Source organism: Komagataeibacter xylinus (genome assembly GCF_009834365.1).
In the GTDB taxonomy this organism is placed as follows: domain Bacteria; phylum Pseudomonadota; class Alphaproteobacteria; order Acetobacterales; family Acetobacteraceae; genus Komagataeibacter; species Komagataeibacter xylinus_D.
Window position 1 is genome coordinate 1415451 of sequence record NZ_CP041348.1, and the last position, 222556, is coordinate 1638006.

At 61.8% G+C, this 222556-nt stretch carries 242 protein-coding genes, 6 tRNA genes, 1 pseudogene and 1 riboswitch (2 of these 250 only partly in view); of the genes and pseudogenes, 118 read left to right on the top strand and 131 right to left on the bottom strand.

The genetic code is table 11. The features are described 5' to 3' along the window. The 15 genes from FMA36_RS06695 to FMA36_RS06765 form a co-directional block, all read right to left on the bottom strand. Nucleotides 1-623, bottom strand: partial view of a carbohydrate porin gene (locus tag FMA36_RS06695; RefSeq protein WP_240906555.1) — the 5' end (the start) only. The gene continues 952 nt to the left of window position 1, outside the view; only the first 623 of its 1575 coding nucleotides appear in the window; its start codon is at nt 621-623; the stop codon falls past the left edge of the window. 194 nt (nt 624-817) lie between these two features. Then, a riboswitch (cobalamin riboswitch) is annotated at nt 818-1045 on the bottom strand. A 30-nt stretch (nt 1046-1075) separates the two neighbouring features. Beyond that, the gene (locus FMA36_RS06700) at nt 1076-2014 is read right to left on the bottom strand and encodes a ribokinase (RefSeq protein WP_159261698.1); all 939 of its coding nucleotides are present in this window, start codon (nt 2012-2014) and stop codon (nt 1076-1078) included. A gap of 238 nt (nt 2015-2252) precedes the next feature. Continuing rightward, the gene (locus tag FMA36_RS06705; RefSeq protein ID WP_159261699.1) at nt 2253-4781 is read right to left on the bottom strand and encodes an EAL domain-containing protein; all 2529 of its coding nucleotides are present in this window, start codon (nt 4779-4781) and stop codon (nt 2253-2255) included. Between the two features lie 221 nt (nt 4782-5002). Next, nucleotides 5003-5455, bottom strand: a complete 453-nt coding sequence (locus FMA36_RS06710) for a cupin domain-containing protein (protein WP_159261700.1) — start codon at nt 5453-5455, stop codon at nt 5003-5005. A gap of 108 nt (nt 5456-5563) precedes the next feature. Beyond that, nucleotides 5564-6877, bottom strand: coding sequence for a hypothetical protein (locus FMA36_RS06715; RefSeq protein WP_159261701.1), 1314 nt, complete (start codon nt 6875-6877; stop codon nt 5564-5566). A 5-nt stretch (nt 6878-6882) separates the two neighbouring features. Beyond that, on the bottom strand, nt 6883-8226 hold the full coding sequence (locus FMA36_RS06720) for an NAD(P)/FAD-dependent oxidoreductase (protein ID WP_240906502.1): 1344 nt from the start codon (nt 8224-8226) through the stop codon (nt 6883-6885). Next, nucleotides 8223-8942: a 3-oxoacyl-ACP reductase FabG gene (fabG, locus tag FMA36_RS06725; protein ID WP_159261702.1), complete on the bottom strand. Its 720-nt coding sequence runs from the start codon at nt 8940-8942 to the stop codon at nt 8223-8225. The genes FMA36_RS06720 and fabG overlap by 4 nt, the downstream gene beginning before the upstream one ends. Then, nucleotides 8939-9382 (bottom strand): hotdog family protein, encoded by a 444-nt coding sequence (locus FMA36_RS06730; RefSeq protein WP_159261703.1) that lies wholly within the window; start codon nt 9380-9382, stop codon nt 8939-8941. The genes fabG and FMA36_RS06730 overlap by 4 nt, the downstream gene beginning before the upstream one ends. After that, nucleotides 9376-10185, bottom strand: a complete 810-nt coding sequence (locus tag FMA36_RS06735) for a beta-ketoacyl synthase chain length factor (protein WP_159261704.1) — start codon at nt 10183-10185, stop codon at nt 9376-9378. Before FMA36_RS06735 ends, FMA36_RS06730 begins: the two co-directional genes overlap by 7 nt. Next, nucleotides 10185-11399, bottom strand: a complete 1215-nt coding sequence (locus tag FMA36_RS06740) for a beta-ketoacyl-[acyl-carrier-protein] synthase family protein (protein WP_240906503.1) — start codon at nt 11397-11399, stop codon at nt 10185-10187. The genes FMA36_RS06735 and FMA36_RS06740 overlap by 1 nt, the downstream gene beginning before the upstream one ends. Then, complete coding sequence (locus tag FMA36_RS06745; protein WP_240906504.1) at nt 11396-13729, bottom strand: MMPL family transporter; 2334 nt, start codon at nt 13727-13729, stop codon at nt 11396-11398. The genes FMA36_RS06740 and FMA36_RS06745 overlap by 4 nt, the downstream gene beginning before the upstream one ends. Continuing rightward, the gene (locus FMA36_RS06750; RefSeq protein WP_159261705.1) at nt 13726-14325 is read right to left on the bottom strand and encodes a LolA-related protein; all 600 of its coding nucleotides are present in this window, start codon (nt 14323-14325) and stop codon (nt 13726-13728) included. Before FMA36_RS06750 ends, FMA36_RS06745 begins: the two co-directional genes overlap by 4 nt. Further along, complete coding sequence (locus FMA36_RS06755; protein ID WP_159261706.1) at nt 14312-15244, bottom strand: LpxL/LpxP family acyltransferase; 933 nt, start codon at nt 15242-15244, stop codon at nt 14312-14314. The genes FMA36_RS06750 and FMA36_RS06755 overlap by 14 nt, the downstream gene beginning before the upstream one ends. Continuing rightward, nucleotides 15237-16883 carry an AMP-binding protein gene (locus tag FMA36_RS06760; protein WP_159261707.1) on the bottom strand — a complete coding sequence of 549 codons (1647 nt, stop codon included), beginning with the start codon at nt 16881-16883 and terminating at the stop codon, nt 15237-15239. The genes FMA36_RS06755 and FMA36_RS06760 overlap by 8 nt, the downstream gene beginning before the upstream one ends. A gap of 9 nt (nt 16884-16892) precedes the next feature. Continuing rightward, the gene (locus tag FMA36_RS06765) at nt 16893-17165 is read right to left on the bottom strand and encodes a phosphopantetheine-binding protein (protein ID WP_159261708.1); all 273 of its coding nucleotides are present in this window, start codon (nt 17163-17165) and stop codon (nt 16893-16895) included. Nucleotides 17166-17331: 166 nt separating this feature from the next. Between FMA36_RS06765 and FMA36_RS06770 the strand changes: the two genes are divergently transcribed. Beyond that, nucleotides 17332-17943 (top strand): COG4648 family protein, encoded by a 612-nt coding sequence (locus FMA36_RS06770; RefSeq protein WP_159261709.1) that lies wholly within the window; start codon nt 17332-17334, stop codon nt 17941-17943. Nucleotides 17944-17955: 12 nt separating this feature from the next. Here FMA36_RS06770 and FMA36_RS06775 read toward each other — a convergent pair whose 3' ends face one another. From FMA36_RS06775 to FMA36_RS06795, 5 genes are all read right to left on the bottom strand, one after another. Beyond that, entirely contained in the window at nt 17956-18720 is a 765-nt protein-coding gene (locus tag FMA36_RS06775; RefSeq protein ID WP_159261710.1) for a glycosyltransferase family 2 protein, read from the bottom strand. Continuing rightward, entirely contained in the window at nt 18717-19481 is a 765-nt protein-coding gene (locus tag FMA36_RS06780; protein WP_159261711.1) for a lysophospholipid acyltransferase family protein, read from the bottom strand. The genes FMA36_RS06775 and FMA36_RS06780 overlap by 4 nt, the downstream gene beginning before the upstream one ends. Nucleotides 19482-19686: 205 nt before the next feature. Beyond that, the gene (locus FMA36_RS06785; RefSeq protein WP_159261712.1) at nt 19687-19959 is read right to left on the bottom strand and encodes a hypothetical protein; all 273 of its coding nucleotides are present in this window, start codon (nt 19957-19959) and stop codon (nt 19687-19689) included. Continuing rightward, the gene (locus tag FMA36_RS06790; protein ID WP_240906505.1) at nt 19959-21056 is read right to left on the bottom strand and encodes an MBOAT family O-acyltransferase; all 1098 of its coding nucleotides are present in this window, start codon (nt 21054-21056) and stop codon (nt 19959-19961) included. Before FMA36_RS06790 ends, FMA36_RS06785 begins: the two co-directional genes overlap by 1 nt. A gap of 314 nt (nt 21057-21370) precedes the next feature. Then, the gene (locus FMA36_RS06795; protein ID WP_240906506.1) at nt 21371-22483 is read right to left on the bottom strand and encodes a GDSL-type esterase/lipase family protein; all 1113 of its coding nucleotides are present in this window, start codon (nt 22481-22483) and stop codon (nt 21371-21373) included. Between the two features lie 759 nt (nt 22484-23242). On the opposite strand from FMA36_RS06795, the gene FMA36_RS06800 reads away from it, so the two are divergent. After that, nucleotides 23243-24712: a lytic transglycosylase domain-containing protein gene (locus FMA36_RS06800; RefSeq protein ID WP_240906507.1), complete on the top strand. Its 1470-nt coding sequence runs from the start codon at nt 23243-23245 to the stop codon at nt 24710-24712. Nucleotides 24713-25359: 647 nt separating this feature from the next. After that, nucleotides 25360-26073 (top strand): DUF459 domain-containing protein, encoded by a 714-nt coding sequence (locus FMA36_RS06805; protein ID WP_475704532.1) that lies wholly within the window; start codon nt 25360-25362, stop codon nt 26071-26073. A 294-nt stretch (nt 26074-26367) separates the two neighbouring features. Here the strand turns inward: FMA36_RS06805 and FMA36_RS06810 are convergent. Then, nucleotides 26368-26453: transfer RNA gene (locus FMA36_RS06810), tRNA-Tyr, on the bottom strand. A 118-nt stretch (nt 26454-26571) separates the two neighbouring features. On the opposite strand from FMA36_RS06810, the gene rlmB reads away from it, so the two are divergent. The 13 genes from rlmB (at nt 26572) to FMA36_RS06875 (ending at nt 37567) form a co-directional block, all read left to right on the top strand. Then, entirely contained in the window at nt 26572-27402 is an 831-nt protein-coding gene (gene rlmB, locus FMA36_RS06815; protein ID WP_159261717.1) for a 23S rRNA (guanosine(2251)-2'-O)-methyltransferase RlmB, read from the top strand. 294 nt (nt 27403-27696) lie between these two features. Beyond that, nucleotides 27697-29841 (top strand): FUSC family protein, encoded by a 2145-nt coding sequence (locus FMA36_RS06820; protein WP_159261718.1) that lies wholly within the window; start codon nt 27697-27699, stop codon nt 29839-29841. A 145-nt stretch (nt 29842-29986) separates the two neighbouring features. After that, nucleotides 29987-30337 (top strand): RidA family protein, encoded by a 351-nt coding sequence (locus FMA36_RS06825; protein WP_159261719.1) that lies wholly within the window; start codon nt 29987-29989, stop codon nt 30335-30337. A gap of 211 nt (nt 30338-30548) precedes the next feature. Next, a complete protein-coding gene (locus FMA36_RS06830) occupies nt 30549-31550 on the top strand; it encodes an SDR family oxidoreductase (protein WP_276612608.1) in 1002 nt (333 codons plus the stop codon). Nucleotides 31551-31879: 329 nt separating this feature from the next. Next, nucleotides 31880-32017, top strand: a complete 138-nt coding sequence (locus FMA36_RS06835) for a hypothetical protein (protein WP_159261720.1) — start codon at nt 31880-31882, stop codon at nt 32015-32017. A gap of 168 nt (nt 32018-32185) precedes the next feature. Next, complete coding sequence (locus tag FMA36_RS06840; protein WP_159261721.1) at nt 32186-32623, top strand: CHRD domain-containing protein; 438 nt, start codon at nt 32186-32188, stop codon at nt 32621-32623. A gap of 179 nt (nt 32624-32802) precedes the next feature. Next, complete coding sequence (locus FMA36_RS06845; protein ID WP_240906508.1) at nt 32803-33306, top strand: hypothetical protein; 504 nt, start codon at nt 32803-32805, stop codon at nt 33304-33306. A gap of 61 nt (nt 33307-33367) precedes the next feature. Continuing rightward, nucleotides 33368-34237, top strand: coding sequence for an aldose 1-epimerase family protein (locus tag FMA36_RS06850; protein WP_159261722.1), 870 nt, complete (start codon nt 33368-33370; stop codon nt 34235-34237). Between the two features lie 187 nt (nt 34238-34424). Continuing rightward, the gene (locus tag FMA36_RS06855) at nt 34425-34652 is read left to right on the top strand and encodes a hypothetical protein (RefSeq protein WP_206065213.1); all 228 of its coding nucleotides are present in this window, start codon (nt 34425-34427) and stop codon (nt 34650-34652) included. A 114-nt stretch (nt 34653-34766) separates the two neighbouring features. Next, the gene (locus FMA36_RS06860; RefSeq protein WP_240906509.1) at nt 34767-35405 is read left to right on the top strand and encodes a hypothetical protein; all 639 of its coding nucleotides are present in this window, start codon (nt 34767-34769) and stop codon (nt 35403-35405) included. Between the two features lie 13 nt (nt 35406-35418). Beyond that, nucleotides 35419-36063 carry a 5,6-dimethylbenzimidazole synthase gene (gene bluB, locus FMA36_RS06865; RefSeq protein WP_159261723.1) on the top strand — a complete coding sequence of 215 codons (645 nt, stop codon included), beginning with the start codon at nt 35419-35421 and terminating at the stop codon, nt 36061-36063. A 21-nt stretch (nt 36064-36084) separates the two neighbouring features. Beyond that, complete coding sequence (locus tag FMA36_RS06870; RefSeq protein WP_159261724.1) at nt 36085-36609, top strand: hypothetical protein; 525 nt, start codon at nt 36085-36087, stop codon at nt 36607-36609. Nucleotides 36610-36979: 370 nt separating this feature from the next. Next, nucleotides 36980-37567 (top strand): DedA family protein, encoded by a 588-nt coding sequence (locus FMA36_RS06875; RefSeq protein WP_159261725.1) that lies wholly within the window; start codon nt 36980-36982, stop codon nt 37565-37567. 9 nt (nt 37568-37576) lie between these two features. Here the strand turns inward: FMA36_RS06875 and FMA36_RS06880 are convergent, their stop codons facing one another. Next, on the bottom strand, nt 37577-38065 hold the full coding sequence (locus tag FMA36_RS06880; protein WP_159263711.1) for an Rrf2 family transcriptional regulator: 489 nt from the start codon (nt 38063-38065) through the stop codon (nt 37577-37579). A gap of 982 nt (nt 38066-39047) precedes the next feature. On the opposite strand from FMA36_RS06880, the gene FMA36_RS06885 reads away from it, so the two are divergent. Beyond that, a complete protein-coding gene (locus FMA36_RS06885) occupies nt 39048-40307 on the top strand; it encodes a dicarboxylate/amino acid:cation symporter (protein ID WP_159261726.1) in 1260 nt (419 codons plus the stop codon). Nucleotides 40308-40407: 100 nt separating this feature from the next. On the opposite strand, the gene FMA36_RS06890 is transcribed toward FMA36_RS06885, so the two are convergent. Then, on the bottom strand, nt 40408-41628 hold the full coding sequence (locus tag FMA36_RS06890) for an NADP-dependent isocitrate dehydrogenase (protein ID WP_159261727.1): 1221 nt from the start codon (nt 41626-41628) through the stop codon (nt 40408-40410). 232 nt (nt 41629-41860) lie between these two features. Here FMA36_RS06890 and FMA36_RS06895 point away from each other — a divergent pair, with 232 nt between their 5' ends. Continuing rightward, nucleotides 41861-43516 carry a phosphoethanolamine transferase gene (locus tag FMA36_RS06895; RefSeq protein ID WP_159261728.1) on the top strand — a complete coding sequence of 552 codons (1656 nt, stop codon included), beginning with the start codon at nt 41861-41863 and terminating at the stop codon, nt 43514-43516. 104 nt (nt 43517-43620) lie between these two features. Here the strand turns inward: FMA36_RS06895 and FMA36_RS06900 are convergent, their stop codons facing one another. Further along, on the bottom strand, nt 43621-44016 hold the full coding sequence (locus tag FMA36_RS06900) for a hypothetical protein (RefSeq protein ID WP_159261729.1): 396 nt from the start codon (nt 44014-44016) through the stop codon (nt 43621-43623). A 97-nt stretch (nt 44017-44113) separates the two neighbouring features. Continuing rightward, entirely contained in the window at nt 44114-44755 is a 642-nt protein-coding gene (locus FMA36_RS06905; RefSeq protein WP_346766526.1) for a GDSL-type esterase/lipase family protein, read from the bottom strand. A 72-nt stretch (nt 44756-44827) separates the two neighbouring features. On the opposite strand from FMA36_RS06905, the gene FMA36_RS06910 reads away from it, so the two are divergent. The 4 genes from FMA36_RS06910 to FMA36_RS19145 all read left to right on the top strand — a co-directional run bounded on the left by FMA36_RS06910 (nt 44828) and on the right by FMA36_RS19145 (nt 47349). Next, nucleotides 44828-45910, top strand: coding sequence for a restriction endonuclease (locus FMA36_RS06910; protein WP_159261730.1), 1083 nt, complete (start codon nt 44828-44830; stop codon nt 45908-45910). 320 nt (nt 45911-46230) lie between these two features. Beyond that, nucleotides 46231-46434 carry a hypothetical protein gene (locus FMA36_RS06915; protein ID WP_240906510.1) on the top strand — a complete coding sequence of 68 codons (204 nt, stop codon included), beginning with the start codon at nt 46231-46233 and terminating at the stop codon, nt 46432-46434. Between the two features lie 3 nt (nt 46435-46437). Then, nucleotides 46438-46770 carry a DMT family transporter gene (locus FMA36_RS06920; protein ID WP_159261731.1) on the top strand — a complete coding sequence of 111 codons (333 nt, stop codon included), beginning with the start codon at nt 46438-46440 and terminating at the stop codon, nt 46768-46770. Between the two features lie 81 nt (nt 46771-46851). Beyond that, nucleotides 46852-47349, top strand: a complete 498-nt coding sequence (locus tag FMA36_RS19145) for a hypothetical protein (protein ID WP_167518014.1) — start codon at nt 46852-46854, stop codon at nt 47347-47349. A 211-nt stretch (nt 47350-47560) separates the two neighbouring features. On the opposite strand, the gene FMA36_RS19150 is transcribed toward FMA36_RS19145, so the two are convergent. Beyond that, on the bottom strand, nt 47561-47737 hold the full coding sequence (locus FMA36_RS19150; protein WP_167518015.1) for a hypothetical protein: 177 nt from the start codon (nt 47735-47737) through the stop codon (nt 47561-47563). A 206-nt stretch (nt 47738-47943) separates the two neighbouring features. Between FMA36_RS19150 and FMA36_RS06930 the strand changes: the two genes are divergently transcribed. Continuing rightward, a complete protein-coding gene (locus tag FMA36_RS06930) occupies nt 47944-48468 on the top strand; it encodes a phosphate-starvation-inducible PsiE family protein (protein WP_240906511.1) in 525 nt (174 codons plus the stop codon). 90 nt (nt 48469-48558) lie between these two features. Here FMA36_RS06930 and FMA36_RS19155 read toward each other — a convergent pair whose 3' ends face one another. Continuing rightward, nucleotides 48559-48720, bottom strand: coding sequence for a hypothetical protein (locus tag FMA36_RS19155; RefSeq protein WP_167518016.1), 162 nt, complete (start codon nt 48718-48720; stop codon nt 48559-48561). Nucleotides 48721-48898: 178 nt separating this feature from the next. Between FMA36_RS19155 and FMA36_RS19160 the strand changes: the two genes are divergently transcribed. Then, entirely contained in the window at nt 48899-49075 is a 177-nt protein-coding gene (locus FMA36_RS19160; RefSeq protein ID WP_167518017.1) for a hypothetical protein, read from the top strand. Between the two features lie 373 nt (nt 49076-49448). Beyond that, nucleotides 49449-49640, top strand: a complete 192-nt coding sequence (locus FMA36_RS06935; protein WP_078525976.1) for a hypothetical protein — start codon at nt 49449-49451, stop codon at nt 49638-49640. Nucleotides 49641-49662: 22 nt separating this feature from the next. Here FMA36_RS06935 and FMA36_RS19165 read toward each other — a convergent pair whose 3' ends face one another. Both FMA36_RS19165 and FMA36_RS06940 read right to left on the bottom strand, forming a co-directional pair. Next, on the bottom strand, nt 49663-49836 hold the full coding sequence (locus FMA36_RS19165; protein WP_167518018.1) for a hypothetical protein: 174 nt from the start codon (nt 49834-49836) through the stop codon (nt 49663-49665). 81 nt (nt 49837-49917) lie between these two features. Continuing rightward, nucleotides 49918-51108, bottom strand: coding sequence for an aldose epimerase family protein (locus FMA36_RS06940; RefSeq protein WP_159261732.1), 1191 nt, complete (start codon nt 51106-51108; stop codon nt 49918-49920). A gap of 170 nt (nt 51109-51278) precedes the next feature. Between FMA36_RS06940 and FMA36_RS06945 the strand changes: the two genes are divergently transcribed. Together FMA36_RS06945 and FMA36_RS06950 are read left to right on the top strand one after the other, a co-directional pair. After that, nucleotides 51279-51719: a surface-adhesin E family protein gene (locus FMA36_RS06945; protein ID WP_240906512.1), complete on the top strand. Its 441-nt coding sequence runs from the start codon at nt 51279-51281 to the stop codon at nt 51717-51719. Between the two features lie 95 nt (nt 51720-51814). After that, entirely contained in the window at nt 51815-52183 is a 369-nt protein-coding gene (locus FMA36_RS06950; protein ID WP_159261734.1) for a hypothetical protein, read from the top strand. A 112-nt stretch (nt 52184-52295) separates the two neighbouring features. Here the strand turns inward: FMA36_RS06950 and FMA36_RS06955 are convergent, their stop codons facing one another. Further along, nucleotides 52296-53216 carry a hypothetical protein gene (locus tag FMA36_RS06955; protein WP_159261735.1) on the bottom strand — a complete coding sequence of 307 codons (921 nt, stop codon included), beginning with the start codon at nt 53214-53216 and terminating at the stop codon, nt 52296-52298. A gap of 114 nt (nt 53217-53330) precedes the next feature. Between FMA36_RS06955 and FMA36_RS06960 the strand changes: the two genes are divergently transcribed. The 3 genes from FMA36_RS06960 to FMA36_RS06970 all read left to right on the top strand — a co-directional run bounded on the left by FMA36_RS06960 (nt 53331) and on the right by FMA36_RS06970 (nt 54796). Beyond that, nucleotides 53331-53537: a hypothetical protein gene (locus FMA36_RS06960; RefSeq protein WP_159261736.1), complete on the top strand. Its 207-nt coding sequence runs from the start codon at nt 53331-53333 to the stop codon at nt 53535-53537. Next, nucleotides 53534-54145, top strand: a complete 612-nt coding sequence (locus tag FMA36_RS06965) for a hypothetical protein (protein WP_206065217.1) — start codon at nt 53534-53536, stop codon at nt 54143-54145. Before FMA36_RS06960 ends, FMA36_RS06965 begins: the two co-directional genes overlap by 4 nt. Before the next feature lie 129 nt (nt 54146-54274). After that, on the top strand, nt 54275-54796 hold the full coding sequence (locus FMA36_RS06970; protein WP_206065219.1) for a hypothetical protein: 522 nt from the start codon (nt 54275-54277) through the stop codon (nt 54794-54796). A gap of 74 nt (nt 54797-54870) precedes the next feature. On the opposite strand, the gene FMA36_RS06975 is transcribed toward FMA36_RS06970, so the two are convergent. Further along, on the bottom strand, nt 54871-55050 hold the full coding sequence (locus FMA36_RS06975) for a hypothetical protein (protein ID WP_159261737.1): 180 nt from the start codon (nt 55048-55050) through the stop codon (nt 54871-54873). A 599-nt stretch (nt 55051-55649) separates the two neighbouring features. Further along, complete coding sequence (locus FMA36_RS06980; RefSeq protein WP_159261738.1) at nt 55650-55970, bottom strand: hypothetical protein; 321 nt, start codon at nt 55968-55970, stop codon at nt 55650-55652. Nucleotides 55971-56198: 228 nt separating this feature from the next. Here FMA36_RS06980 and FMA36_RS06985 point away from each other — a divergent pair, with 228 nt between their 5' ends. Then, on the top strand, nt 56199-57608 hold the full coding sequence (locus FMA36_RS06985) for a GntT/GntP/DsdX family permease (RefSeq protein ID WP_159261739.1): 1410 nt from the start codon (nt 56199-56201) through the stop codon (nt 57606-57608). Between the two features lie 96 nt (nt 57609-57704). On the opposite strand, the gene FMA36_RS06990 is transcribed toward FMA36_RS06985, so the two are convergent. Then, on the bottom strand, nt 57705-60245 hold the full coding sequence (locus FMA36_RS06990) for an excinuclease ABC subunit UvrA (protein WP_159261740.1): 2541 nt from the start codon (nt 60243-60245) through the stop codon (nt 57705-57707). A 227-nt stretch (nt 60246-60472) separates the two neighbouring features. Between FMA36_RS06990 and FMA36_RS06995 the strand changes: the two genes are divergently transcribed. The 3 genes from FMA36_RS06995 (at nt 60473) to FMA36_RS07005 (ending at nt 62104) form a co-directional block, all read left to right on the top strand. Then, a complete protein-coding gene (locus FMA36_RS06995; protein ID WP_159261741.1) occupies nt 60473-60919 on the top strand; it encodes a hypothetical protein in 447 nt (148 codons plus the stop codon). Between the two features lie 213 nt (nt 60920-61132). Further along, the gene (locus FMA36_RS07000) at nt 61133-61366 is read left to right on the top strand and encodes a DUF2171 domain-containing protein (protein ID WP_159261742.1); all 234 of its coding nucleotides are present in this window, start codon (nt 61133-61135) and stop codon (nt 61364-61366) included. A 33-nt stretch (nt 61367-61399) separates the two neighbouring features. Next, complete coding sequence (locus tag FMA36_RS07005) at nt 61400-62104, top strand: M15 family metallopeptidase (protein WP_159261743.1); 705 nt, start codon at nt 61400-61402, stop codon at nt 62102-62104. A gap of 136 nt (nt 62105-62240) precedes the next feature. On the opposite strand, the gene FMA36_RS07010 is transcribed toward FMA36_RS07005, so the two are convergent. Beyond that, nucleotides 62241-62558, bottom strand: a complete 318-nt coding sequence (locus FMA36_RS07010; RefSeq protein WP_159261744.1) for a hypothetical protein — start codon at nt 62556-62558, stop codon at nt 62241-62243. Nucleotides 62559-62643: 85 nt separating this feature from the next. Beyond that, a complete protein-coding gene (locus FMA36_RS07015; RefSeq protein WP_159261745.1) occupies nt 62644-62967 on the bottom strand; it encodes a helix-turn-helix domain-containing protein in 324 nt (107 codons plus the stop codon). A 118-nt stretch (nt 62968-63085) separates the two neighbouring features. Here FMA36_RS07015 and FMA36_RS07020 point away from each other — a divergent pair, with 118 nt between their 5' ends. From FMA36_RS07020 to FMA36_RS07040, 5 genes are all read left to right on the top strand, one after another. Then, the gene (locus tag FMA36_RS07020) at nt 63086-63337 is read left to right on the top strand and encodes a hypothetical protein (RefSeq protein ID WP_159261746.1); all 252 of its coding nucleotides are present in this window, start codon (nt 63086-63088) and stop codon (nt 63335-63337) included. A gap of 38 nt (nt 63338-63375) precedes the next feature. Further along, complete coding sequence (locus FMA36_RS07025; RefSeq protein WP_206065221.1) at nt 63376-63888, top strand: nucleoside deaminase; 513 nt, start codon at nt 63376-63378, stop codon at nt 63886-63888. A 207-nt stretch (nt 63889-64095) separates the two neighbouring features. Next, on the top strand, nt 64096-66204 hold the full coding sequence (locus FMA36_RS07030) for a penicillin acylase family protein (RefSeq protein ID WP_159261747.1): 2109 nt from the start codon (nt 64096-64098) through the stop codon (nt 66202-66204). Between the two features lie 114 nt (nt 66205-66318). Continuing rightward, nucleotides 66319-68364: a M1 family metallopeptidase gene (locus tag FMA36_RS07035; protein ID WP_240906514.1), complete on the top strand. Its 2046-nt coding sequence runs from the start codon at nt 66319-66321 to the stop codon at nt 68362-68364. A gap of 256 nt (nt 68365-68620) precedes the next feature. After that, nucleotides 68621-71041 carry a TonB-dependent receptor gene (locus tag FMA36_RS07040; RefSeq protein ID WP_240906515.1) on the top strand — a complete coding sequence of 807 codons (2421 nt, stop codon included), beginning with the start codon at nt 68621-68623 and terminating at the stop codon, nt 71039-71041. A 246-nt stretch (nt 71042-71287) separates the two neighbouring features. Here the strand turns inward: FMA36_RS07040 and FMA36_RS07045 are convergent, their stop codons facing one another. Continuing rightward, on the bottom strand, nt 71288-71797 hold the full coding sequence (locus FMA36_RS07045) for a hypothetical protein (protein WP_061273649.1): 510 nt from the start codon (nt 71795-71797) through the stop codon (nt 71288-71290). Between the two features lie 201 nt (nt 71798-71998). On the opposite strand from FMA36_RS07045, the gene FMA36_RS07050 reads away from it, so the two are divergent. Then, the gene (locus tag FMA36_RS07050; protein WP_159261749.1) at nt 71999-72223 is read left to right on the top strand and encodes a hypothetical protein; all 225 of its coding nucleotides are present in this window, start codon (nt 71999-72001) and stop codon (nt 72221-72223) included. Nucleotides 72224-72433: 210 nt separating this feature from the next. Here FMA36_RS07050 and FMA36_RS07055 read toward each other — a convergent pair whose 3' ends face one another. From FMA36_RS07055 to FMA36_RS19170, 5 genes are all read right to left on the bottom strand, one after another. Next, nucleotides 72434-73384, bottom strand: a complete 951-nt coding sequence (locus FMA36_RS07055) for an efflux RND transporter periplasmic adaptor subunit (protein WP_159261750.1) — start codon at nt 73382-73384, stop codon at nt 72434-72436. Nucleotides 73385-73396: 12 nt separating this feature from the next. Then, nucleotides 73397-73591, bottom strand: coding sequence for a DUF1656 domain-containing protein (locus tag FMA36_RS07060; RefSeq protein ID WP_061273645.1), 195 nt, complete (start codon nt 73589-73591; stop codon nt 73397-73399). Beyond that, entirely contained in the window at nt 73591-75660 is a 2070-nt protein-coding gene (locus FMA36_RS07065) for an FUSC family protein (RefSeq protein WP_159261751.1), read from the bottom strand. Before FMA36_RS07065 ends, FMA36_RS07060 begins: the two co-directional genes overlap by 1 nt. A gap of 98 nt (nt 75661-75758) precedes the next feature. Further along, nucleotides 75759-77156 carry a siroheme synthase CysG gene (gene cysG, locus FMA36_RS07070; protein ID WP_159261752.1) on the bottom strand — a complete coding sequence of 466 codons (1398 nt, stop codon included), beginning with the start codon at nt 77154-77156 and terminating at the stop codon, nt 75759-75761. 84 nt (nt 77157-77240) lie between these two features. Then, complete coding sequence (locus tag FMA36_RS19170) at nt 77241-77390, bottom strand: hypothetical protein (protein ID WP_019087433.1); 150 nt, start codon at nt 77388-77390, stop codon at nt 77241-77243. A 176-nt stretch (nt 77391-77566) separates the two neighbouring features. Between FMA36_RS19170 and panC the strand changes: the two genes are divergently transcribed. The 4 genes from panC (at nt 77567) to FMA36_RS07090 (ending at nt 81263) form a co-directional block, all read left to right on the top strand. Then, on the top strand, nt 77567-78415 hold the full coding sequence (panC, locus tag FMA36_RS07075) for a pantoate--beta-alanine ligase (RefSeq protein ID WP_159261753.1): 849 nt from the start codon (nt 77567-77569) through the stop codon (nt 78413-78415). 150 nt (nt 78416-78565) lie between these two features. Further along, nucleotides 78566-79564 carry a glycosyltransferase family 2 protein gene (locus FMA36_RS07080; RefSeq protein WP_159261754.1) on the top strand — a complete coding sequence of 333 codons (999 nt, stop codon included), beginning with the start codon at nt 78566-78568 and terminating at the stop codon, nt 79562-79564. Beyond that, entirely contained in the window at nt 79564-79911 is a 348-nt protein-coding gene (locus FMA36_RS07085; RefSeq protein ID WP_159261755.1) for an EamA family transporter, read from the top strand. Before FMA36_RS07080 ends, FMA36_RS07085 begins: the two co-directional genes overlap by 1 nt. Further along, the gene (locus FMA36_RS07090; RefSeq protein ID WP_276612609.1) at nt 79908-81263 is read left to right on the top strand and encodes a DUF2142 domain-containing protein; all 1356 of its coding nucleotides are present in this window, start codon (nt 79908-79910) and stop codon (nt 81261-81263) included. Before FMA36_RS07085 ends, FMA36_RS07090 begins: the two co-directional genes overlap by 4 nt. 568 nt (nt 81264-81831) lie before the next feature. On the opposite strand, the gene FMA36_RS07095 is transcribed toward FMA36_RS07090, so the two are convergent. Genes FMA36_RS07095 through FMA36_RS07105 form a run of 3 tightly spaced genes read right to left on the bottom strand, consistent with a single transcriptional unit; the run spans nt 81832 to nt 83795 of the window. Next, on the bottom strand, nt 81832-82026 hold the full coding sequence (locus FMA36_RS07095; RefSeq protein WP_061273711.1) for a Trm112 family protein: 195 nt from the start codon (nt 82024-82026) through the stop codon (nt 81832-81834). 36 nt (nt 82027-82062) lie between these two features. Beyond that, a complete protein-coding gene (locus FMA36_RS07100; protein ID WP_159261757.1) occupies nt 82063-82833 on the bottom strand; it encodes an LON peptidase substrate-binding domain-containing protein in 771 nt (256 codons plus the stop codon). Then, nucleotides 82830-83795, bottom strand: coding sequence for a tetratricopeptide repeat protein (locus FMA36_RS07105; protein WP_159263727.1), 966 nt, complete (start codon nt 83793-83795; stop codon nt 82830-82832). Before FMA36_RS07105 ends, FMA36_RS07100 begins: the two co-directional genes overlap by 4 nt. A gap of 213 nt (nt 83796-84008) precedes the next feature. On the opposite strand from FMA36_RS07105, the gene FMA36_RS07110 reads away from it, so the two are divergent. Then, nucleotides 84009-84083 (top strand) — tRNA-Gly (locus tag FMA36_RS07110). Between the two features lie 548 nt (nt 84084-84631). Here the strand turns inward: FMA36_RS07110 and FMA36_RS07115 are convergent. The 6 genes from FMA36_RS07115 to FMA36_RS07140 all read right to left on the bottom strand — a co-directional run bounded on the left by FMA36_RS07115 (nt 84632) and on the right by FMA36_RS07140 (nt 89734). Continuing rightward, a complete protein-coding gene (locus FMA36_RS07115) occupies nt 84632-84964 on the bottom strand; it encodes a VOC family protein (protein ID WP_159261758.1) in 333 nt (110 codons plus the stop codon). Between the two features lie 137 nt (nt 84965-85101). Beyond that, complete coding sequence (locus tag FMA36_RS07120; RefSeq protein WP_159261759.1) at nt 85102-85965, bottom strand: LysR family transcriptional regulator; 864 nt, start codon at nt 85963-85965, stop codon at nt 85102-85104. A gap of 383 nt (nt 85966-86348) precedes the next feature. Next, nucleotides 86349-87713: a dihydroorotase gene (locus FMA36_RS07125; protein ID WP_159261760.1), complete on the bottom strand. Its 1365-nt coding sequence runs from the start codon at nt 87711-87713 to the stop codon at nt 86349-86351. A 56-nt stretch (nt 87714-87769) separates the two neighbouring features. After that, on the bottom strand, nt 87770-88510 hold the full coding sequence (locus FMA36_RS07130; RefSeq protein ID WP_159261761.1) for an amino acid ABC transporter ATP-binding protein: 741 nt from the start codon (nt 88508-88510) through the stop codon (nt 87770-87772). Next, nucleotides 88507-89169, bottom strand: coding sequence for an amino acid ABC transporter permease (locus FMA36_RS07135; RefSeq protein WP_159261762.1), 663 nt, complete (start codon nt 89167-89169; stop codon nt 88507-88509). Before FMA36_RS07135 ends, FMA36_RS07130 begins: the two co-directional genes overlap by 4 nt. 10 nt (nt 89170-89179) lie before the next feature. Continuing rightward, nucleotides 89180-89734, bottom strand: a complete 555-nt coding sequence (locus FMA36_RS07140) for a flavin monoamine oxidase family protein (RefSeq protein ID WP_159261763.1) — start codon at nt 89732-89734, stop codon at nt 89180-89182. A gap of 53 nt (nt 89735-89787) precedes the next feature. Here FMA36_RS07140 and FMA36_RS07145 point away from each other — a divergent pair, with 53 nt between their 5' ends. After that, complete coding sequence (locus FMA36_RS07145) at nt 89788-90810, top strand: IS110 family RNA-guided transposase (protein ID WP_159261362.1); 1023 nt, start codon at nt 89788-89790, stop codon at nt 90808-90810. A gap of 216 nt (nt 90811-91026) precedes the next feature. Here FMA36_RS07145 and FMA36_RS07150 read toward each other — a convergent pair whose 3' ends face one another. Genes FMA36_RS07150 through FMA36_RS07175 form a run of 6 tightly spaced genes read right to left on the bottom strand, consistent with a single transcriptional unit; the run spans nt 91027 to nt 96989 of the window. Next, nucleotides 91027-92106, bottom strand: a complete 1080-nt coding sequence (locus tag FMA36_RS07150; protein WP_159261764.1) for a flavin monoamine oxidase family protein — start codon at nt 92104-92106, stop codon at nt 91027-91029. Between the two features lie 38 nt (nt 92107-92144). Further along, on the bottom strand, nt 92145-92951 hold the full coding sequence (locus tag FMA36_RS07155) for a substrate-binding periplasmic protein (protein ID WP_159261765.1): 807 nt from the start codon (nt 92949-92951) through the stop codon (nt 92145-92147). Between the two features lie 4 nt (nt 92952-92955). Continuing rightward, nucleotides 92956-93741 carry an SDR family oxidoreductase gene (locus FMA36_RS07160; protein ID WP_159261766.1) on the bottom strand — a complete coding sequence of 262 codons (786 nt, stop codon included), beginning with the start codon at nt 93739-93741 and terminating at the stop codon, nt 92956-92958. Beyond that, nucleotides 93741-95201, bottom strand: a complete 1461-nt coding sequence (locus FMA36_RS07165) for an NAD(P)-binding domain-containing protein (RefSeq protein WP_159261767.1) — start codon at nt 95199-95201, stop codon at nt 93741-93743. Before FMA36_RS07165 ends, FMA36_RS07160 begins: the two co-directional genes overlap by 1 nt. A gap of 1 nt (nt 95202) precedes the next feature. Next, the gene (locus FMA36_RS07170; RefSeq protein ID WP_159261768.1) at nt 95203-96210 is read right to left on the bottom strand and encodes an NAD-dependent epimerase/dehydratase family protein; all 1008 of its coding nucleotides are present in this window, start codon (nt 96208-96210) and stop codon (nt 95203-95205) included. Beyond that, nucleotides 96207-96989 carry an RraA family protein gene (locus FMA36_RS07175; RefSeq protein WP_159261769.1) on the bottom strand — a complete coding sequence of 261 codons (783 nt, stop codon included), beginning with the start codon at nt 96987-96989 and terminating at the stop codon, nt 96207-96209. Before FMA36_RS07175 ends, FMA36_RS07170 begins: the two co-directional genes overlap by 4 nt. A gap of 407 nt (nt 96990-97396) precedes the next feature. On the opposite strand from FMA36_RS07175, the gene FMA36_RS07180 reads away from it, so the two are divergent. The 12 genes and pseudogenes from FMA36_RS07180 to FMA36_RS07230 all read left to right on the top strand — a co-directional run bounded on the left by FMA36_RS07180 (nt 97397) and on the right by FMA36_RS07230 (nt 110623). After that, entirely contained in the window at nt 97397-98089 is a 693-nt protein-coding gene (locus FMA36_RS07180; protein ID WP_159261770.1) for a GntR family transcriptional regulator, read from the top strand. 161 nt (nt 98090-98250) lie between these two features. Next, on the top strand, nt 98251-99840 hold the full coding sequence (locus FMA36_RS07185) for a flavin monoamine oxidase family protein (RefSeq protein ID WP_159261771.1): 1590 nt from the start codon (nt 98251-98253) through the stop codon (nt 99838-99840). Between the two features lie 8 nt (nt 99841-99848). After that, the gene (locus FMA36_RS07190) at nt 99849-100262 is read left to right on the top strand and encodes a c-type cytochrome (protein WP_206065223.1); all 414 of its coding nucleotides are present in this window, start codon (nt 99849-99851) and stop codon (nt 100260-100262) included. 307 nt (nt 100263-100569) lie between these two features. Beyond that, nucleotides 100570-101775, top strand: a complete 1206-nt coding sequence (locus tag FMA36_RS07195) for a pyridoxal phosphate-dependent aminotransferase (RefSeq protein ID WP_159261772.1) — start codon at nt 100570-100572, stop codon at nt 101773-101775. Nucleotides 101776-101830: 55 nt separating this feature from the next. Beyond that, nucleotides 101831-101971, top strand: a complete 141-nt coding sequence (locus tag FMA36_RS07200) for a hypothetical protein (RefSeq protein ID WP_159261773.1) — start codon at nt 101831-101833, stop codon at nt 101969-101971. 580 nt (nt 101972-102551) lie between these two features. Further along, the gene (locus FMA36_RS19705; RefSeq protein WP_276612610.1) at nt 102552-102686 is read left to right on the top strand and encodes a hypothetical protein; all 135 of its coding nucleotides are present in this window, start codon (nt 102552-102554) and stop codon (nt 102684-102686) included. A 45-nt stretch (nt 102687-102731) separates the two neighbouring features. Continuing rightward, nucleotides 102732-105364 (top strand): annotated as a pseudogene (locus tag FMA36_RS07205) (TonB-dependent receptor plug domain-containing protein). 268 nt (nt 105365-105632) lie between these two features. Continuing rightward, entirely contained in the window at nt 105633-107210 is a 1578-nt protein-coding gene (locus tag FMA36_RS07210; RefSeq protein ID WP_159261774.1) for a flavin monoamine oxidase family protein, read from the top strand. 2 nt (nt 107211-107212) lie between these two features. Further along, complete coding sequence (locus FMA36_RS07215) at nt 107213-107629, top strand: c-type cytochrome (protein WP_159261775.1); 417 nt, start codon at nt 107213-107215, stop codon at nt 107627-107629. A gap of 415 nt (nt 107630-108044) precedes the next feature. Beyond that, nucleotides 108045-109244 carry a dicarboxylate/amino acid:cation symporter gene (locus tag FMA36_RS07220; RefSeq protein ID WP_276612616.1) on the top strand — a complete coding sequence of 400 codons (1200 nt, stop codon included), beginning with the start codon at nt 108045-108047 and terminating at the stop codon, nt 109242-109244. Beyond that, entirely contained in the window at nt 109241-110296 is a 1056-nt protein-coding gene (locus tag FMA36_RS07225) for a threonine aldolase family protein (RefSeq protein ID WP_240906516.1), read from the top strand. The genes FMA36_RS07220 and FMA36_RS07225 overlap by 4 nt, the downstream gene beginning before the upstream one ends. Nucleotides 110297-110419: 123 nt before the next feature. After that, nucleotides 110420-110623, top strand: coding sequence for a hypothetical protein (locus FMA36_RS07230; protein WP_159261777.1), 204 nt, complete (start codon nt 110420-110422; stop codon nt 110621-110623). Between the two features lie 15 nt (nt 110624-110638). Here the strand turns inward: FMA36_RS07230 and FMA36_RS07235 are convergent, their stop codons facing one another. The 4 genes from FMA36_RS07235 to FMA36_RS07250 all read right to left on the bottom strand — a co-directional run bounded on the left by FMA36_RS07235 (nt 110639) and on the right by FMA36_RS07250 (nt 114688). Beyond that, complete coding sequence (locus FMA36_RS07235; protein WP_408885651.1) at nt 110639-111703, bottom strand: transporter; 1065 nt, start codon at nt 111701-111703, stop codon at nt 110639-110641. A gap of 114 nt (nt 111704-111817) precedes the next feature. Further along, a complete protein-coding gene (locus tag FMA36_RS07240) occupies nt 111818-112207 on the bottom strand; it encodes a DUF3597 domain-containing protein (protein WP_159261779.1) in 390 nt (129 codons plus the stop codon). Between the two features lie 77 nt (nt 112208-112284). Continuing rightward, a complete protein-coding gene (ahcY, locus tag FMA36_RS07245) occupies nt 112285-113583 on the bottom strand; it encodes an adenosylhomocysteinase (RefSeq protein ID WP_159261780.1) in 1299 nt (432 codons plus the stop codon). 79 nt (nt 113584-113662) lie between these two features. After that, nucleotides 113663-114688, bottom strand: coding sequence for a dipeptidase (locus tag FMA36_RS07250; protein ID WP_159261781.1), 1026 nt, complete (start codon nt 114686-114688; stop codon nt 113663-113665). 188 nt (nt 114689-114876) lie between these two features. On the opposite strand from FMA36_RS07250, the gene FMA36_RS07255 reads away from it, so the two are divergent. From FMA36_RS07255 to FMA36_RS07270, 4 genes are all read left to right on the top strand, one after another. Next, the gene (locus tag FMA36_RS07255; protein WP_159261782.1) at nt 114877-115710 is read left to right on the top strand and encodes an aldo/keto reductase; all 834 of its coding nucleotides are present in this window, start codon (nt 114877-114879) and stop codon (nt 115708-115710) included. Nucleotides 115711-115873: 163 nt separating this feature from the next. Further along, nucleotides 115874-117007 (top strand): lytic transglycosylase domain-containing protein, encoded by a 1134-nt coding sequence (locus FMA36_RS07260; RefSeq protein WP_159261783.1) that lies wholly within the window; start codon nt 115874-115876, stop codon nt 117005-117007. A 34-nt stretch (nt 117008-117041) separates the two neighbouring features. Beyond that, nucleotides 117042-117665 carry a peroxiredoxin gene (locus FMA36_RS07265; RefSeq protein ID WP_159261784.1) on the top strand — a complete coding sequence of 208 codons (624 nt, stop codon included), beginning with the start codon at nt 117042-117044 and terminating at the stop codon, nt 117663-117665. Nucleotides 117666-117975: 310 nt separating this feature from the next. Next, nucleotides 117976-118707, top strand: coding sequence for a CbtA family protein (locus FMA36_RS07270; RefSeq protein ID WP_159261785.1), 732 nt, complete (start codon nt 117976-117978; stop codon nt 118705-118707). On the opposite strand, the gene FMA36_RS07275 is transcribed toward FMA36_RS07270, so the two are convergent. Further along, a complete protein-coding gene (locus FMA36_RS07275; protein WP_159261786.1) occupies nt 118698-119900 on the bottom strand; it encodes an ABC transporter substrate-binding protein in 1203 nt (400 codons plus the stop codon). The two genes, FMA36_RS07270 and FMA36_RS07275, sit on opposite strands and share 10 nt — an antisense overlap. A gap of 206 nt (nt 119901-120106) precedes the next feature. Between FMA36_RS07275 and FMA36_RS07280 the strand changes: the two genes are divergently transcribed. The 4 genes from FMA36_RS07280 (at nt 120107) to FMA36_RS07295 (ending at nt 125871) form a co-directional block, all read left to right on the top strand. Next, the gene (locus tag FMA36_RS07280) at nt 120107-121228 is read left to right on the top strand and encodes a lysophospholipid acyltransferase family protein (RefSeq protein ID WP_240906517.1); all 1122 of its coding nucleotides are present in this window, start codon (nt 120107-120109) and stop codon (nt 121226-121228) included. A gap of 144 nt (nt 121229-121372) precedes the next feature. Then, the gene (locus FMA36_RS07285; RefSeq protein WP_159261788.1) at nt 121373-123610 is read left to right on the top strand and encodes an EAL domain-containing protein; all 2238 of its coding nucleotides are present in this window, start codon (nt 121373-121375) and stop codon (nt 123608-123610) included. Between the two features lie 90 nt (nt 123611-123700). After that, nucleotides 123701-125425 carry a putative bifunctional diguanylate cyclase/phosphodiesterase gene (locus FMA36_RS07290; protein WP_159261789.1) on the top strand — a complete coding sequence of 575 codons (1725 nt, stop codon included), beginning with the start codon at nt 123701-123703 and terminating at the stop codon, nt 125423-125425. Then, nucleotides 125422-125871 carry a hypothetical protein gene (locus FMA36_RS07295; protein ID WP_159261790.1) on the top strand — a complete coding sequence of 150 codons (450 nt, stop codon included), beginning with the start codon at nt 125422-125424 and terminating at the stop codon, nt 125869-125871. Before FMA36_RS07290 ends, FMA36_RS07295 begins: the two co-directional genes overlap by 4 nt. Before the next feature lie 83 nt (nt 125872-125954). Here the strand turns inward: FMA36_RS07295 and FMA36_RS07300 are convergent, their stop codons facing one another. Then, entirely contained in the window at nt 125955-126557 is a 603-nt protein-coding gene (locus FMA36_RS07300) for a hypothetical protein (protein ID WP_240906518.1), read from the bottom strand. A 59-nt stretch (nt 126558-126616) separates the two neighbouring features. Here FMA36_RS07300 and FMA36_RS07305 point away from each other — a divergent pair, with 59 nt between their 5' ends. Together FMA36_RS07305 and FMA36_RS07310 are read left to right on the top strand one after the other, a co-directional pair. After that, complete coding sequence (locus tag FMA36_RS07305; RefSeq protein WP_159261791.1) at nt 126617-126886, top strand: hypothetical protein; 270 nt, start codon at nt 126617-126619, stop codon at nt 126884-126886. A gap of 46 nt (nt 126887-126932) precedes the next feature. Continuing rightward, a complete protein-coding gene (locus tag FMA36_RS07310) occupies nt 126933-127091 on the top strand; it encodes a hypothetical protein (protein ID WP_159261792.1) in 159 nt (52 codons plus the stop codon). 68 nt (nt 127092-127159) lie between these two features. Here FMA36_RS07310 and FMA36_RS07315 read toward each other — a convergent pair whose 3' ends face one another. Next, complete coding sequence (locus tag FMA36_RS07315) at nt 127160-127780, bottom strand: hypothetical protein (protein ID WP_159261793.1); 621 nt, start codon at nt 127778-127780, stop codon at nt 127160-127162. Beyond that, nucleotides 127777-128574, bottom strand: coding sequence for a hypothetical protein (locus FMA36_RS07320; protein WP_159261794.1), 798 nt, complete (start codon nt 128572-128574; stop codon nt 127777-127779). The genes FMA36_RS07315 and FMA36_RS07320 overlap by 4 nt, the downstream gene beginning before the upstream one ends. A gap of 106 nt (nt 128575-128680) precedes the next feature. On the opposite strand from FMA36_RS07320, the gene FMA36_RS07325 reads away from it, so the two are divergent. Continuing rightward, nucleotides 128681-128887, top strand: coding sequence for a hypothetical protein (locus FMA36_RS07325; RefSeq protein ID WP_159261795.1), 207 nt, complete (start codon nt 128681-128683; stop codon nt 128885-128887). A gap of 499 nt (nt 128888-129386) precedes the next feature. Here the strand turns inward: FMA36_RS07325 and FMA36_RS07330 are convergent, their stop codons facing one another. From FMA36_RS07330 to FMA36_RS07430, 22 genes are all read right to left on the bottom strand, one after another. Beyond that, nucleotides 129387-130343, bottom strand: a complete 957-nt coding sequence (locus FMA36_RS07330) for a hypothetical protein (protein ID WP_159261796.1) — start codon at nt 130341-130343, stop codon at nt 129387-129389. Between the two features lie 771 nt (nt 130344-131114). Further along, nucleotides 131115-131249 carry a hypothetical protein gene (locus FMA36_RS19710; protein ID WP_276612611.1) on the bottom strand — a complete coding sequence of 45 codons (135 nt, stop codon included), beginning with the start codon at nt 131247-131249 and terminating at the stop codon, nt 131115-131117. Nucleotides 131250-131343: 94 nt separating this feature from the next. Further along, a complete protein-coding gene (locus FMA36_RS07335; protein WP_159261797.1) occupies nt 131344-131973 on the bottom strand; it encodes a hypothetical protein in 630 nt (209 codons plus the stop codon). Nucleotides 131974-132133: 160 nt separating this feature from the next. Continuing rightward, complete coding sequence (locus FMA36_RS07340) at nt 132134-132469, bottom strand: hypothetical protein (RefSeq protein WP_240906519.1); 336 nt, start codon at nt 132467-132469, stop codon at nt 132134-132136. 75 nt (nt 132470-132544) lie between these two features. Next, complete coding sequence (locus tag FMA36_RS07345; RefSeq protein WP_159261799.1) at nt 132545-132883, bottom strand: hypothetical protein; 339 nt, start codon at nt 132881-132883, stop codon at nt 132545-132547. Nucleotide 132884: 1 nt separating this feature from the next. Then, nucleotides 132885-133319 carry a structural protein gene (locus FMA36_RS07350; RefSeq protein WP_240906520.1) on the bottom strand — a complete coding sequence of 145 codons (435 nt, stop codon included), beginning with the start codon at nt 133317-133319 and terminating at the stop codon, nt 132885-132887. Between the two features lie 35 nt (nt 133320-133354). Next, entirely contained in the window at nt 133355-133663 is a 309-nt protein-coding gene (locus FMA36_RS07355) for a hypothetical protein (RefSeq protein ID WP_078526113.1), read from the bottom strand. A gap of 66 nt (nt 133664-133729) precedes the next feature. Continuing rightward, nucleotides 133730-134122 carry a hypothetical protein gene (locus tag FMA36_RS07360; RefSeq protein ID WP_159261801.1) on the bottom strand — a complete coding sequence of 131 codons (393 nt, stop codon included), beginning with the start codon at nt 134120-134122 and terminating at the stop codon, nt 133730-133732. Nucleotides 134123-134124: 2 nt separating this feature from the next. Continuing rightward, nucleotides 134125-135516: a glycine-rich domain-containing protein gene (locus FMA36_RS07365; RefSeq protein WP_159261802.1), complete on the bottom strand. Its 1392-nt coding sequence runs from the start codon at nt 135514-135516 to the stop codon at nt 134125-134127. After that, nucleotides 135459-136046, bottom strand: a complete 588-nt coding sequence (locus tag FMA36_RS07370) for a YmfQ family protein (RefSeq protein WP_159261803.1) — start codon at nt 136044-136046, stop codon at nt 135459-135461. Before FMA36_RS07370 ends, FMA36_RS07365 begins: the two co-directional genes overlap by 58 nt. Further along, nucleotides 136043-137161 (bottom strand): baseplate J/gp47 family protein, encoded by a 1119-nt coding sequence (locus FMA36_RS07375; RefSeq protein ID WP_159261804.1) that lies wholly within the window; start codon nt 137159-137161, stop codon nt 136043-136045. Before FMA36_RS07375 ends, FMA36_RS07370 begins: the two co-directional genes overlap by 4 nt. Before the next feature lies 1 nt (nt 137162). Continuing rightward, nucleotides 137163-137636, bottom strand: coding sequence for a phage GP46 family protein (locus FMA36_RS07380; RefSeq protein ID WP_159261805.1), 474 nt, complete (start codon nt 137634-137636; stop codon nt 137163-137165). A 7-nt stretch (nt 137637-137643) separates the two neighbouring features. After that, the gene (locus FMA36_RS07385) at nt 137644-138159 is read right to left on the bottom strand and encodes a phage baseplate assembly protein domain-containing protein (RefSeq protein ID WP_159261806.1); all 516 of its coding nucleotides are present in this window, start codon (nt 138157-138159) and stop codon (nt 137644-137646) included. Continuing rightward, nucleotides 138159-139295: a phage baseplate assembly protein gene (locus tag FMA36_RS07390; RefSeq protein ID WP_159261807.1), complete on the bottom strand. Its 1137-nt coding sequence runs from the start codon at nt 139293-139295 to the stop codon at nt 138159-138161. The genes FMA36_RS07385 and FMA36_RS07390 overlap by 1 nt, the downstream gene beginning before the upstream one ends. Further along, nucleotides 139292-139861 (bottom strand): hypothetical protein, encoded by a 570-nt coding sequence (locus FMA36_RS07395; RefSeq protein ID WP_159261808.1) that lies wholly within the window; start codon nt 139859-139861, stop codon nt 139292-139294. Before FMA36_RS07395 ends, FMA36_RS07390 begins: the two co-directional genes overlap by 4 nt. Next, nucleotides 139858-140622, bottom strand: a complete 765-nt coding sequence (locus tag FMA36_RS07400) for a DNA circularization N-terminal domain-containing protein (RefSeq protein WP_159261809.1) — start codon at nt 140620-140622, stop codon at nt 139858-139860. Before FMA36_RS07400 ends, FMA36_RS07395 begins: the two co-directional genes overlap by 4 nt. After that, on the bottom strand, nt 140619-142637 hold the full coding sequence (locus tag FMA36_RS07405) for a phage tail tip lysozyme (protein WP_159261810.1): 2019 nt from the start codon (nt 142635-142637) through the stop codon (nt 140619-140621). Before FMA36_RS07405 ends, FMA36_RS07400 begins: the two co-directional genes overlap by 4 nt. 150 nt (nt 142638-142787) lie before the next feature. Further along, the gene (locus FMA36_RS07410) at nt 142788-143363 is read right to left on the bottom strand and encodes a phage tail assembly protein (RefSeq protein WP_159261811.1); all 576 of its coding nucleotides are present in this window, start codon (nt 143361-143363) and stop codon (nt 142788-142790) included. Then, a complete protein-coding gene (locus FMA36_RS07415; RefSeq protein WP_159261812.1) occupies nt 143363-143755 on the bottom strand; it encodes a phage tail tube protein in 393 nt (130 codons plus the stop codon). The genes FMA36_RS07410 and FMA36_RS07415 overlap by 1 nt, the downstream gene beginning before the upstream one ends. A 3-nt stretch (nt 143756-143758) precedes the next feature. Beyond that, nucleotides 143759-145258: a phage tail sheath subtilisin-like domain-containing protein gene (locus tag FMA36_RS07420; protein WP_159261813.1), complete on the bottom strand. Its 1500-nt coding sequence runs from the start codon at nt 145256-145258 to the stop codon at nt 143759-143761. After that, nucleotides 145255-145515: a DUF2635 domain-containing protein gene (locus tag FMA36_RS07425; protein ID WP_159261814.1), complete on the bottom strand. Its 261-nt coding sequence runs from the start codon at nt 145513-145515 to the stop codon at nt 145255-145257. The genes FMA36_RS07420 and FMA36_RS07425 overlap by 4 nt, the downstream gene beginning before the upstream one ends. 11 nt (nt 145516-145526) lie before the next feature. Continuing rightward, nucleotides 145527-146072, bottom strand: coding sequence for a phage tail terminator protein (locus tag FMA36_RS07430; protein WP_159261815.1), 546 nt, complete (start codon nt 146070-146072; stop codon nt 145527-145529). A 93-nt stretch (nt 146073-146165) separates the two neighbouring features. Here FMA36_RS07430 and FMA36_RS07435 point away from each other — a divergent pair, with 93 nt between their 5' ends. Beyond that, entirely contained in the window at nt 146166-146750 is a 585-nt protein-coding gene (locus tag FMA36_RS07435; protein WP_159261816.1) for an SHOCT domain-containing protein, read from the top strand. On the opposite strand, the gene FMA36_RS07440 is transcribed toward FMA36_RS07435, so the two are convergent. From FMA36_RS07440 to FMA36_RS07530, 20 genes are all read right to left on the bottom strand, one after another. Continuing rightward, a complete protein-coding gene (locus tag FMA36_RS07440; protein ID WP_159261817.1) occupies nt 146747-147328 on the bottom strand; it encodes a hypothetical protein in 582 nt (193 codons plus the stop codon). The two genes, FMA36_RS07435 and FMA36_RS07440, sit on opposite strands and share 4 nt — an antisense overlap. Beyond that, complete coding sequence (locus tag FMA36_RS07445) at nt 147328-147711, bottom strand: phage head completion protein (RefSeq protein ID WP_159261818.1); 384 nt, start codon at nt 147709-147711, stop codon at nt 147328-147330. Before FMA36_RS07445 ends, FMA36_RS07440 begins: the two co-directional genes overlap by 1 nt. Then, nucleotides 147704-148348, bottom strand: coding sequence for a head-tail connector protein (locus tag FMA36_RS07450; protein ID WP_159261819.1), 645 nt, complete (start codon nt 148346-148348; stop codon nt 147704-147706). The genes FMA36_RS07445 and FMA36_RS07450 overlap by 8 nt, the downstream gene beginning before the upstream one ends. Before the next feature lie 12 nt (nt 148349-148360). Then, nucleotides 148361-148747: a hypothetical protein gene (locus FMA36_RS07455; RefSeq protein ID WP_159261820.1), complete on the bottom strand. Its 387-nt coding sequence runs from the start codon at nt 148745-148747 to the stop codon at nt 148361-148363. A gap of 1 nt (nt 148748) precedes the next feature. Next, nucleotides 148749-148949 carry a hypothetical protein gene (locus FMA36_RS07460; RefSeq protein ID WP_159261821.1) on the bottom strand — a complete coding sequence of 67 codons (201 nt, stop codon included), beginning with the start codon at nt 148947-148949 and terminating at the stop codon, nt 148749-148751. A gap of 9 nt (nt 148950-148958) precedes the next feature. Beyond that, nucleotides 148959-150557 carry a phage major capsid protein gene (locus tag FMA36_RS07465; protein ID WP_159261822.1) on the bottom strand — a complete coding sequence of 533 codons (1599 nt, stop codon included), beginning with the start codon at nt 150555-150557 and terminating at the stop codon, nt 148959-148961. 87 nt (nt 150558-150644) lie between these two features. Continuing rightward, nucleotides 150645-151358 (bottom strand): HK97 family phage prohead protease, encoded by a 714-nt coding sequence (locus FMA36_RS07470; protein WP_159261823.1) that lies wholly within the window; start codon nt 151356-151358, stop codon nt 150645-150647. A 28-nt stretch (nt 151359-151386) separates the two neighbouring features. Continuing rightward, nucleotides 151387-152628 (bottom strand): phage portal protein, encoded by a 1242-nt coding sequence (locus tag FMA36_RS07475; protein WP_159261824.1) that lies wholly within the window; start codon nt 152626-152628, stop codon nt 151387-151389. Between the two features lie 65 nt (nt 152629-152693). After that, nucleotides 152694-154391 (bottom strand): terminase large subunit, encoded by a 1698-nt coding sequence (locus FMA36_RS07480; protein ID WP_159261825.1) that lies wholly within the window; start codon nt 154389-154391, stop codon nt 152694-152696. Between the two features lie 23 nt (nt 154392-154414). After that, nucleotides 154415-154948 carry a phage terminase small subunit P27 family gene (locus FMA36_RS07485; RefSeq protein ID WP_159261826.1) on the bottom strand — a complete coding sequence of 178 codons (534 nt, stop codon included), beginning with the start codon at nt 154946-154948 and terminating at the stop codon, nt 154415-154417. A gap of 119 nt (nt 154949-155067) precedes the next feature. Further along, on the bottom strand, nt 155068-155391 hold the full coding sequence (locus tag FMA36_RS07490) for an HNH endonuclease signature motif containing protein (RefSeq protein ID WP_141300225.1): 324 nt from the start codon (nt 155389-155391) through the stop codon (nt 155068-155070). Next, a complete protein-coding gene (locus tag FMA36_RS07495) occupies nt 155391-156008 on the bottom strand; it encodes a hypothetical protein (RefSeq protein WP_159261827.1) in 618 nt (205 codons plus the stop codon). The genes FMA36_RS07490 and FMA36_RS07495 overlap by 1 nt, the downstream gene beginning before the upstream one ends. 25 nt (nt 156009-156033) lie before the next feature. Further along, a complete protein-coding gene (locus FMA36_RS07500; RefSeq protein ID WP_240906521.1) occupies nt 156034-156801 on the bottom strand; it encodes a DNA adenine methylase in 768 nt (255 codons plus the stop codon). Nucleotides 156802-157072: 271 nt separating this feature from the next. Then, the gene (locus FMA36_RS07505; protein WP_159261829.1) at nt 157073-157681 is read right to left on the bottom strand and encodes a DUF3164 family protein; all 609 of its coding nucleotides are present in this window, start codon (nt 157679-157681) and stop codon (nt 157073-157075) included. After that, entirely contained in the window at nt 157678-157857 is a 180-nt protein-coding gene (locus tag FMA36_RS07510; RefSeq protein ID WP_159261830.1) for a hypothetical protein, read from the bottom strand. Before FMA36_RS07510 ends, FMA36_RS07505 begins: the two co-directional genes overlap by 4 nt. 44 nt (nt 157858-157901) lie before the next feature. Continuing rightward, nucleotides 157902-158777 carry a tyrosine-type recombinase/integrase gene (locus FMA36_RS07515; protein ID WP_159261831.1) on the bottom strand — a complete coding sequence of 292 codons (876 nt, stop codon included), beginning with the start codon at nt 158775-158777 and terminating at the stop codon, nt 157902-157904. Nucleotides 158778-158924: 147 nt separating this feature from the next. Beyond that, the gene (locus FMA36_RS19715) at nt 158925-159047 is read right to left on the bottom strand and encodes a hypothetical protein (RefSeq protein ID WP_276612612.1); all 123 of its coding nucleotides are present in this window, start codon (nt 159045-159047) and stop codon (nt 158925-158927) included. Beyond that, nucleotides 159044-159247, bottom strand: a complete 204-nt coding sequence (locus FMA36_RS07520) for a hypothetical protein (protein WP_159261832.1) — start codon at nt 159245-159247, stop codon at nt 159044-159046. Before FMA36_RS07520 ends, FMA36_RS19715 begins: the two co-directional genes overlap by 4 nt. 148 nt (nt 159248-159395) lie before the next feature. Continuing rightward, nucleotides 159396-159803: a hypothetical protein gene (locus FMA36_RS07525; RefSeq protein WP_159261833.1), complete on the bottom strand. Its 408-nt coding sequence runs from the start codon at nt 159801-159803 to the stop codon at nt 159396-159398. A 113-nt stretch (nt 159804-159916) separates the two neighbouring features. Then, entirely contained in the window at nt 159917-160462 is a 546-nt protein-coding gene (locus tag FMA36_RS07530) for a hypothetical protein (protein WP_240906522.1), read from the bottom strand. A 411-nt stretch (nt 160463-160873) separates the two neighbouring features. Here FMA36_RS07530 and FMA36_RS07535 point away from each other — a divergent pair, with 411 nt between their 5' ends. Then, a complete protein-coding gene (locus FMA36_RS07535) occupies nt 160874-161464 on the top strand; it encodes an acetate uptake transporter (RefSeq protein ID WP_159261835.1) in 591 nt (196 codons plus the stop codon). 121 nt (nt 161465-161585) lie between these two features. Here the strand turns inward: FMA36_RS07535 and FMA36_RS07540 are convergent, their stop codons facing one another. The 6 genes from FMA36_RS07540 to FMA36_RS07565 form a co-directional block, all read right to left on the bottom strand. After that, complete coding sequence (locus FMA36_RS07540; protein ID WP_159261836.1) at nt 161586-162785, bottom strand: hypothetical protein; 1200 nt, start codon at nt 162783-162785, stop codon at nt 161586-161588. Beyond that, complete coding sequence (locus FMA36_RS07545; RefSeq protein ID WP_159261837.1) at nt 162782-163054, bottom strand: hypothetical protein; 273 nt, start codon at nt 163052-163054, stop codon at nt 162782-162784. Before FMA36_RS07545 ends, FMA36_RS07540 begins: the two co-directional genes overlap by 4 nt. Then, on the bottom strand, nt 163039-163284 hold the full coding sequence (locus FMA36_RS07550) for a hypothetical protein (RefSeq protein ID WP_159261838.1): 246 nt from the start codon (nt 163282-163284) through the stop codon (nt 163039-163041). The genes FMA36_RS07545 and FMA36_RS07550 overlap by 16 nt, the downstream gene beginning before the upstream one ends. A gap of 181 nt (nt 163285-163465) precedes the next feature. Further along, on the bottom strand, nt 163466-163675 hold the full coding sequence (locus tag FMA36_RS07555) for a hypothetical protein (protein ID WP_159261839.1): 210 nt from the start codon (nt 163673-163675) through the stop codon (nt 163466-163468). Beyond that, the gene (locus FMA36_RS07560) at nt 163675-164301 is read right to left on the bottom strand and encodes a hypothetical protein (protein WP_159261840.1); all 627 of its coding nucleotides are present in this window, start codon (nt 164299-164301) and stop codon (nt 163675-163677) included. Before FMA36_RS07560 ends, FMA36_RS07555 begins: the two co-directional genes overlap by 1 nt. Nucleotides 164302-164317: 16 nt before the next feature. Beyond that, nucleotides 164318-164455: a hypothetical protein gene (locus tag FMA36_RS07565; RefSeq protein WP_159261841.1), complete on the bottom strand. Its 138-nt coding sequence runs from the start codon at nt 164453-164455 to the stop codon at nt 164318-164320. A 33-nt stretch (nt 164456-164488) separates the two neighbouring features. Between FMA36_RS07565 and FMA36_RS07570 the strand changes: the two genes are divergently transcribed. Then, the gene (locus tag FMA36_RS07570) at nt 164489-164698 is read left to right on the top strand and encodes a hypothetical protein (RefSeq protein ID WP_159261842.1); all 210 of its coding nucleotides are present in this window, start codon (nt 164489-164491) and stop codon (nt 164696-164698) included. Here the strand turns inward: FMA36_RS07570 and FMA36_RS07575 are convergent. Together FMA36_RS07575 and FMA36_RS19885 are read right to left on the bottom strand one after the other, a co-directional pair. Beyond that, nucleotides 164677-165006 (bottom strand): hypothetical protein, encoded by a 330-nt coding sequence (locus FMA36_RS07575; protein WP_159261843.1) that lies wholly within the window; start codon nt 165004-165006, stop codon nt 164677-164679. The two genes, FMA36_RS07570 and FMA36_RS07575, sit on opposite strands and share 22 nt — an antisense overlap. Next, entirely contained in the window at nt 165003-165236 is a 234-nt protein-coding gene (locus FMA36_RS19885) for a helix-turn-helix domain-containing protein (RefSeq protein WP_159261844.1), read from the bottom strand. The genes FMA36_RS07575 and FMA36_RS19885 overlap by 4 nt, the downstream gene beginning before the upstream one ends. Nucleotides 165237-165328: 92 nt before the next feature. Between FMA36_RS19885 and FMA36_RS07585 the strand changes: the two genes are divergently transcribed. From FMA36_RS07585 to FMA36_RS07655, 16 genes are all read left to right on the top strand, one after another. Continuing rightward, nucleotides 165329-165679 (top strand): helix-turn-helix domain-containing protein, encoded by a 351-nt coding sequence (locus FMA36_RS07585; protein WP_159261845.1) that lies wholly within the window; start codon nt 165329-165331, stop codon nt 165677-165679. Nucleotides 165680-165764: 85 nt separating this feature from the next. Then, complete coding sequence (locus FMA36_RS07590) at nt 165765-166358, top strand: hypothetical protein (RefSeq protein ID WP_159261846.1); 594 nt, start codon at nt 165765-165767, stop codon at nt 166356-166358. Further along, the gene (locus tag FMA36_RS07595; RefSeq protein WP_159261847.1) at nt 166355-166720 is read left to right on the top strand and encodes a hypothetical protein; all 366 of its coding nucleotides are present in this window, start codon (nt 166355-166357) and stop codon (nt 166718-166720) included. The genes FMA36_RS07590 and FMA36_RS07595 overlap by 4 nt, the downstream gene beginning before the upstream one ends. Then, entirely contained in the window at nt 166717-166989 is a 273-nt protein-coding gene (locus FMA36_RS07600) for a hypothetical protein (protein ID WP_159261848.1), read from the top strand. The genes FMA36_RS07595 and FMA36_RS07600 overlap by 4 nt, the downstream gene beginning before the upstream one ends. Beyond that, on the top strand, nt 166986-167282 hold the full coding sequence (locus tag FMA36_RS07605) for a hypothetical protein (RefSeq protein WP_159261849.1): 297 nt from the start codon (nt 166986-166988) through the stop codon (nt 167280-167282). Before FMA36_RS07600 ends, FMA36_RS07605 begins: the two co-directional genes overlap by 4 nt. After that, nucleotides 167279-167401: a hypothetical protein gene (locus FMA36_RS19720; RefSeq protein ID WP_275881473.1), complete on the top strand. Its 123-nt coding sequence runs from the start codon at nt 167279-167281 to the stop codon at nt 167399-167401. The genes FMA36_RS07605 and FMA36_RS19720 overlap by 4 nt, the downstream gene beginning before the upstream one ends. After that, nucleotides 167398-167655: a hypothetical protein gene (locus FMA36_RS07610; protein WP_159261850.1), complete on the top strand. Its 258-nt coding sequence runs from the start codon at nt 167398-167400 to the stop codon at nt 167653-167655. The genes FMA36_RS19720 and FMA36_RS07610 overlap by 4 nt, the downstream gene beginning before the upstream one ends. Then, nucleotides 167655-168110 (top strand): hypothetical protein, encoded by a 456-nt coding sequence (locus tag FMA36_RS07615; RefSeq protein WP_159263732.1) that lies wholly within the window; start codon nt 167655-167657, stop codon nt 168108-168110. Before FMA36_RS07610 ends, FMA36_RS07615 begins: the two co-directional genes overlap by 1 nt. Continuing rightward, a complete protein-coding gene (locus FMA36_RS07620; protein WP_159261851.1) occupies nt 168107-168658 on the top strand; it encodes a hypothetical protein in 552 nt (183 codons plus the stop codon). The genes FMA36_RS07615 and FMA36_RS07620 overlap by 4 nt, the downstream gene beginning before the upstream one ends. Next, nucleotides 168655-169041: an SPFH domain-containing protein gene (locus tag FMA36_RS07625; protein ID WP_159261852.1), complete on the top strand. Its 387-nt coding sequence runs from the start codon at nt 168655-168657 to the stop codon at nt 169039-169041. The genes FMA36_RS07620 and FMA36_RS07625 overlap by 4 nt, the downstream gene beginning before the upstream one ends. Beyond that, nucleotides 169038-169922, top strand: coding sequence for a hypothetical protein (locus FMA36_RS07630; protein WP_159261853.1), 885 nt, complete (start codon nt 169038-169040; stop codon nt 169920-169922). The genes FMA36_RS07625 and FMA36_RS07630 overlap by 4 nt, the downstream gene beginning before the upstream one ends. Next, nucleotides 169919-170602 (top strand): DUF2786 domain-containing protein, encoded by a 684-nt coding sequence (locus tag FMA36_RS07635; RefSeq protein WP_159261854.1) that lies wholly within the window; start codon nt 169919-169921, stop codon nt 170600-170602. Before FMA36_RS07630 ends, FMA36_RS07635 begins: the two co-directional genes overlap by 4 nt. After that, the gene (locus FMA36_RS07640; RefSeq protein WP_159261855.1) at nt 170599-170856 is read left to right on the top strand and encodes a hypothetical protein; all 258 of its coding nucleotides are present in this window, start codon (nt 170599-170601) and stop codon (nt 170854-170856) included. Before FMA36_RS07635 ends, FMA36_RS07640 begins: the two co-directional genes overlap by 4 nt. Further along, the gene (locus FMA36_RS07645; RefSeq protein ID WP_159261856.1) at nt 170853-171296 is read left to right on the top strand and encodes a hypothetical protein; all 444 of its coding nucleotides are present in this window, start codon (nt 170853-170855) and stop codon (nt 171294-171296) included. Before FMA36_RS07640 ends, FMA36_RS07645 begins: the two co-directional genes overlap by 4 nt. After that, nucleotides 171289-171600: a helix-turn-helix domain-containing protein gene (locus tag FMA36_RS19890; protein ID WP_206065225.1), complete on the top strand. Its 312-nt coding sequence runs from the start codon at nt 171289-171291 to the stop codon at nt 171598-171600. Before FMA36_RS07645 ends, FMA36_RS19890 begins: the two co-directional genes overlap by 8 nt. A gap of 56 nt (nt 171601-171656) precedes the next feature. After that, on the top strand, nt 171657-172529 hold the full coding sequence (locus tag FMA36_RS07655; RefSeq protein ID WP_159261857.1) for a tyrosine-type recombinase/integrase: 873 nt from the start codon (nt 171657-171659) through the stop codon (nt 172527-172529). Between the two features lie 23 nt (nt 172530-172552). Here FMA36_RS07655 and FMA36_RS07660 read toward each other — a convergent pair. The 3 genes from FMA36_RS07660 to FMA36_RS07670 form a co-directional block, all read right to left on the bottom strand. Beyond that, a tRNA-Thr gene (locus tag FMA36_RS07660) sits at nt 172553-172627 on the bottom strand. Nucleotides 172628-172723: 96 nt separating this feature from the next. Next, nucleotides 172724-173137: an RNA polymerase-binding protein DksA gene (gene dksA / locus FMA36_RS07665; protein WP_025439494.1), complete on the bottom strand. Its 414-nt coding sequence runs from the start codon at nt 173135-173137 to the stop codon at nt 172724-172726. 112 nt (nt 173138-173249) lie between these two features. After that, nucleotides 173250-174830, bottom strand: a complete 1581-nt coding sequence (locus FMA36_RS07670) for an efflux transporter outer membrane subunit (protein WP_240906523.1) — start codon at nt 174828-174830, stop codon at nt 173250-173252. A gap of 221 nt (nt 174831-175051) precedes the next feature. Here FMA36_RS07670 and FMA36_RS07675 point away from each other — a divergent pair, with 221 nt between their 5' ends. Next, a complete protein-coding gene (locus FMA36_RS07675; RefSeq protein ID WP_159261858.1) occupies nt 175052-175741 on the top strand; it encodes a TetR/AcrR family transcriptional regulator in 690 nt (229 codons plus the stop codon). A gap of 233 nt (nt 175742-175974) precedes the next feature. Here FMA36_RS07675 and FMA36_RS07680 read toward each other — a convergent pair whose 3' ends face one another. Continuing rightward, the gene (locus tag FMA36_RS07680) at nt 175975-177030 is read right to left on the bottom strand and encodes a DUF1963 domain-containing protein (protein ID WP_159261859.1); all 1056 of its coding nucleotides are present in this window, start codon (nt 177028-177030) and stop codon (nt 175975-175977) included. 398 nt (nt 177031-177428) lie between these two features. Between FMA36_RS07680 and FMA36_RS07685 the strand changes: the two genes are divergently transcribed. The 3 genes from FMA36_RS07685 (at nt 177429) to FMA36_RS07695 (ending at nt 181754) form a co-directional block, all read left to right on the top strand. Continuing rightward, nucleotides 177429-179648 (top strand): TonB-dependent receptor, encoded by a 2220-nt coding sequence (locus FMA36_RS07685; RefSeq protein ID WP_159261860.1) that lies wholly within the window; start codon nt 177429-177431, stop codon nt 179646-179648. Between the two features lie 324 nt (nt 179649-179972). Further along, a complete protein-coding gene (locus FMA36_RS07690; protein WP_159261861.1) occupies nt 179973-181163 on the top strand; it encodes a hypothetical protein in 1191 nt (396 codons plus the stop codon). 54 nt (nt 181164-181217) lie between these two features. After that, on the top strand, nt 181218-181754 hold the full coding sequence (locus FMA36_RS07695) for a GNAT family N-acetyltransferase (protein ID WP_159261862.1): 537 nt from the start codon (nt 181218-181220) through the stop codon (nt 181752-181754). A gap of 86 nt (nt 181755-181840) precedes the next feature. Here the strand turns inward: FMA36_RS07695 and FMA36_RS07700 are convergent, their stop codons facing one another. From FMA36_RS07700 to FMA36_RS07710, 3 genes are all read right to left on the bottom strand, one after another. After that, nucleotides 181841-183217 (bottom strand): ammonium transporter, encoded by a 1377-nt coding sequence (locus FMA36_RS07700; RefSeq protein ID WP_159261863.1) that lies wholly within the window; start codon nt 183215-183217, stop codon nt 181841-181843. Then, nucleotides 183214-183552 carry a P-II family nitrogen regulator gene (locus tag FMA36_RS07705; protein WP_061273594.1) on the bottom strand — a complete coding sequence of 113 codons (339 nt, stop codon included), beginning with the start codon at nt 183550-183552 and terminating at the stop codon, nt 183214-183216. Before FMA36_RS07705 ends, FMA36_RS07700 begins: the two co-directional genes overlap by 4 nt. Before the next feature lie 88 nt (nt 183553-183640). Next, a complete protein-coding gene (locus FMA36_RS07710; RefSeq protein WP_159261864.1) occupies nt 183641-183820 on the bottom strand; it encodes a hypothetical protein in 180 nt (59 codons plus the stop codon). Between the two features lie 134 nt (nt 183821-183954). On the opposite strand from FMA36_RS07710, the gene FMA36_RS07715 reads away from it, so the two are divergent. Continuing rightward, nucleotides 183955-185229 (top strand): chloride channel protein, encoded by a 1275-nt coding sequence (locus tag FMA36_RS07715; protein ID WP_159263736.1) that lies wholly within the window; start codon nt 183955-183957, stop codon nt 185227-185229. Nucleotides 185230-185501: 272 nt separating this feature from the next. Here the strand turns inward: FMA36_RS07715 and FMA36_RS19175 are convergent, their stop codons facing one another. After that, nucleotides 185502-185678, bottom strand: a complete 177-nt coding sequence (locus FMA36_RS19175) for a hypothetical protein (RefSeq protein WP_167370183.1) — start codon at nt 185676-185678, stop codon at nt 185502-185504. A gap of 251 nt (nt 185679-185929) precedes the next feature. Between FMA36_RS19175 and FMA36_RS07720 the strand changes: the two genes are divergently transcribed. After that, complete coding sequence (locus tag FMA36_RS07720) at nt 185930-186520, top strand: preprotein translocase subunit YajC (RefSeq protein ID WP_159261865.1); 591 nt, start codon at nt 185930-185932, stop codon at nt 186518-186520. On the opposite strand, the gene FMA36_RS07725 is transcribed toward FMA36_RS07720, so the two are convergent. Then, on the bottom strand, nt 186501-188657 hold the full coding sequence (locus FMA36_RS07725; protein ID WP_159261866.1) for an FUSC family protein: 2157 nt from the start codon (nt 188655-188657) through the stop codon (nt 186501-186503). The two genes, FMA36_RS07720 and FMA36_RS07725, sit on opposite strands and share 20 nt — an antisense overlap. Nucleotides 188658-188898: 241 nt before the next feature. Here FMA36_RS07725 and FMA36_RS07730 point away from each other — a divergent pair, with 241 nt between their 5' ends. The 6 genes from FMA36_RS07730 to FMA36_RS07755 all read left to right on the top strand — a co-directional run bounded on the left by FMA36_RS07730 (nt 188899) and on the right by FMA36_RS07755 (nt 197264). Next, nucleotides 188899-189408: a MarR family winged helix-turn-helix transcriptional regulator gene (locus FMA36_RS07730; RefSeq protein ID WP_408885652.1), complete on the top strand. Its 510-nt coding sequence runs from the start codon at nt 188899-188901 to the stop codon at nt 189406-189408. Nucleotides 189409-189560: 152 nt separating this feature from the next. Further along, nucleotides 189561-190547 carry an HlyD family secretion protein gene (locus FMA36_RS07735; protein WP_159261867.1) on the top strand — a complete coding sequence of 329 codons (987 nt, stop codon included), beginning with the start codon at nt 189561-189563 and terminating at the stop codon, nt 190545-190547. Further along, a complete protein-coding gene (gene rbbA / locus FMA36_RS07740; protein ID WP_159261868.1) occupies nt 190544-193318 on the top strand; it encodes a ribosome-associated ATPase/putative transporter RbbA in 2775 nt (924 codons plus the stop codon). The genes FMA36_RS07735 and rbbA overlap by 4 nt, the downstream gene beginning before the upstream one ends. A gap of 4 nt (nt 193319-193322) precedes the next feature. Beyond that, nucleotides 193323-194450, top strand: a complete 1128-nt coding sequence (locus FMA36_RS07745; RefSeq protein WP_159261869.1) for an ABC transporter permease — start codon at nt 193323-193325, stop codon at nt 194448-194450. Then, the gene (locus tag FMA36_RS07750) at nt 194450-195886 is read left to right on the top strand and encodes an efflux transporter outer membrane subunit (RefSeq protein ID WP_159263740.1); all 1437 of its coding nucleotides are present in this window, start codon (nt 194450-194452) and stop codon (nt 195884-195886) included. The genes FMA36_RS07745 and FMA36_RS07750 overlap by 1 nt, the downstream gene beginning before the upstream one ends. A gap of 28 nt (nt 195887-195914) precedes the next feature. Further along, nucleotides 195915-197264 carry a GntT/GntP/DsdX family permease gene (locus tag FMA36_RS07755; protein WP_159261870.1) on the top strand — a complete coding sequence of 450 codons (1350 nt, stop codon included), beginning with the start codon at nt 195915-195917 and terminating at the stop codon, nt 197262-197264. Between the two features lie 243 nt (nt 197265-197507). On the opposite strand, the gene FMA36_RS07760 is transcribed toward FMA36_RS07755, so the two are convergent. Next, a tRNA-Thr gene (locus FMA36_RS07760) sits at nt 197508-197582 on the bottom strand. A 94-nt stretch (nt 197583-197676) separates the two neighbouring features. Here FMA36_RS07760 and FMA36_RS07765 point away from each other — a divergent pair. Genes FMA36_RS07765 through FMA36_RS07775 form a run of 3 tightly spaced genes read left to right on the top strand, consistent with a single transcriptional unit; the run spans nt 197677 to nt 201468 of the window. Further along, a complete protein-coding gene (locus FMA36_RS07765; protein WP_159261871.1) occupies nt 197677-199155 on the top strand; it encodes a paraquat-inducible protein A in 1479 nt (492 codons plus the stop codon). Next, nucleotides 199152-200816 carry a PqiB family protein gene (locus tag FMA36_RS07770; RefSeq protein WP_159261872.1) on the top strand — a complete coding sequence of 555 codons (1665 nt, stop codon included), beginning with the start codon at nt 199152-199154 and terminating at the stop codon, nt 200814-200816. Before FMA36_RS07765 ends, FMA36_RS07770 begins: the two co-directional genes overlap by 4 nt. A 4-nt stretch (nt 200817-200820) precedes the next feature. Then, nucleotides 200821-201468 carry a PqiC family protein gene (locus tag FMA36_RS07775; RefSeq protein WP_159261873.1) on the top strand — a complete coding sequence of 216 codons (648 nt, stop codon included), beginning with the start codon at nt 200821-200823 and terminating at the stop codon, nt 201466-201468. A 122-nt stretch (nt 201469-201590) separates the two neighbouring features. Here FMA36_RS07775 and nusG read toward each other — a convergent pair whose 3' ends face one another. From nusG to FMA36_RS07790, 3 genes are all read right to left on the bottom strand, one after another. Beyond that, the gene (gene nusG / locus FMA36_RS07780) at nt 201591-202121 is read right to left on the bottom strand and encodes a transcription termination/antitermination protein NusG (RefSeq protein WP_159261874.1); all 531 of its coding nucleotides are present in this window, start codon (nt 202119-202121) and stop codon (nt 201591-201593) included. Nucleotides 202122-202129: 8 nt separating this feature from the next. Then, entirely contained in the window at nt 202130-202324 is a 195-nt protein-coding gene (gene secE, locus FMA36_RS07785) for a preprotein translocase subunit SecE (protein ID WP_007397644.1), read from the bottom strand. 135 nt (nt 202325-202459) lie between these two features. After that, nucleotides 202460-202536 (bottom strand) — tRNA-Trp (locus tag FMA36_RS07790). Between the two features lie 225 nt (nt 202537-202761). Between FMA36_RS07790 and FMA36_RS07795 the strand changes: the two genes are divergently transcribed. From FMA36_RS07795 to atpC, 7 genes are all read left to right on the top strand, one after another. Beyond that, nucleotides 202762-202835 (top strand) — tRNA-Gly (locus FMA36_RS07795). Between the two features lie 88 nt (nt 202836-202923). Next, on the top strand, nt 202924-204354 hold the full coding sequence (locus FMA36_RS07800; protein ID WP_206065227.1) for an MFS transporter: 1431 nt from the start codon (nt 202924-202926) through the stop codon (nt 204352-204354). Nucleotides 204355-204654: 300 nt separating this feature from the next. Continuing rightward, nucleotides 204655-205251, top strand: coding sequence for a F0F1 ATP synthase subunit delta (locus FMA36_RS07805; protein ID WP_159261875.1), 597 nt, complete (start codon nt 204655-204657; stop codon nt 205249-205251). Continuing rightward, nucleotides 205251-206789: a F0F1 ATP synthase subunit alpha gene (atpA, locus tag FMA36_RS07810; RefSeq protein WP_159261876.1), complete on the top strand. Its 1539-nt coding sequence runs from the start codon at nt 205251-205253 to the stop codon at nt 206787-206789. The genes FMA36_RS07805 and atpA overlap by 1 nt, the downstream gene beginning before the upstream one ends. Before the next feature lie 16 nt (nt 206790-206805). Further along, on the top strand, nt 206806-207687 hold the full coding sequence (locus FMA36_RS07815) for a F0F1 ATP synthase subunit gamma (protein WP_159261877.1): 882 nt from the start codon (nt 206806-206808) through the stop codon (nt 207685-207687). A 32-nt stretch (nt 207688-207719) separates the two neighbouring features. After that, nucleotides 207720-209195 (top strand): F0F1 ATP synthase subunit beta, encoded by a 1476-nt coding sequence (atpD, locus tag FMA36_RS07820; protein WP_159261878.1) that lies wholly within the window; start codon nt 207720-207722, stop codon nt 209193-209195. 31 nt (nt 209196-209226) lie between these two features. Next, nucleotides 209227-209652: an ATP synthase F1 subunit epsilon gene (gene atpC, locus FMA36_RS07825; protein ID WP_159261879.1), complete on the top strand. Its 426-nt coding sequence runs from the start codon at nt 209227-209229 to the stop codon at nt 209650-209652. A 165-nt stretch (nt 209653-209817) separates the two neighbouring features. Here the strand turns inward: atpC and queF are convergent, their stop codons facing one another. Continuing rightward, the gene (queF, locus tag FMA36_RS07830; RefSeq protein ID WP_159263744.1) at nt 209818-210297 is read right to left on the bottom strand and encodes a preQ(1) synthase; all 480 of its coding nucleotides are present in this window, start codon (nt 210295-210297) and stop codon (nt 209818-209820) included. A 140-nt stretch (nt 210298-210437) separates the two neighbouring features. On the opposite strand from queF, the gene rnd reads away from it, so the two are divergent. Then, a complete protein-coding gene (gene rnd / locus FMA36_RS07835; protein WP_159261880.1) occupies nt 210438-211625 on the top strand; it encodes a ribonuclease D in 1188 nt (395 codons plus the stop codon). A gap of 143 nt (nt 211626-211768) precedes the next feature. Beyond that, nucleotides 211769-212383 carry a GcrA family cell cycle regulator gene (locus tag FMA36_RS07840; RefSeq protein ID WP_159261881.1) on the top strand — a complete coding sequence of 205 codons (615 nt, stop codon included), beginning with the start codon at nt 211769-211771 and terminating at the stop codon, nt 212381-212383. A 121-nt stretch (nt 212384-212504) separates the two neighbouring features. On the opposite strand, the gene FMA36_RS07845 is transcribed toward FMA36_RS07840, so the two are convergent. Then, on the bottom strand, nt 212505-213134 hold the full coding sequence (locus FMA36_RS07845) for a bactofilin family protein (RefSeq protein ID WP_240906525.1): 630 nt from the start codon (nt 213132-213134) through the stop codon (nt 212505-212507). A 295-nt stretch (nt 213135-213429) separates the two neighbouring features. Between FMA36_RS07845 and FMA36_RS07850 the strand changes: the two genes are divergently transcribed. The 3 genes from FMA36_RS07850 (at nt 213430) to FMA36_RS07860 (ending at nt 216946) form a co-directional block, all read left to right on the top strand. Next, the gene (locus FMA36_RS07850; RefSeq protein WP_159261882.1) at nt 213430-214440 is read left to right on the top strand and encodes an adenosine kinase; all 1011 of its coding nucleotides are present in this window, start codon (nt 213430-213432) and stop codon (nt 214438-214440) included. Between the two features lie 188 nt (nt 214441-214628). Next, complete coding sequence (gene typA / locus FMA36_RS07855) at nt 214629-216452, top strand: translational GTPase TypA (RefSeq protein ID WP_159261883.1); 1824 nt, start codon at nt 214629-214631, stop codon at nt 216450-216452. 224 nt (nt 216453-216676) lie between these two features. Next, complete coding sequence (locus FMA36_RS07860) at nt 216677-216946, top strand: hypothetical protein (protein ID WP_159261884.1); 270 nt, start codon at nt 216677-216679, stop codon at nt 216944-216946. 156 nt (nt 216947-217102) lie between these two features. On the opposite strand, the gene FMA36_RS07865 is transcribed toward FMA36_RS07860, so the two are convergent. Both FMA36_RS07865 and FMA36_RS07870 read right to left on the bottom strand, forming a co-directional pair. Beyond that, on the bottom strand, nt 217103-218368 hold the full coding sequence (locus FMA36_RS07865; RefSeq protein ID WP_159261885.1) for a D-amino acid dehydrogenase: 1266 nt from the start codon (nt 218366-218368) through the stop codon (nt 217103-217105). Nucleotides 218369-218477: 109 nt separating this feature from the next. Then, nucleotides 218478-219503: an NAD(P)/FAD-dependent oxidoreductase gene (locus FMA36_RS07870; RefSeq protein WP_159261886.1), complete on the bottom strand. Its 1026-nt coding sequence runs from the start codon at nt 219501-219503 to the stop codon at nt 218478-218480. Nucleotides 219504-219757: 254 nt separating this feature from the next. On the opposite strand from FMA36_RS07870, the gene tsaE reads away from it, so the two are divergent. The 3 genes in view from tsaE to addB are tightly spaced (each overlapping or abutting the next) and all read left to right on the top strand, a layout consistent with a single transcriptional unit that may run on beyond the window. Beyond that, on the top strand, nt 219758-220243 hold the full coding sequence (gene tsaE, locus FMA36_RS07875; protein WP_167518019.1) for a tRNA (adenosine(37)-N6)-threonylcarbamoyltransferase complex ATPase subunit type 1 TsaE: 486 nt from the start codon (nt 219758-219760) through the stop codon (nt 220241-220243). Then, the gene (locus FMA36_RS07880) at nt 220240-221001 is read left to right on the top strand and encodes a nucleotidyltransferase family protein (protein ID WP_159261887.1); all 762 of its coding nucleotides are present in this window, start codon (nt 220240-220242) and stop codon (nt 220999-221001) included. Before tsaE ends, FMA36_RS07880 begins: the two co-directional genes overlap by 4 nt. Continuing rightward, nucleotides 220998-222556, top strand: partial view of a double-strand break repair protein AddB gene (gene addB / locus FMA36_RS07885; protein ID WP_159261888.1) — the 5' portion only. The gene runs 1495 nt beyond the window's last position; only the first 1559 of its 3054 coding nucleotides appear in the window; the start codon lies at nt 220998-221000; the stop codon falls past the right edge of the window. The genes FMA36_RS07880 and addB overlap by 4 nt, the downstream gene beginning before the upstream one ends.

Below are 222556 nucleotides of genomic sequence, written 5' to 3' on the forward strand. Positions count from 1 at the left end.
CTGATCAGGAACTCGGTATCAAGATCCTGCTGGCCGATCTTCACATCCAGTTTGCCCTTGAGGAAGGACTGCTGGTACCACAGCTCGAACAGCCGGGTGGAGCGGTCGGCCTCGAACCCGCTGACAGGGTTGAAGTTGGCCAGATGATCCTGCGAGATCGAGCGCCCGCGTGTCTGCAGCGCGCTGACATTGAACAGCCCGCCCTTGAGGCCGAACAGCTTTTCGGTATCCACGGTAAGCGTGGGCATGGTCACGCCATCATAGGCAGGCCCGGTGCCTGAGCCACTGGAGCCATCATTGCTGGAAGGCGAGCCGCCGGTGCCGTTACCCCAGACTTCATCAACTTCCTGAATGTCGAAGCTGATGCCGTGTTTGTACAGCCACGGCCGCGCGCCCCACATATTGCCCAGCAGGTTGCCGCTGGTATCCAATTTGTCGCCATCGCCTGCGGCTTTTTCTTCCGCATCAGCCGTGGCGCGTTCAGAATCGCGCACCGTGGCGGGGTCGATCTGCACGATCAGCGGCGTGGAATTGCCCAGGCGGGCACGGTCCTGCGCAATCTGGGTCTGGGCGTGGGCTACGGTGCAGCAGGTGCCGCTCAGGGCGCCCGACAGCAGCAGCATGTGCGACAGGGATTGCCGACGCGGGAGGAGAATATGCAATTTCATGGTGGAAACATCCCGTCAGGATGGGTCTGGCGCCCTGGCGCCAGAAAATGACAGGCCGCAGAAGAGGCCCGTCGCTGCTACGGCATACGGGATGTCAGGTCGGAGGACGCATGGTCTCATATCCATCTCCGGTCAGGCCCGCCCGGCGATATCGTTAAAGGACAATGGCAGGTCTCCTGACTTGCGGGTCATTGCACTCCATCTCCCTTCCCGGCCGGAGCCAGTGGTTGCCGTTGGTATGGCACCAGATGAAGCACTCTCCGCCTACAGTTGCGGGTACAGTTGCCGACTGCGCCCCCGGGCCTGATTACCCTGCCGGAGCTTACGGCATTCCCTTTTTCACCCGTTTGCACGGGACCATTGACTTGTCGGGCAGGACTATACCGTGCGCGGATCAATGCGCAAGCTCAGCCCGGCTGTGCATCCAGCAGGGTGGCGACTTCATCTGCCGTGGGCGCGGCCTCGGCGGCTCCTGCGCGCGTGGTGGCCAGCGCGCCGCAGCCTGCAGCAAAACGCACGGCTTCGGGCATATCCGCTCCGCGCGCCAGCGCCGTGGCCAGACCGGCGTTGAAGCAGTCACCCGCTGCCACCGTGTCGATTGCCTTGACGCGGAAGGGCGGCACAAATCCCCGTGCCGCCGGGGTGGACCACACCACGCCCCGATGCCCCAGCTTGATGATGACCGTATGCGTGCCGCGTGCGTGCAGGATACGGGCGGCGGCCAGGGATGTGGCCTCATCGGTGGGGGTGATGCCGGTCAGGGCCTGTGTTTCGATCTCGTTGGGGGTAATGATGCTGGCCATGGCGTACAGCGCCGCGGGCAGTCCGGTATCCGGCACGGGGGCGGGGTCGAGCATGACGGGTATGCCACGCCCGTGTGCCGTGCGTGCCATGGCCAGCACAAGCTGCGGGTCCATTTCCATCTGCAGCATGAGCATCGCGGCATTGTCCAGCACCGGGGCAAGGATTGCGGCGCACTGGCCGCCATGTGCCATGTTGGCACCGCCATCGACAAGGATCTGGTTCTGGCCTGCATGGTTGATGGTAATGAAGGCGCGCCCGGTTCCCGCTGTTGCATCGGCCATCAGGCAGCGCGTATTTACGCCGGCTTCAGCCAGGGTGGCGCGTGCCATCTCTGCCAGCATGTCCTGCCCGGTCCAGCCTGCAAGGGCCACGTCCTGGTCCAGCCGTGCTACGGCAATGGCCTGGTTGGCTCCCTTGCCACCCAGCCCGGTGCTGGAGGCATGCACATGCAGCGTCTCGCCCGGCCGGGCAAAACGCGCGACATGCACGACAAAATCAATATTCGTGCTGCCAGTGACGGCAATGGCGGACGGCTTTGACATGCTGGCCCCTGTGGTGGTGAATGCGGGGGCACAGACATACCAGCATGCCCATGGAATGTGGGGCAAAACATGCAGAAGTTCTGGTGAAGTTGTTTTCAAAGCAGAGCGAAAAAACAGCCAGCCTGTCACACTGACGGCAATTTTCCCGCCCCGTGCCATCTTTTGCAGGACATCATTGCCCCGACTGGGTTTTCTGAAAAACCCTTCGCCCGGAACATTCCTGTGTTTTCAGGTCATGTCAGGCAACCGGCACGCTTTCCGCCCGGCGTTCCCTGATCCATGTATCAAGGGCTGCGGTATCCATCGGGCGGCCAAAGTAATAGCCCTGTATCACATCGCAATCGATGTTGCGCAGCTGGGCGCACTGGGCGGCATCTTCCACCCCTTCGGCCACCACGGTCATGCCCAGAGTGTGGCCGATGCGGATGATGGCGGTCACCACCTGCCGCACGTTGCCGGTGCTGCCAAAGCCGTTCATGAAGCTGCGGTCGATCTTGACCTCGCTTATGGGCAGGCTGGCAAGGTTGGACAGGCTGGAATACCCGGTGCCGAAATCATCCATCGACAGGCCGATGCCCAGTTCGCGGATGGCCCGGGCGGTTGCCACCGTCTGCTCGAAGTTCTCGATCATGGCGGTCTCGGTCAGTTCCACGATCAGGCGTTCGGGTGGCACGTTGGTCTCGTGCAGGATGGTGGCAAGCTGCGCCACGAGTTCGGGGTCCTGAAACTGGATGGCCGATACATTGACCGATACGGTGGGCACACGAATGCCGCGGGCGATCCACTGCGCCATCTGCGTGCATGCCGCGCGTAGAGACCATACGCCAATGGCGCCGATCTGCCCCGTTTCCTCCGCCACGGGAATGAACCGCCCCGGCGAGACCATGCCCAGCGCCGCATCGTTCCAGCGTGAGAGTGCCTCCACGCCATGCAGTTCACCCGTGCTCAGGTCCACCTGCGGCTGGTAGACAAGGGTCAGCCGGTTATCGGCAATGGCCTCGCGCAGGGCGGAGGCGAGGATGATGTGATCTTCCGCCTGCCGGTTCATGGAGGGGTGGAAGAAGCGGTAGCAGCACCGCCCCGCCTTCTTGGCCTGCGCCAGCGCGGTATAGGCCTGGCGCAGCGTTTCCTCCACCGCCTGCCCGTCCTGGTGGGTGCTGATGCCGATGCTGCCCGAAATGTTGATGGGAATGCCATCGACCGTAAACGGCTCTTCAAGCGTGTGGAGGATACGCTCGGCCAGATGCGTGATGTTGGTGGCATCCTGCGTGGTCAGCACCACGAATTCATCGCCCTCCGTGCGCACCAGCACGTCGCGCCCCACAATGCCGTGGCGCAGGCGCCCCGCGAGTTCGAGCAGCATCTGGTCGGCCCGGCCCTGCCCAAGCGCCTGCACGATCTTGCGGAAACGGTCGAGGTCGATGACCATGATGCTCAGCGCCGTGGCAGGCGGCCGGGCCACGAGTTCGTTGAGGCGGCGGTTGAGCCACAGGCGGTTGGGCAGGCTGGTCAGCCGGTCGGTATAGGACAGGCGGATGATGGATTCACGGCTGCGCTGCTGCTCGATGGCCAGCATGGCCAGATGCACGCAGGCATTGACAATGCGCCGGTGCCACGCCCCCGGCTGGCCGGGCGTGCGGAAATAGAGCGAGAAGCTGCCCGCCACATCCCCATTGCGCAAGATGATGGGCACCGCCCACTCCGCCGCCAGCGCGTGCTCCGCCACGACCGCGCGCAAGGCGGGCCAGCGGTCTTCTGCCGCAAGGTCGGGCACTACCACTTCATGCGCGGTTGCGATGGCCGTGCCGCATGCGCCGCCCGCGGTGCTGGCCTCCAGCCCCTCGAACGCCTGCAGCACGGGCAGGGGCATGGCGCCATGGCCGCCGGCATGCAGCACGCCGCCGGTGCTGAGCATGACCACGGCCATGCAGTCCGGCGCGATCAGTTCGATGCGGCGGCACATGAAATCAAGCATCTCGCGCAGCGAGAACTGGTCCGTCAGCGCCTCGACCACGTCACGCTGCAGGTTGCGCAACTGCCGGTCATGCGTGATGTCGTGGATGATGATGATGATATCGGCCAGCGTGCCGTCATCCCCGTAATGCGGCGTGACCGCGCAGCGCAGCCACAGCGCCACGCCCTGCGGGCCACGGGCCTGCACATCCACCTCGAAACCGGTGCGGCGGGCAAGATGCGCGCGCAACTGGCGCAGGGTGCCGATATCGTTTTCCGCCCCTGCCAGCAGCGTGCCGAAAGGGGCGCCATGCAGCGCGTTGCGCTCCACGCCGAGCATGGTGGCGATGGCCGCATTGGCGTGGGTGATGCGGTACTGCGCATCAAGCACCACAATGCCCCGGTCGGTCGCCTGCACGATCATGGCGCTGATCTCGGCCTGCTCGCGCGCCAGTTCTTCATGCGTTCGGTCATGCAGGGCGATCAGTTCATAGGGCACGCCATCCCATTCCACGTTTTCACGGTACAGGCGCACGGGCAGGCCCAGCCCGTCCCTGCGGCGCAGCGTGGTGCAGTGTGATGGCGTGGCCCCTTGTTCTGGCAGGTCTGGCGTGGTGGCTGCATCCGCACTCGGCAGCATGCCCTTGGTAAACAAGCGGCCCAGACGGGTGGCGGCGAGTTCGGTCGCGCTGTAGCCGGTCATGGCGCAGGCGCGTGCGTTGCCATAGAGCACATGGCCCGCGCTGTCCGCCATCATCAGTGCCAGTGGCAGTTTCTCCAGAAGCGGGGAAGAAATCTGTGTGATATCTGGCATGATGGCGTCTTTCCACAAGGTCCTGGCCCACTGCTGCACGGCACACCCATGATAAAAAGGAGCGTAAAATGCGTGGTTTTTCAGGCGATAAGGGGCATTAGCGTATCTTTAACTCTATTGCGGCAGTTTTATGGCCTGCTGCTGTATTGTGTTTGCCGATCCATTTTTTCGTTTTGACTGTTCCGCCATCCGCTCATGCCGGGGCATGGTGCGGCGGTGGATCAGTATTCCGGTTTTTCTCCCTTGGCGGGAACGGAGGTGGGCGTGCCCGGCGTGCCGGCATAGGTCAGCAGCACGACGGTGCGGGTATCGCCCGTTTCCCCGCGATGCGTATCATCAACGGATTCGGCAAACGCTTCGCCCTGATGGAAAGTTTCCGTCCTACCACTATCACGATCATGAATCGTCAGCTGCCCTTCCAGCACGTAACCCGCGTTGGGCACGGGGTGGGTGTGCCATGGCAGCGCGGTATGGGCGGGAATGGTCAGGCGGATCATGGTCAGTTCCGGGCGCGTGGTGGGGTAGGGCCCGTATGCCACGCCATTCCATGAATGATCGGCCTGCAGCAGGATGTCACGATGGCCCGAGGCAACCGTCTGGCCATGGGCTGCTGTAGTGGCAAGGCTGGCAAGGCAGAGGCAGGCGGCGGCTACGCGGGCAGGGTGCAGGGGCATGGTGTATCTTTCCGCTTGTGGTTCGCTCCTGTTCCTAGCGTTCCATTCTCCGCTGCGTTGCCGCCCCGCGCGCTCACATGGCTTTGAGCGCGCGGGTGGGGCCGGGTTTTACCGGCTTTTGCCTGCTTCGGTGTTGCGCAGGTCGGCAAGGGCCTGCTGCACCTTGACCTGCTGGGCAGCAATATAGTCGTAGTAATGCTGGTAGAATGCCGGGAACGGCCCCGAGGCCCGCGCAAGGGAGGGATGGTGCGCCTGCCACCATGAAAGCGGCTGGCGTGCCTGCATGATGCGGGCATAGCGCCCGGCAAAATACTCAAGGTTGGTGCGCAGGTCGTAATAATGCGCGTTGTTAAGGTAGTGGGCGAAATTGCGGTGATACGATCCCAGCACCGGGTCATCGTAGAAAATGAGCGACAGCGAGGTATTGTAAACCTCGTTGGGGGAATGGACCGGCTCGGATTCCAGCAGCACGCCGGGTTCATCGGCCAGCCAGTCATATTGCATGAAGGTCTGGTAGGTCAGCCTGTCGTTGAATATGGCCTGAATGTTGTCCACCGGCACCGCATCGGTGCGGTGGATCAGGTTGACGAGTTCATTCTTGGGCACGGGAAAGCTCAGCGCGGCCAGCACGACAAAACGGTTGATCGGCCATTCGCTCCAGAAGCCCGCCGCCGCCAGCGCGTTATGGGTCAGGTGGTTGCAGTTGTCCTGCAATACGTTGGAATCATAGGTTTTGGGCCCGTTGCGATAGACGGCGTTGCGTTCGTTCAGAAAATCCATGATCTTGCGCATCTGGGGCTCGGTCACGGGCAGGCGGGCACAGAAGCGCGCGCGCCCCAGCGTGGTGGCGTAATCGGTGCCGACCGACATTTCATATTTCCAGTCCACGGCGGACATGTTGGCAGGCTTGCCGTTGAACACTTCCTTGTGGAAGATCACGCCATCATAAATGCCGCGCCGCTTGGCCTCGTCCTGCGTTGCCACGTAGCCTGCGCGCGTCAGTCCCTCGCCCGGTGCCAGCGTGCCATCAAAGTAGAAGGCGCTGCTTTCAGCCCCGGTCCAGTTGGCGTTGCTGTAATGGGAGTTCATGCTGAAGCCCACGCCATCGGGCCGGTCGGCCGCACGGGTTGCATCGCATTCGGTCAGCACGGGGTAGCCCGCCTTGCGGTCAAGGCACACGCCACCAAGGAACATGACGGCATGCCCGCCCGCGCCCCCGCTGATATCCGCGCCAAAGCCGGGCTTTTTCGATATCTGCGAGACCGCGCACAACTCGGCATAATATGGGAAGGCCTGATTGTACACATCAGGCCTGCTGATCCGGCCGGGATGGGTGAAATTGGTCGGCGCGCAGGCGGCCAGCAGGGCCGTGCCTGCCAGCAGGGCCGCGCAGGTCATGCGGCGAAGAAGATGGTGTGCCATGCCCATTACCGCCGTCCCCGCTCAAGTTCGGGGCACGATTGTGGCCTGTCGCGTTCCAGCCACAGCCGGGCCAAGACAAAATAGTATGCCGCCTTGAACACCGCCATGGGCAGGCGTGTTTTCAGCTTGCCCCTGAAGTCGCCCGCGAGCAGAGAGATCACCCCGTCACGCATGCGGAACTCGTTGCGCGGGTTCATGAACAGGTGGCGGATGACCGGCGTGTTGATGCGGTAGATCAGCCACGCAACCCGCTTCATGGCCGCACGGGTTTCCTGCTCCGCCCGGTGGGCGGCCCGCCGCCCCGCCTTGGGGGATTTGAGCCACGCATCCGCAACTGATACGCCCCGCTCGGCACTGCTCATGGCCAGCAGCACGCCCGAGGAGAACACGGGGTCAAGAAAGCCGAAGGCATCGCCGATCATGTAATACCCTTCTCCCCATGACTGCCCGGCATGGTAGGAGTAGTTGCCCGTGGCCGTTATGTCGCGCAGCGGCGTTGCGTTGCGCATGCGCGCGCTCACGCTCGGGCTGGCCCTGACCCTGCTCCAGAACAGGTCTGCCGGGCTGCCCTTGCGGCCTTCAAACGCCACGCGGTCGCCCACAAAGCCCACGCTCATCAGCCCGTCGGGCAGGGGGATCATCCAGAACCAGCCATTATCCACCAGATGGATGGAAATATAGCCCTCCCTGTCGCCATCGCGGAATTCGACGCCGCTGAAATGACCAAACAGGGCGGCGGTGGAATTGTATTTGTTGCTGGTCTTGTTGCCCGCGCGGCTGGCGAGGAAGGTATCGCGCCCCGAGGCATCGAGTATGAAGCGCGGCGCAAACGCCTGCTTCGCGCCATCAGGCCCCACGGCCTCGACATGGCCGCGTGCACCATCGTGTCCCGGCGCCACACTGGTCACACGGGTATTTTCCAGCAGGGTTGCACCTTCCCTGCCCGCATGGCGGAACAGCATTTCATCGAATTCGGAGCGCACGACCTGGTAGCTGTTGGTGTAGCTTTTGTCGATGCCATAGGCGAACGGGAAGGCGACGCTGCGCCCGCTCACGTCGGACACGAACTCGGCACCCGGCTTGAACACCCCGAACGCGCGCACCCGGTCCATCAGGCCAAGGCGTTCGAGAATGGGCAGGTTCCATGCCAGCAGGGATTCGCCAATATGAAAACGCGGATGGCTGTCCTTTTCCAACACGATCACCCTGCGCCCCTGCCCGGCAAGCAGGGCGGCGGCGGTTGACCCCGCAGGGCCGCCGCCAATGACAAGGACATCGCATTCCTGCGCGGGGCTGCTGCCGGTGGGGGGCGTCATGGGGCGTTCTTTCGTGCTGGGGTCCGGGGTCATGCCATGCCACCATTGATCGAGATGGTCTGGCCGTTGATGTAGGCGGCGCGATCGGAGGTAAGGAAGGCGACAAGGTCGGCCACTTCCTCCGGCTGGCCCGCGCGCTTTGCGGGCACGAGATCGGCAATCTGGCGCTGGGTCATGACCGCGTCGATGGCAGGCGAGGCAATGACGCCGGGGGCCACCACATTGACCGTAATGCCCCGGCTGGCCACCTCACGCGCCAGCGCGCGCGCGGCCCCGCTCAGCCCGGCCTTGGCCGCCGCGTAATTGGCCTGCCCCCGGTTGCCCATGATGGCCGCGACCGAGGAAATGCCCACGATCCGCCCCCATCGCGTGCCGATCATGGGCAGCAGGAGCGGCTGAAGGGTGGCAAAGAACCCGTCAAGCGATACGGACACGACCGAGCGCCACTGCTGCGCACTCATGCCCGCCATGGGTGCGTCATCATGAATGCCGGCATTATGGACCACCACCTGCACCACGCCTTCGGCCAGAAGGGTTTCGAGTGCGGTGGCGGTGGCTTCCATGTCTGACAGGTCGCACTGCCAGGCCTGCGCCGAACCGCCGGTAGCGCGGATACTGGCTGCAATGGCGCGTGCCCTGTCGATGGCGTTATGCGCATGAACGATAACATGCAGTCCGTCCTGTGCGAGGCGCTGGCAGATGGCCTGGCCCAGCGGGCTCGCGCCCCCGGTTACGAGTGCGCGTTTCATGGCTGTTGTTCCTGTGGTTGCAGCACGACAAAACCATGGCCCGTGACCAGCACGGTCCCTGCTTCGCTTTCCACGCTGAAGTGGTAGCGCATGCCCTGTTCATCGGCCTGTTCGCATGTCGCCCTGACCTGCAATGTGCCCCATTGCGGCTGGTCCAGCCGCCCCGGCGCAAGGCTGACATGGCGCAGGGTGGTCAGGTAGCCGATGCGCGGCCCGCCTGTCTGCATGTGCAGCCCCCCATGCAGGGCGGCGGCCTGCATGCCGATTTCAACCCCGCACACCATATCGAGCCGCCCGTTGCGGCGCAGCGGGTTGGCGGGGTCGAGATGCGCGCGGGTGGTGCAGTGAATTGTCTGCACATCATGGGCAATGACGCGCTCGAGCAGGCAGCTTGCCCCGGCATGAGGCATGCGTGCCTCAATATCCGCCCGGCTCAGCATGGCGTCACCTTTATGGCGACATGCCCCATATCGCCTGCCACGCAGATCTCATGCGTGCCGCCTTCGGCCATGGCGGCCAGAAGCGGCAGGCAGCGGGCCGCCGGGTTGTCATGGCATAGCGCGCGCAGCGCTGTCGTGGTCTGTGTATCGGGCAGGCTCAGCGGGGTGTCGGCTGCGCTCTGCGGCCCGTAGTCTATGTCCAGCATGGCCTGTGCGTGCGGCACGGGGTGGGGAGAGAGCACGAGCCCCACGCCAAACGTGCCCCGCGTGGCCCGTTTCTGGCCCAGGGGCTGCGGCATGGTCATGTCATAGACACACAGCAGAACGGTCTTTTCTTCCACCACCGCCTCGGCTGCGGCCTGAAGCAGGGAAAAGCCCCAGCTCCAGTCATAGCCGCCAAAACAGGCCACGGGCTGGTGGGAGTGGCTGCCGATGGTCCAGTACCCCGCCGCCGCGTTGTGCACGCAATTGTGGAACTGCGTGGGGGAGATGCCCGCTGCCGGGTCGGCAAGGGCCTGCAGGATGGCATTGACCACCATGCCATCGCCATTGGAGCTGCCAAACACGTTATGCACCGTGGCCGGGTCGCAACCGGCGGCGGCACAGGCCTGGTTTGCCACGGCCATGGCAAGGCGCACGATGGGGCTGGTGCGCCGCCGTTCGTTGGGGGGCAGGGTGGTGGGCTGCGGCAGGGCGCACGGCGTGGGCTGCCATGGCTCTTCCCCGCGCAGGATGGCGCGGGCGGGTTCCCATCCCGCCATGCCATCGGCCAGCACGGCCAGGCCCGAAATCCATACGCGCATCAGGCGGCCTTTCCAAAAATCAGGCTGCAGTTTGCCCCGCCAAAACCAAAGGCGTTGCTTATGACATGGCGCACGGGGCGGGCCATGTTGCCGGTCAGCACATCGGCGCAGAAAGCGGGGTCTACTTCATCCACGCCAAGGCAGCCGGGCATGAACCCGTGCTCAAGGGCCAGGGCGCAGATCATGGCTTCGAGCACGCCGCAGGCACCCAGCGTATGCCCCGTCCAGCCCTTGGTGGAGGCGCACGGCACATGCGCGCCGAACACGGTGCTGACTGCCCTGTCCTCCATGGCATCATTGGCGCGGGTGCCGGTGCCGTGCAGGTTGATGTAATCAATGGCGTTCACCGGCAGGCGCGCGCTGTCCAGCGCGCGTTGCATGGCCAGAACCGCGCCCGCGCCGTGGGGATGTGGGGTGGACATGTGGTGCCCGTCGCTGCTTGCCCCATAGCCGAGCAGGGTGGCGCAAAACCCGGCGGGGGGGCCGCTCATGGTGCGGCCATCAGGGCGTTCGAGCAGCACGATGCCCGCCGCCTCGCCGATCGAGATGCCATCACGCAGCGCATCGCACGGGCGGCAGCGTTGGGCCGAGACCAGCTCGAGGGCGGCAAATCCGCGCAGCGTCATGCGGCACAGGCTGTCCGCCCCGCCCACCACCACCGCATCGCAGATACCGGAACGGATCAGATAGGCCGCATCCATGAACGCGCGCGAGGAGGATGCGCACGCCATCGACACGCAAAGTGCCGGGCCGCCCAGCTCCAGTGCCGCGCGCACATACCGCGCGAGCGAGAACAGATCCTGCGTATGTTCATAATCGAAGTCCGTGGGCAGCCTGCCCTGCGCATCCATCGCGCAGAAGGCGTCCTCGCTGGCCAGCACGCCCGATGTGCTGGTGCCCATGACCACGCCAATGCGCCCCGCGCCATAATGCGCGCGGGCTGCCATGATGGCATCGGCCACGCCATCGGTGCGCAGGGCCATGTCGATCAGGCGGTTGTTGCGGCAGTCATAGGCTGCCAGTGCCGGAGGCAGGGCGTGGGTTTCCACGCCTGCAACGCAGCCCGCATAGCCGTGGGTAATACCGGCAAAATCGCACGGCTCCAGCCCGGTGCGCCGGTCGTGCAGGGCGGCCAGCGTCTGCGCCACACCAAGGCCCATGGCACTGATGCCGGTGCCCGCGGTCATGAGCAGGGTGGGCATGGCGGCGGTCATGGCCGTGCCTGCCGCGCGGTGTTGGTGACAGGTGCCGCCATCATGAAACTGAACAGCATGGCCAGGAACGCTCCTATCGCGACGGTTGAGCCGATATCACGCAAAAGCGGGGTGCGGCAGCATGCCAGGATGCCAAAGGTAAGAAGGGTCATTGTATTGCAGGTGAGCAGGGTGCGTAAGGTGCGGGCGCGTTCGGCCCGGTCGATCTGGGGGCGGGCGAAGAACAGGGCGTAATCCAGCCCCACCCCCATCACGAACTGGAGCGAAATGACATGGATGAGCGACAGCCTGACGCCCAGCACCCCCATGGCCGCAAGGATCACGATGCCCGCACTCCCCACCGCCATGCACACGCGCGCCAGTCGCCACCTGTCACGCAGGCCGAGTGCCAGCAGGGCGACCGCCATGGCAGTGCCTGCCGCCGTCCACCACAGGGCCTGATGCATGTGGTCGGCCACGATGGCGTTTGTTTCGTTGCGCATGTTCAGCACCATGATGCCGGGCTGCGTTGCGAAGGCCGCGGCAAGGGCTGCCGTATCGCGCACGGTTTCGGGCAGGATGATGCCAAACCACTGGCCCTGGCGTGCGAACAGCAGCGGGGCCAGCCGGGTGGCAACGAGCGGAGATGTCATGTCGCCCGGCTGTAACGGCGCCATGGCGCGTGTCACTGCTACATCGTGCACGAAGGGGGCAAAGGCATCGGGCTGGAACGGCAGGTCGGCGCGGGCTTCATCAAGCCTGCGGGTCAGCGCCGGCGTATCGGGCAGGCTCGCGATCCGGGCGCGCTGCACGGTGATGCTGGGCAGGAAGCGGGCGGCGTATTCCGCATCGCCCATCACGCCGCGCGCCTGAAGTGCTTCGAGCACGGGGATCAACTGTTCCTCGCGTTCGAGCACGCCCTGCACGGTGGGCGCCTGCACGATAATGGCCTGACCTGCATCGGGCGCGCCAATTTCGTGGCGCAGTTCCGTATCGAGCGCGCGCAGTGCAGGCGGCACGGGGCTGAGGGAGGCGATATCCATCTCGCGCGCGGGCGGATGGACCACGAGCACGCCCGCGCCAATCACCGGCAGGATCAGGAACCACAGGCGGTAGCGCCGCCAGGATTCAATGCGCAGGATGCCATCCGCATGGGTTGCGACACCGGGGGAAAGATCGGCCTTCTGGATCAGGCGTGGCAGGAGCCACAAGGTTGTGGCCGCAGCGCTCAAAAGCCCCGCAACCGAAAACACGCCAAGCTGCGCCAGCCCCGGCAGCCCGCAGAACACCATGCCCGTAAGCCCCAGGCAGGCGCTGGTTACCGCAAGGCGCAGGCTGGTTCCGATCCGGCGCAGGGGGGCATCTGCCGCCTCGCCCTGGTCGCGGTGACCGATCAGCAGCACGGGGTAGTCAAGCGAGACGCCGAGCATGGCCATGCCAAAGCCGAACGAGATGCCATGCACGTATCCAAACAGCACCCGCACCACAATCATCGCCACGCTGAGCGATAGCGCGAATGCAATGCCCAGCGCCGCCAGCACCCAGGGCGAGCGGAAGCGCCAGATCAGCACCGCCGTGACCAGCAGCATCGAGGCGGTGGACAGGAACTCCACATCCCCCTGCATGGCGTGCGAGGCTTTGAGCGCAAATACCGCAGGCCCGGACATGAGCAGGTGCATGCCCGGCTGCGCTGCAGCCGCGTAGGCTGCATTGATCGCGGCCTGCACCTGCTTTTGCGCATACAGGTCCATGCCATTGGCGCGGGTGCGCAGCAGCAGCAGCGCGCGGTCGCGCTCGGGGGCAAACCACACGCCATCAATGCTGCGCCCGTGGCTGTGCGGCGCCCAGGCCCGCAGCAGCGCCATGAACGCCCCGGTCGGGTCGGCCAGGCCGTAATGCTGGGCCAGTGGCTCGGCGGAGGATTCCATCATGTCCAGCACGGCCTGCATGTCATCATGCAGCGCATCGACCGAAAAATCCCGCGCGGAATCTGGAGAGGCAAGCAGGTAGCGGTGGCTGAACAGGAAGGCTTCGTCCGCGCCATCAGGCGGGCGGCTGCCATTGGTCACGGTGACGAACAGCCCGCTGCGGGCAAGGCTGTCCGCCATGGTCTGGCTGGCATGGGCCAGAACATCGGGCGGAGCACCCTCGACCCCGGCCAGAATGACCGTGGCGGCACTGCCGGACTGGATCTCGCGCATGATGAAGCGTGTATTGTCCGTGCGGCCCGCAGGCAGGAAGCCCGCCATATCCGTGCGCAGCGGTATGAGTGCAAACACGCACGCCGCCACCACCAGCGAGACCAGCAGGCCGATGGCCAGCGGCTTTATGGAGCGCGGGCGTGCCATCATGCGGGCGGGTCGATGCGCATGACCTGCGTATCTCCGTTGGCCTGCACCACGCGGATTACCGTCATGGCATTGTTCTGGCCATCAATTGTGATCGTGCGCACGTAGCGTGCCATGGCGGGTTGGGGGGTGAGTTGCAGCGTCCAGTGCGCAACATCGCCCTGTGCCGCCAGCGTATAGTCATGGCGCAGGGCGGTGATGTCGCCATCAAGCGGGGCGCGGATGGCCTCGACAAGGGCGGCAAGCTGCGCATGGTGCGACAGGTCCACCACGCGGGCCGGTCCCTGCCCGCGGGCGAGACTCAGGGTCGTGCCCTGCACGATCAGGGTTTCGGGCCTTGGTTCGCGCGTGATCTTCTGCACATGACCGGGCCGGGTATAGATCAGTTCTCCCGATGACGTGAGGTCGTGCGTCAGGGCCGCGATATGCTTGCTTTCATGGAAGGTATTGTGCCGCGCGGGCACCATGCCGATGTGGGCAATGATGGTGTCGGCCAGATCGGGCGGTGGCTGCACGGCCTGCGCGTGCCCGCTTCCTGCTCCCCAGAGCAGGGCCAGCGCCACAAAGGCGGGTGCAAGGGCGCGTTTATCGTCCGTCATGGTTACCCCCGTGTTTTCCCACCTGCGGGGCCACCCATACATCGTGGAAATTGAACCAGTTATAGGGATGGGCGCGACACAGCCCTTCCATCCAGCGGGCGTACCGTCCCATCCATGTGGCAAGCCCCTGCGCGCGCTGGCGGCGCGGGATGGTGATCTGTTGAGCCAGCAGCTCGAAGCGTACAGTGTACTGCCTGTAGCCCGTGCGCACCCCGCTGAACAGGATGACCGGCACCCCCAGCATGCTGGCCACGAGCAGCGGCCCGGCGGGAAAGGCCGCCATGCCGCCAAGGAACGGCGTGGGCACGGATTTTTCATGCCCCGGCGCCCTGTCGCCCAGCATGCCCACCAGTTCGTTGCGCGCCAGGCTTTCCTGTACGCGGATCATGGCGTCAGGCTCACCAATATCAATGATATTGCGGGCGAATTCGGGGGCAAGCTGCTCCAGCAGGCGCGTGGGTGCGCCTGCGTTGCGCCGGAACATGAGCACCCTGACCGGAAAGGGCGACATGCGGCCCACGCTGCGCAACGCTTCGAATGACCCGATATGCGCGCCCAGCAGGATGCACCCGCGCCCGCCCGCCATGGCCGCGTGCACGCACTCCAGCCCGTTGATGTCGATGCTGTATCCTTTGTAACGGCCAGAGAGGAAAAAGACCCGGTCCAGTATGGCTGCGGCAAAGGTATGGAAGTGCCGCGCCACATCCACCCCGTGCACGGGCCGGTCGAGCACGCGGGCCAGATACGCGCGCGAGGCCCGGCGCGCCTGCCGGGCCGTCAGCAGGAAATACAGCGTGATGAACGGCAGGATGGCCTCGCCAAACGGGCGGCCCACCCGCAGCGTCAGCCAGATCATGAAGCGCGAGAGCGAGGCGATGCCACGTTCGGGCCTGATCCAGCCGGGTGTGGGCTCACGCATGGGCGCCATTGCGCAAACGCCCTTTTGCCACGACCTGCGTGCCCACCGTGCAGGTAAATGCCAGGGGGTGCGTTGTGTGCGTCACGCGCACGGTATCGCCTGGCCGCACGGGGTGGAGGAATTTTATCTGTTCCAGCCGGGCGGGCTCGACCCCCATGAGGCCAAAGACCTCGCTCAGCACTACCGCGCCGGGCACAATGGGGCAGCCGGGAAAATGCCCGGCAAGGGCCGGATGGTCGGCTGCGATGCTGAAGCACCCCGCATCATGCGCAGCCGTAGCCGGAGCGGCAGGCCCGGTGGCGGGGCGCGGTTCATGCACCAGGGCGAGCAGGGCCGCGCGGGTCAGCTTGCCCAGTTCGTTGCGGGGCAGGGCATCCACGCGCACGATCCGGCGTGGCAGGAAGGCGGAGGGCACGCGCGTGCGCAGTTCTGTCAGGATATCGGATGCGGGGCGGGTGGGTGCTACCACCACAACCTCCATTCGCCCCACGGGCTGGCCCGGCGAGGTCTCGGGTTCGGGGGCAATGAAGGTGCCATCCTCAATGCCGCGCAGGCCGAGCAGGATGGCGTTCAGCCCGGCAAGGGACGTGCGCTGCCCCGCGATCTTGATGATGTCGGTCATGCGGCCTTCCAGCCTGAAGGTATCGGGCGTGAGGGGGGTGACGGCATCGGCAAGGATATGGGGCGTGGCATCAGGCGCTTCAATGCGGGCGGTGCCATCAGGGCAGCGGTGCAGGCTGATGCCGGGGTGCAGGCGCCACGCCTGTGTTGCGGTGGTGCGGCGCGTGGCGATGGAGCCGGTTTCGGTGCTGCCATAAATCTCGAAAACGGGGGCATGCCAGCAGCGTTCCGCCATCGCGGCGGTGGCGGCATCGAGCGGTGCCGTGGCGGAGATGACCCGCGCTATTGGCGGCAGGGGCGTGCGGTCGGCGAGGAACGTGCGGATGTGCAGTGGCGTGGTGAGCAGGATGCACGGCTGTGGCCCCTGATCGAGGCGGGCGCGGATATCGGCGGGGAACAGGGCAGGCCCCGTGGTGCTGATGCAGTCCGTGACGAGGGGCTGGATGACCGTCGTCTCGAAACCGTACATATGATAGGGCGGCACCGTGCCCACGATGGTGGCAACCCTGCCTGCCACCGGCGTGAACAGCTTTATGCGCGCCTGTGCCCGGCGGGTCAGCCCGCCCCATGTCTTGGCATGGGCGACCGGCGTGCCGGTGCTGCCCGATGTCAGGATATGCGCCACGACCTGCATTGCGGCAATGTCCGGGTTGGCAGGGGTGCCCGTGCCATCCAGTGACAGGGCGGAGAGGCGGATGACGGGTGTTGTGGCCGGGAGCGCGCAGGGCGGCAGGTCGGCATCGGTCACGATGGCTGCATCGGGGTAGCAGGCCAGCAGATGCGCAAGCAGGCCCGCAGCCCTGCTGCCCGGCAGCACGCTGTACTGCCCGCGCAGCACGGCGGCGCAGAAGGCGGTGGTAAAGTACAGCCTGTCGCGGCACAGGTTGATGATGGGCCGCGGCGGGAGTGTTGCAGCAATGGCGTGGGCCGCATGGAGCACGCCATTGCCCGTTATCAGGCGTTCCGGTGTTCTGAACAGGGGGGCTGCCGGATGGCCGAGTAGGGGAAACGCATGCATGCTGATGGCTTAGGAGGGCGAATGCGCTGCTATGTAATGGGTCAGGCTGCGCACGGAGCGGAAGATATCCACTTTATTGGCATTGTCCGAACGGAGTTCCACCCCGTACTGCCGCTTGATTGCCAGCGAGAGTTCCAGCGCATCAATGGAGTCCAGACCAAGGCCATCGCCAAACAGGGGGCCGTCCATCTCGATTGTGGAGACGGGCATGTCCAGTTGCAGGGTCTCTACAATAAGGGTCGCTACTTCGGTTTCTGATGGAGATGGAGGGTTTTCCGCCACTAATTTATGCCTATTATTTATATTAATATCAGAAGGTTTCGGATCGGGAGCATACCCCGCCCCATGGCCTGTAACAATGCTGAATCATTTTGTAACAGAAGTCGGGGTTTGTGCATCGCGCTCCAGTGTGATGCCAGTATGTAGGTTCTTACGGTCAGGCGGTCATATGCGTTTAGCTGGCATTATCATGCTGTTTGTGGCGAGTGTAGGGGCGCATGTTCTCTCGGGCCTGGGGTTTTTGGCGCCTGCCGCCCGCTGGCTGGTAACCGGGCAGGCCATGGCGTGCTGCTTGCTGCTGGCGGCTTCATCCATTCGCTGGCGGGTGGCATGGGGGGCGGGCCTTGCAGCCGTTGCAGCGCCTGGATACGCGCTACCCCCCGGTTTTGTGCTGCTGGCGGATTCCGTGGTGCTGTATGCCGTGCTTCAGGGCGCGTTACTGCTGCTGTTCGCCCGCACCCTGCGGCCGGGGCGTGAGCCGCTTGTCACCATGCTGGCCCGCCAGGTGCATGGCACGCTGCGGCCCGATGTGCGGCTTTATACCCGCCAGCTGACATGGGCATGGAGTATTTTCTTTGCAGTGCAGCTATTTTTGCCCGCCCTCCTTGTGCTGGTGGGGCCTGCGGGGTGGTGGCGCGCGGTGCTGCATGGGGCAAGCATGCCGCTTGTGCTGGTCATGTTCGGGGTTGAGGCCGGGGTGCGGCGCTGGCGCATCCGCAATTTCGATCATGCCTCGATCATGGACTCCGTCAGGGCCTTCAACAACCGCGCGCGGGGGTGAGGGGCCGCCCCTTCACGCCCGTGCAGCGCGCCTGCGCAGGGGGCGCAACAGCAGGCGACCAAGAAAAATGATCATGAGCCGCACATGCATGCGGATCAGCAGCAGGTTGTCGCGCAGGTAATGGAAGTGGGAGATACCTCCTTCATCGCGGCTGAGGTAGCGCACGGGTGAGTCAAGATTGACGCAGGCCAGCCCGCGCCAGCACAGGCGCACGGCGGCCTCGGGGTCGAAATCATAGCGACGCATGCCCGATACCGTATCCATGACCGCCAGCAGGTCGGCCGCCGGATAGACCCGGAAGCCGAACAGTGAATCCCCGATGTCACTGCCCGGCGTTTCCAGCCGCGCCCACCAGTTGGAAATCCGGCGCCCCTGCACCCGCAGGGCGGGCGCATCATCGGCAAAGACCGGCCGCCCCAGAATCATGGCCGCCGGTGTGTGGCGTGACGCGTTGATGAACCGGCCAATCTGTGCGGCAGGGTGCTGCCCGTCGGCATCCATGGTCAGGATATGGGTGTAACCGTGGGTGCGTGCCCAGCGCAGACCATGATGGATGGCCGCCCCCTTGCCCCGGTTGCGCGGCAGATGCGTGACCGACAGGCCAGGATGGGTGGCGGCAAGGGCGGGCAGGGCGTCGGCGCTGCCATCTGTGCTGCCATCGACAACAACCAGCACATCGGGCCAGCAGGCCAGGGCTTCGGCCACCGTGCGCGCCAGGACCGGGCCGGTATTGTAGGAGGGAATGACGACAAGGTGCCGTGGGGCGGGCGGGTTCATGCCATGCCTCCATGGGGTGCCTGCCGGGCAAGGGCCTCGGTCAGCCACCGCTGCACCTGTCTGGCCAGTTGGCGGGATGTCATGGTGTGGGTGGCCTGCGGGGGCAGGGTCGCGCCGCGCGTGACGGTATAGGTAATGGGCAGCGCCGGGCGACGCAGCAGGGACGCGCCTTTGCGCAGGTAGGGCGAACTGGTGGTGATGACCATTGTCTGCACCGTGCAGCCCGCCTGCATGGCAATGGCGGCGAAGGCGGGGTGAAAGACGTCATTCGCCCCAGCCCGGTCCGAGCGTGTGCCTTCGGGAAACAGCAGGATGGGCTGGCCCGCGCGCGCATGCGCAACCGTGCTGCGGATCAGGCGTAGCGGCGTATCGTTGCCGGGATATTGCGCAAGGCGCAGCGCTGCGCCGTAAAACGGATGATCGAGCAGGGACTGTTTGGTGACACAGACAAGATCGGGCAGATAGGCGGTGAACAGCATGGCATCCATCAGTGAGGGATGATTGGCCACCACCACGGTATTGCGGATATGGGCCAGTGCCCTGAGGTCGCGCGGGTTGCACCGGATCCCGCCCAGCCCGCGCAGCACGTTGAGCGAAAGCCGCGACATGAGCCAGACCCACCGCCGCCCGACCGTGCCCCGCCACCTGCGTGGCACGACCGGGCTCAGCAGCAGCGCAACAGTATTGAACACGGCAAAGGCCCAGACAGCATAGACAAGGCCGATGCAGAAAATAATTCTATGCCAGCCTCTCCGCGCCATCGTGCGTATCATATCCATAAAACAGAACCGGGCTGCCACGACAGAACGGGGCACCTGATAACCCATTATGGCGGAAGGGGGTGTAACTTCCTAGGGGCCGTTAGCTTTGAATGATGGAACGCACGGCATGGCTGTTTTGTGATGCGCATGATGCCGTCTGTCTTTATGGTCAGGCCCTGGTCCGTAACCGCGCCTGCTCAATGCATCATTGATCTGGCGCAGGCGCGAAACGATAGCTTTCAATCTGGCGTTCCAGCGCACGGATGGTATTATACGGCACGGTCATTTTCAGACGTGCGGCAAGCGTATTCCAACGATCTGCCACAGATTGAAGCTCCGTCTGGTAAGGCATGGTGGGCGAGAGCTGCTCGGTCCAGGCCAGAATGGGCTCAGACCCGAACAGTATGCCGCCTGTCGCCGCGACCAGCACGATGACCAGCAGGCGGCGCGTGGGGGATGGGTTGGAAAACTGCGTCATCAGAACTGAAAATATATGAAGGGGGCGACACCACTTGGCCCTGCGGCATCAATCATCAGCACGCACAGGCCAAACGCAAGGGCAAGAACCCAGTCTGGCGTACGCTGCACGACACGGAGCGCGCCAACACGCTCAGGTATGTTTCCGGACACGAAATGCAGACCGATACCAAGCGCAATCAGGCCCAGGGTAAAAGGAGTGACCTGTGCAAAGCTGCCAGGCTTCAGCGGCGTCATGGACTGCAGGTAAAGCCAGACACTTTCCATATCTTCCGCATGGAAAAACAGCCATGTGAAACAGACGAGGTGGAATACCACAAGCACTGCCATAACACGCGCAGGACCCCGCGTCTTTTCCAGACGATCGGAGAAAGGACGCTCCAGCAGCAGGCCACCGCCATGCAGGGCACCCCACATGACAAATTTCATGGTCGCGCCGTGCCACAATCCGCCGAGTAGCATGGTAATCATGAGGTTGGCGGATGTGCGCACCCGACCATGACGACTGCCACCAAGGGGAATATAGAGATAGTCCCGCAGCCAGAAAGACAGCGTCATATGCCAACGCCGCCAGAAATCGCGCAGGGATGGGCTACGGTAAGGCTGGTTGAAGTTTTGCGGAAACTCGAAACCCAGGAGTGCGGCCAGACCAATGGCAATATCCGTATACCCGGAAAAATCACAGAAGATCTGAACGGCAAACCCATAGAGCGCGAATAACAGGTCCAGGGTCGAAAAACTGGCAGGGTCAGCAAAAACCGGGTCAACAAGCTGCGTGCCCAGATAACTGGCCAGGATCACCTTTTTGAAAAGGCCGCCCGCAATCATCAGCAGGGCTGTTGCCACGGGCGGCGGCGTAAGCGAGGGCCGCTCGAGTTGCGGCAGAAATTTGGAAGACCTCACGATCGGGCCTGCCACAAGCTGCGGAAAGAAAGACATGTAGAGCATCATGTCTGTAAAACGGCGGCAGCGCGTGACCTTGCCGCGGTATACATCGACAATATAACTGATGCCGTGAAAGGTAAAAAACGAAATGGCAACCGGCAAAAGGATTTCAATGAGCGGAACGGGCTCTCCCCAGCCAGCATCGCGTGTCATTTTGTTAAAAGACGTGGCAAAGAAATCGTAATATTTAAAAAATGCCAGAACAAGCAGCTGGATTCCGATCCCGCAGCCAACCATCCATTTCCGTAACCGTGGCCTGTCTTCTTCTGGCAGCCATCGACCGACCGAATAGCTGACAGCCGTGCTGGACAGCAGCAGAATGCAGAAATGCCAGTTCCAGAAAGCACAAAAAACATAGCTTGCGACAACCAGAAAAAGCTTCTTGATTTCCCACAGGCCACCGGTCAATGCCAGAATGACAGCAACGGAAATAAAGAATAAAGCAAAGTTAAGCGTTGGAAAAAGCATTATTTTTTATGTTTCTGTGAAGACCATAAACCGTAGCCATTCATTAAATCATTATACAATGACGCGGCAGTCTGCTGGTAGCCGACTTTCAGGAGGTGGACATGGTCCCTGGCTGCGATTGGTGGATTGCGCGCGCCCCAGACAAGAATGGTGCAGCGCCCATCAGGGTGCGTGGTATCGGCCATGGCCTGACGCCAGTCCCACTGCATCCAGTGGTTGCGCTGGGCAACACTTGTCTGTGCCTGACGGACAGTATCGAGCGCGGGCGGCGTGGCGAATCCCCTGGTCCCGTATGCCAATTTATCGCATGAGCGGGCATAGGGGGCCTGCCGTTCCTGACGAACGCCATCAGGGGGCAATGTGACAACAATGCCGGCCATGGGGGCAGCACTATGCAGATCCTGTATGATCTGTTCATACCGGGCTGAATATGAATCAAAATTCGTTGTGGTGTTGAAGCCCTCGTTGGTTCCAAAGGCAACGATCAGCAGGCTTGGTTTAAGGTGCCTGATTTCTTCCGATAATATGCCGGGATCAACCTTGCTCAGGATATCTATGGTAGAGCCTGTAATACCGAGGTTGGAATATAATATTCCCGGCTCCGGCCTTGCCTGGTTTCCTTTTCCCACTTCCCAGCCCAGTATATCGACCGGGCCATCGCCCATGGCCGATACGGTTACTGAACGGGTATCGGGCGTGGTGGGCATCCGCAGCCACATGGCGTCAGAATTCCGGGATGACGCTGTTGAAATGACGGTGCGCCCACCATCATCTGCCTCCACGATAATCCGGCCGCCGCCTGGCTGGCCCAGAAACTCCACCATGCCACGGCCAAGCCCACCGGCCTCATCTGCGGTAATGGTCATGCTGGCAGGCGCATCTGCATGCTGCCTGACCAGACTGATGCCCCAGGGGCCTGTCGCTGTCTTGCTGAACGCACTGACAGCGCTCCACCCTGTAGAGGAAACCGTAACCTGTGCGGGGTGATAATAGCGGAACGGTACGCCGGGCTGCAAAAAACCCCGGCCCGCATTGCCGAACTGCTGTTGCAGCGCGGTGCGCATCTGGTCGCTAAACGCATCGTTGGCGCTGTGGCTATCACCAATCTGCAATATGGTAACCGGTTCCGTCGCTTTACCACTGTGCAGTGAATCCAGTGCTTTATAAAAAGGCATAACGGAAGAATAGCGGCCTAATTTTTCAATGGATCGGCCGGTGCTGTTAATGGGATGCAGCACACCCCATTAACAGCACCGCATAAGACAGAGGCAAAAAGTAATTACGGAACAGGCTATTGCTCATGTTATGACGAGTGCGTAACACCGGGTTCCCAATAAAAATTTTTATTGTCAAAATTCTACCATGGAACACGATAATCTGTAACCACATATTTCCCGCGTCTGGCGGGTATTGGGCATGCCCGGCAACCTGCCCGGCATTCTGCCGTTGATGTGAGGCAACCCAAGGCTAACTACTCCATGGCCTTTGAACATAAGAGCGTATCAGGCCCTGGCGGGTGGTGCCGGATGGATCTGCCGTTATCCGATCGTGTTGAAAAACAGGCAGGGTTATTTCAATGAATAGCAACAAGACATAAGGAAACAGTTCTGTCATTTTCTGTTACATATACATCATGCAGCCATGAAATGAAGCATACCTGAACGGGACCTAGTAACAGGATGAAATTCCGGTATTTATTTATTTTGGAATATCTGTTACCTGCCGCGATCATGCGGTATGTTTCTCACCCCCTGAAGCACGGAATGGCAGGTCTTTTTTCCGTTGCATCTATCGCTGTTTTTTCTTTGGCAACAACATTCTGTCAGGCATCGGGCGTTTCCGCTCATTCCTTGCCGGCAGATGAAGTGGCCATGGCGGCTCCCATGGCGCAGGGGCAGCCAGCCCTGCTCCATCCACTTTCCGCAAGCGATGCCGCCCGTATCCGCGCCGCTTTTGCCAATCAGTCTACCGGCAATTTTGATGGGGCGGACGCCCTGCTAGGACAGTTGAAAGAGAACAGCCTGACCGGCACCGTTCTGGCAGAACGGTGCATTCATGCGGCATATGCCTGTTCCACACCTATGCTGGAAAGCTGGCTGGCACAATACCCGGACCGTCCTGCCGCGCCCATGATGCGGGCCATGCTGGCATTGCGCAGCAACTCCGATGGGCCTGTCGGCGGGCACAGGATTTCTGGCGCGGCCATCAGCGCGACTGATGCACAAACCCTTTATACACAGGGGCAGGACCGGGTCGTTCTCGACCGGGCCCTGGCTGCATCTGCCTTCAGGGAAGCGAGCGGAAGAGTGGCGTTTTATGCTGGCCTGTCTGCCTGGCGGCTGGGGGAGGTGCAGCAGTCACAGCAACTGTTCGCGTGGGCGGCCAGTGCCGATAAAGGCGCCAGGGACCTGCGTAGCGCTGCATCCTGGTGGGCAAGTCGTGCTGCCGAACGTGCTGGCAATACGAAAGACGCCTTGCGCTGGCTTGTGCAGAGCGCGCGCTGCAAAGACTGTTTTTATGGGGTAATTGCCCGCCGCGCCCTCAGTAAAAACGAATCACGGAATGATGCCGCCGTGCTCACGATTGCTGATGTGAACGTGGTTGCCGCACGGCCCGCAGGCCACCGGGCGCTGGCACTTCTGCAGGTAGGCCGTACAGACCTGGCCGAGGCCGAACTGCATGATGACTGGGCCGATGCAGACAATACCAATGAACGACAGTCCATAGGGCTTGTTGCACACGCGGTTGAAAATGCTGGCGGGACACTTTACGCCGCAGCCTCTCGCGCAGGGTCCAGCAAGCTTGTTCCCGGCCATGCGCTTGATCTTCCGCAGCGCTTTACGCCAAGTGGCGGGTTTGTGGTGGACCCGGCACTCATCTATGCAATCGTTTCCATTGAATCGCGCTTCCAGCCTACGGTTACCTCCAAAAGCGGCGCAATAGGATTGATGCAGCTCATGCCGTGTACGGCGGCCAATTTCGCTGGCGGTCGACCGGAGGATCTCAATAATCCATCCGTCAATCTGCTGATTGGCCAGCGTTACCTGATGGCGCTGGCGCGGGACCGCCACATCAACAACCACCTCATCCGTCTGCTGGCCAGTTATGCGGTGGGCCATACCCAGGTAGCCCACTGGAAGGCCTCCGAACAAAGCACAAATGAACCTCTGGCTTTTCTGGAGGCCATTCCCAAACCCACGGTCCGGCACTGGATCGAGACAGTGCTTCTGCATAGCTGGATGTATTCGGAAAAGCTCAATCGTCGCCCTGCAACCCTTGATTCACTAGCCCTGGGCGAGAAAGCCAAACTTCCCCTGGAGGCAGAAACGTCCCTTCAGTAAGGCCTGCCGGCACAACAACCATAGGCCATTGCTGATTACATCTGCCGCAGGTAATGCCCGCATTGCAAGGCCATTTTATCCCACGATCACAACAGATTACACAAAAAATGTGTAAATTTTACAGGGTAGATTAGCTATTTTTAATAATAGAATATTATAAATATAAATTCATTATTTCATCAGTTAACTTCGATATATTAATGTAAATATTTTATATTTATTGTAATTAAATCGTTTTACTAAAAATTTATTGATGTACTCTGTTCTTCTGGGAAATGTGTTGTAATTAGACCCTATCAGCATCAGGGTTTTTTAGCTAAATTCTCGGCACCGCGCACCAGTACGACCGCGAATGCGTTTGAGGTATTTATGTTTTTTCTTCCGATTGGATAAAAGAAAATAGCGTTTTCCAAAGCAGGTTTCGCCATCTTATGTGTGCAACTGCCCTGTTGGGCGCGCTCTGTACTGGTGCCTATGCACAAGCCCCCGTTCCAGCACCTGAAAACGGGGCTCCCCAATCTGCTTCCCCTCCCATGCGGACACCTGTAGCTACGCCCGATGCCAGCGCGGTGCAGGCAACGCCTGCCACACCGCAAACCGCCGATGCCACCCCTGCGGCGACAACCCCGCCTGAAGCCCCGGCCTGTGTGCCTGCTCCGGGTGAAACCGGGCGCGTCCTGGTCATTGGTGATTCACAGGCCCAGGGTCTGGCAGGGGGATTGCGGTGGCTTTACCGTACGAACAGAAACATGCGCGTTCTGGACCACAGCAAAATTTCCACCGGTCTGGTCTCGGTAGCATTCTATAACTGGCCAGATGAGGTACATAAACTGGCAGCAACCGAACATGTCGATGTTGCTGTCGTTATGTTTGGTGCCAATGACATGCCGCCGGTACGGGTTCATGGTGCTGTTGACCAGACCCAGCTGGCCAATTTTACAAAAATCTATTCGGCCCGGGTGCGCGATATTATCGTGACGCTGAAAAATGCCCATATCCCCGTTATCTGGGTCGGGCATCCGATAGTGCGTGATGATGTTTTCTCGGCTGACATGGCAATCCTGAATAATATTTTCCAGGATCAGGCAGCCAAAAACGGTGCGCAATTTGTGCCGCTATGGTCAGTTTTTGCTGATAACGGGCATTTCTCTGCTTATGGCGAAGGTGTTGATGGATCAAAAGTGCGCCTTCGTGCAGATGACGGCGTGCATCTGACTCCAGGCGGGTATCAGAAAGCGGCCAAAATACTGGAACCCCTGATTGCCTGTTACCAGCCCAACGCTGTGCAAAAAGGCAAGGCTGCTGCATCTGCAGTGCCTGCGCACACATCAGGCCAGCCCGCGTCGCCTGATCCGTCCTGAGACACGGGTATTATGCACCTTGCGCGCGTAAGGCTGCGTTTGTGAGCATGAAACATGCGAACGCGATGACATGGAGACTTGCGAGTGTTGAAGGATGATGCTCGCAATTCTTGACGAGCCTGCAGCAGGTGCTCAGGCCCGGGAAGCCGCTAAACGGGCCGGATTGCATGAGAAATGCAGTACATTACGAGGTGAAGCCTGATCCTGAAGCGGAACAGGCTTACAACATGCGTAAGACAGGCACAGAAATCAGATCCCCTGTTAAAGGGATGATTTTCTTATTTTTTAGGAAAATGGTGGAGGGAGTTGGATTCGAACCAACGTAGGCGTACACCAGCGGATTTACAGTCCGCCCCCTTTAGCCACTCGGGCATCCCTCCAGGTTGGCCGGGTAAATACGGGGTATGAGGGGGGTAAGTCAAGGGCGTGGGTGAAAAATTTGCGACAATTTTCGTTTGGGGGAATGACGCCGGTGCCGGTTGGGCTTAAAGAGCGATCATGAACATGCGCACATCCCGCCGTCGTGGTGCCTCATCCGGGGCTCATTCCGCTTCTCCCGCCCGTAACACACCCGAAAGGGGCGGCAGGCGGGGTGGCCGTGGGGCCGCATCGGCTCCCGCTGGCACGTGCTGGCTATATGGCCTGCATGCGGTTCAGGCCGCGCTTGAAAACCCGGCCCGCAAGCTGCGCCAGCTTCTGGTCACGGCGGAAGCGCAGGACACCCTGGCAGCAAAGCTTGAAGGCGGCTTTCCCATCCAGGCCGTCCGCGCCGAGCGCGCCCAGCTTGATGCGCTGTGCGGCCCTGACGCCGTGCATCAGGGCATGGCCCTGCTGGCCGATATGCTGACCCCGCCCGACCTTGATACGGTGCTTGAACAGCCCGGCCCGGTGCTGGTGCTCGATCAGGTGACTGACCCGCGCAATGTGGGTGCCATCCTGCGCTCGGCAGCCGCCTTTGGCGCGGTGGCGGTGGTGATGCAGGACCGCAATGCCCCCGATGAGACCGGCACGCTCGCGCGCGCGGCCTCGGGCGCGCTCGAGATCGTGCCGCTGATCCGCGTGGTCAACCTCTCGCGCGTGCTTGATGCGCTCAAGGCGCGTGGCCTGTGGGTGGTGGGGCTTGATGCTGGCGGCGGCATTCTTGATGGCGCGGCCTTTCACCAGCGCCGGGTGGCCCTTGTGCTCGGGGCCGAGGGCGCAGGATTGCGGCGGCTGACGCGCGAGCATTGCGATGAAATCGCGGGGCTTGCCATGAGCAGCCAGATGGAAAGTCTCAACGTATCCAACGCCGCCGCCGTGGCGCTGTACGAAATGTTCCGCCACCGCTAGACCAACGGGAAAAGCGTCGCAAAAACGCTGCCATTATTAAAAAAGGCAGAACCCGCAAACCGTTCTCCGCCCTGTTCCGATCATGCAGCGGCCAGACCCTGATCGTGCCCCCGCGCGGGGTGCGGGCCATTGCCCGTAACGCCCGGCTGAGGGCGGGGAAACATGAAAAACTATTTACGTTATAACATGTAGATTTGTGTCCCCATTATTGCCATTGGGGGGCATGACACGATCACGTGAGAGGTCCACTTCGCCAGCCCGCAGGAAGTGGGGCAGGGGGCTGCGGCGCCCGGCATGACGGATGGCTTCCTGCTTCGCTTCCGCTGGCTTTACGCCCCGCGCCTGACCGATTTCGGCTTTGCGCTGCGCACGACCATCGCTGCCCTGCTGGCGCTGGTGCTGGCCTTGTGGATGGAGATGGACGACCCGCAATGGGCCCCCATGACCACATGGATCGTGGCCCAGAATTCACGCGGGCAGAGCATGTCCAAGGCGCGGTGGCGGTTGCTGGGCACCTGCCTTGGCGCGGTGGCGGGTGTTGCGCTGATTGCCGCCATGCCGCAATCGGCGTGGCTGCTGTTTCCCGTGCTGGCATTATGGGTGGGGGTGTGTTGCGGGCTGGCCACTTTCCTGCGCAATTTCCATTCCTACGCGCTGGTGCTCATGGCCTTTACCAGCGGGCTGATTGCGCTCAATGCGGCCAATGCGCCGCATCAGGTGTTTGACATCGCCCTGTCGCGCTCGACCTACATCTTTGTGGGCATATTGTGCGAAAGCGCACTGGCTGCGGTGTTCGCGCCCAGCCTGATTGACGTGGCCCGGCGCGAGATCGGCCAGAAGGTGGGGGCGGCCATAGGCCAGGCCGCGCAGGCGCTTGGCAGCATGATGCAGGGGCGCGAGGAGGCGTTCCTCAAATCACGCACGTTGCTGGGCTCGGTCTTTTCCGTGTCGGACCAGATCGAGTTCAGCGAAGTGGAGATGCAGCACCGCACCCGTGCGGGCGATCATGCGCGCGCGGCCCTCGCCTCGATTGCGGTGGTAATGTCGCGCGGGCTGGGGCTGAGTGCGCGCATGCATGCCACAGGCGACCTGCCGCCCGGCTTCGTCACGCCGCTTGCGCGCGCGCAGGCGCTGTTTGCAACCATTCAGGCGGCCATGGCCGCACCCGACCCGCTGGCCGCCATTCCCGGCCTGCGCGCGCAGTTGCGCGACCTCGGCGCGGAATGCCGCCAGCAACTGGTCAATGACATCATCGCCGTATCCGGTGCCACCCCGCCGGGCCGAGTGGCAGGGCAGCAGCATCTTGATGGCTACATCCTCAACGCCTCGCTCGGCGTGCTGCTGGTGCGGCTTGATGCGGCGCTGGCGCATCTGGCGGCAACGCAGGTGGCGCCTGCGCATGATCGCTTTCACTTCTCCATCCCGCCATGGCGCGACCGCACGGCTGCATGGCATAACGGCATCCGTTCAGCGGGTGCCGTGCTGATGGGCGGCCTGGTGTGGGAGTGCACCGGCTGGCCCGATGGCGCGACCTTCGCCATGTTCGTGGTGGTGACATGCAGCCGCTTTGCCGCGAATGAAAACCCGGTGCGCGACAGCATCGGCTTCCTGCGCGGGGCGGTGTGGGCGGTGCTGGTCGCGGCCATCATCACCTTCATGGTGCTGCCCGACCAGGCGGTGTGGGAGACGCTGGTGCTCTCGCTGTTCCTGCCCATGATGGTGGGCGGCCTTGCGCTGCGCAATGCAGGCACGGCGGGTACGGCTGCGCCCTACAACAACTTCCTGCCGTTCATGGTCTATCCGGGCAACCAGTCGCGGCTTGATGAACTGACTTTTTTCAATATCAACAGCGCGGTAGTGCTGGGCATCGGGTGCAGCGTGCTGGTGTTTCGCCTCGTGCTGCCGTTTGACCCCGATGCCGAGCGGTGGCGCATGCGCCGCCAGATCGTGCACGACCTGCGCCGCATTGCCATCGCACCCGCCATACCCGACCCCGGTGCGTGGGTGAACCGGCTCACCACCGGCTTTGCCCGGCTGGTGCGGCATGCGTCCACCATGTCCGATGCGCAGACCAATGCATATCTCGATGGCGTGCTGTCGGCCATGACGGTGGGGCTGAACCTGATCCGCCTGCGCGGCCTGCTGGCCCGGGGCAGCCTGCCGCCCGCTGTGGGGGCTGCGGTTGAGCGCACGCTGGCGGCCTTTGGCGCATGGAAGGGTGGCCCGCCAGATGGACTTGCCCACATTGTGGCAACCGCGCTTGCGCAGATACGGGCTGCGGTGGAAGATGAAGGCAACCTGTCGCGCCGCCTCGACCTGGGGTGGAGCGTGGCCTATCTGGAAATACTGGCGCGTGAACTGTACATGAATGCCCGGTTTTTCGATATTACGCGCCGTTTTCATCTGCCGCATGATGGTAATGGCAAACAAACTGCATAAATCAGCAATAAAAGTTTTTGGTCGATGCTTTTTTTCAAAAAATCGGTGTTCTTTTGAAGCTTTTTGAAAAAAGCTTCGCCAACAACTTTTATTATTTCATCAAGGCGTTATTTTTAATAACTTATAGGAATAAAGGATCAGTTTCATGACCATCAAACGCCTTCAACCTGAAGAACGCCTCGCCGGGGCTGTCGTGCATGGTGGGCTTGTCTATCTTGCGGGTCAGGTCGCCGATGATGCCGATCTCGATGCCGAGGGCCAGACAGCCGATATCCTGCGCCAGATTGACGCCATCTTCGCAGAGGCAGGCACCAGCAAGGCAAACCTGCTTTCGGTCCAGATTTTTCTGAGCGACATGAACGATATGGCCGCCATGAACCGTGCATGGGATGCCTGGCTCGACCCCGCCAGCAAGCCCGCCCGCGCCACGGTGGAAGCCCGCCTCGCCAACCCGAAATGGAAGGTCGAGATCACGGGCATCGCGGCCCTGGCCTGAAAAAGACAAAAGTTTCCGGGTGCCGCCTTTTTTCAAAAAGGCGGCATCTTTCCATGTGTAACATACTGACCAGATGGAATTTTTACGGAGCGCCCCCTGGCACCGGACGGTTACAAACCCCACCCCGCATGCAACCGCGCGGCAGATGCACTGTTCTGATCTGTAACTGCGGGGCCACCCGCACCCCTGTCACAGATACGGAGCCTGCGCCATGCCAGATGACAGCCATATTGCCTCCTCCCGCCGCACCGTGCTGGCAGCAGCGGCGGGCCTTGTAACGGCAGCGGCGGCCTCCAGCCGGGCGCAGGCAGCCGAAATGGCCGCCCCTCGTCCGCCGCTGGTCGACCCCGAAAACGCCTATCCCCGCCCGCCCTTTCCCGAGCAGTCACAGCCCTGGCCCGGCCTTGCGGGCAAGATGAACCCCCGCCCCGACCATGGCGAGACAAGCTACCGCGGCTCGGGCCGGCTGGCCGGGCGCAAGGCACTGATTACGGGGGGTGATTCCGGTCTCGGCCGTGCTGCCGCCATTGCCTATGCCCGCGAGGGCGCGGACGTGGCCATAGCCTACCTGCCGCAGGAGGAACCCGACGCGCGCGAGGTCGTAGCACTCATCCGCGAGGCCGGGCGCAAGGCGGTTGCCCTCCCCGGTGATCTGCGTGACAGCAAATACTGCGCCCAGCTGGTCCAGCGCGCGCATGATGAACTCGGGGGGCTGGACATACTGGTCAGCAACGCAGGCCGGCAGCGCCATCAGGCCAGTATTCTTGATATTACCGACGAGCAGTTCGACGAGACTTTCCGCACCAATATCTATGCCCTGTTCCACCTGAGCCGCGCGGCCATTCCGCTCATGCCGCGCGGGGCCGCGATCATTGCCACGGCCTCGGTCAATGCGTTCAGCCCATCGGAGATCCTGCTGGATTATTCCGCGACCAAGGGGGCCATTGTCGCTTTCGTCAAGTCGCTGGCCAAGCAGATGGTGCACAAGGGCATTCGCGTCAACGCCGTGGCCCCCGGCCCGTTCTGGACCGCGCTGCAGATCAGTGGCGGGCAGACGGAGGAGAACATCCACAATTTCGGCGGCGAAACCCCGATGGGCCGTGCAGGCCAGCCGGCGGAAATCGCGCCGATCTATGTACTCCTGGCCTCATCGGAGGCAAGCTACATCACCGGGCAGGTCTATGCGGCCTCGGGCGGCACAGGGGTGGGCTGAAACCTTGCGCAGCACAGCGCGTGGTGGCACAGGAGAAACATGCGCATGATCCTGCCTGCCCTGCTGATGCTGCTTGGTGTTGCGGCGTGTTACTTCGCCATTGGCATGATTACCGATGCCGGGCGTTTCATATCGGACTCCCATCCGTGGTGACACGCTTCTGCCAGGAGATTGTTTGAAACAACTCTTTGATAAGAAATAAGAAAAGTTTTCGGGTGTTGTCTTTTGAAGCTTTTTTCAAAAAGCTTCACCCAAAACTTTCATCATTTCAGGGCACTATCAGGTCTGCCTTTTCAGGCAATCTCTTGATGGAAAAAGGGGATGACAGGATGACCGATCAGAACGTCACCACGCCGGGCCTTGCGGGCCTGTTATGGCCCCGTCGCAGCCTGTGCTACCGGCGCCTTGCCGGATGGCTCATTCCCGACACGCGCTGGATGGAACGGCCCCGCCCGCTGGATATCTGAAAAGAGCATCACGGCACCCCTTTTTTAAGTGTCTGGCAACGTCATGGCCCTACAGGGATTTGTGTTGCGCTGCTTCCGGGTTCATGCATGTGATACGCATTCACGTTACGAATCCCTTATAAAAACCGGAACAAGACATGCGGGCCATACCCCGCACTGGAGAGAGAGATGATCCGTTTTTCTGCCCTGCCAGCCCTCGTCGTGGCCAGTGTTGCCTTCGCCTCGCCCGCGCTGGCGTCGGTCGTGCGTTTTGAAGGGCATTTTGCAGGCGAACATGGCGCGACATCCCAGCCCGAGGGCAAGGTCGAGGCGGCGCTGAATACGCGCACCAACCTCGTGAAGTATGTCATTACATGGAGCGGGCTGAGCGGCCCGGTTACGGCTGCGCATTTCCATGGCCCGGCCCCGGCAGGCGAGGAGGCGGGCGTGCTCGTGCCCATTCCCAGTCCCTACAAATCCGGCCAGCACGGCTCGGTGCTGCTCTCGGCCGAGCAGGCGCAGGCGCTGCAGAATGGGCAGGTTTACGTCAACCTGCACACCGCTGCCCTGCCCAATGGCGAGGCGCGCGCCCAGATCGAGCGCCTGACCCCGCCCGCCAGGCCGTAAAGCGGACCCGCCTGGCATAAAGTCCATGATAGGGTTTGCATGGCTGCTATTTGTGCGGCACTGTTGGCGTTATGGCATGGAAGCCATGCCAATCCTTCATGGAGCCGGGCGACACATCTCGCCAGAAGTCAGGGAGTTTGCTTTTGCGCCTAGCATGTGTGGCCGTTACCGCGGCTGTTATGTCCCTGTCCGGTTTTGGTCCGCTGTGCGCCCATGCCCGCGCGGCGGATGCGCTTGGTGACCATACGGGAACGATCACCTTCGCCATTTCAGCGGCGGATGTCGGGGCGGGTGTATCCTGGGGCAAGGGCGTGCTGACCTTCGAGGGGCATGACTATCCCTTCCGCATTCGTGGTGGCTCGGGGGCGGCCATCGGTTTTTCGCGCACCAAAGCCGTCGGCACCGTCTATAACCTGTACCGCGTGCAGGATATCGAAGGCACGTACTGGTCCGTTCAGGGCGAGGCCACGGTGGGGGCTGGCAAGGGCGGTGCCGTCATGGAAAACAATAACGGCATCTATATCAAATTCACCTCCACGAGCAGCGGCGCGCGCCTTGCCTTCTCGGTCGAGCGCCTGACCGTGCGGCTCAACCCCGGCACCACGCTGCCCGCGCAGCAGCAGCCTGCAGCGACACCCGCGCCCGCCGCAGTTCCGGCCACCAGCCCTGCATCACACCAATAGGCAGGGAACACCCTGATCGTGCATGGTAGGCTCCATCATGAAACCTGATGGAGCCGCCAGCATGACAGACAATACCCATACTTTTGGCGATGGCCGCCTTGCCGCCAGCGTGCATGCAAAGGGGGCCGAACTGTGCGCCCTGCGCGCGGGCGGGCGTGACCTGCTATGGGGCGGGGGGGCGCCGTGGCAGCGGCAGTCGCCGGTGCTGTTCCCCATCGTGGGGCGACTGGTTGATGATACCGCCTGGGTAGAGGGCAAGCCCTACCGCATGACCCAGCATGGCTTTGCGCGTGACTGTACCTTCCGCTGGCTGACGCGTGACGAGACCGGCTGCCGCCTCGAACTCGTCGATACGGACGAGACGCACAAGATGTTCCCCTTCGCCTTCAGCCTCGTCATCGAATACCGGATCGAGCACGGTACCCTGTCGGTGCGCTACTGCGTGACCAACCCCGATCGCGCGCGCGTGCTGCCGGCCTCGCTTGGCGCGCATCCGGCCTTCATCTGGCCGCTCGCTCCCGACGTGCCCAAGAACCGGCATGTCATTACCTTTGATGCGCCTGAACCCGCCCCCATCCGCCGCCTGCAAAATGGCCTGCTGCTGCCCGAGGTCCTGCCTACCCCGGTAAAGGGCCGCACGCTGGCGCTTGACGAGGCCCTGTTTGCGCCCGATGCACTGATTCTCGACCAGTTGGCCAGCCACGGCCTGACCTACCACATCCCCGACGGGCCGGGCCTGCGGCTGGCATGGGAGGGCTTTCCCTATCTGGGCCTGTGGATGAAGCCGGGCGGTGATTTCCTGTGCATCGAGCCGTGGCATGGCATTGCCAGCCCGGTGGGTTTCAGCGGTGATTTTTCTGCCCGTCCCGGCGTGTTCCACCTCCAGCCGGGGCAGGAATGGCGGGCAGGCTGGCAGGTCGGCTGCATCTGAGCGGGGCGGGGTTCCGGCGGGTGTATTTTCCGCGCAACACCTGCCGGAATAAGCCTTGCGAAAACAGCATGGATCGGCCCGTAAATCTGCGAAAATATCGGATGTGCAAGGCGTTGGTTGCGGCGTAGTAGAGCAACAGGAGCAGCATGCGGCAGTATCGCCCGCTAGGCTCACGGGAAACGCCTTGATGCGTAGTTTTTCTCCTGTCCCCGTCGTGGGATTTTCCCCGTCTTCCCCTTCCCTCCCGATCCGTTCCTTCCGTCAGCGCGTGAGTGCGTGGGTGGGTGCGGCCTATCGTAAGCAGGGGATGATGCTGCTCGCCACGCTGCCCAGCGTGGCCGTGCCCTCTGGCTGCCATTGCGGCATGGAAGGTGGTCCCTCGCTGCTCGCGCTGCGCGGCTGGGACCGGGCCTGAACGCGCTGCCTGCGGGCAGGCCAGTTCTGTGATATTGTGTATGGCGGCGCATTACGGTGTGCCGCCATATTCATAGGTGCCGTATGGCGCGGGCAGACAGGAAGGCACAGGGTGATGCACAGGCGCATGTTGAACTGCATGGGGGGAATTGGCCTTGCCATGCTGGCGCATGGGGGCATTGCCGGGGCGGCGACGACCGCCTTCAACAAAATGCCGGATTACGAGAAATTCGGTATTACGGTTTCCTCCGCCTACCATGTGCGGCGCTGCGAGGTGACGGTGCGCGTCAACCCAACCCGTTTTGCCCAGAGCGCCACCGCTCTCGAAAACGAGGGCATTCTCGATAACGCCACCACAGAGCTCATCAACAAACGGCCTGAATACTATATCGGCCAGGCCATGCACGAGATCGTGCCGACCATCATCTACCATACCTTCCTGCGTTATACCGATGCGGCGACCTGCCGGTTCATGTTCCGCAACCGGGCGGGGCAGGATGATGCTCTGTATGGCTATGCCGTGTCCGAGCCGACCTTCCTCAGCTTTGTCGTGCGCAGCCACACCATGACGCAGGTGGACTGGTACAAGGCCAGCTTTGACGAGATCAAGGAAGTCTCGGCCCAGTTCAGTGAAGACCCCGCCTACGCCACGCCCGTAACCCAGGAGGAAGGCATTCCCCCATCCCAGCCCACCGTCGCGGGCCTGCCCGAAGCGGGCGATGAGGGGCCGGGGGTGACAGACGGGCTGCGATGAACCACAAACAGGCATGACCACCACCCAGCCGGAATTTTCAACCCTGTTCATGGACCAGCTGCGCGACCTGCTGCGCTGGCGGCGTGATGTGCGCCATTTCCGCCCTGACCCGGTGCCCGAATCCGTGCTTGATGACCTGCTGCGCACGGCCTGCCTTGCGCCCTCGGTCGGGCTGAGCGAGCCGTGGCGTTTCGTGCGCGTGGATGACGCGGCCCGGCGGGCGGCAGTCCGCGCTGATTTTACCCGCTGCAACGAGGCCGCCCTGGCCGATCGTGACGGGCCGGATGCCCAGCGCTATGCGCGGCTGAAACTGGCCGGGCTGGATGATGCGCCCCACCATGTGGCCGTGTTCTCGCACCCCGATCCCGCGCAGGGGCGCGGACTGGGGCGGGCGACCATGCCGCAGACCACCACCTGGTCCACCGTCATGGCCATCCATACCTTCTGGCTGGCGGCGACCGCGGCAGGGGTGGGGGTGGGCTGGGTCTCGATCATCGACCCCGAGCGGATTGCGGCCGTGCTGGAGATGGACCCTGCACTCGAACTCGTGGCCTATCTGTGCGTGGGCTACCCCGCAGCCCCCGCAAGCACCCCCGAGCTGGAGCGGCGCGGGTGGGAACGCCGCGCGCCCGAGCGGCGGCAATGGATCCGGCGCTAGGCCGCAGGCGGGAAGTTACTCATGCGTGCCAATGAGCGGATGCTGCGCGCCCTGGCCCGTGTGTCCGCCTTTACCACGCTGCGCGTGGCGCGTCGTTTCGCCCCGGTGCTGGGTGCGGGTATACTGCGCGAAGGGGGATGCGTCTATCTGGCCTATTGCCGCGCGCGCACGGCATTGCCCGCAGGCCTGTCCGGCCTTGATGAGACGGGGCGGGAATGCTGGGTCAATTCCGTGTATGTGGAAGACTGGTACCGGACCCATGTGCTGCTGGCCGCCCTTATGTTGTCCGATGCGGTCTTTGCGTTATGGGAAAAGCAGCAGGACAGGCGTGATGGCCTTGTGTGCATGATCTCGAAAAGCCGAATGGCGGCCAGCACGCGGCAGGCCGTTGTGTGGAAGATGCACCGCCACCGCCACCGCCACCGCCACCGTCCCGGCCATGACTGGCTGGCCGAAGACCTGTCCGGTTACGATGATGCGGTGCTGGAGCTGACATCACGCGCTGATATCGCGTTTGTAAAGGAGCGGCTCTGCTTGCGCGCATGAGCGGCAGGCGCACCGAAGAATGGGCCAACGCTGCCGGTTTGTCTGTATTCATGGTGCGGTTACATGGGGCTGGCCCGTATCAGGGGGGCGGTATTGTGGCCAGCGTCACGGATGGTTGAAAAAACGGGTGGCAGATATTCGTTAAATCCGGTTTTGCCCGGCGGCTGTTTCACCCATTGTACCGACCGGATTTCAGGCCGGGGGTGGGAGCGCCTTGCGGTTCCGTATCGCGTATCTGGCCCGGGCGTGCCCTGTCTATGTTCCGCTAAGAAATCATGACGACCTGCCCGGCACGGAGGACTGAACGCTGCTGCACCATTTTGAACACCTGTTCCAGCATTATGGCTATGGGGTCATTACCTTCATTGTCATGCTGGAAAGCATGGGCCTGCCGCTGCCTGCCGAGACGCTGATCATTTCTGCCTCCGTCTATTGCGCCGCCACCCACCGGCTTGATATCCGCTGGGTGGCCCTTGCCGCCGTGATGGGTGCCGTCATTGGCGATAATATCGGTTACATGATCGGGCGCCGCGTGGGCCTGCCGCTGCTGCAGAAATATGGTAGCCGCATCAAGCTTACGCCGCAGAGGCTGCTGCTCGGCCGCTTCCTGTTCCGCCATCATGGCAGTGGCATCGTGTTTTTCGGGCGTTTCATCGCCCTGCTGCGTGTTTTCGTGGCGTTGCTGGCTGGGGCCAATCACATGCCCTGGCCGCGCTTCATGATCTTTAATGCGCTGGGCGGCCTGTGCTGGGCTGGGGGGTATGCCACGGGGGCGTATTACCTGGGGCGCAAGGTCACGCAGGTATCGGGGCCGGCGAGTATCGGGCTTGGTATTGCGGTGGCAGCGGGGCTTGTGGCGAGTGCGGTGTTCCTGCGCCGCAATGAACAGCGTTTGACCGCGCAGGCCCTGCGTGAGGCCGAGGCGGAAAACGCGGCGGGCGGAACGCAGGCTGCCTGAGCGCTGTGGTCAGGCGCTTTTGGCCAGCGGCTGCTGCGTCTGTTGCACCTGGGCCGGGCCGGGCAGACGGGTAAGCAGATGCGGGCGTTCATGATCTGGCAGCAGGTCGGCCAGCGTTGTTGAATCCAGCACGCTCATAAAGGCGCTGAGCGCAGTAGAGAGTACGCCGCGCAGCTTGCACATCTCTGACAGGATGCAGCAGTTGCCATCGGGGTGGCTGGGTTCGCAATGGACCAGCTGCAGGTCATCCTCGGTCTGGCGCACGACATCGCCAATGCGGATATCCTCAGGGGCATGGCCAAGAACAAGGCCACCACCACGACCACGCCGCGCATCAACCAGCCCAAGGCGCGACAGTCGGTGAATGACCTTGACGAGGTGATTTTCAGAAATGTCATACGCGCTGGCTATCTCATGGATCGAGACACGCCTGTCGGCATGCAGTCCCATGTATAACAACGTACGTAAGGCATAATCGGTGTGCAGGGTCAGGCGCATACCGATAGCTAGCATGGCGTGAATGACCAGAAACAGACCTCTATAAATTGCATAATAAATGCATATTAATGGGTGCAATCCTCTCCAACCCTTGGTTTTAGGGCCTTGATTGCTCTTAAAGGCGACAAATTCGGTGCTATAGTATCACGGTAATGTGATTGAAGTAACAGATAACAACCATCATTCTGCCTCTATTCCATTAAGCAGATCCGGTTCGCGTTCTGGTATGAGAAAAAGACATTTTTCCATAAATAAAATTAAATTTTTCAGTAGTTTAATTCCTAAAGCCTCTCGTTGCTCCCCATGCCCTGCTACTGAGAAAGAGGGGAGGCTGACACACGCTTTCAACATGCGCGTGATTAGGGTGAGCAATAAGCAGCGGCCCTGGCCGGCGGCAGAACGCGCGGTTTCATGCGCCCACCGGGGGCTGGTACGGGCACAGCCCAGGTGCCCCTGCAGTGAGATAATATTAAAAAATTTAAGGAAAACTGCCAAAAACAGGCACACCCTGCCACCATTCGCGGCAGGACTCTGCGCAGGCCCGTAGCCTGAAATACGATTCGCATCCCTCTCTCACGCCGGGCAGGAGAGAAACCATAAGGACAACACCGCTGCCCTCGCGTCTGATCCATGCCATCCAGCCTGGCCTGTGGCGACGCATTGAGCACAGGCAGGTGAGGCTCCGACCCATGGCGGGCCATCCTGCACGTATGCCCATCCGCTTTATTCTCCCATGTCCCGTCTTGGTGCGCCCTACGGGTCATGGGGGAAATCATGCATCGGGTGCATGATTACACGGCAATATCTCTATAATCGCATTCTATTCAAAAGGGTAGGGGGGTATGGGTATGGCAGTTTTTTATATTGGCCCTGCCTGTGCGTCCGATCAGGAGGGGGAGGTTGCGCGTCTACCTTGCAAAACCGGGGGTGCGTGCGTTACTTCCGGCGTTATCTTCTGATTAATGGCAGCAGGATTTTTGATTTGGCCAAGCCCGGAAAACGTAATGCCAGCGGGCGCACGCGCGCCATTGTGGTCGCGCTGCTGCTGGGTGTGGTCGTGGGGCTGGGGCTGCATGCGGCGGGCCCGGCTGCGGCCGAGGCCGCCAGCCGCTGCGCCACCCTGCTGACGGGGCTGTTCCTGCGCCTTGTGCGCATGATCATTGCCCCGCTTGTTTTTGCCACTCTTGTGTCGGGCATTGGCAGCCTTGGTGATGGCACGCAGGTGCTGCGCATCGGGGGGCGCATCCTGCTGTGGTTCATCGTCGCCTCCTTTCTGTCGCTCATAACCGGCCTGCTTGCCGCCAACCTGCTTCAGCCCGGGGTCGGCTTTACCGTGCCTACTGCCGCTGGTGATCTGGGGCTTGCGCATGCGCATTTCGATCCGGTCGAGTTCATGCTGCATGTGGTGCCCACCAGCATTTTTGATGCCATGGGCCGCAACGACATCCTGCAGATCGTGGTGTTCTCTGTCCTGTTTGGCCTTGCACTGCCCGCGGCGGGCAAGGGGGCGCAGCGCATGATCCTGCCCTGGACGGCCGAACTCGCCCGCATCATGCTGCGCGTGACCGATATGGTGATGTATGCTGCCCCCGTGGCCGTGTTCGGGTCGGTCATGGGCAGCGTGGCCCATAGCGGCATTGGCATTCTGGGCATGTTTGGCGTGTTTCTGTGCAAGTTCTACGGCACGCTGGGCGTGCTGTGGGTGCTGCTGACCGCCATGACCTTCTGTGTGCTGGGCAGGCGCGTGTTCGCACTGGCGAAGCTGCTGCTCCAGCCCATCCTGCTTGGCTTTGCCACGGCAAGCAGCGAGGCCGTCTATCCGCTGCTCGTCGAGCGGCTGGAGCTTTTTGGCGTGCCTGACCGCATCAGCGGCTTCGTGCTGCCGCTGGGCTACAGCTTCAATCTTGATGGCTCGGTGCTGTTCCAGTCCTTTGGCGCGCTGTTCATCGCGCAGGCCTATGGCATCCACATCCCCATAGGCCAGCAGATCGCGATGGTGCTGGTGATGATGCTGAGCAGCAAGGGCATTGCGGGCGTGCCGCGCGCGGCTCTGGTCACGCTGGCCGCCGTCATGCCGCAGTTCGGCCTGCCCGAGGCGGGACTGGCGCTGATCCTGGGCATTGACCACTTTCTCGACATGGCGCGCACGGCCACCAACGTGCTGGGCAATGGCTATGCCGCCGCCGTCGCCGCCCGGTGGGAGGGCGAACTGGCCGATCACGCGCTGGAGGAGGGGGCATAACCCCCTCCTGTGTGTGAAAAGTTTTTGGTGAAGCTTTTTTCAAAAAGCTTCAGAAGAACGTCGCCTTTTTGAAAAAAGGCGGCATCCAAAAACTCCTGTTTTATGCTTTTGCCAGCGCCGCGCGCAGCTTTTCATCCAGCACGTCAAGGAAAGGCTGGGTGTCGAGCCATTTGGTGTCCTTGCCTACGAGCAGGGCGAGGTCCTTGGTCATCTGCCCGCCTTCCACCGTCTCGATGCAGACGCGCTCGAGCGTGTGGGCGAAGTGGGTGACATCGGGCGTGTCATCGAATTTGCCACGATAGGCCAGGCCACGTGTCCAGGCAAAGATCGAGGCAATGGGGTTGGTGCTCGTCGGCCGCCCTTTCTGGTGCTCGCGGAAGTGGCGGGTCACGGTGCCATGGGCGGCTTCGGCCTCGACCACGTCGCCCGTGGGGTTGAGCAGCACCGAGGTCATCAGGCCAAGGCTGCCGAAGCCCTGGGCCACGATGTCGCTTTCCACGTCGCCATCATAGTTCTTGCACGCCCAGACGTAGCCGCCCTTCCACTTCAGTGCGCAGGCCACCATGTCATCGATCAGGCGGTGCTCGTAGGTCAGGCCCAGCTTTTCGAATTCAGCCTTGAACTCACGCTCGTACACCTCCTGGAACACATCCTTGAACATGCCGTCATAGGCCTTGAGGATGGTGTTCTTGGTGGAGAGGTAAACCGGGAGTTTGCGGTCGCGCCCATAGGCCAGCGAGGCACGGGCGAAGCCCTCGATCGAGGCGCGGGTGTTGTGCATGCCCAGCGCCACGCCGGGACCCTTGAAGTCATGCACGTCCAGCACCTGCTCGGGGCCGCCATCAGCGGGGGTGTAGCGCAGCGTGACCTTGCCTGGGCCGGGAATGCGCGTTTCGGCCGCGCGGTAGATATCGCCATAGGCATGGCGGCCGATCACGATGGGCTGGGTCCAGTGCGGCACGAGGCGTGGCACGTTGGTGCAGATGATCGGCTCGCGGAAGATGGTGCCATCAAGGATGTTGCGGATGGTGCCGTTGGGCGAACGCCACATCTTTTTGAGGCCAAACTCCTTCACCCGGTCCTCATCGGGGGTGATGGTGGCGCATTTCACGCCCACGCCGTAGCGGCGCACGGCCTCGGCGGCTTCCACCGTCACGCGGTCATCGGTCTCGTCGCGGTGGGTGATGCCGAGGTCATAATATTTCAGGTCGATATCGAGATAGGGCAGGATCAGCCGCTCGCGGATGAAGTGCCAGATGATGCGGGTCATCTCGTCGCCATCTATTTCGACAACGGGATTCTTGACCTTGATCTTTGCCATGGTACGTCTGTGTGCCTTTGTTAAATCTGGTTTTTTGAAGGGTGTTTTTTTTGTGGCGCCCGTCTGCGCGGGCCCTCCCGGCGGCCCGCATTATTAGGCGCGTGCCCGGATGATAAAAAGCATTGCCGCATGCCGGTTCGTTCACAAACGTGCCAGCCCTGCGGCGCGTGGCCGTTCGCCGCCATTGCGCGCGGGTCTACCCGCCTGTCCGCACGCGTGGCATGAAGGTGAAATGAACAGGCTTCCCCCCGCACGCAGGTTTCTGCATCGGCCGCGCTCATGGCGGCAGGCATGGCCCGATGCGCTGCTGGGGCTGATGGCTGTGCTGGCATTGCTGCCCGCCTGCACGGCGTTGCAGGGCATTGTGCGCGCGCTCATGCTGTGGGGGGTGATTGCCCTTGCCTTCAACAGCAGGCGGGTGCTGCTGGCGGCTTTGCTGCCTGCCGTCGTGCTGCTGCCGGGCGCGTTGTATTACATCCATATCAGCGGGGTACCGCCGGGTTATCCGTTATGGCTGATCCTGTTCTACTGCTCGGTGCCGGTGGTGATGGGCTATGTCGCCCCGGTGCTGCCCTGGCTGTGCGCGTGGGCGGTGTTCTGGTCCGGGCTGGCCGCACTTTACCTGTTGCGTCCGCGTGGGGCGGTGGCGCAGTGCCCTGCCTGGTGGCGCTGGGGCGGGGTGGCGGTGCTGGTGGTGCTGACGGTGGTGCCGGTCATACGGCTGTGGCACAGCCTGCCGCCCACCCGCGGGGGCACGGAGAACCCGCTGGTGGCCATCCATGCCCGCTTTGACCGTGCCTGGCCGTGGAGCCTGCTGACCGGCTATGCGGCGGCAAGGCGCGAGACATGGCGCGTAACCGCCATGGCGCGGCGCATCAGCCACGAGCCGGTCAATTTCCTGACTCCGCCCGCAACCGATGCGAAGCAGGTGATCGTGCTGGTTATTGGCGAGAGCGCGCGCCGCGATCACCATCACGGCTTTGGCTACGCCCTGCCCACCACGCCCGAGATGGATCAACTGCCCGGCCTGCTGCGCTTTGACAACGTGGTCACCCCCTTTGACTACACTGTGGGTGCCGTGCCGGTCATCCTGTCAGGCTATGACCGGCTGCGGCCGGGAGCTGCGCCGGGGCATGACCTTGTCTCGGTATTCAACGCGGCGGGGTTCGATACGTGGTGGATCAGCAATCACCCTCGCCTTGGCCCGTATGACAGCGTGATCGGCGCTTATTCGGAGCAGGCGCACCATATCGCTTACACCACCGTGCAGGGCGGCGTGATGAGCCGGCCCGTGCTTGATGAGCGGATGCTGCCGGTGTTCGATCAGGCCGTTGCCGGGGCGCAGGGGCCGGTGCTGATCGTGCTGCATCTGTTTGGCAGCCACGAGAATGCGGCGGACCGTTCGCCTCCGGGCTTTGCCCATCTGGGCAGCGCGTATGACAACAGCATTGCCTATACCGACCATATCCTCGCCCATGTGCAGGCCAGCCTGCAGGCGCATGGGGGCGAATCTGCCCTGTTTTACGTGCCGGACCATGGGGTGCGGGTGAATGAATGCACGGGCGGCATTCCCACGCATGGTGATGTGCGCGCGGCCTATGAAGTGCCGCTCTATTTCTGGGCCTCGCCCGGCTGGCAGGCCACCCACGTCTCGGCCATGCAGGCCGCGCGTGCCAACGTGCATGCGCCGTTTACGCTGGCCAGCATGCCAGCCAGCGTGCTTGAGGCGGCGGGGCTGGCCTATGTGGGGCTGGAGCGCAACCTGTCGGTGCTCTCAGCCGCGCCTGTCCACCCGCGCCGGATCGTGCATGGCGATGGGGCCGCTAACCAGAACGTGGATTACGATCACAGCCATGACGACCCGGCCTGCCACATCGCGCGCGATTAACCGCTCATGACTGAGGAAGTTTGTGATGAAGCTTTTTTCAAAAAGCTTTAAAGGAACGCCGCCTTTTTTGAAAAAAGGCGGCACCGGAAACTTGCAGTCTTTATTTACTTCCCGTTGGGGTGGTCCTTGCGCCAGGCGTCATAGCGGCGCTTGTCCAGGCAGTAGGCCAGATCGCGATAGAGCTGGATGTGGCGGATATGGGTCACGTCCTCCTGGCAGGCGATCTTGTCGCTGTCCTTGTATTCCTCCCACGCAGGTTGCAGCACCAGGGCGCGCTCCTTCTCCGCAGTGACGCAGGCATTGGTCACCTCATCGCCAAACTCGGTGGTGCAGGCATCGACTACCGGATAGTTGGGAAATGTCAGCGCCGGGGCGGCAAGCTGCACCTCGGGGCGGATATAGAGCGAGTTCAGTTCCGCCTCGGGCACGTCGGCGCGGGCGGCGGGCACGCTGGTGGCGGCCAGCACGCCCAGCAGGGCACAGGTGATGATCTTGTTCATGTCTGTATGCCTTCATTCGAAAAAGCGCGGCACGGGGCTGCGCGCCTTATGTGGCCATAATGCCTGTTACTGCCAAGGGGAATGGGAATATGCGTGCCTATGGTGGCGCGGCCATCAGATCCCGCCAGGCGGGCCAGCCCTGCACGAGCCGGGCCAGTACGGCATAGCCCGCCCCACCGGGGTGCAACCCGTCGCCCTGTGCAATCCCGCCACACCATGCGGCACTGTCCAGCAGCGGCGCCCATACGGACAGGAAGGGCACGCCTGCCTGGCTGCACAAGGCCGCCATCGCCTGTTCCAGCACGCGGGTGCGCCGGTCGGAGCCGGGCTGCCCCACGGGCGGGGGGCCGATCATCAGGGTTGGCCATCTGGTGCGGGCAACGCGCAGGATCCGCTCGGTGGCGTGCAGGCTGTCCTGTAGTGCCAGCCGGGGCTGGCCTGCGGCATCAGCCACGGCATCATTGGCCCCGAAGGACAGGACAATGCCGCCATCATTCCGCCCATGCAGGCGTGCGAGCGCTTCTCCCTGCCAGCGCAGCGCGATGTCGTGGCTGGTCTGGCCCCTTATGCCAAGGTTGTAGAGGGTGAGATCATGTCCGGCCTGCCCCTCAAGCGCGCAAAGCCGACCGGCCCAGCCCTGGCAGGTTTCATCGCCCGTTCCCGTGACGTAGCTGTCACCGATAAAGCAGAGTCGCATACGGACATGATAGGCTCCGACCCGGTGCGAAGGCACTGGCATTTCTCTACTTTCTTATTTTGTTCTCATGTTTTAGACTGCTCCCGCCACGAATGCAGGGGAGCAGGAACACAAATGCGGGCAGGCATCACGCCATGGTTGGGCTTGTGGCTTCTACTGGTCCCCGCATCCACGTTGGCAGCCCCCACACCCTATCACGTAGCCCCTGCCGCCATAGGGTGCACGCAGGCTGCCAACATGCGCCGGGTGGGGGAACTGCCTCTTTCCATGCCTGCCATTGCCTATGCGCAGGCGCTGGCCCAACTGCATTGCCAGCGCGTTGACGGGGCGGGAACGTGGCAATTACTGGGCACGCGCGACGATGGCACTGTGGCACGGTTGCGCCCCCTGCCGGTGCGGCGGGATGAGGCGCCTTTATATTTTGCAGCAAGTAACGTGAGCGTAGCGGGTGCAGCACACGTAGCACCGCCATCAGGAGTATGGCGGTTGGTACTGGCGGGCGGTGTGGCGATGGTGCTGTGGCCTGTGCTGCGCTACGGCGGCCGATCGTGGCGGCGCAGGCGCGCGTGGCGGCTGTGCGGGCAACTGGTGTGCCATCATGCCGAGGCCCTGCGCATCCGCCGCCGCCAACTGGTGCAGTTCAACAGTTATGGGGTGGAGCGCACCGCGAAGTGGGAGCGTGAGCAGGCGGAATTCGTCAGGACGATCATCCAGCCCGCCCTGCGTGGCAAAAGGCTGGCCGCAACATGGCCTGCCCTGGCCCGGCGCGTGCTGGTGCTGATCGATCAGGTGGCGCGTCAGTCCCCTTCTGGCAGCGCGCCTGCGGATGGCTTTTCACCAGATATGGACCCCATTGCCTATGAGCGGTACTGCGCGGCCCGCCTGCGGGCCTGTGGCTGGGATGCGCATGCCACCCCGCCGGGCGGCGACCAGGGGGCGGATGTCATTGCCGTGCATGGCCATGTCAGGCTGGTGGTGCAGTGCAAGCTGTACCGCAACGCCGTGGGCAATGAGGCCGTGCAGCAGATTGCCGCCGCCCGCCTGCATTATCATGCCGATGTGGCGGCCGTGGTCTCGAATGCGGATTACACGATTCCGGCCCGGCAGCTTGCGCGGTCCAACAATGTGTTCCTGCTGCATCACGATGAACTGCCTGCCTTTGCCGCCCGGCTGGCGCGGGCGCGAAAGAAGGCGTGACGGACATATTGTGTCATAACATGACACGGACCTGTCTGCCCTCTCGCGCGCCCCGCCCTGCGGGAGAGGCGGTCAGTCCTTCGTGGGCTGCGAAACTGTGGGAGAAGGACGATTACGCGTGCTCAGCCTGACCGTAATCAGCAGATGGGCGATCATACGTGCAGAGTTGCTCATGGATCATACCTCCTATCCTCTTCATACATGAATCGTTTCGCAAAAGCGAAGGTTTCTTGAAAAAGGGTCGCATTTTGTGCCGCTGTTGCACCTCATGGCCGCCATCCCCATCTCTAGGGAGGAACGAAACAGGACAGGATCAGGGCTTGAAACGACATCGGGTACTGCTGGACGGACGTGAACTCTATGCGGGAGCACAATGGACACACGTGCAGCGCTTTGCCGCCGCCCTGCAGGCCAAAGGACAGAACGCCGTAGCGATTCGCGATGAAACACCCCCGCCGCCACGCGCGCCACGGGCCCGCCTGCGCGGCCTGCCCCCACGCGCCACGTCGCCCGCAGGGGAGTGAGGGGTGGCGTATTGTTATCTGATCATCGCCATCGTGGCGGAGGTGACGGCTACGTTCTGCCTGACCCTGTCCAACGGCTTTACGCGTGTGGGGCCATCCTGCGTGACGGTGGTGGGGTATGGGGTGGCGTTCTATGCGCTGTCGCTGGCACTGCGGGTTATTCCCACCGGTGTGGCCTATGCCATCTGGTCGGGCATTGGCACGGTGCTCATTACACTGGTCTGCCGCGTGCTACTGGGGCAGAAGCTCGATCTGGCCGCCATTGCGGGCATGACCCTGATCGTGTGCGGCGTGCTGGTCATGAACCTGCTTTCAGGGGCTGGGCAGCACGGATAAACGTTTCTGGTGAAGCTTTTTTCAAAAAGCTTTGATGAATGCTGTTCATTAAAAAAGGCCGACTCCGCAAGGAGCCAGCCCATGTCACGCTCAGCGGTGATGGCCCCCACCCCCGCCGGGACCATGACCACCGCCACCACCTGGACCGCCACCCGGACCACCGGGGCCATGGCCGCCTCCTCCAGGTCCGTGCCCACCGCCACCAAAGCCGCCCCCACCGAAGCCGCCACCATGATCGCCGTGCGGTCCTCTCCCCATGGGGGGGCCACCGCCACCACCCCGGCGCGGGCCGCCGCCAAAGCCGCCGCCACGGGGGCCGCGGGGGCCACCACCGCCACGACCTATATATGCCGGTGCGCCGCCATAATAATCGCCATAGCCATTGTAGTAGCCGCCGCCACCGTAACCATAACCGTAGCCGCCATATCCACCATAATAGCCGCCGCGCGGGCCATCCACGCACGCACTCAGCCCACTGGCCATGGCCAGCACGCAGAGGGATCGGGTCAGTTTTTTCATGGGCAGATCGTCCTTATTGTCATTGCGGGGGCAGGGCCTGAGCCTGCGGGGCGCATATGAGTGCACTAAGGCGACTGTTCCGGTCTTTTCACGCGCATGCAAGGGCGTGGGGAAACCGTGGTCCTGTTTTTTCACGCAAAGAAGTCTCTGGTGAAGTTTTTTTCAGAAAGCTTTGGAAAACGCTGCTTTCCTCAACCCTTTCCCGCCATGCGGAAAGGAATATGGCCGGGGGAGAGGACAAGGCCCGCCCCATCCCGGCCAGCCTGCGTGCTTATTTCAGGCCGTCGGCCTTGGCGAGTTCCTTGACGCGGCGCAGCAGCGAGGTTGCGTAGTCTTCCGCTTCCATCTTGGAGCTGAACCCGGCAATGGCACCAGTCAGGCCACCAATGTTGATTTCGATCGAGAATTTGCCCTGTGCGTCGGGTCCGGTCGCTACGGCTTTGCTCATGATGGCATCCTGTTCGTCTTGTTGTGTATCAGGGACACACGTGGTGTCCGTTCCATCATAAATGGGGTGGCGCGGGGCCATCATCCAGACCCGGCCCTGCATGGCAGGATGCCGCCACGCAATCTTGACATGGTGGCGGTTGATACAGGGGGCCTGCTGCCGGTTTTGCACAGGGCGGGGTAAGCTTGTTACAAGGGCTGCCTTTCATGGCACGGCATGATTGCAGCCCGCGCCGCTCCAGCCAGGATACTGCCCCGCATATGATGAAGCGCCTGCCCGGTTTCTTTCAGATGGCCCGCCTGTTCGACCTGTTCGAGGAGGGGGTGATGCTCATCCTGACCCTGCTGATCGTGGTGATCGCGGGCACGTCGCTTGTGCATGTGGTGGTGGCGGTGGGGCGCATGGTGCTGACCTCGGGGCTGAACCCGACCAGCCCCGAAGTGCTGCAGGGCATTTTCGGCATGTTCTTTACCGTGCTGATCGCCCTTGAGTTCAAGCATTCCATTCTGGTGCTGCCCGATGCGCAGCCTCACAGCATGATCCGCATGCGCTCGGTGCTGCTGATCGGCATGCTGGCTACGGTGCGCAAGTTCATCGTCATCGATCTCAAGGAAGTCGATGTAATGGAACTGCTGGCCCTCTCGGCCGCCGTGCTGTCGCTGGGCATTGTCTACTGGCTGGTGCGTGCCCCGATGCCCGCTGCTGCGGCACCGGTCACGCCAGAAGAATAAAGCTTTCGGGCACCGCCTTTTTAACAGGGCGGTGTTCTTTACGAAGCTTTTTGGAAAAAGCTTCGCCAGAAACTTTTATCTTTTCAGGTCTTATTTTGCACGGGCGAGGTCGTCCTCAAGCTTTTTCATGCGCGCGGCAAGCGCATGGGCATGCTCGGGTCGATCCTTCAGCGCGATGGCATGGTCACGACGCACCTGCTCGAGTTCACGCTCAAGGTCGGTGGTGGAGGGCATGTGATGATCTGCGGGCATGAACTGGCTCCATTAAAAAATGTGGTTCCCGTTCATGTCGGAATGCGTTCGGGCTGGCGCAACCTGTTTTTTGCGCGGATGTGGTATGCCGTGGCAGATCAGTGGCTTGCAGTGCACAGGGGCGCTGGCATGATGCGCACAGGGATTTCAACGCGCATGAGGGAAAGGAGAAGGCCTGATGGATTTCAAGGACGGCGATATCGTGGTGGTGAAGGATGATGCGGCGGTTAAGCCTGAACAGCGTGGCTTCAAGGGTACCATCGTGGAGATGATAGAAAACGGGCAGGTGCGCGTGCGTAATGACAGCACCGGCAATGATGCCTGGTTCTCGGCCAGCGACCTGCGCCACGAATAGCGGCGGGCGTGTGGTCAGTCTCCATCCCACAGGCGCAGGAAGGCGTATGGATAGGCCATGCAGGTCCGCATCAGATCCATCATGCGGCTAGACCATTCGGCGCCAGGTGCGGGGGCTGTCAGTATCTGCATGGCCGTGCTCCTTTAATGCTTTTGTGCAAACAGAGCGGGCCAATGGACCACCCTGTAATGCCTGTAACGAAATGCAAGCATGAAAGTGGGCGGGGCGGGTATCACATCTGCATGAGTAACGCGCCGTTGCGCGGCAGGCGCATTGCCGCCGCGCATGCCGTGTTTGGACGGTTGCGCCCACATGGTGATAGAAGTACGAAAACCGGCCCTTACGGGAACCAGACAGACAGCGAAGAGATTTGATGAACCGCAGCAAAATTGTGAAATGGGGGACCATCGTGTCCCTGCTGCTGATGATGGGCAGCGTGGGCGTGCTGGTGCGCGGCATGACGGCTGATGGCATTGGCCCCATCTCATGGATGGTGGCCGAAGGACTTGCGGGGCTTGGCCTGCTGGGGCTGGGGATCATCAACATAAGTGGCGGGCGCGACTGAGCGCCCGCCGGGGCGTCTGGACCTAATTGCCCATGCCGGGGCCGCCTGAGCCGCCCGGTCCGTCATCAGGTGAGTCCTGGCCGGGCGAGCCGGTCATGCCGCCCACGCCGCCGCTCTGGTCGGAATCGCTGGGCGGGTGGCCGGCCTGGCAGGCTGCCAGGCCTGCAAGAAGCAGCAGAACGGTAAATTTTTTCATTGAGGGTTTGCGTCCTTCGATCACGATATGGCGAGGTATGTAAGGATATTGCTGCCGGAATCAAAGCCTTTCCCCGTATCTTTAAGGGGCCGAGGCTGAAACCGGTTCCACGCCAAAACGGTAGATGGTCGTTTCATCATATGTCTGGCCCGGGCGGAGTTCGATCGAAGGGAAGTCCGGGTGGTTGGGGCTGTCGGGATAATGCTGGGTTTCGAGCGCTATGCCATCGCCCTGCCGGTACGTGCGGCCTGAAGGCCCGGCATAGGCGCCATCGAGGGAATTGGCCGTATAAACCTGCATGCCGGGTTGGGTGGTCAGCACCTCAAGCACCCGGCCCGATGCCGGATCACGCAACCGGGCCGCAGGCACCGGTGTTGCGGCATGGGCGCGGTTGATAACCCAGTTCTGGTCATAACCATGGGCATAAAGCATCTGGGGCATGCTGTCGCGCAGGCGCGCGCCGATGCGGTGGGGCGTGCGGAAATCGAGCGCCGTGCCTGCCACCGGGGCAATGGTGCCGAGCGGCAGCGCGTTGGCATCGGTGGGTGTATAGGCATCGGCATTGAGCTGGAGCACGTGGTTTTCCACCGTGCCGCTGCCTTCGCCGCTCAGGTTGAAGTAGCTGTGGTTGGTCAGGTTGACCACCGTAGGCCGGTCCGTCGTGGCGCGGTAATGCAGCGAAAGCTCATTGCGCGTGTTGAGCGCGAACGTGACATGCGTGGTCAGCGTGCCGGGAAAACCTTCCTGCCCGTCGGGGCTGACAAGCTTCAGGGTCACGCTGGCGGTATCTGCCTCAAGGTCCGTGCCCTCCACGGTCCAGACCTGTTTGTCAAACCCCCTTCGGCCACCATGGAGCGCGGTCGTGCCCTTGGTGGGCGGAATATGGTAGCGTCGGCCCTCAAGCACGAAAGTGCCGTTGGCAATGCGGTTGGCTACGCGGCCTACCGTCGCGCCAAAAAACAGGCCGCCCTTCGCGCTGTCCACCGTGTAGCCTGCCAGCGTGGGGAAGCCCAGCACCACGTCATCGACATGGCCGTTACGGTCTGGCGCCTCGATAGTGGAAATGATGCCGCCATAACTCAGCACCTGCACGCGCATGCCATGTGCATTGGTCAGGGTGAACTGCTCCACCTGCTGCCCATCGGGCGTTGCGCCAAACGGCGCACGGGTCAGGGTGGGCGCGGGCAGGGGCTGCGCCGCCATGACCGTTCCGGCCATGAGCATGCCAGCTACGAACAGGGCGGCGTGCGTGCGTGAAAAAAGGGCCTGCATGGCGGCGTCCTGTCAGTGCGAAGCGATATGCGACGTGTTTGCGGGTGGTTTATCTTGCCGCTCTTGGCATGATCCTGCAAAACAGTGTCGTGATGTAGGGTCTGGCATGCATGGGCATCGCACATGCATATGAAAGGGAGACAATGGGATACAGGGTAGTGTTGGCAGTGATGGCCGGAGGACTCGCCTGTACTGGCCTGACGGGCAGCGCGCGGGCGGCACTGGCGCAGGAACCTGCTTCCTCTCCCGCCCCGCATGTGGCGGCAAACCTGCAGAAACTGCCGCCGTACCAGAACAAGGTGAACGAATATATCGACCTCGCTTCGGTGCAGGCGCGTGGCACCCATTCCTCTGCCACCTTCATCCAGGATTTTGATGAGGACATGATCCGTCACGGGCTGCCTTTTGCCTCGGTGCGGTTTTCTGTCGTCTATAACTGTGCGGGCGATACCTATCGCACACTGGCCTATTCCACCTGGTCAGGACATATGGGCACCGGCCACCGCATTGCCGATGGCCCGGTACCGCGTGGCGAAATGACGGTTGACCCTTCCCTGCGCGACGGACGCCGCATTGCCTGTGGCAAGGCTGCGCATGGCGAAGGGGAATGAGTCTCCGTTCCTGTGGATAAAACGGTAAATAATGTGGATAAACGGGTGGAAGAGCCACGGGCTTACGCACCACATGGCTTAGGGAACAGATAAAAATGAGCGATCAGGCGACTGTGGACAGTCATGTGATTGACGCCGTGGCAACAGCTCTGGAGGGGGATGCGGCAGCCCCGGCTCCTACTCCCGCCGCCCGCGAGCAGGCCCGCGCCTTCATGCAGCGCCTGGAGCAGCAGGGGCTGAGCGTGACCCCGGCAGGTGGCGAATCCGCCCTGCGCCTGATTTCAGACGGGTTTATCGACCTGTTCTCAAGTGAAGACCGCAAGCTGAAATACAGCTCCCTTCTTGTGCTTTTCGTGGTGCTGGTGGTGCTTTACGTGCAGCCGCTGGTCATTCTGTTCGGGTTGCTGCTCAGCGGCGTGATCTTTTTCATACAGGCGCTGCGGCGCGACAATGCGGCGAACTGACCAGTCAACGGCTGGCCCGCGCGCAGGTTGCATGCCTCCTCCCGGCTTATGGTCTTTTTTAAACAGGCAGTGTTCTTCTGAAGCTTTTTGAAAAAAGCTTCACCAAAAACTTTTATTGTTTGTGGTCAGGAGTTTGTCCTGTTGCAGCCGGGGCCGCGTTCTTGGCGGGCAGGATGTCATCGCTGCCGCTCGAACCCGATACGAGTTGCCACTGCCGCCGGTCATCCTGATAGCGCGAGAGGCACATGAGCAGGGCCTGATATTTTTCCAGCCGGCCCGGATCATTGACCAGAGACAGGCACGCCCCGCGCAGGTCGCTGTCGTAGCCGGTCCATTGCGCACTCAGTGCGGCCTGGCTTTTCTGCTCGGCGCTGACGCATTCGCCGTCCGTATCGAGCATTTCCACATGGGCGCGGTCGCAGTTGGCGGCAATGTCGTATTGCGGCAGCGCCATCTTGCGCCCGTGCTGGGTGTCATACGGGTGGTGGGCCAGTTTTTCTATGTCCAGCCCCGGCTGGGCGGGGGGAGCGGCTGCGGCTGGTTGCAGCGGGGGCGGCAGGCTCTCGCCATGGGCCCTTGCGTAATGGGCCAGATCCTCAAGCGCTGGCATCGCGCCCTTGAGCGAAAACGCAATGGGATCATGCTCGAAAGGAATGAGCGCGCCGGTGCTGGCGTTTTTCAGCGCGTTGACCATGTCCGGCACGGTGTCGGGCTTGAGATCGCCGCCCGCCGTGTCCCATTTCTGGCCGGTCAGAAAGGTCTGGAGGGCCACGGTGAATTTGCCGATCATCGCCATGGCGGTTTCCACGCCCTTGGGGTTGCGGTACTTGCCATGACGCTGGTGAAAGGCAATGCCCAGCGTGCCGCTGGCCGAGCGGTAGAACATCACATCAAGCGTGCCCTGATGCGATATGATCATGGGCTGGCCGCCGGGGCCGCTATTGGCAAAGATCCAGTCCGGATCGGCGGCGCGCGCCTGTGTGGTGGCGCAAAGGGTTCCGATTGCCAGGATGGCAGCAGGTAACAGGCGCATCCCGGCTTTTCCTTCCAGATCCATGAAAAAACAGTGTGTGGGAGCCGCATGATAACGGCCCCGCGCCCGCAGGCCAATGCCGCGCACGCACGGCGGCCGTGTCCGGACGCGAAAATGAAAATCTTCTTTAGTATTATTATGCGCGCCTGCATGGCAGGCATCGGCTGGGTGGAGAGACATGCTTTGTCGCAGGGCGGGCAGGCCCCTTTCCTTATCCATAATTATGACAATATATGTCAACATCACGCCAGGGTGATGCTGAAATCGTCCACCATTCCGATTCGTCGGTCCTTGTTGCAAAATGGGATTGTCGCAAAGTGAGCACGAAACTTAAGGTTCTTCTGGGTTGCCTCACCTGTCTTGCCCTGCCGGGCGGGGCCTGGGCGCAGTCCTATGACAGCACGGCGCATGCCATGCCGGTGGCCATGCAGCCGCAGGATGAAAACAGCAGCCCCAGCCCGTCGCAGATGCTCGTTGATGAACATGGCGGCGGCTGGGTCGCCATCCATCACACGCCTGATGCCGGGGTGCATACCGACCTGTGCATTGCCGGGTCGGAAAGCGAGATCCTGATGTTCCGCGCCGATGCCGACTCGCTGCAGGTGCGCAGTGCGGATGATCACTGGACCCTGGCCAATGGCGAAAAAGGCGACATGACGGTAACGGTCGGTGCCTATACGCATGTCTTTCACATGCAGGCCAATGATGCCACGACGCTGGCTGCAAACCTGCCCGCCGCTGACATGACCAGCCTGCTCGACGCCATGGCCCACCAGCACCTTGCAGTGGTGCGCTTTGGGGATCAGCCGCCGCTCAGCGTCAATCTTGCGGGCAGCGTTCCTGTGCTTGACCGCTTTCGCGGCTGCGCGGAAACCCAGCATTTTGCCGATCTGGGTCAGGGTGCCGGGCAGAAATCCTCGCCGTTCTGATCGTCCGTCCAGCCGCGCATGCATGGCTGCCCGCACGTTGCGTTGTGGTGACAGGCCGGGTGTCTATGGCAAAAACTTCCTTCCGAATGCCAGCCGCAGGCTGATTTCTTGACGGAAGGAAGACACGACGTGAGGCGACGTTTTCATCTTGGTGCGCTGGCCGGGCTGGCTCTCATGGCCACAGGCATGGCTGCAGCACCCGCCATGGCCCGTGAGCCCAGGGGGCATGGTGCCCCGCCCGCGCCGCCACCCACGCTTGATGTCGCCTCCTTTCAGGGGCAGGCGGCGCAGTATGTGGGCAAGCCCGTGCGCATCGAGGGCTGCACCATTACCTCCGCCAATTCGGGCGGGGCGGATTGCGCGGCCTTCCGTATTGCCGACCTGCCGGGCAAGGTGGACTGGAACGGCGCCATCCCGCTCGATGGCCCCACGATGGAGGAAGCTTCCTTTCGCAAGGCGCAGCAGATCTGTGGCGATACCGGCCAGCACGAGCAGTGCCGTGCCGATGTGACCGGCGTGGTCTATGACCCGTTTGGGGATATGGGCGTGCAGGGCCAGCGCAATTTCGAGCTGCGTCAGGTCCGCATTCACTGGCTGGCCGAACCACCCAGAAAGGGAAGCAGCCGCCCGATGCGTCAGGCCACCCGCTGAGCGGCCCATTTCTGGCCAGAGGCTGAAAACATTTTCGAAAAGACGCCGCCATGTTGAACACGGGCGGCGTTTTTTTATCCCGCGTGGCCAAGCAGGTGCGAGAGCAGGGTGAACACGCCCCCGCACAGCACGCTGCCCATGACCACCATCGGCACGATCCAGGCCTCGCGGATGAAGCTTGTCACATGCGTCATGGCGCGGCGCGTGGCCGGGCTGCGCATGGGCGACAGGGATGGATTGAGCGTGGTTGTCATGGCGTGACGTCCCAGGGCGAGAAGGCCCAAAAAAGCGACTGCGGTGCGTGACCGGTGGCGCGTAATGGAGACAGGGCGGCACGCTGTCAAGCATGAAAAACGGCTGCCGGCACGGCATATGGCCGGGGGGTGGAAAAAATCCCGGTTTTCAGGCCATTTTTCACGCCAGTATGTTTTGCATGCAGGGCGGTCCTGCTGCGTTTGACGGGGTCAGGCAGGCCAGCATGCCCCTGTTGTTTCAACCTGTGGTGATTCGCGCGGGGAAGGTTGTTTGGCGTGCGGGCCGGTACCGTCAAGGATGCCAGATCAGCAGGGGACGCCTGCTTTGAACAGCGTATAGGCGTCCTGTTTTTTTAATGGATGTGGTGACAGGACAGTTGATGCGTTTTTACCAATGGATCATTGCAGCAGCCTGCCTGACTGTCGTGCCCCCGGCTTATGCGCAGACGCCGAGTGAAAAACGCGCCGTGCCCGAGATCAGGGCGTCCCTTGCCAGCCCGGATATAAAAAACCTGCTTTCGATTGCAACGCATGAAAAATGCAATTTCCGTATAGAATACAAGAATGGGAATGACCGGTCTGACACCTGTAATATATCGCTATACAGCATAAAAAACAGATTTTTCATTAATGCGGAAATATTTGGAAACAATAATACGTAGATGGTGTTTTTTGGTTTCTTTTCCGCCGCAGCAAGCGAGAATCACGTTATTGGGCAGAACATCAACGGGATTCAGGTTGTAACCAACGGCCAGTCCTATGATGAGAAAGCTACAGGTACCTGCATGCTCTCGCCCGGCACACAGGAACTGGTCTGCAATGCCCAGGGCAGCGACAGGCTTGGAAAGGTTAGCGTCCATGAGGCCGGGGTCATAAAAAAGCTGAAGTAAAAGCTTCTCTGTTAAGGCGACGGCCCCCACAGGTCGGGCCCGGCCTGCCCCCGGATGGCATGGGAGCGTGCCCGGTTCAGCGAGTTGTGGCCCGTCGGGCGGTTCTCTGGTCCGGTGTGAGTGCTCCGGCATTGCACAAGATGCGTGGCGCTGGCTGTCCGGGGCGCGTGCGCAAGTTGTTGCCTTATGGCATGGCTGCCCCTTAAAAGGCGCGTTTGGCTGGACGAGACTGGCCGCTCTCACGCACGGGACTGCCCCATGACTCCGCTCGCGCTGATCCTGACCGGCATAGGCTCCATTGCCGTCCTGCTCCTGCTTATCCTCAAACTCCGGCTGCATCCCTTCGTCGCCCTGCTGGTGGTGGCCGTGGCCGTGGCCCTGCTTACCGGCATGCCCGTAGCCAGACTGACCGATGCCATTCAGGGCAGCATGGGCCGCATCATGGGCCATATCGCCATTATCGTGGCCTTCGGGGCCATGATCGGGCGCATGGTTGACCTCTCGGGCGGGGCGGCGACCGTGGCGAATGCGCTGATCCGCCGCGTGGGTTCCGCCCATGTGCCGCTCGCTCTGGTCATTGCCGCTTTTGGCGTCGGCATTCCGGTGTTTTTCGAGGTGGGCGTGATCATGCTCATGCCGCTGGTCTATGGCATGGCGCGGCAGACGGGCCGCGTGCCTGCCGTGTTCGGCATTCCCATGGCCGTGACCATGCTCACCGTCCATGCCCTGCTGCCGCCCCACCCGGGTGCCGTGGCGGTTGCGGCAGCCCTTGGCGTGGGGGCGGGGCACATGCTGATGCTGGGCCTGCCGCTGGCCGCCGTGGCCACAGTGCTGACCTATGTGCTGACCCGGCCCATCATGGCGCAGCCGCTGGGCTGCGCGCCTGATATCCGCGCTGTGGTGGAGGAAGCCCGCACGCCTGCGCAGGGGCAGGGGGCGGGTGATGACGCGGCAGGAGCCTTCATGCAGGCCACCGCGCGCAGGCCGGTGGGCGTGGGCGAGATCCTGAGTGTCATCGCCGTGCCGGTGGTGCTGATGGTGGCGGGCACGCTGGCAGGCGAACTGATGGCGCCGGGACGGTTGCGCACGGTGCTGGTCTTTGCCGGGATTCCCTTCGTGGCGCTGGGGCTGGACGTGCTGCTGTGCGCGTGGCTGCTGGGGCTGCGGCGTGGCATGGCGCTGGCTACCGTGTCCGATGTCGTGGCGGCTGCCCTGCCGGGCACGGCCATCATCATCCTCATTACCGGGGCGGGGGGCGCATTCGCGCAGGTGCTGGTGGGCAGTGGCGTGGGGGATGCGCTGGGCGGCCTGCTGGCTTCTACGGGCCTGCCGCTGCTGGTGCTGGCCTTCGTGCTGACCATGATCCTGCGCGTAGCCCAGGGACCGACGACCGTAGCACTCATGACAACGGCAGGCATTCTCGGCCCCATGATTGGCCGCCTGCACTTTGACCAGACCCATCTGGCACTCATGGCGCTGGCTATGGGGGCGGGCGGCATGGCGCTGTCGCATGTGAATGATGCGGGGTTCTGGATCGTGACGCGCCTGTGCGGCGTGAGCGTGCGCGAGGGCCTGCGTAGCTGGAGCCTCATGACGCTGGTGGCATCCCTGCTGGTCTTTGCAGGCGTTGCGGCGTTGTGGGGCGTTCTGCCCGCTTCGGCTGGATAAAGAATAAAAGTTTTTGGGTGCCGCCTTTTTTCAAAAAAGCGGCTTCTTTACAAAGCTTTTTGAAAAAAGCTTCACCAAAAACGTTTGTTCCTTAACTCAGCCCGTGAGGGGGAGCAGAAAGGGAGCGGTGGCGCTGCCTTTCGCGCGGGCCACGTCATGCGGCGTGCCCGCGGCCACGATCTTACCGCCCCCGTCGCCCGCACCCGGCCCCATGTCGATGATCCAGTCGCTTCTGGCCGCCACCCGCATGTCATGCTCGGCCACCACCACGGTGTGGCCGCCATCCACCAGCGATTGCAGGTGGGCCTGCAGCCGGTCCACATCGGCGGGATGCAGGCCGGTGGTCGGTTCATCGAGAATATAGAGCGTATGGCCCCGGCGCTGCTTGCGCAGTTCGGTGGCAAGCTTGATGCGCTGCGCCTCACCCCCTGAAAGCTCGGTGGCAGGCTGCCCCAGCCGCAGGTAGCCAAGCCCGCCCTGCTGCAAGGTGGCGAGCGTGGTGGACAGGGCCGGGTTTTGCGCAAAAAAGGCTGCTGCCTCATCGACCGTCATGGCCAGCACATCGGCAATGGATCTACCGTCTATGGTCACTTCCAGCACCTCTGGCCGGTAGCGCGTGCCGTGGCAGGTGGGGCAGGGGGAATACACGCTGGGCAGGAACAGCAGTTCCACCATCACCGAGCCTGCGCCCTCGCAGGTGGGGCAGCGGCCTTTTGGCAGGTTGAACGAAAAGCGGCCTGCATCATAGCTGCGCGCACGCGCCAGGTCGGTTGCGGCATAGGCCTGGCGGATGATGTCGAACAGGCCGGTATAGGTGGCGAGGTTGGAGCGCGGGGTGCGGCCGATGGGTTTCTGGTCGATCATGACCAGGCGGCTGATTTTCTTTGCGCCATCCACCACATGTCCCTGCGGCGTGCCTTCGGGCATGTCCTCGATGGTGTCGGGGTCAGTTGCATCGGGCAGTTTCTGCCCCAGCGCGTGCGCCATGATGGCGGGCAGCGCTTGGCTGACAAGGCTCGACTTGCCCGAGCCCGACAGGCCGGTTACGGTCACGAACGTGCCCAGTGGAATCTCCACGCTCAGGTCATGCAGGTTGTTCCATGTCAGGCCCGCAAGCTTCAGCCACGCTCTGGCCGGGCGTGGCACGCCCGCAATCGGGGCATCACTGCCGAACAGGTAGGGCGCGGTGCGGGAGTTTTTGACCGTCCGCAGGCCATCGGGCAGGCCGCTATACAATACCTCACCCCCGCGCGTGCCCGCATCGGGGCCGACATCGACAATCCAGTCCGCCCGGCGGATGAGGTAGAGGTTATGCTCGACAATGAACAGCGAGTTGCCCGTCCGCTTCAGCCCTTCCAGCGCATCAAGCAGGTTGTGGGCATCGGCGGGGTGCAGCCCGCTTGAGGGTTCATCAAGCACATATACCACGCCAAACAGGCTGGAGCGGATCTGCGTGCCCAGCCGCAGGCGTTGATATTCGCCGGGGGAGAGCGTGGTAACCGAGCGGTCGGCCTGCAGGTAGCCAAGACCCAGATGCTCCAGCACCGCAATGCGGCCCAGCAGGTCGGTCGCCATGCGGCGCGCGGCAATGGCGGTGGCATCGCCCGCCTGCGGGGCGTGCTCGGGCACCTGCGTGCCTTCAGCCAGCGGGGCCAGCGTGCGGGCAATGGTGGAAAGCGGCATGCGCGTGAGTTCGGCAATGTTCAGCCCCGCGATGGTGACACGCAGCGCATCGGGGTTGAGCCGCGCGCCATGGCAGGTGGGGCAGGGCGTTGCGGTGAGGAACCGCTCGGCCCGCCTGCGCATGTTGGCACTCTGCGATGTGGCAAAGGTATGCAGCACGTAGCGCCGCGCGCCGGTAAAGGTGCCGTTATAGGCAGGCGGTACGTGGTCGCGTATCGCGCGCTGCACGGCTGCGTGGTCGAGGCCGGGATAGACAGGGTAGGTGGGCGTTTCCTCGGTGTAGAGAATCCACTCGCGGGTTTTGGCGGGCAGGTCGCGCCAGGGGCAGTCCACGTCCACGCCTTTGGTGATGAGGATATCGCGCAGGTTCTGCCCCTGCCACGCCGTGGGCCACGCCGCCACCGCGCGTTCGCGGATGGAGAGGCTGTCATCAGGCACCAGCAGCGCGGTCGTGGTGTCCATGATGCGGCCCTGCCCGTGGCATTGCGGGCACGCGCCTTCAGGCGTGTTGGTGGAGAACGATTCCGCCTCCAGCCGCTTCATGCCCGCAGGGTAATGCCCCGCGCGGGAATAGAGCATGCGCAGCAGGTTCGATAGCGTGGTGATGCTGCCCACGGTCGAGCGCCCTGTGCCGGTGCCGCGCTGCTGCTGGAGCGCAATTGCAGGCGGCAGCCCTTCGATTGATGTGACATCGGGCACCGGCATCTGCCGGAACAGCCTGCGGGCGTAGGGCGAGACCGATTCAAGGTAGCGCCGCTGCGCCTCCGCATACAGCGTGCCGAAGGCCAGCGAGGATTTGCCCGAGCCTGAGACCCCGGTGAACACGACCAGCCGGTCACGCGGAATGTCCACGCTGACATCCTTGAGGTTGTGCTCGCGCGCGCCCCGCACATGCACGAAGTCGGGCCGGGTGGACGGGTCAGCCGCAGGAGCGGAAACGGGGCGCTGTGACATGGGCGGAGGGGCCTTTGATGCAATATGGGCGGGCACAGGGCCGGCAGGATGCCCTGTTATAACCCGACGGCTTGGATCTGTGCGCCCCCTCTTATGTCCATATATTATCGCTCATGACATAATTGCTGATGATGGGTACATGCCATCCCCGGCTTGACCGATGCAGGCGGGCAGCGCATCACAACAAAAGCAAGCTATGGCAATATGAGTGATCAGGCGGTGGAAGCATGAAACGAGTCATTATACTGGGCGTGTCGCTCTGCCTGTATTCCGGGCTGGCCCATGCGGCGGGGGGGTCCGCCGTCATTACCGAAGCCGAGCGCCATGTCGCCGCCACCCTGCCCGACCCGCATGCCGCCACCTTCCGCAATGCCACCGTGCATGCCATGGATGGCGCATCGGTGGTGTGCGGCGAAATGGCGGAGCACAACCCGCCCGTTGATGGGGTGTACAAGAAATTCGGCTATGTGCAGGGGCAGGATGACCCGGTGATTTTCAGCGGGCGTCCGGTTCCGGCAAAAGTGCAGTTCAATGAGGTCAATTCCTGGCTCAATGACAGCATCAAGCTCGAAGATCTTGAGGAAATGGGCTGCGTGCCAAAAGGCACCTATCACCATTACAACGAGCAGCTCAATCAGGTCATGGCCCAGCGCAGCCAGTTTGGCGTGAACTAGGCCGGAACAACTTTGCTCCATGCCGGGCGTTAGACCTGCACATATGCCCGCAGTGACCTGTGCCGGGCGTGCGCGGCGTGGGAAAAGTCTGGAGCGGTTACTTTAAAGGCTCCGGCGCACAGAAGGCGGCCGACAGGGTCCGCCATGTGAAAAAACAGGGCATGGGGCAGCACGCAGGTGCCAGCCCGCATGCCCGGCAAGGAAAGGGAATTCATGACGGATGTAACGCAGGCCATGCTGGGTCAGGACGTGATTGCGGCGGGCACGGGCCGCATGGGCACGCTTACGGCAGTCAATACGGATGGCACGATTCAGGTTACCGTTGATGGCCCGGCCGAGAGCGCCTTTACCATTCCCGCCGCATGGGTGCAGTCTGCCGATAACGGCAAGATCCTGCTTAGCCATACGGTGGAAGATGTACAGTCCTACACGCCTCCTGCAAACTGAAGGGCCTGCGCTGCCCCTGACCGGGGTGCGGTAATGCCCGCTCCCCCGTCCGGCCCCGTGCTGGAGGCCGATGACCTGTTTCGCGTAAAGTCGCGTCTTGCACCCGATGCATTGCGGGCGCTGGCTGCACAGGCGGTCATGCCAGCTTTTGCGCCTGCGCCAAGGGCTGCGGATCTTGTTGACGTAACGCAGGTTGATCCGGCCATTGCGCTGGATATCCGCTATGCGTGCAGCCGGAATTTTCTTGGCTTTCCGGTTTATCCGGCGGCGCGGGCGTTCCTGCAACGCCCGGCGGCGCTCGCCCTGTCGCATGCGCGCAGCCTTGCGGCGCGGCATGGGTATGGGTTGCTGGTTTATGATGCGTATCGGCCCTGGCATGTCACGGTGCTGTTCCGCGCGGCCGTGCCGGAGGCATTGCATGAATTCGTGGGCGATCCGGCCACCGGCTCACGCCATAACCGGGGTTGCGCGGTTGACCTGACCCTGTGGGATCTGGCAACGCGCTGTGTTGTGCCGATGCCATCGGGCTTTGATGAAATGACGCCCCGCGCCCATGTCGGCTATGCGGGTGGTGATGCTTTGGCGCGGCAGCGACGCGACCTGCTGGCACGCATCATGCAGGAGAGCGGCTTTGTGCCCCTGGCGGAGGAATGGTGGCATTTCGACTTTGCGGACTGGGCAGATTACCCGGTGCTTGATCTGTCGTTTGATGCGGTGGCGCAGGCTGAAAAGAAGTAAAAATTTCTGGGTGCCGCCTTTTTTCAAAAAGGTGGTGTTCTTCTGAAGATTTTTGAAAAAATCTTATCTGTATAGAAATAAAAATGCCGCCTGTTCAAATAAAAGGCGGCATTTTTCAATATTTTTCTAAAAAATATCAGTCATCATGCAGGGTGCGGTCTATCGTGCGGCCTGCCTTTTCACCGGGGCCTTTGGGCGGGTCGAAGGTGTCCTGCATCTTGTCGCCAAAATGATCGATCTTCTCGCCCGTTGTCTCGTGGTGGCGCTTGCATCCGCTTAGCCCCGTGCCAGCCACCATCAGCGCCAGGCCAAAGGCGGCGATGGAACGCAGGCGCCGCCGCGTGGCAGGTGCGGTGGGGACAGGCGCGCAATGGCGCAGGGCAATGCGGAACTGGAGGCGGGCTGGTTCTGTGCGGGAGGGGGTCTGCGTGCGGTTGCGTAAAGCGCTATCCATGCCCGGTATCCTGTTTCAATGTCATACGCACCCTTAAGTGAACAATCCCCGCTCCGGTTTCAACATCACGGGAATGTGAGCGGTGTTAGCTGAACATGGCCCGGCATTCCGGGCACAGGCGCAGAAAGCGGCCATCGGCCACGAAAGCGGTGTCGCAGTTCAGGCAGGTGCGGCGCACCTGGTCGGGGCGGTCCATTGGTATGGCATGGCGGATGCGGTGGCGGCGCAGATGGGCTTCGAGTGTCTTGATGTTCATGTCCAGCCTGCGGGCGGCCTCACGCGTGGAACAACCCTGCGCCCGCAGGGCGGCCACGCGCGGGGCAAGGCTGGGCCAGTCAACACGCGGCGGGCGTGTGCGGCGTGGCGGGGCAGGGGAAGGTGCGGCAGTAGGTTTGTGCATATTTTCCATACAAACAAGTGTGCTCAAAAAGCGCACATGCAGCAAGAACTTTATGAGAACATTTACGCAGGCATCGCTGCCTTCCAGCTCATTGTGTATTTTATTCACACAAATGGAGCAAAAACAGATGCAAAGTGCCTATCTGCCCGCCGGGTGCACGCAGGCTGATATCGATGCCCGATTCGCACCCGATGAGCCCGCATGGCTTGCCCGCTACACCGCCCAGCTGGGCCGCCAGCTTGAGCGGATTGCCGCCATGCGGGCCGAATTGGCTACCACCCGCTTTGATGGCGCATATGACAGCACCGATATCGTGGGCTACCTTGATGACGAGATGCAGACGCTGCGCCAGCACATGGCGCAACCCCTGCCGGAATAGGCCGGCCGGGGCGCATCGTGCATGACAAGGGATGCTTCATGACCGACCTGCTGCCCGATCTTGATCACGCGCGTTTTTTGCGTCGCGCCTTTGCGGTGGCCGAGCAGGCGCGGCAGGGGGGCGACCATCCTTTTGGCTGCATTCTCGTCGATGCGCAGGGGCAGGTGGTTCTGGAACAGGGCAATGGCTACACCGCCGAGGGTGGTGACATGACCGCCCATGCCGAGCGCCTGCTGGCCACGCGGGCCTCGAAGCGTTTTTCCCCCGCCGTGCTGGCGTCGCACACAATGTACACATCAGCCGAACCGTGTGCGATGTGTGCAGGTGCGGTGTACTGGAGCGGCATTGGTCGTGTGGTTTTTGGCCAGAGCGAACACAGCCTCAAGGAAATGACGGGTAACCACCCCGAGAACCCGACCCTGGACCTGCCCTGCCGCACGGTGTTCGCCGCAGGGCAGCGCCGGGTGGAGGTTATCGGCCCGCTGCTTGAAGCCGAGGCCGCCGCCCTGCAGCAGGCCTTCTGGAATGAAAACAAAGCCGCTGATTCATAAAAGTTTTTGATGAGGCTTTTTTCAAAAAGCTTCGAACAACACGGCATTTTTAAAAAAGGCGGCATCTGGAAGCTTTTATTGCTTCTGTTTTCTGCCGGTCACACCGGCCTCCTCTTTTCAGGTGCGCTTCTGGCAAATCGTTTCGGATTCAATCTATAATGCCAGACGAGATCGGGCGTAATGCCGCGGCGGTAAAGGGAGAGGCATATGGAATTGGCACGGAAGTGGCGGTTGGGGTTCTGCCTTGGTGCGGGTCTGGCCGTGGCGGCTGGAAGCCACGCGGCCGTGGCCGCCGGGGCCACGCATGATAAAATCCTGTGGGACACGTTTGGCGTGCCCCATATCTATGCCACCACCGAGGCCGGTGCCTTTTACGGCTTTGGCTGGGCGCAGGCGCACAGCCACGGCAATATTGTATTGAAGCTTTATGGCACCGCCCGCGGCCGGGCCGCCGAATACTGGGGCAAGACGGAAGAAGAATCGGATCGCTGGGTGCGGGGTAATGGCGTGTATGAACGCGCCAGAACCTTTTATGCCCGCCAGACGCCGGGCTTTCGCAAGGATCTTGATGCGTTTGCGCGGGGCATCAACGATTATGCGGCCAGCCACCCCGCTGATATTGCCGATGACATGCGTGCCGTCCTGCCGGTCAGCGGGGTTGATGTCGTGGCCCATGGCCTGCGGCTGATGAACTATGTCTACATTGCCGAGGAGCGGAAAATGCTCGGCGATGCGCCCGAGCGCAAAGCAGGCGGGTCGAATGCCTGGGCCATTGCCCCATCACGCACTACCGATGGGCATGCCGTGCTGCTCGCCAACCCGCACCTGCCGTGGAGCACGCCGTTCTATACCTATTATGAAGCGCAGTTGAATGGCCCCGGCTTCAGTATTTATGGCGCGACGCATGTGGGCCTGCCGGTGCTGCGCTTTGCCTTTACGCCGGATGTCGCCTTTACCAATACCGTCAACACCATTCTGGGTGCTGTGCGCTACAGGCTGACACCCGATGGCGATGGCTACAGGCTGGATGGCAAAAAACGGAAATTCACTACCCGTACCCTGTCCTACAAGGTCAGGATGCCCGATGGTACGCTGGTCACCCACAGCTTCGTGCAGCGTTATGCAAAACAGGGGCCGGTCTTTAACGAGGCGGATGGCACGCCCATTGCGCTGTATGTGGCAGGGCTCGATCGCCCCGGCATGCTCCGGCAGTATTGGGATATGGCGCGATCCCACAATTTCAGTGAGTTCCAGGCAGCACTCAAAAAGCTGCAGGTGCCCATGTTCAACATTGTCTATGCTGACCATGACGGGCATGTCATGTATCTCGACAATGGTATTCTGCCAAAGCATGATAATGGCGACTTCGATTACTGGAACAATGTTGTTCCCGGTGATCGGTCGGATAACATACCCAAAGGCGTCGTGTCCTATGACAGCCTGCCCAAGGTGATCGATCCGCCATCGGGCTTTGTGCAGAACGCCAATGATCCGCCATGGCTCGCCACCTATCCGCGCGGGCTCGACCCCAAAGCCTATCCGGCCTATGTGGCGCAGACCGGCCCGATGACGCTGCGGGCCCAGATGTCGACCCGCATGCTGGCGGGCGAGGTAAAGATGTCGTTTGACGACATCATGGCCCGCAAGCTCAACACCCATTCGCTGCTGGCCGAGCGGATCCTGCCCGAACTCCTCACAGCCGCCCGCAAGGACCACCGCGCCGATGTAAAAGCGGCCGTGAAAGTCCTGCAAAACTGGGATGGCGCCGATGATGCCACCAGCCATGGCGCGTTGCTGTTCGAAACATGGGCGCGGCTGTTCATGGGCCCAAAATTTGCAGGCTCGGACGGGTTTGCCCGGCAATGGTCGCTTGATGACCCGATCAGCACGCCATCGGGGCTGAAGGACCCCGCCCATGCGGTTGATTTGCTGGCGCAGGCGGCGGTTGAGACCAGAAAGCTGTATGGCGCAATTGACCGCCCGTTTGGCGATGTATCACGCTTTCATATCAATAATGTCGACCTGCCGGGTAATGGCGGCTTTGGCAATACCGGCATTTTCCGCACCATTACCTGGGGCCCCATGAAAAATGGCGAGCGCACGCCGCTGCATGGCGAGACATGGGTATCGCTTGTCAGTTTCGCAACACCCATGAAGGCAAAGGGACTGCTGAGCTATGGCAATTCCAGCCAGCCCGGCTCCCCCCATCATGCGGATCAGCTCTCTTATCTCAGCACCAAGACCCTGCGTGACCTGTGGCTGAGCCGCGATGTGGTCGAGCAGCATGTGGAATCCGTTGATCCGTTGCCTGACTGAGCGGCGTCCCGGCGTGAAAGACGTTTTTGGTGAAGCTTTTTCCAAAAAGCTTCGAACAATGCCGCAGCATATATATTGGTCCCCGGTCAGGGGTGATTAAGGAGACGCCCCATAATGTCAGCCCCTTACGCAATGCGGTTCTGGTCACTGATGGCCTGTGGCGTGCTTGTCAGCCTGTCGCCCCGGCCCGTGCAGGCGCAGGTTGCGGTGCCTGATCCCAACCAGATCTTCAGCCCGGTCGAGATGCCAACCCCGGTCAGCGCCTACCGCTCGGGTGATGGCACGCCGGGGCCGATGGCGTGGAAAAATCAGGCCGATTACCGCATTGCCGTCACCCTCGACCCCACCACCCATGAACTCTCGGGCGAGGAAACGGTCACATACCACAACAACAGCCCAAGCAGCCTGCCGGTGCTGTGGGTGCAGCTTGACCAGAACATGTACCGCGCTGACAGCAGGCGTGCCATCATGTCCAGCCCTGCCAGCACGCCGCATACGGATGGGGTGCAGATCGGGCCGGTCACCATCATGGAGGGCACCGCCTCGCAGGAGGTGACGCCGCTGATCTCCGATACCCGCATGCAGATCACCCTGCCGCACCCGCTGGCACCGGGCAGGACGCAGGTGTTCCGGGTGCGGTGGCACTACACCATGCCCGGCGCATGGGGCGGGCGCACGGCGGTCAGCCCATCCAGAAACGGCGATATTTATGAAATTGCCCAGTTCTATCCCCGCATGGCGGTGTTTGATGACGTGCGCGGGTGGGACACGCTGCCCTATGTGGGCGATGAGTTTTATCTTGATTACGGCAATTTCGATTACGCGGTGACCGTTCCCGCCAGTTTCATGGTTGTGGGCTCTGGTGCCTTGGTCAACCCGGCACAGGTGCTCTCGACCGCGCAGCAGCAGCGCCTGGCTCAGGCCCGGCGCAGTGGGACGCGCGTCATGATCCGTGACCAGGCGGATGTGGAGGCGGCAGCCCACGCGCCGCCTGCGGGCAGCCGCACATGGCGCTTTCATATGGACAACGCGCGCGACGTGGCTTTCGTCGCCTCGCCCGCCCTGTTGTGGGATGCGGCGAAACTGGACCTGCCGCCCATCGCTCCCGCGCCAGGCATGAAGCCCGAGGCCCGGCTTGGCATGTCGGTCTACCCCGTGGAGGCCGTGGGGCCGCAGGCATGGGACCGCTCGACCGAATACGTCAAGCACACGATCGAGTATTTCTCGCACGACTGGTATCCCTACCCGTGGCCCACGGCCATCAACGTGGGCGGCCACGGCGCGGGCATGGAATATCCGGGCATCGTGTTTGATGGCATGCACGACCGTGATGCCAAGCTGTTCTGGATTACCACCCATGAACTCGGCCATACATGGTTCCCCATGATTGTCGGCTCGAATGAACGCCGCAACGGTTTCATGGATGAAGGCTTCAACACGTTTATCGATTCACTGGCGTCGCTGCATTTCAACAAAGGCGAGTTCGCGCCCAAGCATGATGGCGAATACGCACCCGATAGCGGCCGGCCGGCTGATGACATTGTCAAGGTGCTCAAGGACCCGGTCTATCAGCCCCTCATGGCGCCTTCCAATATTCCCGGCAGGGGCGACCGGCATGCCATGCCGTATTTCAAGTCGGCTTACGGGCTGGAGCTGCTGCGCAGCCAGATCCTTGGGCCGGCGCGGTTTGACCCGGCGTTTCGCCACTACATTGCCGCCTGGGCCTATCGCCACCCTACGCCGTCCGACTTCTTCCGCCTGATGGAAAGTGATGCGGGCGAGGATCTGTCATGGTTCTGGCGCGGCTGGTATTTCACCAACGCCGCCCCGGATTATGCGCTGACGGGCCTGGAATATGTCGAGAATGACCCGGCAAAAGGCGTGCGGGTTACGGTACGGAACAAGGGGGCCCTGCCGCTGCCAGTCACGTTGCAGGTGACCTGGGCTGATGGGGCGACCACCCGGCGCATCCTGCCCACCGAACTATGGGCGAAGGGCAACGAGGCTGTCGTGCTCGTGCCCGATGGCAGGCCGGTCCGCTCCGCCAGTCTCGACCCCGATCACGCTATTCCCGATATCGACCGCAGCAATAATGAAAGCACGTCCATAACGCCGGTGGCATCTGGCATGGTCGTGGCGCGGCGCAACCTGAGGCCGTGACGCATGACCATGAACCGTGGCAGGCGGGAAGAAATAAAGGGGTTGGCAGGGGTAATATATAATTACGAATTAGAAATAAATTGCGGGCATGACAGAACACCTGATGCGTTCTGGCTGCCGTCATAAAAAATTCACACAAGTAAATTGATGTTGTTTCATGGGTGTGGCACTGCTGCACCGTCATGAAACCTTCACATTAAAAAGAGTAATCGCGCTGATAGACGGTGGTTCGCCTTCTCATCGCGGAGACCTTCAGGTGTCGATCAAGTTACTACGTAATGGCCACGTTGCTTTTGGCCTGTTCTGTTCCGCCCTGGCACTTTCCACGGCGCATGCACAGACGGTCCAGCCTGCCACCAGGGAGAAAAACCCTGAACGCGCGCCGTATAAAAAGGTGGTCGGGGCTCATAAGGATGATGCACTGTCTTCTTCGGGCAATGCCGAGCAGATCATGGCAACGGCGCGGCGCACACGCTCCGAGCAGACCGTCAACCGCACCCAGCTGCAGCGCATCCTGCCCGGCATCAACCCGGTCAAGGCGCTCGAGATCCTGCCGGGCGTCGTGTTTGAAAATGCTGACCCATGGGGCAATAACGAGCAGAATTCATCGCTCTACATTCACGGCTTCAACCAGAACCAGCTCGGTTTTACGCTTGATGGCGTGCCCTTGGGCGACCAGTCCTATGGCAATTACAACGGTCTGTCCCCCCAGCGCGCGGCCATAAGCGAAAACATCGGCTCGGCTACCGTTGCAACGGGCGCGGGCGCACTTGGCACGGCCTCGACCAGCAACCTTGGCGGCTCGCTGGAATTCACGACACAGGACCCGCTGCACAAGGCCGGTGGCCAGCTTTCCCAGACCTTCGGCAGCTGGTCCACCTTCCGCACCTTTGCCCGGGTTGATACGGGCGATTTTGGCCATAACAACTCGGCCTATGTTTCATGGGCGCGACAGGATGCGCGGGCATGGGACTTTGCGGGCCATCAGGGTGGTAATCAGGTCAACGCCAAGTTCGTGCATGACGGATCGCACGACAAGATCACGACTTTCTTTGACTGGTCCGACAAGGTGGAACCCAATGAAGACGGGATTGTCGAGCCATCAGGGGGGAGCATGTACGTGCGCCCGTTCCTGTACCCCAACCTGAATGAAGCCGTGAACTATTATAAGAACGCGGCCAATATTGCGGGCAACAATTACCGTAACTATTACTCCGATGCGCAGCGTGAAGATTTCCTGGCCTATACAAAGTGGACGCATGATTTCAGTGCGCACCTCCACTGGACCAACCAGATCTACTACCATCATGACATGGGCGAGGGCGTGGTCGCCGGTCCGATCAGCGCGGCCGGGCTGCCGACTCTTTTCGGGGCGTACTTCCCCAATGCATCTTCATCCGACCTGTCCAACGTGTTTGGCGGCTCGGGCATGGCAACGCGCACGACCGAATACTGGGATAACCGCGGCGGCCTGATGTCCACCCTGCGTTATGAGGTTGGCCACCACCATATTGAACTGGGCGGCTGGTACGAGCGCAACAACAACACCCAGGCCCGGCGCTGGTACGCGTTTGACATCAACAACCCCACCACCCCCTATGATCGCCAGCAGAACCCGCTGATCCACCAGTACACCAACTATTTCTATACCAATACCTGGACCACACACCTGCAGGACAGCTGGCAGATCACCAGGAACTTCATGCTGAATGCGGGCTTCAAGTCGGAGCTGGTCTATACAAACGGCACCCTGCCGGTTGCTGCCCTGCCGGGGTCGCTTTCCCCCAAAACGGCTGAAACCATTCCCGGTGGCCGGATTGCGGCGGTCAGGCCGTTCCTGCCATCCTTTGGTGCCCTGTGGAATTTTACGCCGCATGAGCAGTGGTTTGCCAATATTCAGGAAAACATGCGCTCGTTCCAGGATACGGGCTACGGCAATGCCAGCCCCTGGGGCATGACCAGCCAGGCCGCATTCGAGAACTTCAAGAAAAATGGCAAGCCTGAAACATCATGGACCTATGAGACCGGCCTGCGCACCAACCGCAACGTCAAGCTTGGACCGCTGACCCATATCAGCGGGCAGCTTGAATACTATCACGTCCATTTCTCCAACCGCCTGCTTGCCGTAGCTTCATCGGCTTACAATAGCAACGTTTCCTATATTATCGGTTCATCCACCATCCTGACCAATGTTGGCTCCGTCTCGACCGATGGCATGGATTTCTCGTTCACGGCACAGTTCGGGCCGCATTTCTCGTTCTATAATGCGCTGTCCTATAACAAATCCGTTTATAATGATGATTATTTCTCAGGCGCCACACAGGTGCATACGGCGGGCAAGAATGTTGTCGGCCTGCCTGACTGGACCGAAAAATTCGTGGCTTCCACCAACTGGGGCCGTTTCTATGGCCAGTTCATCGGTGATGTCATCGGCCGCCGTTACACGACCTATACCAACGACCTTTCGGTCGGGTCGTATGCCCTGTTCAGCATCAATGCCGGTTACACCATCAAGGGCATTCCGCATGTGCAGGGGCTCAAGGTGCAGGGTAACATCACCAACCTGACCAACACCCGCGCCTGGTCCACCCTCAGTACCTCACAGGCAAGCGGGCAATATACGGCCTACCCGATGGCGCCGCGCATGTTCTTCCTGACTGTGGGCGCAAGCTTCTAACAGCCTTTTGGCAAGGCCCCGGTGACAGTGACATCACGGCACCGGGGCCAACGCGCCGGCCCTGGCCTGCGGCAAGGGCCGTAATGCGCATGACCGCGTGCGGCTTGAAGCCCATTTTGCTGATAAGGGTTGGGTATTGTGGGCTGAGGCGTGGCTAGGCGAACGCCTCAGCCGCATGGCGGTCGGCGGGTATGAAAATCAGGTATCGGCAGTGGTCGCCTGATTGCTGCTGCGCGAATAAGGCAACTAGAACCCGTTCACCGTCGTCTGCCCTGTCGCCATGGAATATGAGCAGGCCCGGTCCCCATCGGTTACGACCAGCCAGATGATGTTGCGCAGCCCGGTATAGAACTGCCCCGCATCGCGCAGCGAGGTGTAGCCATGGTGGCGGAACCACGCGGCGATGATGGTGGTGGGCTGGTTGCCAAACGATTTGCGGATCGTATCAAGCAGCTTGTCGCATTGCGGGCGGCTGAAGCTGTCATGGTTCTGGTACCATATACCCACCAGGATGCTGTTGCGCCTTGGGTCGAAATCGGCCACCGGCACCATGTCGCTGTCATAGGTGTCGGGCAGGCTGTCAATTTCGTGCTGCATGGCGCGCTCGGCGCGGATCAGGCCGAGGTCCATCATGGTCAACTTGTCAGAAAACAGGGTGCTGATGACCTGTGAGGCCGGTGTCTGGGCGGCTGCGGTGGCACACCCCCACCCCAGCAGGGCAAGAAACACGAACAGATGGCGCAAGATATCCCCCATGGCGGACTGGCTTTGGTTCATCCTTGTCATGGATGGGCGGGCATGATGGCGCGCGTGGTAGCGAGCGGCCTTCATGTCATGACAGGAATTAAATAAAAATAACCTTTCAGGCCATATCTGTTGACTTGAATGTTATGCGCATAAAGCCTATCTGCCATGAATATAATGACTGACATGGCGGTGAACGGGAGTGCGCGCGATATGACACGGATGAAGCTTGCCCTGCGTGGCTGGTTGCAGGTGCAGTGGGGCCAGATCGTGCGCGAAACCGGTTATGCCATCAGCCATGAACGCCTGCAGCGCCGGGGCCTGCTGATTGAAAAACTCGGCCATGGCCTGTTGTACCGCGCCCATCGGCTGGGGGCAGCCCCTGCTGCTCCGGGGGCGGACCCCTATGCCACGCCCTCACGCGCGACTGAAGGCTGAAGTAGGGCAGGGGCGGCCATCGTGCCTGTTATTTGAAGGATTCGTGACAAACGTGCCCGTTTTCCCCTGTTTCTGACAGGTCTTTCCACAGGGTTGCCCGAAAATCCGTCCCCCGAATCTGGGGATAAACTGGCTCTTGCATCGTCGATGAAAAAGAACAAAAGTTTTTGGCAGTTGCCTGACCAAAAACTTCGATCATTTCATCTGTCTTTAACGGTGCCCTGCAAGGTGCTGCATGTCATCGCCCACATGGCGCAGCGCGTCACGCACCGACATGTGGCGGCGGTTTCCCGCCTCTGACACGACCGTGACGGTGGCCGTCATGCCCGCAGCAAGCACAAGATCTTGCGGCACGCTGTCAATATGCACCCGCACGGGAATGCGCTGCGCCAGCCGCACCCAGGTATAGACCGGGTCCACCGCTGGCAGCCCCTGTATGGAGGTGGCGGCGTTGTTGCTGGCAATGCCGCGCGTAATGCTTTCCACATGGCCGAACAGCGGCTCATGAAAGCCCATCAGGTCCAGCCGCACGGGCTCGCCTTCGCGGATGGAATGGATTTTCGTCTCCTCGAAATAGCCATCCACCCAGTAGGAATCCGCATCGATGATCTCGATGTTCACATGCCCGGCACTGGCATAGTCGCCCGCGCGCATGGTCAGGTTGGTGACATACCCGTTGAGCGAACTGCGCACCTCGGTGCGCTCAAGGTCGATGCGCGCCTGCCGCAGCTCGGCCAGGGCCGAGGCATACTGGGCTTCCGCCTGCTGGGCCACGGCCTCGAACTGCTGCTTTTCCTCGCCCGATACCGCAACGCCGGAAATCTTCTGGCGGCGTTCGTATTGCGATGTCTTGAACTCAAGGTCAGCGCGGCGCTCGTTGACCGCCGCCTCGGCAATATCCACCTTCACCCTGAAGTCGAACGGGTCGATTACGTAAAGCACGTCGCCCTTGTGCACGAACTGGTTGTCATGCACGCGTACTTCATTGATCTGGCCCGAAATGCGCGGCGCGATATTGGCGACCTGCGCGCGGACCTGTCCGTTCCGCGTCCAGGGCGAGGCGGTATAGTAATCCCACAGCACGATAACCACGATGGCTGCGACAAAAAGAATGGTCGCGGTAATGGCCAGGCGTACAAAGCGGTTTGCATATGCGAACACGTCAGCAGTCTTTCACAACATCAGGGTATACAGGCCGACAAGGCAGATTAGCAGGCCAAACTGGGCCAGCGGCGGGTTCCACACAAAGCGCCACAGGTTGAACCACGAGAGTGCGGCCCGCAGCACGAGCAGCGTGCACAGCGCCAGCCCAAGGTTCATGACAAAGGCCGAGACCAGCACGCCTTCCACATCCACGACCTGCCGCATCAGCCTGCCTTCTCTTTCTTGATGATGCCGTAATGGCGCAGCCGGGGTTGCGCCGCGCGCCATGTGTGCAGCACCGCATCCAGCCCGGCCAGCAGGTTGATCGCCGCCACCTGCTCGGGTTGCGGCAGGTAAAGGGAGGGGGCAGGCACGGCCGCACAGGCGTGTTGCAGGCGCGCCTCAAGGTCGCCCCATGGCGCGTGCAGTTGCAGTTCGCGTGCCGCCAGTTCGGCCGCTGGCCGCAGCAGGGCATGGCTCGCGGCCTGGCGTGCATAGGCGCGTGCCCGGGCCAGCGCGCCATCGAGTTCGGTAAAGGCGGTAAAGCTTTCAAGCTGCCGGGCGCCGCTGGGGCTTTGCGGCAGGCGGTCGTTCCAGAACTGCATCTGGGCCAGCCGGTCATAGGCGCGGGTGAGGCGGGTCGGGCCATCGGGTTCGCCCCGGCCTGCCATCTGGCGCTCAAGCGCGCGCACGATGGTCGATGCCATCCAGAAGCGCTGCCTGCGGGCCGAGGGCGGGAACAGCAGCACGAGGATGATGAAGGCCAGCAGCGCGGCCAGCAGGTAGAAGATGTTGCGATTGAGGAATTCGGTCGGGTTGTAGCTCTGGTGGTTGTCCAGCCCCAGCATGGCGAAGAAGAACACACCGTAATTGAAGCCGATCGCAGCCGTGCCCGGCCGCATGAGCAGCAGGCAGGCGAGGAAGGTCTGCGGCAGCAGCGCCAGCGCGAGGAAAGGCATGTCCGCTCCATGCAGCAGCACGAAGAAGTTCAGCGCCGCTGCCGCCAGCACGCTGCACGGAATGCCGATCACCGCCCCCATGCCAAAGCGTGCCGTATCGACATTGGTGGCCGCCAGCGTCAGGGTCAGCGCGGTCTGGGCCAGCGCTACGGTGGCCCCGGGCAGGCCGGTAATCACGCACACCCCCGCCGCGAACGAGAAGCCCACCAGCACCCGCAGCGCACCGATGAAGGCGAGCAGGATGTTGGGCTGCGTTGCGATGGCAATGGTTTTGCTGTCAGCCGCACTGCCGGTGCCGTCGACCAGCATCTGCTGGCCTGCATGCAGGCGCACGCGCGCGGTGAGCATGCGGGCCGCGCGCTCGATGGCAAACGCTTCATCGGCATTGGGCACGTGAGCGGGCCGCCCTTCGCGGATGGTCTCGAGTATGCGCAGCGTAAACCCTGCCTGGTCCAGACGCAGGTCGGTCTGGCGCGCGATGCGGGCAATGGCGTCCTCAATAGCGGGGTCGATGTTGCCATGACCCGTGTGGCGGCCAAGGCCGCGCGCGCAGTCGAGCACTGTCAGCATGGACACCATGGCCAGCCGCGCCCCGTTGGTCCGCATGCTGCCACGTTCGAATTCCGTGCGGGCATAGGACAGGCGGGTGGTCAGCGCCAGAATGCCCCCTGCCAGTTTAATGTCGGCCTGCGCTCCCCGGTCATACAGGTGTTGCAGGGCCGCGCGCGCGGTCTCGCTGATGGGGCGGGTGAGCTGCTTCAGCCCATCGGCCAGCCCGCGCGAGGCCTCGGGCGAGCCGGAGAGGATATTGACCACCGCCACCGCAAACACCCCGATGGTGATGGCCGAAGCACGCGAGACGGCAATGTTGAAAACATTCTGCGGCGTGTCGATGCAGTTGACCGCCACGAGTGCAACCGTATAGCCCGACAGCAGTGCGCCATAAGAGCGGAAGTCACGCTCGAGCGACCCCACGAACGCACACGCCGCAAGCCACAGCGCAACCCCCCCCAGAAACGGCCCGCGCTGCTGGTTCCATACCGCCACAAGTACGATGGACACGCCCATGCCCACCACCGTGCCCAGAATGCGGTAAAACGCCTTTGACAGCGCCTGCCCGCGCAGCGGCTGCGCAAGGATCATCACGGTCACGCCGACAAGTAGCGGATTGTCGATCTGAACCCAGAACGCCGTAGCCAGCCCGATGATGAGCGAGCACCATGTGCGCAGGCTGAAGCCCAGCCACCCAGGCGGCAACCGTTCTGCCCAGGGAAGATAGAGACGTGCCATGTTGCGCAGGCGCTGCCCTGCGTTTGCTGCCGAAGTGTCGGACATGGCCTCCCTGACCGTTCGGTGGTCTTGGCATTCCATACAATGGAAGTTGCAGTAAATTCATAACAAATGATGTACACGCCCCGGCCCGGAGGCATGTTTCATGCAGGTGAGAGCACCCGGTGGAGCACCACTTCACCCACGATGATCAGCGCAGGGCTGGTCACGCCCGCCTGTGCGGCCTGCGTGGGCAGGTTGCCCAGCGTGCCGGTCAGCACGCGCTGGTCCGCCCGCGTGCCACGTTCGACAATGGCGGCGGGCCATTGCGGCGGCAGGCCGTGCTCGACCAGCTTTGCGCACAGCGCGGGCAGGGCGGAGACACCCATATAGATCACGACCGTCTGGCCGGGGCGGGCCATGCTGTCCCATGGCAGGTGCAGGGTGCCATCGGCGCGGGCATGACCGGTTACGAACAGGCAGGCCTGCGCGCAGTCGCGGTGGGTGAGCGGAATGCCCGCATAGGCCGCACAGCCATTGGCCGCGGTAATGCCCGGCACGACCTGGAAGGGAATGGCGGATTCAAGCAGCGCCTCGATTTCCTCCCCGCCGCGGCCAAATACGAACGGGTCGCCGCCCTTGAGCCGCAGCACGCGCTGGCCCGCCTGCGCGCGGCGGATCAGCTCGGCGTTGATCTCTTCCTGCGGCATGGTGTGGTTGTTGCGCCGCTTGCCCACGAACACCAGCTCCGCATCACGGCGCACGCGGTCGAGCAGGGCAGGCGAGAGAAGCTGGTCATAGAGCACGCAATCGGCATTCTGCATCAGGTGCAGGGCGCGCAGCGTGAGCAGGTCCGGGTCGCCGGGGCCCGCGCCCACCAGCCAGACCTCGCCCCGCGTGGCGGTGGTGGCGATGATGTCATCAAGCACTGCGCGGGCGCGGGTGGCATCGCCATTACGGGCGGCCTGCGCGCCTGCGCCATCAAGAAAGGTTTCCCACACCTGCCTGCGCCGCGAAATGTCGGGGCAGGCGGTGCCCACGTGCTCGCGCTGCTGCTGCATGAACACGGCCAGCGCGCCCGTGCCTTCGGGTATGGAGCTTTCCACCTGCTCGCGCAGGCGGCGTGCCAGAACGGGAGCCGCGCCCCCGGTGGAAATGGCAATGCGCACCAGCCCGCGATGGATCTGCGCAGGGGTGATGAAGGTGGAAGGCTGCGGGTCATCAACCGCGCAGACGGGAATGTTCATGGCGCGCGCAATCGAGGCTGCCGCGCGGTTGACATCACGGTCATCGGTTGCGGCATAGACCAGCCGGCAGCCGGGCATGGCGGCGCGCAGCGTGGCCTCATCTGCCGTGGGCGCAATGCGGGTGATGCTGCCTTCGTCCTCCCAGCGCTGCATTTCGGCATCGAGGCGGCCTGCGATCACCTCAACCCGGGCGCGGTGGGCGAGCAGCAGGCGCACCTTGTTGGCGGCGATCATGCCGCCACCCACCACCAGCACCCGGACACCGTCCAGCCGCAGCGCGATGGGAAACCATGCGGGTTCGGAAATATTGGTCATGCGCTTGAAATCGCCGGACGTGCCGGCATCCTGTCAACTGAGGAGGCGTGTCGGTTCCGCGCCTTGTGGTGGCGTGGGGCGGGTTTAGTGGGAGGCGACGTTCTTCACGCCTTCCGCATAACCCCAGCGTGCCCATGTCGAGCGGTCCTTGACCGATCCCGGCGTGTTGGTGGCGCACGCGGCCAGTGACAGCACGATGGCACAGATGCCAAGAACGGGAAGAAAACGGGCCAAAAAAACCTCCTGCATGACGCGGCCCCCAGCCTAGCAGAAAAGCCCCGCCACCACCACGCCCCGCGTAAATAAGGAGATATATGGGCTCCCCCTCGCCTGTCACGGCCAAAAGATGGTAAGCCGCACAGGCATGAAGCCCATGGCATGCCGGGGCACGAACAGGGGGATTGCCGCTGATGGAAACCATAAGCACCGTGGCCGAACTGCGCGCGCATGTCCGTGCATGGAAAAAGGCAGGCGCGCGCGTGGGCGTGGTACCGACCATGGGCGCGCTGCATGAGGGGCATCTTTCGCTGGTGCGCGCCGCGCGTGCGCAGGCGGACCGGGTGATTGCGACGGTTTTCGTCAACCCCATCCAGTTCGACAATGCCGATGACCTGGCAACCTACCCCCGCACGCTTGAACAGGACGGGCGACTTCTGGCCGAGGCCGGGGTGGACCTGCTCTACGCGCCCACCGTGGCGCAGATGTACCCACCCGGCTTTGCCACGCGCATCAGCGTATCGGGCGTGTCGGAGGGGCTGTGCGGTGGTGCCCGCCCCGGGCATTTTGATGGCGTGGCCACGGTCGTGTGCAAGCTGTTCATGCAGACGCTGGCAGACTGTGCCTTTTTTGGCGAGAAGGATTTCCAGCAGGTGCAGGTCGTGCGCCGCATGGTGACCGATCTCGACCTGCCTATCGAGATCGTTTCCTGCCCTACCCTGCGCGAGGCGGACGGGCTGGCGCTCTCATCACGCAACCGCCGGCTTACTGCCGCGCAGCGGCAGGTGGCCTTGGCCCTGCCGCGTGCCCTTGCCGCCTGTGTGGACGAGATTGCCACCGGCGCGGCCGTGGCCCCGGCGCTGGAACGGGTGGCGCAACAGTTGCGCGCGGCAGGCTTCGGCCCGGTGGATTACGTGGAACTGCGTCATGAGGCCGATATGCAACCGCTGGCCGCCTGCCCACCCGGCACGCCTGCGCGCGTGCTGGCGGCTGCATGGCTGGGGGATGTGCGGTTGATTGATGGCATGGCCGTGACCCGTTGAAATGGCCACATTTATTTTAGCGACCTATGCGGTACGCAGGCGTGGATCAGCGAACCTGTTCATGGTGAGCCGGAAAATGATTTTTCCAAAATATTGTAAGGCTATATGATTCCAGCACCAGTGAAATGTAACTCCCAAAAAGGCAAGCCAATGGAAGAAGATAAAAAATGGAAAATTTGTGTTATCATACCAAGTTATAAAGTTAAAAAGCATATAATAAATGTCATAAATTCGATTGGCCGAGAAGTTTATCGTATTTACGTTATTGATGATGCATGCCCTGAAGAATCCGGGAACTTTGTTGAGCAGAATTGCGTTGATCCCCGGGTTGCTGTTATAAGACATAAGGAAAATCAGGGTGTTGGTGGTGCCGTGCTGACCGGGTATCAGGCTGCCATTAATGATCATGCAGATATTATCGTAAAAATTGATGGGGATGGTCAGATGGACCCTGCCCTCATAACGAAATTCATTGAGCCGATTGTTTCTGGTAAGGCGGATTACACAAAAGGAAATCGGTTCTTTGATCTGGACAGTCTGGGGAGTATGCCAAAAATACGTATTTTTGGTAATGCTGCCCTGTCATTCATGACAAAACTGTCCTCTGGATACTGGTCTCTTTTTGACCCGACCAATGGGTATACAGCAATCCGTAGTGATGTTGCAGCACAGCTTCCGTTTTCAAAGATAAACAAACGATATTTCTTTGAAAGTGATATGCTGTTTCGATTGAACACGCTGCGTTCTGCCGTGGCTGATATACCTATGGATGCAAAATATGGGGATGAAGTCAGTAATCTTCATATATCAAAAATTATTTTCCCTTTTGTAAAAAATAACCTCATTAATTTCATCAAGAGAATATTTTATAATTATTACCTGCGGGATATGGCGGTTGCCTCTTTCGAATTGCCGATCGGCATCCTGCTTATTGTGCTGGGGCTGATGGTTGGTATTCCCAACTGGATCAAAAGCCTTGAAACGTCAGTCTATACCTCGGCCGGGACGGTCATGTTATCGGGATTGCCACTTATTGTAGGTGTGCAGTTCTTATTATCGTTTATATCTTATGATATAAATTCAGAACCTAAAACAAGTATGCGGCCAAGGCCAATGTTTTCCCTTGAATATGATAATGGTGCGGATTGATGGCGCAGCTATTTTTTGCCTTTCTTTGCGTTGTTGGCATATCGATCGGGCAGATACTGTTCAAGTTGTGTGCCAATGGCTTTACGAAAGCAGGAAGTTTTTATGATTTCCGTAGTCTTTCCATATTATTACTGGCACTGGTGTTATATGGAATTACGACGATTGGCTGGATATGGGTGCTGCAGAAAATTGATCTTGGCCGGGCCTATCCCATTATGGCCCTCGCTTTTGTTATCGTACCCTGTCTGAGTTATCTGTTTCTGGGGGAAAGTTTTAACAGGCAGTATTTTGTTGGAACTGCGCTGATCATGGCCGGGATATTGATATCGGTAGGTTCGAAAATATGAGATCCAGTAAAGCAATATCATTTCTTTTTTTATGCCTGATCTGTTTTTCATCATTTATACTGGCCGTTATCGTGCCTCCTCTGGAATCGCCCGATGAAATTGACCATATAAAGCGCGCTTATTTATTATCGCAGGGCAAGATCATGCTATCTTCTCCCCCAGGTATGCTTTCTGGTGGCATGATTGATAGTGGGCTGGAGCAATATCTTGAATTCTCAAATAAATATATCCGTAACATTGATGTAAAAATAACACAGGAAGATATAAAATCACTTAATAATATGAAATGGTCAGGTGAAAAGGTATTCAGTCCGGCACCGGGAACCGGATACTACTTCCCTGCTATATATGCACCGCATGCCATGGCGCTTTCCTTTTCAAAATTTTTGGGTCTGAAGATTAACAAATCTTATTATGTTACAAGATTTTTTGTGCTGTCGACAATATTTATAATATTAGCATATTCATTTTATATTTATGAACCGAGTGTGTTCATGGTGGCGGTACTGGCGTTGCCAATGAATATATTTCAGGAATCAGCGGCTAGTATAGATGGAATTTCTTTGGCGATCACGGTGCTTGCCATTTCAATTTTCATGGCTGCCCAGAAAAACAGAATGGATTTGAATGCATCCAGCTTGTTTGTTTTTTCCTTCAGCGTCCTCGCTGTAGTGACATGTAGAACGCATATGCTCCCGCTGCTGTGTATGTTTTTTATAATGTATTATTATAACAGGAAGCGGCCGGTTTTAATATCCGGTGTGGCTGTGTCCATATTTTCTGTTGCCTGGACGTTAATCGCCATGAAAACTACCGTGCAATATAATCACACTCTTCATGCCCTGAGCCCGGCGCAGAGACTTGTTTATTATAGCACACATCCGACAAGCTTTTTCATGATGTTCTATCGGACATTGACGAACACAGACATATTGTCAGGATATCAGTGGGAATTCATTGGATCCTTGGGGTGGCTGACCATGAATTTTGATTGGAAAGTTTATTTAATCATATCACTGTCATTGGTGGCTACATTTGCACTTTGCCTGAACATAAAAAAGAATGCAGGGTTTGAACGAGTTTCTATGATTTCCATGGCGCTTGGTGCGGTTTTTATAGTCTTTTTATCACTTCTGCTAACGTGCACAGATGATGGGTCGAAGGAAATATTGGGGGTTCAGGGTCGTTATTTTACGCTTCCGGTTATAATTTTGTCATATGCTACTCTGGGCATAGAAAGAGAAAATAAAATAAGGTATGTTGCATCCATATCTCTATTGTCATTTATACTTATATTTTCCGTTTCAAATACAGTAAGAACCATTGTGCGCACCTGTTACACTATAAATTAGTTTACCTGCGGGTGTAAAAGGCATCTGATCGCGGTCAGGGGATCATGAGCCGTGGCGTCCGTCTGCTCCGGTTGATCCGGACGCAGGTTCGTCGCCCACTGCAGCATATGCTGATGTTGCGATATGTGATCCGTTTGATCCGGCGTGAGGAAAAAATCCTGTCCGCATGGCTGCAGGTCACAAGCTCTCGCATCAGGCACGCAACATGCGCTCAATTACGGCTACAACGAAATGCGCATAGCGTCAGCCGGAAGTCACGATTGCAGATCAGACGACAGGCAAGACGGCTGAGATCGGTCAAACGGCATGAAACAGCTTACCGCAACATTCTACAGCCTTGCCGCTTCAGCGGGGATAACCTGACAGGCGCTGATAGGTGCCAGTTTCCTGCCGCTGGCAGAGAGGACGCTTCTGGCAGGCCTCATAACGCTTATCGGAGCGCGTGCGCAGCGTAGAAATAAGGGCACTTTTAGCCCCCCAGTTCCCGTTTCATGGGGATCAGGAAAATAGAAGCAGGACGCCCCATCCATCATTCATGATGGCCGATGCGCCCTGTTTTCGTGTGATGTCAGGCATCAAGTCTGCGGGCTTCATCGGGCAGCATGATGGGAATGCCATCGCGCACGGGAAAGGCCAGTCCGGCACGCTTGCTGATCAGTTCGCCCGCTTCGCGGTCATAAACCAGCGGCCCCTTGGTCACGGGGCAGACGAGAATGGACAGCAGCCGGGGGTCGAGGGGGGGCGCAAGGGGCTTTTCGGTCATGGTGGCGGGTTCCATGCAGGTTGTGGTGGATAGTGATTATGCGGGGGATGCACCCTCATCGGGTTCATGTCCAGTCCCTTCCAGCAGGTCGCGCAGGATGCGCGCGCGGTCGGCAGGCGTAGGGGCCTCAAGCATTTTCTGGCGTGGGCCGGTGCCAAAGGGGCAGATCATGGGCAGGGTGACCAGCAGGGCGGCATCATCCATCTGGTGCAGCGCGTCCCACTGGGTGCTTACGCCCTGTGCCTCGCAGAAATCATGCAGCGCGTTGAGCAGCCCCTCTCGGTCGAAGGGAATTTCATCCTCCGCGTCGGTCAGGTCGGACACGAAGGACGAGGTATCGACCCGCGCCACACGGTAGCCACGCCGCAGACCCGTCTCGCGCAGCAGGCGGAAGCGCGCGATGCCCGTGAGCGTAATGGCATAGGTGCCATCAGCCCGCTCGGTCATGGCGGTGATGCGGCCCACGCAGCCAATGTTGTACAGCGGCGGGGTGTGGCTGTAGCCGTCATCCATGCCGGGGTCATCGGCTTCATCATCAAGCGGGGTGTCATCCATGCCATTGAGCAGGCGCGGCTGGATCATGCCGATCAGCCGGTTGCTGGCCAGCGCGTCCTCCACCAGCGCGATGTAGCGCGGTTCGAACACGTTGAGCGGCAGCCGCCCCTGGGGCAGCAGCAGGGCTTCATCAAGCGGGAACAGGCCCAGCTCGGCGGGGAAATCCGCCAGCGTCATTTCGCTCACCAGCGGAATGTGGCGCGGGATGTCATCATGAATGACGACCACCCCGCTTTCGTCATGCCGCGTCACGAAAACAGCAGCGAGGACATGCGCCGCCGCGCGGCCACGGTGTCGGGGTCAGTCTGGCCCCATGCCTCGAACAGGCGGATGAGCTGCAGGCGGGCAGCATCATCGTTCCACTGCCGGTCTTCCTTCATGATGGTCAGCAGTTCATCGGCGGCCTCGGCGCGCTTGCCTGCAGCGTTCAGGGCGGCCGACAGCTCGAAGCGGGCGGCATAGTCTCTGGGGTTGGCGGCAATGCGGGCGCGGATTCCTTCTGCTTCCTCCGCCGCCTTGCGGCCTTCGCGCTTGAGTTCAAGCGCGGCCCTCGCTCCCGTTATCTCGGCATGGCTGGCAATGGCAGGAGGCGCGTCGTTCAGGGCGGTCTCGGCCCCTTCCTCATCGCCCATCTCGATCAGCGCGCGGGCCAGCCCCCCCCAGGCGGCGGGATTTTCGGGCTCGATTTCGAGCACCTGCGAGAACAGGCCAGCCGCCGCCTCAGCACGGCCTTCGGCCATGTCCTTGCGGGCGGCCTCGATCAGTTCGGCCGCGGGCAGGGCACCGCCGCCTGCGGCCTTGAGGGCATTCTCGACAAGGCGCCGCACTTCGCTTTCAGGCTTGGCGCCCTGCATCATGTCCAGGATCTGGCCCTGCCAGAACACGGCCACGAGCGGAATCGACTGCACCGGCAGGCCGATCTGGCCAAGCTGCTGCACCAGCGCGCGGTTGGCATCGACATCGATCTTGACCAGTCGCACGCGCCCGCGGGCGGCGCGTACCACTTTTTCCAGCACCGGGGTGAGCTGCTTGCACGGGTTGCACCATGTGGCCCAGAAATCGACCAGCACCGGCATGTCGCGGCTTGCATCCACCACGTCGCGCATGAAGGTGTTCTGCGTGCCGTCCATGACCGGGTCGGGGCTGCCGCCGGGCGCAGCGCCTGCGGGGCTGGAACTGTCAGGGCGGGGGGTCTGGCCGATGATGTAGTCCATATGGTCGTATATCCTGTCGGGTCTGGCAGCAGGCGTGGGCGGGTTGCTCGCGCATGGCCCGTCCTGCCGGTTCATTCTTGTGCAATAGATTGGCATTCCCCGCGACCGTCGCAACCGTCTTGTGGAAGGATGAAAAAAAACTTCAGAAAACGCATTTTTCCCTCTTGCGGCCCCCACGGGTTTACCGTAAAAACCGCTTCACCGACACGGAGCGCGGGCGTAGCTCAGGGGTAGAGCACAACCTTGCCAAGGTTGGGGTCGTGGGTTCGAATCCCATCGCCCGCTCCAGATTTTAAGGTAAAATCAGTTGGTTCAAAAACGGTCCTTCGGGGCCGTTTTTTGTTTGTGCTGTATCGTAACGTATGACTGTAAACATTCTGTCAGCAGCCGGGGCCCCATCCGGGGTGGCTTTGGCGTAACGATCGAGCCTTTACCCGTTTTGCCCACACGTCCGTACAACCAGACCGGATTCCTCGCTCCATTTGCAAAAGCCCTGATGGCCGCGCGGACGGACATGGTGGCACGCCTTGGCGACGGGCTTCATGGTCGAAGTATGTCACGGCCGGGCAGCAACATGGCGCGCCATGCGGGCAGATTTTCCACAGGTCTGGGCATGTCATCGGCAGGGGGAACAGGAAATCTGTTCGAACGGTCCGGTTGACCGGCGCATAGAATGCCCGGTGGATATGGCACGATGATGGGAAACCAACCCCGAGAACCGGCCCGGATTACAGGGCCATGGCTGCGCTGCTGGCCATCGATCATGGTCTGTGTTGCACTTTCACCATGCAGGCTGTTCCGCAGGGGGGAGAAGCAAAATGATTCCCGTACCGCCATTACGGGGCAGGGGGATTGGACGCCAACAGAAGGTTCATATCGTTGAATGCCTTGAGTTCCAGCGCATTGCCCGCAGGATCATAAACAAACATGGTCGTCTGTTCATCTGGCAGCCCGGCAAACCGGATCTGTGGTTCCATACCAAAGCGGGCATTGGCCTGTTGCAGGCGGGCGGACAGGATCCGATGGGCTACAATCTGGTTTCCGTACAGATCGAAATCGATCCATGTATCGCTGCTACGCCCTTCGGGGCATTGCAGCACACTGCCGTAAAAATACCTTGCCGCATCAAGATCATTGACCGGAAACGCCAGATGGAAGGGTTTTGACATGTCACGATACCCGATCTGTTATTTGATGAAAATTACTGTATCTTAAGTTATATCCGGGTATTTATTTTTTAAATTGTGATTGTTATATTTTTAAATGAAAGTAATTATTATGATTTTCAGGTGATCGGTAACCTGTTTTATCTGAATATCTGCAGAAGTCGGTTGATCAGGCGGGTGCGTGATGATGTGGAAGGCCATATCAGGCCGACATGGCGCATTGGCCCCGGTGCCGATGCGGGCAGGCTGATCTTGCTCACTGTTATCCCTTCCGGCCAGGGGGGTGCCCAGTCAGGAACCAGCGAGGCCCCGATCCCTGCATTGACCATAAGGGCGATGGCCTCGAGTGAATCCAGTTCCAGTTGTTCACGGGGGCAGATCTGGTGCTGGGTCATGTAAGTGTCAGCCTGCCTTCCCCCCCAGTGATTGCGGTCATAGCGGAGGAAGTGATGGCTCCGCAAAATCCTGAACGGGTCTTTCCGTTTCTCGTCGGGCGGCGCGATGACGATCAGCGGCTCGGAGCGGATGTTGTGCCATTCAAATATTTTTGGAAGTTCGAAAGGCGGGTGCACGATAAAGGCGGCATCGATGGTGCCATCGCGCAACTGCTCGTAAAGCGAGGATGAAGAACCGGGAATGACATGTAATTCGATGTCGGGAAAAAGATGGAAAAACCGGCCAAGGGCCTGCGGCAGGATGCCGGTCAGCGCGGTGGAGATCGCGCCCACCCTCAATTTGCCGCTCGGTTTGTCCAGTGCTGCGATCGTGCGCAGGTCACGAACCTGCTGCAGGATGCTGCGCGCCTGATCGATGATGGCGGCGGCGTGATCCGTTGGCCGGACGGTCCGACCATTGCGATGCAGGAGTTCAAGACCGATTTCTTCTTCAACCGCGTGGATCCGCTGGGCAATGGCGGCGGACGTTACATTGAGGTGTCGCGCGGCTTCGGCAAGGGAGCCACGTTCGATAACCACAAGGAACGTTTCCAGAAATCGCGTATCCATTTCACTCCTGACATTCCGGCATGTGCAGCGATGGTGAACCGTCTCTCAACACGCATTCCGGCGTCGTCCGCCGTTCATGTTGTAAAGTGGGTGCCGATCCTTCCATCAAGGGAAAGCGCTACGTTTCGATAACATTTCTATATAGTAATGTAATGAAGCCTGATGACGGCCACGCAAAGGGTGCTGGCAGGCGTTGCAGCTTACGGCCCGGTTGTCGCCTGGCGTTACCTTCGTCTCCCTATTCATGTCGACATAGTAACATATTTCGACTGTCGCGCCGGTTTTATCCAGTCATGGTCGATCAGCGCATGAACCCGGCAGCCCGTTTCGGGCTACCGGCATTCTGGATACGGAACGGGCGATCAACGCGGCAGGGAAAACGCTCAGGCTGGCACGGGTGCATCTTCCCGGCGCACATACTGCCCGTCACCGGGGGAATTGACGATACTGGCGCCATCCCATGCAAGCTGGCCACGCAGCCAGACCTTTGTAACCGCCCCCTTGAACACCGCCCCGTCATAGGGGCTCCAGCACAGGCCATCATGCGCGTTGGCACTATCCCATGTGTGCTCCTTCTGCTCCAGCACAACCAGGTCAGCATCGGCGCCGATGCGGATGCTGCCCTTGCGCGGCCATAACCCGAAGAAGCGGGCAGGCCGCTCACACAGGTATTTCGCGGCAAGCAGCGGAGCATCGAGGTTGCGTTCGGATGCTGCGGTAAAGAAAGCGGGCAGCAAGGTCTCCAGCCCCGGAATACCAGCCCCGGCGGTAAAGATCGAGCCCGTCTCCTTCGATGAAAGCGGCCAGCTTGCATGGTCCGAACTGACAAAATCAATCCGGTCCTCAAGCAGTTTTTCCCATAGGCGTTCGCGTTCGCCGGGGCGGATGGGCGGGTTGACCTTCATGCGCGCGCCCAGCGCGGGACCATCCTCATCGGGGTCGAACCAGAGGTAATGGACACAGGTCTCACCCGTGGCGCGCCCGCCATCGGCCTTGTAATGGGCGACCATGTCAAAGCCCCTGGCGTGCGAGATATGGACCAGATGCGCATGCGCGCCGGCATTGAAGCCAAGTTCCAGGAAATGGGCGGAAGAGGCCATCTCCGCTGCAACCGGACGACTGGGGGAATGGCAGGCGATCCCGTCCCGCCCTTCGGCCTTCATGCGCGCGATGGTGGTGCGCACGATTTCCTGGTCCTCGTTATGCAGCCCCAGCGGCACCGCCGTTCTGCTCAGGGCCGTAAACATGTCCAGTACCATATCGGCGGGAATACGGGGGAAGCGGGTCGGGTTTGCCTCGAAGGCCGAGATCTTGAATGCCGCAACCCCGCCTGCGATCAGGGGCGCGATCATGTCCACCGACTGTCCGGGCAGGAGTGTGGCGTACAGCGCGCAGTCACAATGGGCGAAACGCTCCACCGCCTCGACCTTGGCGTTCAGGGTTTCAGGGTCGCATAGTGGGGCAGGGCTATCATACGGCATGTCGACAATGGTCGTGACGCCACCAGCGACAGCCGATCGTGTCGTGGCCTCCAGTCCCGGCAGGCCGCCGTAACTTCCGGCATGGGTCTGCCCGTCCACCACGCCAGGCATGACATAGGCCTGCCCGGCATCATGAACCTTGTGCGCATCGGGGTGGGGGCCATTGCCAAGGGCGGCAATGCGGCCATCATGGATGGCGACCCAGCCATCGCGGATGACCCGCTCCGGGGTGACGATCTGGCCACGGATGATCTGCTGGTATGTCATGATGCTTTTCCTCCTGGGCCGCGCAACCGTTGTGTGGTCATGCGGGCCGGCGTGTATCAGACGTGACTGAGGAATTTCAGTATATCGGGGTCCTGCTGGTGTTCGAAAAAGGCTTCGGTCGGGGCATCGTGCACGATCCGCCCGTCCTGCATGTAGACGGTCCGGGTGGCGATCCGGCGGGCAAAGCCGATTTCATGCGTTACGATCATCATGGTCACCCCTGCCGTTGTCGCGAGGTCGGCCATGACTTCCAGCACTTCGTTGGACAGGTGCGGGTCGAGCGCCGAAGTCGGTTCATCAAACAGGATGGCAAGCGGTTCCATGGCCAGGGCGCGTGCAATCGCCACGCGCTGCTTCTGGCCGCCGGACAGGTTGTCAGGCCGCCGGTCCTTCTGTGCCGAGAGGCCGACACGCGCCAGGAGCTGTTCCGCCTGCGCCTCGGCCTGTTCACGTGACAGCCCGCGTATCGTGCGTGGCGCCAGCGTGATGTTGTCGAGCACGCTCATGTTGGGCCACAGGTGAAACCCCTGAAAAACCATGCCAATCTGCGAGCGGATGCGGGCCAGCCTGTGGCGTGGTGTCGTGGCATCGACTTTCTCGCCATTGATTTCAACAAGGCCTGCGTTGTGCTGTTCCAACTGGTTCACAATCCGCAGCAGGGTACTTTTACCTGATCCGGACGGTCCGATCACCGCCATGACATCACCGGCCCTGACATCAAGCGAGATGCCTTCGAGAACGGTGGTCTGGCCGAATTTCTTCTGGACGTCCTTGAGGTGGATGAGTGCGTCTGTCATCGGACCCTCGTCTTGCTGGCACGGATGCGATGTTCCATCCAGATCTGGAACACCTGGAGGATGGAGGTTATGCCCAGGTACAGCACACCGGCGACGCCGATCGTCTCGACCACGCGATACGTTGAACTGTAGATGGATTCACTGGTGAACATCAGTTCCTGCACGGAAATGACGGATACCAGCGATGAGTTCTTCACCACCGTGATCGACTGCCCGATATAGGGCGGCAGCGCGGGCACGAAAGCCTGCGGAATGACGATCCGGCGCATGGTGGGCAGCCATGGCAGGCCCAGCGCAAGGGCGGCCTCGACCTGCCCGGAGGGCACCGTCTGCAGCGCGGAACGGAAGATGTCGGCATAATAGGCGGTGGCGTTCAGCGCCAGCACCATCACACCGGCGGGAAAGGCCGCCAGCTTGATGCCAAGGCCGGGCAGCCAGTAATAGACGACAAAAATCTGCAGAAGGAGCGGTGTGCCGCGTACCAGCCAGATATAGGCCGCCACCACAAAACCGACCCACCTGTTGAGTTCGCTGCGCGCCAGGGCCAGCACAAGGCCCAGCACCGTTCCCCCCGCGATGGCCATTGCCGAGATCAGCAACGTCGTTCCCGCGGCATGCAGCAGATAAGGAAGATAATTCCAGACAAGGGCCCAGTTCATATCAAGGCTTTCATTTCATGGCATGCGACACGGTGGTCCTGATTCCGTCAATTGCATGATAGGCCGAGCGGATTGCCCCCTCCTGCCAGCCATTGATATGGGTCAGGTAATCGGCGGCGAAGAAAAACGGGCCATCCGCCTGGTTCAGTCGCTCATAGGCCCATTGGCTGTCCGCCTCGAACACGGCTCCCGTGCCAAGGCTGTAGGGGATCTGCCCCCACGTAACCGAGACAGGGTCGTGCAGCTGGGCTTCATGACCCGGATAGATCTTGCCGATAGCGGCCCGCGCCAGCCTGGCCTGCTGGGCGAAGGGGTGGGGGCTGATCTCCTTTTCCCCGCCGTACAGGACCAGGACGCCCTTGGCGGACATAAGGTCCGCGCTGGGGTGCCAGATGACCGCGTCAGGCGATTTGAGATAGGTGATACCACCAAAGACATGATGGTCCGTCTCCCAGAAGCGGGGGCCCTGGAAGGCGATTTTCTGCCGCATGTGGCTGCCGGGCGCCTCAATCGCCCGTTTCACGTCAGGCGAGATGGGGTGGTTGCCGTCCTCCCCGCACGGCATCGCAATGTGCCAGAATGGTCGTTGGAAGAAACGACTGCGCGAAAGGACGGCAGATGAAGGATACAGTGATAGGCATTGATCTGGCAAAGAACATTTTCCAGGTTCATGGAGCTTCGCGTGCGGGCGAGGTGATGTTTCGCAAAAAGCTGCGTCGTCAGCAGTTTATGCAGTTCATGGCCACGCAGCCGCCTGCTCTGGTCGTTCTTGAAGCGTGCGGGAGCGCGCATTACTGGGCTCGCGAACTGGCAGGAGCTGGTCACGAGGTCAGACTGATCGCTCCGCAGTATGTGAAGCCTTTCGTGAAGCGCCAGAAGAACGATGCTGCTGATGCGGAAGCGATCGTCATTGCGGCCCGTCAGCCGGAAATGCGCTTTGTCGAACCACGCACTGAAGCGCAGCAGGCGCGTGGCGTTCTTTTCCGGGCCCGGCAGCGTCTGGTGCACCAGCGCACGGAACTGGTGAATGCCCTGCGTGCCGTTCTGTATGAATTCGGTCTCGTCGTGCCACAGGGGATTGCGCATATCAGACACATTGAAGCCATGCTGGATGAGGCGGTTCTGCCAGAGGCTGTGAAGCAGGAATGCCTTGATCTGCTGCGACAGATTTCGGAGCAGAGTGTGCGGATTGATGTCAGAACAAAGAAGATCAGGATGCTTGCCCAGGAAAGTGAAAACACCTGCAGATTGCAGAGCATGCCTGGAGTGGGTCCTCTGACCGCTCTTGCGATTGAAGCTTTTGCGCCTGACCTGCAGAGCTTCCGGCGCGGGCGCGACTTTGCTGCGTGGCTGGGGCTGGTGCCCCGTCAGTTCTCATCTGGCGGAAAGGAAAGGCTGGGGAAGATATCAAAAGCCGGGCAGGCTGATATCCGCAGGCTTCTCATCATGGGCGCCATGACCCAGGTGAACTGGGCCAGCCGTAAGGCCCCTGCACCGGGAAGCTGGCTGGCACGGATGCTGGCCCGCAAGCCCCGTATGCTGGTAGCCATTGCGCTGGCCAACAGGATGGCACGAGCCATCTGGGCCATGGCAACAAAACAGGAGGATTATCGGGATCCGGCCCTGTCCGTGGCAGCCTGAGCGATGGCTCGGCTCCCGCGGATGGAACCGGTAGGGGTGTGAGAGGGCGATGACCTGAATGGGCGCATGATCGTCTGATCCGGATCGGAAAAACCAGTGGATTTCTCTGTGCTTTAAAGCACGCCTGTGAGATTTGGATCTGATCCGCTGATCACCATACTGGCCAGTGGCTTCTGAAAGGCCACATCAACAGGCCTTACAGAAGACCGCACACGATCACACGTCAATATGGGTCAGAAAACTCTTGCATAACGGACGGCAACCACAGAAGAAATCCGACGGGATGGATGACAGCACCGCAAGCGGTATCGTGCAGATGCAGAAATCGGCGGACACTGCCTGTGGCGTATTGGTCCGCCTGTCGCGGTAGGTAATGTTCACGCCCTGCCCGGCGCGCCCGATATGCGTGACTTCGGCCTGCGTGCGGACCACGTCGCCCAGTTGCCTGTGGAATGCCCGGGCGATCTGGTCCATGCCATTGACGGGCTGCAGCATGGTGGACTGCATGACCAGGATCTCATCGAACATGACGCTGTGCCACATGTCGGCATCCAGCATGGTCCTGAGCGAGATGGGGGGTGCAACCGTACCTGCGTCATCGGCCGCGCCCGGCAGCGATGTGTAGCCCGAGCGCGAGGAACCGCCATAGCTCAGGTCGGGCCGGAGGTCGCCATACTGCGTGAGGAACGCGATCATGCGCTCCTGGTCATGGGCCGTGAGTTCGGCATCAAGCGCATGCTGGTTGATGGCTTTTGCCAGCAGTTCCGAGACAAAGCCGCGGGTATCGTTGAACGCCTGGCGAAGCTGGATGGGATGGCCGCCATTGGCGGCATCGTTCTGGATTGCGGCGTTGTGGTTGGAGTTGACCTCGACTTCAAGCGCCACGCTGAATTCCCGGCAATAGCCCAGTAGGGCGGAATGGTGGCTGGGAATGCGCCCGGCACCGGCATTGAAATACTGGCCTTCGTCAAAGCGGCAGGTCTGTGTGCGCCCATCGGCGAACGTGACCGTGTCACCGCCACGGACTGTCCAGTTCTTGCCGCCCACACGCTCGCGCGCTTCGAGAATGGTGCAGGCGTAACCGGCCTTGCCCAGTTCATGGGCCGCCGCCATGCCTGCCATGCCCGCCCCGAGAATGACCACGCTTTTGCCCTTGCCAGAACCCGCCGGGAGCCTGGGCAGCGTGGTCTGCGCATGGGCGGGCGTAATGCCCAGCCCCCGCATGACCAGCTGGGCTGCGCCAATTCCCCCAGCCGCGCCAACGCGGGTGATCCATTCACGTCGTGTGATAGGCATGATGTTTCCGATATGCTGTTCGGTGTTGCGGTTGGCGTTTACTGTTCCGTCGTGTCGATATGCGGCGGGGCGATACCGAAATGCTGGATGTAAAGCCGCTCGTATGTGCCGTCTTTTACTTTCTCGTCGATGATTTTATCCACGGCTGCCTTCAGGTCCTGTGCATCCTTGCGGAAAACGACGCCCTGTGGCGTGGCCTGCGCCCCGGTTGCGATCACCTTGAAATCGGTGTGCCCCGACTTGCGGTAATGGGAAATCGCGCTCATCCCCAGCACCGCTACGTCAGCGTGCCCCGTACGCAGGGACATGAAGACGTCGCCTGCCGATGGCAGGGCCATGATCGATGAGGCTCCCGGGATGGATCGCGCCACCTGTTCCTGGAAGGAACCGGCGACCACGGCGATCTGGTGGCCCGCAATGCCGGCAAAATCATGTATGGACGTATCCGCGCTGCCCACGACGGCAACCGTCTCGTCATAGGCGTAGGGATGCGAGAAGGTGAAGGACTGCTCACGCTCGGGCGTGATCCGTATGCCCGACATCAGGGCATCGACCTGGCCACTCTGCAGGGCGATCATCAGGCCACGGAAATCGATCTTGGCCCACTCAACCCGCAGGCCCAGCCCCTTGCCGATCAGATTGCCCCAGTCAATGTCATAGCCGGTCAGGTTGTTGGCGAAGTCGATGCCGGTATAGGGGGGCGACGTGCCGGAGGTCCCGATCCGGATGACGCCACGGCTGCGCAGGGCGGTGAGTTCCGTCTCGGCGGCCCGGGCGGGGCAGGAGCGATAGAGCGCACTGCCCGCCACCAGCATGGACAGGCGCCGTCTGGTGATGGTGATCATGGCGTCAGATACTCCGGATCAGGCCGCCATCAACGCGGATCTGCGTGCCTGTGATGTACGAGGCCCTGTCACTGGCAATAAAGGCGACCGTATCGGCGAATTCCTCCGGGCGCCCATAGCGCCCGGCGGGAATGGTGTTGTGGGAGGCGCGCACCACGTCTTCCACGCTGACACCGCGACGCTGTGCCGCCACACTGTCCAGCGTGTCGACACGATCGGTATGGATGCGACCGGGAATGACAACGTTCACCGTGACCCCGCAGGAGGCGACTTCTGCGCTCAGGGTCTTGGACCAGCCGATCACGGCGGCGCGGATGCCGTTGGAAAGCGCAAGGTTAGGGATGGGCTGGGTGACACCGCTGGAGGCGATCGTGATGATCCGCCCCCAGCCACGTTCGATCATGCCCGGCAGCAGTAGCGTGTCGATGTAGAAGATGTTGTTCGCCATCATTTCAAACTGCGCGGCCCATGTATCGGGCTGTACGGTACCGGCCTTGCACGGCGGCGGCCCGCCGCTGTTATTGATGATGATATCGATGCCCCCGGTGGCTTCCATCCTTTCCACCACGGCATTGATGTCGGAACGGCGCGACAGGTCCAGTTGTGCTGCGGATGCGCGGTGGCGCATCTCCGCGGGCAGTTCGCCAATCCATGCCTCGATTGCCGCGACATCGCGCGCGGTCGCCACGACGGTGGCGCCTTCGGCCAGCAGCGTCTGTGCCACGGCACGCCCCAGCCCGCGGCTTGCGCCCATGACCAGCGCCCTGCGCCCTGTCAGTCTCAGGTCCATTACGGGTTCTCCACTGTGGCGACCGGCCTGTGCGTGGCCTGCGGCAGGTCGCGTGCAAAGGTTAGGGGGAATTCCGGTGTCTGATAGGATTTGATCCGGGCTTCGTGCTCGAGAAAATCCTCGGCAAACAGGTCGCGGCCGATGGCGCGCGCCAGGCGGGGCACGGAATATTTCATGGCGCTGATCGATGACCCGCATGGTCCCATGCTGACCGTCGTGCCAAAATTGAAGCAGTGGATCCGGTTGATCCAAGGCATGGTGCCGGGTTCGCGCTCCTGGAATTCCATGCCGTCGCCCAGGTAGGGATAGCGCTCCAGCCGCGCATCGTGCTCACCCGGCGGCGCGGGGTAACGGTCGCGCCACAATGCGACATGGGGGGCAACGTGCTGCAGTTCGGGCCGTGTGTGCAGGTTTATGTCCAGCCCCGTCCCGGTAATGACGAAATCCGCCGTGATGTCACCCTGCGGCGTGGTCAGGACAACTGCATCGCCCTGCGCCTGCGCCTGCGTGACCGGCGCGCCCGTAAGCAGGGTGAAGTTGTCATGGATGGTGGCGCGGTTCCATGTCTCCAGTGTCAGGGCTTCGCGCACATTGAGCAGGTAGCGCATCATGCCCCAGCGCTGGCTGTCGGGTAATGTGCCGAAGTGATCGAGAAATCCGGGGAATGCGATGATCTTGTAGGGCTGGACGCGCTGGATCTCGGGGCGCCGGCATAGGAGCGTGACCGTACCCACGCCAGCTTCCAGCGCCGTTGCCGCATTGTCAAAGGCCGAGGCGCCAGCCCCGATCACCACAACGCGCCTGCCGCGCAGGGCATGGAAATCGATGGGGTCTGCCGTGTGGGCGCGCAGATGTGCGGGCAGGGCTTTGATCACGTCGGGCATCATCCATTGCCCGCTGCCCTCAATGCCGTTGGCAAGCACCAGCTTGCGGGCGAGGACGCTGCGCGGGCCGTCGGTGGTATCGAATGACAGGCACAGATAGCCCTGTTTTTCCGTCACATCGCGCAGGTTCCAGCCATTGCGTACAGGCAGCGCATGGACATGCTGCAGCCATGCCAGATAGGCGGCCCAGTCTTCCTTGGGTATTTTTGAAAGTGTGTCGAACCGGCCTTCCCCATGGGTGGCGTCATACCATGACTGGAAAGTCTGGCTGGGCACGCCAAGGTCAATGCCCGTTACCGTCTTCGCGGTGCGTAGCGTTTGCATGCGCGCGTAATCCAGCCACGGGCCTTCCTGACCGGGAGGGGTCTTGTCGGCAATGAAGAAATTGTCGATCCGCTGCTGCTGTCGCAGGGCCATGCCAATGGCAAGGCCTCCCTGCCCGGCACCGATGATGACCACGTCATGGACGGGTTCGCCATCCACATAATGCCTTGGTACCCACTGGCCTTCCGGGTACGCAATCATGTCCAGGTCGCGGGTGATCCGTGCTTCCAGCCTGGCGAGATCAGACGTCATGTCATTTCCCTTCCGTATCCGATGTTTGCAGAAAGTGCATGTAATCCTTGAAAGCAGCCTGCATGCCCAGGGAAGGCGCATCCATGACGTCCTGGCGGAACAGCGCGCCGGACAGCAGGCCACCATCGTGATCACCCCACAGGTCCACCGATAGCGTGCCTTCCGGTGCCGGGTATGGCCCGACATCAAAACGAAAATCCGGGTAGACCGTGCACAGCATCTGGCACCAGTCCAGCAGTGACCACACGGTGGGCGCGCCCATGTTATAGGTCTGGCGCGCAGGCTGCTCGAGATCGGACAGGGCGATGAGGGATGCAGCCGCATCGCGCGCGTATTGCCAGTTCTTGATGCACGGACGCGCGAAATGCACGGACTGCCCCCTACGGGCGGCCTGGGTTACAACAAAGATCTGGCTCAGCGTGTCACGCACGCCGGTTTCATGTTCGTAAGGCCCGAATACGCGGCCCAGCCGGCCGATTTTGAGCGTCATGCCGCATTGTGCGGCCAGGCGTGCTGCCAGGTGTTCGCCGCTGTATTTGCTGATGGCGTACAGGCTGGCAGGCTTGCGGGGCGTGCTTTCTTTCAGCCATGTGCCATCGGGGAAGTCATTGCCGTAGACGGCGACGGAACTGGCAAAAAGGAAATTCCGCACGCCCGTTTCCGCCGCAGCATTCATGACATTGACCGTACCGCCCAGATTGACGGCAACCGTCGCAGCCGCCCGCTGCTGCTCCTGTGCAACACCTGATGTAATGGCCGCCAGGTGGATGACGGCTGCAGCACCCTGCCCATCGAAGCACTGGCGCACGAAAGCAAGGTCCGTAATGTCGCCTTCATGATGGATATAGTGGCCACCCAGCGCTGCCAGATGGCGTGAGAGCGGGGCCGGTAACGCCGTGTCTGAAATGCCGATGACGCAACGCCTCTTTTCCAGCAGTGCCTCGACAACATTCAGGCCCACGAAACCCGTATCGCCCGTTACCACCACGGTGCCGCCAGGCATGGTCATGTCGTTTTTTCCTGCGTGGCGCGCCAGTTTTCGTATTCGGCAAGGATCTCCGGGCTGGGCGGGTAGGCGATATCGATCGGCATGCCGGCTGCGACTTTCTTTATGATGAAAGCCTCGAGGGCTTCCTGCTCGATCGCGGCTTCGGCAATTTCATCGGCAAGGTGGCGGGGCACGCATACCGCGCCGTCCTCGTCGCCGACGATGATGTCACCGGGAAAGACCGCGACCCCCTGCACGCCAACAGGTTCATCGCAGCCAATGACCATCAGGGCCGAAAAGGAGGACCGCACGTTCCTGCCCGCGCAGACCACCGGCAGTTCCATTTTGCTCACGATCGAGATGTCGGAAACACTGGTGTCGAGGATGACGCCCGCAATGCCGCGCACCATGAGCGATGTCGCCATGATGTCTCCCATGAAGGAAACTTCCGGGTGGCCACCACTGGCCACAACCACCACGCTCTGCGCCGGTGCGGCGTCGAGTGCCATCCGGTTCAGGCTGGGAAGCTGGCGTTGGGCGATTCCCGCGCGGATGTCCTCGCGCACCGGCATGGCGCGGACTGTCCATGCGGGGCCGCAAAATCGCCCGCAGGCAGGCTGGAGCGGCTGCAGGTCAGAAAAAAAGCGGCTGTGCAGCCCCATCTTGAACATGATGGCAGACAGCGTGGGCACGGCGACGGAAAGCAGCCTTGCCTTGAGCTTTTCGGGGATGGGCAGACAGGTTTCTGATGCGATCTCACCCAGTCCTGGCAAACGAAAGTTCGCTTTTTCAACTGACATAAAGGCACACCCAATATGTAAAGGCTGATGATGAGGCGTATTCTTCCCGATACGGAAAAAGTTCCGGAATCGAACAGTTTTATGCGGGATGGTTGATGGCCGGGCCGCGATGAAGCGGTGCGGCAAAATCCCCTGCGAAGAAAACCGGATGATCCGTAAGCGGGAGTGGTATCAGGTTTATTGTTTCTTACCTATAACGATCATATAATGGAATTCAAGTAGTATACCATTGGTCGTGAAAATTATTGCATGTCCCGTCCGGGTAGGGACATACTGCAATGCCCGGGGAAACTCCGGCAGTAATTCGGGAACGGTGTCCATTGGTCATGGAGGCGGATTCGCGCGTTCCAGAAGGAAAATTGCTTTCCGTCCACTTCATGTACAGCCGTGGGGTGGTGGATCCTATCATGTCGGAAAGGCCGTATGATGCGGCGGCGCATATGATGTTATCTGACAAGCAGCGGTCTTCGTCATCCAGGGGTAACCTGTCCGGGGATGCATTTGAAACGGTCCGTCGGTGGATACTTGATGGCCAGCTTGAAGCCGATACGGTCGTCATCGAACGTGAGGTGGCGTTGCGGCTGGGTCTTTCCCGTACGCCGGTAAGGGATGCGTTGCGCCGACTGGTGGGGGAGGGGCTCCTGCGGCAGAACGGGCGCACGATCATGGTGAATGCCATCCGTACCGAGGATGTGCTGGAGATCCTGGTTCTGCGCCGCCTGCTGGAGGGCGAGGGCGTCAAGCTGGCGACGCACCGCATCAGCCCCGGCATGCTGGACATCCTGTATGACCGGGAGGTCGCGCTTTTGCAGATGGAACATATCACCGCTGAAGCGCACTGGGATGTGGACAACATGTTCCATGCCACGATTGCCGCGGCCAGCGGAAACCGCCTGCTGGCCCGCAATGTCAATGAACTGCGTGAACGCACCCGGCTGTATGGCTTTGATCAGATTCCGCAGCGACTGGAACCGGGGCGGCAGGAGCATTGCCAGATTCTGGAAGCGATGCGTGAAAAGGATGCGGAGCGGGCCTCGATGCTGATGCAGAAGCACCTCCAGCAGGTTGCGGATGCCATTCTGGGCACGCTTGCCGTATGAAGGGTGCCGGCTGGCGCCGAATAAAACGTTACTAAATAGTAATGAGTTGTATTTGCGGGATTTGAAATTAAGCTGACGGTAGAACATTTCCGTGGGGAAAGGGATCAGGCGTGCTGCATCTATATCGTTTTGATATCCTTATGATAAAGGATTCCTGAACAATGCCCGTCAATCCTTCTGGCCCGACGCGGCGGGACCTGCTGCTCAAGATAGGCCTGACCGCGGGCACGGCTGCCATGTACCAGGCCATGACCGCCCTGGGCCATGCGGCGGAATCACAGTTCAGCGGCACGCTCGATCTGGGCAGGGCGCGCAGGGGCGACAGTGTCGTGGTGCTTGGCGCTGGGCTTGCCGGCCTTGCGGCGGCCTATGAACTGGACAAGGCGGGCTACAAGGTCCGGCTTCTTGAATATCAGGACCGTGCGGGCGGGCGGAACTGGACCCTGCGCGGGGGCGACACGTATACCGAACTGGGTGGCGCAACCCAGAAAGTTGCGTTTGCGGCAGGGAACTATTTCAATCCCGGCCCGTGGCGTATTCCGCATCATCACCGGGCCATCCTGCATTACTGCAAGCAGTTCGGCGTACAGCTTGAACCGTTCATCCAGTTCAATAACAACGCATACGTGCACAGTACGAACGCATTCGGCGGCAAGCCGCAGCGGTATCGGGATGCGGCGTCGGATTTCATCGGCAATATTTCCGAACTTCTGGGCAAGTCCGTCAACCAGAACAATCTCGATCAGGTGCTGACGAAGGATGACCGTGAGCGCCTGCTGGTGGCGTTGCGCGAATGGGGCATGCTGGATGCATCCTATTCCTATCGCAAGGGGCTGCATGTTTCGAGCCGGCGCGGGTATGACCGCCCGCCCGGCGGCGGCCCCGATGGCGCGCCCATTGCCTCGGATCTGTTGCCGTTTACCGACGTGCTCGATCCGTGCGTGTGGAACACTATGAAGTTCTTCATGACGTACGAGATGCAGCCCACCATGTTCCAGCCTGTCGGCGGGATGGACATGATTGGCAAGGCATTTGCCCGGCGCATTGGCAGGTTGATCACATTCAACCGCAAGGTCACGGCCATCGACCAGGACAGTTCGGGCGTTACGATCAGCCATACCGACCGTGTCAGTGGCGCGGTGGGCCAGACAAAGGCCGACTGGTGCGTCTGCGCCATGCCGCTGACCGTGCTGGCGCAGATACCGGTGCAGGTCTCGCCCAAGATGCAGGCGGGTATCCGCGCCGTGCCCTATTCGAGCCATGCGAAGATCGGCATGGAATTCCGTCGCCGCTTCTGGGAGGAAGACGAGGCGATTTACGGCGGGATCAGTTTCACCAGCCAGGAAATCGCCCTGATTTCCTACCCCAATGACCGCATGCATTCCAGCGGGCCAGCTGTCCTGCTGGGGGGCTTTCCCCTCAGTCTCGCGGGACTGGACTTCGCGGCCATGACGCCTGAACAGCGCCTTGAGGCCGCCCTCAGGCAGGGGGAAGTGATCCACCCGCAATACCGCTCCGAATTCATGAACGGCACCTCTGTCGCGTGGAGCCGTGTGCCATGGATGCTGGGCTGTCGTGCACGATGGAGTGAAGCTGACAGGAAGGCCTATTATCAGGATCTGGTTGCGGTCGATGGCCGTATCGTCCTGGCGGGGGATCATGCATCCTATCTGGGGGGATGGCAGGAAGGTGCGCTCCTGTCCTCCATGGATGCGGTAAAGCGGTTGCACAAACGGGCACAGGAAGCTTGATGATGGGCATGCACACTATCAAGGCATGGGCTGTGGCCGCGTCTGTGGCCCTGTCTGTCGGGGGCGTGCCGTCGCTCTGCCTGGCTGCGGATGCGGCCGACCCCGCGCAACTGACCACGGGGCAGCAGGTGTACGCGCATATCTGCCAGGCCTGCCATATGGCGGATGGCCGGGGCGGCGTTGGCGCGGGAACCATCCCGGCGCTGGCATCAAACCCGCATCTGGCGGTTGCGGCCTATCCCGCAACCGTAGTCATGAACGGCAAGGGGGCCATGCCATGGTTCAATGGCGTGCTGTCGCCCGCCCAGATTGCGGATGTCGTCAATTATGTAAGGGCGCATTTCGGCAACCATTATACGGATGCCCTGACACCCCAGACGGTGGGCAGCATGGCAGGGCCACTGAAAGTCGATGACCATTGACCCCGCGTGCGGGCCTGTTCTTGTCCTGCCGGGGCGAACGGCCCGCTTCAGGAACGTGGCGTAGCGCTCTGGCCGCATGATTATTGTAAAGAAACAAGAAAGAATTTTTATATGATTGAGTGATTGCCATTGCATTTGTTTTATGGTGAATTCAAATGAGATTTTGGTAAGGGTGCTATCGATACATCTTTGCAAAAATACACTTTATCAGTCCGTTGCTTTTAAGAAACTACTGGCGGACACATAAACTGTGTGTTTTTTCGATCAGGTGCGACTGCATTCCATAAAAGCAGAAGGTGGCAAGTCCATGGGTATTCTACTTTCAAAAGAGTCTCAGGAAGACCTGCTGGAGCGGGGCTATTCCCGTCGCCAGTTCGGTCGTATTTCGGCCTTGCTCGGGCTGGGTTCGGCGGCGATGGCCGCTTCGCCGCTGCTGAGCCGGACGGCTGCTGCCAAGAGTGCCGCGGGCGCGGGTGGCAAGGCCCAGATCGAAGAGATCCAGAGCAAGGTCGGCATGGTCCGCCTTGGCAGCAACGAATGCTGGACCGGCCCCTTCCCCGCCGCGGCGCAGGCCGGGGCGGCGATGGTGCCTTATGGCAACCGCTATGAACCCTCGGACCTGCGTTCGCAGTTGATCCAGACTGTCTCCCAGGTCGAGAAGGTGCCCGAAACCCACATCCTGCCCTGGCCGGGGTCGAGTGATCCGCTGTCACGTACCGTCGTGACCTTCTGCTCTCCCACGCGCGGCCTCGTTACGGCCGACCCGACCTTTGAAAGCTCATGGCGCACCGCCGCATGGTTGGGGGTAAAGGTTACCAAGGTGCCGCTGCGGGCGGAAAACAAATACGTAACCGACGTCAAGGCGATGCTGGCGGCTGATCCGAACGCCGGTATCTACTATGTCTGCTCGCCCAACAACCCGACCGGCACGGTTACGCCGCTGGCGGACATCAAATGGCTTGTGGCCCACAAGCCCGCAGGGTCGATCGTTCTGGTCGATGAGGCCTATATCCACTTCGCAGGTGCGCCGAGTGCGGCAAAGCTCGTCGCGGAGAACAAGGATGTCGTTGTCCTGCGCACCTTCTCCAAGCTGTTTGGCATGGCCGGGCTGCGGCTGGGCCTGAGCATGGCGCGGCCTGACCTGCATGCCAAGATGATGCGTTATGATGGCGCCAGCCAGTCGGGCACGTTGTCCATCGTGGCCCTGGCAACCGGCACGTCAAGCCTGACCCAGAGCGCTGCGATTGTCGAGCGCCGCAACCAGATGATTGCCGCGCGGGAGGAAACCTTCGCTCACCTGAAGAAACGCGGCCTGACCTACCTGCCCAGCAATGCCAACATGTTCATGGTGGACTGGAAGCAGCCCGCCCAGACCATGCGCGACGCCTTTGCCAGCCGCAAGGTCGATATCGGGCGCAGCTGGCCCATCTGGCCCACCATGTCGCGCGTAACGGTTGGCTCGGCAGAAGACATGAAGGCCTTCTGCGCCGCACTTGACCAGATCATGGTCTGAAATCGGGCCGCCCTACGCGACCGGAGGCATTTTCTGCACAATTTTGCGGATGTAGATGACAGAATCGTCGCCCCGGCAGGCCTGCCGGGGCGACAGTCATATCCGGGCCTGCACCACGAGAACCGGTGCGCTGGCGATTGGCTGGCAAGGCTCCGGCAGCGTCGTTGCCAGCGGCCCTGCACATGGCCAGTTGTGACAATATTGCAAGGCGATTGCCAACCGTAATAATCGGAAAGCATGGTTGCCACGGCACGATGCAGATTCGGGCATCGGTGCGCAGGCCAGTGTGGTGACCGAAGCCGTTCCGCTACATGTATAGGTACAGGGCATGGTGCCGATATGGCGTGCAGGTGTGCCAGAACACGTAAGGCGCAGTCCGTGTAGCTCTGAAACAGTATGGTTTCTATCTTCAGAATACATAATAAATTATAAATGTAATGATTGTTCTTATGATACAAAATGCCTTCCTGACCTGAGGCACCCTGCATTCGCCCGGATATCGGGAGTGAGTTGGAAGAATCTGCCATTACATAGTTTTTGTTATGCTTTTCGATACAAAAACTCTTTCTATTGTATGATTTCATGCGTGCGTCAGGGAATTGGGATGGCTGATCATGAGTGTCATGGTCGATATCCGTCAGGGCGCATGCGGGTGTTATGACGGAAATTTCCAGAAGGCAGATCGGGATCGGGTTGTGGCGTCCGGTGCCTGGAAATAAAAGATCCTTTAATTTCATACATGTTAGTATGAAATAACATTTCGAATTAATTCCACCATGGTTGTGGATACCTTAAATACGGGTAAAGCCTTTCCTTTGTTCAAAAGCCATAATGTTGCAGTAAAGCAACAAAAGGCCGAAAAGGCAGAAGGCAGTTCTCATTTTTTATTTTTAATCGAAAATTTATTGTAAATATTTCTTGGTCGTAATTTTTTCCTGAATCAGAAAGGTGACCTCATGATTCTTAGACGTTGGCTTGTGGCTGCGACTGTTTTTACAGTCCCGACCGGAGTGGACGCCGTTATGAAGGCTGCCATGGCAGCTGATACGGACGTTGATTCATCCAGGCATCGGGTGGTCCGTTCAGCGCCATCCAAAGTATCGAGCACATCAGCTACCGCGCATAAGGCAAACACCCTGACGGCGCATTCTCGCCAGTCGGCGGGTGTGCCTGCAGATACCAATGAAGCCATTATCGTAACCGGCACGCATTCTTCCAACAGGCGCGCCCGTCAGAGCACAAGCCCCGTCACGGTTGTAACGGCCGCAACCCTGCGCCGTTCAGGCCAGATGAACCTGGCCGACGCCATCACCCGTACCTATGCCTCGATCAACGTGGGCGCGAAGGGCAGTGATACGGCGGCCCTGACATCGGCAATCCGCATGCGTGGCCTTAACCCGAATGAAGTGCTGGTTCTGGTGGATGGCAAGCGCCGCCATGTAACCGGTAACATGACGCAGAACCCCGGCCCCGCATTCGGTTCGACGCCGGTCGATCTGAACATGATCCCCGCCAACGCCATCGATCATATCGAAGTGCTGGAAGATGGCGCTGCCGCCATGTATGGCTCTGACGCCATTGCCGGTGTGGTGAACATCATCACCAAGAAGCAGGACCATGGCTTTGACGCCAGCTTCCAGACCGGTGCCAACGCCTATGCCGGCAACGGCTGGCAGTATCAGGTCAATGCCGATGGCGGCATGAAGCTGGGGCAGGACGGGTTCCTGCACGTTTCGGGGCAGGTCTACCACACCGATCATGGCATTCCCAAGGGCGCGCGCGATCACCGCCTGCTGGGCACATGGCCCGAAGGCGCGCACACCACCGGTTACTACAATGGGCTGGTGCCGGGCGCGAAGAATATTGATCCCAGCGTCAACAAGCTGATGAGCACGCCCGAAGAAACGCGTGAAAACCTGTCGATCGACTGGGGTAAGCAGTTTACGCCCGGCATCAACTTCTACGGCCTGATCACCTATGCGCACCGTCATGCGGAAGCATATGAAAACTATCGTATCCCCACCATCGCGCCCTCGATGTATCCCAATGGCTTCACGCCCATCGAAACCATGGAGGAGAACGACTACTCCGCCACGCTCGGCCTGAAGGGTGACAACTTCATGGGGTTCAACTGGGACCTCAGCACCGTGTATGGCGCGGATGAAGACAAGATCGGCGACAAGAATACCGCCAATACCGGCATGCTGGCTTCGACCTGTAATAACGGTGTTCCGGCCAATGCCTCAACGGACGGATGTGGCTGGTCACCTTCAAAGACACGTTCCGAAACCTATCGCATGGCGCAGTGGACGAACAACCTCGACTTCCGCCGTCATTTCAATATCGGCCACAAGGTTCCGATGACGCTGGCATTCGGTGCCGAGCAGCGTCTGGAAACCTATGACATCTATGCAGGCAACCCGCCCTCCTATCAGGCTGGTGGCACGCAGGGTTATGCCGGCCTGGGGCCGCAGAGCGCGGGTTCATGGAGCCGTGACATCTGGGCATGGTACCTGGATGGTGACTTTCACTTCACCAAGAAGTGGAGCGTAGACTTCGCCGGTCGATTTGAGCATTACACCGACGTTGGCAACACGGAAAACGGCAAAATTTCAACCCGTTATGACTTTAATCGCCGGGTTGCCCTGCGTGGCACCATCAGCACGGGCTTCCGTGCGCCGACCCTGGCCGAAGAACATTACAGCGCCATGAGCGTGGGCCCGACGACGGCTTCGGGCATGCTGCCCGTGTCCTCCGAAGCTGCGCGCAGCCTTGGTGCCTCGAACCTGAAGCCCGAGCGTTCGACCAGTGAAAGCGGTGGTATCGTGCTCGAACCGGTTGACGGGTTCCATGTGGAAGCGGACGTCTACCAGATCAACCTGCGTGACCGTATCGTGGGCGGTGGCACCACGAAGGGCCAGGCAGCGGTCAATGCCATTGAAAACATGGGATATACCCTGCCCGCCAACGGCCTGGACGTTTCCACCGTGTCTGCCTACTATCTGACCAATGGCGCCAGCACGCGCACGCAGGGTGTTGATATCAAGGCCGATTACATGTTCCGCATGCACCGGTATGGTAACCTGACCCTGAGCATGGCGATCGACCTCAACCGCAGTCGCCTGCACCACAATGGCGTGTCGTCCACGGGTAATGCCCTGCTCAACGCGCAGAACACCGCCTATCTGACCACGGCCTACCCGCGCAGCAAGATCATCCTGAACGCCTTCTATACGATTGGCGCCTGGGACTTCAACGTTCGTCAGACCCGCTATGGCCAGACGACGACATGCTGACCTATTACGACTATACCACCAGCGGTTCGTGTGGGAGCGGGGCGCTTTATGCATCCAACACCTGCTTTGCACAGTTCAAGAACACGCCGCGGTGGCTGACCGATATCGAAATCGGTTACCGGGTCAACCGCCACCTGCATCTTGCTGTTGGCGCGAACAACGTCTTCAACATCCGGCCCCGTCGTCTGCCCACGGAAAACGATTCCAACGGCGTCAACCTGTATGACCAGAACTCCTCTCAGGTTCCGATCATGGGTGGTTATTACTATGGCCGCATAAACGCGACTTTCTGAGATCTCTCGTTTATTCTGCCTGCCTGGGCACACCGGATTCCGTTCGGTGTGCCTTTTTTCTGTGCCGGTAATGAAATGATGCGGATGCGTGGAGCGTTACAGGATTCCTGTTCCGAATTGATGATGTATCCCCGCCTGCGCCACGATATTCCGAACTCGTAATATTGCGGCGTCGCAACTTACTGATTATAAAAACCACAATACAATGCGGCCTTCCCCGAACTGTCTTGGGACAGGACGTATTTTCCTTAACAGGGAGCCCTGCCTTATGGCCTCTTCAACCCGACGCCAGCTTCTGACCGCACTTGGCCTTGCCGGAGGCACTGCCGCTCTCTACCAGGCCATGACGGTCATGGGGTATGCAGCCGACTCACGCTTTACCGGGCCACCAGCCCTGTCCGGTGCTCGCAAGGGTACAAAAGTGCTTGTTCTGGGAGCGGGGCTTGCCGGCATGCTGGCGGCCTATGAACTGCGCAAGGCCGGTTATTCCGTAAGTGTCCTTGAATACCAGAACCGGACCGGCGGCCGGAACTGGACACTGCGCGGCGGTGACCGCGTGGTTGAAATGGGCACGCCTGTACAGAAAGTCGAATTCGCGCCGGGCAACTATATCAACCCCGGTCCGTGGCGCATTCCCTATCACCACCGTGCCCTGCTGCATTACTGCAGGCAGTTCGGGGTTGCGCTCGAACCGTTCATCCAGCTCAATTACAATGCATTTGTGCACAGCCCCGATGCGTTCGGTGGCAAGCCCATGCGGTATCGTGACGTGGCCTGTGACTTCACGGGTGTCGTGGCCGAGTTGCTGGCAAAGTCGATCGATGGGCACACGCTTGACCAGGAACTGACCCAGGAAGACCGCATGCAGCTCAAGGAAGCGATGCGCGGCTGGGGTTTTCTGGACGAGGACTTCCGCTACAAAAGCAGCGTGCATACCTCAACGCGGCGCGGGTGGGACAAGCGCCCTGGTGGTGGCCCGGATGGCGCACCCGTACCCTCCGCGTTGCTTGACCGGCAGGATCTGTTCAGGCCAGCGATGTGGCAGTCCCTTTCCGCCTTCATGAATTACGAGATGCAGACGACCATGTTCCAGCCCGTGGGCGGGGTGGACATGATCGGCAAGGGGTTTGCAAAACAGGTTTCCGATCTCATCACCATGAATGCGCGCGTCAGCCGCATTGCGCAGGATGACCACGGCGTGCGCGTGACGTGGGAGAATACCGCAACGGGCAAGGTCTCGGAGGAGACGGCTGACTGGTGTGTGTGCACCATTCCGCTTTCCGTCCTGAGCCAGATCGATGTTCAGGTTTCCTCCGGAATGAAGGCCGCCATCGGCGCGGTTCCCTATACATCGCATATCAAGATGGGGCTGGAGTTCAAGCGCCGGTTCTGGGAACAGGATGATGACATCTACGGTGGCATCAGCTTCACCAATCAGGAGATCTCGCAGGTTTCCTATCCCAGCTACGGCTTTCAGTCATCCGGTCCGGCGGTTCTGCTCGGGGCTTATACCAAGAGCATGGCGGGGCTTGATATTGCCGGCATGACGCCCGCGCAGCGTATCGAGACCGGGCTTGCACAGGGTTCGGTGCTGCACCCGCAATACCGTAAGGAATTCAGCAACGGCGTGGCCGTGGCATGGAGCCGCATGCCCTGGTCGCTTGGTTGCTGCGCCATCTGGAGCGCGGAAAGCCGCAAGCAGCATTACCGCAACCTGACGGAAATCGATGGCCGTATCGTGCTGGCGGGTGAACATGCCTCCTATCTGGGTTGCTGGCAGGAGGGTGCGATCCTTTCCTCCCTTGACGCGATCAAACGACTTCACAAACGGGCGCAGGAGGCCTGAGCATGAACCGTAACATTCTGCACATGCTCGCCATTATTGGCATTTCGGCGTTTCCGGTGCTGGCGCACGCTGATTCCCCCGGTGCGGGCGGGGACAGCAAGAACGATATGCAGACCGGGGCCGAAGTCTATCAGCATGTCTGCCAGGCCTGTCATATGGCTGATGGCAAGGGAGGCAAGGGCGCTGCGATCATTCCGGCGCTGGCTGGCAACTCCAAGCTTGCCATGGCGGCCTATCCCGCTGGTATCGTCCTTAATGGTTATGGCGCGATGCCGTGGTTTAACGGCACATTGTCGGCTGAACAGATTGCCAATGTGGTCAATTATGTCCGTACGCATTTTGGCAATGCCTATACCGATACGCTTTCGGCCAGTGATGTTAAGGCCATGTCCGGCCCCGTGCCGCACATGACGCATTGACCGGCGTGACCTGACGGCAGTGCATGTTACCGGCTGCGCCGTGGCTTCACGTGGGGGCACTCGCGGCCTGACAGGGCGCATGCCGGGTTGCTGCGCATTGAAAGACATATGTGCGCGGGGACGATGAACGAAAAGCCCGGCGTGTTGTGCCAGTATGCATGCCCATCAGGTCTGGAATGGTGACGTGCCGGTGGCAGCCATGCCGGTAGTTTTGAATACAGAATATTTATCAGATGACGGTTCTTGTCAGGGCGCGCGGTTTTCCTTTGTTACATGCCTGATCGCCTGACCAGATCAGGCCGTGTTGCGGCGTTATCAATTTTCCTGTCAAGTAATGCATTGGAAGTATTATTGTATGACTGACCGTGCGGGAGCTGCTTTTGGGCGATACGGGAAAAGCCTTTTCATTGTGCTCATGCTTTTTCTTGGGCTGGTGTTTGGCATAATATGCAATATGTACGGCGGCCCATTACAGGAATATACTGTCGCCAGTGCACAATACATACTGGGCCTGTTCATACGGCTTGTAAAAATGATCATCGTGCCGCTGGTTATGGCGGGGCTTATTTCCGGTTTGGGCAACCTGGCGCAGCACAAGGGGGTGGGGCGACTGGTTGGCAGGCTGGCGGTATGGATTATCTGTGCCTCGGTCATCTCGCTTGGCATTGGCATGATGACATCGGAAGTCTTTCATCCCGGGCGTCTTCTGTCATCGCAGATCGGCCTGTCGCATGAAAAAATGGATATTCCGACAATCAGCCTGGCCGAGCAGGTCACCCATATCATTCCATCCAGTATTATCGATGCCATGGCGCATAACGAGATCATGCAGGTTACTGCGTTCTCGCTCCTGTTCGGGCTGGGGCTGATCTCGCGCTATAAAAATACCACAACGGTTATCCTGCAGGCCTGCAACGAGTTTTTTAATGTGATGTTGCGGGTGACCGAAATCATCATGAAATCAATACCGCTGGTTGTCTTTGCCTCCACGGCATTGATCGCGGCCCGCTCCGGATATCAGTTGGTCATATCCTATCTGTATATCATTCTGGAATTCTACGTGGCGGTCATGCTGCTGGTGCTTGCATGGTTCTGCGCGGGATTCTTCTGCATGGGGCGGGATGTTTTCCGTCTCTCGCGCAATATTGTACAGGCGCTGATCCTGGCTTTTTCAACAGGCAGTTCCGAGGCCGCCTATTCTGAACTGATCGAAAACCTGGAAGAATTCGGTGTCAATCGTGAAGTATCAGGGTTTCTCCTTCCCCTGTGCTACAGCTTTAACATGGATGGCGCGATGATGTTCCAGTCCTTCAGTGTTGTGCTGATTGCCGATGCTTACGGCATCCATCTGGGTTTTCTTACATTATGCTATATTTTTGGCTTCCTGTTCATCAGTTCAAAGGGAATGGCGATCGTGCCACGTGGTGCGATCATCATTCTGGGTAACGTGCTGCCTACATTCGGCCTGCCTCCCGAAGGTATATTGCTGCTGCTGGGTGTGGATCATTTCTTTGACATGGCCCGCACGGCTGCCAGTATCTACGGAATATCTGTTCTTGTCGGTATTCTTGGCCGTCCGGCTGTGCATGACAACATGATCCCCGAGGAAACATGATGACCTGTAATATGGATTTTTCCAGTGACAATCGCATGGGGGTCAATCCCCAGATCCTTGATGCCCTGCACGCGGCCAATCAGGGGCCTGCGGCAGCTTATGGCCATGATGACCTGACCCATAGCCTGGATCAGGTTGTGGGGGATTTTCTTGGGGCGAAGGTTGCGACATTCCCCATCATTTCGGGCACGGCCGCAAACTGCCTGCCCATTGCCGCGTTCACGCCGCCCTATGGCGGAATTGTCTGTTCTGAAAATGCACATATCCTGCGGGCGGAATGTGGTGCGCCCGAGTTCTTTACCAGCGGGTCAAAGATGCTTCCGGCTGCGGCGCAATCAGGCAGGATGACGGCGGAAGGGCTGGCGGCGCTGCTGGCCTCCTATCCTGCTGCTGCTACGGACACGACGGTACCGAAGGTCCTGAGCCTGACGCAGGTGACGGAATGCGGAACGGTCTATACGCTGGACGAGATCATGGCCCTGACCCGTATCGCGCATGAACGGGGCATGATGGTGCACATGGATGGCGCGCGTTTTGCCAACGCGGTCGTGGCGCTGGGGTGCACGCCTGCCGATATGTCGTGGCGGGCAGGGGTGGATGTGCTGTCGCTTGGCACCAGCAAGAACGGCACGATCTGCGGAGAAGTAATCGTTTTCTTCAACCCCGACAGGGCCGAAAATTTCAGGCGCTACATCAAGCGTGCCGGGCACATGATGGCCAAGCAGCGGTTTGTCTCCGCACAGATTGTCGCTCATCTTGCCGATGAGCTCTGGCGGCATAATGCTTCCAACGCCAATGCCATGGCCAGGCGGCTGCATGATGGCCTGGCGCGGCAGGAAGGGATCGCGATCGTCCATGAGGTTGAGGCCAACATCGTATTCGTCGCCATGCCCGAGGCACATGTGCAGGCGCTGCAGGCACAGGGGTTTGCGTTCCATACGGTCGGGCAGGACCCGGCAGGCAGCCCGGTCGTGCGATTTGTGACCAGTTTCATGACAACAGCGGATGACGTGGACCATCTTCTTGGCGCCATCAGCCAGGCGTGTGCATGACAGCGTGACGTGACGCTTTTGCAAAGTCTCTCGGGCAGGTGATTGGCGCTGTACCGCTGGCAGGGGCAACCTGCCTGTGACAGATGCGTTGGGCCATGACGGACGACGTGGAAGGATCCGGCCATGACGCATGACGACTCTGAAAAATCTGGTGGCAGGTCAGCCGGGGAGGGGGCGCGCTATCCGGCACCCGGCGTCAGTTCACCGCCCGAGGCCCGGCCTGACCCGGATGCAGAAAAAACGCCTAGCCCTGAGCCTGTTCCCACCGACCTGCCTGATCCGCTCACCCTGCCGCAGCATGATGGCGAGGAAGATACGCCAGGCTGAAGCGGGGTCGCAGGGCTAGAGCAGCTTCATGATCTTGAGCAGGAACCACGTGATCATCATGAAGATGAAGCAGATGCCGCCTGCTTCCATCGTGCCCATGGCGCCCGAGGCCAGGAACATGCCGCCGGTATTCATGCCAAAGAAACCGGTCACGAAGGTGGCGGGCAGCATGAGCGTGGTCACGATGGAGACGGTGTAAAGGCGGCGGTTGGTTTCTTCCGCCTGGCCTGATGCCAGTTCATCCTGCAGCGAGCGCGCGCGGTCCTGTAGTGCCAGAAGGTCATCGAGGGCCGCGTGGATCTGGCGTTGCGAGCGGTCGCGTATGTCATCTTCCGCCCATTCGGGCAGTTCAAGGTCTTCGTTGTGGAAGATGCGGTCCACGGGCGAGATCACGCGCCGCAGTTCGGTCGAGCGGCGGCGCACGCGCCCGATCAGTCCGCTGATGCGCCCGAAATCGGTGTGCTGGTCCAGTGTCAGCAGCAGGTCCTCGGCACGGTCGAGCTGGTCATCGAGCATGGCGATGTTGCGCCGCACGGTATCGGCGAATTCCAGCAGCGTGTGGTCCACGACCTCGGCGGGGGAATCGAAGGATTCATTGCGTTGCAGCGCGCGGTACACCACGCCAAGTGCCGGCACCGGCTGGCGGCGGGTGGTGATGAGCAGGTCGGGCAGCACGGCAAAGCGCCAGGCGGAGAGGTTTTTGTCATCCTCCGACATGGCATCATCAAAGCCGGGCAGGGCGCCGTACACGATGTCGCCTTCCGCCTCTACATTGGTACCGCGGTCGGTGCTGCCGAGTGCGAGGCGCACTTCCTCGGGCAGGCAGGGTATGGCCTGGATGTGGGCGCGGCTGGCGGTATGAACGATGTCGTAATGCAGCCAGACCCATGAATCAGGGCTGGCGGGCGAGCCGCCTTCAAGCGCACGCGTGATCTGTTCATCATTGAGCCGCACGGGGCGGTGGCCGGACTGGCAGCCAATGGCCCAGACCAGCCCGTTCGAGATGGATGTGGCGGGCGGTCTGCCCTCCATCGGCATGGCGGCGGCATCCGCTGCGGGAAAGTCGGGAACGGTTTCCATCGCTTGTCCCTCCATCATGCCGCCTGCTGCGGCTGTCGTGTCCGGGTGGCTTACATGAAAACGGGCGGGCGGCGGCCACAGGCCACGCGTCCGCCCGTTCCACGCAACCGCGCCTTATTTCATCAGGTCGGGGGAGACCTTGCCGCCATTGGCCGCAAGCTTCTGCATGACCTGCTTGATCAGCCAGACATTCATGGAAGCGGAATCGTTCATGTCGCCGCTGTAGTGCAGTTCGGTGGCCAGTTCCTTGCGCGCGGCAAGCGAGCTGTCCAGCCCGAGCAGCTTCATCAGGTCAACGATCGAGGTCTGCCAGTTCAGCTTCTCGGGGTTCTTGGCGGCCAGCGCGCCCAGCACGGCATCCACGTCCACCGGCTGTGCCGGGGCTGCGGCCGCAGCCGCGGCAGCAGGAGCGGCCGCAGCAGCTGCGGGGGTTGCTGCCGGGGTGGCGGCAGTAGCGGTGTGGCTGCCAAAAATCTTGGACAGGATTGAACCGAAAATGCTCATGATCTCTTTCTCCATCGTGTATCCGGCCTGGCGGGTGCCAGGCCGTTCACATGCGTATCAGGGTCGCCTGACAGCGCTCAGTAACGGTACTCTGCATTCTTGAAGGGACCATTGACCGGCACGTCGATGTAATCCGCCTGTTCCTTGGTCATTTTGGAGAGGTGAGCCCCCACCTTGGCCAGGTGCAGGAAGGCGACCTTCTCATCAAGGTGCTTGGGCAGGGTGTAGACCTTGTTTTCGTACTTGCCTTCGGGTGCCTGCCACAGTTCGAGCTGTGCGAGCGTCTGGTTGGTGAACGACGCGGACATCACGAACGAGGGGTGGCCCGTGGCGTTGCCGAGGTTCACCAGACGCCCTTCGGACAGCACGATCAGGCGCTTGCCGTCGGGGAAGACGACCTCATCAACCTGCGGCTTGATGTTGTCCCAGGTGTAGTTGCGCAGGGCATTGATCTGGATCTCGGAATCGAAATGCCCGATGTTGCACACGATGGCGCGGTGCTTCATCTCGCGCATGTGCTCGATGGTGATGATGTCGATGTTGCCCGTGGCGGTCACGAAGATATCGCCGCGCGGGGCGGCCTCTTCCATCGTAACAACCTCGTAGCCTTCCATCGCGGCCTGCAGCGCGCAGATGGGGTCGACTTCGGTTACCAGCACGCGGCAGCCTGCGTTGCGCAGCGATGCGGCGGAACCCTTGCCCACGTCGCCATAACCGGCCACCACGGCCACCTTGCCGGCCATCATCACGTCCGTGCCACGGCGGATGGCGTCCACCAGGCTCTCGCGGCAGCCGTACAGGTTGTCGAACTTCGACTTGGTCACGCTGTCATTGACGTTGATGGCCGGAACCTTCAGCGTGCCCTTCTTTTCCATCTCCCACAGGCGGTGCACGCCGGTGGTGGTCTCCTCCGACAGGCCGCGCACGTTCTTGAGCAGTTCGGGATACTTGTCGTGCATCATGACGGTCAGGTCGCCGCCATCATCGAGGATCATGTTGGGCGTCCAGCCATCGGGCCCATGAATGGTCTGCTCGATGCACCAGTTGAACTCGTCTTCCGTCAGGCCCTTCCAGGCAAACACGGGCACGCCGGTTGCGGCGATGGCGGCGGCGGCCTGGTCCTGCGTCGAGAAAATGTTGCATGACGACCAGCGCACCTCGGCGCCGAGCGCGGTCAGGGTCTCGATCAGCACGGCAGTCTGGATCGTCATGTGCAGGCAGCCTGCGATCCGTGCGCCCTTGAGCGGCTGGGAGGGGCCATATTCCGCGCGCAGTGCCATCAGGCCCGGCATTTCGCCTTCAGCGATCGAGATTTCCTTGCGGCCCCACTCGGCGAGCGAGATATCCTTGACCTTGTAGTCGGTGCTGGTGGTCATGTTTTATCCTGTATTCGTTAATTCGGCACAGGATATACCCGTTTGGGCGCGACTGATCCAGAGCGGGCGGGATTTGCGTTCACGCGATCGTGCGGGCAACCGCGTCGGCCTGGTCGAGCAGGCGCAGGAAGTTCTCACCCCACAGGGCCGCGATCTGAGCGTGGTCATAGCCTCGGCGCAGCAGTTCGGCGGTGAGATTGCCCGATTCCGAGGCATCGGCCCAGCCGCGTATGCCGCCACCGCCATCGAAATCCGATGAGATGCCAACATGCTTGATGCCGATTCGCTGCACGGCGTAATCGATATGGTCCACGAAATCCGCCACCGTGACGGGGCGGATGTCGCGCACGTCGCGCGGGCGCAGGAAGGCGTCCATCGCGGTGATGTGGATCACGCCGCCACACGCGCGCAGCGCATCAAGCTGGCCATCATCAAGGTTGCGGGGGTGATCGCACAGCGCCCGCACGCACGAATGGCTGGCAAAGACCGGCGCGCGCGAGAGTTCGACCGCCTGCATCATGGTGTCGCGTGCGGTGTGTGACACATCGATGAGCATGCCGGTGCGGTTCATTTCCGCAATGGCCGCCCGCCCCAGCGCCGACAGGCCGCCATGCAGGCTTTCGGGGTCGTTGAGGTGGTGCATGGGGCGCGCCGAGTCGGCCAGGCTGTTATGGCCGTTATGGGTCAGCGTCATGTAACGCGCGCCAAGGGCGCGGAACTGCCTGATCAGCGAGAGGTTGTCGCCCATCGCATAACCGTTCTCCACGGCGGGCACGATGGCGATGTCACCGGCTTCATATGCCGCGCGCACGCCTGCCGCCGTATCGCACACGCGCACGCCCTCGATCCGGCCTGCATCGTTGATCACGCGCAGCATGGCCAGCGCGCGCGCCGAGGCGGCGGCATGCCCGTCCGCATCGCACACGCCCTGACCTATATAGGCCACGAGGCACGCCGCCCGCAGCCCGCCTGCGCGCATGCGTGGCAGGTCCACCCGGCGCGAGGGCGCGCCGGTGGCGAAGTCACCCCGGTCAGGCCACGGAATATCGACATGGGTATCGAGGGTCAGGATGGTGTGGTGCAGGTCGGCGGATGTATCGGTCATTCGGTCCTCGTCTGGTGCTGATAATGAACCACATGCAGCCCAGTCCTGAAAACTGGGCATAAAACAAAAGCCGCGTGATGTCGTTAGGGTGACAGACGGCGACACGTCCTGCCCCGGCCTGGTCGCCACCCTGCCGCCCTTGCGCCGGGGCACCATGCAACGCCGGGGCGCCAGGCGAAGGAACGACCATGACCACCATCCCCCTGCTGACCCTCAATGACGGACGCAAGATCCCCGCGATCGGGTTTGGCACCTATCCGCTCGACAACCCGCAGGCCGAGGCCGCCGTGCGCGAGGCGCTCTCCGCAGGCTACCGCCTGTTCGACACGGCGGCGCGTTACGGTAATGAAAGCGGGGTAGGCACCGGCCTGCTCAGTTTTGATGTGGGGCGTGAGGACATCTTTGTCACCACCAAGCTGCGCGGGGCCGAGCAGGGCTTTGACAGCACGCTGCGCGCATTCGAGGCCAGTCTCGAGCGGCTCAAGATGAGTTACATCGATATGTATCTCATCCATTGGCCGCTTCCCACCAAGGATCTGTATGTGGAAAGCTGGAAAGCGATGATCCGGCTGCAAAAGGAGGGGCGGGTGCGCTCCATCGGCGTCTCCAACTTCCTGCCCGAGCACCTGCAGCGCCTTGTGGACGAAACGGGTGTGACGCCCGCAGTCAACCAGATCGAGATGCATGTCGACTTCGCACAGGCAGCGCAGCGGGAAGTTGACAGCAAACTGGGTATTCTCACGCAGGCCTGGAGCCCGCTGGGGCGTGGCGCGATCCTCAAGGACCCCACCCTGGCCCGCGTGGCCGAGCGGCATGGGCGCACGCCCGCGCAGGTCATGCTGCGCTGGGTGGTGCAGACGGGCTCGGTGCCCATTCCCAAAAGCGCCCACCCCGAGCGCATGCGCGCCAACCTGCGCGTGTTTGACTTCCAGCTGACCGATGAGGACATGCGCGACCTCGCCACCCTCGATGCCCCGGCCAACCGCACCGGCGGCGACCCGGCCACCTATATCGAGGAATAACCGCACTGCCATCGCCCTGCCGCCACCACGCCATGGTGGCGGCAGGGCAGGATTGCACAAGCCGGAACCACGCTGTTATGGTGCGGCGCCCGTTCCCTGCCGGGCGGGCCATGTCGGCACGTCCTTCATGGGGGCGCGGGCATGAGCAGGATCACGGCACGACATGGCAGTAGCGCAGGCATACGCAGCATCAGGTGAAGCGGGCGACCGGGTTGGCTGGCCATTTCGCCCATCGCCCCGCCGCCTCCTGCGCTGGCTTGCGCTTGGGTTCGCGGGCGCGCTTGCCGCCTGCGCCCATAATGGCGCGGCCACCATGAACGAAGAGCAGATGATCCACGAGGCCGAGTCCTACCGCGCCCGTGCTCATTCCAGCTACACGCCGCCTGGCCCCCCCGATGACCCGTGGGGTCCCTACATTACCGAGGCCGCGCAGCACTTTGACGTGCCTGCGGTGTGGATACGCGAGGTGATGCACCGCGAATCGGGTGGCCAGCTTTACCGCAACGGGCAGTTCGTCACCTCGCTGCCCGGTGCCATGGGCCTGATGCAGCTCATGCCCCCCACCTATGACGAGATGCGCGCGCGCTACAGCCTTGGCCCCGACGCCTTCGAGCCGCATGACAACATCATGGCGGGGACCGCCTATATCCGCGAGATGTATGACATCTACGGCTCGCCCGGCTTCCTGGCTGCCTATAACAGCGGGCCGGGACGGCTGGATGATTTTGTTGATCACTATCACACCCTGCCCAAGGAAACGCGCGACTACGTGGCCGCCATCGGGCCGCGCATCGCAGGGAGTTCGCCCGTCAACCGCTCGCAGGCTGATCTGCTGATCGAGGCGCGCGCCCTGGCCCGCGCGCAGGCCGCCCAGAACAGCCGCAGCAGCCGTAACCGGGGGCGGCAGATGCTGGCCTCCGTGCCGAAGGGCACCATGGCCGATACGCCCTCGCCCGAGGCCTCCGCCGTGCGGGCGGCCTGGCGTGCCCGCGCGCAGGACGGCATGGCCCCCATGGCGGCGGCGGGCGAGCGCCCCGGCGTGATCAGCATGGCGGGCGGGCATGGCTGGAGCGTGCAGGTGGGCGCCTATGGCTCGGCAGGGCAGGCGGAGCAGGCGGCAGGGCAGGCACGGGCCAAGGTTTCGCTCAGCGGCGTGCACACGCAGGTTGCAAGCGTTGCATCCGGGCGTGGTCATGTCTATCGTGCAAGGCTGACCGGCCTTTCGCACGATGCAGCCCAGCAGTTGTGCCAGAGGCTTGGTGGCTCAGGCTGTCAGATTCTGCCGCCGACCACATGATGGCATTGGCCTCTGTAACGGGGTGTGAGGAAACATGAGGTATTTTTACAGGCGTCCGCGTGGGGCATTGCCGGGGCTGTGCCTGCCGCTGGTGGGCCTCATGGCCTTCGCCGCGTTCATCTGCTTTTCTCCCGCACATGCCGCCCTGCCGGTGGGCAGCCAGGCGCCGCTGTTCGATGCCCAGGCCACGCGCAATGGCAGCGAGTTCAGCTTTCGCCTGGCTGATGCGCTCAGGCAGGGGCCGGTGGTGCTGTATTTCTACCCCGCCGCCTTCACCCGTGGCTGCACCATAGAAGCGCATGACTTCGCTGATGCCATGGACCAGTACAAGGCACTCGGTGCCACGGTCATTGGCGTTTCCACCGATGACATGCCCACGCTGGACCGTTTCTCGGTCAGTGAGGGACATGGCCGCTTTCCCGTGGCAGCCGATCCGCATGGCGAGATTGCCCGCAAGTATGACAGCCGCCTGCCGCTGCTCAACCGTGCGAGTCGCACCTCTTATGTCATCGCGCCCGATGGCAAGGTGATCTATGCCTACAGCGCGCTTTCGCCTTCGGGCCATGTCAGCAGGACGCTTGATGCGCTGCGGCAGTGGCAGGCCGCACAGGGCCGGGCCACCAGGGTATCGCTGCCCGCAGGCCCCACGGCTCCATAATATAAAAGTTTCGGGTGCCGCCTTTTTGCAAAAAGGCGGCATTTTCTAACGCTTGCTGCCCTCTGCCCACGCGGCGCTCCAACATTGACTTGGCACGCCTGCACGTTATTGACTGCCCATTCACCCTGCTGCGGGGGGAAGCCGGTGGGATTCCGGCACGGTCGCGCCACTGTGCACCGCATGGACCATGCGGAAGTCAGACCTCCCCGACAGTGCACAAGCCGCATTTCCGTTACGGGACGCGCTTTCCCGACAGGAGCATAACCATCATGATTTTTCTTTCCTCCCCTTCGTGCCGGGGCGTGGCCTGATGGCGGGTCGCCTGCTGCTGCGTGGCATGCTGGCCGGCATTGTGGCCGCCTGCCTTGCCTTCATCTTCGCCCGTGTGTTTGGCGAGCCCCAGGTCAATCTTGCCATCGGCTATGAAGCCGCGATGGATGCTGCCGCCGGCGAGCCGCCGGAGGTGGAACTCGTCAGCCGCGCGGTGCAGGCCACGGCGGGGCTGCTGACGGCGGCAGTCATGTATGGCGCGGCCTATGGCGGGGTGTTCGCGCTGGTATTTGCCACTGCCTATGGGCGCATTGGCCGTTTTTCACCGCGCATGCTGGCCATGCTGCTGGCGGCTGCGGGTTTTCTGGCCGTGGTGCTGGTGCCTGACCTCAAATACCCTGCCAATCCGCCGGGCGTGGGCAACCACGAGACCATCGGCCTGCGCACGACGGCCTATTTCGAGATGGTGGTCTTTTCCATCTGTGCCCTGATCATGGCGGTGCTGGCTGGCCAGCGGCTTGCGGCAAGACTGGGCAACTGGAACGCCAGCCTGTGCGGCGGTGTTGCGTTTATAGTGCTGGTCGGCCTGCTGCAATGGGCGCTGCCTGCCGTCAATGAAGTGCCGGACAACTTCCCCGCCCAGGTGCTGTGGCACTTCCGTGAGGCGGCGCTGGGCATGCAGCTTGTGCTGTGGGGCAGTCTCGGCTTTGGCTTCGGCCTGCTGGCCGAGCGCGTGCTGGGCCGCCCGGGCGCCCTACGGCATTACGGCTGAGCTGCCGGGCCATCCGTCGTGGCCGCATCGCCCGCAGGGTGCGGTGTGGCCATGCTGGCGGGCGTAGGTGGGTTGGTCGTCGCGGTATCCTTCATCACGTCGGCCCACAGCGCGCGCAGCTTCGTATCCATTGCGTCATCAACGATGGGGTAGGGATGGCTTGCCGCGATATAGGCGGGCTGCTGCGCCCAGTGCAGGGCGGCGCGGGTGGTGTCATCAAGCGGGGCGCGCGTATTGGCGGGCATGCCCCAGTAGCATGATGAGGTAGCCAGCCGTGCCTGGGCTGCGGGCGTGCGCAGGTATTTTGCAAATGCCAGCGCCAGCGCCTTGCGCTGCGAGGCCTCGACGATCGAGATGCCATGCTGCCAGCGGATGCCGCCCTGCCGGGGCAGGGTAAAGGTCAGGTCCTGCCTGGGCTGCGGGGCATGGGTATCGGCTGTGGTCACGGTGCCGCCTTCATCCACGCCTGCCGTGGTCCAGCCACCACCGCCCACCACAATATCCACCTGCCCGTCGGCCAGGGCCTGCTGCACGCTGGCGGTATCACCCACCAGCGTCGCATTTGCGCGTAGCGCCGCCAGTTTGTCGTGCAGGGCAGGCAGGTCAGCCTCGGTCAGATGGGCCGGGTCAAGGCCGAGTGCCAGCGCCACGTAGGACAGGATGGGCAGGTAGCTGTCATAGATGGCGATGCGCCCGTTATGGCGGGGCTGCCACGGGGCGTTGATGTCGTCCATCTCGGCGGCGGGCACGCGGGCCTGGTTGAAGGCCACGGCATGGAAGCCGTATTTCTCCGGCACGGAATAAAGCTGGCCCTGATACGACCCGCTTGCAGGGCTGGCGATGGCGGGGGGGATGTCGGCGTTCGGGAAATCCGCCGGGTCGAGCGGGGCAAGCAGCCCGGCCGCCGCAAGTTGCGGGGCGGCCGTCTCCTCCATGATCACCACATCCCAGTCACCGGCCTGTGCCTGGCGCAGGATGCCGCGTACGGCCTCGGTGCCATCGATATCCTTGAAATGGATGCGCACCTTGTTGGCCTGCTCAAACGGGCCGAGCAGTTCGGGGTCTTCATGGTCGCACCATGTCAGCACGTTCAGGACCTCGTCAGCCGCCCGCAGCGGCGTGGGGGCCATGGCGGCAAGGAGCGAGAAGGCGGTCGCGGCAGCAGGAATGCTGCGACGGCTGCGTGCGGACATGGGAAATTCTCCTCCAGGATCAGCCTCCAGCATGAACGGGTCGGGGAGTGAGGTCCAGTGTGCAGGTGGCGTTTCGCGCGGTCATTCCGCACTCCCAACGGGCGAGGGCGCGTGTCATGACAGGCGTGGCGTGCAGGACACGCCGGGCAGCCCGCCCGTTTGCCCCATATTGTCGCGCGCCATGATGGCGGGCTATGGATAGCCGCATGATCGCCGATTTTATCCGCCGTCTTGCCCGGCGTCGTTCCTCTTCACCCGTCATGTCCCGATCCGCCGTGCGGGCCTCGCGTCAGGTGATCGCGCCCGCCCCGGGCTCGGAGGCGGCGCGGGCCATTGCCACGACCACGGTCATGCCCTCCGGCCGCCTGCGGGACTATGCCCGGACAGTGCGCGGCGTGGGGCGGCTTGCGGCCATTACGGTGTGGGTGCCGCTCTCGGTCGGGTTCGAGGCGGTGCTGCTGCTCGTGCCCGGCACCGCCAAGATCCGCTGGACGCGTATGGTCTGGGGCGGGCTGTGCCTGCTTCTGTCGCTGCGCATCCGCGTGGTGGGGCGCAGGGCCGGTGGCGTGGGCGGGCGCAGGGCGCGCCAGAACGGCGAGCGGCCTGTCATTTATGTCTCCAATCACTCCACCTGGCTTGACGTGCCGGTGCTCGGCACGGTGCTGCCGTCCAACTTCGTGGCGAAGGGCGATATCGAGGGGTGGCCCATCATGGGGCTGGTCTCGCGCATTGGCCGCACCATATTCGTCAGTCGCCAGCGCAGCACCACGGGGCGCGAGCGCGACGAGATGCTGCACCGCCTGATGGTGGAAGGCGACAACCTGATCCTCTTCCCCGAAGGCACGTCATCGGACGGCTCAAGGGTGCTGCCCTTCCTCTCGGCCTTTTTCGCCATTGCCAAGCCGCCGCGCCTGCCCAAAGGCAAGGGGCCGGTCGAGCCCGACAGCGAGGCCGCCGCCATTGCCGCGCGTCCGGGCATGACGCCTCTGATCCAGCCGGTCTCGGTGGTGTATGACGAGCTCGAGGGCCTGCCGGTCAACCACGCCCGCCGCCCGGTTTTTGCATGGTATGGCGATATGGAACTCGGGCCGCATGTGTGGCAGCTGCTCAAATGGCGCTCCATGCGCGCGACCGTGCTGCTGCACCCCGCACTTGACCCCGACGACTTTCCCAGTCGCAAGGCGCTGGCGCAGGCGGCGTGGCGGGCGGTGGCGGCAGGTGCCGCCGAACTGCGCCAGAACCAGCCCCAGCCCGAGCATGACAGCGCCTATGCCTGCCGCCCGCTTGCAGGCATGCTGCCACAGGACCTTGAACGCCACGGCAACTGAGACGGTGGCGGCTTTGTGTCAAGATTGAGGCATGTCATGTTTCCGCATGGGCATAAATCATAGTATGATGCCTGTGCCGAGTGGCCATGATCGAACCTGGCCGCGTGATGACGCGCCGGACGGATGCCTGCCCAGGTCAGGAAAATGATCTCACATGGCGCGGTTGGTCGTGCCGATGTTCTGGAGTTTACGGTGGATCAGCCGAAGATTAGCGCCGATGTCCTGCTTTCTGCCATGGAGCAGGCCATTGATCCCATGGTCGTGATTGATGAGCATAATCTCATCATCTTCTTCAACGCGGCGGCCGAGAAGATATGGGGCCGGTCGCGCGACGAGGTCATGGGCCACAATGTCAGCTGCCTCGTGCCCGAACCCGAGCGCGCCAGCCATGACAGCTACATCAACCGCAACCGCGAGACCGGAATTGGCCGGATTGTCGGCACCTCGCGCGAGGTCGAATTCCGCCGTGCCAATGGCGAGTATGTCTGTGGCGAGCTGTCCATCTCGCGCGTGCAGTTAAGCGATTGCGGCGAGATCTACTACATCGCGGTCATGAAGGACGTGACCGAGCCCAGCCGCCAGCGCAAGATCCTCGTGCTGCAGAATGACGTGCTCCAGGGTCTCGCATCCGACATGAGCATAGAGGAAGTGGGCGACCTCCTGTGCCGCCGGGTGGACAGTTTCGTGCCCGGCGCGGTTGGCGCGCTGATGCTGATCGACCGCTCGCGCAGGCTTTCGGTCAGTGCCTCGCCCTCCATGCCCAAGCGGTACCGCGCGGCACTCGACAGCATGGAGCTCACCCCCGAGCAGCTTGAAACGCTGCGCGCCAACCCCGCCGCCAGCAACTCCGTGGTGTGGGATGGCTATGCCTCGCTTGCCCGCTCGCTGGGGCTGGAGCGGTGCTGTTCGTCCACCATCATCTCGCGCACGGGGCAGGTCATGGGCGTGTTCGCGCTGTACCTGCGCGGCGATGAGTCCGATCTGGCCTGGGCGCAGCGCGTGGTCTCGACCAGCATGCCGTTCTGCGCGCTGGCCATCGAGCAGAGCGAGACGCGCCAGCATATCGCCCAGCTTTCCAATTTCGACAGCCTGACCGGGCTGCTCAACCGCACCTCGCTGCACAACATCATCGAGCGCCTGATCATGCGCGGCGGCGACAGCCAGTTCTCGCTGTTCATGGTTGATATCGACCGCTTCCGCGATATCAACGACGCGCTTGGCCATGTGAATGCCGACCGCTTCCTCATCGAGATCGGCCGCCGCATCCGCCATCTGGTCAAGGATGAATACATTGTCAGCCGCTCTGGCGGCGACGAGTTCATCATTGTCGTGCCCGAATGCTCGCATGAGCGCGCCGAGAAGTTTGCCGAGAACCTGATCAACGCCATCGCCAGGCCGCTGCAGGTGGGCGAGAACACACTCAGCATCTCGTGCTGTGTTGGCATCAGTACCTTCCCCGCCAATGGGCCGGACAGCGAATCCCTGCTCAGCCATGCCGATGCCGCCACCCGCCAGGCCAAGGAGGACGGGCGCGGCCTGTTCCGCTTTGCAGGCCAGGAAAAGAACCAGGTGGCGCAGGAGCGGTTGGTGCTGGGTTCGGCGCTGCGCGATTCCCTCTCCAAGGGCATGCTTAACCTGCATTACCAGCCGCAGGTCGAGACCATGACCGGCGGCCTGTACGGGGTGGAGGCGCTCTCGCGCTGGCATCACCCCACTTTGGGCAACATCTATCCCTCCCGCTTCATTGCCGTAGCCGAGGAGACCGGCCAGATCGAGGCCATTGGCCGCTGGTCGCTTGAGGAAGCATGCAGCCAGATGGTGAAGTGGGACCGCGACGGTGTGCGGGTGCCAACCGTGGCGGTCAACCTCTCCGCCGTGCATTTCCGCAATCGCGGCCTGCCCGAGCACATCGCAAACCTGCTCAGGCACCATGGCCTGACGCCGGACCGCCTGACGGTGGAAATAACCGAGAGCGTGATGATGGACAGCAGCAGCGAGACCGAGGAGGTGCTGCATGCCATCCGCAGGCTTGATGTCGGGCTGTCGATGGATGATTTCGGCACGGGGTATTCCTCGCTGTCACGCCTGACGCGCCTGCCGCTGACCGAGATCAAGATCGACCGCAGCTTCATCAACGATTTTGAGCATGACACCAACGCCCAGGCCGTGACCATGGCGGTGATCGGCATCGGCTCGCGGCTGGGCATGACGGTGGTGACCGAAGGCGTGGAAACCGAGCAGCAGTGGCGCCTGCTGGAGGAATTGCATTGCGATGTGATGCAGGGCTATCTTTTCTCTAGGCCACTACCCCCAGCGGAACTGGAAAAATGGTTCCGCGTCCGGCAGGAACGTGGCTCCTTCCTTATTCCAACGACGGCATAGAGCATGTGGCTCCCCGCGCCAGGTGCGGGGAGCGGTTTGAGTTCATGAAGCATAACAGTTTGTTTTTCATTACGGATTCCAGGCGGGAACATGGCATTGCAACACGATGATCGGCTGCGGGCCCTGACGCATCAGGATGCGGATTTCTGGGCTGATCTGGTTGATAATGTCCTGATTGTCGCGATTACGGATAGCGAGGGGGTCATCACCTATGTGAATGACCGCTTCTGCGAGATAAGCCAGTACTCGCGCGAGGAACTGGTGGGCTCGACGCACCGTATCGTCAATTCCGGCCATCATGATGCCGATTTCTTCCGGGATCTGTACCGCACCATCAAGGCGGGGCAGCTATGGCGTGGCAATATCTGCAACCGCGCCAAGGATGGGTCGCTGTACTGGGTGGCGACCACCATCATCCCCAAGATCGACCGGCAGGGCACGATTACGGGCTATGTGGCCAGCCGGTTCGAGATTACCGAACTCATGAACACGCGCGACCGGCTGTGTGAACTGGCCGAGACCGATACCCTGACCGGCCTGCTCAACCGGGGCGGCTTCAACACCGCGCTGGCCGATGAAATCGCGCGCTGTCGCGAGCCGGGCATGACCGCCCAGTCGGCGCTGGCCATGTTTGACCTTGATGGCTTCAAGCAGATCAATGACGTGCACGGCCACCATGCGGGTGACATCGTGCTGCGCGCCATTGCCTCGCGGCTGATCGAACTGACCCATCCCGATGATCCGGTCAGCAGGCTTGGTGGTGACGAATTTGCCGTCATCCTGCACCGTACGCTCGAGGATGTATCGCTTGAGCGGTACATGGACCGCCTGCAGGCCATCCTTGAACGCCCCATCGATATCGAGACGGTAACGGTCAGTGTGGCTGGCAGCATCGGCGCCGTGCTGCTTGATGGCACCGACACGATGGAAGACGTGCAGAAAAACGCCGACATGGCGATGTATGCGGCCAAGCGCGCGGGCGGCAAGCAGTCGCAGATGTTCACCAAGAACCTGCGCGAGCGGGCACAGGCGCGTGTCTCGATCCTCAGCGAGGCGCGATGCGGGGTCGAACGCAACCAGTTCGAGGTTTATTACCAGCCGATCGTGAACTGCAACACGATGGAGGTGGACCAGATCGAGGCGCTGCTGCGCTGGCAGCACCCCGAGCGCGGGCTGCTCGCGGCGGAAGATTTCTCCGACGTGTTTACCGATGCCGGCCTGGCCCAGGCGATGGGCCCGCGCATGATCGAGGCCTTCCGGCGCGATGTATGCATGTGGAACGAGAAAGGCCAGCCGCCGCGCCAGCTTGCCATCAACCTCTCGCGCATGGACCTGATCCGCGATGACTACCAGCGCGAGCTTGAGGAATCGCTGCGGCGCTTCAACATGTCGCCTGACAGCTTTGTGCTGGAAGTCACCGAAGCCATGCTGCATGGCCGCCGGGCCGAGCAGGGCATCCGCAACCTGCGTGAACTGGCGCGGGCGGGTTTCCGGATCGCGCTCGATAATTTCGGCAAGGGCATCACGGTGCTGAACCACCTGCGCGAGCTGCCGTTCTCGCAGGTCAAGATCGACCAGAGCATGGTGGCGAACATCGTGGGCAACCCCGATGCCTGCATGGTCCTGTCCAGCCTGATCGACATGGGGCAGGGCTTCAACATGGAAGTCACGGTCGAAGGTGTTGAAAACCGCGAGCAGTTTGAACTCGTCAAGGCGCTCAAGCCCGAGCGCATCCAGGGCTTCTTTGTCTCCTCGGCGCTGTCTTCGCTCGATATCCTCAAGCTGCCCGAACGTTTTGAAGGGGTGACGCTGTGAGCGACGACGCGCCCCGCACGGTAGCCGCGCGCATTGGCGATGACCTGCCGCGCGTGGATGTGATTGAGCTGGCCAATACGCGGCGCATCATGCATGCGGAGCGGCATAATGATGGCTCGCGCATGCCGATGTTCATTCCCACACCCTCATGGGCGCGGTTGCTGGAACTGCATTGCATGGGCGACGGCGGGCAGCCCCGTCTCGCACCCTCACGCGTCATGGATGGACTGGAGCGTGCCCTTGGCCGCATCATGACCGAGGTGGTGCGCCATGATGCGGGGCAGGACGCGCCGCTGCGCCCGGTCTATGAAGTGACATCCGACCTGTTCGGGGCGGAAGGGCCGGTCGAGATCCGCATGCTTGTTGACCGTACGACCGGCGTGGCCTGTATGCTGGCCGGGCCACCTGCGGATATTGCGGCGCTACCGCTCAATACGGCTTCCTGATTACAGGGAGTTTTTGGGGAAGCTTTTTTCAAACAGCTTCAGGTAACCCCGCCTTTTTGAAAAAAGGGGGCACCCGGAAACTTTTATTTTGCGCTGACCGGTGCTGGCGTGGCTGGTGCCGGAGGGGGTGCGGGCTGCGCGTCGAGTTTGGGCGAGTGAAAGGCGGAGACGGGGCCGAAAACCCCTTTCTTCACATGCCGCATGGACGCAACCGGCTGGCGCACGCAGCCACGGGTGACGATGGAACACACGCCGTCCGTCCCCATCATTTCATCATCATCGCCGCTATAATGCACCTCGGTCACCCGGTCGTTTTCAAAACGGATATCGGCAATGCAGGTCTTGCCTGCGCCGCCGAGTGTCGTTTCGGTCAGGTTGACGACCGACTGGAGCGGGATCAGCGTCGAATCATTGGTGGAGGGAATGTTCAGGGTGCGGGAATATTCAAAAATCTGCACCGCATCGCTGATTTTCTTGGTCTTGTCGGGAATGCCCACGCAGGATTGCACATCCGTGCTGTTCATGCCGATCATGGTCATCTGCGCGCGATGGGCAGCGCGCGAGTCCGTATAACCACACCCTGAAAGGCCGCCAAGGCCCAGCAGGCCCACCATAAGTGCCGTGGCCCGCCACACGCGCAGGCGGGGCCACAGGGCGGTGAAACGGGCGGCTACGGGTGCATTCATATTGCCTCTGTCAAATATCTGGACCCGTGCAGGCCCGGTGTGGCGGGAACAGGTGCGCGATGCCAGAAGCGCCGGACCCTGATTGCACAGACCGGTTTGTAAAAGCAGCCTGCAAAGCGTGCGCCCGAACCCTTCTGCAAACTGCAGGAAGCTTCTGGGGAATATTTTTTCAAAAAGCTCAAACGAACGTCGCCTTTTTAAAAAAAGGCAGCATCCAAAAACTTTTATTCTTTTTGTCAGTGCGTTGGCTCAAAACCATCTTGTGTATCGAGACAGTAACGCAGCAGGGTGAGGGAAGTTCTGGCTTTGCGGGCGGGCAGGCAGCCTGATGCGCCATGGCCGGCCACATTCACGCTGTGCCGCAGGGCCCTGGGCATGGAGACCGCAAGCAATATTCTGGCAGGCCGTGAAAGCCCTGATTTCAATTCGGAAAAAATGGTGCTGCTGGACAGGATTGAACTGTCGACCTCTCCCTTACCAAAACACATCCCTCCCGCAAAATCCGGGATATACCGTCAAGAAAGCCGCCAATAAGTTAAACGTGGCCTCGATTCGTGCATGTGATTCTGGTCCAGTGGACCAGAGGGGCATTTCTCGATTCGTTATCGCCGACGTCGATTCGGGTAGCCTACGAATGGGTCGACTGGGATAGGTCCAACACACTCTCTGGCGGACCAGGTATCAATCATTGCCTGTAATCTTCCCCGCAGTTCCTCCCGGTCGGTAATCAGGCGCTTGGCCTCAATGTGTCGGACATCATCGTTTTGTGTGAATATGGATGCCTCGTAGCCAAGCTGCCGCCCCATCTCCACATCAGGCAAAGAGGACAGGGGGGCATAGGCCACCGGCAGGCTGATAGCCTGCCCGCGCGTCCGGCTGGCGTCGGCCTGTACCCCGAACGTGGGCACCGTGCTAGCCGTGCCCACGCTGAACTGACCGCCCTGCGTGAACTGGCCGGAGAGTTGCAGTGTCACGTCGCCTGCAATCGTGCCGACCACTGGGTCAGGTGTGTGCTGGCTGCACTGGGCGGCATGCACGGCGCGCGTGAACCGGGCATCCTGATCTTCTGTCCAGTCGCCCGCGTGCGAGACCGATACCACACCAGCCTGCGCCAGACTGGACTGGATGCCTGCCATAGCAGCAGGAATCGTGGTCTGCACGGGTGCCTGATGGGTGCAGGCAGACAGACCGAGAACGCAGGCCAGCCCCAGAACGGCCCTCATGCCATCCCCCGCAGATACGCATCATTGGCCGCGACAAGCGCCTCCCAGTCTGACTGGCTGGGTACTAGAGTCGTGGCGGGCATGAGCTGGTGCCAGGCGAGCGCATGGGCTTCCATGATGCGCGAGCGCACCCAGCGCCAGGTGGCGCGCTGTGTGGTGCCCCAGGTGAGCAGGGTCACGATGTCCGTATCGTCCGTGCCGGTATAATCCCAGCCCAGCAGGCAGTGGCCGTTCGCGGGGTTGGGGTTCGGGTCGCCGTGTCCGGCCGGGGTATCGGTATCCCACACCGGGGCCAGCGCGCCGGTCTCGTCCTCCCACAGGTCGGCGTCGGCCAGCTGCACGCCGAGATAGGCTGCCGACAGCCCAGCCATGATATTGCGCACACCATTCAGGTCACCTGGATCTGCGCTGCCCCACAGCGGGAACAGGGTCTGGTTGGTCACGGCATACCCACCGCGTAGCGCGGTGGTCAGCACATCAACCTCCACGCCGCCCCGATCCGAGCCGGGATTGCCCGTCACGTAGCCAGTGGAGCGGGAATAGAACGCCACGGCCTGCGGCGTGGTGACGTCGGTCTGAAAGCCGTTCAGGGCAGACGTGGCGCGGATATGGTTCCCAATCCCGGCCGAGGTGCAATCTCCCAGTACGTCATTGCCCAGCAGCAGCGGAGCAGGATCGATATGGCTACGCTCGAGCCGGGCAGGGGCCTGTCGGGCACAGAAACCGCGCATGGCCGATATGGAGGGTTGGCCCGTGCGTATTTGCGCGGGGCGGCAGCCGAGTTTTCTGGTCATATTTCTCTCTGATGCTGTAAAAAGGGACTGACGATTCCCCTTGTTGTGTTCATATTGAACACACACCGAGCGCAACGGGCGCAGGTGATTGAGAGGAAAACCTTCAATGAGCGAAACAGCCACCCATCATCTTGATCTGGCTGAAAAAGTCCTGAAGATCGCTAACCTTCATGCTGATAGTGAACTGAAAAACGCGCAGCGCGCTTTTCTGCCATGGCAGTTCATGCTGTCGGCTCTGGGACTGGCCTTCACCGCGGGCGCAGGACTGGCGGCCAGGGTCTTTGCTCTGATGAAATGGAAGGTGGGGGGATGACCCCTGACCGTTTCAGGGAGTGTCTGAACGCGTTGCGATGGTCGCAGCGTGGTCTAGCCGACATTCTCCAGACCCATCAGACAACCGTCAGGCGCTGGGCAACTGGCCAGCAGCCGATACCGCTGAACGTACAAGAGTGGCTCGAACATCTTTCAGAGGAACATCGTAGACTACCTTTCCCAAGAGATTGGTACATTCTTGACCAATCAGGGTCGGGGACACCTGCGATCGGGCCAGATGGGAAACCTATTCTGTCGATACCGAGTCTTCCTGGCTTTTAGTCTGCGCTACCTCCTGAGAGATGAAATAAGCAGGTATAAGCTAGGATTTTTGCAGAAAATCTGCGTCTGGTTACATGTTTATCTATGAATGCACTGCGCATCACAGATGCGAAGGAGGAAATATGTGTGGCAATAGTTTTTAAATTAAAGACGGACGAGTAGTGAGTATTGATGCGTCAACGCCAGCAGAACCTATCGATTGCAGCAAGATATACGGTTCATTCAACGCTGTCCGATGCCTTATGGTGCTGGGAAATAATCATCGCGGCAGCCATGACGACGGAAAAGATCATCCAGATCGAATATCGAAATTCAGTAGACGGCGCGACAATGAAAAGAGGCAGTTCTATCAATATCCCACTGATCACCGTGACAGCAGGAAGAAGTCTCCAGCAATCACTATCGCATGAAATGTATCGATCACGAAAGTATTGATAAATCAGGAAAAACGATAAAACAACATAGAGCCATACCCGGTATACAGGCCATTTTGAAATCTTATGGAACAGAGGTAGCATAATATGCTGCATTAAATTTGGAAAAGTAAACGTTATTTTATACGGGTTAGGCTCATCTATACCTTCGTGATATGCAAAATTGACGCGATGGGTCAGACCAAGCAAACTACGGAACACATGGACACGATGCGCCATATAAGGGCCGAAGTTATGTAAAACAGTCGTTCCCCAATATTTCAGGAAAATTTTTTCCTTATCAGGAGCAAAAAAAGGCGAAACTTCAGAGAATCCTACATAATTTGCATCAGGACTCCAATGATCGCGTAGCCGACCTACAAAATCCGGCCCCGGCGTCTTTTCCAGATAAACAGGGAGCACATCCCTGTTTTCAGTGACGCTTATGGCAGTCAGATCCCATACCAGAGTCATATTCACGACTGGAACATGCTGCGTCCCGATGTTGAGTATTCTAAGGCCGAGGAAGTAAGCGACGATTAGTGCCCCAAAGAGCTTGACTGCTGACGACTGTCGATGGGCCACGTGACCGGTAAGACGCCATGCCGTATAGGCCAGCAACGGCACAACGCCTGTAATGCCATTATGGCGGAAGGCTGCGGCAAGAAACAGGGCGCCTATAGTCATGAAGAGCCAGTATTTTTTCTTGTCCCTACAATTGGCTGCCAGACAGGCAACTGCAAAGGCCAACGCGCACATCATTCCTACGTCTGCCCATAGATGTAGCGATATGATGTAAAGCGGTGGCCACAGGCCTATTACCGCGATGATGAGTAGTCGGCACCATGTGCGCGTAGCGATAGCATATGCGAAAAGGAAAATGGCTGCCCAATAGAAAAACTGGTTAAAGACGAGCAGAGTGCCTGGTGTTTTCGCAATCAGGCACATACCCTTCCACAGATATGACATGAGAGGGGAATGGACATCCGTGAAGGGTTCCGTCCCAAGGGCCTGCGCATATTGGCTGAATGAGTCGTAACTCATAAACCCAGGAAAGAAAAAAACAATTGATATGATTGCTAAAAAAATAGCAAATAACAATGGGTATATAATATTATTATTTGAATGCCTTATCATTTATTTTTATTGACCATATTTATACCCAGATAATTTTGCTTTATGGCCAAATAATCTATAAAAATCAACAGGAATATAAAATAAATTATTAAATATGACAAATTATAATATATGTATTCTATCGATGAATCTTCGATAATAAAAATTGCATATGTTCTGCCGGTCCAACGAATATAGATTTTACTTATATTAATTAATATTTCATGATAGAAATACTTAGGTCCTGTTGGGGATTGATCTAGTCTGCTGCGGCAGCGATGATGCAAGAAAGCTAGATGATGGCAGTCACCTTATTGATGATGGTCCTGCCTTTGTTCATGCAATGGCTGATGAAGGTTTGATCTCTTAATCAGGCCGGGATGGGCCGGACACCGAATAAGCTAAAGTAATATGATTTTATTGAAACCCGCGCTCCCGTAATCGTGCCGCTACGCAGAGCGCATGCAGTTTGATCGGGATCGTGACCAGCAGCCCGATGAGGACGACAACGCTGCCCGCACCGGAGATGACGCCCTCCATGAAGGGCGTCATCGTGAACTGCTCGCCAGATAGGCCAGCAGGATGAAACCCGCCAGCACGCCACCAATGGTGCTGGCAGCCCAGAGGAAGAAGATTCCGGCGGGCGTCATGCCGTTACCCCCAGCACCCTGAGCGCCTGCTGCACCTGTGCCTGCGAGGGGGCAGGCGTGGCGCTGGCCATGGCCGCCCCGACAGGGCGCCGCACGGCCACGCTATCCAGCAGCCCCTTGAAGGCGGACACGATGGTGCCCAGCGCGCTCAGGGCGGTGTTGGCGTTGGATAGGTCGGTGCTGGCGATCCTGGTCTCCACACCGGTGATGGCAGCGCTCAGGTCGCTCTCTACCGTGCCCAGAGCCGACAGCACGCTATCCACCCGGCTTTTCCAGTTCGTGTCATCGTAGGTGATGGTCAGCGTGGATCCGGCCGCCGAGGAAAAGGCGTTCAGGGCCGCGCCCAAGGCGGTATCGCCTGCATTGATGATCGCCACCGTGGGCGCGCCGATGGCGCTGGCCAGGGCCGCGATGCTCAGGATGGTCGAGACGGCATTGAGGCCGGCCTGCCCGTAATCCTTGATGGCGGCCACATTGAGGGTGAGGGTGGTGACGTTGCCGTTTTTCGTGACCGTGCAGGCGGGCAGGGCGGTGGCAGCAGCAATCGCGGCGGCAGACATGAATGCCCTGCCGAGGAAACGGCGGCGGCCGCCATCGACGGTCACGAGGTTGACACGCTGGGTCATGGACGAGTTTTCCAGTCTGGATAAGAAAATAGCCCACCCGCGCCATGATGCCGCAGAAAACCGGCATTTTTATCATGGTTCAGGTGGACCAGTTTACAGGTGTGGGGCGATCAGGTTGCCCGGCGGCGGGTTTACAGACCGGGCCTATCCGGTTGACAGATCAGCGCACAGGCTGCCCCGGCACCATCGGGTGTGGGGCCTCGGCTTTGGCCGGGGCAGGCGCGGCGGCCGGGGTCACGCTGACCGTAGTAGGTTTGGTCTCGATCGCGGTTTTCAGGTCGGTGATGCCGGTGAGGATCTTCGTCACGGCTGCATCGATACCCGTCAGGTCGAGGTTGGGCGCGGCGCGGGCCACGATCACGGGGATCAGCGTCTGCAGCAGGGTGCCCGCAAGCTGGATGTCGGCCTGCGCGGTGGCCGTGTCTTTCTTGCCCAGCGCGGTCTCGATCAGGGTCTCGAGGGCAGGGATGGCGGCGGTGGTGTTATCGTCAGCCATGAGTGGCGTCTCCATACAAAAAAACCGCCTTGCGGGCGGTTGGGGGATCAGGATGACTGAGCCGGGACCGGCCAGTCAGCCGGGCGGGGAAGCGCGCGCCGGTGGCTTGCCGGGGCGCGTGGAGCCGGGCGGCACATCGAGGCGCTGCTCGACCGCGCTGCGCGGAACCGTTGCGGGGACCATCGCGGCTTTCTTGCCCGGCTGGTAGGCGGGGAGGTTCCACCCGCGCGCCTGGGCAATGGCGGTGACGATGGTCCAGACCAGCACCCATTTCGAGGTGGGGTCAGGCGGCCGCCAGAACCGCGCGATCAGGGCGCAGGTCGAGATCAGGAACGACAGGATAACCACGACATCCCCGGCATACTGCGCGGGGAGCATCGACAGCACATCCTGCAGGAGGGAGAAGGGGTCCATGTCAGGCCTCAATGGCAGGCTGGGGCACGGCAGGCAGTGCGTGCAGCGCCTGGTCGATCTGGGGCAGGCCGAGATGCCCCGGCCCGTTCTCCACTGTTGCAATACCCGAGATCAGCGCCCGCTGGGTGGCCGGATCATGCAGGTCCAGCACGGTATCGGGCTGCACGCCCATATGGCTGCACAGGGCGTAAATATAGGCCCCGGTAGGGTTCTCGCTGGCGGGCGCATACACCGATATGATGGCACGCACCGTGGTCAGCCCCCGCTCCCCATAGCGCAGCAGTTGGTCGCGCAGCGCGCGGATGCCATCCGCCATGGTGAGGAAGGCGGCAAAGCGGGGGGAAGGCACGCCGGTTTCCAGATGCGCGCCGGGCTGGCCCACGTAGTCGAGATTGCCGGGGTTGTTGTTGCGGATGCCGCGCGGGAGTTGGCTCATGGCGTCAGGTTCCTTGTTCGGGGCATTGCCTGGGGTCATGGATGCCCACCGTGCAGGAGCTGGCCGAACCAGTCGCAGAAGGGTGGATAGGCGAACAGGGCGGCGGCGATGGTGCCGATCACGGTGATCAGGCCGACGATGGCCGCCCCGATCTGGCGAAGGGCTTTCATGCCCCCGATGAGCTGGCCCATGCATTCGCGCATCTCGGTCGACAGGTCACGCACCTCGCCGCGCAGGGCACGCAGGTCGGTCTCGGTTGATTCGACCTTGGTCTCGACGCGGACCAGCCGGTCGCGCAGCTGGGGATCATCACCGAACCCCAGCACTCTCCACAGAATGAACATCAGATTTCCAGGCAATAAAAAACCGCCTCAAAGGGCGGTCGGGCAGGCGCGGGTTGTGTGGCCGGGTCAGGTCGTGGCGGCAGCCGTACTGGCCGTCATCACATCCGTGGGCTGGGCAGGCAGCACTGTGCTGGTGGTGTCGGTGCCGCTGGCAATCGCGCTGATCGCTGTCACATAGGCTTTCATGTCAGCCGTGAATGTCTCGCCCATCGCGGCAGCGAGGTTGGCCTGCTGCTGGATCCATGCCTGCGCGCTGGCGGCCTGTGTCTTCAGGGGCGCGACTGCCGCAGCAGGGGCTGCAAACGACCAGGTCCCGGCGGACGATTTTTCCGCTGTCCATCCGACAGCAGGCTGCGGGCTGGCACTGGAAATATCCGCCCACGTCAGGCTGGGCGCTACCGGGAACTGAGTGTCCGATACCTGAACAACCGTCCCATTCAGAATCAATGCAAACGTCACGATCAATACTCCACGACTACCAGACCCGGAGCGCCAGCGCCGCCCACGTGGTGATAGGCACCACCTGCTCCCCCGCCGCCATAACCCATTCCAGCCATGCCAGCCGTTCCACCACCGGGGAGCTCAGTTCCTCCTCCACCCCACAGACTTGAACCACCGGAGCCGTTAAAGGCGAGGCTTCCTTGTCCACCAATGAATCCAGAACCACCCGAAGCGTTGATCTGTCCTCCAGTTCCTATGCCGCCGATGGAGCCGCTGCCTGTATTCGCAGAACTAACGGTTGAGGTGCCCCCGACCCCGCCGGTCGCCGACCCAAACGTCCCGAATGATGACGTTCCGCCAGAAGCACCATTGCTCGAGACAAGCGTCGCAGGGGACGGTCCGCCGGCACCCACCGTGACAACGATTTCGTCCCCAGGTGACACGTCGGCGATCCCTTCGCAGTAGCCGCCACCGCCGCCGCCACCGCCAGAGCCACCGCCGTATGAGTCATTTCCACCGGCACCGCCACCGCCCATTACGCGGTATCGAACGCGGGTGACTCCTGGGGGAACAACCCAAGTTGCTGACTCCTCAAACGCAACCAAATTACGCAGAGGCAGCATACTTAATTGAGCATACCGCCCCTCTGCCGTCTCCGCGTTCATGGCGCTCTTGCCGGTGAAATCTTCGGGATCGGGCACCAGCAGGCGGCCAGCCCCGGTCAGGTCGTACGTGCCCTGATTGGCCGTGCCTGGCGTACCGCCCGTCACTGTCACGGTGACGTCGGGCGTAGCGTCACCCGTGGCGGGTGGCCCTGCCGACCAGAACCGATGCGTGACCGTGCTGGCCTTCGTCTTATCGCCCCAGTCCATATCACCGGTGACGTTGCCGCCACCCAGCGACAGGTAGTTACCCAGTGCCGTAGTGAGGGCTGCGGTGGTGACGTAGCCATCGAGCGCGGTCGTGGTCAGCAGGCCGACCGTGGTCGTGCCGTAGGTGAAAGCGGGCGCGCCAAGGGCTGCGGAATAATAGAGCACGCTGCCTGCCACATCGCCCGTAGCCAGCACGCCAGGCGAGCCGAGCACGGCGCCCGAGGCGGCCTGTTTGGCCAGGGCCTTGATGGCCGTTATGCACTGGGTGTTGTCTGTCTTGTCGGCTGTCAGGCCAGCAGCCAAGGCAATATTGAGCAGTTCCTGCTGCACCATGTTCAGCCACCAGTAGCGCACGCGCGTGGGTGCGCCGCCGCTGGTGGAACCGCCGGTGAAAAAACCGGGCGTACCAATGCTGTCCGTCGGCAGTGCCGGCTGGCTGGCGACAGCCGTGGTGTCGTCGATCTGATAGACCATGTAATGGGTTATCCGTAGGCGAAGAAAACGGTAGTCCGTGCCGGTTTGCGCGACTGGATTTCGCATTCCAGAACGGCATTGCCCCATTCGGCCAGGGGCTCATCGGCAAAGGAAACGTCGGCCGAGAAATAATCGACCGTGACGGCAGGGGCATTGACCCGCCACATATAGGCCCAGAACGGATCGTAGACGGGCTCGTCCGCACACAGGAAGTCGGCCCGTGCCGGGGCGAATTCCGTGATGGTGATGTCGTATCCGAGGTTGGCCGCGAACTCGATGAAGTAGGCGGCCGACGACCCGCCGCCATCCATCAGGCGTGCTACCACCTGCGCGCGCTGCTGCTCGATCGTGGGGTCGGTGCCGGCACAGGCATCCGGCAGGCCGAGGGAGGCCTGCCATTCCGGCAGCAGTTCGACCGTCGTGGCAGGGAAGGCATCGATCAGCAGGTTGGCGTCACGCTGGGCCAGGCGCACCAGCGTGGGCATGAGGCACTGCATGGCAGCCGCCTGATTGGAGCCGGGATCGCGCGACCAGATCGGCCCTGTAGGCAGATGCCGCTGGAAGGCTGCCAGAAAGTCATCAGCCGAGTAGGTCATTGATAGGTCGGCTCCGCTGCGGTGGGGAGGTGGCCGACAGGGACCGTGATGCTGCCGACAGGGGCCAGCACGCTGAATGCCGGGATATCCGGGATTGCGTTCAGGGCACCCGCGATCTGGGATCCCTGTACGGTGGTGCCGAAGGGCGATCCGATGCGCAGGAACAGGTCAGCCAGCGCGGCCTGGATCGAGGCCTTCATGGCATCGTCAATGCTGCCCAGTCCCGTCAGGGTGATCTCGATCGGGTAAGGCTGGGGTGCCACGGCAACCACGATATCGGTGACCGGCTTTTCCGACTGGATGGCGTTGGCCACCGTCAGCAGATCCTGCGTGGCGGGTGTATAGCGCGTATCCGTGGAAGATGTGCCGTTCGTGCCGAGCGGGAAGCCCCCGTTGGCCGCGTTGGTATCGTCCATCATCACATAGACAGGCACCGTGGCATCGCCGAACAGGCCGGGGAATCCGCACCAGGCTCGGGTCACGCCGGCCACATCAAGCGCCCAGTTGACGTAATCGGCCTCGGAGCCGCCCTGTGCAGGGCTGGCATAGCGGGTCAGGTAGCGGCTTTTGAAGGCATCTTCCGTTTCCTGATCGGCCCCGGATGTGACAATGGCGGAAACCGTGCCGGAACTGTTGATGCCGTCAATCGGGGTGGCGATCCCGATGGTGGTACCAGCCGCCAGATTGTAGCCGGATCCGGTGTCCTGAGCTGTGGCCTGCACGGTCAGGGTGCCGGTGGCGTCGACCTTGGCGTCGGCCGTGGTGGCAAAGGAGAGATTGCCATCCGTGGTCACGACCGTCCCGGCCGGCAGGTCCGTGCCGGCAACGCCGGTAAATGACAGGGCTATGACAGCGGCAGTCGCATCCTTGCGGAATATGCCTTTCAACGCCCCCCAGAGCATTGCGTATTCGCCTGTGGCACCGGAAGGGGTGGACTGCCGGGCGATATAGTCCTGGTAGCCGTAATGCTCGTAGGACACGGCCGCGATGGCGTAGCTGAGGATCAGAAGGACTGAGGGATCCAGCAGGGGATCGGCTGACTGCAGTCCCCCGTCCTGCACATCCTGTTGCGCACGGTCGATAAGCTCGGTCAGTGTCGGGCGTGCATAGGGCATATCAGGGCACCTGCCACAGCCATGAATACTGGCTGGTAGAGCCATCCGGTCGGGTCAGGGACACAGCAATGGCGGCTGTATCGCTGGTTGCCAGCCCGACGCGGACGCTGATGGATTTGACGTAGCCTGCGGTCTGCAGCGGTTGCAGGGCATCGGTGGCGATGGAGCGGATGCGCTGCAGCAGCTGGGCACGATTGGCGATTTTGGACCGGTTCAGGGTCCACAGCAGGGAACCGATGGGCTGCGCGCGGTAGGTATCCGCCCACCAGCCGCGCCGGTCAGCTCCCGTATAGTCAGGCGGGGCGACCCGATCCGTGAACAGGCAGATCAGGACCATGTTCTTGAGCATGTCCATGCCCGACGGGGTGCGGGCGATAGCGCCATTTTCAATGGCCCAGTCGCCGCGCCCGTTGGCCGTGTCCCATACGATCTCGATATCGCCGCCGCTATTGGTGGTCTCCGTAACCGAAACCATGCGACCTCTAGGATTGGGGTTTTTCCGTAGTGCTTCCGCCGCTCTGCACCCCGCCATGGAGATGCTCGAGGAAGCCGATGCCCCCGATGGTCGCGTCATCCGACACTTCCAGCGGGCCATTGATGACCGTTTTTCCGTTCAGGGTGATGGGCTGTCCTGACTGGGGGGTGACGGCGATGCCGCTGCCGTTGGTCAGGAGCACCTGATTGCCTGCCATATCGAACAGGCAGACCTGCCCGTTCTTGAGGCCCTTCGGGCGGGATGCCTGATGGATCGAACGGATCACGACCCCATTGGAGGCATCTCCCGACACGTTGAGAACAACGGCCTGGCTGCCGACCGGCAGCACGGCCGAAAACCCATAGTCCTGCACGATCGGCACGCCATCGCGGATGGCCGTGCCATTGAGGGTGACCTGCCCGGTCTGGACGGCTCCGGTGTCGTCGGGAGGCGTGGATATCCGCCCGATCTGGAACAGCCCCTGCAGGCGCCGGAAAAGCCGGTCGGCATAGGAATGGGACATCAGCTCTCCTTGCCCGCCCCACCGGGCAGGGCGGCCGCAACCTGCCAGTCGATGGCCTGCAGGACGTTGGGCTCGGGTTCGTAGGCTTCTGGCGGCATCAGGACCATGTGGGCATGTGTTCCGTCTTCACCGCGCGAAAACTCCACATCCCCGATCAAAAGCGTCTGGTTTACGATCTTGAGGGACGGGATATGGACGGGCAGTCGGTAATTCGGGGTCCACAGCGTTCCGGCACTGTCGCGCCAGCTGTCTACGATAACCTCGACGGCCTGTGACTGGCCGATACGGCGCGCTTTCTCCCAGTTCAGGCGCTGCATGGCAATGGGCTGGCCGTTCTGGGTCTGCTCGGAAATAATCGCACGGGGACGATAACGGGGGACAGTCGTGTCCTGAACATGCCCGACATCGCCCTGCGTGCCGATCTGGGAGAACTGGTCAACCGATTGCACAAAAGCGAAGTAATCGGAAAAGCGCCCGTCCATGGAAAAGGTGGCATCGGCATCCTGAAGGTTAACCCCTTCCACCACGCCGGACGCCATGGCGTTCTGCCCAACCCGGGAGAGGACCAGATTGCCGTCTGCGCCCTCGTAGCACAGGATCCCGGCCCAGCGGGTCACGCGGTCAATGATATCCCAAGGGGTTTCGCCCAGATTGATGTTGAACTGCGGAACCGCGCCTTTGAGGGAAATGTCGCCCTGCACCGTGACATCAATGCCGAATTTCGCGGCCAGGGGGCGGATGATGCCATCAGCCTGCAGTTCCGATCCTCCAATGGCCATGCCGGGCAGGATGGCGGAGCAGTCGACCAGATCCTGCCCCTGACCGCGCCCCGAGATGACCATCGTGTGCGCGTTGCCCGAGATTTTGGGGCGGACGCGATCCACATAGCCGGTAATGACCGGATCATCTCCCAGCAGGATACGCATCTCGGCACCGGGCTCGACCGTGATGCTGGAAGGCGTAAGCGGGGAACGATCGGTTGCGGTCACCTCAAAATCGCGTGGCATACGTTCCACGCCACAGCTGACGCGCTGCTCGATCCAGCCTGAATAGGAACGGCCGTTTACGAGCAGGCGTAGCTGGTTTGGATCGTGATGCCGCCTGCGCGCCGTGGCGTGCATGACGGTTGTGGTCATAACTGTAGTGCCTCGAAACTGGTGGGCATGAAGGCAGGGTGGACTGGGTCTGCCCTGCCGATCAGGTCGTCAGCCCGTGTTGCATCCCCATAGAGCCGGTAAGCCATGGGCAGGGCGCTATCGGGGGCAGGGGTGGTGACGGTGACCAGCGCCGCCAGTTGTGCGCCGCGCGTGGTGATGTCGATGATGACAGCGGTGCGCAGGGCACGCAGTGCCTGGTAGGTTGCATCCTGATAGGCGTCTGCTGCGGCAAGGATCTCGATATCGAATGCCTGGACGACCTGTGCCCGGACGGTCAGCGCATCGTTGTAGGATGACGGCTGATATTCAGAGCAGGCGTTGGCGAGCGACACGAGAGCGCAGCGCCGGAGTGTCTGCCCCATGGCACTTACCAGCGTGGCGATGGCTGCGCCCACCGGGGCCGTGGAGAGCTGTGTAGATGGGGTCCAGTTTGCGAGGGAGAGCAGAAGGCGGATGGCATCCGCCGGATCTGCGCATGCGGCACGCAGGGCCTCGGTCATGGCCTGAACCGAGGCGCAGTAGCCGTTGTCAGTCGCAGTGGTCACAGATTTCCGGCCAGTTGGGTTGTGAGTGCGCCAGCATTGGTGATGCCGGTGCGGGCTGTAATGACGCGGCCGATGGCCTGCTCCGGCGTGGTAGCACCGGTCAGGAGGGTCGTGCGGTTGCCATTGGCATACCGGCCATAGTTACCGGTCAGGCCAGTCACGGCCGACAGGACAAGGCCGGGATCAGATCCCAGCGCCGCAACCTCACCGGACATGGAACCGGATGCCGCTACACCGGCGGTGATCACGTCGATGCCCTCGGTCAGGGCCGGGCCAACACCTGATAGGAAATCGGACGTAATGGCCGATGTCGCACCCGCTGCGGCGGCGGTAATCGCAGACTGGGTATCCGTGGAACCTGACGGGTAGACGGGGTCCGCGCTTTCGATGAACTCCATACGCAGTCCGACGGCCCGACCGCGGTCAACACGCTGCTCGGTTGTAATAGGGCCGACTAGGCAGACTGTCCGTGACCCCAAGGTTGGATGGTACAGGATGCCAGGGCCGGGCTGTTCGGCCGCCGCGAGTAGCGCCTGCTCCTGCTGGTAGCAGTCATCGCCAACGACAAAGCCGTAGAACGAATACCCCCGGACGCCCCGGCCCAGATCCTCGACCCAGACCTCGTTGCGGTAGGGATATTCGTGGACCGCAGTGCGGCGGCCCATGCGGGTTTCCGAGCGCTCTACTGCAAAAGGGATGCCGCGCCATGATGCAGGCTGGAGTTGCTCCAGCCATGACAGGAGCAGTTCTTCAACGATCATGGCACGGTTCCAGTGACATTGTTGCGTACGACGCGGGTGCTGCCCGTTGGGTCAGTTACCTTGGCGCGTGTGCCCGGCGCTGCCGAAACCTCCACACGGTGCACCGTATCCTGCGCGCGGCTGGCCGCCATGGTCGATGATCCGGACGATGGCGAGCCAGACAGGGAGGAGACCTGCATGGGCGGACCCGATGCCGCCGAAGAGCGCATGAAATCGGTCTGGATGGACTGTGCCAGAGCGCCCCTGCGATAGGCCTCGCCTGCCCGATCTGCCGGCCTTTCGTAATACAGAGATGCAGCAGCCCCAGCTTCACGTCCGCTATCCTGCATGGCGATATGCTGGCCTGCTACGCGCTCGGCACCCTGCCGCAACTCGTAATCTACCGCCTGCAACTGCTGGGCATAGGACATGCGATTGAGGGCAGTGCCGAAATGTTTCTCGATGGCTGCCTGACGGTCAGGGTGCCACTGGGCAATCCCGCTGGCACGACCACCATCGCCGATAGCTTTTTCGTTCAGCCCACTTTCCTGCCGCAGGTTGGCCACGATGCCCGCAGCCTGCGCGGAACTCCAGCCCTGTCCTACAAAGTAGCGCATGGCCTCATTGGTACGCTGAGCAGTCTCGGCACCCGGCAGGCTGCCCGATGCTGGCCCGGATGCGCGCATGCCGCTCGTGCCGCCAATACGGTCCAGGACACTATCCATCCGATCGAGGGCCGGCGAGATATAACTCCACGCTGCGGAAAAGGCGCCCTTGATGCCATCCCACATGCCCGAGAACAGTTTCTCGATCCCCGACCAGTGCTTCCATAGTTCGTAAGCTGCTAGGCCAAGCGCTCCTACGGCTACCACGCAGCCCGCGACAGCGGCACCGACGGGTGTCAGGAGGAGGGGGGCAAAGGAGAGCCCCAGTCGTCCGACAGCAAGGCCAACTGAGGCGAGGGGGCCAACAATGCCTGCAACGAACTTGAAGCCCATTAGGAACAGCAGATCGCGGATGGCGTTTGCAGGACCACCGAGCAGATGGGTCAGGGATTCAATCCGGCTGCCCCATTGCTGCATTTTCTGCCCGACTGCATCCCAGTCGATCCCGCGCAGCCAGTTGGCAAAGCGCTGGACACCATCCCCGAGCGCATTGATGCCCTCGGTTACTTTGGGGTTGGTGGCGATCCAGTCTGCAAACTGGGTCAGGAGCGGGCCGAGTATGGGGGCCAGCTTTTCCGAAATGCGGTTGCCAAAGCCTTCCACGGCCAGCGTCAGGCGTGTCTGGGCTTCGCGGAAGGTATTGGCCGCCTGTGCTGTTTGGGGCGTGATGTGCAGGTAGCGATCAGCCGCCTGCTGATATTCACGGATGCCGGCCGCGCCCCGGCGCAGGAAAGGCAGCATGGCAGCTGCGGATCCGCCAAACAGGGTGGAGGCGGCCTGCGCCTGCGCATACGGATCCTTGAGTAAGGCGATCTTGTCAGCCAGTTCCGGCAGCACGTCGGTGACGCTGCGGGCCTGTGTCGCGTTTTTGTGGAATGCCACGCCCAAGGTGTTCATCATGACCACGGCCCCGGCATTCCTGCCGCCGACCGCGTCATAGAGGTTCTGGCCGAGCACGCCCAGCCCGTTGGTCAGGGCCTCGCCCGAGGAGCCTGCCATCTGGGCCGCGCCCTGCAGGTTGCCCAGCGTCTGGGCGGTGATGCCCATGTTGCGCGAGACATTGCCCAGTTCAGTGCCCCAGTTGGACCAGGCCGAAATCATGCGGTACATGCCGCCAAGTGTGGCAGCACCCGAAATGGCGCCGAGCGGGGCGATGATGGAGGACAGGCGCTGGAAGGCATCGCGCGCGCTGCGACCGACATTGCCCAGTGCCCGCGCAATCCCGGAAACGCCGGTCGTGCGCATAAGCCGGGTGACGGCACCCCCCAGTTTCCGGAAAGGGGCCAAAGAGCGGGCTGCATTCTGATTGATGCGGTTCAGCGTTTTCGACAGGTTGTCGACGGCTGAAATGGTGACGGCGTAGCCGCTCATGGCACTCTACCTGAAAACGGGGTTACTGCTGCGCGCGCGCCGCTTCCCTGGCCTGCCGGTTAGCCTCCCGGCAGGCTTCCACAATCTGCGACCCGGTCATGCGCCAGAAGGCCTCGGGGTCGCAGCCATAATGTTTGGCGAGATCCCAGGTCAGCTGGCGCCAGTTTGACGGCCAGCCATGGAAAAAACCTCGATTGCGCGGGCCGCCTTCATCACGATGGTGACGGGGAAGCGGTGGACATTCGGGGACGGCACGCCCGTGACCAGGCTGACCAGGGCCATTTGGTATTTGAGCTGGGAGGCCGGCCCCTGCGAGTTGCGCAGATGGCTGTTCGCCTTGATCGCCTCGCCCGATGTCGGCTCGCGCAGGGACAGAGACGTATATTCGATATTCCCGACCGTGACCGGTGCGGGAAAGACGAATTCCGTCTCGGATTCATCAAGCTCGAATCCTTCGACCTCGGCTGCGATCGCATCCGAAAGCCGTTCTGCCCCGGTGAGCATGATGGAGAGCGGGATATCGTTGACCGCGGACTCTGCCAGACCGGACGATTTTGCCACCAGATCACGGGCAAAAATAGCCGATGATTCGGGGTTGGCGCCCGATTCAATCGCGCGCCAGGCCATAAACATCTTCTGGGCTTCGGGTTCGGCCAGCACCAGTTCGTGGATCTCGCCGCCTGCATGGCGCAGGGGCGGATCGAGGGGGATGACGATGGGCTGCATCAAGTGCTGCTCTCCATGACCGGTCCTTCGAACTTGACCTCGAATGTGCCTTCGGCCGTGTTCACGGCGCCGACCTCGGTTGCAATCAGGTAGGAACCGGCAACGATTTTGCCGCTCGCGAGAATGGCGATCACAGATACGGGGCCGATATTGACGATATTGGCTTGGGACATGGTGGCGGAATCACGCAGGGTGGCCGAGATGAACCCGGCCTTGATGTTTTCCGTCCACCCCTGCAGGCCGCTCTGGCCCACCAGATATTCCCGTTTGACGAGTGTGGCGTCGTAGGACAGTTCGCTCGCAACATCGACGGCCACGCCGTTGATCTCGAGATTGGCGACGCCCGCGCGCGCGTTCTGCGGCGAGGGCGTTCCGCTATACAGGTCGACCATCTGTTATCCGGGGATAAAGTTGATTTTCATCGCGATCACCCGCAGCTGACCTACCAGGTTGAAGGGCAGCAGCAGCGCGACGGTACCGTTGCCCAGGTTCTGGGCACTGGCGGCAGCCTTGAAGGCGGCGTAATTCTGGGCATTCCCGTCGTCGCAATACTGTTTGTAGCGTGCGATAGCGGATGCCAGAACGGTCTGGCTGGTGACCAGATTGGAGCCGCCGGGGATGTTGGTCCCGTCAGCGACCAGTTTCTTGCGGGCGTAAATGGCCCCCAGCCAGTCGTTCATGTCCCGGATCAGGGCGACCAGACTGTACGGCGTTTCGACGTTCAGCCAGGTTGTATCAGCGCCCCCGGCCGCGTCTTTCTGATAAAAGGTAATGGCGCGGTCGATGACGACCTGACTGGCGGAATTGACGGTGAATGTGCTGATGCCGTCATACAGCAGGGTGTTGCGTTCCGAGATGTCGAACCGGCTGGCGAGCGGGGGGGCCTTGACCGGGATGATCAGGTTCTGCAACGGCAGGCCCGGATCCGCGCGCAGGCTGACTGCTGCAGCACCTGCATAGGCGGCTGCCCACAACCATGCCGGGTCGGGCGAATCATCGAAGCCCATGGCGGTGCCCTGGTATTCGTTCCGGGCCGTGCCAGCAGTGCCAAGGGTGCCGACGGTGCCGCGCAGGGCGCAGAAGAACCCGCCATAGAGCATCTGGCTCCATGACCAGCGGCCTGTGGTATCGTTGAGGAACGCGACGAGCACATCCAGCGAGGCTTCGTCCGTGTAGGGCATGACGATGAAGTCATACGTCTGCTCGCCCAGATTGAGCAGCGTAGCCGACAGGGCCGTATCCGGGTTCTGCGTGCCGCCCGCCATGGCGGTGAAGGTCAGTGTCAGGCCGGCGGGAATGCTCTCGCCACCGGCACTCCCCAGATAGGCGGCGCGCAGGTCGATCTCGTTGCCGCACGGCCCCTTGTTCAGAGCCGTGAATGTGATCGGGATCGCGCCGTCGGTATTGGCTGCGCCAGCGGTGGCCGAGACCATGATATCCTGTGTGGCATTGACCGCCGCGACGATCGCAGCCGCGATGTCGGCCAACTCCATGCCCAACGTGGCGCCCACGGCGACATAGGTGCCCCCGATATAGAGCGGGATGGTACCGCTGGCCGTGAGCGTGCCCGAAAGCAACAGGCTACCCGTGGCGACGGCAGCCGCCGGATCATCGGCCTGCGGTGCGATCCAGACCTCGCCGAATGAATCGGCTGTCAGGTAGCGACCGTACATCAGCTCAGCGATTGACCCGGCACCGAGGCTCTGGCGGGCATCGGACAGACCCGTTGCCAGAAAAGGCACATTCGCCTCGGCATTGCCGCTGGCGAGCTTCTGGCCGAGGATCAGAGTGCGCAGGTTCTGACTGCCGCCCTGATTCTGCGGATCGATCTCGGCAAAGATGCCGTGGGTGCGCTGGGTGGTCGGGTAGTTGTTGAAGGTGATCGAGCCGCTCATGCGTGCACCTGTTCAGCAGGCGCAGCTGCAGTGGGTGTTGCAGGAACCGGCTGTGGCGTTGCAGCCTGGGTCGCCTGCGGTGCGGCAGAGACAGCCGTGGGTGCCGTTTTGGTGACATCTCCGGCGCGCAGGCGGCGCTGCCAGTAGAAAGAGGTGGGGAGGCCATTGCGGTCGGGGACTTCAACGCCACCGGCCGGAATCACGGCGTGCGTGATCGGGTCGCGGATCTGGAGACCCGCAGCAGGATAAAGGCGCATGTTTTCCTGAATTATTTCTGGAGATTGGGCGCAGCGAGGGAGGCAAACGGGTTGCCGCTCGCCTGATCGATGATGCTGGTGTTGATTTCATTCAGCGGCGTGGTCGGCACCTGGAAGCCCTCGGCACCGGTAATGGTCACATCGATGGAGAAGTCGAACTGCCACCACAGGCGTGCCCGGTTGGGCTCGCCCACCAGGCCGCCCCGCGCATAGCGAAAGCCCTGCGCGGCATTGATGTCATCTGGTCGCCAGTTGAGGACGGCTGCGAAAAGGGCAGTTTTCACATCATTGACTGCGGCTGTTGCCGCAGCCTGACCCCTGCGGTCAGTGCTGTTATCAAGCAGGCACATGACCATGAAAGTTTCGGTCACGACCTGCTGCAGCCCGGTGAGGTTGAGGTTGGGGCCGGGCTCATCATCAAGCGGGACGACGTAGCCGCAGGGGCCGGGCATCCATGCCTGATCCTGGGCAAGAGCATATTCGGCTGCCCCCGCCACGTTACCGTTGAAGATCGGGGCATTCGCCCGGATCTGACGGATGATCGTATCGATGTTCACGATGTTTCTTTTCAGACCCGTGTACGATGATGGTAGTCATCTGATCATCAGCACGTTAAAGGGCGCGTATTCTCAGCATAGGATCATATTGAAATGACTAATACTGGACTGATTGAAGAGTTACCTGCATCGCTGGGAAAAGCTGTTTCGGAAAACCTGCGGCCCGGCGAAGAAGTAATATTGAAGATAAGAGGGGCAGCAAAAGAAGCACTTGTATGCACTGGAACGCGAGTGCTCGTTATCAAGACAGGGCTTATGACAGGGCATCTTTTTGGGTCGAATGTGTTCCAATTGAACTATTCGAATATCGCCTCAGCCGAGGTGAAGTATAAGCTTCTAACCGGATACTTCGAAATTTCAGCCGGTGGGGTGCAGAATACAAACATGAGCTACTGGTCAAATGACGATGCGACCAATCCAGCCAAAGCGCCGAACTGCATATCCCTGGCAGGCAAAGCAATGGCCAACCAGTTCCGCGATGCATCACAGCTCATCATGGAAAAGATCGCTGAAGCGAAGGCGCCTGTACCCGTGCAGACGGCTCCTTCTCATGTAGATGTTACGAGCAGCGCTCCTGACCTTATTACCCAGCTTGAACGCCTGGCAAAACTGAAAGAGACGGGTGTGCTGTCTCAAGAGGAGTTTGAGGCAGCCAAGCAGAAACTGATTGCAGGTTAAGGGCATTTCTGGAGTTTGATGCCCTGCTGAATGGCCCGTCGGATGCGCGGGCCGAGAGAGGCTTCCCGCTGCGCCAGGGCGACCTCGAGGAAGGGGCGGGCGGTCAGGACGCGGGATTTGCCAATCCCGTGTCTGCCGCGCTGGTAGGTTCGGCCCGTGATCTGGCCACCCTTGGTGCCTCGTCCCCCGCTACCGCCTGAGCTGCTGCGACCGCCACCATGGGCACCGGCTTCAAGGAACAGCGCGTAGAATGCCGTATCGCGGATGGCAACGCCTTCGCCCGAGCGGAACGGGCGCACCTTGATCGATCGGGCAAGCGTGCCCGTGACCTTGGCCGGGATCTGGCCCGGTGAGGATGCCTGGTATTTGCCTGCCTTGTAACCGCCCCGATAGGATGCGGCAGAGCCGCCGGGGCCGTAGTAGAGCCTGCCGCCGCCCGAACTCTGCCGCAACAGGGTCCGGGCTGTGGCTGCGACCTCATTGCCTGCCTGACGGAAGGTGCGGGAAAGGGCCTTTTTGTCGAAGACCAGCGCGTCCGCTGACAGCGTGACTTTCATCTGGATGCCCGGTGTGGCCATCAGCTGTTTTTCTCTTCCTCACATTCCACGATCACGAAGCGCTTCCGACCGTCGATTTCCTTGATTCGACGCACACGGAAAACCTCTGTGCGGGTCGTACCATCATCCAGCGTGGTTGAGCGGGTGATGGCATAGGCATTGGGCAGGGAGTTCTGCCAGCGCATATAGATCCGGTGCGTGACGGGGGTATCGACCTGCTCGTTGCCGCCTGCGGTCCCCCAGAATGTGAGAGCACCGACGGGCTGGACATCGGCACGAACCGTCCTGATCGGTATCAATGTTTCCAGCACGCCCGTCGTGTTCGGGTCACCGGCCTGACCACGCTGCACGATCTGCACGGGCCAGCGCAACCTGCCCAGCGGGAAGGATTGCGGTTCAGGCATCGGGATCCCCGAAAGCGTAGAGGCGATATGGCCAGAGCAGGTTTTTCACGGCGTCCGGCATGTCGCCCCCGTCATCGCCGCGATGCTCGTACAGGAACGTCGCCATCAGCAGGATGGCCAGCTGGATCGGGACGGGGACGGCCGTCCCATCATTTCCGTAGCCTGCCACGAACTCGATCGAGATGTGATCCGATGGCAGGGTTGCCACCCCGGCATGCAGGCGCACCCGGCCGGGATCGGTCATCAGGTCAGCGGAATACTGGTCTGCTGACAGGACGGTATCGGCCGTGCCCCATTCGCCCACCGAGATGGAGTTGATCGCCTGCACCGGGGCGCGGGGCAGCTCGATGGGGCGCTGGAACAGCATCGAATATGGCATCCACATCGGAAAGATGTAGGCCGTAAACGGGACCAGCGGAAACTGGTTGATGGGCGCCTGATGCGCCATCACCCAGCGCAGGGTCTGGGTGATGAGGACGCGCCCGAGAAACTGCTCCACCGCCTGGCGTGCGCCGCTCAGATACATGCCCAGCAGGGTGTTGTCGTAGTCGTAATCGATGCGGGCATGTTCCTGCAGCACCTGTAACGAGACAGGTTCAGCTGCCGGTGGCGAGATAACCGAGACGGTGGAGTACATGGGCGTCCCTTATCAGGCGGTTGCTGCGGGGGCGGCCGGTGCAGTTTTGGCCGGGGCCTTTGCCGCGTCGGGTGCTGCCGGGGCAGGTTTGACGGCAGGTGCCTGCACCGGAGCAACCGTTTTTTCTGGCACGGACGCTGGTTCTTCGGGCATCGCTGCTGCCGAGCGGGCACGCGCATGGGCGCTTAGCACTTCGTGCGTGGTGTCCAGCCCGGCAGCAGCAGGGTCCACGGCAGTCTGCTGCGGCCCGCGGACATGGTGTCGGGACGTGCCCGGCACCGTACTGCCTGCCATGCTCTCCAGACCGGGCGCGCGCGAAAGCGCGCTCCTGGCAGTGGGATCAGCCTCCAGCGGCTTCATGCCGGAGATCTGCTCGGCCGTGCGGTAGGGCGTATCCATGTCAGCCTTTCCGCACTACGCCGCGCGCGGGCGTTTTGTGGGACACGTCGGTCGCTGGACGGCGGCCATCGTTGATGATGACCCCCACGCCGAGCTTGACCAGCATGGCGGCGCGGGCCGGATTAAATCCGGCCTCGACACCGCGGTTGTAGCACTGCCACGAGCGGGTGAACCGCACGGTCTGTTCGCCTGATACCTGCATGATCTCTCCTTACGCGATGCCGGGTTCGGTGCCGCCCGGCGCAACTGCCGAGCCGTTGCCGGGGTTGTTGGAGCCCGTGGGCGCGGTGCCCCACGTGCTGGCTGCAGCCGAGCCGGTGCCACTGGGCGCCTGCACGTAGTAGGCAGCGCCGCCGTTGGGCGTGTAGCCGGTGGGTGCCCAGCCCGGCACGGTGGCCACGGCGAGCGAGGCCTGATGGCGCAGCCCGAAATCGTGCTCGCTGATCACGCGGAAAACCGTCTGGTCACGACGGAACGCGCTGACCTGCGCGCCGCTCGTGTCCTGATAGACGGCCACGTCGGACGCATCGATGTAGATCTCGTACGTATCCGCGATCACCACATCCTTCATGTCGGCCATGAAGATGTAGGCCCCGTTGTTCACGGGGGCTGCCGTGGTGCCGGTGTTCAGGTTGGAGGGCAGCTGCTGGCTGATCTTGAGCGGATGGCCCATCAGGTGCGGATCGTCACCGGACAGCTCATCGCGGAAGACGAAGTTGCCCACGCCGTCGCGCAGCGTCATGAGATACATCTTCACCGACGGCGTGGTGATCCATGTCGGCCGGATCATCATGCTCATGCCGTTCTCGAGCAGCAGCAGCATGCCCTGCAGCACGGAAACGACCGCGGTCAGGATGGCCTGGTTGTCGGTGCTGCTGTCGCCGGTGGCGGCGGGCAGGGCAGTTGCGATGATCTTGTTGGCTGCCGCCGCCTGGTTGAGCATGCCGATCGGGCTGTTGCCCGTGCCATCGCCCGTCAGGAACGCCAGATCCTCGCGGCGTGCCATGGTCTGCAGCAGGTCATCGCGCACCAGCTCTTCCACGCCGATGGGCGAGCGCCGGATCAGGTCATTGCTGACCGGGACCAGGGCGGTGAGTTTCTTGGCGTTGAGCTGCAGGTCATCGAACGATTCCTGCGAGGCGCCCATGTCATCCAGCTCGCCCGTGTAGCCCGCGCTGGCGCCGGCCGCGAGGCGGGGGATGGTGAGGTTGCCGCCGGGCATGGGGATGGTGGTGGGGTTGGAATCACGCACCACGGTGCGCGCGCGCAGCAGCTCGATGATCTCGGTGGCAAAGGCCTGCGGGATCAGGGCGCCACCGGCGGCCGTGCCCGTGGTGTTCAGGGCCTTGGCGACTTCCTTGTCACGGAAACGCTTTTCCACCCATGCCGAGGCCTCGCGCATGCCGCAGGTCTTGGCCTTCAACTGGCCCAGAATGAAGCGGGCGGCCTTGAAACCCTTGGGCTCCTGCTGGCGCACTGCGGGCTCGAGACGGTAGGCGCCGCGCGTAACGCGGGGGCCGTAGCCGCGCTCCTGGCTGGCCAGTGGATCCTCGGGGTCGCCTGCCATCGTTTCGGGCTCGTTTTCGGGGTCCAGCGGGTCGGCGTTTTCGCCCTCGATGTTCAGCAGTGATTCCGCGCGGCCGATGCGCTCGTCGAGGGCGGCAATCTCGCCCTGCAGTTGGGTGATGCTGTCGAGGTCTTCCTGCGGCAGGGTCTGGTCATCAGGAAGTTCAGCTTCCTTGTTGATCAGGGCCTTGATGCTGGTGACTTTCTGGGCGCGCTTGTTCTTCAGTTCGTGAAGCTTGAGCAATGATCGCTCCGGTCAATAAAAAAGGCGCCCGAAGGCGCCTTGAATGATCAAGCTGTGAGGAGGCCCGTCCGGGCCGTCACTCGATGGTCAGAGAGTGGACGCCAGTGCCTGGCGCGCACGTTTCTGACGGGCGATGCGATTGCGGCTTTCCGCCGCGTCTCGCTCGGCCTTTTCGATGTCGGCGTTTGCCGCGCGTGTCTGCGCATCGGCATTGTCCGGCAAAGTGGTGGAGGGTTCGGGTGCCGTGCCGGGGGCGCTGCTTTCCGGTTCTTCTTCCAGCAGCGCATCCGGATTGCAGGGCACCGGGACAAGGCTGAACTCCAGCAGTTCCTGCCGCTTGAAATCCATGGGCATGAAAAAGCTGTCGTCGTCGTTCCGCTCGTTGGAGATGTCGTATTCGAGCGGTCGGAAACCCACGCTGGTGCCGGGCAGGAAGCCCTCGGCACTCAGGCGGTAGGCGGCCTCGGCATGCTCGCCCGCGCGCGGGATATCGGCGGGGGCGAACTCGACCGTGGCTTTCAGCACGCCATCTTCCACGCCAATGTCGATGCAGCGCCCAATCGGGAACTTGTCCTGATTGTGCGCCCACAGCACCACGGGGTTCTTGCGGAAGTTGGTCAGATCCCAGCCAGCAACATCGACGGTATCGCCCTCGCGGTCGGGCGTGCCAGTGCTGATGGTGTAGCGCAGGGTCCGGTCCGTAGGCCCTTTCTCCACACTGCTGACGATGTCCTTGCGGATCTGGATATTGCCGGGGTGTTCGCCCTTGCGGGCCAGCGCCTTGAAGCGCCTGGTGTTCATGAGTTTCGCCATGAAGGCGCATTTCCCATCAGGTCTGGGCAGCGGGATCCGGTGCGGTGATGCGGGCCGGATCATCGACTGCGGGCGCGGTGGAGGCCGCGCCGGTATTGAGGGGCACGCGGTATTCATCCCCACGCGGATAGGGGTTCATGCCTTCACGGGCACGCCATTCGTTGGCGCTGATCAGCCCCGAATTGACGGCGGCCACACCGGCCGTGACACGGGACTGCATGTCGCCACGCAGCAGCTCGTCGAAGTTGAAGCGTACCCGTAGCCGCGCCTTTTCTTCCGAGAACACCAGCCGGCTGTGGATCTGCTCCTCGGCCTGCCGCGCTTTGGGGATCAGGGCATTGTCGATGTATTCCTGACTGGCGTTCTCGAAATTCGCTATCGTGACCTTGTCGCCACGACCGATCTTGTGGGGCGGGACGCTGAACATGCCGCAGATGTCGACATCTTCCTTTTCCCGCACCTCAAGAAACTGGGCTTCATCGGCTGTCATGCCGATGCGCTCGTATTCCAGCCCTTCCTCGAGCACGGCCGTCTTGCCGGTGTTGTCGACGCCGCCATAGGCATCGCGCCAACTGCTGGCCATGCGGGCGGCGGCCTCTTTCGAGAGGGACTTGGCCGTTTTCAGCACGCCCTGGATCTGCGCCCCGTTGCGGAACAGGGTGGCGCCGTGCCGCTGGGCGGCAATGGCCAGGCCGATCGCCTCGGGGCAGGCCATGATGGGCGAGATGCCCATGTAGCCATCAAGCGTGAAGCCGCGCAGGTGGATCATGTCATCCTGATGGAGGCGGATGCCTTCGCCCACCAGCGGATGACTGATGTTGTAGAACAGCCAGCCCCGGGGCGACATCAGCACCGACACGCGGTCGGGCATGATCGGGATGAGCGAGCGCGGCTGTCCGTTCTGCCCGCGCACGATGGCCACGTAGGAATTGCCTCGCATGCACAGGCACAGCGTGACGTAGAACCAGAACTGGTAGGGCGTCTGCCAGCGGTTGGGATATGCCAGCAGCACGGCAAGGGGGTGCGTGGTGGTGACGGTGGCGCCACGCCCGTTGGGCAGGATCTCCTGAACCTCCAGCGGGATCTTGGCCAGATCCTCGGAGATGCGGTTCACGCACGAAAACACGGCCGAGGCCTGCATGGCCGTGAACGGGGTGACAGGCAGCCCCGTGGCGGATGGGAGCGCGCCCAGGCCAGCAGAGAGCCAGGACGGGTAGGAGCCGGATGCAAAGCTGTCCGCCTTAGTGCGGACGGGCATGCTGACGCGCGGCTCCTTGCGCTCGATTTCCCGGTGAGGGGAAAAGAGGGTTGGCAGTAGGGCCATTACAGGACCATGATTCCCCGTTCTTCGTAGATCGAGCCACCCTCATCCACCAGCAGGCGGGAGCGCCCCATGATCAGGGCAACCGGGCCGTCGATCTTGTTCTTGCCTTCGGCCTTGCGCGGATAGACCTGGTCCTTGGCATCCACGCGGGCCTCGACGTTGGACATCATCCACGTCATGGGATGGGTGGGTGCGCAGCCATGGACAATCAGGCCGGCATCGATTTCGGCATCCACCTGCTTCATGGGCTCGGAATAGTTCCGGGCGTTCTGGTCGAACTGGATGACGTTGGCTCCCTTTTTCATGAGCCGCGTGACCAGATAGGTGGCCTGCGAAGGATCGAAGACGATCTCATCGATGACGAACTGCTGGCGGAGCAGATCGATGTCCGCCTCGATGCGCTCGTAGTCGATGATCTCCCCATCGGTCACGATCAGGGAAGGGGGGCTGCCCTCGGTGCCGTAGGCCCATCCCTGATAGTATTCTGCGCCGTCTGCATTCTCGACTGCCGCTTCCGGCAGGTAGTAGCGGCCGAAGGTGGCGATGCGCCCGTCAGGCAGCCGGATGAGCATCTGCAGGGCGGCGATGTCTTTCTTGGATGCGAGGTCCAGGGCAAGGACTGCGCGGCGGCCATGCAGCGCTTCTTCGCTGAATGCTGGGTCGTAGCAGTTGCCCCAGGACTGCATGTTGAAAAAGGCGTTGCGGGCATTGACCCACAGGTTCAGGTGCTTGGTCTTGAACGTCGCCTGCAAGCGGGGATTGCGGATGGCAGCGGTCTGCCGGGCAATCAGGAACTCCTCTTGCACCGAGACCCCGATATTCGGGTTGGCCTTGCGTAGCGCCTCGATCGTGGTCCAGTCGTCTTCCGGGTCGATGGTCCATTCGACGAAAAACCGTTCCTCGTCCACGAAGATGCCCTGCAGCATTTTGCGGCTGGTCTGAATCTCGTCGTAGCAGGGGCTGGCGATGTTTGAGCCAGCGGTGGTGATCCCCCACAGGATGGACTGGTCACGGGCACCCATGCCGGTCAGCATGGTGTCCCACAGGTCCGAGGTGTCGTGCTCGTGGTATTCATCCACGATGGCACATGACGGGGATGCGCCGTCCCCCGGCTTGCCGATGACAGGCTCGAAGCGGCTGCCCGTGCTGATGACATGCAGGTTCGAGGCGTTGACGCCCACACCATAGAACGACCGGAAATCCGGTGTCTTGAGCGCCATTTCGCGCGCCGGGCGGAACACCTCCCATGCCTGTTTTTTCGATGTGGCGCCGCAGTAGACTTCGGCACCCGCCTCATGGTCGGCCGACAGCATGAACAGGCCGACGGGAGCAGACAGGGCCGACTTGCCGTTCTTGCGTGGCACGACGATCAGGACGATCCTGAACCGCCGCAGCCGACTGGTCCGGTGGACCCAGCCAAAGACGTTCACCAGAATGAACGACTGCCACGGCTCGAGCCGGATCAGTTCTTTCTTCTGCGCCCATTTGCCCTTGGTGTGGGGCATGAGCTCGGTGAATTCGCAGGCGCGTTCGGCCTTGCCGACGTCCAGTTCGTATGGCCATTCCGGGTCATCGGCTTTGGCGAGATCCGACAGGAAACGGGCGCATGCCAGGCGCACCCACTGGCAGGCATCGATCGTGCCGGATATGACGTCAGATGCATACTGGATGGCCGCATCGACATGAGGCTGCGGCACCGCTTTCGGCTTGCGGGGTTTCTTTACCCGATCTGCTGGAATGCGTTCTCGTTTTGCTGCCCTTCCGCTCCGACCTTTGATCGGTCGGCCGGTGTCAGGCCGAATTTCGCCAGCCACATTGCTACCCTGCGGTTTGCATCAGCGATGGCGCCAACCTCGGGGCGCATGCGCACCATGGGACCACTCTTGCCGATTGTCACGTAAGTCTGCGCACCGGCCGCAGCGACCTCGATCTCGCGCATGATGGGCGTCTCATCATCGGCGACGCCATCCTGCACCTGTGCCACGATGGGCCGCGCGAGGGAGGCGCGTGCCTCCAGTTCATCGGCAACGGCTTCGCATAATCCCTCGAGCGCCAGGCTGTCTGCCGTGGTGAGAACACCCATTCCGTCGAGCAATCTAGCAGCCTTTGTCCAGACCGCCTTTGCCCGTTTTGACAGGCCAGTGGGCGCCGTTGGGCGGGCGCGCTTCGGCTTCGGTTCCTTGGGGTTGGCGCGGCATGCCTGGGCGGTGCCCGTCACAACTTTGAGGTGCGTGGGCTTGCGTGGACGGGCCATCCCTTTTTTCCTCCATTATGCACGCGCGTAAAAATGACTAGGTAGCGGTCCACATCAAAAGGAGGGTCGTTTTAGACCCCCCTATGGGGGGATCGTGGTGCATGCGGCATTTGCCGCCATCATCCGGCGGGAGATCCACGCTGATCCCGCGCCGTGCGCGCACTGTGGCATGGCTTGCACAGCGGCCGCAGGTTCGACCAGTCTAGGCGCAGGTCGGGGCGCTCCTTGATGGTGAGGATATGGTCGACCTCGTTCGCCGGTGTCAGCCGTCCCTGCTCGTAACAGAACAGACACAGCGGATGCGCCGCGAGGAAGGCCCGGCGGCATTTCTGCCACCGGCGATCATAGCCCCTCGATGCAGCGGATCCCCGCCACCGGTCATACTGTTGCCGGGGCTGGGCAACCGGCCCGGCAACCCTGTGGCGCGGTGGTGCTGCGGGCATCAGAAATCGCAGCCACCGCCATCGGACCCGCCACCACAGTCGAAGCCGCCGCTATCGCCGCCACTGCCGCCAGCGCCGCTGCTGTAGTCGAACCCGCCACCGCTGGAACCGGCATCGCTACCACTTCCTGCAAAAGGATCAGGCGCCGGGGCAGGCGTGTTGACCTCGCGCTCGATGACCGTGTCATGGTCACGGCCGCCGATCATCGACCCGGCAATGCCGCCCAGCAGAGCGCCTTCCATGAAGCCGTTGTCAGATCCGCGCGATGCTCCTGTGTTTACGATGATCGGTGCGCTGGGGCTGGGGCCTGCATTTACAGACCCGTATCCGCCGGGCGCCATCGGGCGTGCAGTCGGGACAGATGCTCGTTCAGGAACACGATCCGCCGGTGGTGTGCGAGGTGCATTGACCGTAACGGCCCGAACGATCTCGTCATCACGATTACGCCGCATCCATTCCATCCGCTCTTCATGTTCCTGCTGGATCTGAAGGTTACGGAGCAGGGCCTGCCGCTTCGACCAGGACAGCCAAGCGAAGATGGCAATGACAGCGACAACGAACAGCAGGCACACAAACATGAATCCCGTGCTGATGTGCACATGGTGAGTGGGGTGCATTAAGGATTTCCCGAAATGGATAGGGTCAGACCGACGAGATCAGCAGCTCGGCTGCCGGTTTCTTTTTCAGCCCGACCGAATAGGTGGTCATGACTTCCTCGATCTGGAAACGACCGAAAATCTCCCGGATTTCCGGCACGTCATTGATTGACATGATGAAGCGGCCTTTCAGGCTGCCCAGCAGGTCAGCGATCCGGCCAAAGTCCTCGGGCGAGAAAATGCTCTTCCCGTAATCGTCCTCACATCCCCAGTAAGGGGGATCGAGGTAGAAAAGTGTGCGTGGCCGGTCATACCTGGTGATCAACTGCTCGTAGGGCAGACATTCGATGACCACGCCGGACAGGCGCTGGTGCACCTCGTCAAGCAGCGGCCCCAGCCTGCCCACATCGAAACGGGCCGATGTGGCAACGGCCACGCCAAACGTCCGCGACCGGGGCTGACCACCAAACCGCACGCGCTGCAGGTAGAGGAACCGTGCCGCCCGCTCCAGATCAGTCAGGCTGTCTGCGTTCATGTCCAGCAGGCGCTGGAACTCATCCCGGCTGGTCAACTGGTATTTGAGCATGTCCATCAGCGCTTCGTAGTGCCGCTGGAGGATGCGAAACAGGTTCGAGACGTCACGGGAAACATCGTTGATCACCTCGCCCTTTGCGCGGAATGGCCTGCGCAGGAAGATGCCGCCCATGCCAATGAAGGGCTCGACATAGGTGTCATGGGGCACCTTGGCGATGCGCTCGATGACACGGGACGCGAGGTTGCGTTTGCCGCCCAGATAGGGGGCAACAGGCGACACGGGAGTCGCCGGAATTTGTCTCTCAGACATATGAATGATACTCGAACGCCCGTTCCTTCACAGGAACCGGGGCGGGGGTTTCCCGTGCGCAGTGCCAGCTGCGCGGTTTGGTTTGTGTCTAGCAAACCAGCCCTCGCCCCCAAATCTGTGAAGCGAAGGAAACCGTCCGACCGGACTAAGTCCGGGCGTGATCGAGCAGAGCGCGCCCTATGCCGTAGCGCGCCTGCCTACCGAATCCATCATTTGCGTGAACCCGTCAAGAACGGGTTGATCAGGCCCGCGCGATATCGAGCGGCACCTGGCGGAAATCATCTTCCGGCCGTTCGCGCTCATGAAAGCGGATGTAAGCCTTGGTCGCGTCAATGCGGATGCTGTCGGAAATGGCGCCCATGGCACGGAGCCATTCCTCATCATCGATATTGAGCCGCCGCAGGCTGAGGATCTTGTCCGTGCGGATCTTGCCCTCTTTGCCGACCTCGAAGGCGTCCGTCACAATGACGCGCAGGTTCTCATCCGCGCCCTTGGACCAGCGCCCCAAGCAGCTGTCGATCAGCGACTTGGCGGCCTGCAGTTCCGGGCCAAACGAAATGGAATCACCCATCGCGATGGTGATCTTCTTCAGCCCGTCGTAACTGGTCAGCGTGATGTTGCCCTTCTGGCCGCCATAGGTGGTGCCATACTTCTCGGCAATGAGCGCCAGGACGGTGCGGATGTCCTCGAAGGCTTTTATGCGAAACCCACTGAGCGCCTTTCGCAATTCAGCCGCGCCGGTGAACGTCTCGCGCACCAGCTCATCCACCATAATGTGCTCAGGCTTGACCTTGTCACGGGGCACAAGGCGACCGCCCGAATCCTGCATGTAGCCTTCGGGCACCATCACGCGGCCTCCCGCTGTGCATGGCGCATGTTGGCCGCGCATTCTGCCGCGCGGTCGCTGGCCCAGATGCGGACGCCAGGCCGACGGTCACGGCCCGCGATACGACGATAATGCGCGGCGGCGCGTTCCCAGACAGTAACGTCCGTTGCAGGCTGGCGCGGCTTGCGGCTCGGCTTCATGAGGCTTCCTTGATGCACAGGTGAGGGGACCGGCGCGCGTGGCGCTACAGGTCCAGAAACTTCCCAGCGCCCGCGCCTTCGCGTGCGTGGCTGTATCGTGTTGTGGTGGCCAGCGATGTGTGGCCCAGCTGCTGCTGCACCACATGCGCCGGCGCGCCGTTGTCCTGCATGTGGCTGGCGTACGCGTGGCGTAGCCAGTGGGCGGAAACCTGTCCGGGCAGGCCCGCACGCTTCGCGGCCCGCTTAACGGAGCGGTGGACCGCATCAACGCTAAGCGGACCGCCATCGTGGCCGGGGACCATCGGCGCTTCTGGCCGACTATCAACACGCAGCGCCACGATCTCCTTCCACACCTTGGCGGGGATCTCGACGGTTCTGTTCTTGCCGCCCTTGCCAAACACATGGGCAACGCCGCCCTGCTGGCGGCGCTTGAGGTCTTTCCACCGCACGGCGCAAAGCTCGGATATGCGCAGGCCGGTGGCATACAGCACGCGCAGCATGGTGCGCCTGCGCGGGTCCGTTTCCCCATCAATGAGGTTTCGCACCTGTTCCTGCGTGAGGATCCGCTCATGCAGGCTGTCGCGCATCTTCGGCACGCGGACGGCAGGCCCCACATCGCGGGGCAGCATCTCCATGGCAGCGCCGTAGGACAGCAGCGACTTGACGGCCATCAGCTTGCGCCGTCGTGTCGCATCGGCTCCCGTCAGGCTGTCGAACCAGTTCTGCAGGTCGGGCGCAGTCACTTCCGGCAGGGTCTTGCCCACATGCGCAAGGAAGGCGCGGACATCGCTCTCATAGGCCCGGCGGGTGTTCTCGCCACGGTTATGGAGCCATGTCTTGATCAGCAGATTGTCGGCCGAGTTCTGAGGGGCTTTTGGGGCCTCATCAGTGGACGGCATGGCGCGGTCTCCGCTAACCATATGATTTCATTATGAAACGGGGTGGTTAAGCCCCCCTGAAATCCGCTTGATAACTGGTGTTATCTTGCGGCGATCAGGCCCCTGTCAGGGGTTATCTTGCGGATGCCCGATCCGGCCATGCCAGATAACTTTGAGTTATCCTTGCGGCTATCGGGCACGCCATGCTGCAACACACAGCATGGGTTGTGCCACGATCCATCCCGCGAGAATGAGCAGATCGAAGAACCGGGTGAGCGGCATTGCGTTCAGTTCATGGATCAGATCGGTCATTTCACGGCCGCCTTGCGCTTCGCGGGAACTGCTTTTCGTCGATGGACCTGCCGCCGGTTAAGGGCCTGTAAATAGGCGACAGCAGGCTTGGAACAGATCCATGCAAACACGAGCATCGCAATCACTAGAAAGCGCCATGCGCTCAGATCATTCATCGCTTGTACCGATAGAAGCAGTGAGATAAAATGTGCCAGTTTCATCCTCTGGTCCGTGCAGGGGTGGAACAGAAGGCCGTCGGTGTGTCAGCACCGGCGGTCTTCGCGTATCGAGCCCGTTAGGCTCCAATGCAGTTGACCTTATTGATCTTCATGCACCTCTTTCAGGGAGAAGGATTTCCCCCTTGGGCTGTCATCCCAGCGAAGGCGCGCCAACGCGCCGCCCGCGACTGCCCATCATCGGCCCGAAGGCCAGCGTCGATTTAACCAGGCCGGCAGGCATCCGCTCACTCTCGCGAGCCAGTGCCTCACGCCTGATGGCGGCGAGAATGTCTTCCATGGCCTTGGGCAGCATCTGCCCGGCAAAGCGCTGTCCACCACGTCGCACCCAGTGGCTGTCCCAGCAGCGAGCGACTGCATCATGGTAAAGCACTTGGGCAGCCAGTGTGCCGATCCCGATATCCGCGCGGTGGCGCGGGAAGGGGTTCCATTCCAGCGGCACAAGAAGCAGGCGCGATTCAGTCGTGGTCACGACAACACCGTGCCGGTGACCGCGCACGACAATATCGCCGCGCGACAGGGTCGGCAGCTGTTCTTCCATCTGATGGCTCTATGTTGGGAGCGCCCGAGCGGGCATAAAAAAAGCGTGGCATCCATTTTCTGGACCCACGCATAACGATAGTTTGCCATAAATGACTTAAAAGCGGTGGCACGTCAACCTTTCCATAAAGGCCCCGGCATCCCGTCATAATGCTCGGTCAACTGCTCCAGCAGGAAACATAGCGCGCCAGAGGTGTTGCGCTTGTCCTGGTGCAAATGGCTGGCGATGTCATTGAGGGAAAGCCCCTCAACCATCAGCAGCACCAGCAGCTGCTCCCCGCGCGCACCGATGCGCTGGCGGATATAGTCGCGGCGTGCGGCGGACCCCATGCGCCCGATCATGGCATCATGAATATCCCCCCGTTTTGCACCGTGTTCCATTTCGGGATCGGTTCCACCCAGCACGCCGATTTCGTAATCGGTTGCCCAGAACTGGGCAGCACTGACCTGCCCCTCGGTAATCGCGCGCGAGCGCAGCAGGCCATACAGCCCGGCGCACCGGCGCCAGACTTTGACAGGACGGGATTTCTTGGTGAGCGCAACATCCACCAGCGCAAGGTCATGGTGGGCGATACGTGTTTCCGACGGCTTGAAAGCGGGCCGGAATGTAGACTGAACGGGCGATGGTACCCGACGACGGGAAAGGGCGGCGACAGACACGCGGGGCCTTTCAGTAAACAGGTCTCCCGACGTCATCGTCTCTTTGCGGAACCTGCAACACCGGGGAGCAGGCAGGATCGATCAGCGGCCGGGAAGTAGCATTATTATAACCGCGTTTTTTACATAGGTCAGTAGCCATTTAGCTTTTAGGGACGCTTCGTCAGTTCATCGGGCATCTCATTCATGGTCGTGGCATTTGATTGAAGATGTAGGTCGCACTGGTTTTAAGTTGTGCAGATATTTTGCGCATTTTTTCTTAGGCTACTCTTTTAAATCGATAATAATTGTTTGCATGGTGTATCGTATACCGGGTTTTTTGCAGAGCTTTTTAAGCCATATTTTAATATGCCGCAGACACTGTCCCGTGACATGTTTTGTCATGATTTATCTACCAGGGAATGGAAACGCGGCATGACCCACAATTCGACTAAAGCCGATCCGGGCCCGCTTGGGCTGATGGGATTTGGTATGACGACTGTCCTGCTTAACCTGCATAACGCCCATATCGTCCCGATGGGCGCAGCCATTCTTGCAATGGGCCTGGTGTTTGGGGGCGCAACGCAATTTGTCGCTGGCCTTCTGGAATATGCAAACAGCAATACCTTTGGCATGACAGCGTTTATGTCCTATGGCGCGTTCTGGCTGTCGCTTGTCGTACTGTTGTTCCTGCCCCACTGGGGGCTTGCGCCTGCATCTTCGCCCGCCCTGATGGGCAGTTACCTGCTAATGTGGGGCCTGTTCACCGCTATCATGACGATCGGAACACTTCGCGCCTCGCGTATGCACCAAGTGGTGTTTGCCACTCTGACGCTGTTGTTTGTCCTGCTAGGCTGTGCGGAAATCTTTGAACAGCCGATCCTGACAATTGTAGCGGGATATGAAGGTCTCTTTTGTGGCTTTAGTGCTATCTGTCTCGCAGCGATGGAACTTCTTGCAGATCAGTCCGCACATGCCGAGGTGCCTGTCGACGTGGCAGGCGTGCCGACCGAGGTTGCAGCCTGAAGAGAAATTTTAACAACGATTTTGAAAAATTATGCATTGTTTCCAAAGATCGGAAACGTATGAGATGAATGAAACAGGCGGATATGGCTCTTGCTAGTCAGCGAAAAGTGCCAACGCCTTTTCATGCCGCCACGTCCTGGGGGCGGTACGCAGCCAGATAGGCCTCGAGGGTCAGTTCCGTGGTGGGGCGGCCGCGCTTGGCTGCCATATCGGCCCATTGCTGCTTGGCGCGACCGTAATCCCCCAGTTCCTGCATCAGCGCGGACCATGCCCGGTGATCCTCGACCAGATCCGCGCGGGCCTGTTTCTCCCAGTCCTGCATGACTGGCGATGGCGCTGGCTCGGGCAGGTCTGCCGAGATCTGATGCTGCGCCCATGCAGCCCGCACCGGCTTGTCGAAGCAGCCGGCATGCTGCGGTATTTCGCGGTTCTGGTGCATCGCGGCCGTATGGTCGGCCACGGCTTGGATGATCACCGGCTCGGGTATGCCAGCCTGCAGCCATTTGCGGACAATGCCCGTATGCCGCCGTGTGCTGTCCTTGGGGAAGCCTGCCGCTTCCATGACGGCCCGCACGGCCCGGTCGAGGGTGGCGTCATCGATGATGGCCTCGGTCTGGGCAAAACCGGTTTCGGCAGATTCAGATATAGATGAATTAATTTTCTTATCTTTATCTATATCTAGGGAAACCTCAGAACCCAAAACCGAAACCGAACCCCCGGAAACCGAAAACCGGTTTTGGTTTAGGTTTCGGTTTTGGATTTCCGCCGGAGCGGGCAGGGATACCATGAGCGGGATGTTGCGCTGGCGGGTGGCGGCTTCGGCTTCCTGCGCGCGGCGGATCCTCGCCTGCTCGGCATTCTCCGTTTTGCGCGGCCTGCCACCCTTTCCACCATTGATCTTGGCATGGTGGCCCCGCAGCGTGTCATCAGCCGGGATGATACCCGCCGCCTGGGCAGCCTCGAACCGGCGCAGGTTCTCCTCACGCTCGGCACGTTTTCGCGCACGCTCCTGCCGCCGTATCTCGCGCTGCAGCAGGTGGGGGCTGTATAGCGCGCCCTCATCATCCCGCGCGGCGAAGCCCCATTGCTCGATCAGGGGCAGCGTGCGGGCCAGCGTTGCCGGGTTTTCGCATATGAAGGCCGCGATCTCGTCATCGGACAGCATGTGCGTGCCACTACGCATCACCACCATCCGGTTGGCCTTGAGCGTGTCGAACAGCGAATGCGCCACGCCACGCGCCTCGGCAGGCATGGTGCGGATCAGTGTCCAGGCCGGCACGGCACCGGCATCGAAATCGGCAACTGTAGGCAGGCAGGTCATGCGTTGCCTTCCTTGTTCTGCGGCGGGCATTCATGAGGGCAGTCAGCGCACCGGGCGCGCATGCGCTCGAGTTCGTCCAGCGCCTGGCGCAATGCCTGCCGGTTCGCCGTGAAATGCGTGACAATGCCAGTCAGGCCGTCAGGCAGCGCATAGATCCGGGTCAGGAACAGGCTCAGGGATGGGAAGCAGCTGCCACGGTCCAGCCGCAGGCCAAAGCCGCGCCCGAAGTCGAAAGAGATGCCCCGTGGCAGTTTTATTCGTTTGGGCATTGCTTACCTTCATCCACCAGACGGAAAATTTCGTCGCGCAGCTCGTCGCACTCGATCATCAGTTTCATCAGTTCTTCGCCACGCGGAGCGGAGACACCATCCAGCCAGTTGCGCACGGTGCGCGGGCTGGTATCGATCCGACCGGCGAGCAGCTTGGCGCCGTTACGGATCCGTCCGTACTGGCGCATCAGCACGCCCCGGACCGTGTCGCGGTAAACAGCGGCCGTCATGAAATGAATCTTTTGAGTGTAATTTGACCAATTCTTTCCCACCCTTTTCCTCCATGATCTCTCTCAGCAGCGAGTGAGAACTGGTTCGGGTAGGAGAGAGGTCTATATGCAGCAGCGCGCACCCCAGCCATCGCGGGTGACGGACGGGGCGCGCGCTGCGCCAGACCTGATGATGCCTGCTTCATGCTGACACCTCATCCTGTGCAGGCACGTCCTGACCGGCATCGCCAACAGGGGCAGCAAACACGCGCGCCGCATGTTCACCACACCACACACGACGCACGCACGCAGGCCGCCCGCAGAACGCGGGCTGCACGTCATGACGCACATCTCCCTCGATCCACTGGCAGGTTGTGCTGCCGGTCATGGCAGGGGGTGAACGGCGGGTCATCAGGCAGCCGCGCCGACTGGCGACCACGACACGCAAGGGAAGCCCTTTTCGTCATAATACACCACGGAGACATGACCGGCCTTGAAAAGCTTTCCAAGCTTCGACGAGATGTCTTCCGCAACTGCTTGGGCAATCATGATCAAAAGAGGATCGGCGGGAAGGCGGCCCTTCCAATCGAAATCGACGCCATCATCAGTGATTTTCTGACACTCCAGGCGCAGACCGAGCTGAGCCGCATGCGCGAGCAGCTGTTCGACCGTCCGTTTTTCGCTTTCGGTTTCGAATACAGCGCCAGCGTCCGTGTCGCCCTGGTCATCTGCGGTCGGCTTTGCTTCGCCTGCAGCAGCCTTTGCCACTGGCGTATCCAGCAACGGTTCCTTATCAAGTGTGCCCAGACCCGTGTTGAGACCAATAACCGGCTCAGATGCGCCGTTGCCCATGTCCGTGTCGTCAGCCGTCGATGGCACTCCGCCTGTCAGGATGTAATTCCCAAACGCATCCGCGTTCGCAATTACGTCCTCGGCGTCATAATGAGGACCGACTGCATCTGCATGCTTGATGGCCATCACCAGGCATTGCGCGCGCCTGTTATGGGCGTTCAGCCAGTAATCGTATTTTTTACCCATCGGGTCTGCTTCCAGTTCAGATTGTGGAGGGGAACGGGGCGCGCACCGGCTCGACCGCATAAGCGGGAGCCCTCGGTGCATATGTCTGGCCTGCAGGCGCATAGGCACCCTTGCGGGCCGGTCGATTGCTCGACCGGCCCGCTTGGTCCACCATGGCTGTTGCAACACACCCCATGGAGGATTCACTTTGTCCAACAACGTCAAGATGAGCCCGGAAGTCACCGAACTGATCTATGTGCTGAACAGTATGATCGAAGCCGCGATGCCGCACATTCCCAAGGAAGCGCAACTCGATATAGGCGGCGCCCTGCTCAACCTGAGCACACGCGTCAAAGGTACGGATCTTATGAAACATATCGCAGGATCGTTCGGGCATCATTTTCCAACCCGTTCCTGACTAGGTGTTTCGTCGATTGGATGTTTTCTGGCCCTGAAACCTTTGAAAAGCGCATTGGAGATGAAATTTGCTTCCATCTCCTTACGGAACGAGCGGTCACCTTCGTAGGCGGCAGGTTCAGGGGTGGCGGGGGCAATCTGATGGATTGCCGCCATCACCCTTTTGATTTCCTGATCGAGTTCAATGCCTTCAGCCGTGCGCTCGGCAATGACAGCAGGTCCATATTCTACGATATCAGCGCAATCGCGCCGCTTACGCTCCAGCACCGTGACGATGGCAAGCAGATCCTCAACCAGTTGGTCGTTCATGCTGACCCCCGGTGTTCGAAGATATCGGTCAAAGATGATGGAGCAGGGCTTTTGGGGACCAATTCTTCGATCGATACCCTCAATGTATCAGCCACAGTTCTAAGCTTTTCGGTCGGTACAAGTGCAGTTCCAGTGACCCAGCGAGAAACAGTGGGTTCGCTAACACCCACAATTTTTGCCAGTTGCCGCTGGGTCAGGTCAGCCTGCTTAAGGAAAACACGTAAGCTCATGCATCGAGATTTATTCAGATGAAACTTTCAGGTCAAGAAAGTTTTCATCTGGTGGCATCCACTATGTGCACGCGTAGTGGCACCGTTTCGTCATGAGCGACAAGCATCTCACACCTGAAGAAGTAGAGCTGAACTGCCACACGTTGCGGTTCGTTCGACCTTGGATGCGCTTGCGTGGCGTGACTCAGCGGCACCTAGCTGAAGGACTTGGGATGTCCGAACCATCTGTCTCTAAGTGGCTGAATGGTAAGGTAAATATGACGTTGTCACAGTTCGTAAGAGTGGCAGAATTGTTAAAGGCCACTCCCGAACAATTGTTGTTTGATCCAAAAGAAGGCCTAAAAGCCGAGCGTTATAAGGAAATTGCCGAACTGGCTGATGAATTGGATTCGGAGAAATTGGATATCTGGATCAAGACAGGGAAGGCGATGTCAACGAAGTGACGGTTTCATTAAATGAAATTATCCTTGACTAAATACTTTCATTAAATGAAATTACCTCCATCGCCACCCGCGATGGAGGTTTTTTATGTCTACCGATTCCAATGGAAGCCCGATTGCGGGCACTCCTGGCGACCCTCTGGTCGCATTCTCAGTCCGTCGAAGCGTGACCTCCCCATATTGTGGGGGTCGCCCCAGAAAGGGCGAGACCTGCGAGCAGAACAGGGCTCGCCGTGAAGCCGAGCGCCTTGCGTATGAACGTGGGCAGGCACATGCGCATACGCAGGGTCGGAAGCAGACTTTAGTCCTCGAAGTAAGGCTCACTAGTTCTATCGTTAATAAATATTTCCGCGCCCCGCTCGACGGCATGCAAAAAATAAGAAAGATCTGTAGAAAGATCGTTCCATACAAATATTTTGCTGATTTTTTCTCTTTTATCCTCAGTGGAAATCGACAAATCATTAAGGATAAGCGCGCTGTCACAGCGAATTTTTTCCTGAAGAAGCATCATGGCCGCTTCAAGGTAAGGGGCTGGAAGCTGTGGAAACGGTTTTCCAGTCGTCATGAGTTTTCCTTCCGCGAGTCTGTTGACACCTCAAGGATGGAAAAGGCGGGGAAGGTTGACAACAACCTTCCCCAACTGCCTGCTGCCCACGCTTTGCCGGTGGGGGCAGGGGCATGAGCGCCGACCTGATCCGCATCGAGCCGCCGGAAAAGCTCATCGAGTTGCATACCCTACGCCTTGGGGAGACCGGCCGCGATCGCTGCATGACTTTCACCGCTGCGGATGAAGCCCGTGCCCGCGCACTCATCGCCGATACCGAGCATGACTGCCTGAAAAAAGGCGAAATGCCCTTCCGCCTGACTGTGCTCCGTGCCCAGCGGGTAGCCACGGCCACCAGTCTGATCCGTGTGCTGAGCGGCACTGTCACATTCCCGTCGGCTCTGCACCTCATGGAAGTGTCAGAGCTGCAGCAGAAATGGCAGGCTTTTCTGGCAACCGTTCTGGCCGAGAAAATTGTGGACAACGGGGAAGGTCAATGACTGTCCCGCTTCACGCGGTCTCGCTTGGTGAAGCGCAGGACCTGCAATCCGCGGTCCTGCGCCGCCAGGACTGTGAGCGCCAGATGCGCGCCGCCCTGTCCAGCAGCCCCACGCCCGGCCTTGTCCTCACCCACGCTGAACGCTGGCGCATCCGGCACTGCATCGCGCAGCTCACGCGCGCGCTCGATGCCGAGGATATCGCCCTGCACCAGATCAGCCGCCACCGCGCGGCCAGCCACACCCCGAACAGGAAAGAAACTGCGGCATGACCGACATTTTCCGCCCTCTGTCACCGCGCGACCTCGCCGCGCGCATGACCCTCGTCAACCAGTCCGTCAGCCAGAACCTGCTGCATCAGTTCAACCGGTTCATGATCGATGCCGAGCAGGCCAAGGCCGAGGGTATTCCGCAGGCCTGCCGCCACGCCACCGCCCAGGCCGATGCCCGCTGGCAGGACATGGAAAGCATGCTCATGGGGGCCGCCCCGATCGACCGCACCGGCGGCGAGATCGAGGCCAGCCTGTTTGCCCAGCGCCGCAAGGCGGGGAAGGTGAAGTCATGAGGCTGCCCCGGCCAATCCGTCAGCAGCTTCCCACCACCGAGCAGGTGCTGGGTTGCGTGGTGTTCTACGCCCTCATGTGGGGTGCCAGCCTGCTGTTGGTGCTGGAGTGCCTGCCATGAAGTCGAAAGAGCGCGGCATGCAGGAAAAGGTGCTGGGAGCCCACCGTGAGGCGATCCGTATCACCCGCGAGCCGTCCGTAACCGCCCACACCGTGTGGCGCTGCATGCCCGGCCTCAAGCGCCGCTCGCACGTCACGCGCATCCTGAACAGCCTTGTCGACAAGGGCCTGCTCGCCATCAGCGGCCATCAGGGCCAGCGGGGCAAGTTTGTGGTCACCTACGGCATGCCGGACAGGATAGGGGGCATGGCGTGATGGCCCAGCAACTCGATCTGGTGGATTTCATCGCAGGTCTGCCCATGCCCGCAGCCACCGCACCGCAGCTGAACCCGCTCGACCTGCTGCCACGCCGCCCCAAGGCATGGGAACGCCTGGTCGCCCACGTCCCGGCCGAGGATGTCCGCATCAGCGTCTCCCCAACCTGGACCCGTGTGGTGGTCGAGCAGCTGCGCGAGGACGGGTGCGGTGACCAGCTACTCGGCAACGGCAAGATCCGATCCCACGACGTGCCGCCCGACCTCATCTGGCCCGAGCCCTGCCGCCTGATCCTGATGACAGCCGACAGCGCGGCCCGCATCCACGAACGCTGGTGCCTGGAGGAAGCCCCCGGCGCCGGCATGTCATCCACATTCCGCTTTGCCCAGCAACAGCATGCTGACCGCACGCCCGTGTCGCAGCAGCTGCGCCTGCTGGCAGAGGAGCAGTCATGACCAACGAGATGAAGACAGAAACACCAATGTATCTTGTGCCAGGGAAGGTGACACCAGAGGTGGAACACCGGGCTGCGAATGTTGTGTTTGATATGTATGGCCGCGAAATCCTCTGGCCTGTTTTCCATGCTTACATGACGGCCATTGCCAGCCCCGTTCAGCCATGCGCGGATATTGAGACCGTGTGTGTCTCCCTTCCGACACTGTACGACAATCTCAAGGATTTTGATCGGGCGCAGGTGTTCCCTGTTTCTCTCCGATCTGCAAACGGGATGGACATTGAGCTTGTCCGCCGTGCCGACATGGAAGCGCATGTCGCCCACCTGAGCGTGGAGATCGCGCGGTTACGCGTGGTCGAAGCCGAAATGCACCTGCTGGAAGAAGTATGCGCCTTCTACACCAACGATGAAGACCGCTTCATCAAGGCTGACGGCAATGCCGAGCCATACGGGATGATCCCCACGGATGTAGGAATGAAGGCCCGCAGTGCCCGCGCCCGGTTCATGGCGAGAGAGCAGGCTGCGCAGGAAGCGGGAGGCGAGGCATGAGCGGCGAAGCTGGCGCGTTTGGCGCAGTGGTCGGTCTCGGTACTGTCCTGGTCATGTGCGTGGGCGCAGGCCTCTATGGCTGTCCGCGTTACAGTGTCTATTCAGCCAAGATGACAGGCGAGGCGGAACTGGCGCAGGCCACGCAGAACCGGCAGGTGCTGGTCCAGACCGCGCAGGCCGAGCGTGACGCAGAGATTCTGCGCGCCGAAGGGACTGCTAAGGCCAACAAGATCATCGGGGAGAGCCTGAAAGAAAACGCGGAATACCTGCGGTGGCTCTGGATCAGCAAGCTGGACAACCAGACTAACAAGACCGTCGTCTATGTGCCAACCGACGGCATGGTTCCCCAGTTGGAAACCGGACGGATTGGGGAGGCAAAATGAGCTGCGACCACGTATCCCGCCTCGCCAATCATGTCATGCAGGAAGCAGTCTGCAGGTCGTTCCAGTTCAAACGGCCCGGTAGCTCAGCCTACTGGTTCAACCTGATGTGGATCCCGGGCAAGCTGATCCTGACCGGTGACGGCTGCGACATGACGCTGACGCACTACCAAGCCTGCTCGTCGTTCGATGCAGCCATCAAATGGGCATCATCCTCGGAGATGGATTACCTGCTGCGCACGGCTAAGCAGCAGCAGGAATACGATGCCCATGCCACCTTGCAGGCCGTCATCCAGTGGGCAAATGCTCCGGTGATCGAGGCCTTGAACGGCACGGTATGTGAAAGAGTCACCCCCTACGAAGTGGACGGACAACGGCGATACCGTGTTGTGCACCTGGAGCGTGCAGGCGGGTATCGCCAGATATGCCAAGCCTACCGTAGGGCTTTAGCCGCAGGCATGCGGGATGATTTCCGGGATGATGCGGAAGAGATGGATCCACGTCCGATCACGCGCCGTGAGACCGGCACCGAGTTTCTGGATATGGGCAGTTCCGTATTCACCGACTTCTACGATTTCGATCCGTGCTGGGAGAACTGGCTGAGGCTTTGGCGGGATACCCTTGGGTCTGACTGGGATCCTCGTAGTTCGGTCTACACGCCTGCGATGGTTGCCACGCATGATGGCCGCTGGCGGATCAAGGATGAACTGGAACGCCGACTGGACGAACCCGGCAGCAGGGGCCTCGACTGCATTTTCGAAGGCAGTGTGGACTGCGTCTTTAGCTGGACCCACGCACAGAAATACCAGTTTGAAGCTATCCAGTTCGCCTGCCGCCAGATCATCGCGGCCGGTCTGGTCGATATGACGGTGGAGGTTCCATGAGCCAGAAATCAGTCATGGATCGCCTCAAGAAGTTGATGGCGCTGTCCAAGTCAGGCAACCCGCATGAGGCTGCCGCCGCATTGGAGCGCGCGCAGCAACTCATGCAGGAACACCAGATCACCGAGGATGACTTGGTCCTGTCGAATGTCGGGGTGTTTGGGTGCTGCTTTACCTGGAGCGCGAAGAGTCGGCCGACCAGATACCAGACCCGTCTGTGGTCGATGATCAATGGTGTATTCGGGGTGAAATCGGTCTTTAAGGAAGGAACCGGTCAGATCAGGTTTTACGGCCTGTCCAGTCGTGCTGAGCTGGCAGCCTATACCTGTGAGGTGCTTAGCAGGCAGCTTAGCCAGGCGCGAACCGATTTCCTGCGCTCGCAAAACAAGCGCGTCAAACGCACGACCAAAATCAGCCGTGCCGACAATTTTGCCGAGGGCTGGATCCTCTCCGTGCGCAGCAAGGCGCAACGGCTCGCTATTCCATTCGAGGAAGAGCAGTTGCTGCTCCGCTACGAAAGCACGGCATTCAGTGATCTGTCGGAAATGACGGGCCGCGCAGCCCCGCCGTCGCGCCGATCTGATCAGGCATTCACCGACGGCTATCGGGAAGGGCGTAAGGCAGTCCTGCATGCGCCCCTCTCTGGTGAGAACCGTCTGGCTATCACGGGAGAGGGGGCATGAATGAGACTATGGTGGCTCTGCACCGGGCCAAACGCAAGTTTCCTACTCTCGCAACCTACAAGGCACGATGGAAAAAGAAGGCACGTGCCCTCACGCAGGTCCAGCGGCAGCAGGCTCTCGATATGCTGCGCGCAGGAGAAGCATGCGAGCAGGTTCAGCATGCTTTGAAAATAGATAGGGCCACCGTCCTTGGCATTATCGAACTGTGCACGGTCAGGACCGTGACTACTTCGCTGAAGGAGGTTGCCCCATGAGCACTATTCCTAGCGCGGTTGTGGAAGCGGCAGCTCGTGCGCTGTGCGAATCATACAATGACCCGCGTGGCCCCGATGCAATGGTCATGACCATCAAGGGCGGCACGTTGGTGCCCAACTGGCAGACCTATCGCCGGGCTGCGGCCAATGTCCTGATTGCGGCGGCCTACGCATCCAAGGGTCTGAAACCTCAAGCCCTTGATGACCAGGCGCATCCATGCCTGCGCGGGCTCCAGTTCGGCCGGGAGATCTACGATGTCGAGATATACGGCAACGGTCAGGGCGAATACCTCGGCATCGTGGTCGAGGAGGGTGGACCCAGCAGGATTGTTTTCCGTGGATCTCTGGTCAAGGAAGGGGATGTCAGGCTGATCCGGGCGCGTGGGGTGCAGGCATGGACAAGCAATGAGGCCGAAGCAAAGGATGATCCCAATGGGTAAGCTGCCAGAAAAACGCCTGCGTATCGCGGATGTAGCGATAGCCTGGGACTGCTCCCATCAGCACGTTCGCAACCTGATCAAGCGGGGAGAGTTACCGGCCATCCGAATCGGATCGCTGTTTCGGATACGCCCCGATGATGTTGTCGCCTACGAAAACCGAGTGAAATGTCAGACCGACCAGCCCCGACCTACAGCCTCGCAGTCCGAAACGGTTATTTCTATGCCCAGTGGTGGGAGCCCCGGAAGGGCAAGAGACGTGTTTCGCTTGGGACAAAAGATCGGGCAGCAGCAACACGCGCGCTAGGGCGGCTCATGGCAGGGGTAGCATCCCCTGCACCACCTGTAGAGCCATCGGTAGATATGATCCTAGAAGGTTACCTGAACGATCGCCGGGAACGGGTAGCCAGTTTCCAGACCCTTGAACATGCTGCAGCGGCGCTTTGCGAGCATATCGGCTTCCTGAAGCCTGATAATCTGACGACACAGGTCTGCCGCAGCTATGCGGAGAAGCGCCGTAAGCAGGGATGGCGCGGGTTACCTGCCGGCCAGTGGCGCTCAATCAGTGATGGCACCATCATTCGGGAACTGGTCACACTCCGGGCGGCTATGAGCTGGGCCGTCAAGGAGAAATGGATCTCTATGTCGCCATCGATCGAGGTACCATCAGCGCCGCCCCCACGAGAGCGCTGGCTTACTCATCAGGAAGCGAACAGGCTTCTGGGGGTGACCAGCACACCCCACGTCCAGCTATTCATTCTCATGGCTCTATACACCGGTGCACGCACCGGGGCTATTCTCGAGCTAACATGGGATCAGGTTGACCTGCAGACAGGTGTCATCAGCTTCGGCCGTGGAACCGGAAACAAAGGCCGTTCGATCGTGCCAATGGTGCCTCAGCTACGCCAGGCGCTCACAGTCGCGGCCGAGGGGCGCACGACTGACTGGGTGATCGAGTATCGGGGGAATCGCGTCCGCAAAATCAAGACGGCCTTTAACAAACGTGTTCAGAAGGCCGACCTCGAGGATGTTACTCCCCATACCCTGCGCCACACCTGCGCGACATGGATGGTAATGGCCGGCGTGCCATTTGAGATGGTCGCCAAGTTTTTGGGGAACAGCGTGGAGATGATCGAGCGCGTCTATGGGCATCATAGCCCGGACTGGTTGAAAAAGGCTGCAGATGCCCTATCGGTATTCTCTGGTCCACGTGGACCAGACAACACAGAAATGTAGCGCACGAGAATGTAGGGAATATATGGTGCTGCTGGACAGGATTGAACTGTCGACCTCTCCCTTACCAAGGGAGTGCTCTACCACTGAGCTACAGCAGCACGGTATGCGGGCTTCCTAACTTTTCCTGCACCGGCTGGCAACCCCTTTTATCGCCTTTTGGCAAATTGGGGTTTTCCTGCCGGTGCAGGGAAGGGTCAGTCGTCGCGGTGGATGCGCTCCATGCGTTCGTGGCGCTCCTGCGCCTCGATCGACAGGGTGGCGATGGGGCGGGCCTCGAGGCGCTTGAGCCCGATCGGCTCGCCGGTTTCCTCGCAATAGCCATAAGTACCCGCTTCAACGCGCAGCAGGGCCTGGTTGATCTTGGAGATCAGCTTGCGGGCGCGGTCACGGGTGCGCAGCTCGAGCGCGCGGTCGGTCTCGACACTGGCGCGGTCGGTAATGTCGGCTTCATGGATGCCGCCTTCCGACAGGCTGGCCAGCGTTTCATCCGCTTCCTTGAGAAGGTCCGCCCGCCATTTCAGCAACTTGAGGCGGAAATATTCCACCTGCTGCGGATTCATGAATTCTTCATCATCCGAGGGGCGATAGTCGGGGGGCAATGTAATCATACGAACAGGTCCCTGCGCCATGCTTCCGTGTGGCAGTTACTGGCCTGCCAGTCGGGAACGGGGCGGCTTATACTAGCAAGGCGCGCCCGCGCCAAGCTTTTAACGCAGGCCATCAGGCATGCTGGCCCGGCGTGGTGGAAAGAGCGGGGGTGGCAGACGTGCCGCCCGTTGCAGCCGGGCGGGTCGTGGCGGTGGCCTGCCTGCCGTGGCGTGGCGTGTCGGGATAGGTTGTTTCCCACCCGCCGCCAAGCGCGTTGTACAGCCGTACCAGATTGCCCGATATGGTGGCGGTGCTGGTGGTGAGGTCGGACTCGGCGCCCAGGTACTGGCGCTGGGCATCGAGCACGTTGAGGTAGGTCACCATGCCGTTACGGTACTGGCTCTGTGCCAGTTCCAGCGCGTGGTGGCTGGCCTGCATGCGCTGCTCGAGGCTGTCATGGCGGCGCTGCTCGTCGGTATAGGCGGTGAGCGCGTTATCCACGTCGTGCCAGGCGCCGAGCACGGTTTTCTGGTAGTTGATGGCGGCTTCCTTCTGGGCGGCCTTGCGCAGCTCAAGCTGGCCACGCAGGCGCCCGCCCTGGAACAGGGGCAGCGTGATGGAGGGGCCGACATTCCACGCCTTGGCGTTCCAGAACCCAAGATCGCGGAAGGAGAGGGATTCGAAGCCGAAACCTGCATTGATGGTCACGCGCGGGTAGAACTCGGCCACCGCTTCGCCTACCTGGGCGGTGGCGGCGTGCAGGTTGGCCTCCGCGCGGCGGATGTCGGGGCGGCGGCGGGCGAGCTCCGAGGGCACGCCCACCGGCACGCGTGGCGGCACGGGCGGAATGGCGGAGGCGGTGAGCAGTTCATCAGACAGAGCGCGCGGCGGCGCACCCATGAGCAGGCTCAGCGCATTGACCTGTATGGCCAGCTGCTGCTCAAGCTGCGGGATCTGGGCCAGCGTGTTTTCATATTGCGCGCGGGCCTGCTCCACCTCGAGGTTGCTGGCCAGGCCCTTGGTGTAGCGCTGCTGGTTCAGGTTCAGCATGGATTGCGCCACGTCGCGGTTTTCCAGCACGATGCGGAGCTGCTGCTGCGTATTGCGCAGCTCCATGTAGTCACGCGCCACTTCCGACTGGCGCGAGATCAGCATGCCACGGCGGGATTCGTTGACCGCCTGCGAGCTTGCGGCCGCGGCCTCGTATTCACGCCGCACGCGGCCCCACAGGTCAAGCTCCCAAGTGGCGTCCACGCTGTCGCGCCACTGGTTGAACAGCGGAATCTTGGCATTGCCCGGCGTGCCGACCACCTGGCCGAATTCAGGGTGTTCGCTTTCCACGTCGGTCACGATGCGCTGCAGCATCTTGGTGCTGTACTGCTGGCGGGCGTAGGAGCCGGTGGCCGACATGGCAGGATAGCGCTCGGCGCCGGCAATGCGCAGTTCGGCCCGACTCTGGGCCATGCGGTAGGCGTAGGCGCGCACATCAAGGTTGTCGCTGGCCACGCGTTGCTCGAGTTTGGTCAGCTCGGCATCGTTGAAGATGGTCCACCAGGCGGTATCGGGATCATCTGGCGTGGTCTGGCTGGCCACCTCGGCGGGTTTGCCGTTTTTGTCGGTTGCGGCCGCGATGCGGTCCGGGCCGCCATACTGGTTGGGAACCCATGGCTTGGGCTTATGGAAATTCGGGCCAACCGCACACCCGGCGGTCATGACCGATAACCCGACCACGGCCGTGCGCCATGAAATTCCCCTACCCACCAACATGGCCCCCCTGTTGTACCTGAAACAGCTGATGTAAATTCTGCATTCTTGGCATGATTTTTAAACCATGGCATGAATGACCGATCAGTTCGGTCAGTCCCCTAGCCTATCGGCTTTCCTCACGGGGTCAATCGAAAGTACGCGTCAACCGCGGGAGCAGGATGATTTCAATGGGCACCACGCCAGGCCATTCAGGCAAAATGCAGGCCGACGAGAGCCTGCCCCCGGGTGCCTCCGCCGCCAAGCGCCAGCAGATTCTGGCGGGGGCAGCGCGTGTCTTTGCCCACAACGGCTACGAGGGGGCCAGCATGTCGGGCATCGCGCGTGATGCCGGGGTGTCGAAGGGTACGCTCTACAATTATTTTGACAGCAAGGCCACGCTGTTCTCCGCCTTTGTCGAGCAGTGCGCATGCGAGAAGATGCCGCTCCTGTTCAGCCGCATTGATGAAGGTGCGAACCTGACGGAATCGCTCGAGCACCTGGCTGTGGCCATGATCAGGCTGCTCACCTCGCCGCTGTCGCTCATGCTCAACCGCATCATCATTTCCGAGGCAGGCAATTTTCCCGAACTGGCCGAGACGTTCTGGAAGCACGGGCCCCAGAAGGCCATCAACATCCTTTCGGCCTGGCTGATGCAGCACAATGATTCCGGCGTGCTGAACATCCCCGACCCGGTTTTTGCTGCCGAGCAGTTCTATGCTCTGTGCCAGACCCGCATTACCGCGCGTTCGCGCCTGCAACTGCCGGTCAGCACCGATCAGGCGCATATCGATTTCATTGCACGTTCGGCGGTGCGGACTTTCCTCAACGCCTATCTGCGCGAAGGGCCGCGCCTGCCGCCGGTGGTGATGGAGCGGTGAGGGCGCGCTCTGACAAAGCTGTTTGAAAAAAGCTGCCCCCGGACGTTGCCTGCCTGCGCTATGGCGCGAACCCTGACGATGATCCTTTGCCGGGGGCACGAAAAGGGGCGCTTTGGGTAGTGGTTGCTTTGACAGTAAAATAATGATTTCAAATCAATGTATTATGCGAATAGTGTTCTGGCCCACACAGGGATGAAGGGCCTGTCCTTTCGCCTTGATGCAAGCCAGTGGCCCTAACCGCACTGATAGACGACACGCGCCCGGTCGAACCGACGGGCTACGATATCGTCCTCGCGCATCATCACGTAATAGGCCCCGACATCAGAAAACCGCGCATGCGGGTCCGCCCCGATCTGCACGACGAGCCGCCACTGTGCAGCGGATTCAAGCAGTGCCTTTGCCTGAGCCGTGTTCCATACAGCACCGCCCCCGCAGTTCAGGCCATTGGCGGCAAGCTGGCTACGGGCCTGAAGGCCGTTCTGCAAGGGTTGTGGAAAGCCGCCAAACTGGTGGTTGTCACGCCTGTTTTCATCGGGCGTGCCGAAGGCATAGAACCAGTCATTATAGGCCAGGGCTTTCGCACGATCATCAAGGGAGAAGGCATCCCATCCCTTGTCGTTTAACGGTATGGGCGTGATGACGGAGCGTGGCGTGGTTACGGGAGCAGGGGGAAAGACGCAACTCCACTTATCGTTCGAGATCGTAAGCAGGGCCTGAGGCACCGGCGCGCGCACCAGTCCAGACACGGGTGACGGATCCCATATTACGCGCCACCCCACGGCGGCTTCCGGGATGAATTCTTCCGGCTCTATCCAGTAATCATAGAATACCAGCAGGCGGCCCTCAGTCGGGAAAACGGGGTCGAAACCCGGTGCCTGCGCCAGTTCGGCCAGATTGAACTGACCGAAGAAGGCCAGCGGGAAATCCGTCGCCACCGCCTGCGCTTTGGCCCGGTATTCGCGGCTGAACCGTTCGGCTCCTCCGGCGCCTGCCCATGAGGGTGGATTTGCCAGCAGGTCATCCGCTTTGTGGTTGTAGTATTGCGCCCGTCTATTGGCATCGGGGTAGGGCGGGCGCAGGGGCCAGGCCATGCCCTGCGGCAGGTCAGGGCGACCGCCGAGTTTCGAGGCCCCTGCGGGAATGGCGTCCTCATCTCCCGCCGTGGTGGGCATGAGCATGGCCGGGCGGCCCTGAGTTGCCAGATGGGCCACGATGGCAGCGGGCAGGCCGGTAGCCTGTAGTGATTGCGCCAGGGCTTCGCGGTCAGCGGGGAGTGGGGTATTGGCCATGCCGGTGTCCTTTCTCAAGAGAGGTTTTTAAATAAAAGATTGATAAAATATTTTTGTCATCACCTTTGTTTTGGAAATTTTGTGTTTATTGAAGTATATTTTGATAACTTTTATCATAAAATTATCTGAAATTATCAGAATTAACTAAATATTTATTTTAATAATATCATGTTCAGGCAGAATAACAGACCATCAGTCGGTCGTGCAATAGGGCTGCCTGTTGTCTGGAACGATACGGTGGCGCGGGGTGTCCCCGCCTCGCTGAATGATTATGTTGCATAAATACAACATCTGACAGGCCCGGCGAAGGCGGCGGCTTTTTCATGTTGTTATGTTATATTGTACCAAATAAAGCTGCGCCTCCCGAAACCACCTCACCGGATGCGAGCCTTTCCGCCATGACGCGCCTATGGTTTTTCCCCCGTCCCCTTTCCCGTGCCATGCTGGCGGCCATAACCGCGCTGACCCCTGTTGCCACCGCCCTTGCGCAGGGCGTGCCTGCCACCGCCACAACGCCGGCTGACCCGCAGGCCACTCCCGCGCAGGCGCACGCGCTCGACCGCGCCTCATCCGCGCCGGAGGCCATGACCGTCACCGCGCGGCTTGACCGCGCGCGGGTGCAGTTGCAGCCCTCCACGGGGGCAACGGTGCATGCGTTCAGCCGCAAGGCGATTGAAACCATTCCCGGTGGTGACAATACCGGGCTGAACAGCGTGCTGCTGCAGGCCCCTGGTGTGGCGCAGGACAGTTATGGCCAGATCCATGTGCGTGGCGACCATAACGAGGTGCAGTTCCGCCTTGATGGCGTGCAACTGCCCGAAGGCATGAACGTGTTCGGCCAGACGCTCATGACCCGCTTTGCCGACAACATGTCGCTCTCCACCGGCGCGCTGCCGGTGCAGTACGGCTTCCTGCAGGCAGCCGTGGTGGACATCACCACCAAGAACGGCGCGACCAACAAGGGTGGCAACGTGTCCATCTATGGTGGCGCGCGTGACTACTTCTTCCCCTCCGCGCAGTATGGGGGGCAGCACGGCAGGTGGGATTACTTCTTCACCGCCGATTACGTGCATGACCGGGTGGGTATCGAGAACACCACGTCATCCTTCAACGCGCCGCATGATTTGAGCAACCAGTACCATTTTCTGGGCCACCTGCGGTACACGGTGGATGAGAACACGCGGCTCAGCCTGATTGCGGGCGTGTCGAACGCCGAGTACCAGCTGCCCAATATCGGTGGCCAGACCTTTCCCTGCGCGGGCGATGATTCGGCCTGCGTGTCGGTGCCGGGTGCGCCAAGTGCGTCCAACCTCAATGAACGCCAGAAGCAGATTACCGATTTCGGTATCCTGTCGCTGCAAAAAGAGATCGGGGCCTTCTCGCTCCAGACATCGGTCTTCTCGCGCTACAGCAGCCTGGGCTACAGCCCCGACCCCAATATGGGCGATCTGGCCTATATGGGCATAAGCCAGCACGCCGAGCGCTCGGTCATGTCAACCGGCACCCAGAGCGACGTGACCTGGCGCGTGCGGCCTGACCATACCGTGCGCTTCGGCTTTCAGGTCTTTGCCGAGCGTAACATCACCAAGGCTGATTCACTGGTGCAGGACAGTGACAGCGGGGCGCTCCGGTCCATCCATACCGGCAATGGCCGCACGGGCGATGTCTATGGCCTGTATGTGCAGGATGAATGGCGGCCACTGCGCAATGTCACGGTCAATTACGGCCTGCGTTTTGATGGCGTGGGCGAATACACCAACGAGCACCAGCTCAGCCCGCGCATCAACGTGGTGTGGCGCGCGTGGAAGGGTGCCACCCTGCATGCAGGCTATTCCCGCTACTTCACCCCGCCGCCTTTCGAGGTGGTGGGCGGCACCGACCTGCAGCAGTTTGCCAATACATCGGGTGCGGCAGCCGGCACCGGTAGCAGCACGGTCAAGGCCGAGCGCGACCATTACTTCGATGCCGGGATCGAGCAGGTCATTCTGCCCGGCTGGCGCGTGTCGTTCGATGCCTATTACAAGCTGGCCCATAACCTGATTGATGAGGGGCAGTTCGGCGCGCCCATCATCCTGTCGGGCTTCAATTACCGGCGCGGGCAGGTGAACGGCTATGAGGTCTCGACCTCCTACGACCGCGGGCCGCTTTCGCTCTATGGCAATTTTGCGTGGTCACGCGCCATCGGCAAGGACATTACCAGCGCGCAGTTCAACTTCGCCCCTGATGACCTCAACTATATCAGCCAGCATTGGGTGCATCTCGACCATGACCAGCGCTGGACCGCCTCCGCCGGTGGGTCATACACTTTCTTCCACCGCACCGGGCACCCCACGCTGCTCTCGGCTACCATGGTGTATGGCAGCGGCCTGCGGCAGGATACGGATACCGTGCCCAATGGCGGCGTAATCCCGCAATACGCCACGTTCAACCTGGCGCTGGTGCAGTCCTTCCGCGATCTGTTTCATTCGCGCTTCCTGCGCACCACGCAACTGCGGCTGGATGTGACCAACCTGTTCGACCACCCCTACATGCTGCGCAGCGGCACGGGCATTGGCGTGGGCGCCCCGCAATACGGGTTGCGGCGTACGATCCTGACCGGTATTTCGCAGAACTTCTGATAGAAAGTAAAAGTACCCGGGTGCCGCCTTTTTTGGAAAGGCGGCATTTCTTTGAACTTTTTGAAAAAAGCCCTCATTAGAGAATTCTCATGCGCGCAGATGGCTTAATATTCGTTGCCTGATGCAATGAGCCACGCTCCATTTACCTTTCCCGGAGCAGGTATTTCATATATAAATAAACATGATGTTCTATTTTAAAATGCCAGGAATGATTTTTTGAATATTAATTGCAGTATTTCTGGAGTCCAGAACTGTTTCGGGAGTGCTCTTTTCCATCTCCCCTCCCGCCTGCCATGCAGGCTGCAAGCAGGGGCGTGAGTGGTCATGCATGATGATACGCCTTCGCTCGGCGCCGTAACGGGTACAGCCGCCACCGAACCGCAGGCCGGGACCGGTTTCCAGCCCATTACGGGCACGCACAGAACAACCCTGCTCGATGTGCTGGCCCAAACCCTGCTGAACTGGAAGTCACAGCTTGTATACGGGGTCCTGATTGGCGTGCAGTGGTCCTTCTTTGCGCAGGCCCATGTGTCACCCCCGTTTGATCATGCCATGGCCCGGAGGCAGTGGGGGCTGGCAATGGAGTTGCTGGCCATGGGGGCGTTTGCGCCTGCGGTCCTGGCGTTTATCGTTCTGGTCGGTCTGGTGTGGTTGTGGCTGTGCATCAGGTACTACTGTCGGCGTCATGTCCTGCGTAGTACGATCTATACCCTGTCCGCCAATAGCATTTCAGTCCGCGATGCCACGGGGATATATGCAGACATCCCCTGGAATGATTTCAGGATAATACGCCCGACAGGCCGCCTTCTGATCCTGCGCATGTCTGCCCAGAGCAGGCGGCTCGTCATTCCCTGGAGCAGCTTTGCCTCACAGGACGTGCAGCGCGCCCGGACACTGATCCGCAGGCTACGCATGCAGCACGCTGCCCCGACTGCCGCGCGATACCCTGCAGGCACGACGGGCCTCCTGGCGAGGGATGCGGAAGGGGACAATGTGACCGTTCCCCTGTTGCTCACGAAAGGAGAAATGTTTTCTGTATTTTTAAGGTTTGTACCCTGGGTCGTGGCCATGGTCACAGGGTGGCTGTTCATGCTGAATCTGGTTGTGATGTTCATGGTACCAGCTAACAGGGCAGTCCTGTCCTGTTCGACCAGCATGATCAATAAGGCACGCCTGCTCCTTGGTCTTGATGCACACACTGTCATGATCAATGCCAGTATTGTCATCCTCACTCTTGTGTTCCTGTCTGTTCAACATCTACGCCAGATAAAGGCACGGTCCGGGGCAAGAGTGCGGATTGATGCGAAGGGAATAAGCCTGCTGGACATGGATCAGGACAAGGTAAGGGTTTTCAACCCATGGGCGGTTCTGACCGCAACGTCTACCTCGCGCTTTTTAAAGATCAGGCAGGGAAAACGGATGTCCTTTTATTATCCATGGCGCCTTTTCAGCCCGCAGGACCGCGTGCGCATACTGGCCTGGGCCGCGCAGGCCAGAAGCACCGCACAGTCCTGAAACGCCTGTCCGTTCAATGCAGGTGTCAGACCATCGTGATGAAGGAAGGCCACCATGACCTTTTCCATCCGCCCGGCCCGACATGAAGAGGCAGTTCTGCTGCCTGCTATCGAGCGCTCTGCCGCGCAGGCTTTTCTGGCCGTGCCCGAACTCGCATGGCTGGCGCAGGCTGACGGGCTGCTCCCAGATGTGCATGCAGGCTGTATTGCCCACAATCTGTGCTGGGTTGCGGTGGATGGGCACGATCAGCCCGTTGGTTTTTTAAGCGCGCGGCAATATGGCGCTGACCTGCATGTGCTCGAAATCTCGGTTGCGCAATCGGTGCAGGGCAGGGGGCTGGGACGGTCCCTGCTGGCAGCCGCCGGTGAGGGGGCTGCGTGCCTGCCGGATGTTTCGCGCCTGACACTGACCACATTCCGCACCGTTGCGTGGAACGCGCCATTTTATGCGCGAGCGGGCTTTCGCCTGCTTGCGCCCACGGCACAGGATGCACGTCTGGCTAATCTGCTGCGGGATGAGGAAGCAAACGATTTTCCCCCCGGTTCCCGCTGCGCCATGGTGCGTGAGATTACCCCCGCGGGCGGGGCCTGAAAGCCAACCGACTCAGCGGAGGGGCCAGAAAAAAAGGCGACCCCGCAGGGCCGCCCTTTCCACATTGTTGCACGGAGCGAATAAGGTCAGGAATTGATCCGCTCGCCATGCAGGCTCATGTCGAGACCTTCCATTTCCTCATCGCGCGTCACGCGCAGGCCGATGGTCAGGTCAATGGCCTTGAGCAGGATGAAGGTCAGCACCGCGCACCATACCACAGTAATGCCGACCGATTCCGCCTGTGCCACGAACTGGTGGAACGACCCGCTCACGCCCTCCGGGCTGGCATCGGTGGCCGAAAGCGGGCCATAGGCAAACACGCCGGTCAGCAGCGCGCCCACAATGCCGCCAATGCCATGCACGCCAAAGGCGTCGAGGCTGTCATCATAGCCCATCATGTGCTTGAGGCCCGTCGCCCCCCAGAAGCAGACCACGCCCGCGATCAGCCCGATCATCAGCGCGCCGCCCGGCAGCACGAAGCCCGCTGCGGGCGTAATGGCCACCAGGCCACCCACCGCGCCCGAGATGATGCCCAGCACGGTGGGCTTGCCGGTCTTGATCCATTCGGCGCACATCCACGACACGCCAGCGGCGGCGGCGGCAATCTGGGTGGTGGCCATGGCCATGCCCGCGCGCCCGTTGGCGCCACCGGCGGAGCCTGCGTTGAAGCCGAACCAGCCCACCCACAGCAGGGATGCGCCAATGATGGCATAGGTCAGGTTGTAGGGTGAGAAGTCGTCCTCCCCAAAGCCCTTGCGCCGCCCCATCACCAGGGCTGCGACGAGGCCCGCGATACCTGCGTTGATATGCACCACCGTGCCACCGGCAAAGTCGATCGCGCCAATCTTGGCCGCCACCCAGCCATCCGGCCCCCACACCCAGTGGGCCACGGGCACGTACACGATCAGCGACCAGATGATGGTGAACACGCACAGGGCGCTGAACTTCATGCGTTCGGCAAATGCGCCGGTAATCAGCGCGGGCGTGATGATGGCGAAGGTCATCTGGAAGGTCATCCAGACACTTTCGGGAATGGTCATGGTGGTGGCGGCAGGCGTGCCGGCCGCCATGGTGAAGGCCACGTCACTGCCCTTGCTGATGCCTGCGCCCAGCCCGTTGAGCATCACGCGTGACAGCCCGCCAATGAAGGCGTTGCCCGAGGTAAAGGTCAGGCTGTAGCCCAGCACCATCCACACCACTGTCATGATGCAGCAGATGGAGAAGGACTGCATGAGGGTGGCCAGCACGTTCTTCTTGCGCACCATGCCCGCATAGAACAGCGCAAGGCCGGGGATGGTCATCATCAGCACAAGTGCGGTGCTGACCAGCATCCAGGCGGTATCGCCCGTGTCGATGGCGGGAGGGGCATCGGCCGCCATGGCGGGCAGGCTGGCCATTGACGCGCCAAAAGCCGCCGCCGCCAGCCCGGCATGGCGGGCGCTTTTGCCAATCTTCTTGATCACAGCGCGTTTTCTCCGGTTTCCTGTGTCCTGATCCGTATTGCCTGCTGCAGGTCGAGAACGAAAATCTTGCCATCACCGATCTTGCCCGTGCACGAGGCGGACTGGATGACTTCCACCACCTTGTCGCACTGTGCATCGGGCACCGCGATCTCGAGCTTGATCTTGGGCAGGAACTGGATGTTGTATTCCGCGCCGCGATAGATTTCGGTCTGGCCTTTCTGGCGGCCATATCCCTTCACCTCTGTTGCGGTCAGGGCGTCCACCCCGATGGAATGCAACCCTTCGCGTACCTCATCGAGCTTGAACGGCTTGATGATGGCAATAACGAATTTCATCTCGTCCCCTTCCTGCCTTGCCCCTGAAACACCACCTGATGGTTACTGTTCCGTACAGGCAACCATATCGCGAAGCAATATGAAGTTGCTAGCGTCTTTCAGCGCCGTTGTGCAGGGTCCGGGTGTTGCCATTATCGGTGTGGCGTGTTCGCCATTTCTGACCTGCGGCGCGGAAGGGGTGGCGCAGCGCTGCCGATACGCCCGCCACCACCGCCGAATCGCAGTCGATCAGGGGCATGACAGAACGCACGCATCCGCCCTGGGGCATGGCGCGCGGGCCGGGGCATCCGCGCGTGTTAAACCGGCTTGGCGCGCCCCGCCTTATCCGGCATATCCCATGCCATCATGACCCAACCCGCTTCCGCTCCCGCGCCTCGTGGCGCATCCACCGCATGGCCGGTCATGGCCATGGCGGTCATTGCCACCGGTTTCCTGTCGGGCGTGGGGGGCACGGTGCTGTCTGTGCTGCTGCACATGATCCAGCATGTCGCCTATGGCTACGGCCAGCCCGGCGGCCCGCATACATTCGTGCAGGGCGTGAGTGCCGCGCCTCCATGGCGCCGGGTTGCCGCGCTGTGTGCTGCGGGCGTTGTGGCGGGTGTGGGCTGGTGGGCGCTGGGCCGTTTTGGCAGGCCGCTGGTCAGCATTGCGGCGGCTGTAGGCAAGACGGGGCTGGGCAAGCCCATGCCTGCGCTGTCCACCACGGTGCATGTGCTGCTCCAGATCGTGACGGTGGCCCTTGGCTCGCCGCTTGGCCGCGAGGTCGCGCCGCGTGAACTCGGCGCGGTGCTGGCCACCGGCACCGGCCACGTGCTGCGGCTTGCGCCTGATGACCGGCGCATCATCATCGCCTGCGGGGCGGGGGCCGGGCTGTCCGCCGTCTATAACGTGCCGCTGGGGGGGGCGCTGTTCATACTCGAGGTGCTGCTCGGCACGGTGGGCCAGCGCGCGGTGCTGTGCGCGGTGGGCGCTTCGGCCATCGGGGCGTTCGTGCCATGGGCGGTGCTGGGCAACCTGCACCAGTATGAGATCGGACCGATGGCGGTGACCGCGCCGGTCGTGCTGTGGGCGCTGTGCGCGGGGCCGGTCATCGGCGTGGGCGCGCAACTGGCCAAGCGGCTGATGGCCGTGGTGCAGAACCGCGCCGCGCGGGGCGGGGCGCGCATTGCCTGGTGTCTTGTGGTGTTTCCACTGCTGGGGCTGCTGTCATGTTTCTACCCTCAGTTGCCCGGTAACGGGCGCGGGCCGATGCAGCTTGCGCTGGCGGCACAGCTGGGCACGGAGCTTGCCGCCATCGTGCTGGTGCTCAAGATTGTCGTCATCATGGGGGCGCTGCGGGCAGGGGCTGCGGGCGGCCTGCTGACGCCCAGCCTGACCATGGGCGCCCTGCTGGCTACCGTGCTGGCGGGGGGGTGGAATGCCTGCCTGCCCATGGTGGATGTGGGCACGGTCGCCCTTCTGGGTGGCATTGCCTTTCTGGGCACGTTCATGTCCATGCCGCTCACTGCGCTGGCGCTTGGTTTCGAGTTCACCCATGTGGGGCATGACATGTGGATTCCCGCCTTCCTCACGCTGGCAGGGGCGCTGCTTGCCTTCCGGGTCTGCGCGAAGGCTGGCAAGCCGCCTGCCGCCCAGACCCAGCCTGCTGCGCCGGGCAGCATGTCGGCCCGGTCCTGAAATACAGACGGCATGAAAGTTTCTGGGCGCCGCCTTTTTTAAACGGGGCGGCGTTCCCTGAAGCTTTTTGAAAGAGCTTCACCAAAACTTCTGTCTGCCGTAAGGGCGATAAAAAGAGGCGACACCGTTACCGATGCCGCCTCTTTTTTCTGAGAACAGTCGCCGTTTTCAATTTCAACGAACCGTCAGTGTCTTTCATTCCATGCGCAGGGGGCTGCCACAACCGGCACGCCCTCACGTTTGGCTGATCTCACGCCATCGTGGCCCCGGGCTTATTTCTCGGCAAACGGGTCGAAGTCGCCGTCGTTCTCGCGCACGCTCCACCAGCCTTTGTTCCAGTCCTCATAGGCGGGCAGGGTTTCATCAAACGGGTTTTCGATCAGCGGCTCGCCCTTGGTGGCGGCTGCCTTGCCCTGTGCAAAGGCGTCGGGCGGGGTCTGGTCGGTCATGTCGGGTCCTGACTTGTGTGCCTGGCAATGCGGCAGGCTTACACCATGCGCCCGCCTCCCGCAGCCCCGCATGGCGGAAGGGCGTAATGCGCTGGGCGCAGGTGTTGGGCGCACGATTGTGCCCGGGCTGCCTTACATCGTAGGATACGTGACCGCCTCTGCGCGTTATGGGATAAGGGCGCTGGCACGGGCGTAATTTCGCCAGCCAGGGACTGACATCCGTCAAGAGATTTTAGGGAAGAACGACACATATGAACGTGAAGCTGTTTGCATCCCGCCGCGTGGCGCTGGCGCTGGCCGGCGTGGTTGCGGGCGCGTCTGCTGCCGCAATGCCCGCCATGGCGCAGGCCCCGGTCATCGTGGGCAACCAGACGGCGACCGCCACGGTCGAGAGCGTGGACCACGAGGCCGGCATGATCCTGCTGCGCGACAAGGCAGGCAACCTCGACACCGTGCGCGTCGACCCCGACCTGCGCGCCAAGCTGCCGGTGCTCAACCCCGGTGACAAGATCGGCCTGCGCATTGTCCGCACCATCGACGCCGCCATCGCCCCGCCCGGCGCGCCGCTGCCAGAATCGACCGAGAATGCTGCCGGCACCCGCACCGGCCCGCACCCGCATGGCATGATGGTGTCCTTCAAGCGCGAGCGCGTGAAGGTGACCGGCGTTGATACCACGCGCAATCAGGTCGTGTTTGTTGACCCTGATGACATCACCCGCGTGGTGCTGGTGCGCCAGAAGGCGATGCAGGACTTCCTGAAAACCATCAAGCCCGGCGATGAAGTCGATACCACGGTCATGGATGCGGTGTCGTTCTCGGTGCTCAGCCGACTTCCGTCCTGACGGCGGCCAGCGGCGGCCGGTGGGCGGCGGGATAATCCTCCGCCCATTGCAGCGGGCCGCGTTGGTCCAGAAAACCGGGTATGTCCTCGATGATCCGCGCCGCCTGCTCAAGGCAGGCCATGGCCTCGACCTGGGCTGCCGGGCGCAGGGTCAGGGCATCGGGCGGGCAGAGTATGGTCGCCGCCCGCCGCAGGCTAGCCGCCGTGAGCAGCGGGTTGTGTGCCAGTTCGCTAAAGGTGCCCAGCGCATCATAGATCGCCGCCTGCTGCGCACCCATGATGTCGGGGCTGCCTGCAATGGTGCGGATGCGCTCGATCAGCCGCCCGAGCGAAAGCGTAGCCAGCGCCGCATCGATATATTCATGCATGCTGGCGGGCCGGGCGAAGAACGACAGCCGCATGGCCAGCCGGATCACCTTCTGCAGTTGCAGGTTCTCCCATACCAGCCATTCCTTGCCCTGCCTGCGGCCTGAAAGCGCCAGCCGACGCAGGCTGCGCGTGAGCGACATGACCAGGCGGGCTGCATCAAGCCGGTGGTTGGGCGGCAAAATCACGCGGAATGACAGCACAAGCATGATGCAGCCCATGAACAGCGCCATCCACCCGTTGAACAGGCTGATGTCGTTATAATAATGGATGGGGTTGTTGACCTGCAGCATCACGGTCGAGAACACACCGTAACCAAAGCCGCCCACGCCGAATTTGGGGTGGAACTGCAACCACACGCCGGGCAGCAGCATGATGCATAGCGAGAGCCACAGCAGCGGGTAGCCATCAATCTGCGGCAGCAGGAAGATATGGCACAGCAGCCCCGCCGGTATGCCCAGCGCCGTGCCTGCCGCCATCATCCCCGCCGCGCGTGAGGCGGAGGGCAGGGTGGAGAGCAGGCTTGCCGCTGCCACCACGTACAGCATCATGGTCGGCCCCGCCGTCCAGTGCAGCACGTACCAGATCAGCGTGGTCAGCAGCGTGATCAGCGCGCCGCGGGCTGCGTTGCGCAGCGCGGTGGGCCATTCCAGATAGGGTTGCAGGCGCAGTTTGCGCCCCGCACTGCCCCGGCGCGAGAGGTCCTGCAGCGCCGTGTCGATCTGGCCGAGCAGGTCCTGAATGTCATCAAGGAACAGCAGCGAGCGGGGCGAATGGGTGGCGCGCGCCTCATCGATCATGATGGCCCGCGCATGCTGGATGCGCGCGCAGCCCTGCGTCCACATTCCTTCGAGCGCCTGGTCTTTTGTCAGGTCCAGCAGGGTGTGCAGCATGGCCTCGATCTCGCCATGCACCGTGCGGTCCTGCTCGGTGTCAGCAGGGGTGATGGTGTGGGGATGGTACGAGGCCACGATGCCTGAAAGCCGTGCGAGCCCTGCCCTGATCTCGCGCTGGCGCACGCTGATGTCGTAATTGTCGGCCGCCGCGTATTCCACCGCATCCGACAGGCGGGCAATGCGGGTGAGCATGGCCGCGCGGCTGTCATGAAACGTGGAGGGCAGGGCGCGGAACGTGCTGCCGGGCAGGGCATCGGGGTTCTGCGCGGGCACATTGCTGTAGCCCTGGTGGAAGGTCAGGATATAGCTGACCGTATCACGGAACAGGGCATGGATCTGGGTGAACAGCGTGTCCGACCGCCGCGGCGAGGTGACCATGAACACCGCCGCCGTGGTGACAATGCCCACCACCACGGCGGCAAGGCGCGACATGGCGGAGAGGAAGATGCCATCGGGGTTGTCAAACGCGGGGGCGGAGATGATGACGATGGTATAACCGGTCAGCACCGCGGCATAGGCGCGGAACAGCCGCAGGAAGGTGGCCGCCATGCAGGCCAGCCCCACCACCACCGACAGCCCCATGAAATACAGCACCGGTGACTGCACGAACACCGCCATCAGCCCCACGCTGATCGTGGCCCCGATGATGGTGCCGATGATGCGCCACACGCTTTTTGAAACCAGCGCCCCCACCGTGGGGTTGGCCACGATCATGACCGTGGTGACCGAACTCATGGGCGACTGGAGCTGGAACGAGAAGGCCAGGAACAGCGCAATGCCCACCGAAAGCAGCGCGCGCGCGCTGAACGCCGCCGTGGTGCGGGTGGCGGCCCATTGGGCATCATCGGAGAAAATGCGCTTCAGGCTGGACAACATTGGGCGAAAAACTCCCGGCAGCGGCGTAGGGGCTACCTGATAAACCCGGCGGTGGGAAGAGCAGAAAATACGCAGCCGGAATTTATTGTATGACAATTAGTGTCATGTCAATTATATTGATACTACCGGTTCTGCCGCCGGGCAGCCATCTCCATAAATGGTCATGATTCTGCGCCCCCCGCATGCTATCGCGCGGCAGGCACCGTGGCCGCGACCCGACCAACCAGCACAGGGAATGCTCATGACCGACCGTTCGCCACTGCCCGATATCGAGGGCACGGGTTTCCAGGACATGCGAATGACCTTCCTCACCATGCGGCTCGCCAATACCTGGCGGCTGGTGCTTGACCGCGCCCTGCGGGTGGAGGGCATGAGCATGGCGATGATGCGCCCGCTCGCCTACCTGATGATGCTGCCCGATGGCGTAAGCCAGCGCGCGCTCGCCCATGCCATGAACACCGACAGTTCGGCCCTGGTGCGCGTGCTTGACCTGCTGGAGGATGAAGGGCTGGTCGAACGCCGCCCCGACCCCGCTGACCGCCGCGCCAAGACCCTGCACCTGACCGCGCGCGGCACGCGCAAATGCGCAGCCCTGCACCAGATCTGCGCAGGCATGGAGGCCCGTGTGCTCGGTGGCGTGGAGGCTGGGCAGGTGCAGGCCATGATGGATGTGCTGGCCGTAGTGCTGCGCCACGCGGAGGGCGTGCTGCGTGAGGGCGAGGGAGCAGCCTGTGCTGATAACGCGCCCTGAAATGATGTACATCAGTTTATCGTGCGGCCCGGTGGTATAGAAGACTGGGTTCTGGTGTTCCCCGCATTGGCTTTAAAGGTTCCCTCCATGATCGTATTGCTCCACCCCGTTGCGACCGGCCCGCGCCTTTGCGGCAGCATGGGGCCGATGGCATGAAGTGGCGTGACGCAGCGATTGGCGCGGGGCTTGTCGTGGTGGCGGCAGGTTGCGGCGTGGGGTGGTACGTGGTGCAGCACCGGGGCGAACTGCCGCCGGGGCTGGCGCGTGCCAACGGGCGGCTGGAACTCGCCCGTATCGATGTGGCGGTCAAATATCCCGGTCGCATTACCGAACTCGATTTCAATGAGGGCGATACGGTCGCAGCCAGTCAGGTGCTGGCGCGTGAGGATGACATCAGCGCCCGCGCCAGCCTTGACGCCGCCCGCGCCCATCTGCGCGCAGCCCAGGCCGACGTGGCGCGCGCGCAGGCCGAGCACGATGCCCGGCAGGCAACCCTGCACCTCGCGCAGCACGACATGGACCACGCGCAGACCATGTTCCGCCAGCACCTTGTCTCTGACATGGAAGTGACCCAGCACCAGACCAATCTCGACACCGCCACCGCAGCGGCCGAGGCCGCCGGGCGCGCGGTGGATGGCGCGCAGGCCGTGGCCGATGCAGCCCAGGCGCAGGTGGCGCAGGCTCAGTCCGCCGAGGATGACATGACCATCCGCGCCCCCGTGGCGGGCCGGATCGAATACCGCATCGTGGAAAAAGGCGCCGTGCTGCCTGGCGGCGGCCGCGTGGCCTCCCTGCTCAACCCGGCGGATATGTACCTGACCGTGTTCTATCCTTCGCAGCAGGCGGGGCAGCTGCATGTGGGCGATCAGGCGCGCATCGCCCTTGACGCGCTGCACCAGCAGGTCATTCCCGCCACCATTTCCTTCGTCTCGCCCGAGGCGCAGTTCACCCCCAAATATGTCGAGACCGCAACCGAGCGCGACAAGCTGGTCTATCGCGTCAAGTTGCGGGTCAGCCCCGAAACGGCAGCGCGTTATGGCAGCGTGCTCAAGGCAGGCATGACGGGTGATGGCTATGTGCGCACCGATCCTGCTGTCCATTGGCCCGCAAGCCTCGATGTGGCCGATGCCCCGCAATGAGCGAGGCCGCGCCCCATAATCCGCCGGGTATCCGCATTGCCGGGGTCACGCACCGCTACGGCGCGGTCACGGCGCTGGCGGATGTGACGCTGGACCTGCCCGCGGGCACCACCATTGGCCTTGTGGGGCCTGATGGCGTGGGCAAGTCCACCCTGCTCGGGCTGATTGCAGGCGTGCGCAGGCTCCAGTCGGGCCGGCTTGATGTGCTGGGAGCGGATATAGGTGAGCGCCACGCGCGCGAGGCGTTCCTGCCGCGTGTCGCCTTCATGCCGCAGGGGCTGGGGCGCAACCTGTATCCCACTCTTTCGGTGTGGGAGAACATCGACTTCTTTGCCCGCCTGTTCGGCATGGATGCCCGCGAGCGCGATGCCCGCATCCAGCGCCTGCTTGATGCAACGGGCCTTGCCCCGTTCCCCGACCGCGCGGCGGGCCATCTTTCGGGCGGCATGAAGCAGAAGGTCAGTCTGTGCTGTGCGCTGGTGCATGATCCCGACCTGCTGATCCTTGATGAACCCACCACCGGCGTCGATCCGCTCTCGCGCCAGCAGTTCTGGACACTGGTGGACCAGTTGCGCCGCGAGCGCCCCACCATGACCGTGATCGTCTCCACCGCCTACATGGAGGAAGCCGAGCGGTTTGCGTGGCTGGTGGCGATGGATGACGGCAAGGTGCTGATCAGCGACCAGACGCAAAAGGTGCTCGAGCGCACGCACGCCACATCGCTGGAGGCGGCGTATATCTCGCTCCTGCCCGAGGGCAAGCGGCAGGAAGCCAGCGGCTTCGTCATTCCGCCCTATGCCAATCCCGGCGGCCCGCCCGCCATCGAGGCCGAGCACCTGACCCGCCGCTTCGGCAGCTTTACGGCAGTAAGCGATGTGAGCTTTACCATCAGCCGGGGCGAGATATTCGGCTTCCTCGGCTCGAATGGCTGCGGCAAGTCCACCACCATGAAGATGCTGACCGGCCTGCTTGATGCCAGCAGCGGCACGGCAAAACTCTTTGGCGAGCAGATCACGGCGGGCGATATGAAAACCCGCATGCGCATCGGCTACATGTCGCAGGCGTTCTCGCTGTATGAGGAACTGACCGTGCGGCAGAACCTCATGCTGCAGGCGCGGCTGTACCGCATTCCGGCAGCGCAGGCCGCGCAGCGCGTGGCGCAGGCCATCGAATCGTTCGAACTCAGCGCGTGCGCCGATGTCAGCCCCGCCTCCCTGCCGCTGGGTATCCGCCAGCGCCTGCAACTGGCTGCGGCGTGCATCAACAACCCCGAAATCCTGATCCTTGATGAGCCGACCTCCGGCGTGGACCCGGCTGCGCGTGACATGTTCTGGCGGCACCTCATCCGCCTGTCGCGTCAGGATCATGTGACGATTTTCGTCTCGACCCATTTCATGAACGAAGCCGCGCGGTGCGACCGTATCTCGCTCATGCATCGCGGCCATGTGCTGGCCGTGGGCACGCCCGCCGAACTGGTGAAAAAGCGCAACGCCCCCAGTCTTGAGGCCGCCTTCATCGCCTATTTGCAGGATGCCGAGGCCGCGACCGATGCGCAGGAACACGCGGCGGCTCCCGCGCGGCAGGGTGCGGCACGTACATGGTGGCATGCGCTGGGCGGGAGGCTGTCGGCGCGGTTTGGTGCCGTGGGGGGCGCGTGGCTGCCGCGTGCCTGGGCCTTTGCCCGGCGCGAGGGGGTGGAACTGCTGCGCGACCGGCTGCGGCTGACCTTCGCCCTGATCGGCCCGCTGATCCTGCTGGTGGTGGCGGCCTCGAGCATTTCGTTCGATGTGGAAGGCGTGCGTTTTACGGTTGATGACCATGACCGCACCACCATCAGCCGGGACCTGATCGACAGTTTTCGCGGCTCCACCTATTTCCATGAACTCGCCCCCGTGGCGGATGCCGACGGGCTGGACCGCGAGATCCGCAATGGCACGGTGCAACTGGCGCTCGACATCCCCGCAGGCTTCGCGCGTGATCTCGAGGCCGGGCGCAGGCCCGAGATCGGGGTCATCATTGATGGCGCGGTGCCGTTCCTCGCGGCCAATGTGCGTGCCTACGTGACCGGCGTGCTGGCCGGTTACGCCAGCACGCTGGGCCGCGCCATGCCGCAGGGGGCCGTGATTCCCATCACCGTGGAGCCGCGCTTTTCCTACAATCAGGAATTCCGCAGCATCTACGCCATGACGCCGGGCGTGATCATGCTTGCCCTCATCCTCATTCCCACCATGCTCACCGCCCTGGGCGTGGTGCGCGAGAAGGAGGTGGGCTCCATTGTCAATCTCTACGCATCCCCTGCCTCGGTGGGGCAGTACCTCATGGGCAAGCAGGCGCCTTACGTGGCGCTGGCCACCATCAGCTATTTCATGCTCGTGCTGGTGGCCGTGGTGGTGATGGGGGTGCCGCTCAAGGGGTCATTGCTTGCCCTCACGCTGGGGGGCGTGCTGTTCGTGCTGTCGGCCACCGGGCTGGGGCTGCTGATTTCCACTTTTGTCAGCTCGCAGGTGGCGGCCATTTTCGGCACGTCGATCATCTGCCTCATCCCGGCAGTCAACTTTTCCGGCCTGCTCTATCCGGCCTCAACACTTACAGGCATCAGCCGCCTCGTGGGCCTGGGCTTTCCGGCCACGTGGTACCAGCTCATCAGCCTGGGCTGCTTTACCAAGGGGCTGGGGGTGGCAAGCTTCGGGCCGATGTATCTGGCGCTGGGCGGGTTTGGCGCAAGCTACATGCTGGCCGCCCGCCTTCTGCTGAAAAAACAGGAAGCCTGAGCACATGATGCGCTGGCTGCTCAATGTCGGTCTGCTGTGTGGCAAGGAGCTGCGCAGCCTGGTGCATGACCGGGTGCTGCTCGGGCTGATCGTGTTCGCCTTCAGCGCGGGTGTGCTGCTGGTGGCCAACGGGGTGAAGGTGGAGGTGTCAAACGCCACCATCGCTTTCATCGACGAGGATAATTCCCCCCTCTCGCGCCGCATGCGTGATGCGGTGCAGCCACCCTACTTCAAGCCGCCCGTTATGGTGGACCGCACGCAGGCGCTCGAGGGCATGGACAGGGGGGACTACATCTTCGTGGTCGATATTCCCCCCAATTTCCAGTCCGATGTGCTGGCGGGCCGCGTGCCTGCCGTGCAACTGCGCGTGGATGCCACCGCCATGACCCAGGCCGGGCTGGGCACGGAATACCTCAACGAGATCCTGATGGGGGAGGTGGATGACATGCTGCATGTGCCATCGCCCATCGATCAGGTGCCGTTTGCCGTGCAGAGCCGCATCCGCTTCAACCCCAACAGTGAATCGAAATGGTTCACCTCGGTCATGCAGATCGTGACCAACATCACCATCCTGTCCATCGTGCTTGTGGGGGCTGCGGTCATCCGCGAGCGCGAGCATGGCACGCTCGAGCACCTGCTGGTCATGCCCGTGAGTGCAAGCGAGATTGCGGTAGCCAAGATCGTGACCAACGGGCTGGTCATTTTCGTGGGTGCCATCATCTCGCTATGGCTGGTGGTGCATGTGTGGCTTGGCGTGCCGATTGCGGGTTCGGTGGCGCTGTTTGCCGCGTGCTCGCTGCTGTACCTGTTCTCGGCCACGGCGCTGGGCATCATGCTGGCCACGGTGGCGCCCACCATGCCGCAGTTCGGGCTGCTGGTGGTGCCGGTCTATGCGGTGGCCTACCTGCTGTCGGGTGCGGCAACGCCGGTGGAAAGCATGCCGCAGGTGATGCAGGTGGTGGTGCGCTTTCTGCCCACCACGCAGTTCGTCAACCTGTCGCAGGCCATTCTGTACCGCGATGCGGGGCTGGGGGCGATCGCGCTGCCGCTGCTGACCGTGACGGTGACGGGCATTGTATTTCTTGTATTCGCGCTCATGCGCTTCAGATCCATGTTGGCAAGGCAGGAATGATGAGGAACAGATTGGCGCGGGCCGCCCGCATGGGAAGTGTTGCGGTGGCCGTGGGGCTTGTGGCGGGGTGCTCGCCCTTCCGCACGCATGCGCCGCCATCCCACGTAACGGTGCCCCGGCAATTCACGCAGGCAGGCATGGCGGGCGCGCAGGCCCCCACTGACCTCACGCGCTGGTGGGAGGCATGGCATGATCCGGGGCTGACGCAGGCGGTCGAGACCGCGCTGGCCGCAAGCCCGGACATCCGCATCGCGCGCGACCGCGTGCTTGAGGCGCGGGCCATGCATACGGTGGTGCGCTCCGCGCTTTACCCCACCGTGGGGGCCACCGGCAACATGATGGGCGGCGACATAGACTGGCGCGATGCCGATGGCCTGCCTGATTCCAATCGCAGTGCGGATGGCCACCTTGCGGGCATCACCGCCTCGTGGGAGCCGGACCTGTTTGGTGGCCGCCATGCCGATGCGAAGGCGGCAAAGGATGGCGTGAAGGCGGAGGAAGAATATTTCCACGGCGTGCAGATGGTCATCGCCGCCGATGCCGCTGACAGTTACCTGCGTGCCCAGGGCGTGCAGCGCCAGATCGCCCTGACCGACCGGGGCATTGCAACCCTGGGGCAGTTGCACGCTTACGGGCAGGCGCGTTTTGCATCAGGGCAGGCGACGGCTGCGGATGTGCGGCTGATCGAGCAGAAACTCTCTGAAATGAAGGCGCGCAGGCCGCTTCTTGTAGCCCGGCTTGACCTCATGCACCGCAGGCTTGCCGTGCTGTCCGGCCAGACGCCGGAGGGGCTGCCGGCACCTGCGGCACCTCCGGCCTATTTCGTGCCGCCCGCCCCCATGGGGCAGATGCCGGACACGGTGCTTGAGCGCAGGCCCGATGTGCGCGCCCGGCGCGATCAGGTGGATGCGGCGCTCAATCGGCTCAAAAGTGCCAAGACGGATCTGCTGCCCCGCTTCGGGCTGGAATTCTTTGGCGGCGACGGACGGCTGCATTTTGATGGCATTCCCGGCCTGTCGGGCACGGGCGGGCTGATTGCGCTGACCACCTACCTGCCCATCTTCACCGCCAACCGCATTCAGGCGCGCATCCATGCTGCCAGCGCCCGGCTTGATGCGGCGGTTGCGGGTTATGACAAAAGCCTGCTGCATGCTTTGGCCGAGGTGGAGGACGGGTATGAAAACCGCCTCGGCCTTGATGCCCGCGATGTGGAACTGACGCAGGCGCAGGCGCAGGCCGGGCAGGTTGCGCATGACCTGGCCGGTCTGTATGCCGGTGGGCAGCGCACGCTTGGCGATGTGCTTCAGGCCCGCATGCAGGCACTCGATGCGCAGGCGGCGGTGCTGTCCAATCAGGACTCGCGCACGCAGGCCACCATTCAACTGGCCCGTGTACTGGGCGGGGGCTGGCAGGAGGCGACGCCGGTCGCGCACTAGGCGCCGGGCAGGAAAGGAGAGACATCGGATGTCGGTCGGAATGGCCCTGCTGCTGGCTGTTGTGGCCATATGCGTTGTTGTTTTCCTCATTGAGCGGTGCAAGCTCAATCCGTTCCTGGCGCTGTTCCTTGCCTCCATGCTGCTCGGCTTTGCCGCCGGCATGCCCGCAACCCATGTGGTGAGCACGTTCGAGAAGGGGGCAGGGCAGGTGCTGGGCCAGATCGCCTCGGTCATTGCCCTGGGCACCATGCTGGGCAAGATGCTTGAGGTGTCAGGCGGGGCGGACCGCATTGCCATGACCGTGGTAGCGCTGGCCGGGCCCAGGCGGCTGGACTGGGCCATGATGGTGATCGGGCTGCTGGTCGGGCTGTCGGTGTTCTTTACGGTGGGCTTTGTGGTGCTGGTGCCGCTGGCCTTTTCCATCGCGCGGCAGACAAAAATGCCCATCCTGCACGTGGCCCTGCCGGTTACGGCGGCCCTTTCGGTGGTGCAGGGCTACATGCCGCCTCATCCCGGCACCATGTTCGCGCTGGCGGCCTACCATGCCGATATTGGCCGCCTGATCTGGATGGGTGCTGTGGTCAGCCTGCCTGCCGCCATCATTGCCGGCCCGCTCTATACCCGCTTCATCGTGCCCCGCCTGCCGGCTGATGCCGGGGCACAGGCGGCCAGCATGCACGGCGCCAGTACGCCGCGCGATCCTGCCAGCCTGCCGGGTTTTGGCATTACCCTCTTTACCATTCTCGCTCCCATGGTGCTGATGCTGGCGGGCTCCGCCACGCGCTTCATGGGGCCGCAGGCGGGTGCATGGGTGCAGGTGCTGCGCTTTGCGGGCGACCCGAATGTGGGGCTGGGGCTGGCGGCGCTGCTGTCATTCTGGACGCTGGGGCTGCGGCGCGGCATGACGCGCGAGAAGGTGCTGGCGTGCTCCAATGAATGTCTTGGCCCGCTGGCGGGGCTGTTGCTCATGATCGGGGCGGGTGGCGGTTTTGGCGCGGAACTGATGGATAGCGGCATATCCGACGCCATTGCCCGTGCGGCGGTCGGCATGCACGTGCCGCTGCTTGTGCTGGCCTGGGGGCTGGCCGCGGGCATGCGGGTGGCCGTAGGGTCGGCTACGGTAGCTATGAGCACCACGGCGGGCATCGTGGCCCCCATCATGACACATGGCAGCACGATCTCGCCCGAGCTTGTGGTGCTGGCTACCGGGGCAGGGGCAGTGATGTTCGGGCCGATGAATGATTCCGGCTTCTGGCAGGTGCGCGATGCGCTGGGACTGACCGTGCCGCAGACCCTGCGCACATGGTCCGTGCTGGAAACGCTGATTGGTATGGTGGGGCTTGCGATGTGCGTGCTGCTGCAGGCCTGTGGCCTGTGAAATGGAAGCGTCCGGGTGCTGCCTTGTTTTCAGGAAGGCGGCGTTCCCTGAAGCTTTTTTAAAAAAGCTTCACCAAAACCTTTGTCTGATTTTTCAAACAGTTTCCAGCCGCGCATGGGCGATCATTGCGAATCTCCCGGCTGGGCGGAAAATAAGGTTACCCTGTTGTTACCGCGCCGCCGGATGCAGGGCGCGCAATAGGCGGGGTAACATTCAAAGACTGTTATTTATCAAGAAGTTGGGTGGTGCCGACACTCGGAATTGAACCGAGGGCCTACTGATTACGAATCAGTTGCTCTACCCCTGAGCTATGTCGGCAAACCTGTGGCGTCTGATAAACGATGGGCTGGCATGATGCAATATATCAATTGCAGCATTCCCCATTTTAATTTGGTCTATATGGTGGGGGCAGATGAGTACGTCATTTTCCTCCCGGCAGATGCGCTGTGATGATGCGGGCATCGGCCCCGTGCCCCATATCCGCATTATTGGCGGCCTGTCGGAATGTCCCGGCTGCGGGCTGTACCAGCGCCTGCCCGAGCTCGCGCCCGGCCAGCAGGCCCTGTGCACGCGCTGCGGGCAGAAGCTCGCGCGCAGGCGGCGCACGGCACCGCTGGCAACGCCGCTGGCCTTCTGCATCAGCTCGGCGGCGTTCTATCTCGCAGCCCTCGCCTCATCGCTCATGACGCTGGATGTGTATGGCAGGCAGCGCACCGTGGACCTGCTGACCGGGCCGATGGAACTCATGCATGAAGGCTGGGGCGAGGCCGGGATTCTGGTGGGAGCGGTAACCGTGCTGGCACCCGCGGTGGCGATCGGGTTCATGTTTGCCATCCTGTATGCCGCCGCCCGTCCGCAACTGCCTGACTGGGGGCCGCGCATTCTGGTGTGGTATGACAAGCTGCGGCCGTGGTCGATGGTCGAGGTCTATATTCTGGGCATCTTCGTGGCCTACACCAAGCTGACCGACATGGCGCATGTCGATGTCGGCCCTGCGGTGTATCTGATCGGCGCGCTGATGCTGACCATGGCGGCCACTGATTCGACGCTCGATACCGAAATGATCTGGCAGCACCGCCGCATCGATTCGCTCACCCGCGCCGAAGGCGGCGGCAGGGTAGTGGTGGATTACGCACATGTGGATGACATCGGCATGCCGCCGGTCGATCATCTGGTGGCGTGCAGCTCATGCGGGCTGGTGGGGGAACTGGCGCACCCGGTCTCGAACCTGCGCTGCGTGGGGGTTTGTCCGCGCTGTGAGCACAAGGTATGGCGCCGCCTGCCGCAAACACTTACCCGCACCACCGCCTTCCTCATCGCGGCGGTCGTGTTCTATATTCCGGCCAATCTCTACCCGGTCATGACGTTCACGCGCATGGGCGGCGGGGGCGGGCACACCATCATCGAAGGCGCGCTCGAACTGTGGGCCGATGGCATGATCCCGCTGGCGCTGCTGGTGTTCTTTGCCTCCATCACCGTGCCCATGCTCAAGATCGCGAGCCTTGGGTGGATGATCATCCAGACATGGCGCGGCGCGCGCGGGCACCTCGTGGCGCGCACGCGGCTGTTCAGGGTGGTTGATATGGTGGGCCGGTGGTCGATGATCGATGTGTTCATGATCTCGATCCTGGTGGCGGTGGTGCGATTCAATTTCATGGCCAGTGTCACGGCCAATGCCGGGATGGTGGCGTTTGCCGCCGTCGTGATCCTGACACTGCTGGCCGCCTGGAGCTTCGACCCGCGCATCATGTGGGATGCAGCGGGGCGCAACGGCCCGGTGACCGATGGCCTGCCGCCGGGCGTGGTGGCGGCGGTTGACCAAGGCGGCCCGGCCTCTTCCCTTTCGCCGGCGGAAACACGCCCGGCCAGCATGGAGCCAGATCTGGCGTGAGTGACGATTTTTCTTCCGGTAATTCCAATGGCAGCGTGCCGCAGGCCCAGACGCGGCGGTACCGTTTCTCGGTCGTGTGGCTGGTGCCGATCGTGGCCATCATCATCGCGGGCTATCTGGGCTGGCGCGGGCTGACCGGGCGCGGGCCGCTGATTGTCATTAGCTTCGACACCGCCGATGGCCTGACCAGCGGCCAGACCGAGGTCAAGAACAAGGCGGTCTCGCTCGGCACGGTCGATTCCATCCGGCTGAGCGATGACCTGCACCATGTCGAGGTGCGCGTGCGCATGACGGCGGCAGCAGGCCGCATGCTGACTGACCACGCCCGCTTCTGGGTCGTGCGCCCGCGCATCAATGGCGCGAGCATTACGGGGCTGGAAACGGTCATGTCGGGTGCCTACATCGCCATGGATGCGGGTGAGGCGGGCGGTCATTACACCACCCGTTTCACTGGCCTGGAATCACCGCCGGGCGTGCGCTCCGACCAGCCGGGCCATACCTATACGCTCATCACGCAGTCGCTCGGCTCGCTTGGCCAGGGCGCGCCCATCTTCTTCCGTGACGTGGTGGTGGGCGAGGTGCTCGGCTACACCATGCCGCCAGAAGGGCGCGGGCCGATCAAGGTGCAGATTTTTGTGCAGGCCCCCTATGACAGCTACCTGCGCACCACCACGCGCTTTTGGAACGTGTCGGGCGTGCAGGTGGGTCTTGGGGCGGGCGGGCTCAAGGTCAAGCTCCAGTCACTTCAGGCGCTGCTCTCGGGCGGGGTGGCGTTTGATCCGCCCGATGAACGCAATGAGAAGAACACGCTGTCCCCCACTGCCGGGCCGGACACCGCCTTCCAGCTTTATGACAGCGCGGAGGAAGCCAATAGTGCGGGCTACCGCGAGCGCATTCCGCTGGTTACGTACCTGACCAGCTCGGTCACGGGGCTGACCAAGGGAGGGCGCCTGACCATGTTCGGCATTCAGGTCGGCATGATTGATGACGTGAAGCTGCAGGTCGATCCCGCTACTGGCAAGGCGCATGTGCGCGTGGCCATGGAGCTCCAGCCCGAGCGCGTGCTCGATAACCGGCAGGTTTCACCTGATGCGCTGGCCGGGCTTTTGCGCATGCAGGTGGCATCCGGCCTGCGGGCTTCGGTGCAGAGCACCAGCATGCTGACCGGCGAATCCGAAATCGGGCTGACCTTCGTGAAGAATGCAACACCCGCGCAGGTCGAGATGGAGGGCGACGCCATGGTGCTGCCCGGCCAGGCGGGCGGCATGTCGGGCATCATGGATTCGCTCTCGGTGGTGAGCGACAAGATTGCCGCGATGCCGCTGACCCAGATGGGCGAGAACCTGAACAGCCTGCTGGCCCATGCCGATGCCCGCATCAACAGCCCCGACACCAAGCAGGCCCTGACCGCGCTGCGCAGTTCGCTGCAGAACCTGCAGGTCATATCGCATGATGCCCGCACCGAAATGCCGCAACTGCTGACCGGCATGGACAAGACGCTCAAGAGTGCCAACTCGGTACTGTCGAGCTATGGCGGCGATACCGACTTCCAGCGCAACCTGCAGCAGATGATGCTGCAGCTCAACGATGCCGCGCGCTCGCTGCGCTTCCTGTCAGACTTCCTGACCCACCACCCCTCGGCACTGATTACGGGACGATAAGAGCATGCAACGCCCCTTCTGGCATTTCATACAGTCCACCCGGCCCGTGGCCGCAGGCATGGCGGTTGCATCGCTGCTGGCACTAGGCGGCTGCAGTTCGGCCGACCCCACGCTCTACTCGCTGGCCCCCGTGCCCGCAGCGCAGGCAGGCATGGTTGGCACAGGCATGCCGGCGGTGATCGAGGTGCGCACGCCCGGCGTCTCGCCCTCGCTTGACCGGCAGAGCATCGTGGGCGTGCAGGATGACTACAGCGTTACGCCAAGCAGTGGCGCAGCCTGGAGCGAGCCGCTCGCCCCCATGCTCGGTCATGTGCTGGCCGCCGACCTGCAGCAGCGCCTGCCCGGCGTGAGCATATTTGCCCAGAACGATGCCACGAGCGTGCCCGCGCAGGGGTTTGTCGAGGTCGAGATTACCCGTTTCGCGCATGATGCCACGGGCATCGTGCATCTGGCAGGCAGCCTGTCGGTGCACCGGGCGGGTGACCCCGAGCATGCCCTGTCGGTGCCACTGGCACTGACGGCCACGCCAGCAGGCAGTGGCATGCGGGCCATGGTGGCCTCGCTCAGCCAGTTGACCGGACAGGTGGCGGATATGGCGGCTGCACGGTTACAGACCCTGCCGCCCGCGCCCCAACCGGCTCTCCATAAATAATAAAGGTTTTCGGGTGCCGCCTTTTTTCAAAAAGGCGGCATTCTTCTGCAGGTCCTGCAAAGCCTTCCGGGCATAAAAAAAAGCGCCCGGAGGCGCTTTTCAGTTCAGTGGGGAGAGAAGGCTCAGACCTTCTCCACCTGGCTGTATTCCAGATCGACCGGGGTGGAACGGCCGAAGATGGAGACGCTCACCTTCAGGCGGCCACGCTCCTCGTCCACTTCCTCGATCGTGCCGTTGAACGAGGTGAAGGGACCATCAGCCACGCGGATCTGCTCGCCAATTTCGAAGGTAACGGAGGGGCGGACCTGTGCCACACCTTCTTCCGCCTGCTTCATCGCCCGTTCGGCTTCAGCCTTGGGGATGGGCGTGGGGCGGGTCTTGCTGCCAAGAAAGCCGGTTACCTTGGGCGTGTCCTTGACCAGGTGCCACGCCTCATCGGTCAGCTCCATGTTGACCAGCACGTAACCGGGGAAGAACTTGCGCTCGGCGTTGACCTTCTGGCCACGACGCACTTCCGTCACTTCTTCCGAAGGGACGAGGATCTCACCGAAATGGTCAGCCAGCCCTTTCTGGGCAGCCTGTTCCGTGATGTGCTGGGCAATCTTCTTCTCGAAGCCCGAATAGACGTGGATCACATACCACCGCTTGGCCATGGCTGAACTCAGCCTCCCAGTCCGAAGAGTTTCCGTACGGCAAGGCCGATCACCTCGTCGACGAGGAAAAAGAAAACCGATGCAAGACCGGCCATGGCCAGCACCGCACCCGTTGTCATCAGGGTGGCGCGTCGTGTGGGCCACGTGACTTTCCTGGCCTCGGCCCGAACGTCTTCAACAAATTTCGCGGGACTGACCGACACGAAATACCCTTCCTGCAACGCCACGGCGCACCAACCGGATGAACCAGCCGGTGCGGGGCCAAAGAACCGGTGCGGACCATTGTGGCCCGACCCATCGGGTGCCAGGCCGGAAGGGGAATGCCCGACCGGAAAGAATGGCAGGGGTGGAGGGTCTCGAACCCGCAACCTCCGGTTTTGGAGACCGGCGCTCTAGCCAATTGAGCTACACCCCTGCAAAGCCGCCTGCGAAGGCCCGAAACACACGGCATGGCATCTGCCACGCTGTTTCGGATCGTCCATGCGAACCCGGCACAGGAAGCGGAAAAAAGTATGAACCGAGCCGAAAGTCAAGAGGGTGCACTCATAAAAATACAAGTTTGGTGCGTTTGGCCGCCCGTTCCGGTTTATGGGCTTGCGCGACAGAGGGCGGAAACGGTATGGATGGGCCAACCTTATGGGCGGGCGTAGCATAGTGGTAATGCAGTAGCCTTCCAAGCTTCTGAGGAGGGTTCGATTCCCTTCGCCCGCTCCATGGTCCCCACACAATACAATCCGTTTCGGCCCTGACCGGATTCGGGCGCAGGCCGCCCCGGCGGCGTCATGGGGCATGGGTGATTTCAATGGCATTGACCGGCTCTCCTACCCTCCATCCGCGCGTGGTGCTGGCCACCTGCTGCCTCAGCCTGCTGCTGGTCATGATGGATGTCACGGTGGTCAATGTCGTGCTGCCCTCCATCCGCGCGCAGATGCATGGTGGCTTTTCCACCCTGCAATGGGTGGTGGATGCCTACACCCTCATGGTTGCCAGCCTCATGCTGCTGGTGGGCACGCTGGCCGACCGGTTCGGGCGGCGGCGGATGTTCCTGATCGGCATTACGCTGTTCTGCGCAGGCTCGGCCCTGTGCGGGCTGGCGCGCAGCGTGGAGATGCTGGTGTTCGCGCGCGCGGTGCAGGGAATCGGCGGCTCGATGCTCAACCCGGTGGCGCTGTCGATCCTGACAAGCGTGTATGTCGAGCCACGGGCGCGGGCGCAGGCCATTGGCACATGGGGTGCGACATCGGGCGTTGCGTTGGCGCTGGGGCCGGTTGTTGGTGGCGTGCTGGTGCACTGGGTGGGCTGGCAGGCGGTGTTCTGGGTCAATGTGCCGATCGGGCTGCTTGCCATCGGGCTGACGCTGCGCTTCGTGCCTGAATCCCGTGGCGGGCGCGGGCGTAGCATTGATGCGCCGGGGCAGCTGCTGGCCATCGTGGCGCTGGCCATGATCACCTCCGGGCTGATCGAGGCGCATAATTATGGCTGGGCGTCGCCTGCCATTTCCGGCTTCCTCGGTTTCGGGCTGCTGTCGATCGTGGGGTTTGTCATTGTCGAACGCCGTGCCGGGACGCCCCTGATTGACCTGCGCTTTTTTGGCGCGTGGCCGTTCTCGGGGGCGATTGTCATCGCCGTGATGGCCTTTGCCATGTTCAGCGCCTTCCTGTTTCTCAACACGCTTTACCTGCAGGATGTGCGCGGGTTTGATGCGCTGCATGCCGGGCTGTGCACGCTGCCATTTGCGGCAGGTTCCATGCTGTGCGCCCCGCTTTCGGGGCGGCTGACCGGGCGGTATGGCGCGCGACTGCCGTTGCTGCTGTCCGCCATCGGGTTTGGTGCGGGCGCGCTGCTGCTGACTGGGCTGGACGCCATGACCCCGCTCGGCCTGCTTCTGGCCTCCTACGGGCTGTGCGGGTGCGGCTTTGGCCTGTGCAACGCGCCCATTACCAATGCGGCCATTTCCGGCATGCCGCGGGCGCAGGCGGGGGTGGCGGCTGCCATTGCGTCAACAAGTCGGCAGGTGGGCGCGCTGCTTGGTATAGCGCTTGGTGGTGCCATGAGTGCATCAAGCGTGCGGGGTGGGGTGGTGCAGTGGAGCGCCTTCCCCCAGGCCACCCATGCAGTGTGGTGGAGCATGGCGGTGGGGGCGGGCTGCATCGCGGCGCTGGGACTGGTTTCGACCGGACTCCGCGCGCGGCGGAGCGCCCAGGCCGTTGCGGCCCTGCTTGATTCGGCATGATGCATTATTGATATGCGGTTTATGCATACCTTGACCGCCATTCCCGCCAGCCCGTCGCGCAGGGAGGCGACAAAACTGGCGCTTTCCTGTTTCCGAAACGGTGCGCGGCATGTATGATCCCGCCAGCCTTTGGCACGAGCGTGACCATATGCGCGAAAACAGGCGGTAGTGTGGCGTTGCGCAACGCCAGCGGGCCGCCTGTCTGTTGCGTGTGTTTACGCTGCGTGCTAGAGCCGCGCCAGCAGCGCACGGGGCCTCGGTTTCCGGGCAGGCGGCTTGTGTTTGAATCAAGATTCTGGATTGGAAAAGCGGACAGTGGATTCGGGTGGAACGACCTCAATACCGATCGCCTCCATTGCCAATGGCCTTCCCGGTCGTTACGCGACGGCGCTCTATGAGCTTGCGGCTGAACGCCAGCAGCTTGATCCTGTTCTCGAGCAGGCCACGGCCCTTGCCAGCCTGATTGATGGCAGCGCCGACCTGCGTACCGCCCTTGCGGACCGCACGCTCGACCTGCGCGACAGCGCGCGGGCGGTCGATGCCGTGCTCGACGCCGAGGGGTTCAGCCCCCTCATGCGTGATTTTGTCGGCGTGGTGGCGAATAACCGCCGCCTTCCGCGCCTGCGTGAGATTCTTGCCGCGCTGGCGGCTATCGCTGCGGCCCGGCGCGGGGAAGTGGTGGCGGATGTCGTATCCGCCCACCCCCTGACCGACCTGCAGCGTGTCCAGCTTCGCAGCCGCCTTGCCGAGGCCGGCTATTCCAAAGTCAATATCCAGGAGCGTGTTGACGCGGCCCTGCTGGGCGGTCTGGTCGTGCGCGTAGGCGCCCGCCTGTATGACACCAGTCTCAGATCCCGCCTTACCCGCCTGCACCATGCCATGAAGGGAGCCGCGTGATGGAAATCCGCCCCTCCGAGATTTCGGATATCCTCAAGCAGCAGATCGCTACGTTCGACAAGGCCGCTGACGTTGCCGAGACAGGGACCATCCTGTCGGTTGGTGACGGCATTGCCCGTGTCTACGGTCTGCAGAATGTTGAAGCCGGCGAAATGCTGGACTTCCCCGCCAGTGGCCAGAAAGGCATGGCGCTCAACCTCGAGAATGACAATGTCGGCGTTGTCATCTTCGGCGATGACAGCGCAATGCGTGAAGGCGACACCGTCGCCCGCACCGGCAAGGTGGTTGAAGTGCCCACCGGCAAGGCGCTGCTCGGCCGCGTGGTCGATGGCCTTGGCAACCCGATTGACGGCAAGGGGCCGCTGGTTGGCGAAGTCATCAGCAAGCGCGCGGAAATCAAGGCGCCCGGCATCATGCCGCGCCAGTCCGTCAGCGAGCCGATGCAGACCGGCATCAAGGCGATCGATGCGCTCGTGCCCATCGGGCGTGGCCAGCGTGAGCTGATTATCGGTGACCGCCAGACCGGCAAGACCGCCATCCTGATCGACACCATCGTCAACCAGAAGAGCGTCAACGCGCTTGGTGACGAGAGCAAGTCGCTCTACTGCATCTATGTCGCCATCGGGCAGAAGCGCTCGACGGTGGCACAGCTGGTGCGCACGCTCGAAGAGACCGGCGCGATGGAATACTCCATCGTCGTGGCCGCTACCGCGTCCGACCCGGCTCCGATGCAGTACCTGGCACCGTATGCCGCCTGCTCCATGGGTGAATACTTCCGCGATAACGGCATGCATGCCCTGATCGTGTATGATGATCTGTCCAAGCAGGCCGTGGCCTACCGCCAGATGTCGCTGCTGCTGCGTCGCCCGCCGGGCCGCGAAGCTTACCCCGGTGACGTGTTCTACCTGCATTCGCGCCTGCTGGAACGCGCGGCCAAGATGTCCGACAAGTTCGGCGCAGGCTCGCTGACCGCCCTGCCGGTGATCGAGACGCAGGCCGGTGACGTGTCCGCCTATATCCCGACCAACGTGATCTCCATCACCGATGGTCAGGTCTTCCTTGAAACCGACCTGTTCTACCGTGGCATCCGCCCGGCCGTGAACGTGGGTGGTTCCGTCTCCCGCGTGGGGTCTGCCGCGCAGATCAAGGCGATGAAGCAGGTTGCGGGCAAGATCAAGCTCGAGCTGGCGCAGTATCGTGAAATGGCGGCGTTCTCGCAGTTCGCCTCCGATCTCGACCCCGCGACCCAGAAGCAGCTTGCCCGTGGCGCACGCCTTGTCGAGCTGCTCAAGCAGCCCGAAACCTCGCCGCTGTCGGTCGAGGAGCAGGTTGTGGTGCTGTTTGCTGGCACGCGCGGCTACATCGATGCCGTGCCGGTTGCCGAAGTGACCAGCTACGAGAAGCGCCTGCTTGATGATGTTCGCACATCGGGCAAGGATATCCTGGAATCGATCCGGACCCAGCGCCAGCTGACGAAGGATATCGAAAGCCGTCTGAACGATTTCCTGACGACATTCGGCCGTCAGTTCGCCAACTGAGGAAGATCGGGCAACCATGGCTTCCCTGAAGGACCTGCGCGCACGGATTGGTAGCGTCAAATCGACGCGAAAGATCACCAGCGCAATGAAAATGGTGGCGGCGGCCAAGCTGCGTCGGGCTGAAACCCGCGCGGCGGCCGCCAAGCCCTATGCCGATGCAATGCGCCGCATGCTGGCCGAAGTGGCCCGCAGCGTGGCGGGCGAAGGCGGACAGCCCGCGCTGCTGACCGGAACAGGGCAGGACAAGGTGCACCTGCTGGTGCCCATGTCCAGCGACCGTGGTCTGGCCGGTGCATTCAACTCCAACATCAACCGCACGACCCGCAACTTGGTGCTCAAGCTCCAGGCCGAGGGCAAGACCGTCAAGATCCTGCCGGTGGGCCGCAAGACATACGACTTCCTGTCGCGTGATTTTTCGGACCTGATCATTGACCACCGCCATCTGGCGGCGGGCAAGGAGATTCCGTTCTCCGCCGCGGCTGAACTCGGCGAGCAGATTTCATCCCTGCTCGAAAAAGGCGAGTTTGACGTCTGCACGCTGGTGTACAACCAGTTCCGCAACGTCATGACCCAGACGCCGACGGAAATGCAGCTGATTCCGCTCGCCCTGCCGGAAAATGACAACGCGGACAACACACAGGTCGCGGCCTACGAATTCGAGCCCGATGAGGGCACGCTGCTGTCGAGCCTCCTGCCGCGCAACCTGCAGGTGCAGATCTATGCCACCATGCTGGAAACGGCGGCGGGCGAGAACGGCGCGCGGATGACCGCAATGGATAACGCGACGCGTAACGCTGGCAAGGCCATCGATCGTCTGACGCTCAAGTACAACCGTACGCGCCAGACCAACATCACCAATGAACTCATCGAGATCATCTCGGGCGCCCAGGCTGTCTGAGGATCGATCGTCACGCTCACAGGAGCTGTCCCATGTCGGAAACCACAACTCAAGAGGCTCCTGTCTCCACGCAGGCGCCCAAAAGCAATATCGTTGGTCGTGTGACCCAGGTCCGCGGTGCTGTTGTTGACGTACAGTTCGAGGGTACGCTGCCGCATATCCTCGATGCGCTGCACGTTCAGCTCAATGGCCAGACCCTGGTGCTCGAAGTGGCGCAGGAAATCGGCGAGCACGAAGTCCGCTGCATTGCCATGGACACCACTGATGGCCTGACCCGCGGTGCCGAAGTGGCCGCCACCGGCAGCCAGATCACCGTGCCGGTTGGCCCGGGCACGCTTGGCCGTATCCTCAACGTCATCGGCGAGCCGATCGATGATCGTGGCCCCGTGAAGTGCGAAGGGCGCTCGCCCATTCACCGCGCTGCTCCGGCTTTTGACGAGCAGGCCGCCGCGACCGAGATCCTGCCGACGGGCATCAAGGTTGTCGATCTGCTCTGCCCCTACCTCAAGGGCGGCAAGGTTGGCCTGTTCGGTGGTGCGGGCGTGGGCAAGACCGTCATCATCCAGGAACTGATCAACAACATCGCCAAGGCGCATGGCGGCGTGTCGGTCTTTGCCGGTGTGGGTGAACGTACCCGTGAAGGTAACGACCTGTATTACGAAATGCAGGACGCGAACGTCATCAAGCTTGATGGCGACTCGACCGAAGGCTCGAAGGTGGCGCTGGTCTATGGCCAGATGAACGAGCCGCCGGGTGCCCGTGCCCGCGTGGCGCTGTCTGGTGTGACGGTTGCGGAATACTTCCGCGATGTGGAAGGCCAGGACGTGCTGTTCTTCGTGGACAACATCTTCCGCTTTACGCAGGCTGGTGCCGAAGTGTCCGCACTGCTCGGCCGTATTCCTTCCGCCGTGGGCTACCAGCCCACGCTGGCAACGGAAATGGGTGCCCTGCAGGAGCGCATCACCTCCACCAAGAAGGGGTCGATCACCTCGGTGCAGGCCGTTTACGTGCCCGCCGATGACCTGACCGATCCGGCGCCTGCCGCGACCTTCGCCCATCTTGATGCAACCACGGTGCTGAACCGTTCCATCGCGGAAATGGGCATCTACCCGGCTGTTGACCCGCTGGACTCCACCTCGCGCTCGCTCGACCCCAAGATCGTGGGTGACGAGCACTACCAGGTGGCGCGTGACGTGCAGCGCATCCTGCAGACCTACAAGTCCCTGCAGGACATCATTGCCATTCTCGGCATGGATGAACTGTCGGAAGACGACAAGCTGATCGTGGCCCGCGCCCGTCGCATCCAGCGCTTCCTGTCCCAGCCGTTCCATGTGGCCGAAGTGTTCACGGGCGCTCCGGGCAAGCTGGTCTCGCTGGAAGACACGGTGCGTTCGTTCAAGGCGATCGTGGCGGGTGAATACGATCACCTTCCCGAAGGGGCTTTCTACATGGTCGGCGCGATCGAGGAAGCGGTGGCCAAGGCCGAGAAAATGAAGGAATCGGCCTGAACCCCGGCCCCTGACGCAAGGAAAATAGACCATGTCCATTAAGGTCAAGATTGTCAGCCCGGAGAAAGTCCTGTTCGCGCATGACGCCGATATGGCTGTCATGCCGGGGGCGGAAGGCGACATCGCGGCCATGCCCGATCATGCCCCGCTCATGCTGACGCTGCGCGGTGGCGTGGTTGACATCTATGAAGGTGATGCGGTCACGCATCGCTTCTTCGTGGCGGGCGGCTTTGCCGATATCGCGCCAAGCCACTGCACCATCCTTGCCGACCGGGCCACCAAGCTCGAAGACCTGTCGGTTGACGATGCGGAAGCCCGCCTGGCGGGTCTGGAAAAATCCTATGAGGAAGCGGACAAGATGAACGTGCCCGCGCTTGATATCCTTATGGGCAAGATGCAGTCGGCCCGGGCCGAGATCGAGGCGGCGCAGTCCGCTATTCCGGGCATGTCGCTCTGATATTATAGCCAGTCTGCGTCTGCTTCCTGCATTGGGGCGGACGTATTGCCGGACATGAAAAGCGCCCTTTACGGGGCGCTTTTTTGTTTGGTGGGTATTAGCTAAAGCATTCAAAAAATGCCGCCTTTTTGAAAACAGGCGGCACCCAGAAATCTTTATTATGAATTAGCCGCGCCCGCGATAGCCCGGCACGTCCTGCGCGGGAATCCACACACCTTCCGGTGGGGCGCCGGTCTGCCAGAACACATCGATGGGCATGCCGCCGCGCGGGTACCAGTAGGCCCCGATGCGCAGCCACACCGGCTTGAGCAGATCGACAAGCGTGGTGGCAATCTGCATCGAGCACCGTTCATGAAAGGCGCCGTGGTTGCGGAAGCTGGTCAGGAACAGCTTGAGCGACTTGCTCTCCACAATCCATTCATCGGGAATGTAGTCAATCACGATATGGGCGAAGTCGGGCTGTCCCGTAACCGGGCACAGCGAGGTGAATTCGGGTGCTGTGAAACGCACCACGTAGCGCCGCCCGCGATCGGGGGCGGGCACGCGTTCAAGCCGGGCTTCCTCCGGGCTTGCGGGCTGGGCGCTGTTCTGGCCGAGCTGCGTCAGGAACTGGCTGCCATCATCTTGGGTGGGGCTGGAGGTCATGGACGGGTCCGTCAGCAATGAAAAAAGGGGATAGAGGGCTGATGCCGCAAGCCGTTGGGGGGCGTCAATGGAAATGCGGAGAGGGGGCATGTGGTTTTCCCTTCTTCCGCAACCCGGGGCAGCCATGATAACTGCACGGAATGGCACGTGTATCCCGACCCGAATTTCCCGCTCCTGTGCTGGTTACCACCACGGCGGCGCTTGAGGCTGTAACGGCGCGACTGCGCCAGGAGCCGTTTGTAACAATCGACACGGAATTCGTGCGCGAGCGCACCTACTGGCCGGAGCTGTGCCTTGTGCAGCTGGCAGGCGCAAACGAGGTGGTGGTGATCGACACGATCGCCCCCGGCATTGACCTGTCCAGCCTTGGTGGCCTGCTTGATGATGCGGCAGTGGTGAAAGTCTTTCACGCAGCAAGGCAGGATCTTGAAATCTTTCTGCATCTGTTCGACCGCCTGCCCGCCGCCCTGTTCGACACGCAGGTCGCGGCCATGGTGGCAGGCTATGGCGACCAGGTGGGATATGACAATCTCGTCTCGTCGTTGCTGGGCGTGCAGATCGACAAGTCGCATCGCTTTTCCGACTGGTCGGCGCGCCCGCTCTCGCCAGCCCAGATCGGCTACGCGGCGGCTGATGTCACCTATCTGCGGCTGGTCTATGCCAAGCTGCTGGCACAGCTCGAGCGCGAGGGCAGGCTGGACTGGGTCGCGGCCGAGCTGGATATCCTGAACAATCCCGCCACCTTCCGCCCCGACCCGCTGACCCTGTGGGAGAAGATGCGCCCGCGCACCAATAACCGGCGCATGCTGGGCATCCTGCGGGCCGTGGCGGCCTGGCGTGAGGGCGAGGCCCAGCGCGTCAACGTGCCGCGCCAGCGCCTGCTCAAGGATGAAAGCCTGATGGAAATCGCGGCGACAGCGCCCGATACGGTCGATGCACTGGCCCGCGTGCGCGGCGTCTCGCGCGGGTTTGCCGAGGGGCGTAGCGGGCAATCCCTGCTTGACGCGGTGACCGAGGCCCAGGCGGTGCCGGAAGCGGATCTGCCGCGCCTGCCCAAGGGGCGGGGCAAGGATGCGCCACGCCCGTCGGCAGCCCTGATTGCCCTGCTCAAGGTGCTGCTGGCCACCTGCTGCGAGGCCCATCGCGTGGCCCCGAAACTTGTGGTGTCATCAGAGGATCTCGACCGTTTCGCGCTGGATGACGCGGCGGATATCCCCGCGTTTCACGGTTGGCGCAATACGGTATTTGGCAAGCTTGCGCGTGAACTCAAGGCGGGTCGGCTGACCATGGGGGTCGAGGATGGCAAGGTCAGGCTGATCCACGACTGAGCCCGCAGGGGGGCTCAGGCGGTTTTACAGGGGTTGCAAACAGGTTATAGGCAGAACTGTCCACAAGATTCTGTCATTCTGCGGTTGAGATAGATGGCAGATACGCCTAGTTTCGCTCCATTCCGCGTAAGGAGTGCAGAACGATGGCGATGGAATGGACAGAGGAGACGATCGCGCGGCTGCGTGATCTGTGGCAGCAGGGATTATCGACCGCAGAAATCGGCCGCCAGTTATCTGTTACCAAAAATGCCGTTGTAGGCAAGGCGCATCGCCTTGGCCTCAAGCCCCGCCCATCGCCCATCCGTCGTGCCGCCAAGGCCACGCCGCCTGCCGATGCCGTACCACAGGCCGCCCCGGTTGCGGCGGCCCCCGCCGTGGCTCCAAAAAAGGAAGCGGCTCCGGCCCCCGTGGTGGCAGCCCCTCCCGCGCCTGAAAAGGCACCCGCGCCGGTGAAGGCCACTGTTGCGGCTCCCGAGCCAAAGGCCGCAACCCCGGCTCCCGCTGCCGAACCGGCCCCCGAAGCCCCGGCTGCCCGTCAGGCCCGCGCGCCAGCCCGTGCCGCCCGTGCGGCGCTGCGCCCGGTTAGCGAGCCCCGCCGCCGCAGCAGCCAGTCCTGCTGCTGGCCGCTGGGCGATCCGGGCACGCCGGGCTTTCACTTCTGTGGGGCAACACCACTGCCGGGCAAGCCGTACTGTGCCGAGCACGCGCAGCTTGCCTATGTAAAGCTGCGTAGCGACCGGCGCGATAATGTAGCCTGATCTCTTGCGGGAGACGGCGCTGACGCGAGCTGTTTGCTAATTAGTGCAAAAAAACGCCAGGGCATTGCTGCCGCTGGCGTTTTTTGTATCCGCCCGGCTGGCCCGGGCGGAAAAGCCTGCTTCAGCCAGCACTGGCCGGGCGCGGGGCCGCGGGCTGGGCTGCCGGAGCAGGAGCGGCCTGCGGGGCAGCAGGGGTCGTGATCATTTCCAGCTGGCCGGTGACCTGGCCACCATCTTCAACCTTCAGGCGGCGGCACTTGGCCTTGCCGAGCAGGCGGCCGGTGGAGCGGATGGTCAGGCTGCCGCGCACGGTCAGTGTGCCATCGATGGTGCCCGCGAGTTCCGCGTCCTCAACCTCGACTTCGCCCTTGAACACGCCGCCCTGTGCGATCTGCAGTTCGGATGCATTGATCAGCGAGGATTCGACCGTGCCTTCCACAACCAGGCGCTCGGCATCCTGGATGGTGCCCTGCACGCTGATGCCACGCCCGACCACGAGGGTGCGGCGCTCATTTTCCTTTTTGACGGGTGCGGCGGCAGCGCCCGGCGCACCGGGGCGTGCGCCACCCGGCGCAGGCGAAGGGGAAGGCGTGGGCGGGAAGGGCGGACGGGCCATGGATGTGTTTTCCTTGCTGGCGGATGGAGAGGAAGGAGTGGCGCCACCGCCCATGACCGGGCGGCCCGGCTGCTGCACGGGGGACGGAGTGGGGGCGGGTGGCTTGGTGTCTGCTGGCTTGCGTCGTTTAAACAATATTACCCCGCTTGGTTAGATGCTGCATCGGAGCGCGTGAATGCCCCGGAACGAAAAAGAACGCTTCGTCGGGCTGGTTGCAGGCCGCAGCCCCCATACCCGGTTATACGCCCCCCAAACCTGTGGACAAGGGCGTTAAGGGGCCGGGAGAGGCATAAAAAACTTCATGCATTGCGCCATTTACCCGCCAATGATAGCGAAGGGCGACTTTGGCCCGAAAAAATGGGTTATTTCGTGGCGCACCTGCGCCTTGCCTGCATATTGGGCCTGATCTGCGATGGGAGTGACACAGGATATGGAAAATTCGGGACAGGCGGCAGAATGCCGGTTTGACCTGCTGGGCATTGGCAATGCGATTGTCGATGTGCTGGCGCCGGTGGAAACCGCCTTCCCGGAGCGCAACGGCATGACGCCGGGCGGGATGATGCTGATCGACGCCGCCCGGGCCGAGGCGCTGTACGGCCAGATCCGGCGCGAGAAGGAAATGGGCGGCGGCTCGGCGGCCAATACCTGCGTCGTCGCCTCCAACATGGGCGCGCGCGTGGCCTATCTGGGCAAGGTGGCCGATGACGTGCCGGGCCAGGCGTTTGCAACCGATATGCAGGCGGCAGGCGTGTATTTCCCCTCATCGCCGCTGCAGGGCGATGCGGGCACGGCCCACCCCACCGCGCGCTGCATTATTCTGGTCACGCCCGATGGCCAGCGCACCATGAACACCTATCTGGGTGCGTGCGTGAATTTCGGCCCCGAAGACGTGCTCGCCGATGTGGTCCAGTCCGCCAAGGTCACCTACATGGAAGGCTACCTGTTCGACCCGCCAGCAGCCCAGGAAGCCTTTCGCACCGCAGCCCGCATTGCACATGAGGCCGGTCGCAAGGTGGCGCTCTCGCTGTCCGACAGATTCTGCGTCGACCGTCACCGTGCGGCGTTCCTCGACCTCGTGCGCGGGCATATCGACATCCTGTTCGCCAACGAGGACGAAATCTGCGCGCTGTACCAGACCGCCGATTTCGACCACGCCGCCCGCCTTGTCGCAGATGATACGCACTTCGCCGTCCTGACCCGCTCGGAAAAGGGCAGCGTCATCATCCAGGACCAGCAGCGCATCGTCATCGACAGCGTGCGCACGCAGGTGATCGACACCACCGGCGCGGGCGATGCCTATGCCGCGGGCTTTCTTGCAGGCTGGACATCGGACCGCACGCTTGCCGAGTGCGGGCGGCTTGGCAGTGTCGCGGCCTCGGAAGTGATTTCGCATTACGGCGCGCGCCCGCTCATGAACATGCGCCAGGACATGGATTTCTGATCTGAAGGGCATGGGGCCGGGCGTTTGACAGGGTTGTGCGCGAAGTTTCGCGTGCAATCCGCGCCAGTCCGCTTTATCTACGCAGCCAGCAGCCAATCATTCCGCCGCCGCACGCACGGGTGTCGCCCGCATGTGCCGCTGCGCACCCGTATGGCGTAACGCCAAGGAAAGTCAGGTCAAGAGCACTTATGGATATCCGCAATATCGCCATTATCGCGCACGTCGATCATGGCAAGACCACACTGGTCGACCAGCTTCTGAAACAGTCCGGTTCCTTCCGTGACAACCAGCACGTCGCTGAACGCGCCATGGACAGCAATGACCTTGAGCGCGAGCGTGGCATCACCATTCTTGCCAAGTGCACGTCGGTGGTGTGGAAAGATACCCGCATCAACATCATCGACACCCCGGGCCATGCCGACTTCGGCGGCGAGGTCGAGCGTATCCTGAGCATGGTCGATGGCGCTGTCGTGCTCGTCGATTCCGCCGAAGGTGCCCTGCCCCAGACCAAGTTCGTGGTGGGCAAGGCGCTCGCGCGCGGCCTGAAGCCGATCGTGGTCGTGAACAAGATCGACCGTGGCGATGCCCGCCCCGATGAAGTGCATAACGAGATTTTCGACCTGTTCGCGGCCCTTGGCGCCAATGACGAGCAGCTCGACTTCCCCATGCTCTACGCCTCGGGCCGCCAGGGCTGGGCCGATACCGAGATCGATGGTCCGCGCAAGGACCTCTCGCCCATGTTCGACCTGATCCTGAGCCACGTGCCGCCGCCGAAGGTCAACAAGGATGCGCCGTTCGCGATGGTCGCCACCATCCTCGAGAACGACAACTTCCTTGGCCGCGTGCTGACCGGGCGCGTCGAGCAGGGTATTGCGAAGATGAACATGCCCGTGCATGTGCTGCGCCCCGATGGCTCGGTAGTCGAGACCGGCCGCCTGACCAAGCTGCTCTCCTTCCGTGGCCTTGACCGCGTGCCGGTGGAAGAAGTCGAAGCCGGCGACATCGTGGCCGTGGCCGGCCTGTCGGAAGCGACGATTCCCGAGACGATCGCAGCCCTTGAAGTCAAGGAGCCGCTGCCCTCCACCCCGGTTGATCCGCCGACGCTCTCCATGACCTTCCGCCTCAACGATGGCCCGCTTGGCGGCCGCGAAGGCAAGAAGGTCACCTCGCGCCAGATCCGTGATCGCCTGTTCAAGGAAACGGAAGGCAACATCGCCATCCGCGTGTCCGAGAGCCCCGAGAGCGAGGCCTTCGAGGTCGCAGGCCGTGGCGAACTGCAGCTTGGCGTGCTGATCGAGCAGATGCGCCGCGAGGGCTTCGAGCTGACCATCGGCCGCCCCCGCGTGCTGTTCCGCACCAATGAGGAAACCGGCGAGCGCGAAGAGCCGTTCGAGGAAGTCCTGATCGACGTGGACGAGCCGTATTCGGGCGTCGTGGTCGAGAAGATGGCCCTGCGCAAGGGCATCATGCAGGACATGCAGCCTTCGGGCGGTGGCAAGGTGCGCCTGAGCTTCATCATCCCCTCGCGCGGGCTGATCGGCTATCATGGTGAATTCCTGACCGACACGCGCGGCTCGGGCATCATGAACCGTCTGTTCCATGGCTATCAGCCCTATGTCGGGCCGATTGCAGGCCGCCGCAACGGTTCGCTGATCTCGTCGGAAGACGGGGCGACCACGCAGTATTCGCTGTTCTCGCTGCAGGACCGCGGCACGCTGTTCGTCGATGCGGGCGAGAAGGTTTACGTGGGCATGATCATCGGCGAGCATTCGCGCGAGAATGACCTTGAAGTGAACCCGGTGCGTGAAAAGAAGCTGACCAACATCCGTGCCGCTGGCAAGGACGAGGCCCTGCTGCTGATCCCGCCGCGCAAGATGAACCTCGAGCAGGCGATTGCCTATATCGAGGATGACGAACTTGTCGAGGTCACGCCGTCTGCCGTGCGTATCCGCAAGCGCTACCTTGACCCGCACGAGCGCAAGAAGCGCGAGCGTTCGGGCTCGGTCGACTGATTTCTGCCCGGCGTGAGGGTGGCTGCAATCTTTAGTAATGTTTCAGTTCTTGAGATTGCGGTCACCCTGCGGCAGAAGTAAGAACATATCTATAAATTTAAAAATTTTAATTCAGGACGACTTTCCTGCTTCATGGTAGAGCAGGGAAGCCAGACCGGCTGGCACGATTCGTCAGCCCATTGGCGTATTGGGACATACAGTCCTGAGTCCTGGAGTATTTTTATATGATCGTTTCCACCCGTCGTTTCCTGGCTGCCCTGTCCGCTGTTGCCGTCATGGGCGTTGCAGCACCTGTCATGGCGCAGACCGCCGAGCCGACCACCCCGGCCGTTTCCGCGCCGCAGCACGTGCCTGACGCAGCCGACGGCACGGCCCCGGCTGAAGCTGGTGCGAAGAAGAAGCATCACGGTGGCCGCCATCACAATGGCACGCACCATCATGGTGCCAAGAAGGACACGGCGGCTCCGGCTGCTGCTGCCCCGGCCGCTCAGTAATTCCCGCATGACCGTAACCGGCCCTTTCCCGGGCTGGTTACGGCTGCACGAAAAAAGCCCGGTTCATGCCGGGCTTTTTTTATGAAATGTTTCAGGATGCCCCCTTATTTGAAAAAGGGGGCATCCGAAACGTTCTTATGATGAAAACTTCGTCTTTCAGGCCGTGGCGTAGCGGTCGATGGACAGGTCAAGGCAGGGGATCTCGGTGCGCTTGTTGCTCATGCGGTCGGCCAGCACGCGGCCAGACCCACAGGCCATGGTCCAGCCCAGCGTGCCGTGGCCGGTATTGAGCCACAGATTGGCAAAGCGCCCCGCAGGCCCGATGACCGGCGTGCCATCTGGCGTGCTCGGGCGCAGCCCGGTCCAGTAAGCGCCCTGCGACAGGTCGCCGCCCGCGCCGAACAGTTCGCTGAACGAGAGTTCAAGCAGTTCGCGCCGGTCGCGGCTCAGGCGCAGGTTGTAGCCCGTCAGTTCCGCCGTGCCGCCAATGCGGATGCGATCGCCCAGCCGCGTGATCGAGACCTTGTGGGTCGCGTCATTGACGGTGGAAACCGGCGCGCGGGCAGGGTCGGTGACCGGCAGCGTCAGCGAATAGCCCTTGGTGGGGTAGACCGGCAGCTTTATGCCCAGCGGGCGCAGCAGCAGCGGGGAATAGCTGCCCATCGACACCACATAGGCATCCGCCGTCATGCGGCCCATGGAGGTACGCACGCCCAGGATGTCGGTAGCCGAGGCATCGAGCGCCTCGATATTGATCTCGTAATGGAAGGTGACGCCAAGTTCCTCTTCCGCCTTCTGGGCCAGGCGCGCGGTAAACATGTGGCAGTCGCCTGATTCATCGCCGGGCAGGCGCAGGCCACCCTGAAACAGGTGGCGGTTCTCCATCAGGCCCGGTTCGTGGCGGGCGATGTCATCCGGGCTGAGGAACTCGTGTTCAATGCCCGCAAGGTCGAGCAGCTTCATGTCACGGGTGGCGGCGTCCACCTGCTTTTGCGTGCGGAAAAGCTGGATCAGGCCGCGCTGCTCGTCATCATAGGTAATGCCGGTATCGCGGCGCAGGGCATCAAGGCAGTCGCGGCTGTAGGTCGCGATGCGCAGCATGCGGGACTTGTTGATGTCGTAGTCATGCGCGTTGCAGTTGGCCAGAAGCTGCTCGAGCCAGCGCATCATGGCCAGGTCGAAGCGCGGGCGCACGACGATGGGCGCATGCGGCCCGGCCATCCAGCGCAGCACCTTGAGCGGCAGCCCGGGCTCGGCCCAGGGGGAGGAGAAACCCGGCGAGATCTGGCCCGCATTGGCGAACGAGGTTTCCATCGCGGCGGCAGGCTGGCGGTCAATGACCGTGACCTCATGGCCTTCCTTGGCGAGATACCATGCCGCCGTCACGCCAACCACGCCTGCGCCCAGAACGATAACTTTCACGGTCTGTCCCTTATTCTTCCGTCATCAACACATCGGGGATGCGCCAGACGGAAGCAATGGTCAACCGTTTGAGTTATGACAGGACCGGGTGGCTGAAATCCGCCACCCGTCAGCCCGCAGGCACGCCCTTGCTGGTCGAATATTCAAAATGCAGCGCCCTGTCAGGGTGCACGATGGGGTGGATGGCATGCGCCGCCATGGCCCCTTCGGTAAAGCCCTGCAGGATCAGCTTGAGCTTGCCGGGATAGGTCGCCACATCCCCCACCGCGAAAATGCCGGGCAGGCTGCTCTCGCAGGTGGAAGGCGTGACCGGAATGGTGCCGCGCAGGGTGTCGAGCCCCCATTGGGCAATCGGCCCGAGGTCGGTTGCCAGCCCGAAGAAGGGCAGCAGATGGTCGCACGCCACCTGCCTGATCGTGCCATCAAGCGTGGCAAGGTCCACGCCCGCAAGCGCGCCATCCGTGCCATGCAGGCCATGCAGCTGGTAGCCGATGATCTTTTCCACCTCGCCCCGGCTCACCGCCTCGTCAAGCTGGCGCAGGCTTTCGGGGGCGGCGCGGAAGCGGTCGCGGCGGTGCACCAGCTTCACGCTGCGCGCGACCTCGCGCAGTGATAGCGCCCAGTCCACCGCCGAGTCGCCACCGCCTGCAATCAGCACGTCCTTGCCTGCAAAATCGGCGCGGCGGCGCACGAAATACTGCACGCTACCCGTGGCCTCGAAAGCCGCCAGCCCCTCAAGCGGGGGGCGGTTGGGGCCAAACGCGCCCGCACCGGCAGCGATGATGACGGCGCGGGCGGCAATCACGTCGCCCTTCGTGGTGCCAAGAAGGAAAGCGCCGCGCGTGCCCTCAAGGCGCTCGACCCGGCGGCCGAGCAGGCGCGGCACGTCAAAGGGGGCAATCTGGCGGTCAAGTGCCTCGATCAGCGCGCCACCCTCGATCGCGGGGTGGGCGGGAATGTCATAGATCGGTTTTTCAGGGTAAAGCGCTGCGCACTGGCCGCCAATTTCATCAAGCGCGTCAATCAGCACGCAGCCGAGTTTGAGCATGCCGCATTCAAAGGCGGCGAACAGCCCGGCAGGGCCTGCGCCAATAATGGCGACATCTGTGGTGTGGGTGGGGGGGGGCGTGGTCATGTCCGGCTCAGCTGTCCTGCAGTCCGTGGTCTGGTTAAAGGCATATGTCAGGTGCGGTTTTGCTTGGTTGTGCCTTAGGGCGCAAGCCTCGGGCGCGGTCCGGGGCGTTACGATGGCGTGCGCGGCGGCGCTAAATCATTGAAAACATGTTTTTCCCCGCGCCATCATGGTGCAGGAAGTGAAAGCGGTTTTCCATGCGCGCGCCCTGCCATGCCCCTTGTGCGCGAGGGCAGGGCAGGGGCACACTGGCTGGCATGGATGCAAACCCGTTCGTGCATGAAATTTCCCTGCCCGACTCCCAGGCCACGCAGGCGCTGGGCCGGGCGCTGGCTGCCGTGCTGCGCCCTGGCGATGTCGTGCTGCTGGAAGGCGATCTGGGCGCTGGCAAGACCACGCTGGCCCGCGCCCTGCTGCGCGCCCTGTGCGGGGATGCGGAGATGGAAGTGCCCAGCCCGTCCTATACTCTGGTGCAGGTGTATGAGGCTCCGGTAGCCCCGGTTTCGCATTTTGACCTGTGGCGGCTCGATGGGCCTGACGCATTGTATGAGCTGGGGTGGGATGAGGCATGCGAGGGCATCGTGCTGGTTGAATGGCCGGACCGGCTGGGCGGCCTGACGCCCCCTGATGTGCTGCGCGTGAGCCTCGTGCCCGATGCGGCGGGCGGGCGCATGGCCCGGCTGGCAGGCGACGCAGTCCGGCTGGCGCCGTTGATGAACCTCGATACAGGAGATGCCCCATGAGCGTGAACATGCCCCGTACCGCCATGGTTTTTGCAGCAGGGCTGGGGCGGCGCATGCGGCCTTTGAGCGAATCGGTGCCCAAGCCGCTGCTGCGCGTGGCGGGTCAGCCGATTCTGGACCACGTGCTCGACCGGCTCGAGGCGGCAGGGGTCGCGCAGGTGGTGGTTAATGCCCACTGGCAGCCTGATGCCATTCATGCGGCACTTGCTGCGCGCGCGGCTGCCCATCGCGGCCCCCGCACCGTCGAGCAGGTCGAGGACACATTGCTTGAAACCGGCGGCAGTGCGGCGAGTGCCCTGCGCGCGGGCCGGATCGGGCCGGACCCGTTCTTTCTGCTCAATGGCGATGCCATGTGGCTCAACGGCCCGGTGCCCGCGCTGCGGCGGCTGGCGGCGGCATTCGACCCGGCCAGCATGGACGCCATGCTGCTGCTTGGCGGCATGACGCGGGCCGTGGGCGAGGTAGGGCATGGCGATTTTGCCGTTGATGCCCATGGCAGGCCGCGCCGCCCGCGTGCAGGCGAGATCACGCCCTATATCTTTACCGGCGTGCAGATTGTCTCGCCCCGGCTGTTTGATGCAGCGCCCGAGGGCGGCTTCAGCATGAACCGGCTGTGGGACCGCGCCATGGAGGCAGGACGCCTGGGTGTGATCGTGCATGATTCGCTGTGGTTTCACCTCTCGCGCCCGGCCGATCTCGCAGCCGCCGAGCGCGTGCTGCATTCAACCCTCAACCCGGATTCGGATTGCGGCCTGTGAGCCAGCCCGAAGCACCCTGCGTGCGGGGCCGCGCCGCCGTCATTGCGCCGCATGTGCCGTTTGTGGACCAGATTGCAGCACGCTGGCTGGCGCAGGCGGGGCATGACGCGCAGGCCTGCGGCAACGGGTTGATCCTGCTGCCCAGCCGCCGCGCCGCCCGCGCGCTGACCGAGGCTTTCGTGCGCCAGGTCGATGGCCGCCCCATCCTGCTGCCGCGCATCGCCCCCATTGCCGGACTTGATGAGGCGGCCCTTGCGCTTTCGGGCCGCAACGCGCTCGACCTGCCGCCTGCGGTTGATCCCGTGCGCCGCCTTGCCACGCTCACGCTACTGGTCATGCAGGCGGGCCGTGCCTTTGGTGATGTGCAGGGCGTGGACCAGGCCTGGCCGCTGGCCCGCGCGCTGGCCGACCTGATGGATGAGGCGGAATGGGCCGAATGCGACCTGCACGAACGCCTGCCCCATGCCGCCGAGGGCGATTTTGCCCAGCACTGGCACCTGACCGTGCAGTTCCTGTCCATCATCACCCAGGTCTGGCCCGCATGGCTGGCCGAGCAGGGGGTGATGAACCCTGTCGCCCGCCAGACTGCCCTGCTGCATGCGCAGGCCGCGCGCTGGCTGGAGGCACCACCACCGGCGGGCTACCCCATCTGGGCGGCGGGTTTTTCCGATGCCGTGCCGTCCACCATCGCCATGCTGCGCGCCGTGCTGTCGCTGCCCGATGGGCTGCTGGTGCTGCCGGGCGTGGATATGGAATGCGCCGATAACGTCTGGTGCAACCTGCCGCCCGACCACCCGCAGGCGGGCACCGCGCACATGCTGGCCGAACTCGGCCTTGAGCGGGACTGCATGGAACAGTGGGGCGATCTGCCACCCGGCTGCGTTGCCAGCAGCCCCATCCCGCGCGCCAGCCTGCTGGCCCGCGCCCTGCTGCCCGCCCATGCGCTGGCGGGCTGGCGTGACCCCGAGGCCCCGGTCATGGCCGAGGGCCTGTCAGTGCTGCGCAGTGCCGACCAGCAGGAGGAAGCAGCGGCCATCGCCATGGTGCTGCGCCAGGTGCTCGAGCAGCCCGGCAGGCGCGCCGCCCTCGTCACCCCCGACCGCGCGCTGGCCGGGCGGGTTGCCACCGAACTGGTGCGCTGGGGCGTCATTGCCGATGACAGTGCGGGTGAAAGCCTGCTCACCATACCGCAGACCGCCTTCCTGCGACTGATCATACAGGCGGTGGATGGCGGGCTTTCGCCCGTGGCGCTGCTTTCGGTCATCAAGCACCCGCTGGCGGCCTGCGGGCTGGCGCCGGGCAACTGCCGCGCCAGCGCCCGCCAGCTCGAGCGGCTGGTGCTGCGTGGGCCCGCCCCGCCACCGGGCATTGCCGGGCTGCGTGGCGCGCTGGCCCGCGCTGCGGAAGACCCGCACGGCGCGCTGGCCGATGCGCCTGACGCGCCGGAGGAAATCACCGCCTTCATCAACCGCCTTGAAGCCGCCCTCGGCCCGCTCATTGCCCTGCCGCGTGCGAGTCTGGTGCCGGTCTCCACCCTGCTTGCCGCTCTGATAGA

Bases quoted from the DNA above. Each gene is read 5' to 3' on its own strand.
- FMA36_RS06700 (WP_159261698.1), bottom strand. From the start codon at position 2,014: ATGTCAAAGCCGTCCGCCATTGCCGTCACTGGCAGCACGAATATTGAT.
- FMA36_RS06705 (WP_159261699.1), bottom strand. From the start codon at position 4,781: ATGCCAGATATCACACAGATTTCTTCCCCGCTTCTGGAGAAACTGCCA.
- FMA36_RS06710 (WP_159261700.1), bottom strand. From the start codon at position 5,455: ATGCCCCTGCACCCTGCCCGCGTAGCCGCCGCCTGCCTCTGCCTTGCC.
- FMA36_RS06715 (WP_159261701.1), bottom strand. From the start codon at position 6,877: ATGGCACACCATCTTCTTCGCCGCATGACCTGCGCGGCCCTGCTGGCA.
- FMA36_RS06720 (WP_240906502.1), bottom strand. From the start codon at position 8,226: ATGACCCCGGACCCCAGCACGAAAGAACGCCCCATGACGCCCCCCACC.
- fabG (WP_159261702.1), bottom strand. From the start codon at position 8,942: ATGAAACGCGCACTCGTAACCGGGGGCGCGAGCCCGCTGGGCCAGGCC.
- FMA36_RS06730 (WP_159261703.1), bottom strand. From the start codon at position 9,382: ATGCTGAGCCGGGCGGATATTGAGGCACGCATGCCTCATGCCGGGGCA.
- FMA36_RS06735 (WP_159261704.1), bottom strand. From the start codon at position 10,185: ATGCGCGTATGGATTTCGGGCCTGGCCGTGCTGGCCGATGGCATGGCG.
- FMA36_RS06740 (WP_240906503.1), bottom strand. From the start codon at position 11,399: ATGACCGCCGCCATGCCCACCCTGCTCATGACCGCGGGCACCGGCATC.
- FMA36_RS06745 (WP_240906504.1), bottom strand. From the start codon at position 13,729: ATGATGGCACGCCCGCGCTCCATAAAGCCGCTGGCCATCGGCCTGCTG.
- FMA36_RS06750 (WP_159261705.1), bottom strand. From the start codon at position 14,325: ATGACGGACGATAAACGCGCCCTTGCACCCGCCTTTGTGGCGCTGGCC.
- FMA36_RS06755 (WP_159261706.1), bottom strand. From the start codon at position 15,244: ATGCGTGAGCCCACACCCGGCTGGATCAGGCCCGAACGTGGCATCGCC.
- FMA36_RS06760 (WP_159261707.1), bottom strand. From the start codon at position 16,883: ATGCATGCGTTTCCCCTACTCGGCCATCCGGCAGCCCCCCTGTTCAGA.
- FMA36_RS06770 (WP_159261709.1), top strand. From the start codon at position 17,332: ATGCGTTTAGCTGGCATTATCATGCTGTTTGTGGCGAGTGTAGGGGCG.
- FMA36_RS06775 (WP_159261710.1), bottom strand. From the start codon at position 18,720: ATGAACCCGCCCGCCCCACGGCACCTTGTCGTCATTCCCTCCTACAAT.
- FMA36_RS06780 (WP_159261711.1), bottom strand. From the start codon at position 19,481: ATGGCGCGGAGAGGCTGGCATAGAATTATTTTCTGCATCGGCCTTGTC.
- FMA36_RS06785 (WP_159261712.1), bottom strand. From the start codon at position 19,959: ATGACGCAGTTTTCCAACCCATCCCCCACGCGCCGCCTGCTGGTCATC.
- FMA36_RS06790 (WP_240906505.1), bottom strand. From the start codon at position 21,056: ATGACACGCGATGCTGGCTGGGGAGAGCCCGTTCCGCTCATTGAAATC.
- FMA36_RS06800 (WP_240906507.1), top strand. From the start codon at position 23,243: ATGGCGGCTCCCATGGCGCAGGGGCAGCCAGCCCTGCTCCATCCACTT.
- rlmB (WP_159261717.1), top strand. From the start codon at position 26,572: ATGAACATGCGCACATCCCGCCGTCGTGGTGCCTCATCCGGGGCTCAT.
- FMA36_RS06820 (WP_159261718.1), top strand. From the start codon at position 27,697: ATGACGGATGGCTTCCTGCTTCGCTTCCGCTGGCTTTACGCCCCGCGC.
- FMA36_RS06825 (WP_159261719.1), top strand. From the start codon at position 29,987: ATGACCATCAAACGCCTTCAACCTGAAGAACGCCTCGCCGGGGCTGTC.
- FMA36_RS06830 (WP_276612608.1), top strand. From the start codon at position 30,549: ATGCCAGATGACAGCCATATTGCCTCCTCCCGCCGCACCGTGCTGGCA.
- FMA36_RS06835 (WP_159261720.1), top strand. From the start codon at position 31,880: ATGACCGATCAGAACGTCACCACGCCGGGCCTTGCGGGCCTGTTATGG.
- FMA36_RS06840 (WP_159261721.1), top strand. From the start codon at position 32,186: ATGATCCGTTTTTCTGCCCTGCCAGCCCTCGTCGTGGCCAGTGTTGCC.
- FMA36_RS06845 (WP_240906508.1), top strand. From the start codon at position 32,803: ATGTCCCTGTCCGGTTTTGGTCCGCTGTGCGCCCATGCCCGCGCGGCG.
- FMA36_RS06850 (WP_159261722.1), top strand. From the start codon at position 33,368: ATGACAGACAATACCCATACTTTTGGCGATGGCCGCCTTGCCGCCAGC.
- FMA36_RS06855 (WP_206065213.1), top strand. From the start codon at position 34,425: ATGCGTAGTTTTTCTCCTGTCCCCGTCGTGGGATTTTCCCCGTCTTCC.
- FMA36_RS06860 (WP_240906509.1), top strand. From the start codon at position 34,767: ATGCACAGGCGCATGTTGAACTGCATGGGGGGAATTGGCCTTGCCATG.
- bluB (WP_159261723.1), top strand. From the start codon at position 35,419: ATGACCACCACCCAGCCGGAATTTTCAACCCTGTTCATGGACCAGCTG.
- FMA36_RS06870 (WP_159261724.1), top strand. From the start codon at position 36,085: ATGCGTGCCAATGAGCGGATGCTGCGCGCCCTGGCCCGTGTGTCCGCC.
- FMA36_RS06875 (WP_159261725.1), top strand. From the start codon at position 36,980: ATGCTGGAAAGCATGGGCCTGCCGCTGCCTGCCGAGACGCTGATCATT.
- FMA36_RS06880 (WP_159263711.1), bottom strand. From the start codon at position 38,065: ATGCGCCTGACCCTGCACACCGATTATGCCTTACGTACGTTGTTATAC.
- FMA36_RS06890 (WP_159261727.1), bottom strand. From the start codon at position 41,628: ATGGCAAAGATCAAGGTCAAGAATCCCGTTGTCGAAATAGATGGCGAC.
- FMA36_RS06895 (WP_159261728.1), top strand. From the start codon at position 41,861: ATGAACAGGCTTCCCCCCGCACGCAGGTTTCTGCATCGGCCGCGCTCA.
- FMA36_RS06900 (WP_159261729.1), bottom strand. From the start codon at position 44,016: ATGAACAAGATCATCACCTGTGCCCTGCTGGGCGTGCTGGCCGCCACC.
- FMA36_RS06905 (WP_346766526.1), bottom strand. From the start codon at position 44,755: ATGCCAGTGCCTTCGCACCGGGTCGGAGCCTATCATGTCCGTATGCGA.
- FMA36_RS06910 (WP_159261730.1), top strand. From the start codon at position 44,828: ATGCGGGCAGGCATCACGCCATGGTTGGGCTTGTGGCTTCTACTGGTC.
- FMA36_RS19145 (WP_167518014.1), top strand. From the start codon at position 46,852: ATGTCACGCTCAGCGGTGATGGCCCCCACCCCCGCCGGGACCATGACC.
- FMA36_RS19150 (WP_167518015.1), bottom strand. From the start codon at position 47,737: ATGAGCAAAGCCGTAGCGACCGGACCCGACGCACAGGGCAAATTCTCG.
- FMA36_RS06930 (WP_240906511.1), top strand. From the start codon at position 47,944: ATGGCACGGCATGATTGCAGCCCGCGCCGCTCCAGCCAGGATACTGCC.
- FMA36_RS19155 (WP_167518016.1), bottom strand. From the start codon at position 48,720: ATGCCCGCAGATCATCACATGCCCTCCACCACCGACCTTGAGCGTGAA.
- FMA36_RS19160 (WP_167518017.1), top strand. From the start codon at position 48,899: ATGGATTTCAAGGACGGCGATATCGTGGTGGTGAAGGATGATGCGGCG.
- FMA36_RS06935 (WP_078525976.1), top strand. From the start codon at position 49,449: ATGAACCGCAGCAAAATTGTGAAATGGGGGACCATCGTGTCCCTGCTG.
- FMA36_RS19165 (WP_167518018.1), bottom strand. From the start codon at position 49,836: ATGAAAAAATTTACCGTTCTGCTGCTTCTTGCAGGCCTGGCAGCCTGC.
- FMA36_RS06940 (WP_159261732.1), bottom strand. From the start codon at position 51,108: ATGCAGGCCCTTTTTTCACGCACGCACGCCGCCCTGTTCGTAGCTGGC.
- FMA36_RS06945 (WP_240906512.1), top strand. From the start codon at position 51,279: ATGGCCGGAGGACTCGCCTGTACTGGCCTGACGGGCAGCGCGCGGGCG.
- FMA36_RS06950 (WP_159261734.1), top strand. From the start codon at position 51,815: ATGAGCGATCAGGCGACTGTGGACAGTCATGTGATTGACGCCGTGGCA.
- FMA36_RS06955 (WP_159261735.1), bottom strand. From the start codon at position 53,216: ATGCGCCTGTTACCTGCTGCCATCCTGGCAATCGGAACCCTTTGCGCC.
- FMA36_RS06960 (WP_159261736.1), top strand. From the start codon at position 53,331: ATGAAAATCTTCTTTAGTATTATTATGCGCGCCTGCATGGCAGGCATC.
- FMA36_RS06975 (WP_159261737.1), bottom strand. From the start codon at position 55,050: ATGACAACCACGCTCAATCCATCCCTGTCGCCCATGCGCAGCCCGGCC.
- FMA36_RS06985 (WP_159261739.1), top strand. From the start codon at position 56,199: ATGACTCCGCTCGCGCTGATCCTGACCGGCATAGGCTCCATTGCCGTC.
- FMA36_RS06990 (WP_159261740.1), bottom strand. From the start codon at position 60,245: ATGTCACAGCGCCCCGTTTCCGCTCCTGCGGCTGACCCGTCCACCCGG.
- FMA36_RS06995 (WP_159261741.1), top strand. From the start codon at position 60,473: ATGAAACGAGTCATTATACTGGGCGTGTCGCTCTGCCTGTATTCCGGG.
- FMA36_RS07000 (WP_159261742.1), top strand. From the start codon at position 61,133: ATGACGGATGTAACGCAGGCCATGCTGGGTCAGGACGTGATTGCGGCG.
- FMA36_RS07005 (WP_159261743.1), top strand. From the start codon at position 61,400: ATGCCCGCTCCCCCGTCCGGCCCCGTGCTGGAGGCCGATGACCTGTTT.
- FMA36_RS07010 (WP_159261744.1), bottom strand. From the start codon at position 62,558: ATGGATAGCGCTTTACGCAACCGCACGCAGACCCCCTCCCGCACAGAA.
- FMA36_RS07015 (WP_159261745.1), bottom strand. From the start codon at position 62,967: ATGGAAAATATGCACAAACCTACTGCCGCACCTTCCCCTGCCCCGCCA.
- FMA36_RS07020 (WP_159261746.1), top strand. From the start codon at position 63,086: ATGCAAAGTGCCTATCTGCCCGCCGGGTGCACGCAGGCTGATATCGAT.
- FMA36_RS07025 (WP_206065221.1), top strand. From the start codon at position 63,376: ATGACCGACCTGCTGCCCGATCTTGATCACGCGCGTTTTTTGCGTCGC.
- FMA36_RS07030 (WP_159261747.1), top strand. From the start codon at position 64,096: ATGGAATTGGCACGGAAGTGGCGGTTGGGGTTCTGCCTTGGTGCGGGT.
- FMA36_RS07035 (WP_240906514.1), top strand. From the start codon at position 66,319: ATGTCAGCCCCTTACGCAATGCGGTTCTGGTCACTGATGGCCTGTGGC.
- FMA36_RS07045 (WP_061273649.1), bottom strand. From the start codon at position 71,797: ATGGGGGATATCTTGCGCCATCTGTTCGTGTTTCTTGCCCTGCTGGGG.
- FMA36_RS07050 (WP_159261749.1), top strand. From the start codon at position 71,999: ATGACACGGATGAAGCTTGCCCTGCGTGGCTGGTTGCAGGTGCAGTGG.
- FMA36_RS07060 (WP_061273645.1), bottom strand. From the start codon at position 73,591: ATGCGGCAGGTCGTGGATGTGGAAGGCGTGCTGGTCTCGGCCTTTGTC.
- FMA36_RS07065 (WP_159261751.1), bottom strand. From the start codon at position 75,660: ATGTCCGACACTTCGGCAGCAAACGCAGGGCAGCGCCTGCGCAACATG.
- cysG (WP_159261752.1), bottom strand. From the start codon at position 77,156: ATGACCAATATTTCCGAACCCGCATGGTTTCCCATCGCGCTGCGGCTG.
- panC (WP_159261753.1), top strand. From the start codon at position 77,567: ATGGAAACCATAAGCACCGTGGCCGAACTGCGCGCGCATGTCCGTGCA.
- FMA36_RS07080 (WP_159261754.1), top strand. From the start codon at position 78,566: ATGGAAGAAGATAAAAAATGGAAAATTTGTGTTATCATACCAAGTTAT.
- FMA36_RS07085 (WP_159261755.1), top strand. From the start codon at position 79,564: ATGGCGCAGCTATTTTTTGCCTTTCTTTGCGTTGTTGGCATATCGATC.
- FMA36_RS07090 (WP_276612609.1), top strand. From the start codon at position 79,908: ATGAGATCCAGTAAAGCAATATCATTTCTTTTTTTATGCCTGATCTGT.
- FMA36_RS07095 (WP_061273711.1), bottom strand. From the start codon at position 82,026: ATGACCGAAAAGCCCCTTGCGCCCCCCCTCGACCCCCGGCTGCTGTCC.
- FMA36_RS07105 (WP_159263727.1), bottom strand. From the start codon at position 83,795: ATGGACTACATCATCGGCCAGACCCCCCGCCCTGACAGTTCCAGCCCC.
- FMA36_RS07115 (WP_159261758.1), bottom strand. From the start codon at position 84,964: ATGTCAAAACCCTTCCATCTGGCGTTTCCGGTCAATGATCTTGATGCG.
- FMA36_RS07120 (WP_159261759.1), bottom strand. From the start codon at position 85,965: ATGGATACGCGATTTCTGGAAACGTTCCTTGTGGTTATCGAACGTGGC.
- FMA36_RS07125 (WP_159261760.1), bottom strand. From the start codon at position 87,713: ATGACATACCAGCAGATCATCCGTGGCCAGATCGTCACCCCGGAGCGG.
- FMA36_RS07130 (WP_159261761.1), bottom strand. From the start codon at position 88,510: ATGACAGACGCACTCATCCACCTCAAGGACGTCCAGAAGAAATTCGGC.
- FMA36_RS07135 (WP_159261762.1), bottom strand. From the start codon at position 89,169: ATGAACTGGGCCCTTGTCTGGAATTATCTTCCTTATCTGCTGCATGCC.
- FMA36_RS07140 (WP_159261763.1), bottom strand. From the start codon at position 89,734: ATGCCGTGCGGGGAGGACGGCAACCACCCCATCTCGCCTGACGTGAAA.
- FMA36_RS07145 (WP_159261362.1), top strand. From the start codon at position 89,788: ATGAAGGATACAGTGATAGGCATTGATCTGGCAAAGAACATTTTCCAG.
- FMA36_RS07150 (WP_159261764.1), bottom strand. From the start codon at position 92,106: ATGCCTATCACACGACGTGAATGGATCACCCGCGTTGGCGCGGCTGGG.
- FMA36_RS07155 (WP_159261765.1), bottom strand. From the start codon at position 92,951: ATGATCACCATCACCAGACGGCGCCTGTCCATGCTGGTGGCGGGCAGT.
- FMA36_RS07160 (WP_159261766.1), bottom strand. From the start codon at position 93,741: ATGGACCTGAGACTGACAGGGCGCAGGGCGCTGGTCATGGGCGCAAGC.
- FMA36_RS07165 (WP_159261767.1), bottom strand. From the start codon at position 95,201: ATGACGTCTGATCTCGCCAGGCTGGAAGCACGGATCACCCGCGACCTG.
- FMA36_RS07170 (WP_159261768.1), bottom strand. From the start codon at position 96,210: ATGACCATGCCTGGCGGCACCGTGGTGGTAACGGGCGATACGGGTTTC.
- FMA36_RS07175 (WP_159261769.1), bottom strand. From the start codon at position 96,989: ATGTCAGTTGAAAAAGCGAACTTTCGTTTGCCAGGACTGGGTGAGATC.
- FMA36_RS07180 (WP_159261770.1), top strand. From the start codon at position 97,397: ATGTCGGAAAGGCCGTATGATGCGGCGGCGCATATGATGTTATCTGAC.
- FMA36_RS07185 (WP_159261771.1), top strand. From the start codon at position 98,251: ATGCCCGTCAATCCTTCTGGCCCGACGCGGCGGGACCTGCTGCTCAAG.
- FMA36_RS07190 (WP_206065223.1), top strand. From the start codon at position 99,849: ATGCACACTATCAAGGCATGGGCTGTGGCCGCGTCTGTGGCCCTGTCT.
- FMA36_RS07195 (WP_159261772.1), top strand. From the start codon at position 100,570: ATGGGTATTCTACTTTCAAAAGAGTCTCAGGAAGACCTGCTGGAGCGG.
- FMA36_RS07200 (WP_159261773.1), top strand. From the start codon at position 101,831: ATGACAGAATCGTCGCCCCGGCAGGCCTGCCGGGGCGACAGTCATATC.
- FMA36_RS19705 (WP_276612610.1), top strand. From the start codon at position 102,552: ATGGTTGTGGATACCTTAAATACGGGTAAAGCCTTTCCTTTGTTCAAA.
- FMA36_RS07210 (WP_159261774.1), top strand. From the start codon at position 105,633: ATGGCCTCTTCAACCCGACGCCAGCTTCTGACCGCACTTGGCCTTGCC.
- FMA36_RS07215 (WP_159261775.1), top strand. From the start codon at position 107,213: ATGAACCGTAACATTCTGCACATGCTCGCCATTATTGGCATTTCGGCG.
- FMA36_RS07220 (WP_276612616.1), top strand. From the start codon at position 108,045: ATGCTTTTTCTTGGGCTGGTGTTTGGCATAATATGCAATATGTACGGC.
- FMA36_RS07225 (WP_240906516.1), top strand. From the start codon at position 109,241: ATGATGACCTGTAATATGGATTTTTCCAGTGACAATCGCATGGGGGTC.
- FMA36_RS07230 (WP_159261777.1), top strand. From the start codon at position 110,420: ATGACGCATGACGACTCTGAAAAATCTGGTGGCAGGTCAGCCGGGGAG.
- FMA36_RS07235 (WP_408885651.1), bottom strand. From the start codon at position 111,703: ATGGAAACCGTTCCCGACTTTCCCGCAGCGGATGCCGCCGCCATGCCG.
- FMA36_RS07240 (WP_159261779.1), bottom strand. From the start codon at position 112,207: ATGAGCATTTTCGGTTCAATCCTGTCCAAGATTTTTGGCAGCCACACC.
- ahcY (WP_159261780.1), bottom strand. From the start codon at position 113,583: ATGACCACCAGCACCGACTACAAGGTCAAGGATATCTCGCTCGCCGAG.
- FMA36_RS07250 (WP_159261781.1), bottom strand. From the start codon at position 114,688: ATGACCGATACATCCGCCGACCTGCACCACACCATCCTGACCCTCGAT.
- FMA36_RS07255 (WP_159261782.1), top strand. From the start codon at position 114,877: ATGACCACCATCCCCCTGCTGACCCTCAATGACGGACGCAAGATCCCC.
- FMA36_RS07260 (WP_159261783.1), top strand. From the start codon at position 115,874: ATGGCAGTAGCGCAGGCATACGCAGCATCAGGTGAAGCGGGCGACCGG.
- FMA36_RS07265 (WP_159261784.1), top strand. From the start codon at position 117,042: ATGAGGTATTTTTACAGGCGTCCGCGTGGGGCATTGCCGGGGCTGTGC.
- FMA36_RS07270 (WP_159261785.1), top strand. From the start codon at position 117,976: ATGGCGGGTCGCCTGCTGCTGCGTGGCATGCTGGCCGGCATTGTGGCC.
- FMA36_RS07275 (WP_159261786.1), bottom strand. From the start codon at position 119,900: ATGTCCGCACGCAGCCGTCGCAGCATTCCTGCTGCCGCGACCGCCTTC.
- FMA36_RS07280 (WP_240906517.1), top strand. From the start codon at position 120,107: ATGATCGCCGATTTTATCCGCCGTCTTGCCCGGCGTCGTTCCTCTTCA.
- FMA36_RS07285 (WP_159261788.1), top strand. From the start codon at position 121,373: ATGATCTCACATGGCGCGGTTGGTCGTGCCGATGTTCTGGAGTTTACG.
- FMA36_RS07290 (WP_159261789.1), top strand. From the start codon at position 123,701: ATGGCATTGCAACACGATGATCGGCTGCGGGCCCTGACGCATCAGGAT.
- FMA36_RS07300 (WP_240906518.1), bottom strand. From the start codon at position 126,557: ATGAATGCACCCGTAGCCGCCCGTTTCACCGCCCTGTGGCCCCGCCTG.
- FMA36_RS07305 (WP_159261791.1), top strand. From the start codon at position 126,617: ATGCCAGAAGCGCCGGACCCTGATTGCACAGACCGGTTTGTAAAAGCA.
- FMA36_RS07310 (WP_159261792.1), top strand. From the start codon at position 126,933: ATGGAGACCGCAAGCAATATTCTGGCAGGCCGTGAAAGCCCTGATTTC.
- FMA36_RS07315 (WP_159261793.1), bottom strand. From the start codon at position 127,780: ATGAGGGCCGTTCTGGGGCTGGCCTGCGTTCTCGGTCTGTCTGCCTGC.
- FMA36_RS07320 (WP_159261794.1), bottom strand. From the start codon at position 128,574: ATGACCAGAAAACTCGGCTGCCGCCCCGCGCAAATACGCACGGGCCAA.
- FMA36_RS07325 (WP_159261795.1), top strand. From the start codon at position 128,681: ATGAGCGAAACAGCCACCCATCATCTTGATCTGGCTGAAAAAGTCCTG.
- FMA36_RS07330 (WP_159261796.1), bottom strand. From the start codon at position 130,343: ATGATGTGCGCGTTGGCCTTTGCAGTTGCCTGTCTGGCAGCCAATTGT.
- FMA36_RS19710 (WP_276612611.1), bottom strand. From the start codon at position 131,249: ATGACGCCCTTCATGGAGGGCGTCATCTCCGGTGCGGGCAGCGTTGTC.
- FMA36_RS07335 (WP_159261797.1), bottom strand. From the start codon at position 131,973: ATGACCCAGCGTGTCAACCTCGTGACCGTCGATGGCGGCCGCCGCCGT.
- FMA36_RS07340 (WP_240906519.1), bottom strand. From the start codon at position 132,469: ATGGCTGACGATAACACCACCGCCGCCATCCCTGCCCTCGAGACCCTG.
- FMA36_RS07345 (WP_159261799.1), bottom strand. From the start codon at position 132,883: ATGGACCCCTTCTCCCTCCTGCAGGATGTGCTGTCGATGCTCCCCGCG.
- FMA36_RS07350 (WP_240906520.1), bottom strand. From the start codon at position 133,319: ATGAGCCAACTCCCGCGCGGCATCCGCAACAACAACCCCGGCAATCTC.
- FMA36_RS07355 (WP_078526113.1), bottom strand. From the start codon at position 133,663: ATGTTCATTCTGTGGAGAGTGCTGGGGTTCGGTGATGATCCCCAGCTG.
- FMA36_RS07365 (WP_159261802.1), bottom strand. From the start codon at position 135,516: ATGCGAAATCCAGTCGCGCAAACCGGCACGGACTACCGTTTTCTTCGC.
- FMA36_RS07370 (WP_159261803.1), bottom strand. From the start codon at position 136,046: ATGACCTACTCGGCTGATGACTTTCTGGCAGCCTTCCAGCGGCATCTG.
- FMA36_RS07375 (WP_159261804.1), bottom strand. From the start codon at position 137,161: ATGCCCTATGCACGCCCGACACTGACCGAGCTTATCGACCGTGCGCAA.
- FMA36_RS07380 (WP_159261805.1), bottom strand. From the start codon at position 137,636: ATGGTTTCGGTTACGGAGACCACCAATAGCGGCGGCGATATCGAGATC.
- FMA36_RS07385 (WP_159261806.1), bottom strand. From the start codon at position 138,159: ATGTCCCATTCCTATGCCGACCGGCTTTTCCGGCGCCTGCAGGGGCTG.
- FMA36_RS07390 (WP_159261807.1), bottom strand. From the start codon at position 139,295: ATGACCACAACCGTCATGCACGCCACGGCGCGCAGGCGGCATCACGAT.
- FMA36_RS07400 (WP_159261809.1), bottom strand. From the start codon at position 140,622: ATGATCGTTGAAGAACTGCTCCTGTCATGGCTGGAGCAACTCCAGCCT.
- FMA36_RS07405 (WP_159261810.1), bottom strand. From the start codon at position 142,637: ATGAGCGGCTACGCCGTCACCATTTCAGCCGTCGACAACCTGTCGAAA.
- FMA36_RS07410 (WP_159261811.1), bottom strand. From the start codon at position 143,363: ATGCAGCCCATCGTCATCCCCCTCGATCCGCCCCTGCGCCATGCAGGC.
- FMA36_RS07415 (WP_159261812.1), bottom strand. From the start codon at position 143,755: ATGGTCGACCTGTATAGCGGAACGCCCTCGCCGCAGAACGCGCGCGCG.
- FMA36_RS07420 (WP_159261813.1), bottom strand. From the start codon at position 145,258: ATGAGCGGCTCGATCACCTTCAACAACTACCCGACCACCCAGCGCACC.
- FMA36_RS07425 (WP_159261814.1), bottom strand. From the start codon at position 145,515: ATGCGCCTTTATCCTGCTGCGGGTCTCCAGATCCGCGACCCGATCACG.
- FMA36_RS07435 (WP_159261816.1), top strand. From the start codon at position 146,166: ATGACTAATACTGGACTGATTGAAGAGTTACCTGCATCGCTGGGAAAA.
- FMA36_RS07440 (WP_159261817.1), bottom strand. From the start codon at position 147,328: ATGGCCACACCGGGCATCCAGATGAAAGTCACGCTGTCAGCGGACGCG.
- FMA36_RS07445 (WP_159261818.1), bottom strand. From the start codon at position 147,711: ATGCCTGAACCGCAATCCTTCCCGCTGGGCAGGTTGCGCTGGCCCGTG.
- FMA36_RS07450 (WP_159261819.1), bottom strand. From the start codon at position 148,348: ATGTACTCCACCGTCTCGGTTATCTCGCCACCGGCAGCTGAACCTGTC.
- FMA36_RS07455 (WP_159261820.1), bottom strand. From the start codon at position 148,747: ATGGATACGCCCTACCGCACGGCCGAGCAGATCTCCGGCATGAAGCCG.
- FMA36_RS07460 (WP_159261821.1), bottom strand. From the start codon at position 148,949: ATGCAGGTATCAGGCGAACAGACCGTGCGGTTCACCCGCTCGTGGCAG.
- FMA36_RS07470 (WP_159261823.1), bottom strand. From the start codon at position 151,358: ATGAACACCAGGCGCTTCAAGGCGCTGGCCCGCAAGGGCGAACACCCC.
- FMA36_RS07475 (WP_159261824.1), bottom strand. From the start codon at position 152,628: ATGCCCGTCCGCACTAAGGCGGACAGCTTTGCATCCGGCTCCTACCCG.
- FMA36_RS07485 (WP_159261826.1), bottom strand. From the start codon at position 154,948: ATGGCCCGTCCACGCAAGCCCACGCACCTCAAAGTTGTGACGGGCACC.
- FMA36_RS07490 (WP_141300225.1), bottom strand. From the start codon at position 155,391: ATGCCCGCAGCACCACCGCGCCACAGGGTTGCCGGGCCGGTTGCCCAG.
- FMA36_RS07495 (WP_159261827.1), bottom strand. From the start codon at position 156,008: ATGCACCCCACTCACCATGTGCACATCAGCACGGGATTCATGTTTGTG.
- FMA36_RS07510 (WP_159261830.1), bottom strand. From the start codon at position 157,857: ATGAAGCCGAGCCGCAAGCCGCGCCAGCCTGCAACGGACGTTACTGTC.
- FMA36_RS07515 (WP_159261831.1), bottom strand. From the start codon at position 158,777: ATGGTTAGCGGAGACCGCGCCATGCCGTCCACTGATGAGGCCCCAAAA.
- FMA36_RS19715 (WP_276612612.1), bottom strand. From the start codon at position 159,047: ATGACCGATCTGATCCATGAACTGAACGCAATGCCGCTCACCCGGTTC.
- FMA36_RS07520 (WP_159261832.1), bottom strand. From the start codon at position 159,247: ATGAAACTGGCACATTTTATCTCACTGCTTCTATCGGTACAAGCGATG.
- FMA36_RS07525 (WP_159261833.1), bottom strand. From the start codon at position 159,803: ATGGAAGAACAGCTGCCGACCCTGTCGCGCGGCGATATTGTCGTGCGC.
- FMA36_RS07535 (WP_159261835.1), top strand. From the start codon at position 160,874: ATGACCCACAATTCGACTAAAGCCGATCCGGGCCCGCTTGGGCTGATG.
- FMA36_RS07540 (WP_159261836.1), bottom strand. From the start codon at position 162,785: ATGACCTGCCTGCCTACAGTTGCCGATTTCGATGCCGGTGCCGTGCCG.
- FMA36_RS07545 (WP_159261837.1), bottom strand. From the start codon at position 163,054: ATGCCCAAACGAATAAAACTGCCACGGGGCATCTCTTTCGACTTCGGG.
- FMA36_RS07550 (WP_159261838.1), bottom strand. From the start codon at position 163,284: ATGACGGCCGCTGTTTACCGCGACACGGTCCGGGGCGTGCTGATGCGC.
- FMA36_RS07555 (WP_159261839.1), bottom strand. From the start codon at position 163,675: ATGACCCGCCGTTCACCCCCTGCCATGACCGGCAGCACAACCTGCCAG.
- FMA36_RS07560 (WP_159261840.1), bottom strand. From the start codon at position 164,301: ATGGGTAAAAAATACGATTACTGGCTGAACGCCCATAACAGGCGCGCG.
- FMA36_RS07565 (WP_159261841.1), bottom strand. From the start codon at position 164,455: ATGGTGGACCAAGCGGGCCGGTCGAGCAATCGACCGGCCCGCAAGGGT.
- FMA36_RS07575 (WP_159261843.1), bottom strand. From the start codon at position 165,006: ATGAACGACCAACTGGTTGAGGATCTGCTTGCCATCGTCACGGTGCTG.
- FMA36_RS19885 (WP_159261844.1), bottom strand. From the start codon at position 165,236: ATGAGCTTACGTGTTTTCCTTAAGCAGGCTGACCTGACCCAGCGGCAA.
- FMA36_RS07585 (WP_159261845.1), top strand. From the start codon at position 165,329: ATGAGCGACAAGCATCTCACACCTGAAGAAGTAGAGCTGAACTGCCAC.
- FMA36_RS07590 (WP_159261846.1), top strand. From the start codon at position 165,765: ATGTCTACCGATTCCAATGGAAGCCCGATTGCGGGCACTCCTGGCGAC.
- FMA36_RS07595 (WP_159261847.1), top strand. From the start codon at position 166,355: ATGAGCGCCGACCTGATCCGCATCGAGCCGCCGGAAAAGCTCATCGAG.
- FMA36_RS07600 (WP_159261848.1), top strand. From the start codon at position 166,717: ATGACTGTCCCGCTTCACGCGGTCTCGCTTGGTGAAGCGCAGGACCTG.
- FMA36_RS07605 (WP_159261849.1), top strand. From the start codon at position 166,986: ATGACCGACATTTTCCGCCCTCTGTCACCGCGCGACCTCGCCGCGCGC.
- FMA36_RS19720 (WP_275881473.1), top strand. From the start codon at position 167,279: ATGAGGCTGCCCCGGCCAATCCGTCAGCAGCTTCCCACCACCGAGCAG.
- FMA36_RS07610 (WP_159261850.1), top strand. From the start codon at position 167,398: ATGAAGTCGAAAGAGCGCGGCATGCAGGAAAAGGTGCTGGGAGCCCAC.
- FMA36_RS07615 (WP_159263732.1), top strand. From the start codon at position 167,655: ATGGCCCAGCAACTCGATCTGGTGGATTTCATCGCAGGTCTGCCCATG.
- FMA36_RS07620 (WP_159261851.1), top strand. From the start codon at position 168,107: ATGACCAACGAGATGAAGACAGAAACACCAATGTATCTTGTGCCAGGG.
- FMA36_RS07625 (WP_159261852.1), top strand. From the start codon at position 168,655: ATGAGCGGCGAAGCTGGCGCGTTTGGCGCAGTGGTCGGTCTCGGTACT.
- FMA36_RS07630 (WP_159261853.1), top strand. From the start codon at position 169,038: ATGAGCTGCGACCACGTATCCCGCCTCGCCAATCATGTCATGCAGGAA.
- FMA36_RS07635 (WP_159261854.1), top strand. From the start codon at position 169,919: ATGAGCCAGAAATCAGTCATGGATCGCCTCAAGAAGTTGATGGCGCTG.
- FMA36_RS07640 (WP_159261855.1), top strand. From the start codon at position 170,599: ATGAATGAGACTATGGTGGCTCTGCACCGGGCCAAACGCAAGTTTCCT.
- FMA36_RS07645 (WP_159261856.1), top strand. From the start codon at position 170,853: ATGAGCACTATTCCTAGCGCGGTTGTGGAAGCGGCAGCTCGTGCGCTG.
- FMA36_RS19890 (WP_206065225.1), top strand. From the start codon at position 171,289: ATGGGTAAGCTGCCAGAAAAACGCCTGCGTATCGCGGATGTAGCGATA.
- FMA36_RS07655 (WP_159261857.1), top strand. From the start codon at position 171,657: ATGATCCTAGAAGGTTACCTGAACGATCGCCGGGAACGGGTAGCCAGT.
- dksA (WP_025439494.1), bottom strand. From the start codon at position 173,137: ATGATTACATTGCCCCCCGACTATCGCCCCTCGGATGATGAAGAATTC.
- FMA36_RS07670 (WP_240906523.1), bottom strand. From the start codon at position 174,830: ATGACCGCCGGGTGTGCGGTTGGCCCGAATTTCCATAAGCCCAAGCCA.
- FMA36_RS07675 (WP_159261858.1), top strand. From the start codon at position 175,052: ATGGGCACCACGCCAGGCCATTCAGGCAAAATGCAGGCCGACGAGAGC.
- FMA36_RS07680 (WP_159261859.1), bottom strand. From the start codon at position 177,030: ATGGCCAATACCCCACTCCCCGCTGACCGCGAAGCCCTGGCGCAATCA.
- FMA36_RS07685 (WP_159261860.1), top strand. From the start codon at position 177,429: ATGACGCGCCTATGGTTTTTCCCCCGTCCCCTTTCCCGTGCCATGCTG.
- FMA36_RS07690 (WP_159261861.1), top strand. From the start codon at position 179,973: ATGCATGATGATACGCCTTCGCTCGGCGCCGTAACGGGTACAGCCGCC.
- FMA36_RS07695 (WP_159261862.1), top strand. From the start codon at position 181,218: ATGACCTTTTCCATCCGCCCGGCCCGACATGAAGAGGCAGTTCTGCTG.
- FMA36_RS07705 (WP_061273594.1), bottom strand. From the start codon at position 183,552: ATGAAATTCGTTATTGCCATCATCAAGCCGTTCAAGCTCGATGAGGTA.
- FMA36_RS07710 (WP_159261864.1), bottom strand. From the start codon at position 183,820: ATGCCCCAGGGCGGATGCGTGCGTTCTGTCATGCCCCTGATCGACTGC.
- FMA36_RS07715 (WP_159263736.1), top strand. From the start codon at position 183,955: ATGGCCATGGCGGTCATTGCCACCGGTTTCCTGTCGGGCGTGGGGGGC.
- FMA36_RS19175 (WP_167370183.1), bottom strand. From the start codon at position 185,678: ATGACCGACCAGACCCCGCCCGACGCCTTTGCACAGGGCAAGGCAGCC.
- FMA36_RS07720 (WP_159261865.1), top strand. From the start codon at position 185,930: ATGAACGTGAAGCTGTTTGCATCCCGCCGCGTGGCGCTGGCGCTGGCC.
- FMA36_RS07725 (WP_159261866.1), bottom strand. From the start codon at position 188,657: ATGTTGTCCAGCCTGAAGCGCATTTTCTCCGATGATGCCCAATGGGCC.
- FMA36_RS07730 (WP_408885652.1), top strand. From the start codon at position 188,899: ATGACCGACCGTTCGCCACTGCCCGATATCGAGGGCACGGGTTTCCAG.
- FMA36_RS07735 (WP_159261867.1), top strand. From the start codon at position 189,561: ATGAAGTGGCGTGACGCAGCGATTGGCGCGGGGCTTGTCGTGGTGGCG.
- rbbA (WP_159261868.1), top strand. From the start codon at position 190,544: ATGAGCGAGGCCGCGCCCCATAATCCGCCGGGTATCCGCATTGCCGGG.
- FMA36_RS07745 (WP_159261869.1), top strand. From the start codon at position 193,323: ATGATGCGCTGGCTGCTCAATGTCGGTCTGCTGTGTGGCAAGGAGCTG.
- FMA36_RS07750 (WP_159263740.1), top strand. From the start codon at position 194,450: ATGAGGAACAGATTGGCGCGGGCCGCCCGCATGGGAAGTGTTGCGGTG.
- FMA36_RS07755 (WP_159261870.1), top strand. From the start codon at position 195,915: ATGTCGGTCGGAATGGCCCTGCTGCTGGCTGTTGTGGCCATATGCGTT.
- FMA36_RS07765 (WP_159261871.1), top strand. From the start codon at position 197,677: ATGAGTACGTCATTTTCCTCCCGGCAGATGCGCTGTGATGATGCGGGC.
- FMA36_RS07775 (WP_159261873.1), top strand. From the start codon at position 200,821: ATGCAACGCCCCTTCTGGCATTTCATACAGTCCACCCGGCCCGTGGCC.
- nusG (WP_159261874.1), bottom strand. From the start codon at position 202,121: ATGGCCAAGCGGTGGTATGTGATCCACGTCTATTCGGGCTTCGAGAAG.
- FMA36_RS07800 (WP_206065227.1), top strand. From the start codon at position 202,924: ATGGCATTGACCGGCTCTCCTACCCTCCATCCGCGCGTGGTGCTGGCC.
- atpA (WP_159261876.1), top strand. From the start codon at position 205,251: ATGGAAATCCGCCCCTCCGAGATTTCGGATATCCTCAAGCAGCAGATC.
- FMA36_RS07815 (WP_159261877.1), top strand. From the start codon at position 206,806: ATGGCTTCCCTGAAGGACCTGCGCGCACGGATTGGTAGCGTCAAATCG.
- atpD (WP_159261878.1), top strand. From the start codon at position 207,720: ATGTCGGAAACCACAACTCAAGAGGCTCCTGTCTCCACGCAGGCGCCC.
- atpC (WP_159261879.1), top strand. From the start codon at position 209,227: ATGTCCATTAAGGTCAAGATTGTCAGCCCGGAGAAAGTCCTGTTCGCG.
- queF (WP_159263744.1), bottom strand. From the start codon at position 210,297: ATGACCTCCAGCCCCACCCAAGATGATGGCAGCCAGTTCCTGACGCAG.
- rnd (WP_159261880.1), top strand. From the start codon at position 210,438: ATGGCACGTGTATCCCGACCCGAATTTCCCGCTCCTGTGCTGGTTACC.
- FMA36_RS07840 (WP_159261881.1), top strand. From the start codon at position 211,769: ATGGCGATGGAATGGACAGAGGAGACGATCGCGCGGCTGCGTGATCTG.
- FMA36_RS07850 (WP_159261882.1), top strand. From the start codon at position 213,430: ATGGAAAATTCGGGACAGGCGGCAGAATGCCGGTTTGACCTGCTGGGC.
- typA (WP_159261883.1), top strand. From the start codon at position 214,629: ATGGATATCCGCAATATCGCCATTATCGCGCACGTCGATCATGGCAAG.
- FMA36_RS07860 (WP_159261884.1), top strand. From the start codon at position 216,677: ATGATCGTTTCCACCCGTCGTTTCCTGGCTGCCCTGTCCGCTGTTGCC.
- FMA36_RS07870 (WP_159261886.1), bottom strand. From the start codon at position 219,503: ATGACCACGCCCCCCCCCACCCACACCACAGATGTCGCCATTATTGGC.
- tsaE (WP_167518019.1), top strand. From the start codon at position 219,758: ATGGATGCAAACCCGTTCGTGCATGAAATTTCCCTGCCCGACTCCCAG.
- FMA36_RS07880 (WP_159261887.1), top strand. From the start codon at position 220,240: ATGAGCGTGAACATGCCCCGTACCGCCATGGTTTTTGCAGCAGGGCTG.